At 37.0% G+C, this 230,686-nt stretch carries 235 protein-coding genes, 2 tRNA genes, 2 pseudogenes and 6 other annotated features (2 of these 245 only partly in view); of the genes and pseudogenes, 44 read left to right on the top strand and 195 right to left on the bottom strand.

The genetic code is table 11. The annotated features are described in order from the left end of the window. The 18 genes from MKX66_RS25700 to gpr form a co-directional block, all read right to left on the bottom strand. On the bottom strand, window positions 1-633 hold the 5' portion of the coding sequence (locus tag MKX66_RS25700; RefSeq protein ID WP_088040160.1) for an HD family phosphohydrolase. The gene continues 1,512 nt to the left of window position 1, outside the view; 633 of the gene's 2,145 nt are visible here — the first part of the coding sequence; the start codon lies at window positions 631-633; its stop codon lies off the left edge, out of view. A 196-nt stretch (window positions 634-829) separates the two neighbouring features. Further along, window positions 830-1,789, bottom strand: a complete 960-nt coding sequence (locus MKX66_RS25695; RefSeq protein WP_002015189.1) for a PhoH family protein — start codon at window positions 1,787-1,789, stop codon at window positions 830-832. A gap of 3 nt (window positions 1,790-1,792) precedes the next feature. Continuing rightward, a complete protein-coding gene (gene yqfD / locus MKX66_RS25690) occupies window positions 1,793-2,992 on the bottom strand; it encodes a sporulation protein YqfD (RefSeq protein WP_341087402.1) in 1,200 nt (399 codons plus the stop codon). A 249-nt stretch (window positions 2,993-3,241) separates the two neighbouring features. Next, on the bottom strand, window positions 3,242-3,535 hold the full coding sequence (gene yqfC / locus MKX66_RS25685; RefSeq protein ID WP_002067170.1) for a sporulation protein YqfC: 294 nt from the start codon (window positions 3,533-3,535) through the stop codon (window positions 3,242-3,244). Window positions 3,536-3,642: 107 nt separating this feature from the next. Beyond that, entirely contained in the window at window positions 3,643-4,086 is a 444-nt protein-coding gene (locus tag MKX66_RS25680) for a GatB/YqeY domain-containing protein (RefSeq protein WP_000054578.1), read from the bottom strand. Between the two features lie 15 nt (window positions 4,087-4,101). After that, a complete protein-coding gene (gene rpsU, locus MKX66_RS25675) occupies window positions 4,102-4,275 on the bottom strand; it encodes a 30S ribosomal protein S21 (protein ID WP_000048061.1) in 174 nt (57 codons plus the stop codon). A 464-nt stretch (window positions 4,276-4,739) separates the two neighbouring features. Further along, window positions 4,740-6,092, bottom strand: coding sequence for a tRNA (N(6)-L-threonylcarbamoyladenosine(37)-C(2))-methylthiotransferase MtaB (gene mtaB, locus MKX66_RS25670; RefSeq protein WP_002067163.1), 1,353 nt, complete (start codon window positions 6,090-6,092; stop codon window positions 4,740-4,742). A gap of 6 nt (window positions 6,093-6,098) precedes the next feature. Next, the gene (locus MKX66_RS25665; RefSeq protein ID WP_326996613.1) at window positions 6,099-6,848 is read right to left on the bottom strand and encodes a 16S rRNA (uracil(1498)-N(3))-methyltransferase; all 750 of its coding nucleotides are present in this window, start codon (window positions 6,846-6,848) and stop codon (window positions 6,099-6,101) included. Between the two features lie 145 nt (window positions 6,849-6,993). Next, window positions 6,994-7,932: a 50S ribosomal protein L11 methyltransferase gene (prmA, locus tag MKX66_RS25660; protein ID WP_002067162.1), complete on the bottom strand. Its 939-nt coding sequence runs from the start codon at window positions 7,930-7,932 to the stop codon at window positions 6,994-6,996. A 28-nt stretch (window positions 7,933-7,960) separates the two neighbouring features. Next, window positions 7,961-9,067: a chaperone protein DnaJ gene (dnaJ, locus tag MKX66_RS25655; RefSeq protein ID WP_341087399.1), complete on the bottom strand. Its 1,107-nt coding sequence runs from the start codon at window positions 9,065-9,067 to the stop codon at window positions 7,961-7,963. Window positions 9,068-9,269: 202 nt separating this feature from the next. Beyond that, window positions 9,270-11,105: a chaperone protein DnaK gene (gene dnaK / locus MKX66_RS25650; protein ID WP_002015198.1), complete on the bottom strand. Its 1,836-nt coding sequence runs from the start codon at window positions 11,103-11,105 to the stop codon at window positions 9,270-9,272. Between the two features lie 26 nt (window positions 11,106-11,131). Beyond that, window positions 11,132-11,698 (bottom strand): nucleotide exchange factor GrpE, encoded by a 567-nt coding sequence (grpE, locus tag MKX66_RS25645; RefSeq protein WP_002165061.1) that lies wholly within the window; start codon window positions 11,696-11,698, stop codon window positions 11,132-11,134. Window positions 11,699-11,812: 114 nt separating this feature from the next. Then, window positions 11,813-12,829, bottom strand: a complete 1,017-nt coding sequence (gene hrcA, locus MKX66_RS25640; protein WP_002034070.1) for a heat-inducible transcriptional repressor HrcA — start codon at window positions 12,827-12,829, stop codon at window positions 11,813-11,815. A gap of 133 nt (window positions 12,830-12,962) precedes the next feature. Beyond that, on the bottom strand, window positions 12,963-14,102 hold the full coding sequence (gene hemW, locus MKX66_RS25635) for a radical SAM family heme chaperone HemW (RefSeq protein WP_341087397.1): 1,140 nt from the start codon (window positions 14,100-14,102) through the stop codon (window positions 12,963-12,965). A 51-nt stretch (window positions 14,103-14,153) separates the two neighbouring features. Next, window positions 14,154-14,528, bottom strand: coding sequence for a winged helix-turn-helix transcriptional regulator (locus tag MKX66_RS25630; protein WP_002015203.1), 375 nt, complete (start codon window positions 14,526-14,528; stop codon window positions 14,154-14,156). A gap of 189 nt (window positions 14,529-14,717) precedes the next feature. Beyond that, a complete protein-coding gene (gene lepA / locus MKX66_RS25625) occupies window positions 14,718-16,541 on the bottom strand; it encodes an elongation factor 4 (RefSeq protein WP_002034072.1) in 1,824 nt (607 codons plus the stop codon). Window positions 16,542-16,749: 208 nt separating this feature from the next. Continuing rightward, on the bottom strand, window positions 16,750-17,091 hold the full coding sequence (locus MKX66_RS25620; protein WP_341087396.1) for a DUF3679 domain-containing protein: 342 nt from the start codon (window positions 17,089-17,091) through the stop codon (window positions 16,750-16,752). A 20-nt stretch (window positions 17,092-17,111) separates the two neighbouring features. Then, window positions 17,112-18,215 (bottom strand): GPR endopeptidase, encoded by a 1,104-nt coding sequence (gene gpr, locus MKX66_RS25615; RefSeq protein ID WP_002088693.1) that lies wholly within the window; start codon window positions 18,213-18,215, stop codon window positions 17,112-17,114. Window positions 18,216-18,395: 180 nt separating this feature from the next. Here gpr and rpsT point away from each other — a divergent pair, with 180 nt between their 5' ends. Further along, on the top strand, window positions 18,396-18,653 hold the full coding sequence (rpsT, locus tag MKX66_RS25610) for a 30S ribosomal protein S20 (RefSeq protein WP_002088694.1): 258 nt from the start codon (window positions 18,396-18,398) through the stop codon (window positions 18,651-18,653). An 84-nt stretch (window positions 18,654-18,737) separates the two neighbouring features. On the opposite strand, the gene holA is transcribed toward rpsT, so the two are convergent. Next, complete coding sequence (holA, locus tag MKX66_RS25605; protein ID WP_002067332.1) at window positions 18,738-19,748, bottom strand: DNA polymerase III subunit delta; 1,011 nt, start codon at window positions 19,746-19,748, stop codon at window positions 18,738-18,740. A 348-nt stretch (window positions 19,749-20,096) separates the two neighbouring features. Between holA and MKX66_RS25600 the strand changes: the two genes are divergently transcribed. Further along, on the top strand, window positions 20,097-20,231 hold the full coding sequence (locus MKX66_RS25600; protein ID WP_000997609.1) for a YqzM family protein: 135 nt from the start codon (window positions 20,097-20,099) through the stop codon (window positions 20,229-20,231). Between the two features lie 31 nt (window positions 20,232-20,262). On the opposite strand, the gene MKX66_RS25595 is transcribed toward MKX66_RS25600, so the two are convergent. The 3 genes from MKX66_RS25595 to MKX66_RS25585 all read right to left on the bottom strand — a co-directional run bounded on the left by MKX66_RS25595 (window position 20,263) and on the right by MKX66_RS25585 (window position 23,819). Continuing rightward, window positions 20,263-22,584 carry a DNA internalization-related competence protein ComEC/Rec2 gene (locus tag MKX66_RS25595; RefSeq protein ID WP_341087395.1) on the bottom strand — a complete coding sequence of 774 codons (2,322 nt, stop codon included), beginning with the start codon at window positions 22,582-22,584 and terminating at the stop codon, window positions 20,263-20,265. Between the two features lie 14 nt (window positions 22,585-22,598). Further along, entirely contained in the window at window positions 22,599-23,156 is a 558-nt protein-coding gene (locus MKX66_RS25590) for a ComE operon protein 2 (protein ID WP_215590191.1), read from the bottom strand. 63 nt (window positions 23,157-23,219) lie between these two features. Next, window positions 23,220-23,819, bottom strand: coding sequence for a helix-hairpin-helix domain-containing protein (locus MKX66_RS25585; protein ID WP_215590192.1), 600 nt, complete (start codon window positions 23,817-23,819; stop codon window positions 23,220-23,222). A 77-nt stretch (window positions 23,820-23,896) separates the two neighbouring features. Here MKX66_RS25585 and comER point away from each other — a divergent pair, with 77 nt between their 5' ends. Beyond that, a complete protein-coding gene (comER, locus tag MKX66_RS25580; protein WP_002015213.1) occupies window positions 23,897-24,724 on the top strand; it encodes a late competence protein ComER in 828 nt (275 codons plus the stop codon). Between the two features lie 172 nt (window positions 24,725-24,896). On the opposite strand, the gene MKX66_RS25575 is transcribed toward comER, so the two are convergent. From MKX66_RS25575 to MKX66_RS25540, 8 genes are all read right to left on the bottom strand, one after another. Beyond that, window positions 24,897-25,646: a class I SAM-dependent DNA methyltransferase gene (locus MKX66_RS25575; RefSeq protein ID WP_341087393.1), complete on the bottom strand. Its 750-nt coding sequence runs from the start codon at window positions 25,644-25,646 to the stop codon at window positions 24,897-24,899. Beyond that, on the bottom strand, window positions 25,643-25,999 hold the full coding sequence (gene rsfS / locus MKX66_RS25570; RefSeq protein WP_000653209.1) for a ribosome silencing factor: 357 nt from the start codon (window positions 25,997-25,999) through the stop codon (window positions 25,643-25,645). Before rsfS ends, MKX66_RS25575 begins: the two co-directional genes overlap by 4 nt. Beyond that, the gene (yqeK, locus tag MKX66_RS25565; RefSeq protein WP_341087392.1) at window positions 25,996-26,565 is read right to left on the bottom strand and encodes a bis(5'-nucleosyl)-tetraphosphatase (symmetrical) YqeK; all 570 of its coding nucleotides are present in this window, start codon (window positions 26,563-26,565) and stop codon (window positions 25,996-25,998) included. The genes rsfS and yqeK overlap by 4 nt, the downstream gene beginning before the upstream one ends. Next, window positions 26,555-27,124 carry a nicotinate-nucleotide adenylyltransferase gene (locus tag MKX66_RS25560; protein ID WP_002067321.1) on the bottom strand — a complete coding sequence of 190 codons (570 nt, stop codon included), beginning with the start codon at window positions 27,122-27,124 and terminating at the stop codon, window positions 26,555-26,557. The genes yqeK and MKX66_RS25560 overlap by 11 nt, the downstream gene beginning before the upstream one ends. Window positions 27,125-27,259: 135 nt before the next feature. Next, on the bottom strand, window positions 27,260-27,553 hold the full coding sequence (gene yhbY / locus MKX66_RS25555) for a ribosome assembly RNA-binding protein YhbY (protein ID WP_002015220.1): 294 nt from the start codon (window positions 27,551-27,553) through the stop codon (window positions 27,260-27,262). A gap of 4 nt (window positions 27,554-27,557) precedes the next feature. Beyond that, entirely contained in the window at window positions 27,558-28,391 is an 834-nt protein-coding gene (gene aroE / locus MKX66_RS25550; protein ID WP_002015222.1) for a shikimate dehydrogenase, read from the bottom strand. Between the two features lie 15 nt (window positions 28,392-28,406). Continuing rightward, window positions 28,407-29,513, bottom strand: coding sequence for a ribosome biogenesis GTPase YqeH (gene yqeH, locus MKX66_RS25545; protein WP_002015224.1), 1,107 nt, complete (start codon window positions 29,511-29,513; stop codon window positions 28,407-28,409). A 3-nt stretch (window positions 29,514-29,516) separates the two neighbouring features. Next, on the bottom strand, window positions 29,517-30,029 hold the full coding sequence (locus MKX66_RS25540; protein WP_002015225.1) for a YqeG family HAD IIIA-type phosphatase: 513 nt from the start codon (window positions 30,027-30,029) through the stop codon (window positions 29,517-29,519). Between the two features lie 246 nt (window positions 30,030-30,275). Here MKX66_RS25540 and MKX66_RS25535 point away from each other — a divergent pair, with 246 nt between their 5' ends. Next, the gene (locus MKX66_RS25535; RefSeq protein ID WP_002015226.1) at window positions 30,276-30,431 is read left to right on the top strand and encodes a sporulation histidine kinase inhibitor Sda; all 156 of its coding nucleotides are present in this window, start codon (window positions 30,276-30,278) and stop codon (window positions 30,429-30,431) included. Window positions 30,432-30,583: 152 nt separating this feature from the next. Here the strand turns inward: MKX66_RS25535 and MKX66_RS25530 are convergent, their stop codons facing one another. The 3 genes from MKX66_RS25530 to MKX66_RS25520 form a co-directional block, all read right to left on the bottom strand. Then, window positions 30,584-31,372 (bottom strand): phosphatidylserine decarboxylase, encoded by a 789-nt coding sequence (locus MKX66_RS25530; protein WP_002129166.1) that lies wholly within the window; start codon window positions 31,370-31,372, stop codon window positions 30,584-30,586. Between the two features lie 291 nt (window positions 31,373-31,663). After that, window positions 31,664-32,377, bottom strand: a complete 714-nt coding sequence (gene sigK / locus MKX66_RS25525; protein ID WP_000051382.1) for an RNA polymerase sporulation sigma factor SigK — start codon at window positions 32,375-32,377, stop codon at window positions 31,664-31,666. 183 nt (window positions 32,378-32,560) lie between these two features. After that, window positions 32,561-34,057, bottom strand: coding sequence for a YcdB/YcdC domain-containing protein (locus MKX66_RS25520; RefSeq protein WP_326996617.1), 1,497 nt, complete (start codon window positions 34,055-34,057; stop codon window positions 32,561-32,563). Between the two features lie 304 nt (window positions 34,058-34,361). Between MKX66_RS25520 and MKX66_RS25515 the strand changes: the two genes are divergently transcribed. Beyond that, complete coding sequence (locus MKX66_RS25515; RefSeq protein WP_002015229.1) at window positions 34,362-35,012, top strand: GTP pyrophosphokinase; 651 nt, start codon at window positions 34,362-34,364, stop codon at window positions 35,010-35,012. 179 nt (window positions 35,013-35,191) lie between these two features. On the opposite strand, the gene MKX66_RS25510 is transcribed toward MKX66_RS25515, so the two are convergent. Further along, window positions 35,192-35,656, bottom strand: coding sequence for a hypothetical protein (locus MKX66_RS25510; protein ID WP_137076036.1), 465 nt, complete (start codon window positions 35,654-35,656; stop codon window positions 35,192-35,194). A gap of 54 nt (window positions 35,657-35,710) precedes the next feature. Further along, window positions 35,711-37,096 (bottom strand): alkaline phosphatase, encoded by a 1,386-nt coding sequence (locus MKX66_RS25505; protein ID WP_002190719.1) that lies wholly within the window; start codon window positions 37,094-37,096, stop codon window positions 35,711-35,713. 269 nt (window positions 37,097-37,365) lie between these two features. On the opposite strand from MKX66_RS25505, the gene MKX66_RS25500 reads away from it, so the two are divergent. Together MKX66_RS25500 and MKX66_RS25495 are read left to right on the top strand one after the other, a co-directional pair. Next, complete coding sequence (locus MKX66_RS25500) at window positions 37,366-38,205, top strand: GNAT family N-acetyltransferase (protein ID WP_088034221.1); 840 nt, start codon at window positions 37,366-37,368, stop codon at window positions 38,203-38,205. A 15-nt stretch (window positions 38,206-38,220) separates the two neighbouring features. Further along, entirely contained in the window at window positions 38,221-39,105 is an 885-nt protein-coding gene (locus tag MKX66_RS25495; RefSeq protein WP_215590196.1) for an alpha/beta fold hydrolase, read from the top strand. 35 nt (window positions 39,106-39,140) lie between these two features. Here MKX66_RS25495 and MKX66_RS25490 read toward each other — a convergent pair whose 3' ends face one another. The 3 genes and pseudogenes from MKX66_RS25490 to MKX66_RS25480 all read right to left on the bottom strand — a co-directional run bounded on the left by MKX66_RS25490 (window position 39,141) and on the right by MKX66_RS25480 (window position 40,826). Continuing rightward, a complete protein-coding gene (locus MKX66_RS25490) occupies window positions 39,141-39,641 on the bottom strand; it encodes a DoxX family protein (protein WP_044442499.1) in 501 nt (166 codons plus the stop codon). A 216-nt stretch (window positions 39,642-39,857) separates the two neighbouring features. Further along, window positions 39,858-40,250, bottom strand: a pseudogene (locus MKX66_RS25485) (hypothetical protein); the annotation flags it as partial. Continuing rightward, the gene (locus MKX66_RS25480; RefSeq protein WP_137076033.1) at window positions 40,251-40,826 is read right to left on the bottom strand and encodes a histidine phosphatase family protein; all 576 of its coding nucleotides are present in this window, start codon (window positions 40,824-40,826) and stop codon (window positions 40,251-40,253) included. It lies immediately after the preceding pseudogene. A 169-nt stretch (window positions 40,827-40,995) separates the two neighbouring features. On the opposite strand from MKX66_RS25480, the gene MKX66_RS25475 reads away from it, so the two are divergent. Together MKX66_RS25475 and MKX66_RS25470 are read left to right on the top strand one after the other, a co-directional pair. Further along, entirely contained in the window at window positions 40,996-41,334 is a 339-nt protein-coding gene (locus MKX66_RS25475; protein WP_341087389.1) for a phosphoglycerate mutase, read from the top strand. Between the two features lie 72 nt (window positions 41,335-41,406). Continuing rightward, complete coding sequence (locus tag MKX66_RS25470) at window positions 41,407-41,529, top strand: DUF4023 domain-containing protein (protein WP_000071861.1); 123 nt, start codon at window positions 41,407-41,409, stop codon at window positions 41,527-41,529. Between the two features lie 44 nt (window positions 41,530-41,573). On the opposite strand, the gene MKX66_RS25465 is transcribed toward MKX66_RS25470, so the two are convergent. Continuing rightward, window positions 41,574-42,812 (bottom strand): TolB family protein, encoded by a 1,239-nt coding sequence (locus tag MKX66_RS25465; RefSeq protein WP_341087388.1) that lies wholly within the window; start codon window positions 42,810-42,812, stop codon window positions 41,574-41,576. A 229-nt stretch (window positions 42,813-43,041) separates the two neighbouring features. On the opposite strand from MKX66_RS25465, the gene MKX66_RS25460 reads away from it, so the two are divergent. The 3 genes from MKX66_RS25460 (at window position 43,042) to MKX66_RS25450 (ending at window position 48,579) form a co-directional block, all read left to right on the top strand. Then, the gene (locus MKX66_RS25460) at window positions 43,042-45,789 is read left to right on the top strand and encodes a S8 family peptidase (protein WP_326996621.1); all 2,748 of its coding nucleotides are present in this window, start codon (window positions 43,042-43,044) and stop codon (window positions 45,787-45,789) included. Between the two features lie 70 nt (window positions 45,790-45,859). Further along, window positions 45,860-46,088: a binding site (T-box leader), on the top strand. Between the two features lie 51 nt (window positions 46,089-46,139). After that, window positions 46,140-46,367 (top strand) — a binding site (T-box leader). Between the two features lie 162 nt (window positions 46,368-46,529). Then, complete coding sequence (locus MKX66_RS25455) at window positions 46,530-48,284, top strand: aromatic amino acid hydroxylase (protein ID WP_131246316.1); 1,755 nt, start codon at window positions 46,530-46,532, stop codon at window positions 48,282-48,284. Then, entirely contained in the window at window positions 48,265-48,579 is a 315-nt protein-coding gene (locus MKX66_RS25450) for a 4a-hydroxytetrahydrobiopterin dehydratase (protein WP_002143198.1), read from the top strand. Before MKX66_RS25455 ends, MKX66_RS25450 begins: the two co-directional genes overlap by 20 nt. 16 nt (window positions 48,580-48,595) lie before the next feature. Here the strand turns inward: MKX66_RS25450 and MKX66_RS25445 are convergent, their stop codons facing one another. Both MKX66_RS25445 and MKX66_RS25440 read right to left on the bottom strand, forming a co-directional pair. Beyond that, a complete protein-coding gene (locus MKX66_RS25445) occupies window positions 48,596-49,453 on the bottom strand; it encodes a VOC family protein (RefSeq protein ID WP_326996623.1) in 858 nt (285 codons plus the stop codon). Window positions 49,454-49,474: 21 nt separating this feature from the next. After that, window positions 49,475-49,879, bottom strand: coding sequence for a DoxX family protein (locus MKX66_RS25440; protein WP_002015248.1), 405 nt, complete (start codon window positions 49,877-49,879; stop codon window positions 49,475-49,477). A gap of 156 nt (window positions 49,880-50,035) precedes the next feature. Here MKX66_RS25440 and MKX66_RS25435 point away from each other — a divergent pair, with 156 nt between their 5' ends. Next, complete coding sequence (locus tag MKX66_RS25435; protein ID WP_002015249.1) at window positions 50,036-50,581, top strand: helix-turn-helix domain-containing protein; 546 nt, start codon at window positions 50,036-50,038, stop codon at window positions 50,579-50,581. Between the two features lie 39 nt (window positions 50,582-50,620). On the opposite strand, the gene MKX66_RS25430 is transcribed toward MKX66_RS25435, so the two are convergent. The 13 genes from MKX66_RS25430 to MKX66_RS25370 form a co-directional block, all read right to left on the bottom strand. Beyond that, window positions 50,621-50,998, bottom strand: a complete 378-nt coding sequence (locus MKX66_RS25430; protein ID WP_002015250.1) for a MaoC/PaaZ C-terminal domain-containing protein — start codon at window positions 50,996-50,998, stop codon at window positions 50,621-50,623. 110 nt (window positions 50,999-51,108) lie between these two features. After that, complete coding sequence (locus tag MKX66_RS25425; protein WP_002129190.1) at window positions 51,109-51,567, bottom strand: GNAT family N-acetyltransferase; 459 nt, start codon at window positions 51,565-51,567, stop codon at window positions 51,109-51,111. A 58-nt stretch (window positions 51,568-51,625) separates the two neighbouring features. Continuing rightward, window positions 51,626-52,153 carry a GNAT family N-acetyltransferase gene (locus MKX66_RS25420; RefSeq protein WP_002015253.1) on the bottom strand — a complete coding sequence of 176 codons (528 nt, stop codon included), beginning with the start codon at window positions 52,151-52,153 and terminating at the stop codon, window positions 51,626-51,628. A gap of 294 nt (window positions 52,154-52,447) precedes the next feature. Next, window positions 52,448-52,843 (bottom strand): ankyrin repeat domain-containing protein, encoded by a 396-nt coding sequence (locus MKX66_RS25415; protein ID WP_002129192.1) that lies wholly within the window; start codon window positions 52,841-52,843, stop codon window positions 52,448-52,450. Continuing rightward, a complete protein-coding gene (locus tag MKX66_RS25410) occupies window positions 52,810-53,628 on the bottom strand; it encodes an ABC transporter ATP-binding protein (protein ID WP_341087386.1) in 819 nt (272 codons plus the stop codon). Before MKX66_RS25410 ends, MKX66_RS25415 begins: the two co-directional genes overlap by 34 nt. Further along, window positions 53,615-54,643, bottom strand: a complete 1,029-nt coding sequence (locus MKX66_RS25405) for a FecCD family ABC transporter permease (protein WP_002015259.1) — start codon at window positions 54,641-54,643, stop codon at window positions 53,615-53,617. Before MKX66_RS25405 ends, MKX66_RS25410 begins: the two co-directional genes overlap by 14 nt. Before the next feature lie 5 nt (window positions 54,644-54,648). Next, window positions 54,649-55,596, bottom strand: a complete 948-nt coding sequence (locus MKX66_RS25400; RefSeq protein ID WP_002015260.1) for an ABC transporter substrate-binding protein — start codon at window positions 55,594-55,596, stop codon at window positions 54,649-54,651. 147 nt (window positions 55,597-55,743) lie between these two features. Further along, entirely contained in the window at window positions 55,744-55,980 is a 237-nt protein-coding gene (locus MKX66_RS25395) for a YrhC family protein (protein ID WP_002034123.1), read from the bottom strand. A 126-nt stretch (window positions 55,981-56,106) separates the two neighbouring features. After that, the gene (gene adhE, locus MKX66_RS25390; RefSeq protein ID WP_341087384.1) at window positions 56,107-58,710 is read right to left on the bottom strand and encodes a bifunctional acetaldehyde-CoA/alcohol dehydrogenase; all 2,604 of its coding nucleotides are present in this window, start codon (window positions 58,708-58,710) and stop codon (window positions 56,107-56,109) included. Window positions 58,711-58,970: 260 nt separating this feature from the next. Beyond that, the gene (locus tag MKX66_RS25385; protein ID WP_341087383.1) at window positions 58,971-60,104 is read right to left on the bottom strand and encodes a bifunctional cystathionine gamma-lyase/homocysteine desulfhydrase; all 1,134 of its coding nucleotides are present in this window, start codon (window positions 60,102-60,104) and stop codon (window positions 58,971-58,973) included. Between the two features lie 3 nt (window positions 60,105-60,107). Continuing rightward, window positions 60,108-61,031, bottom strand: a complete 924-nt coding sequence (locus MKX66_RS25380) for an O-acetylserine dependent cystathionine beta-synthase (RefSeq protein WP_002034120.1) — start codon at window positions 61,029-61,031, stop codon at window positions 60,108-60,110. Window positions 61,032-61,113: 82 nt separating this feature from the next. Continuing rightward, entirely contained in the window at window positions 61,114-61,809 is a 696-nt protein-coding gene (gene mtnN, locus MKX66_RS25375) for a 5'-methylthioadenosine/S-adenosylhomocysteine nucleosidase (protein WP_002015266.1), read from the bottom strand. A gap of 14 nt (window positions 61,810-61,823) precedes the next feature. Next, the gene (locus tag MKX66_RS25370) at window positions 61,824-62,462 is read right to left on the bottom strand and encodes a class I SAM-dependent DNA methyltransferase (protein ID WP_002015267.1); all 639 of its coding nucleotides are present in this window, start codon (window positions 62,460-62,462) and stop codon (window positions 61,824-61,826) included. 137 nt (window positions 62,463-62,599) lie between these two features. On the opposite strand from MKX66_RS25370, the gene MKX66_RS25365 reads away from it, so the two are divergent. Next, the gene (locus MKX66_RS25365) at window positions 62,600-62,815 is read left to right on the top strand and encodes a YrzA family protein (protein ID WP_002015268.1); all 216 of its coding nucleotides are present in this window, start codon (window positions 62,600-62,602) and stop codon (window positions 62,813-62,815) included. Between the two features lie 36 nt (window positions 62,816-62,851). On the opposite strand, the gene MKX66_RS25360 is transcribed toward MKX66_RS25365, so the two are convergent. From MKX66_RS25360 to alaS, 12 genes are all read right to left on the bottom strand, one after another. After that, on the bottom strand, window positions 62,852-63,502 hold the full coding sequence (locus MKX66_RS25360; protein WP_002034119.1) for a YrrS family protein: 651 nt from the start codon (window positions 63,500-63,502) through the stop codon (window positions 62,852-62,854). Between the two features lie 116 nt (window positions 63,503-63,618). Continuing rightward, entirely contained in the window at window positions 63,619-65,373 is a 1,755-nt protein-coding gene (locus MKX66_RS25355) for a peptidoglycan D,D-transpeptidase FtsI family protein (RefSeq protein ID WP_215590203.1), read from the bottom strand. 92 nt (window positions 65,374-65,465) lie between these two features. Next, the gene (gene greA / locus MKX66_RS25350; RefSeq protein ID WP_078213491.1) at window positions 65,466-65,942 is read right to left on the bottom strand and encodes a transcription elongation factor GreA; all 477 of its coding nucleotides are present in this window, start codon (window positions 65,940-65,942) and stop codon (window positions 65,466-65,468) included. Between the two features lie 276 nt (window positions 65,943-66,218). After that, window positions 66,219-66,857, bottom strand: a complete 639-nt coding sequence (udk, locus tag MKX66_RS25345) for a uridine kinase (protein ID WP_002015274.1) — start codon at window positions 66,855-66,857, stop codon at window positions 66,219-66,221. A 17-nt stretch (window positions 66,858-66,874) separates the two neighbouring features. After that, the gene (locus MKX66_RS25340; protein WP_002143215.1) at window positions 66,875-68,155 is read right to left on the bottom strand and encodes a peptidase U32 family protein; all 1,281 of its coding nucleotides are present in this window, start codon (window positions 68,153-68,155) and stop codon (window positions 66,875-66,877) included. Window positions 68,156-68,173: 18 nt separating this feature from the next. After that, window positions 68,174-69,103, bottom strand: coding sequence for a peptidase U32 family protein (locus tag MKX66_RS25335; protein WP_341087382.1), 930 nt, complete (start codon window positions 69,101-69,103; stop codon window positions 68,174-68,176). Between the two features lie 7 nt (window positions 69,104-69,110). Then, entirely contained in the window at window positions 69,111-69,752 is a 642-nt protein-coding gene (locus MKX66_RS25330; protein WP_002034114.1) for an O-methyltransferase, read from the bottom strand. Between the two features lie 215 nt (window positions 69,753-69,967). Further along, window positions 69,968-71,038, bottom strand: coding sequence for an endolytic transglycosylase MltG (gene mltG, locus MKX66_RS25325; RefSeq protein WP_002015278.1), 1,071 nt, complete (start codon window positions 71,036-71,038; stop codon window positions 69,968-69,970). A 241-nt stretch (window positions 71,039-71,279) separates the two neighbouring features. Next, window positions 71,280-71,558 carry a DUF1292 domain-containing protein gene (locus MKX66_RS25320; RefSeq protein WP_002034112.1) on the bottom strand — a complete coding sequence of 93 codons (279 nt, stop codon included), beginning with the start codon at window positions 71,556-71,558 and terminating at the stop codon, window positions 71,280-71,282. Window positions 71,559-71,570: 12 nt separating this feature from the next. Further along, complete coding sequence (gene ruvX / locus MKX66_RS25315; protein WP_001221204.1) at window positions 71,571-71,984, bottom strand: Holliday junction resolvase RuvX; 414 nt, start codon at window positions 71,982-71,984, stop codon at window positions 71,571-71,573. A 3-nt stretch (window positions 71,985-71,987) separates the two neighbouring features. Then, window positions 71,988-72,254 (bottom strand): IreB family regulatory phosphoprotein, encoded by a 267-nt coding sequence (locus MKX66_RS25310; protein WP_000348591.1) that lies wholly within the window; start codon window positions 72,252-72,254, stop codon window positions 71,988-71,990. Between the two features lie 78 nt (window positions 72,255-72,332). Next, on the bottom strand, window positions 72,333-74,975 hold the full coding sequence (gene alaS, locus MKX66_RS25305) for an alanine--tRNA ligase (RefSeq protein ID WP_002034110.1): 2,643 nt from the start codon (window positions 74,973-74,975) through the stop codon (window positions 72,333-72,335). Window positions 74,976-75,016: 41 nt separating this feature from the next. Beyond that, window positions 75,017-75,235 (bottom strand) — a binding site (T-box leader). 237 nt (window positions 75,236-75,472) lie between these two features. Between alaS and MKX66_RS25300 the strand changes: the two genes are divergently transcribed. Further along, entirely contained in the window at window positions 75,473-75,817 is a 345-nt protein-coding gene (locus MKX66_RS25300; protein WP_002034108.1) for a PH domain-containing protein, read from the top strand. A gap of 38 nt (window positions 75,818-75,855) precedes the next feature. Here the strand turns inward: MKX66_RS25300 and MKX66_RS25295 are convergent, their stop codons facing one another. Beyond that, window positions 75,856-76,923 (bottom strand): AI-2E family transporter, encoded by a 1,068-nt coding sequence (locus MKX66_RS25295; protein WP_002129216.1) that lies wholly within the window; start codon window positions 76,921-76,923, stop codon window positions 75,856-75,858. Between the two features lie 176 nt (window positions 76,924-77,099). Between MKX66_RS25295 and MKX66_RS25290 the strand changes: the two genes are divergently transcribed. Continuing rightward, entirely contained in the window at window positions 77,100-77,312 is a 213-nt protein-coding gene (locus MKX66_RS25290) for a hypothetical protein (RefSeq protein WP_002015285.1), read from the top strand. Window positions 77,313-77,348: 36 nt separating this feature from the next. On the opposite strand, the gene MKX66_RS25285 is transcribed toward MKX66_RS25290, so the two are convergent. The 7 genes from MKX66_RS25285 to cymR all read right to left on the bottom strand — a co-directional run bounded on the left by MKX66_RS25285 (window position 77,349) and on the right by cymR (window position 83,755). Continuing rightward, window positions 77,349-77,477, bottom strand: a complete 129-nt coding sequence (locus tag MKX66_RS25285) for a YrzQ family protein (RefSeq protein ID WP_002015286.1) — start codon at window positions 77,475-77,477, stop codon at window positions 77,349-77,351. Between the two features lie 18 nt (window positions 77,478-77,495). Then, window positions 77,496-77,684 carry a hypothetical protein gene (locus tag MKX66_RS25280; RefSeq protein ID WP_002015288.1) on the bottom strand — a complete coding sequence of 63 codons (189 nt, stop codon included), beginning with the start codon at window positions 77,682-77,684 and terminating at the stop codon, window positions 77,496-77,498. 127 nt (window positions 77,685-77,811) lie between these two features. Continuing rightward, entirely contained in the window at window positions 77,812-80,148 is a 2,337-nt protein-coding gene (recD2, locus tag MKX66_RS25275; protein ID WP_341087381.1) for an SF1B family DNA helicase RecD2, read from the bottom strand. A 107-nt stretch (window positions 80,149-80,255) separates the two neighbouring features. After that, window positions 80,256-80,915 carry a tetratricopeptide repeat protein gene (locus MKX66_RS25270; protein ID WP_002143220.1) on the bottom strand — a complete coding sequence of 220 codons (660 nt, stop codon included), beginning with the start codon at window positions 80,913-80,915 and terminating at the stop codon, window positions 80,256-80,258. A 110-nt stretch (window positions 80,916-81,025) separates the two neighbouring features. Continuing rightward, window positions 81,026-82,141: a tRNA 2-thiouridine(34) synthase MnmA gene (gene mnmA, locus MKX66_RS25265; RefSeq protein ID WP_002088752.1), complete on the bottom strand. Its 1,116-nt coding sequence runs from the start codon at window positions 82,139-82,141 to the stop codon at window positions 81,026-81,028. Between the two features lie 16 nt (window positions 82,142-82,157). After that, window positions 82,158-83,303 (bottom strand): cysteine desulfurase family protein, encoded by a 1,146-nt coding sequence (locus MKX66_RS25260; RefSeq protein WP_002143221.1) that lies wholly within the window; start codon window positions 83,301-83,303, stop codon window positions 82,158-82,160. A 35-nt stretch (window positions 83,304-83,338) separates the two neighbouring features. Beyond that, window positions 83,339-83,755, bottom strand: coding sequence for a cysteine metabolism transcriptional regulator CymR (cymR, locus tag MKX66_RS25255; protein ID WP_000704117.1), 417 nt, complete (start codon window positions 83,753-83,755; stop codon window positions 83,339-83,341). Between the two features lie 290 nt (window positions 83,756-84,045). Between cymR and MKX66_RS25250 the strand changes: the two genes are divergently transcribed. Together MKX66_RS25250 and MKX66_RS25245 are read left to right on the top strand one after the other, a co-directional pair. Further along, on the top strand, window positions 84,046-85,332 hold the full coding sequence (locus MKX66_RS25250) for a replication-associated recombination protein A (RefSeq protein ID WP_002067244.1): 1,287 nt from the start codon (window positions 84,046-84,048) through the stop codon (window positions 85,330-85,332). A gap of 37 nt (window positions 85,333-85,369) precedes the next feature. Then, on the top strand, window positions 85,370-86,011 hold the full coding sequence (locus MKX66_RS25245) for an RsfA family transcriptional regulator (protein ID WP_215590208.1): 642 nt from the start codon (window positions 85,370-85,372) through the stop codon (window positions 86,009-86,011). A gap of 156 nt (window positions 86,012-86,167) precedes the next feature. Here the strand turns inward: MKX66_RS25245 and MKX66_RS25240 are convergent, their stop codons facing one another. The 11 genes from MKX66_RS25240 to MKX66_RS25190 all read right to left on the bottom strand — a co-directional run bounded on the left by MKX66_RS25240 (window position 86,168) and on the right by MKX66_RS25190 (window position 100,999). Then, window positions 86,168-86,935 carry a tRNA threonylcarbamoyladenosine dehydratase gene (locus MKX66_RS25240; RefSeq protein WP_000903181.1) on the bottom strand — a complete coding sequence of 256 codons (768 nt, stop codon included), beginning with the start codon at window positions 86,933-86,935 and terminating at the stop codon, window positions 86,168-86,170. A 348-nt stretch (window positions 86,936-87,283) separates the two neighbouring features. Further along, window positions 87,284-89,059: an aspartate--tRNA ligase gene (aspS, locus tag MKX66_RS25235; RefSeq protein WP_002015297.1), complete on the bottom strand. Its 1,776-nt coding sequence runs from the start codon at window positions 89,057-89,059 to the stop codon at window positions 87,284-87,286. Between the two features lie 12 nt (window positions 89,060-89,071). After that, window positions 89,072-90,343 (bottom strand): histidine--tRNA ligase, encoded by a 1,272-nt coding sequence (gene hisS / locus MKX66_RS25230; protein ID WP_012261743.1) that lies wholly within the window; start codon window positions 90,341-90,343, stop codon window positions 89,072-89,074. Window positions 90,344-90,412: 69 nt separating this feature from the next. Further along, window positions 90,413-90,643 (bottom strand) — a binding site (T-box leader). A 54-nt stretch (window positions 90,644-90,697) separates the two neighbouring features. After that, window positions 90,698-90,874 (bottom strand): hypothetical protein, encoded by a 177-nt coding sequence (locus MKX66_RS25225; protein WP_001242605.1) that lies wholly within the window; start codon window positions 90,872-90,874, stop codon window positions 90,698-90,700. Window positions 90,875-91,113: 239 nt separating this feature from the next. Continuing rightward, on the bottom strand, window positions 91,114-91,554 hold the full coding sequence (locus tag MKX66_RS25220; protein ID WP_016092357.1) for a D-tyrosyl-tRNA(Tyr) deacylase: 441 nt from the start codon (window positions 91,552-91,554) through the stop codon (window positions 91,114-91,116). A 17-nt stretch (window positions 91,555-91,571) separates the two neighbouring features. Next, a complete protein-coding gene (gene relA / locus MKX66_RS25215) occupies window positions 91,572-93,755 on the bottom strand; it encodes a GTP diphosphokinase (protein ID WP_002015304.1) in 2,184 nt (727 codons plus the stop codon). Window positions 93,756-93,966: 211 nt separating this feature from the next. Then, window positions 93,967-94,479 carry an adenine phosphoribosyltransferase gene (locus MKX66_RS25210; protein WP_002015305.1) on the bottom strand — a complete coding sequence of 171 codons (513 nt, stop codon included), beginning with the start codon at window positions 94,477-94,479 and terminating at the stop codon, window positions 93,967-93,969. Window positions 94,480-94,544: 65 nt separating this feature from the next. Continuing rightward, the gene (gene recJ, locus MKX66_RS25205; protein WP_002129228.1) at window positions 94,545-96,866 is read right to left on the bottom strand and encodes a single-stranded-DNA-specific exonuclease RecJ; all 2,322 of its coding nucleotides are present in this window, start codon (window positions 96,864-96,866) and stop codon (window positions 94,545-94,547) included. A 101-nt stretch (window positions 96,867-96,967) separates the two neighbouring features. Then, entirely contained in the window at window positions 96,968-97,861 is an 894-nt protein-coding gene (locus MKX66_RS25200) for a cation diffusion facilitator family transporter (protein WP_341087377.1), read from the bottom strand. A 307-nt stretch (window positions 97,862-98,168) separates the two neighbouring features. Then, entirely contained in the window at window positions 98,169-100,433 is a 2,265-nt protein-coding gene (gene secDF, locus MKX66_RS25195) for a protein translocase subunit SecDF (protein ID WP_137076172.1), read from the bottom strand. Window positions 100,434-100,714: 281 nt separating this feature from the next. Next, a complete protein-coding gene (locus tag MKX66_RS25190; RefSeq protein ID WP_078175458.1) occupies window positions 100,715-100,999 on the bottom strand; it encodes a post-transcriptional regulator in 285 nt (94 codons plus the stop codon). 186 nt (window positions 101,000-101,185) lie between these two features. On the opposite strand from MKX66_RS25190, the gene spoVB reads away from it, so the two are divergent. Next, entirely contained in the window at window positions 101,186-102,745 is a 1,560-nt protein-coding gene (gene spoVB, locus MKX66_RS25185) for a stage V sporulation protein B (protein WP_002015313.1), read from the top strand. Window positions 102,746-102,774: 29 nt separating this feature from the next. On the opposite strand, the gene MKX66_RS25180 is transcribed toward spoVB, so the two are convergent. Next, the gene (locus tag MKX66_RS25180; RefSeq protein ID WP_002143230.1) at window positions 102,775-103,431 is read right to left on the bottom strand and encodes a DUF421 domain-containing protein; all 657 of its coding nucleotides are present in this window, start codon (window positions 103,429-103,431) and stop codon (window positions 102,775-102,777) included. A gap of 103 nt (window positions 103,432-103,534) precedes the next feature. On the opposite strand from MKX66_RS25180, the gene MKX66_RS25175 reads away from it, so the two are divergent. Beyond that, window positions 103,535-103,918, top strand: coding sequence for a TIGR04086 family membrane protein (locus tag MKX66_RS25175; protein WP_341087372.1), 384 nt, complete (start codon window positions 103,535-103,537; stop codon window positions 103,916-103,918). A 37-nt stretch (window positions 103,919-103,955) separates the two neighbouring features. Here MKX66_RS25175 and yajC read toward each other — a convergent pair whose 3' ends face one another. The 6 genes from yajC to ruvA are packed head-to-tail and all read right to left on the bottom strand — an operon-like array spanning window position 103,956 to window position 108,289. Continuing rightward, complete coding sequence (yajC, locus tag MKX66_RS25170; RefSeq protein ID WP_002034132.1) at window positions 103,956-104,216, bottom strand: preprotein translocase subunit YajC; 261 nt, start codon at window positions 104,214-104,216, stop codon at window positions 103,956-103,958. 27 nt (window positions 104,217-104,243) lie between these two features. Beyond that, window positions 104,244-105,383, bottom strand: a complete 1,140-nt coding sequence (gene tgt / locus MKX66_RS25165) for a tRNA guanosine(34) transglycosylase Tgt (protein WP_002015319.1) — start codon at window positions 105,381-105,383, stop codon at window positions 104,244-104,246. Window positions 105,384-105,395: 12 nt separating this feature from the next. Beyond that, window positions 105,396-106,448, bottom strand: coding sequence for a tRNA preQ1(34) S-adenosylmethionine ribosyltransferase-isomerase QueA (queA, locus tag MKX66_RS25160; RefSeq protein WP_002143232.1), 1,053 nt, complete (start codon window positions 106,446-106,448; stop codon window positions 105,396-105,398). Window positions 106,449-106,467: 19 nt separating this feature from the next. Next, entirely contained in the window at window positions 106,468-106,668 is a 201-nt protein-coding gene (locus tag MKX66_RS25155) for a DUF2905 domain-containing protein (protein WP_000138162.1), read from the bottom strand. Further along, a complete protein-coding gene (ruvB, locus tag MKX66_RS25150) occupies window positions 106,665-107,666 on the bottom strand; it encodes a Holliday junction branch migration DNA helicase RuvB (RefSeq protein ID WP_000344470.1) in 1,002 nt (333 codons plus the stop codon). Before ruvB ends, MKX66_RS25155 begins: the two co-directional genes overlap by 4 nt. Window positions 107,667-107,671: 5 nt before the next feature. Further along, window positions 107,672-108,289 carry a Holliday junction DNA helicase RuvA gene (gene ruvA / locus MKX66_RS25145; RefSeq protein ID WP_002088786.1) on the bottom strand — a complete coding sequence of 206 codons (618 nt, stop codon included), beginning with the start codon at window positions 108,287-108,289 and terminating at the stop codon, window positions 107,672-107,674. 189 nt (window positions 108,290-108,478) lie between these two features. On the opposite strand from ruvA, the gene MKX66_RS25140 reads away from it, so the two are divergent. After that, the gene (locus tag MKX66_RS25140; protein ID WP_341087370.1) at window positions 108,479-109,423 is read left to right on the top strand and encodes an iron-hydroxamate ABC transporter substrate-binding protein; all 945 of its coding nucleotides are present in this window, start codon (window positions 108,479-108,481) and stop codon (window positions 109,421-109,423) included. 10 nt (window positions 109,424-109,433) lie between these two features. Here MKX66_RS25140 and MKX66_RS25135 read toward each other — a convergent pair whose 3' ends face one another. Beyond that, window positions 109,434-109,949, bottom strand: a complete 516-nt coding sequence (locus MKX66_RS25135) for a BofC C-terminal domain-containing protein (protein ID WP_215590210.1) — start codon at window positions 109,947-109,949, stop codon at window positions 109,434-109,436. Window positions 109,950-110,537: 588 nt separating this feature from the next. Between MKX66_RS25135 and MKX66_RS25130 the strand changes: the two genes are divergently transcribed. Further along, entirely contained in the window at window positions 110,538-110,972 is a 435-nt protein-coding gene (locus tag MKX66_RS25130; protein ID WP_341087369.1) for a branched-chain amino acid ABC transporter substrate-binding protein, read from the top strand. Window positions 110,973-111,004: 32 nt separating this feature from the next. Here MKX66_RS25130 and MKX66_RS25125 read toward each other — a convergent pair whose 3' ends face one another. From MKX66_RS25125 to nadB, 5 genes and pseudogenes are all read right to left on the bottom strand, one after another. Next, window positions 111,005-111,649, bottom strand: coding sequence for a YhcN/YlaJ family sporulation lipoprotein (locus tag MKX66_RS25125; RefSeq protein ID WP_016100589.1), 645 nt, complete (start codon window positions 111,647-111,649; stop codon window positions 111,005-111,007). A 1,637-nt stretch (window positions 111,650-113,286) separates the two neighbouring features. Beyond that, window positions 113,287-113,443: pseudogene (gene safA, locus MKX66_RS30945) on the bottom strand (SafA/ExsA family spore coat assembly protein); the annotation flags it as partial. 224 nt (window positions 113,444-113,667) lie between these two features. Further along, window positions 113,668-114,774, bottom strand: a complete 1,107-nt coding sequence (nadA, locus tag MKX66_RS25115; protein WP_215590214.1) for a quinolinate synthase NadA — start codon at window positions 114,772-114,774, stop codon at window positions 113,668-113,670. Window positions 114,775-114,804: 30 nt separating this feature from the next. After that, window positions 114,805-115,638, bottom strand: coding sequence for a carboxylating nicotinate-nucleotide diphosphorylase (gene nadC, locus MKX66_RS25110; protein WP_002184918.1), 834 nt, complete (start codon window positions 115,636-115,638; stop codon window positions 114,805-114,807). A gap of 19 nt (window positions 115,639-115,657) precedes the next feature. After that, window positions 115,658-117,187: an L-aspartate oxidase gene (gene nadB / locus MKX66_RS25105; protein WP_341087367.1), complete on the bottom strand. Its 1,530-nt coding sequence runs from the start codon at window positions 117,185-117,187 to the stop codon at window positions 115,658-115,660. A gap of 153 nt (window positions 117,188-117,340) precedes the next feature. Here nadB and MKX66_RS25100 point away from each other — a divergent pair, with 153 nt between their 5' ends. The 3 genes from MKX66_RS25100 (at window position 117,341) to MKX66_RS25090 (ending at window position 119,757) form a co-directional block, all read left to right on the top strand. Then, on the top strand, window positions 117,341-118,483 hold the full coding sequence (locus tag MKX66_RS25100; protein WP_341087365.1) for an IscS subfamily cysteine desulfurase: 1,143 nt from the start codon (window positions 117,341-117,343) through the stop codon (window positions 118,481-118,483). Further along, window positions 118,483-119,025, top strand: a complete 543-nt coding sequence (locus MKX66_RS25095; RefSeq protein WP_002034157.1) for a transcription repressor NadR — start codon at window positions 118,483-118,485, stop codon at window positions 119,023-119,025. The genes MKX66_RS25100 and MKX66_RS25095 overlap by 1 nt, the downstream gene beginning before the upstream one ends. An 84-nt stretch (window positions 119,026-119,109) precedes the next feature. Beyond that, complete coding sequence (locus MKX66_RS25090; protein WP_002129246.1) at window positions 119,110-119,757, top strand: MOSC domain-containing protein; 648 nt, start codon at window positions 119,110-119,112, stop codon at window positions 119,755-119,757. Window positions 119,758-119,859: 102 nt separating this feature from the next. Here MKX66_RS25090 and pheA read toward each other — a convergent pair whose 3' ends face one another. The 32 genes from pheA to hemA form a co-directional block, all read right to left on the bottom strand. Continuing rightward, window positions 119,860-120,711, bottom strand: a complete 852-nt coding sequence (gene pheA, locus MKX66_RS25085) for a prephenate dehydratase (protein ID WP_002034155.1) — start codon at window positions 120,709-120,711, stop codon at window positions 119,860-119,862. A gap of 97 nt (window positions 120,712-120,808) precedes the next feature. Continuing rightward, entirely contained in the window at window positions 120,809-122,722 is a 1,914-nt protein-coding gene (locus MKX66_RS25080; RefSeq protein WP_341087363.1) for an ABC transporter permease, read from the bottom strand. 49 nt (window positions 122,723-122,771) lie between these two features. Then, a complete protein-coding gene (locus MKX66_RS25075) occupies window positions 122,772-124,694 on the bottom strand; it encodes an ABC transporter permease (protein WP_341087362.1) in 1,923 nt (640 codons plus the stop codon). After that, window positions 124,669-125,445 (bottom strand): ABC transporter ATP-binding protein, encoded by a 777-nt coding sequence (locus tag MKX66_RS25070; protein ID WP_341087361.1) that lies wholly within the window; start codon window positions 125,443-125,445, stop codon window positions 124,669-124,671. The genes MKX66_RS25075 and MKX66_RS25070 overlap by 26 nt, the downstream gene beginning before the upstream one ends. A 93-nt stretch (window positions 125,446-125,538) precedes the next feature. Further along, complete coding sequence (locus MKX66_RS25065) at window positions 125,539-126,621, bottom strand: HAMP domain-containing histidine kinase (protein WP_326997496.1); 1,083 nt, start codon at window positions 126,619-126,621, stop codon at window positions 125,539-125,541. After that, the gene (locus MKX66_RS25060; protein WP_002192469.1) at window positions 126,611-127,318 is read right to left on the bottom strand and encodes a response regulator transcription factor; all 708 of its coding nucleotides are present in this window, start codon (window positions 127,316-127,318) and stop codon (window positions 126,611-126,613) included. Before MKX66_RS25060 ends, MKX66_RS25065 begins: the two co-directional genes overlap by 11 nt. Window positions 127,319-127,490: 172 nt before the next feature. Continuing rightward, on the bottom strand, window positions 127,491-128,774 hold the full coding sequence (gene obgE / locus MKX66_RS25055) for a GTPase ObgE (RefSeq protein WP_002015378.1): 1,284 nt from the start codon (window positions 128,772-128,774) through the stop codon (window positions 127,491-127,493). Beyond that, entirely contained in the window at window positions 128,774-129,322 is a 549-nt protein-coding gene (locus MKX66_RS25050) for a sporulation initiation phosphotransferase B (protein WP_002015377.1), read from the bottom strand. The genes obgE and MKX66_RS25050 overlap by 1 nt, the downstream gene beginning before the upstream one ends. A 63-nt stretch (window positions 129,323-129,385) precedes the next feature. Further along, window positions 129,386-129,676, bottom strand: coding sequence for a 50S ribosomal protein L27 (rpmA, locus tag MKX66_RS25045; RefSeq protein ID WP_000944957.1), 291 nt, complete (start codon window positions 129,674-129,676; stop codon window positions 129,386-129,388). Window positions 129,677-129,679: 3 nt separating this feature from the next. Next, window positions 129,680-130,024, bottom strand: a complete 345-nt coding sequence (locus tag MKX66_RS25040; RefSeq protein WP_002138477.1) for a ribosomal-processing cysteine protease Prp — start codon at window positions 130,022-130,024, stop codon at window positions 129,680-129,682. 11 nt (window positions 130,025-130,035) lie between these two features. After that, window positions 130,036-130,344 (bottom strand): 50S ribosomal protein L21, encoded by a 309-nt coding sequence (gene rplU, locus MKX66_RS25035; protein WP_000270907.1) that lies wholly within the window; start codon window positions 130,342-130,344, stop codon window positions 130,036-130,038. 14 nt (window positions 130,345-130,358) lie between these two features. After that, window positions 130,359-130,437 (bottom strand) — a sequence feature (ribosomal protein L21 leader region). A gap of 77 nt (window positions 130,438-130,514) precedes the next feature. After that, window positions 130,515-131,924 (bottom strand): Rne/Rng family ribonuclease, encoded by a 1,410-nt coding sequence (locus tag MKX66_RS25030; protein ID WP_002034148.1) that lies wholly within the window; start codon window positions 131,922-131,924, stop codon window positions 130,515-130,517. Between the two features lie 42 nt (window positions 131,925-131,966). After that, window positions 131,967-132,827: a M50 family metallopeptidase gene (locus tag MKX66_RS25025; protein ID WP_002088816.1), complete on the bottom strand. Its 861-nt coding sequence runs from the start codon at window positions 132,825-132,827 to the stop codon at window positions 131,967-131,969. Further along, window positions 132,820-133,566, bottom strand: coding sequence for a M23 family metallopeptidase (locus tag MKX66_RS25020; protein ID WP_002034147.1), 747 nt, complete (start codon window positions 133,564-133,566; stop codon window positions 132,820-132,822). Before MKX66_RS25020 ends, MKX66_RS25025 begins: the two co-directional genes overlap by 8 nt. Window positions 133,567-133,699: 133 nt before the next feature. Further along, window positions 133,700-134,497, bottom strand: a complete 798-nt coding sequence (gene minD / locus MKX66_RS25015) for a septum site-determining protein MinD (protein ID WP_000503308.1) — start codon at window positions 134,495-134,497, stop codon at window positions 133,700-133,702. A 2-nt stretch (window positions 134,498-134,499) separates the two neighbouring features. Then, the gene (gene minC, locus MKX66_RS25010; protein WP_002015372.1) at window positions 134,500-135,186 is read right to left on the bottom strand and encodes a septum site-determining protein MinC; all 687 of its coding nucleotides are present in this window, start codon (window positions 135,184-135,186) and stop codon (window positions 134,500-134,502) included. Between the two features lie 35 nt (window positions 135,187-135,221). After that, entirely contained in the window at window positions 135,222-135,767 is a 546-nt protein-coding gene (gene mreD / locus MKX66_RS25005) for a rod shape-determining protein MreD (protein ID WP_002015371.1), read from the bottom strand. Window positions 135,768-135,781: 14 nt separating this feature from the next. Continuing rightward, on the bottom strand, window positions 135,782-136,633 hold the full coding sequence (gene mreC, locus MKX66_RS25000) for a rod shape-determining protein MreC (protein ID WP_002129256.1): 852 nt from the start codon (window positions 136,631-136,633) through the stop codon (window positions 135,782-135,784). Window positions 136,634-136,674: 41 nt separating this feature from the next. Further along, window positions 136,675-137,694 (bottom strand): cell shape-determining protein MreB, encoded by a 1,020-nt coding sequence (mreB, locus tag MKX66_RS24995; protein ID WP_002015369.1) that lies wholly within the window; start codon window positions 137,692-137,694, stop codon window positions 136,675-136,677. Between the two features lie 158 nt (window positions 137,695-137,852). Beyond that, a complete protein-coding gene (gene radC / locus MKX66_RS24990; RefSeq protein ID WP_002015368.1) occupies window positions 137,853-138,530 on the bottom strand; it encodes a DNA repair protein RadC in 678 nt (225 codons plus the stop codon). A 50-nt stretch (window positions 138,531-138,580) separates the two neighbouring features. After that, the gene (locus MKX66_RS24985) at window positions 138,581-139,156 is read right to left on the bottom strand and encodes a Maf family protein (protein WP_012261761.1); all 576 of its coding nucleotides are present in this window, start codon (window positions 139,154-139,156) and stop codon (window positions 138,581-138,583) included. Window positions 139,157-139,375: 219 nt separating this feature from the next. After that, window positions 139,376-140,338 (bottom strand): stage II sporulation protein B, encoded by a 963-nt coding sequence (locus MKX66_RS24980; protein ID WP_341087357.1) that lies wholly within the window; start codon window positions 140,336-140,338, stop codon window positions 139,376-139,378. Between the two features lie 164 nt (window positions 140,339-140,502). Further along, complete coding sequence (locus MKX66_RS24975) at window positions 140,503-141,804, bottom strand: bifunctional folylpolyglutamate synthase/dihydrofolate synthase (protein WP_137076276.1); 1,302 nt, start codon at window positions 141,802-141,804, stop codon at window positions 140,503-140,505. Between the two features lie 94 nt (window positions 141,805-141,898). Next, window positions 141,899-144,544 (bottom strand): valine--tRNA ligase, encoded by a 2,646-nt coding sequence (locus tag MKX66_RS24970; protein ID WP_002129263.1) that lies wholly within the window; start codon window positions 144,542-144,544, stop codon window positions 141,899-141,901. 38 nt (window positions 144,545-144,582) lie between these two features. Continuing rightward, window positions 144,583-144,814: a binding site (T-box leader), on the bottom strand. A gap of 134 nt (window positions 144,815-144,948) precedes the next feature. Then, the gene (ysxE, locus tag MKX66_RS24965) at window positions 144,949-145,974 is read right to left on the bottom strand and encodes a spore coat protein YsxE (RefSeq protein ID WP_002190786.1); all 1,026 of its coding nucleotides are present in this window, start codon (window positions 145,972-145,974) and stop codon (window positions 144,949-144,951) included. A gap of 72 nt (window positions 145,975-146,046) precedes the next feature. Continuing rightward, window positions 146,047-147,054: a stage VI sporulation protein D gene (gene spoVID, locus MKX66_RS24960; RefSeq protein ID WP_170969887.1), complete on the bottom strand. Its 1,008-nt coding sequence runs from the start codon at window positions 147,052-147,054 to the stop codon at window positions 146,047-146,049. Window positions 147,055-147,133: 79 nt separating this feature from the next. Further along, entirely contained in the window at window positions 147,134-148,423 is a 1,290-nt protein-coding gene (hemL, locus tag MKX66_RS24955; RefSeq protein ID WP_088293440.1) for a glutamate-1-semialdehyde 2,1-aminomutase, read from the bottom strand. After that, window positions 148,423-149,412, bottom strand: a complete 990-nt coding sequence (gene hemB / locus MKX66_RS24950; RefSeq protein ID WP_002015358.1) for a porphobilinogen synthase — start codon at window positions 149,410-149,412, stop codon at window positions 148,423-148,425. Before hemB ends, hemL begins: the two co-directional genes overlap by 1 nt. A gap of 20 nt (window positions 149,413-149,432) precedes the next feature. Then, complete coding sequence (gene hemD, locus MKX66_RS24945) at window positions 149,433-150,185, bottom strand: uroporphyrinogen-III synthase (RefSeq protein WP_002015357.1); 753 nt, start codon at window positions 150,183-150,185, stop codon at window positions 149,433-149,435. Window positions 150,186-150,187: 2 nt separating this feature from the next. Then, on the bottom strand, window positions 150,188-151,117 hold the full coding sequence (hemC, locus tag MKX66_RS24940) for a hydroxymethylbilane synthase (protein ID WP_002034194.1): 930 nt from the start codon (window positions 151,115-151,117) through the stop codon (window positions 150,188-150,190). Window positions 151,118-151,132: 15 nt separating this feature from the next. After that, the gene (locus MKX66_RS24935) at window positions 151,133-151,966 is read right to left on the bottom strand and encodes a cytochrome c biogenesis protein (RefSeq protein ID WP_002015354.1); all 834 of its coding nucleotides are present in this window, start codon (window positions 151,964-151,966) and stop codon (window positions 151,133-151,135) included. Between the two features lie 17 nt (window positions 151,967-151,983). Beyond that, window positions 151,984-153,315, bottom strand: coding sequence for a glutamyl-tRNA reductase (gene hemA / locus MKX66_RS24930; protein WP_002015353.1), 1,332 nt, complete (start codon window positions 153,313-153,315; stop codon window positions 151,984-151,986). A gap of 418 nt (window positions 153,316-153,733) precedes the next feature. On the opposite strand from hemA, the gene MKX66_RS24925 reads away from it, so the two are divergent. After that, window positions 153,734-154,186 carry a MarR family winged helix-turn-helix transcriptional regulator gene (locus MKX66_RS24925; protein WP_341087353.1) on the top strand — a complete coding sequence of 151 codons (453 nt, stop codon included), beginning with the start codon at window positions 153,734-153,736 and terminating at the stop codon, window positions 154,184-154,186. A gap of 2 nt (window positions 154,187-154,188) precedes the next feature. After that, window positions 154,189-154,605, top strand: a complete 417-nt coding sequence (locus MKX66_RS24920; RefSeq protein WP_002015349.1) for an organic hydroperoxide resistance protein — start codon at window positions 154,189-154,191, stop codon at window positions 154,603-154,605. Between the two features lie 35 nt (window positions 154,606-154,640). On the opposite strand, the gene yihA is transcribed toward MKX66_RS24920, so the two are convergent. The 7 genes from yihA to MKX66_RS24885 all read right to left on the bottom strand — a co-directional run bounded on the left by yihA (window position 154,641) and on the right by MKX66_RS24885 (window position 164,084). Continuing rightward, window positions 154,641-155,237, bottom strand: coding sequence for a ribosome biogenesis GTP-binding protein YihA/YsxC (gene yihA, locus MKX66_RS24915; protein WP_002088829.1), 597 nt, complete (start codon window positions 155,235-155,237; stop codon window positions 154,641-154,643). Continuing rightward, window positions 155,234-157,564 (bottom strand): endopeptidase La, encoded by a 2,331-nt coding sequence (gene lon, locus MKX66_RS24910; RefSeq protein WP_193652390.1) that lies wholly within the window; start codon window positions 157,562-157,564, stop codon window positions 155,234-155,236. Before lon ends, yihA begins: the two co-directional genes overlap by 4 nt. A 185-nt stretch (window positions 157,565-157,749) precedes the next feature. Further along, complete coding sequence (lonB, locus tag MKX66_RS24905) at window positions 157,750-159,420, bottom strand: ATP-dependent protease LonB (RefSeq protein WP_341087347.1); 1,671 nt, start codon at window positions 159,418-159,420, stop codon at window positions 157,750-157,752. A gap of 106 nt (window positions 159,421-159,526) precedes the next feature. Continuing rightward, window positions 159,527-160,786 carry an ATP-dependent protease ATP-binding subunit ClpX gene (gene clpX / locus MKX66_RS24900; protein WP_000472285.1) on the bottom strand — a complete coding sequence of 420 codons (1,260 nt, stop codon included), beginning with the start codon at window positions 160,784-160,786 and terminating at the stop codon, window positions 159,527-159,529. 264 nt (window positions 160,787-161,050) lie between these two features. Then, a complete protein-coding gene (gene tig, locus MKX66_RS24895) occupies window positions 161,051-162,328 on the bottom strand; it encodes a trigger factor (protein ID WP_002015345.1) in 1,278 nt (425 codons plus the stop codon). Window positions 162,329-162,638: 310 nt separating this feature from the next. Beyond that, the gene (locus MKX66_RS24890) at window positions 162,639-163,637 is read right to left on the bottom strand and encodes a hypothetical protein (protein ID WP_341087345.1); all 999 of its coding nucleotides are present in this window, start codon (window positions 163,635-163,637) and stop codon (window positions 162,639-162,641) included. 198 nt (window positions 163,638-163,835) lie between these two features. Further along, window positions 163,836-164,084: a hypothetical protein gene (locus MKX66_RS24885; protein ID WP_001983650.1), complete on the bottom strand. Its 249-nt coding sequence runs from the start codon at window positions 164,082-164,084 to the stop codon at window positions 163,836-163,838. Window positions 164,085-164,399: 315 nt separating this feature from the next. Here MKX66_RS24885 and MKX66_RS24880 point away from each other — a divergent pair, with 315 nt between their 5' ends. Beyond that, complete coding sequence (locus MKX66_RS24880; protein ID WP_000473869.1) at window positions 164,400-165,014, top strand: PH domain-containing protein; 615 nt, start codon at window positions 164,400-164,402, stop codon at window positions 165,012-165,014. Window positions 165,015-165,391: 377 nt separating this feature from the next. On the opposite strand, the gene MKX66_RS24875 is transcribed toward MKX66_RS24880, so the two are convergent. The 10 genes from MKX66_RS24875 to MKX66_RS24835 form a co-directional block, all read right to left on the bottom strand. Further along, window positions 165,392-165,934, bottom strand: coding sequence for a CopG family transcriptional regulator (locus tag MKX66_RS24875; protein WP_341087343.1), 543 nt, complete (start codon window positions 165,932-165,934; stop codon window positions 165,392-165,394). Between the two features lie 293 nt (window positions 165,935-166,227). Further along, a complete protein-coding gene (locus MKX66_RS24870) occupies window positions 166,228-166,428 on the bottom strand; it encodes a cytoplasmic protein (RefSeq protein WP_201031839.1) in 201 nt (66 codons plus the stop codon). A gap of 33 nt (window positions 166,429-166,461) precedes the next feature. Continuing rightward, a complete protein-coding gene (locus tag MKX66_RS24865; protein ID WP_341087342.1) occupies window positions 166,462-166,644 on the bottom strand; it encodes a hypothetical protein in 183 nt (60 codons plus the stop codon). Between the two features lie 454 nt (window positions 166,645-167,098). Next, window positions 167,099-167,254: a hypothetical protein gene (locus MKX66_RS24860; protein WP_341087341.1), complete on the bottom strand. Its 156-nt coding sequence runs from the start codon at window positions 167,252-167,254 to the stop codon at window positions 167,099-167,101. After that, entirely contained in the window at window positions 167,245-167,526 is a 282-nt protein-coding gene (locus MKX66_RS24855; protein WP_341087338.1) for a hypothetical protein, read from the bottom strand. The genes MKX66_RS24860 and MKX66_RS24855 overlap by 10 nt, the downstream gene beginning before the upstream one ends. Window positions 167,527-167,615: 89 nt before the next feature. Then, the gene (locus tag MKX66_RS24850; protein WP_341087337.1) at window positions 167,616-168,404 is read right to left on the bottom strand and encodes a hypothetical protein; all 789 of its coding nucleotides are present in this window, start codon (window positions 168,402-168,404) and stop codon (window positions 167,616-167,618) included. A gap of 26 nt (window positions 168,405-168,430) precedes the next feature. Continuing rightward, window positions 168,431-168,676: a hypothetical protein gene (locus MKX66_RS24845; protein WP_341087335.1), complete on the bottom strand. Its 246-nt coding sequence runs from the start codon at window positions 168,674-168,676 to the stop codon at window positions 168,431-168,433. Beyond that, window positions 168,673-168,939 (bottom strand): helix-turn-helix domain-containing protein, encoded by a 267-nt coding sequence (locus MKX66_RS30940; RefSeq protein WP_445662209.1) that lies wholly within the window; start codon window positions 168,937-168,939, stop codon window positions 168,673-168,675. Before MKX66_RS30940 ends, MKX66_RS24845 begins: the two co-directional genes overlap by 4 nt. A 594-nt stretch (window positions 168,940-169,533) precedes the next feature. After that, window positions 169,534-170,598 (bottom strand): phage antirepressor KilAC domain-containing protein, encoded by a 1,065-nt coding sequence (locus MKX66_RS24840; RefSeq protein WP_341087332.1) that lies wholly within the window; start codon window positions 170,596-170,598, stop codon window positions 169,534-169,536. Between the two features lie 56 nt (window positions 170,599-170,654). After that, window positions 170,655-171,206, bottom strand: coding sequence for a helix-turn-helix domain-containing protein (locus MKX66_RS24835; RefSeq protein WP_341087330.1), 552 nt, complete (start codon window positions 171,204-171,206; stop codon window positions 170,655-170,657). 1,425 nt (window positions 171,207-172,631) lie between these two features. Between MKX66_RS24835 and MKX66_RS24830 the strand changes: the two genes are divergently transcribed. The 3 genes from MKX66_RS24830 (at window position 172,632) to MKX66_RS24820 (ending at window position 176,118) form a co-directional block, all read left to right on the top strand. Then, a complete protein-coding gene (locus tag MKX66_RS24830; protein ID WP_341087328.1) occupies window positions 172,632-173,237 on the top strand; it encodes a recombinase family protein in 606 nt (201 codons plus the stop codon). A gap of 529 nt (window positions 173,238-173,766) precedes the next feature. Beyond that, window positions 173,767-174,735, top strand: a complete 969-nt coding sequence (locus tag MKX66_RS24825) for a DUF4062 domain-containing protein (RefSeq protein WP_341087326.1) — start codon at window positions 173,767-173,769, stop codon at window positions 174,733-174,735. Between the two features lie 618 nt (window positions 174,736-175,353). Continuing rightward, complete coding sequence (locus MKX66_RS24820) at window positions 175,354-176,118, top strand: hypothetical protein (protein WP_341087324.1); 765 nt, start codon at window positions 175,354-175,356, stop codon at window positions 176,116-176,118. A gap of 321 nt (window positions 176,119-176,439) precedes the next feature. Here the strand turns inward: MKX66_RS24820 and MKX66_RS24815 are convergent, their stop codons facing one another. The 16 genes from MKX66_RS24815 to MKX66_RS24740 all read right to left on the bottom strand — a co-directional run bounded on the left by MKX66_RS24815 (window position 176,440) and on the right by MKX66_RS24740 (window position 188,674). Then, window positions 176,440-176,658 (bottom strand): hypothetical protein, encoded by a 219-nt coding sequence (locus tag MKX66_RS24815; RefSeq protein WP_001191568.1) that lies wholly within the window; start codon window positions 176,656-176,658, stop codon window positions 176,440-176,442. Continuing rightward, the gene (locus MKX66_RS24810; RefSeq protein WP_341087322.1) at window positions 176,658-177,266 is read right to left on the bottom strand and encodes a hypothetical protein; all 609 of its coding nucleotides are present in this window, start codon (window positions 177,264-177,266) and stop codon (window positions 176,658-176,660) included. Before MKX66_RS24810 ends, MKX66_RS24815 begins: the two co-directional genes overlap by 1 nt. A 30-nt stretch (window positions 177,267-177,296) precedes the next feature. After that, window positions 177,297-178,163, bottom strand: a complete 867-nt coding sequence (locus MKX66_RS24805; protein WP_016091618.1) for a hypothetical protein — start codon at window positions 178,161-178,163, stop codon at window positions 177,297-177,299. Window positions 178,164-178,310: 147 nt separating this feature from the next. Further along, a complete protein-coding gene (locus tag MKX66_RS24800; RefSeq protein ID WP_341087318.1) occupies window positions 178,311-178,499 on the bottom strand; it encodes a hypothetical protein in 189 nt (62 codons plus the stop codon). Next, a complete protein-coding gene (locus tag MKX66_RS24795; RefSeq protein ID WP_341087316.1) occupies window positions 178,496-179,182 on the bottom strand; it encodes a hypothetical protein in 687 nt (228 codons plus the stop codon). Before MKX66_RS24795 ends, MKX66_RS24800 begins: the two co-directional genes overlap by 4 nt. A gap of 704 nt (window positions 179,183-179,886) precedes the next feature. Beyond that, window positions 179,887-180,885, bottom strand: coding sequence for a tyrosine-type recombinase/integrase (locus MKX66_RS24790; RefSeq protein ID WP_341087314.1), 999 nt, complete (start codon window positions 180,883-180,885; stop codon window positions 179,887-179,889). Between the two features lie 110 nt (window positions 180,886-180,995). Continuing rightward, window positions 180,996-181,069 (bottom strand) — tRNA-Arg (locus MKX66_RS24785). A 1-nt stretch (window position 181,070) separates the two neighbouring features. After that, window positions 181,071-181,144: transfer RNA gene (locus MKX66_RS24780), tRNA-Gly, on the bottom strand. Between the two features lie 108 nt (window positions 181,145-181,252). Further along, entirely contained in the window at window positions 181,253-181,756 is a 504-nt protein-coding gene (locus MKX66_RS24775) for a metallophosphoesterase (RefSeq protein ID WP_341087312.1), read from the bottom strand. Between the two features lie 13 nt (window positions 181,757-181,769). Continuing rightward, entirely contained in the window at window positions 181,770-182,378 is a 609-nt protein-coding gene (locus tag MKX66_RS24770; protein ID WP_002165027.1) for an XTP/dITP diphosphatase, read from the bottom strand. Window positions 182,379-182,389: 11 nt separating this feature from the next. Then, complete coding sequence (gene rph / locus MKX66_RS24765) at window positions 182,390-183,127, bottom strand: ribonuclease PH (protein WP_002015340.1); 738 nt, start codon at window positions 183,125-183,127, stop codon at window positions 182,390-182,392. Between the two features lie 131 nt (window positions 183,128-183,258). Beyond that, window positions 183,259-184,308 (bottom strand): GerMN domain-containing protein, encoded by a 1,050-nt coding sequence (locus tag MKX66_RS24760; protein WP_002015339.1) that lies wholly within the window; start codon window positions 184,306-184,308, stop codon window positions 183,259-183,261. 130 nt (window positions 184,309-184,438) lie between these two features. Next, on the bottom strand, window positions 184,439-185,251 hold the full coding sequence (racE, locus tag MKX66_RS24755; protein ID WP_002015338.1) for a glutamate racemase: 813 nt from the start codon (window positions 185,249-185,251) through the stop codon (window positions 184,439-184,441). 383 nt (window positions 185,252-185,634) lie between these two features. Continuing rightward, complete coding sequence (gene gerE / locus MKX66_RS24750) at window positions 185,635-185,859, bottom strand: spore germination transcription factor GerE (RefSeq protein ID WP_000659484.1); 225 nt, start codon at window positions 185,857-185,859, stop codon at window positions 185,635-185,637. A 165-nt stretch (window positions 185,860-186,024) separates the two neighbouring features. Then, a complete protein-coding gene (locus tag MKX66_RS24745; RefSeq protein WP_002034210.1) occupies window positions 186,025-187,320 on the bottom strand; it encodes a purine/pyrimidine permease in 1,296 nt (431 codons plus the stop codon). A 112-nt stretch (window positions 187,321-187,432) separates the two neighbouring features. After that, on the bottom strand, window positions 187,433-188,674 hold the full coding sequence (locus MKX66_RS24740) for an amidohydrolase family protein (RefSeq protein WP_002165026.1): 1,242 nt from the start codon (window positions 188,672-188,674) through the stop codon (window positions 187,433-187,435). Window positions 188,675-188,887: 213 nt separating this feature from the next. Here MKX66_RS24740 and MKX66_RS24735 point away from each other — a divergent pair, with 213 nt between their 5' ends. Next, window positions 188,888-189,073, top strand: a complete 186-nt coding sequence (locus MKX66_RS24735; RefSeq protein ID WP_002129290.1) for a PspC domain-containing protein — start codon at window positions 188,888-188,890, stop codon at window positions 189,071-189,073. A 70-nt stretch (window positions 189,074-189,143) separates the two neighbouring features. Here the strand turns inward: MKX66_RS24735 and MKX66_RS24730 are convergent, their stop codons facing one another. Continuing rightward, window positions 189,144-189,716: a helix-turn-helix domain-containing protein gene (locus MKX66_RS24730; protein ID WP_002034214.1), complete on the bottom strand. Its 573-nt coding sequence runs from the start codon at window positions 189,714-189,716 to the stop codon at window positions 189,144-189,146. A 101-nt stretch (window positions 189,717-189,817) separates the two neighbouring features. On the opposite strand from MKX66_RS24730, the gene MKX66_RS24725 reads away from it, so the two are divergent. Both MKX66_RS24725 and MKX66_RS24720 read left to right on the top strand, forming a co-directional pair. Next, a complete protein-coding gene (locus MKX66_RS24725; RefSeq protein ID WP_002190799.1) occupies window positions 189,818-190,783 on the top strand; it encodes a DMT family transporter in 966 nt (321 codons plus the stop codon). A 142-nt stretch (window positions 190,784-190,925) separates the two neighbouring features. Next, window positions 190,926-191,591, top strand: coding sequence for an aquaporin (locus MKX66_RS24720; RefSeq protein WP_002067333.1), 666 nt, complete (start codon window positions 190,926-190,928; stop codon window positions 191,589-191,591). A 60-nt stretch (window positions 191,592-191,651) separates the two neighbouring features. Here MKX66_RS24720 and MKX66_RS24715 read toward each other — a convergent pair whose 3' ends face one another. The 3 genes from MKX66_RS24715 to MKX66_RS24705 form a co-directional block, all read right to left on the bottom strand. Further along, a complete protein-coding gene (locus tag MKX66_RS24715) occupies window positions 191,652-192,083 on the bottom strand; it encodes an Rrf2 family transcriptional regulator (protein ID WP_002088848.1) in 432 nt (143 codons plus the stop codon). 118 nt (window positions 192,084-192,201) lie between these two features. After that, complete coding sequence (locus MKX66_RS24710; RefSeq protein ID WP_341087309.1) at window positions 192,202-193,428, bottom strand: ABC transporter permease; 1,227 nt, start codon at window positions 193,426-193,428, stop codon at window positions 192,202-192,204. Between the two features lie 2 nt (window positions 193,429-193,430). Then, a complete protein-coding gene (locus MKX66_RS24705) occupies window positions 193,431-194,315 on the bottom strand; it encodes an ABC transporter ATP-binding protein (protein ID WP_341087307.1) in 885 nt (294 codons plus the stop codon). Window positions 194,316-194,658: 343 nt separating this feature from the next. Between MKX66_RS24705 and MKX66_RS24700 the strand changes: the two genes are divergently transcribed. Beyond that, entirely contained in the window at window positions 194,659-195,486 is an 828-nt protein-coding gene (locus MKX66_RS24700) for a 5'-nucleotidase, lipoprotein e(P4) family (RefSeq protein ID WP_002129299.1), read from the top strand. A 28-nt stretch (window positions 195,487-195,514) separates the two neighbouring features. Here MKX66_RS24700 and motB read toward each other — a convergent pair whose 3' ends face one another. Continuing rightward, window positions 195,515-196,303, bottom strand: coding sequence for a flagellar motor protein MotB (gene motB, locus MKX66_RS24695; protein WP_002184884.1), 789 nt, complete (start codon window positions 196,301-196,303; stop codon window positions 195,515-195,517). Then, window positions 196,293-197,087, bottom strand: a complete 795-nt coding sequence (gene motA / locus MKX66_RS24690; RefSeq protein WP_002129301.1) for a flagellar motor stator protein MotA — start codon at window positions 197,085-197,087, stop codon at window positions 196,293-196,295. Before motA ends, motB begins: the two co-directional genes overlap by 11 nt. Window positions 197,088-197,351: 264 nt before the next feature. Here motA and MKX66_RS24685 point away from each other — a divergent pair, with 264 nt between their 5' ends. Continuing rightward, on the top strand, window positions 197,352-198,131 hold the full coding sequence (locus MKX66_RS24685) for a M15 family metallopeptidase (RefSeq protein ID WP_215590228.1): 780 nt from the start codon (window positions 197,352-197,354) through the stop codon (window positions 198,129-198,131). Window positions 198,132-198,167: 36 nt separating this feature from the next. Here MKX66_RS24685 and MKX66_RS24680 read toward each other — a convergent pair whose 3' ends face one another. The 4 genes from MKX66_RS24680 to sdhC all read right to left on the bottom strand — a co-directional run bounded on the left by MKX66_RS24680 (window position 198,168) and on the right by sdhC (window position 202,044). After that, the gene (locus MKX66_RS24680) at window positions 198,168-198,611 is read right to left on the bottom strand and encodes an acyl-CoA thioesterase (RefSeq protein ID WP_002034215.1); all 444 of its coding nucleotides are present in this window, start codon (window positions 198,609-198,611) and stop codon (window positions 198,168-198,170) included. Between the two features lie 245 nt (window positions 198,612-198,856). Further along, the gene (gene sdhB / locus MKX66_RS24675) at window positions 198,857-199,618 is read right to left on the bottom strand and encodes a succinate dehydrogenase iron-sulfur subunit (RefSeq protein WP_002088861.1); all 762 of its coding nucleotides are present in this window, start codon (window positions 199,616-199,618) and stop codon (window positions 198,857-198,859) included. Continuing rightward, a complete protein-coding gene (gene sdhA / locus MKX66_RS24670; RefSeq protein WP_340778642.1) occupies window positions 199,611-201,404 on the bottom strand; it encodes a succinate dehydrogenase flavoprotein subunit in 1,794 nt (597 codons plus the stop codon). The genes sdhB and sdhA overlap by 8 nt, the downstream gene beginning before the upstream one ends. A gap of 13 nt (window positions 201,405-201,417) precedes the next feature. Continuing rightward, complete coding sequence (gene sdhC, locus MKX66_RS24665; protein ID WP_002015407.1) at window positions 201,418-202,044, bottom strand: succinate dehydrogenase cytochrome B558; 627 nt, start codon at window positions 202,042-202,044, stop codon at window positions 201,418-201,420. A 309-nt stretch (window positions 202,045-202,353) separates the two neighbouring features. Between sdhC and MKX66_RS24660 the strand changes: the two genes are divergently transcribed. Next, entirely contained in the window at window positions 202,354-202,803 is a 450-nt protein-coding gene (locus MKX66_RS24660) for a YslB family protein (protein WP_002015405.1), read from the top strand. A gap of 115 nt (window positions 202,804-202,918) precedes the next feature. On the opposite strand, the gene uvrC is transcribed toward MKX66_RS24660, so the two are convergent. From uvrC to MKX66_RS24620, 8 genes are all read right to left on the bottom strand, one after another. Beyond that, on the bottom strand, window positions 202,919-204,703 hold the full coding sequence (gene uvrC / locus MKX66_RS24655) for an excinuclease ABC subunit C (protein WP_063219801.1): 1,785 nt from the start codon (window positions 204,701-204,703) through the stop codon (window positions 202,919-202,921). A gap of 160 nt (window positions 204,704-204,863) precedes the next feature. After that, window positions 204,864-205,178 carry a thioredoxin gene (trxA, locus tag MKX66_RS24650; protein WP_000974757.1) on the bottom strand — a complete coding sequence of 105 codons (315 nt, stop codon included), beginning with the start codon at window positions 205,176-205,178 and terminating at the stop codon, window positions 204,864-204,866. 211 nt (window positions 205,179-205,389) lie between these two features. Beyond that, window positions 205,390-206,367, bottom strand: a complete 978-nt coding sequence (gene etfA / locus MKX66_RS24645; RefSeq protein ID WP_044442319.1) for an electron transfer flavoprotein subunit alpha — start codon at window positions 206,365-206,367, stop codon at window positions 205,390-205,392. Between the two features lie 36 nt (window positions 206,368-206,403). After that, complete coding sequence (gene etfB / locus MKX66_RS24640; protein WP_002088867.1) at window positions 206,404-207,177, bottom strand: electron transfer flavoprotein subunit beta; 774 nt, start codon at window positions 207,175-207,177, stop codon at window positions 206,404-206,406. Between the two features lie 78 nt (window positions 207,178-207,255). After that, window positions 207,256-208,032, bottom strand: a complete 777-nt coding sequence (locus MKX66_RS24635) for an enoyl-CoA hydratase (RefSeq protein WP_002088868.1) — start codon at window positions 208,030-208,032, stop codon at window positions 207,256-207,258. 11 nt (window positions 208,033-208,043) lie between these two features. Beyond that, on the bottom strand, window positions 208,044-208,631 hold the full coding sequence (locus MKX66_RS24630; protein WP_012261773.1) for a TetR/AcrR family transcriptional regulator: 588 nt from the start codon (window positions 208,629-208,631) through the stop codon (window positions 208,044-208,046). 106 nt (window positions 208,632-208,737) lie between these two features. Further along, entirely contained in the window at window positions 208,738-210,423 is a 1,686-nt protein-coding gene (locus MKX66_RS24625) for a long-chain-fatty-acid--CoA ligase (protein WP_341087304.1), read from the bottom strand. Window positions 210,424-210,616: 193 nt separating this feature from the next. Then, on the bottom strand, window positions 210,617-211,654 hold the full coding sequence (locus MKX66_RS24620) for a BclA C-terminal domain-containing protein (RefSeq protein WP_341087302.1): 1,038 nt from the start codon (window positions 211,652-211,654) through the stop codon (window positions 210,617-210,619). 406 nt (window positions 211,655-212,060) lie between these two features. Here MKX66_RS24620 and MKX66_RS24615 point away from each other — a divergent pair, with 406 nt between their 5' ends. After that, window positions 212,061-213,035, top strand: a complete 975-nt coding sequence (locus MKX66_RS24615) for an ABC transporter substrate-binding protein (RefSeq protein WP_002143295.1) — start codon at window positions 212,061-212,063, stop codon at window positions 213,033-213,035. Window positions 213,036-213,042: 7 nt separating this feature from the next. Beyond that, window positions 213,043-215,079 (top strand): Fe(3+)-hydroxamate ABC transporter permease FhuB, encoded by a 2,037-nt coding sequence (gene fhuB / locus MKX66_RS24610; protein WP_326997529.1) that lies wholly within the window; start codon window positions 213,043-213,045, stop codon window positions 215,077-215,079. 50 nt (window positions 215,080-215,129) lie between these two features. Here fhuB and MKX66_RS24605 read toward each other — a convergent pair whose 3' ends face one another. After that, a complete protein-coding gene (locus MKX66_RS24605; protein WP_341087300.1) occupies window positions 215,130-216,026 on the bottom strand; it encodes a hypothetical protein in 897 nt (298 codons plus the stop codon). Window positions 216,027-216,202: 176 nt separating this feature from the next. Between MKX66_RS24605 and MKX66_RS24600 the strand changes: the two genes are divergently transcribed. Beyond that, window positions 216,203-216,706: a DinB family protein gene (locus tag MKX66_RS24600; RefSeq protein WP_000284970.1), complete on the top strand. Its 504-nt coding sequence runs from the start codon at window positions 216,203-216,205 to the stop codon at window positions 216,704-216,706. A gap of 134 nt (window positions 216,707-216,840) precedes the next feature. Beyond that, window positions 216,841-217,173 carry a YfjL-like protein gene (locus MKX66_RS24595; protein ID WP_001093305.1) on the top strand — a complete coding sequence of 111 codons (333 nt, stop codon included), beginning with the start codon at window positions 216,841-216,843 and terminating at the stop codon, window positions 217,171-217,173. 63 nt (window positions 217,174-217,236) lie between these two features. Here the strand turns inward: MKX66_RS24595 and MKX66_RS24590 are convergent, their stop codons facing one another. The 6 genes from MKX66_RS24590 to MKX66_RS24565 all read right to left on the bottom strand — a co-directional run bounded on the left by MKX66_RS24590 (window position 217,237) and on the right by MKX66_RS24565 (window position 221,609). Next, complete coding sequence (locus tag MKX66_RS24590) at window positions 217,237-217,932, bottom strand: ABC transporter permease (protein WP_341087299.1); 696 nt, start codon at window positions 217,930-217,932, stop codon at window positions 217,237-217,239. A gap of 104 nt (window positions 217,933-218,036) precedes the next feature. Next, complete coding sequence (locus MKX66_RS24585; RefSeq protein WP_002165013.1) at window positions 218,037-218,741, bottom strand: ABC transporter permease; 705 nt, start codon at window positions 218,739-218,741, stop codon at window positions 218,037-218,039. A 34-nt stretch (window positions 218,742-218,775) separates the two neighbouring features. Further along, complete coding sequence (locus tag MKX66_RS24580; RefSeq protein ID WP_012261777.1) at window positions 218,776-218,937, bottom strand: hypothetical protein; 162 nt, start codon at window positions 218,935-218,937, stop codon at window positions 218,776-218,778. After that, a complete protein-coding gene (locus tag MKX66_RS24575; RefSeq protein ID WP_341087297.1) occupies window positions 218,930-219,853 on the bottom strand; it encodes an ABC transporter ATP-binding protein in 924 nt (307 codons plus the stop codon). Before MKX66_RS24575 ends, MKX66_RS24580 begins: the two co-directional genes overlap by 8 nt. Before the next feature lie 126 nt (window positions 219,854-219,979). Continuing rightward, complete coding sequence (locus MKX66_RS24570; protein ID WP_063218398.1) at window positions 219,980-220,915, bottom strand: HAMP domain-containing histidine kinase; 936 nt, start codon at window positions 220,913-220,915, stop codon at window positions 219,980-219,982. 1 nt (window position 220,916) lies between these two features. Beyond that, window positions 220,917-221,609, bottom strand: coding sequence for a response regulator transcription factor (locus tag MKX66_RS24565; RefSeq protein WP_341087294.1), 693 nt, complete (start codon window positions 221,607-221,609; stop codon window positions 220,917-220,919). 170 nt (window positions 221,610-221,779) lie between these two features. Between MKX66_RS24565 and MKX66_RS24560 the strand changes: the two genes are divergently transcribed. Both MKX66_RS24560 and MKX66_RS24555 read left to right on the top strand, forming a co-directional pair. After that, the gene (locus MKX66_RS24560) at window positions 221,780-221,953 is read left to right on the top strand and encodes a hypothetical protein (protein ID WP_002015431.1); all 174 of its coding nucleotides are present in this window, start codon (window positions 221,780-221,782) and stop codon (window positions 221,951-221,953) included. Next, complete coding sequence (locus tag MKX66_RS24555) at window positions 221,954-222,148, top strand: YwbE family protein (RefSeq protein WP_001014315.1); 195 nt, start codon at window positions 221,954-221,956, stop codon at window positions 222,146-222,148. 43 nt (window positions 222,149-222,191) lie between these two features. On the opposite strand, the gene MKX66_RS24550 is transcribed toward MKX66_RS24555, so the two are convergent. Both MKX66_RS24550 and MKX66_RS24545 read right to left on the bottom strand, forming a co-directional pair. Next, window positions 222,192-223,391, bottom strand: coding sequence for a class I SAM-dependent rRNA methyltransferase (locus MKX66_RS24550; protein WP_002067464.1), 1,200 nt, complete (start codon window positions 223,389-223,391; stop codon window positions 222,192-222,194). Between the two features lie 92 nt (window positions 223,392-223,483). Continuing rightward, window positions 223,484-225,274 carry a cation:proton antiporter gene (locus tag MKX66_RS24545; protein WP_193652376.1) on the bottom strand — a complete coding sequence of 597 codons (1,791 nt, stop codon included), beginning with the start codon at window positions 225,272-225,274 and terminating at the stop codon, window positions 223,484-223,486. Between the two features lie 256 nt (window positions 225,275-225,530). Between MKX66_RS24545 and isdG the strand changes: the two genes are divergently transcribed. Then, window positions 225,531-225,854, top strand: coding sequence for a heme oxygenase (gene isdG / locus MKX66_RS24540; protein ID WP_002015426.1), 324 nt, complete (start codon window positions 225,531-225,533; stop codon window positions 225,852-225,854). Between the two features lie 67 nt (window positions 225,855-225,921). On the opposite strand, the gene srtB is transcribed toward isdG, so the two are convergent. The 5 genes from srtB to MKX66_RS24515 form a co-directional block, all read right to left on the bottom strand. Continuing rightward, the gene (srtB, locus tag MKX66_RS24535) at window positions 225,922-226,686 is read right to left on the bottom strand and encodes a class B sortase (RefSeq protein WP_002129321.1); all 765 of its coding nucleotides are present in this window, start codon (window positions 226,684-226,686) and stop codon (window positions 225,922-225,924) included. Window positions 226,687-226,717: 31 nt separating this feature from the next. Further along, window positions 226,718-227,488 carry an ABC transporter ATP-binding protein gene (locus MKX66_RS24530; RefSeq protein ID WP_002088890.1) on the bottom strand — a complete coding sequence of 257 codons (771 nt, stop codon included), beginning with the start codon at window positions 227,486-227,488 and terminating at the stop codon, window positions 226,718-226,720. Next, window positions 227,478-228,461, bottom strand: a complete 984-nt coding sequence (locus MKX66_RS24525; RefSeq protein ID WP_002034255.1) for a FecCD family ABC transporter permease — start codon at window positions 228,459-228,461, stop codon at window positions 227,478-227,480. Before MKX66_RS24525 ends, MKX66_RS24530 begins: the two co-directional genes overlap by 11 nt. Window positions 228,462-228,488: 27 nt before the next feature. Beyond that, complete coding sequence (gene isdE, locus MKX66_RS24520; RefSeq protein WP_002143317.1) at window positions 228,489-229,364, bottom strand: heme ABC transporter substrate-binding protein IsdE; 876 nt, start codon at window positions 229,362-229,364, stop codon at window positions 228,489-228,491. Window positions 229,365-229,439: 75 nt separating this feature from the next. After that, window positions 229,440-230,686, bottom strand: the 3' portion of a protein-coding gene (locus MKX66_RS24515) for an NEAT domain-containing protein (protein WP_341087293.1). It continues 2,179 nt past the right edge of the window; the window shows 1,247 of its 3,426 coding nt (coding positions 2,180-3,426); its start codon lies beyond the right edge, outside the window; its stop codon occupies window positions 229,440-229,442.

The following is a 230,686-nucleotide window of genomic DNA, read 5'->3' as shown; positions in this document are numbered from 1 at the left end:
TAACGCCTTAATAGATTCCTTTAAACCATTATCAACATTAACACTATTCATCTCACTTACATATCGTTCCTTCGCATCCTTCAATTCATCCATTTTAACATGCTCAGTCATGATACTATTAATAGCTGTAACTGTTGCATCTTTCGCTAATACTAATTGGTTCGAATCTGCATTAATTAAGTTTAGTAAGTTTGAATCAGATAATTCTTTCGTTAAATCAGTAGGCAATTTTTTTTTCAACTTGTCCACTTTTTCAGCATCAGTAATCTTTTTTTGCTCATCCGGTCCAACCGCTTTAATCTCTTGTATCACTTCATCTACTTTAGCAAAGACGTCATTCACAATATCCACTTTATTTTGTTTATACTCACTTTTATATGTATATTGATCTTCAACTTTTGTAGCGGCTTCTTTTTTCTTTTTGTCCGTTGTAACTTTATCTTCAATTTTAATAGGAGAATGGATTGTTTTTTTCGCAATAGAATATGTTGTAACATCTAATTGCTCTGGTTTTACATTATTCATAAGTGCAAAAAACAGCACTGCCCCTAATAAAACGTAAGAAATCCAACTTAGTTTTTTCGAATGTTGTAAATTACGAAACCACTTAGAAATTTCTTGAGATCTTGACATGATTTCAATACCTTCTCCTCTCCAGAAATAAAGTGAAACTATTTATAGCTTTCATTTCTTCTAGGTAACGATACTTTTTGGACAACATTTTTATCCACTATCACCTATAGTTTATTTCCCTCGTCTTTAATGATAGTAAAAAATATGTCATTCGCCAACCTTATCATACAAAAAGAAATGATCCTGACAAATAGGATCATTCCATTTTATCATATGCCTCAATAATACGTTGCACTAATGGGTGTCTCACAACGTCCGTTTGTTCCAATGTTATGAACGAAAGACCTGATACACCAGATAAAATATTAGCAGCAATAGAAAGACCTGACTTTACCCCTTTTGGCAAGTCTACCTGTGAGGGATCCCCCGTAATAACCATTTTAGAACTAAAACCTAATCGTGTTAAAAACATTTTTATTTGAACACCAGTTGTATTTTGCGCCTCATCTAATATAACAAATGAATCATCCAGAGTACGCCCTCTCATATAAGCAAGAGGTGCAATTTCAATTACACCACGTTCCATCATACGTTGTGTATATTCTTGTCCAAGAATATCATGTAACGCATCATATAGTGGACGTAAATACGGATCTACTTTTTCTTTCAAATCACCTGGTAAAAACCCTAAGCTCTCTCCAGCTTCTACAGCAGGTCTTGTTAAAATAATTTTCTTTACATACCCTTGCTTTAAAGCTCTCACAGCCATTACTACGGCTAAGTATGTTTTTCCTGTCCCAGCAGGTCCTATCCCAAATACAATATCATTCTTTTTCATTGCATGAATATATCGTCTTTGCCCCATCGTTTTCACACGAATGGATTTACCTTTTGCCGTTTTAAAAATTTCCTCTTCATATAATTCTTCGAATTGAGCAATTTTCCCTTGTTGCCCAAGCTGAATCGCATACGCAACATCTCTTTCCGAAATTGATACACCTTTACGGATAACAACAAGTAACTGTTGTAAGATTTTTTCTACGAGCACCACAGTTTCATCTGCCCCAGATACACGAACAGATTCTCCTCTAGTCACAATCGATACACTAAGTTCTCGTTCAATTACTTTTAAATGAGCATCATTTACCCCAAAAAGAGCGATTGCTTCGTTGGGATTTTCCAATTGTTGGTTCATTTCTACTAATTGTTCTGCCATTACTCAGTCTCCTTGAATATCGGATTCAGATATTGGTTGTGGCTCTGCAATATTTTCAATCACTGTATAATGTAATGTGACCTTTAGGTGATCCGCCTCAACCTCTTTACTCAAAATGTTATCACTTACAATCATAGCATGTTCATCCAATTTTTTCTTCAGTTCTTTTTCTGCCATTTCTTTCGCTACTTTCATTGCTTGTTTTTCGGTATATTCTCGGTTCGCTTCTTCCTCTTCTCGTACAATATCTTTCTCGTATGCAATTGGTAATGTAAATCCAAATAATTTCACATCATGTTTTACACTTTCAGTACGAGAGCGCTTATACGTATCCTGTAGAAATCCCCATATTTTTATTTTAGTACTCCCAAATTTAAGGAAATGTTCATTGTATGAATTACCAGTATACACTTGAAATTGTGTCTTTAACGGAACATCCACCTCAGATTTATACCACGTTTCTCCATATACAATCCCTTTAGCCGAAACAACTGTCGGATTCTCCTCATTACCATACATCCCGGATACGAGAAGTTGCCCCTTTTCCACATGGTCATTTTTCATGACAACCGGCTTCCCAACTTCCACAAATGTTTTTGTAATAATCCCTTCTTTTTTTGCTACTAAGTTTTGTGGCTGTTGTTCACTTTCTTTTTTCGGCTCATTTTTTTCAACAATCTTAAAATGATATGTTGTCCCTCTTATTTCTAATCCCGCCCAAGTAATCGCATTAATATTGTCTGTCAAATGACGTTGAACATCTTCTACACTCGGCATTTGGAATTGTAATTTACCTTTTTTTATACCCATTTTGTCCAATTCTTTCATCAATATATATTCTGTTTCAGGTTTTGCTCCTGTAATTTCAATTTTCCACACCATATTTGACAATGCGATCATTCCGAAAAAAAATATTAAAAACCCAATTAAAAATCCACTATTTTTAATTACACGCTTATTCCAAAAAGGAAAACCGTAACGTCCAATAAAATATAATTTACATTCATTTTTTCTATAAATTGGTTTTATCTTTTTCACATCTCGTAATAACATACAAAAAACTAACGTTTCATCAGCTATCTTCTTTACATCCCAAACGAGTAATTTCTTCCGCACACACTCGTTAACAAAGCGTTCCGCTCCTCTACCTTCAATTCGCACCTTTACATACCCAAGCCATTTTATGAACCATTTATTTTTCATCGACTATCTCCACTACCTTTCTAAAAGTAGATACACTACTTTTCAATTCGATTATCAAACTAGCTCGTACTAAAATTTTAATTAGCAGATTCCTTGATCCTCACTAATTATTAACCTTCACGAGCCAGTTTTTTACGTGGAACTCAATTCCCACCTATCCTCTTTGTACGAACCGAATATTGAGCCCAGAACGTTACCGCCTGTTAATACAAGGTAACGAAGAAAAACTTCACAAACGGAAGTTTCTCCTCACTCCTCTTTCTTTTCATTTTCTAAAAACGTCACTTGTTCAATAATCCCTTCAAGCAACAGTTCTTCTGGAAGGATTGTTTTAATAACAAAGGATTGACCTTTAATTAATAATTGACCATGTTTCAATAGCAATCTTACCTCTTTATCTGAAAACACTAATAATCCTCGATGATTTTCTATATAGATATGTACTTGCCCAACAAGCGTGATCCGAGGTAGATCCATTAACACATCCACTGGCAGGTCTATTTGCTTCGTTAACCAATTCTTCATTTGTTCTATTTTTTTCATCTCAAAAGACCCCCTCTCATCCCATATGTATGAAAAAAGAGCTTGTAATATCACGTCCAAACTGAAAAAAGCATAAAAAAACGTCTCATACGAAATGAGACGCTTTTTTATGCTAATAGCTGGATAACCAGCTTATTCACAAGTGATCCGTCTGTTTTACCTTTTACTTTCGGCATAACAGCAGTCATCACTTTACCCATATCTGCTTTAGATGTAGCACCAACTTCAGAAATAACTTGCTTAATTATATCCGCTAGTTCTTCTTCTGTTAATTGCTCCGGCAAATATGCGCTTAAAATCTGAATTTCACTTTGCAGTTTATCAACAAGGTCTTCACGACCAGCTTTTTTAAATTCAAGGAGGGAGTCCTTATACTGTTTTACTTCACGAGCTAAAACTGTTAATTCCTCTTCTTCAGTAAGAGTATGTTGCAGTTTAATACCTTCATTTTGTAAAGCAGCCTTAACCATACGAATAACGGTTAATTTTTCTTTTTGTTTATTCTTCATCGCTTGTTTCATATCATCGTTTAAACGACCGAGAAGACTCATAACTTACACCCTCTCTTAGAACTTACGCTTTCTTGCCGCTTCAGATTTCTTCTTACGTTTTACACTTGGCTTTTCATAAAACTCGCGCTTTCTTGCTTCAGCAAGTGTACCAGTTTTAGAAACCGATCTTTTAAAACGGCGAAGTGCATCCTCCAAAGACTCGTTTTTACGAACGACTGTTTTTGACATTCTCTTTCCCTCCCTCCGAAACATCACACTTACATACTAATTTCAGCATGCAAAAAGAAACCCTTCTTCAGCATGTCTTTTACGATTATAATACATTTTATCACTTCAGGTCAACTATTTGGCAGAATAAAAGAAGAATAGATGCCCTTACCTGTTCAAAAGCTATGTAGATAGCTATTATCCTTTTCCCCTGAAGACAACTATATTTTTTATCATTACACCGTTTTTAATACAAGAAAGCATTAAATAACTACTCATTCAACGTACCTGCCTTTTTAGTACTTAACTTCTCCACAAAAAAAAAGAAAGCATGCAAATCGTTTCCGTTTGCATGCTTTTTTATCCCGCTATTTGCCAGGACAGTAAGACCCCCACCTCAAAATTCAGCGAAAGCAAAGAACTTAGGCGGGGGTCAGGCTGATAATCAGCGGGGATGAACACCCCCCACTGATTAAAGTTTCATTTTATGCGCTTGCTGATTCTTTTTTTACATCATCTTCAAGAACACGAACAAACTGCGCTTCGTTATATGGATAACCAGCTTTTGTAATTTTCACTTTTACTAGCTTACCAATCAATTCTTCAGATCCTTCAAACACAATTTTTAAGTAGTTATCTGTATAACCTACATATAAACCTTCACGGTCACCATCTTTAAATGTCTCTTCCGGAATGATTTCAAGTACTTCACCTTCAAATTTAGAAGCATACTCTTTCGCTAATTGATTTGATAGCTCAATTAGACGGTGAACACGATCGTTCTTCACGTCTTCAGGAACTTGATCTTCCATACGTGCTGCTGGAGTACCTGTACGTTTCGAATAAGGGAAAACGTGTAATTCAGAGAAACGATTCTCTTTAATGAAATTGTACGTTTCCATGAATTCCTCTTCTGTTTCGCCTGGGAATCCAACAATTACGTCTGATGTAATCGCAAGACCTGGTAACGCTTCTTTCAAACGATCTAAACGCTCTTGGAAAAATTCCATCGTATACTTACGGCGCATACGTTTCAATACAGTATTAGATCCTGACTGTAATGGAATATGCAAGTGACGTACAACTACTTCTGATTTATCTAACACTTCAATTACTTCATCAGAAATTTGACTCGCCTCAATAGAAGAAATACGAAGGCGTTTCAATCCGCCTACTTCCGCTTCCATATCGCGCAGTAATCCAGCTAAGTTATACTCTTTTATATCTTCACCGTACCCACCTGTATGAATACCTGTTAATACAATTTCTTTATAGCCCGCATCTACTAATTGCTGCGCTTGTTTAATAACTTCTTTTCCATCACGAGAACGCATTAAACCGCGCGCCCAAGGAATGATGCAAAATGTACAGAAGTTATTACAACCTTCTTGTATTTTTAAAGATGCACGTGTACGGTCCGTGAAATATGGTACATCGAGCTCTTCATATACACGTGTTTTCATAATATTGCGGACAGCATTAATCGGTTGACGCTCTTTACGGAATTCTTCGATGTATCCTAACATCTTCTCACGATCTTGCGTACCAACAACAATATCTACACCTGGAATCGCCATAATTTCCGCTGGAGATGTTTGTGCATAACATCCAGTTACACAAATTACCGCATCTGGATTTTGACGTACAGCACGTCTAATTACTTGACGGCTTTTTTTATCTCCAGTATTCGTTACTGTACATGTGTTAATAACGTATACATCCGATTTTTTTTCATATTCAGTTCTTTCATAACCACCTTGTTTAAACAATTGCCAAATCGCTTCTGTTTCATAGTGGTTTACTTTACAACCTAACGTGTGGAACGCAACAGTTGCCATTGATTATCACCCCATCAATTCAAAATAATAAGAAGCGGCACTTAACGCATAAAGCGGAGCCGTTTCTGTTCTTAAAATTCTTGGTCCTAAACTACATGGTACAAATTTATGTTCACGAAGTACGGTTATCTCTTCCTCCGCTAAACCGCCTTCTGGTCCAAATACAATCAGCAGCTTTTGGCCTGGTTTAATCGTCGCTAAAGCTTTCGCAAAATTAGATTTCTCACCTTGTTTCGCTTCTTCTTCATACGCAACAAGACAAACATCATACTCGCTACTCATCGACAGCAGTTGTTTAAATGATGAGGGAACGTGTACTTCTGGAATTTCACTTCTATGCGATTGTTCCGCAGCTTCTTTTACAATTTTTTTCAAACGCTCAACTTTTTTATCTGCTTTTTTCGCATCCCACTTTACAATAGATCGAGATGCTTGAAATGGTAAAAATGCAGCTGCCCCAAGCTCAGTTCCTTTTTGAAAAATTAACTCTAGCTTGTCTCCTTTCGGCAGTCCACTTGCAATCGTCACGAACACAGGAAGTTCGCTTGACGCCTCTACCCATTCTACAATAGTGGTATCCACAAATTCACTGGTAATTTCAGCAATTGAACACTCTGCTGTTTTACCATTTACACAGCAATAAATGTGGTCACCAGCTGACATACGCATCACTCTTGCGATGTGATGGACATCATCACCCATTATGCGAATACTTGTCTCATTTACATATTTCTCTTCTACAAAATAACGTTGCATATAATCACCTTAGTAGAGTTTCGTTCCTTTCGTAAGTCAACACTTACGAAAAGAACGAAACGTTATCATTTTCATATAACAAACGGCAAGTCCCTCACCTTATACGGTGAGAGACTCCCCTGTTCTTTATAGACTAAAATCTATATTACGCATTTCGTGCAATAATTGCTACCCAATCTTCCATTCGAAGTACTTCTTCAATTGAAAATCCAGCTGTTTCTAACGCTTCAGAAATTACTTTTTCTTTCGCCCCAATAATACCAGATGTAATAAATAATCCACCTGGCTTCACAACTCTCGCTGCATCTTCAGGGAATAGAAGAATAATTTCCGCTAGTAAATTTGCTACGATTAAATCAACTGGACCTTCAATACCTTCTAATAGACTATTCTGTCCAACATTGACAATGTCATCTGTTTTATTTAAGCGCACATTCATTTCTGCACTTTCAACTGCAACTGGGTCTAAATCATACGCTTGAACAGAAGCCGCACCTAATTTTGCCGCAGCAATACTAAGTACCCCCGAACCTGTCCCCACATCAATCACAGTATCACCTGGCTGAACCGTTTTTTCTAACGCACGAATACACATCGTCGTTGTTGGATGTGTCCCTGTACCAAACGCCATACCTGGATCTAATTCAATAATTTTTTCATCTGGAGAAGACGGTGTATACTCTTCCCACGTCGGCACAATTGTGAATGTATCAGAAATTTGAACTGGATGATAATACTTCTTCCAAGCAGTAGCCCAATCTTCCTCATCGACTTCATTAATTGTAATAGTTCCTTTACCAATTTCGATGTCGAAAGATGGTAGTGCATCAATAGATGATTTTACACCTGCAACCGTTTCGTGTAAAGAATCCGTTTGTGGGAAATATGCTTTTACCAAAACACCCTCACTTGGATATTCATCTGGGTTAAGTGCATAAATCTCACCGTATTGTTGCTTGCGCTCTTTCGTCAACTCCGCTGGGTCCTCAATCGCAACCCCGCTAGCGCCTGCTTCATGCAAAATATGAGAGACAGCTTCTACTGCTTCTTCTGTTGTATGAATACTAATTTCTGACCATTTCACAATTTACCAACTCCATTTTTTATTTCCATTATTCCCCTTTAAAAGCACGTTTAAGCTTTCTGAATAAGCTATCATCCTGCTCTTCTTGCCCTGCAAATTCACGCAATAAATCTTTTTGATGTGAAGTTAATTTCGTCGGCACAACAACACGAACGACTACATATTGATCTCCTTGACCATATCCACGTACGTTCGGAGCACCTTTTCCTTTTAAGCGGAATTCTGTTCCTGTTTGTGTTCCTGCTGGAATTTTCAGCTTCACTTTGCCATGAACGGTAGGAACTTCTACTTCCGCACCAAGTGCCATTTGCGCAAATGTTATTGGCATTTCGCAAATAATGTGATCCCCTTCGCGTTCAAAGAATTCATGATTTCTCACATGAACAACAACATATAAGTCACCTGCCGGTCCGCCATTTACGCCTGCTTCACCTTTTCCAGATACACGAATTTGTTGACCATTATCGATACCCGCTGGAATTTTAACATTGATTTTTTTACGTTTACGAACTTTACCAGAACCATGGCATGTCGTACATTTCTCTTTAATCATTTGACCTGTTCCTGAACAATGTCCACAAGCTTGACGGTTTACAATACGCCCAAATGGTGTATTTTGTTCTACACTTACTTGCCCTGATCCTGAACAATGTGTACATGTTTCTTTTGAAGTCCCTGGTTTTGCTCCACTACCCTTACAAGTATCACATGGATCCTCCACTGGAATCTCAACGTTCAATTCTTTACCAAAAATAGCTTCTTCAAACTCTAAAGTAACTTGATATTGTAAATCAGCACCTTGACGTGGAGCATTTGGATCACGACGTCTTCCGCCGCCACCGCCAAAGAATGAACTAAAGATATCTTCGAAACCGAAGCCACCGCCGAAGTCTCCTCCGCCACCGAAACCTTGATTCGGACCAGCGTGACCAAATTGATCATACTGCGCACGCTTTTGATCATCGCTCAATACTTCGTATGCCTCTTGTACTTCTTTAAACTTTTCAATTGCATTTTCTTCTTTACTTACGTCTGGATGGTATTTTTTAGCCAAACGACGATACGCTTTTTTAATTTCATCTTTTGAAGCGCCCTGGCTAAGTCCAAGGACCTCATAATAGTCTCGTTTATTCATAAATTTACAACCCCCGAATCTTTCACATAAACGTAATTTTAACACCGAAAGAAAGTGCTTTGCAACAAAGTTTCCTCACTTACAGTATGCAAAATAAAAAACTTAAGATCCTCACACATTTCTTCTTATTCGTGAAAAAAGCCAAAGCCAAGGCACGCTTGACTTTGACTTTTTGTCATCTTACTTATTTTATTTCACTGTATTACTTGTCTTCTTTTACTTCTTCAAACTCAGCGTCTACTACATTATCTTTTTTCGCGCCAGCGTCTTGTGCTCCTTGTGCTCCTTCTGCTTGCCCTGCAGCCGCTTGAGCTTGCTCGTATAATTTAACAGTTAATTGTTGTACGATTTCTTGAAGAGCATCTTTTTTCACACGGATTTCTTCAAGTTCGTTTTTCTCGATTGCCGCTTGTAATGCTTCTTTCGCTTCCGTTGCTTTCGCTACTTCAGCTGCATCTACTTTACCTTCTAAATCTTTTACAACTTTGTCTGTTTGGAATACAAGTTGGTCAGCTTCGTTACGAAGTTCAACTTCTTCCTTACGTTTTTGGTCAGCATCAGCATTTGATTCAGCTTCTTGTACCATACGATCTACTTCTTCATCAGAAAGACCTGAAGAAGATTGGATTGTAATAGTTTGCTCTTTGCTTGTTCCTAAGTCTTTTGCACGTACGTTAACGATACCGTTCGCATCAATATCGAATGTTACTTCGATTTGTGGAATTCCACGTGGTGCTGGCGGAAGGTCTGTTAATTGGAAACGACCTAACGTTTTGTTGTCAGCTGACATTGGACGCTCACCTTGTAGTACGTGAATGTCTACCGCTGGTTGGTTATCAGCAGCTGTTGAGAATACTTGTGACTTACTTGTCGGAATTGTAGTGTTACGCTCGATTAGTTTCGTGAACACACCGCCCATAGTTTCGATACCTAAAGAAAGTGGAGTTACGTCTAATAATAGAACGCCCTCTACATCACCAGTAAGTACGCCACCTTGAACTGCAGCACCTAATGCTACAACTTCATCTGGGTTTACACCTTTGTATGGCTCTTTACCAGTTTCACGTTTAATTGCTTCTTGTACAGCTGGGATACGAGTAGATCCACCAACAAGGATAACTTTATCTAATTCGCTTGGAGCAAAACCAGCGTCTTTTAATGCACGACGAGTTGGCTCTAATGTTCTTTCAACAAGACCAGCTGAAATTTCTTCGAATTTAGCTCTTGTTAACGTTAATTCTAAGTGTAATGGGCCAGCAGCTCCAGCACTAATGAATGGTAATGAAATTTGTGTTTGTGTTACACCAGAAAGATCTTTCTTCGCTTTTTCAGCTGCATCTTTCAGACGTTGAAGTGCCATTTTATCTTGGCTTAAATCAATGCTATTTTCTTTTTTGAATTCAGCTACTAAATGATCGATGATAACTTGGTCAAAGTCATCTCCACCAAGACGGTTGTCACCAGCAGTTGAAATAACTTCGAATGTGCCGTCTGCTAACTCAAGGATAGATACATCAAATGTACCGCCACCTAAGTCATATACTAAGATTTTTTGCTCTTCATCTTGTTTTTCTAAACCGTAAGCAAGTGCTGCGGCTGTTGGTTCGTTAATGATACGCTCAACTTCTAAACCAGCGATACGACCAGCATCTTTCGTTGCTTGACGCTCTGCATCGTTGAAGTATGCTGGTACTGTAATAACAGCTTTCGTTACTGTTTCACCTAAGTATGCTTCAGCAGAAGCTTTTAAGTTTTGTAAAATGATTGCAGAAATTTCTTGAGGTGTAAAATCTTTACCTTCAACTTCTACTTTGTAGTCTGTACCCATATGACGTTTAACAGACATGATTGTATTTGGGTTTGTAATTGCTTGACGCTTCGCAACTTCCCCAACTTGACGCTCTTCATTTTTGAAAGCTACAACAGAAGGTGTTGTACGGTTTCCTTCTGGATTTGGGATAACCTTTGGTTCTCCACCTTCCATAACAGCTACACAAGAGTTTGTTGTACCTAAGTCAATACCGATAATTTTACTCATGGCGAATCCTCCTACTTTTATGTAAATTATTGATTTACTTTTACCATTGATGGGCGAATCACACGGTCTTTTAGTTTATAACCTTTTTGGAATTCTTCAACTACCGCGTTTGATTCAAATTCACTGTCTTCCACTTGCATAATAGCTTGGTGTTCATTCGGATCAAACTGTTTACCAACAGCTTCAATCGCTTCAACACCTTCCTTAGTCAACGCTTCTAGCAATTGACGATGCACCATTTCCATACCTTGTAACAAGGATTGCGTTTGCTCGTCAGTCGCTTCCACTTGCATCGCTCTTTCAAAATTATCAAGAGCTGGCAAAATATCTGAAACTAGACTTTGTGCTCTATATTTATCAGCAGCCTGTTTATCCATTTGGACACGGCGCTTATAATTTTCAAAATCAGCTTGTAGACGTAATGTGCGACCTTCCGTTTCCGTTAGTTTCGCTTGTAACTCATCTACTTTTTCTTGTAAAAGAGCAGCCTCACTTTTTTCTTCTACAGTTTTTTCACTGTTTTCTGGCGTGACAGCTTCTTCAACTTGCGCTTCTTTCACTTCTTCTACCACTTGTTCGTTACGCTCTTCCACAATTTTCACCTCCTTAAAAGGTATTAGGTATCATGCTTAGCATGATTACCTAAGCATTATATATTACACACAGCAATGAAAATTTCATCACTTGAGCGAATGTATTACTCTCATTTACTTTTTAAGTCCGTCTGTAAATTGTCTTGTAAATAACTGCAGTAAACTAATTACACGAGAGTATTGCATTCTCGTCGGACCTAAAATTGCAATTGTTCCAAGTTGCTCTTCTCCAATCGAATACGTTGCAGAAATCAAACTGCAATCCTCCATTGCCGTAGAAGAATTTTCTCTACCAATTTTCACTTGAATTCCGACTTGTTTATGACGCAAAATGTCATAAAACGCAGCCTCATTATCGATCATCGTCAGCAAAGATCTTACTTTGTGAATGTCATGGAACTCTGGTTGCGAAAGCATATTTGCTTTTCCTCCAAAGTATATCTTTTCCGATAAAGGGACTTGAAATGTACCATCTAACATTTTTATTGCACTATCGTAATTATGAACATACCCACGCAAGACTGTAACAATCTCTTTAAAGATTTTATTATGAAGTTCTGCCATAGGTATACCAGATAGCTTTTCATTTAAAATATTAACCATTTTTTCTAAATCTGATAAATCAACAGATTCCGGAACGGTAATCGTTTTACTTTGCACATGCCCTGTATCTGTTACAATAATAGCGACTGCTGTTTGACGATCAAGCGGTACAATTTGTACATTTTTAAGTTTATTTGTGCTCAATTTGGGACCAAGAACAATGGCCGTATAATTCGTAAGCTCTGATAAAATTTGAGCTGATTGTTGTGCAATTTTTTCTGCTTCAAAAATTCTTTCAGCAAATAAATCTTTAATTTGTACAATTTCATCGGTCGGTAAGTTTTGCGGCGCTAAAAGATGGTCTACATAAAATCGGTATCCTTTTTCAGAAGGAACACGCCCAGAAGAACTATGCGTTTTTTCAATAAATCCTAATTCTTCTAAATCAGCCATTTCATTTCGAATAGTAGCTGGACTAAACGTAATTTCATCTTTCTTAGCCAACGTCCTCGAACCAACTGGTTGCGCTGATCCAATAAAGTCATCAACAATTGTTTGTAAAATTAAGAGCTGACGTTCCGTAAGCATCTCATCATCACCTCTGTTAGCACTCTTTGTCTTCGAGTGCTAAATCTATTAATAACTTACCAAAATTGACATTCAATTGTCAACGGAAACGTCACGAAATAACAAAAAATTTTCGCGCTTATGGCACATTTAATTAATCAATCAAAAATGACTGGAATACTTCATTCCCTAATAGTTTCCCTTTCCTCGTTAAACAAACATGTCCATCTCTGTTTTCAAGTAATCCTTGTTCTTGATTACTTTGTAACTGCTTTGCAAAAACATGGTCCATCTCCACATTAAATTTCTTTTGGAATTCTAACTTAGAAACACCTTTTGTTTTTCGAAGTCCTAAGAACAACTCTTCTTCCATTTTTTCTTTCTCTGTCACTGGGTGAACATCTAAATATGGAAATCCTGTCTCATCAATTTTAGTGAAATATTGCTTGAGCGGACCTACATTTTGAATTCGTTCCCCGTTCACATAACTATGCGCTCCAGCTCCAAATCCATAATACTCTTCATTATTCCAGTATGTGAGATTATGTCTACTTTCATTATTACCTTTTGAGAAGTTACTAATCTCATACTGGTTATAACCATGTTTCTCCATTTTATCCATTACTATTTCGTACATTTTCGCTTCATGGTCTTCACCTGGAAGTCTTAATTTCCCTTTATTCATTAAGTTATAAAACACGGTTTTCGGTTCCACAATTAAGGAATATGCCGAGAAATGTTGTACACCAAGCGTAAAGGCAATGTCTAATGTTTCCTTTACATCTTCTATCGTCTGTCCTGGCAGAGCATAAATTAAATCTACATTAATATTTGTAAAACCGACTTCCTGCGCTTCTCGAATCGCTACGAATGCATCTTCTCTCGTATGTCTGCGTCCAATCTTCTCAAGTAGCTCATCACGAAACGTTTGCACACCAAAACTAATTCGGTTTACTCCACCTTCTAGCAATACGTTCAACTTCTCTTTCGGTAAATCACCTGGATTCGCTTCAAATGTTAATTCACAATTCGGCGCAAATGGACGCAAACGACGGTTAATGATGTCGAGTAGTTTTTTTGTTTGCTCCATATTTAAAGCTGTCGGAGTTCCTCCGCCAACAAAAATCGTTTTCATACTTTCAAACGGTACTTTTTGAACCGTATTTATTATTTCCTTCTCTAAATATTGTAAGTATTGATCAACCGGTTGGCGTTCAATAAATACTTTATTAAAATCACAATAGTGACAAATATGCTGACAAAATGGAATATGAATATATGCAGCTTGTACCAAATATAACTCCTACCTTTCTAAAAAGAAAACCTCCGCACTCCGGAGGATTCTTTACTTCTCTACTGTATTACGGATTTGTTCCATTCGCATTTTTCCCCAATCATACATCATTTCAACGATCGGTAAAAGCGACATACCTAATTCCGTCATATAGTACTCAACACGCGGAGGAATTTCCGGGTATACCGTTCGATCAACAATCCCGTCCTCCATTAACTCTTTCAATTGATTTGACAAAACTTTATGAGAAATGCTCGGGAACAGACGTTGCAATTCACTAAAACGATGCGGACCTTCCACACCTAAGTGCCACAATATCACAACTTTCCACTTCCCACTAATTATAGAAAGCGTCAGTTCCTTTTCGCAATTAAAATTACCTTTTTGTATTTTCTCTCGAATATCTTTTCGAATATTTTCGGACATTAATAGTCTCCTAACTCTATATCAATCACTAAAAAGCTCTCTCACTATTGTAAATGAGAGATGATAAGATGTCTAAAAAGTAGCATATAAAAAAGAAGCCGAACGAACGGCTTCTACTTTTATCACGATTGGTGCGGGCTAATAATTAGCGAAGAATAGAAAAATCTCCACTAATTATAGTTCACTCCATTAGTTATCATCCATTTTCAGTACAGCCATGAATGCTTCTTGCGGCACTTCTACAGAACCCACAGACTTCATACGTTTTTTACCTTCTTTTTGCTTATCAAGAAGTTTACGCTTACGAGAAATGTCACCACCGTAACATTTTGCAAGTACGTTTTTACGCATCGCCTTAATTGTAGAACGAGATACAACTTTATTTCCGATAGTCGCCTGAATTGGCACTTCAAACTGTTGTCTTGGAATTAATTTCTTTAATTTCTCTACAATTACTTTACCACGGTCATACGCTGAATCACGATGTACAATAAATGATAAAGCATCCACTTGTTCATTATTTAAAAGAATATCCATTTTCACAAGTTTAGATGGTTTATAACCAATTAACTCGTAGTCAAATGATGCATATCCTTTCGTATTTGATTTCAATTGATCGAAGAAATCATATACGATTTCTGATAACGGGATTTCATATGTCAATGTAACACGTGTTTCATCTAAATATTGCATATCAATAAACGTTCCACGTTTCCCTTGGCAAATTTCCATTACAGCTCCAACATAGTCATTCGGAACCATAATTGCAGCCTTCACAAACGGCTCTTCTACACGATCGATAGTCTGTGGATCTGGCATATTAGATGGATTATCAACAATAAAATCTTCACCGTTTGTTAAATACACTTTATAAATAACACTTGGCGCTGTTGTAATTAAGTCAATCTTGAATTCACGTTCAATACGTTCTTGAATAATCTCCATGTGAAGAAGCCCTAAGAAACCACAACGGAAACCAAAACCTAAAGCTTGAGATGTTTCAGGCTCAAATTCAAGAGCAGAATCATTCAATTCTAGTTTTTCTAACGCATCACGTAAGTCGTTATAACGTGCAGAATCGATTGGATATAAACCACAGAATACCATTGGGTTTAATTTTCGATACCCTTTTAACGGCTCTGCAGCCGGACGTTTCGCATGTGTGATCGTATCACCTACGCGTGTATCACCTACGTTTTTAATAGATGCCGCTAAGAAACCTACATCACCTACTGTTAACTCGTCACGTTGCGTCGTTTTCGGTGTAAACACACCTACTTCTGTTACTTCAAATTCTTTTCCAGTTGCCATCATACGTACTTTATCGCCAACTTTTACCGTTCCATTTACAACACGGATATATGCAATTACACCACGGTACGGATCATATAAAGAATCGAAAATCATACATTGTAACGGCTCTTCTGAATCACCTGTTGGAGCTGGTACCTTTTCAACGATTTGTTCTAAAATATCTTCAATACCAATGCCAGCTTTCGCTGAAGCAAGTACAGCTTCCGATGCATCTAAACCAATTACATCTTCTACCTCTTGACGTACGCGTTCTGGGTCTGCACTTGGTAAGTCGATTTTATTAATAACTGGTAAGATTTCTAAATTATTATCAAGCGCTAAATATACGTTCGCTAATGTTTGCGCCTCAATTCCTTGCGCTGCATCCACTACAAGAATTGCACCTTCACAAGCCGCTAAACTACGAGATACTTCGTACGTAAAATCGACGTGTCCTGGAGTATCGATTAAGTGAAGAATATACTCTTCACCGTCTTTCGCTTTATACGTTAGTTGTACTGCATTTAATTTAATTGTAATACCACGCTCACGCTCCAACTCCATAGAGTCAAGCAATTGCGCCTTCATTTCGCGCTGTGCCAACGCGTTTGTTTTCTCCAAAATACGGTCTGCCAACGTTGATTTCCCGTGGTCAATGTGAGCAATGATGGAGAAGTTACGAATTTTGGACTGTCTTTTTGCTCTTTCTTCTTTATTCATCTATGTTCTCAACTCCTAATAGTCTCGCCAATATACACTAGCACTGATTATATCAATAGAGCAGCAAAGATTCAATGAAAACTCGTGCTGCTTACAATACAAATCACTCTATCTATATCTTATGCGAACAAACCATAAGAGACAAACCTTTTTCAAATTAAAAGACAGCTCTCTTACAAACATAAGACAACCATCCTTCCCGCTACCCTTAACTAAAAATTCCTTTTATTGCCCCAACAACTATATCCGTTCCAAACTTTGTCATATCACGAGCAACACTTGCTATCGCCATACCGATACCTTCTACAACATTAAAACTTCTTAAGCTTTCTAACTGTTTTTGTTTTTCAATAGTCGAAAACGTCTCTCCCGAAATTTCCGATTCAGCCCCATCGCCTTCTGTTCCTGTCATATGAGCAATTTGTTCATATGACAGCTGACGATATCCCTTCATACCTTTTAGACCATGATTAGCGAGTCCCACTCCAGCTATCATCATAAGCAAACATAAGACTGTACCGCATATACATAACAGCGTAAATTGACTCAAGCTATTTCTGCCTCTTTCCATCAATGTGTATATGCCCCTGTATTATCCTGATCAATCTGATGATGCAGCGCTGCATTTAAACCGCTGGCTATTACATTTGCCATATCCTCAATAAACGCATCTACTTCTTTTGGAGTTACCATTAAATTATGACCAAGAGGAGATAACACTTCATAAATTAACTTTCTCTTTTCTTCTTCTTCTAACGTACCAATAGCTCCTAAAAACATATTTCGACTCTTTTCATCTGGCATATCTTCTTCTGTTAATTTTTTCTTTTCTCCAAATGTAAAACCTGCTGGCAATAAAGAGCGTGACGGTTTGTTTCCTTCTTTCAGTTCCCGGCCAAAATGTTTCAAAATAAAATCAATTGTATCACTCGTAATCGAAACAGCATCTACCACAGTTGGCACACCAATTGCGATAACAGGAATACCTAATGTTTCTTTACTTAGTTCCTTACGCTTATTCCCAACACCAGATCCTGGATGAATTCCTGTATCAGAAATTTGTATAGTACTATTTACTCGTTCAATAGAACGCGCAGCTAATGCATCAATTGCGATGACAAAGTCTGGTTTTGTCTTCTCAATAATTCCGTAAATGACATCGCTCGTTTCAATCCCTGTAATTCCCATTACCCCTGGACGAATGGCACTAACAGGTCTAAACCCTTCTTCCACACTTTCAGGCTGCAATTTAAACAAATGTCTCGTCACCAATACGTTCTCTACAACTATCGGTCCGAGTGCATCCGGCGTTACATTCCAATTCCCAAGACCTACGATTAAACAACTCGCTTCTTTTGAAACTCCAACCTCTTCTAAGAAATAAGAAAATTCTTTTGCAAAAATACGCTCTACCTTTTGCTGAAGTTCCGTATCTTGTTGTCGTATACCTTGCACCTCAAGAGTTAAATAACTTCCAGGTTTTTTCCCCATCGACTCAGATGCAATTTCATCAATAGTTACTTTTGTAATTGTAACTCCCTCTTCTTCCCTCTCTTTTACAATAACTCCCTGTATCCCTTTTTGTTCTTCTTGGCGCTCTTGTAGCATTTGGTGCGCCTCTACAGCAAGGTCAGTTCTAACACTATATTTACTTAAATCTAATGGTTCTTTCATCGTATCTCCTCCGTAATTCATAGTAAATATCGTTAGATTTCCCCAAGTTATATTAGGTCATTCTTTCCTTTACGTGAAATTTCATTGATATACTATTGCAATTCTCTTCACCGTTTGATAAAATATCACTTGTTCTATGTAAGAATCGAGTCATTCGATTGCACCAGGGAGGTGAAAAGTATGGCAAACATCAAATCTGCTATCAAACGCGCTAAACTTAGCGAAGAGCGTCGTTCACATAACGCTTCTATCAAGTCTGACATGCGTACTGCTGTTAAAACTGTAGAAACTTTAGTTACTAATAACGATCTTGAAAATGCTAAAGAAGCTTTCAAAACTGCTTCTAAAAAACTTGACAAAGCAGCTCGTAAAGGTCTTATCCACCAAAACGCTGCAGCTCGTCAAAAATCTCGCTTAGCGAAACAAGTAAACGCGTAAGGCGTTTAAAAAACGATCCATTCGGATCGTTTTTTATATACACAAAAAAGTTCACGTACTAAGTACGTGAACTTTTTTGTGTCACTACATATGATTTAACCGCATTAAGAAAAACTCAAGCACAAGTTTCTTATCCATCTTTCCAGTCTTCATACTATAATCAGCTTCCGCCAATTCTATAATAACTTTTTTTAATTCTTCAAAAGAGAAAAACTTCGTTTGATTCATCGCCAACTTTACCCGGTACGGATGTACACCAATATGGGACGCGATTTGATTTTGTCCGTAACCACGCTGTTGCAACTCTTTCACTTGATGTAGCAAGCGGAACTGACTTACTAATAAAGCGAGCAGTTTAATCGGTTCTTCCTGCTGTGTAAATAATCCGTCTAAAATTTGCATCGCACCAGCGATATCTTTTTTCACCACTTTTTCTGTTAAAGCAAACACGTTTTGCTCAACAGATTTCGGCACAAGTTCCGTGACAAGTTTTGGCGTAATTTCTCCGCCCATACCGACGTATAACGTTAACTTGTCCATTTCCTTCGCCAACATTGTTACATTACTTCCCACAAGCTCTAACAATAAACTAACAGCTGCATTATCAATATGCACATGCACCTCATCCGCACGAGAAACAATCCACTTCTGAACATCCTGCACTTGCATCGCATTTGCTTCTATTACATCCGCTGTTTTCTTTAATAGTTTTGTAATTTTTTTTCGTTCGTCTAATTTTTCATAAGGCGCAACAAAAACAAGAATAGAAAAAGGAGAGGGCTCCCCAATATATTCTTCTAAAATTTTTATATTTTGTTCTAATTTTTCTTTTTGTGCCGTTAAAAATAGTGGTGATTTTATTAATATAACTTTACGCTCTCCAAAAAAAGGAAGCGTATGCGCATCCTCAACTACATCTTCTAAATACGCTTCTTCCAAATCGTATGTCACAACATTAAACTCTCGATCTTCCTCTTCAAGCGCGTACGTTGTAATAAGCTTTATCGTTTCATTTATAAAATAGGCTTCCGTTCCATACAGTACATACAACGGAGCGAACTGTTTCTTTTTAATCTTCTTATGTATATCACTCATATTTTTTCCTACTCCCTAACTTGGCAATATATATTTATACTAATGCCCTAGCTTTTGTTTTACAAGTACAAAGGGACGGTCTTTATAACCCGCCCCTTTATTTATATAAAACGCCACGCAATAAGCCCCGGATTTCTTATTGGTGTGCGGTAATCACCTTCCCTTTATTATTTACAATAATAATCTTAGTATAAGTGCCAACTGTTAACATGATTGGAAATGAAAAATTCACGCTACTTAACTAACTAGAAAAAGTATACAAATACTCTATTTCACTTCATATGGAAATTGTAGATTTTTTTCTGACAATATTTTATACTAAAATGGAATGTTGGGGAGGGATTCTAAATGAATGATTTTGAACAAAACGTTCAAAGTAAACGCAATGACGCTATTGATTCAGGGGTAGGATTTATCGTCTCATTTGGTTTTTTCGCAACACTTTTCATTATTGCAACTGTTATTAAATTCATCGGTTCTTAAAGGCTGCTGCTTAACGGCAGTCTTCTTTTTTTCATCTTCTATGTGTTTCATCATATGTGATTTTACTTTGAAAGGTTCCTTTTTCTCCATTAAAAACATAGGAAATAGCACCTTGCTTATCCGTACGCCATATATCAATACCCATCTTCTTAAAACGCTCTATAACTTCCTTATGCGGGTGCCCATACCTATTACGCTCTCCCACAGAAATAATCGCTACAGCAGGCTGTACAAGGCTTAAAAATGGGTCTGTAGACGATGTTTTACTCCCATGGTGGGCAACTTTTAAAATATTAGCCCGCAAATCAGGATATGTTGATACTATAAACTTTTCTCCTTCTTCTTCTAGATCACCCGTAAATAGCCATGTTAGTCCCCCTAGTCTGGCCCATAGTACAATCGAAGAGTCATTTTCTCCCTTTTCTTTCCCCTTTGGAGCTAATACGAAAAATTCCGCTTCATTTACCCTCCAACCTTCCCCTTCTCCTACTACACTTATCTTCACGCTCTTTTCTAACGCCTTTTTCTTCACCACTTTTTCCAATACAGCATCTTGTTCCTTTCTCCCAAATACAACTTCTTTTACAATAATAGATGACAGCAAATCCAGCGCAGCACCTATATGATCCGCATCTCCGTGCGTTACAATTAATTTATCAATCGTTTTTATACCTTCTTTTTGTAAAAAAGGAACAAGAATATCATGCCCAACAGAAAATTCATGCTTTTTCTGTTGCCACGCTTCCTTCTTGACAGAAAGGGCTCCTCCTGTATCAATAAGATAAACCTCTTTATCGTATGGAAGACGAATTAATATCGCATCTCCCTGTCCAACATCAAGAAATGTAACACTCCCACTTTCGCGAAAATATGGATATACATAATGACAAGTACTAATAAAAAGAAACACACCCACAACTATGCACAAAATTTTTTTCGTTATTACCCTTTCCCAAATCACAAATATACTAACGATACTAAAACAATATATAGCCACAAGAAATAAAGGAGTTTGACCAAAAGTAAGTCGGATGAAAGGGAAACTTTCACAGTAACTTAGAAAATCATTAGAAATGGTTAAACATAGTGAAAGTACATATGCAATTCCTTTTGCGAAAAATGGAATAACCGGCATACATATAAGAATAATGATGCTACATGGCAATACAATAATGGATAGAAAAGGAACATATATAAGATTGAGGAAAATGCTATAAGGAGAAAAATAACCAAAATGATATAACAAGATGGGGGTACTAGCGAGCTGTGAAATTATAGAAATGTAAATAGAATTTCGAACTATCCCATTACTACGCCCTAATAATATCGGCGCAGATAGTAGTAAAGAAAAACTACCTACAAATGAGAATTGAAATCCAATGTTGAAAATAAGATACGGATCGTATATAAGCATACATATAGCCGTTATACTTAAGGCGTCTAGACTAGATAAGCGAACAGAGCATATGAAAGCTACCAATAATAAAACTCCTGTTATAGAAGCCCTCACAACAGATGGCGACGCCCCAGCTATGATCATATACAGAGGAATGCAAACTATAAGGCATACTGTTGCTATCTCTTTCGTCACACCACTTCTTAGCAAAACAAAATACATTATAACCATTAATAATACGATATGCGATCCTGAAATTGCTAACAAATGTATAAGACCAAATTGTTGATATTGCTCTTCTACTTCAAACGTCATTTGTTGTCGATCTCCAAATAATAATGCGTTCATAAATGCACCTGATTGTTCCGGGAACATTTCTGTAACTTTCGAGATTGTTTGTTGCCTGAGAAGGAAAATCCATTGCACGAGTGACAACGATGTTTTTTGACATTCAGAAATGTATGTCACATCAAATATAAAATGTATTTTTTGCTGATATAAATAATTACGATAATCAAAAACATGAAAATTCCGGGCAGTTTGCGGTTCTTTCACCTCCCCTTTAAATGTACACGATATACCTGCATGTAATTGTTGCAACTGCTTCTTTTCCGAAGCAGATTGTATTTTATAATTTAACTGCACTAAGTTTTTATTCTGATCTTCAATTTGAAAAGAGAGACGATCCCCATTAATTAGAGGTGTATTTTGCACGACCCCTCGTGTAACTTCATAGGACTCCCCTAGCGGCTTATTTAGACTCTGAACATACGTGGTGTACATAACGCCACTAAAACACGCTATTATACAAAATATGAAGGTTTTACGCGAAGTACGATATAAACAAAATAAAACATAACAAACGAAACAACAAGCAGCCAACAAATGCGATGTGGAAAAGGTAATTGCAATCCCAATTATAAACGAGATTGCAACATAGCCCCATTGCCCATTCAACTCATACTCACTCCTTATAGCATCATTTTCGCTTTAGTGAATACATGCTGTAATTCTTCCATTGATAAATTATCTTTTTCTAAAGCTGCGAATAATTCCTTTAGCTGTAAATGACGCTCTTGTTCCTCTAGCGATGTAATATCATATTCTAGCGGAACGTGCTTTACTGTTACACTCGCTTGTTCAAATAACTCTACGGCATACGGATGATTTTTATAGTCCTGTGCATAATAAACCGCTGTAACACCACTTTGAATAATCGCCTTACAGCACTGCAAACAAGGAAAATGTGTGACATAAATTTCCGCTTCCTCTGTTTTTGCACCAAATTTCGCACATTGCAATAAAGCATTCATTTCAGCATGAATTGTACGAACGCAATGATTATCAATGACATAGCAACCATCGTCTATACAATGGACACCACCTTTAATTGAACCGTTATATCCACCAGCAATAATTCGTTTATCACGAACGATTGTCGCTCCTACCGCAAGCCTTGTACATGTACTACGTAAAGATAGTAGATGGCTTTGCGTCATAAAATATTGATCCCATGAAATTCGTTCCATATTTTTCACCTTCTTTTTTGTCTACTTGTAGTGTAGCGAAAAAAGAAAAACTTCGTCAATCTTTTATGGAATAATAATTTGATCTTTTATTTTCTCTAAAGACTTCGCACCAATCCCATCAATTTCTAATAAATCTTCTATTTTCTGAAACGGACCATGTTCTTCTCGGTATTTCAAAATATTTTCCGCTTTCCGAGAACCAATGCCTGTTATTTTTTCAAGTTGCTCTTTAGAAGCTGTATTTATTTGCACTTTACCCTCGCTTTTTGAAAAAGTAGCCCCTTCTTGCACTGGCTCATTCTTGTTAGGAACATAAAGAAGCATTTGGTCTTGGACCATTTGCGCCAAATTCACTTTCTTCACATCTGCATCCGGCAACAAACCACCAGCTTTTTCAACCGCCTCCTTCACCCGGTCCCCTTCCTTCATTTCATACACACCCTCTTTAAAAACCGCCCCTTTCACATCAATTATAATTATTTTTTTCTGCTCCTTCGTATCCAATACTTTCGGTTTATTTTTTTTCTCCACATCTTTTACTTGAACTTCCGTTGTAATGAGCGGTCGCTCTGTTTGCTGATTCGTTTTCCAGAAAAAAAGAAAAATCAAAGTGCCAATAATAACCACTAATCCCAACCATTTTTTCGGAAAATCCCACATCATTTTACACCTCTAATCATAAATTTATAACATCATTCATATTGTTTAGGAGAAAGCTGTTACGAAGGAGGGATGAAACATTGAACATAGGAATTATAGGGACAGGGAACATGGGGAATATACTAATCGATGCATTTTTAGAAACCCGTGCTGTCAAACCTTCGTGCCTTACTATTATTAATCGGACGCCTGCCAAAGCATATCATATAAAAGAAAAATACCCTTCTGTTCATATAGCCAAAACAATCCAAGAGGTAATCGAACAATCCCAGCTTATTTTCATTTGCGTAAAACCGATAGACATATACCCTATTCTACAAAAATACGCTGACCATTTTTCAGACGAAGATTGCTTAGTTTCTATCACAAGCCCCATATCTCCATCACAATTAGAAACACTTATACCTTGCCACGTCGCTCGTATCATTCCAAGCATCACAAACCGCGCCTTATCCGGCGCATCACTATTTACATTTGGAAATAACTGCTCTCTAGAATGGCAACAAAAACTACTTCGTCTATTCAAAAACATTTCTACTCCCCTTGTTATAGAAGAAGATATAACGCGCGTTTCATCTGATATAGCAAGCTGCGGCCCTGCTTTTTTTAGTTATTTATTACAATGTTTCATTAACGCTGCTGTAGATAAAACAAATATTACACATGAAGAAGCCACTACTTTAGTAAGTGAAATGGTCATTGGAATGGGGAAATTACTCGAAAAAGAAATTTTTACATTACCTACTTTACAAGAAAAGGTATGCGTTAAAGGCGGTGTTACAGGAGAAGGTATTCGTATTTTAGAAGAGCACGTTGGGGATATGTTTCATAAATTAATCGAACGGACACATGAGAAATTTGATGAAGATTTAAAATGCGTTGAGCAGCAATTCAATAAACACACATAATAAATACGCCATCGTAATCCCAAACCCTTTTTATTAATACTTATCTTTTTCATGCTACATTTTCACTAAAACTAGCATTTTTACACTTTACACATATCATCTTTTTATTTTTCTAGAACTAAAACTACATCTTTTCTATAAAACAAAAGCAACCTTATCGGTTGCTTTTCTTTTATCCATTCTTCTTCGCCATAAAAAAGAGGCGCTCTGTTTGTTCTGTCACTTCAATTCGTTCAAAGTCACCTGTGACGCGAAGCACTGTAAACCCAGCTTCTTCAAGCCATTTTGTTAACACTTCAACCGAATACGCACGTTGCACGTGACATTCGTCAAAACGATGATACACATCTTCTTCTGAATCTTGTACAAAGAATGTCAAATCATGTTCCACACTATCTGATTCTTCTCCAGGGAAGCAGTTCCAAATAAGTGATATTTCTTCGCCGTTCACTGTATATGTTTCATTTTGAAATACGTGATGTATTTTATATAAAGAGTGTACATCGAATAAAAACAAGCCATCCTGACGTAAATGGTGGAAAACTCTTCTAAATGTTTCTTGCACTCCATCTTCTTGCAATACGTAATTTAATGAGTCACAAAAGATTGTCACACAATCAAATTCACCAGGAACATCGAGCTCTCTCATGTCTTGTTGGTAAAAAGGAATAAAATATCCTTCTCCCCCCAATTTTTGCTGCGCGACAGTTAACATTTCTTCCGAAAGATCTACACCAATTAAATCATAACCTTTTCGCACAAGCGGAAGTGTTACGTTACCAGTTCCACATGCTACGTCAAGGATTCTTGCCTCTTTCATAGATGCCTGTTGTAAACTTTCCTCTGTGAATTCCACCCATTTATCATAAGGTACATCATTCATCAGTTCGTCATACAGCAAAGCAAATTGTTCGTATTTCATTGATCTAGCTCATCTGCAATATCTTCACGCGGCACATCGCCCCATAGACGCTCTAAATTATAGTGATTACGCTCATCTTTATGGAATACATGAGCAACCACATCACCAAGGTCTACTAAAACCCAACGTGCTTCATCAAAGCCTTCCATACGTTGTACGTTAATTTCGAACTCATGTGCCTTCGCTTTAATTTCACGTGCAATTGCTTGTACTTGCTTGTCTGAATTTCCGTGACAAATAATAAAATAGTCTGCAATCGGTGAAATACCTTGCATATTTAGTACAACCATATCTTCTGCTCTCTTATCATCAGCTGCTTTTGCCGCTAATACTAATAACTCTTTATCTTTCATTTATTAATTTCCTCCTTGATAACTTCATTGTATGTTTGGAATGTTAATGGATAAATCGTTTGATCTTTTTCCATTAAAAATTGAATTGTTCGCTTTAAAGCAAACAGTAAAGCTTGATTTATATCTTTATATGCGAGTTTCCTCGCTTCTTCCACACCAGGAAACTTACGTCCTGGTTCAATGTAATCTGCTACATAAATAACTTTATCTAACATTGTCATTTTTTCATGACCACTTGTATGATATGTAATAGCTTGTAGAATTTCAGGATCAGTAATGCCTATTTCTTTTTCTACTAAGTATGCCCCAACAGGTGCATGCCATAACTCTTTGTTATAGTGCAGTAGATCCTTTGGCAAAGCTTCTCTCTTAATAATCTCTTCCATTTCTGGAATCGCTCTACATTTTGCATAATCGTGAAATATAGCAGCCGTCTCTGCCTTTTTCTCATCTACACCATATAACCTAGCAAGTTCAATCGCTGTTTCCATTACACCAACCGTGTGTATATAACGTTTTTCATGCATTTGTTGTTTGACAATACTAAGTGCTTCCTCACGATTCATACAACCCATTCCTCTCGATATATACCTGTACTTTTTCGGGGAGTAAATATTTGCACGTTTTCTTCGTCATATATCTCTCACGTAACAGAGAAGAAGAAACTGCAAACTCCGGAATTTCCACTTTTACGATATCATAAGGCGTATGTAATGTATAACCTGGTCTTGCAACTCCAACGAAAGTCACAAGCTTAAGTAACTTTTCAATGTTATACCACTTCGGCAAATACTCAACCATGTCTCCGCCAATAATAAAGTGAAACTGCACATCCGGATACTTCTCCGTTAATTGTACCATAGTATCGTACGTATAAGATGGGCCTTCTCTGTCTAGCTCTTCTAAACAAATTGAAAAGTATGCTTCTTCCTCAATCGCTATTTGCAGCATGTTTAATCGACTTTTCACACTCGTAATGTTACGTCCTTGCTTGTGCGGTGGAATTTGATTCGGCAAAAACCATACCTCTTCCAACCCTAAAGCATGATACACTTCATTTGCAATTAACAAATGCCCATTATGAGGTGGATCAAACGTGCCACCAATAATGCCAATTTTTCTCAAAAGAAACGCTCCTTCCTTTTACATACAGCAACTCTCCCCATACAAATTCGAAGAGAGCCCACTGTTAATAAAAGTTCAATTGGTTTCGCTTTCTACATATCAAGCGTCCATTACGAAATAACTCACGTATATCTTTTATCGAGGAAGCTTAATCTGCTTATTTTCTCTTGATTCTTTGTATAAAACAATTGTGCTTCCGATTACTTGAACGATTTCAGCTCGTGCACCTTGTGCAAGCTCTTCTGCAACTTCACTACGATCAAATTCACAGTTTTGTAATACGCTCACTTTAAATAGTTCACGAACTTCTAATGCTTCTCCAATTTGTTTCACCATATTTTCATTCACGCCACCTTTTCCAACTTGAAAAATCGGTGTTAAATGATGTGCCTTTGCACGTAAAAATCTTTTTTGTTTTCCTGTTAACATATAATTAGCCTCCAAGCTCTCTCATTACTAATTGTTTCATTCTATCAATATTCGGCACACACCCTGTCCACATTTCAAACGCAAGTGCACCTTGATAAACGAACATATCGATTCCATTTTGAATTATTGCACCTTGTTCTTTCGCATCGCCTAAAATTTTCGTCTCAAATGGATTATAAATAATATCAGAAACAATCGTTCCTTGTTTCAATGAACGAATTTCCAGCGGCGTATACTCAACATGTGGATGCATACCTATCGTTGTTGTTTGGATGATAATATCATATTCCCCTTGATTTTCTGCTGCACATTCTAACGATAGAGCATGCGAATTAACATTTGCCATGCACCCAGAGATAAGGTTTTTCGCCTTATCTCTCGTACGATTAGCAATATCAATTTCTTTCACACCTACATCGGCAAGCGAGAAGTAAATAGCTCGGCTAGCACCACCTGCACCGATTAATAAAATACGTTTCTCTTGAAGTGGATCTTCACTAATTGACTGCAGGGCACGAACAAAACCAATTCCATCTGTATTATACCCAATCAATTTTCCATCTCGATGAACTACTGTATTTACCGCACCGATTTGCCTTGCTAACGGGGCAATCTCATCCAAGTACTCCATAATTGCAACTTTGTGCGGAGTCGTTACATTAAATCCTGAAATACCTAATGCTTTCAAACCTTTTACTGCTTCCCCTAGCGCTTCTTCTTCTACAAGAAACGCATGATAATGGGCATCCATATTCAAGTGTTCAAATGCATCGTTATGCATAACGGGTGATAATGAATGTCCAATTGGATTTCCGATTACACCATATAATTGTTTCATAAATCCCTCTCCATATTAAATTAAAGATTTACGTAATGAAACACTTACTCCTTTTGGTACATGAGCAACAATTTTCGCTCCTGATTCATTTACAGTAACCCAGCCCAATCCAGAGAATACAACATCCGTTTTCGGCTCACGAATATTAAATTCATATTTCACAAACTTAGGCATATTTTCTAATTCTTCTGGTGTCGGTGGATTCAATAATTCTCCAGCGTGTTTTTCGTACAATTCATCAGCCTTTTCAAGCTTTGTACGATGGATTGTTAAACGGTTTGAGAAATGACAAGTGAATGCACGACGGCCCCCACTTACATAATCAAATCGTGCTAATCCACCAAAGAATAATGTTTGTTCTTCATTTAATTGGAATACCATTGGCTTAACTTCTGTAGTCGGTGTAATAAGCTTTAAGCTTTGTTTCCCAACATAATGCGCCATTTGATGATGATTAATAATACCTGGTGTATCGTATAAAGATGACGTTTCGTCTAATGGGATATCAATTAAATCAAGCGTTGTTCCTGGGAAATGTGATGTTGTAATTACATTCTCAGTCTCATCACTAAACTCTTTAATCATACGATTAATAAATGTTGATTTACCAACATTCGTACATCCAACAACATAAACATCTTTACCTTCGCGGTAATGCTCAATTGCATCAGCAAGTTCAGCGATTCCTTGTCCTTTAGCTGCACTAATTAAAAAGACATCTTCTGGTTTTAAACCAAGTTGCTTTGCACTATAGCGCATCCAATGTTTTACTTTATCATGCTTAACTGACTTTGGAATTAAGTCAGCCTTATTCCCTACAAGTAATACTTTATTGTTCCCTACAAAACGATGTAAGCCCGGTAACCAGCTACCATTGAAATCGAAAATATCTACGATTTTAACCACTAGTGCGTCTGATTGTCCAATTCCGTTCAAAATACGAAGGAAATCATCATCTGTTAAAGATACATCTTGAATTTCGTTATAATGTTTCAAACGAAAACAACGTTGGCAAATTACTTGTTCTTTTTCTAAAGATGATACAGGAGCGTATCCTACTTCATTTTTATTTTCTGTTTGAATTTCTACACCGCAACCAATACATTTAATTGTTTCAGTCAAACTTTATTCCTCCCAGTTAATTAAGCCTTTTTTCTTCATGTTTCTCATAATTCTTCGTTCAATTTTTCGATTAAATCGTGTCACCAATCCGTCCGTTTGCGCTACCGGTACAACTAAAATTGTATGAAGTCCCACACGATTCCCGCCGAGCACATCCGTTAGTAACTGATCTCCAATTACTACAACTTCATCTGGCTGCAGGTGCATCTCATGTATCGCACGCTTAAATGCGCGAACAAACGGTTTGCGCGCACTATGAATAAACGGAATACCTAATGGGTCAGCGAAGTCTTTAACGCGTTGCTCGTTGTTATTTGAAACGACCGTTACTTGAATATCATTTTCTTTCATTTTCAAAAACCACTCTTCAAGCTGTGGCGTTGCGTTTGGACGATCCCATTCAATTAAAGTGTTATCTAAATCAGTAATAACTCCTTTAATTCCACGTTTTTTCAAATCTTCTGGTTGAATGTGATATATATTTTTCACATATTCATTTGGTAAAAATAACTTCAATTTCTTTCACCTCTTTGAGGATTTTCCATAAAATTTTTCGACAACATTTTTCGATAGATAACCTGTGGATAAACTTGTACACACTTTCCACGTTAATTTTTCAGTCAATTTGGAATTTACTAACAATCTATTCACATTTTATCCACTGAGTTATGTGGATAACCTCTTGTTTGTGACTGTCATATTTTTTTGGTACATTAAATGCAACAACGAATCAATCCTTATATTATTAGGAGGTGACTCACCTTGAAAACAAAACATATGGAACAGTTATCTACTGATTTACTCACTGAGTCTTATTATAAAGCAAAAGAACTAAAATTAAATCCCGACTTCATTTTACTTATAAAACAAGAAATTATTAGACGCTCGTTAGAGGACAAGCTCGTCAAATCTTCTTGAGTACATATAGATTGCTGATTGACCTGTAAAAAGAGCCATCCTGCGATGGCTCTCGAATAAACAAGTACTCCCATCTAGGGGATTTCTTCATTAATCATCTTTGTCCACATTTCTTAATTAGAGCTTCATAAGTATATTATAAAACCTTTTCTTTACTTATGAGATACTCGGGTTGCAATTTTTTCACCAAGACGCAGCTCTTGCCCACTTGTCAATTCCTGCACTGCTTTAATCATATCTTTTTCAAATAATAAAACAACTGTTGAGCCAAATGTAAAGTATGCCATCTCTTCACCTTTTTGAACAGTACTTCTTTCATGAAGGAGCTCGATACTATTAACAAACATAGCACCTACTTTTACAAGTGCCATATGTTCGCCGTCACTATTTACTTCTGTAACAGAGCGATAATTTTTTGACAATGGTTCTTTCCCATACTCCATACCCGCTGCATTTACCGGATATGATTTTCTACCAAGTACAAATCTTTCAGTCACAGAGCCAGAAAGCGGGCTATGAATACGATGATAATGACTTGGACTCAAATAAATCACCATATATGTACCGCCTGCATATCGCTTTGCACGCTCTTCATTACCTAGCATATCCACAATTGAATAACGCTTTCCTTTTATATCGAATGTTTTTGTATCCTCAATAGGACCTTGATCAGCAAAAACACCATCAACAGGACTAACGATACTCGACGCATCAGTATCAATACTGCGCTTTCCTTCTTTTAGCCTACGTGTAAATAAATCATGCAATGTTCCATATTCCTTCAAACCCTTTTCCATCTCATCTTGATTAATTTGAAAAACTTTCACATACGATGGAATAATGATAGAGCTCAAACGAGATTGTGCAAATTTACGTAATATATAAGAAGTAAAACGACCATTTGTAAGTTCGATCATAAGTCGATATAATGTCCGTCGCAAATTACGAAACCTCCTAATCAGCCTATAACTTTAGTTTCCCCTTCTTTTCTCTCTATATCATATGTAAAATTGGTTCTTATTCCCACATATAGAATGGAGCCGTCTCGTTATACACGAAGAAAAACTAAGTATAATTTTTATTCTTAAATTGTTTAGCACCTTCTAATATTACAGATAGAACCCACCATTTTCAACAGTGAACATGTATTTCTTCTTAGAACAGCTCGTTTTCTTTCCGTTTTCCCGAAAGAAAAGCAGCCACTTTTAAAGTGTAGCTGCTTACAATACACATTATTCTTTTGCTTTTTTCTCTTTCTCAGCCCGCACAAATTCATGGAACATTTTCATTAAAGCACGCTTTTCAATTCGCGATACGTAGCTTCTTGAAATACCGAGTGCCTTCGCAATCTCCCTCTGTGTTTTCTCTTTATCAAGCCCAAGTCCAAAACGCTTCACAATTACTTCTTTCTCTCGTTCGTCCAAAATATCGATATACTCTTTAATTTTTTCTAACTCCATACTAAGCTGAATCATATCAATTACATCTTCAGATTCTGATTTTAATATATCAATAAGCGATATTTCATTACCCTCTTTATCTTGCCCAATCGGATCATGAAGTGAAACGTCTTTTTTCGTTTTCTTCAGCACACGTAAATGCATCAAAATTTCATTTTCGATACAGCGCGCTGCATATGTTGCAAGCTTAGTTCCTTTCCCTGCTGAATAGCTTTCAATCGCTTTAATAAGCCCAATGGTACCAATTGAAATTAAATCTTCTGCATCTTCACCAGTGTTTTCGAATTTCTTAACAATATGAGCTACAAGCCGTAAATTATGTTCAATTAAAAGATTTCTCGCTTGAGCATCACCTTGCTCCATTAACTCTAAGTACTTTCTCTCATCATCTGATGATAACGGCTGCGGGAACGCATTGTTCTTCACATAAGAAACAAATACAAACACTTCTCGAACCATATATCCAATTGCGGCGAATAGACTCAAACCTTTCACCTCCGCCAAAATAGTGGTCTTTACTATGTGTATGTGGGCATGAGGTTGTTTGTGTCTGTACGATGTAAATATGGAACTCTTAACTTAATGGCATTCTTAAACCACTCAACGCTAATCATTAAATTTTTCTATAAACATAGTAAAAGCCAATCGAAACGTATCAATTGGCTTTTACTAATATTCACTCCAAATTTTCTCTCCAGTATGCGCATCTATGTAACGAATTTTCCGACTACAATCGACGGATTCTTTATGATTTTCACTCCTCGTTTGTTTATACAGCAGTTTATATTTCATTTCCTCTGCATCATGATCTATACACCATTCTAAATTTACTCGAATGACCTCTTTATATATTTCTAACGCTTTTTCTTTTGTTACTTTTGGTGCTGTTTCATGTGCAAGTAACTCTTCTATTATATTGCTAGGTTTTCCCGAGTAATGCATCACAGCACCATTTTCTGTATTAATGTTGACCATGAATTCCCTATACTCTACCGGAATTTCATTCACATATACTGAAAAGACAAATCTTTCAATCCCTTCATCTTCGTCACGTTCATCCCAAAGGCGAAGATATTGTGTAACATCTGGAATAACATGTTCTAAAAATTGAAGTGCTTTTTGTAAACATTCCTCTCTAGACAGTATTTGTTTTACTTCTTTATCGTCTGCCAGTTTTATAAAACCAATTAATTCCTTGGTTGATTTATCAATCGTAATGCCAACTAAATTATTATATTTTAACATCGGTAAATGCTTTTTTAAAAATTCATTCATTAAATATGGATTCTTTTCTTCTTTCTGTTTTTGTAATTCCTCTTTCGAAACAAATTTCATCCTTATTCCATCTTCATTTTCTGTCTCAGCCACTTTTGTAAAACTTTCTTTATCCCAGTCAAATAAATCGAATATATCATCTTGTTGACTACCTTTTTTCGGTTTTTCAACAGCTACAGTTGGAGGCAATTTATAATGATCTGGGTCAAATAAATCTTTACCTGTACTTGCATCAATAAACGCATGACTAGGTTCTGGTTCATATACAAGATGATAGCCTTTTACTTCCTCACCATTTTCATATTTACATGAAGAATGTGTTAAATCCACAAATACAAGTCTCATATCTTGTCTAGCTCTCAAAGTTTCTAAAACGACGTTCTCCTCAACAATTTCAATTGGCCATAACGGTTTTTTCCCTATAGCTTTTTGTCCATTGTAATGAAAATGCACAACATTACCTGAAGGATGAATTCGCACAACACATCCTGTATTCGGCAATGGATATCCATTCACTTCCTGCATATAATTTATTTCTTTCCAACCACGCCAGTCATCCTTAACTGACACATATGTATAAAATTCTAATTCTTCTTCCACATATTTTTTTATAAATACATTTGCAATCTCTCTTGCCTTATTCTCCTCTATCACTTCTTTATCACTCGAAAAATAATTTTCATCATCTATCCTGAATTCGAATAAATTACCAGTATGCCTATTTAATGTAATTTGTATCTTTTTCTCCTCATCCTCTTTATGCCCCCACCATAATAGATGATACGGATCATCCACTCCTTCTTGATCATCTACAACAAGCCTATATTCATCTGGAATTTCAATAATGTGGGCCACTTGCTCTTTTCTTTTTTTATCTTTTGGATTCATCATACCCTCTCCTTTATTACAATTTAAGGTAATTATAACAAACAAAACCAAAAGTCATTAACAAAAAGACAAAAAACTGAAACAATTAGTTCATACGAATTTCACATGAATCTATTACTATAAGAATTGTACATAGTGAAATTACTAACAATGACGTTTATTCATATATAATTTCATTTGAAAGGGGTTGAAAAGATGAAAACTAAATATCGCTTTATGATCTCATCATTTGCTGCTTGCGCCTACATGATTTGGTGTTTAGTATAATAACAACTTCACTTGTAAATAAGAAAAGGTGTGTATAGAAATGGAATATAACCAATCAACAGTTAACTACTGGAAAGCTTTTGTATTACCTTATACATTCGCTTTAGAAGAGTTAAAAACTAAATTTGAAATTATGAACCGGGAAGCTCAATTTTTAGAAGACTACAACCCGTTTGAACATATAAAAACAAGACTTAAACAACCCGAAAGTATCATTAGGAAGCTTGAGCGTAAAAACTTATCACCAACAGTTGAAAATGCTCAAACACAATTACAAGATATTATTGGCATCCGTATTACATGTTGCTTTGTAGAAGATATTTATCATTTAAAAGAAGTTATTGAAAATCGTGGAGACATGGAAATTGTAGAAGTAAAAGATTATATTGCTAATCCAAAAGGAAATGGCTATAAAAGTTTGCATATGATTATTAAATATCCATTGTCACTAAATTCTGGTACGAAAGATGTCTTTGCAGAAATTCAATTACGTACACTTGCCATGGACTTTTGGGCAAGTTTAGAACATAAACTTTACTACAAATATGAAGGAAATATACCTGACTATTTGAAAGATGAACTACATGACGCTGCTATGAAAGCTGAAGACCTCGATAATAAGATGGCAACAATCCGTCAAGATATTGATGACATTGAAGCATGTTCAAATCAAATTTTATTACCACTATAAAAAGGTTCTCTCCTATGAGAACCTTTTTTACCCCGCATTAACGGGCAGTAAGACTCCCACCTCAAAATTCTGCGAATGCGAAGGAGTTAGGTGGGCGATCAACTGCCCATAAAAGCCCGATTGGTTCAACTAATAATCAGTGGGGGATGGACAAAACCCCCACTGATTAAAGTTTCACTTTATTTCTTCTCTATCGTACGAACCTCTTCAATCTTCCACCCTTCGTCTTCTTTTCCAAGTGCATACTGCATTTTCTTTTGGAGAGTAACCCCTCCATCTACTTCTTTTTCCTCCGTTTCAACAATAACAAGCCCACCTTTAAGAGCTTTCATATTCATATGTTCCAATTCTATTTTCTTATTTCCCTTTTGAAATGCCGCTTCCTTTTGTGTTTTTAAGTCTTCAGCACTAGGCATCTTCTTTGAAAATAACTCCATATGCTCAGCAAGATTTTTTTCATTCGTCGTCCGTACAAATGCCTCAATAACATCTTGAATGGATTTCTCTTCTTCTTTCGTTATATGTACCTTTTCCTCAGTTTTCCCAGCAGATTTTTGTTCTATATTATTCTCTTGAGATTGACAACCAACTAGCAATAATACGAATACTAGAAGGAATCTTAATTTCCCTAAAAAAACGCTCATCTTTCCATCTCCTAAAAAGAAAAGTGAGGCATTTCGCCTCACTTTCATTTATAATTAGCGTCTTCCTTTATTCGGATCGCCGCCGCCAACGATGTCAAAGACACGTTTAGCTATATTTGTATTCTCTTGAACGCCAGAGAATAAGTATTTACCTGGTCCGAATGCATATACGTTCACATCTTCACCTGTATGTCCACCCGTTGTCCAACCTGTAACCGAACGCTTATTGAAGATATCTTCAATTGCATTATCAATCTTTGTTACATCTTTTGATGGAGCTATATCATTTACAGCTTTAATTTCTTCTGGTGTTAATTGTAGATCAATATACTTTTTCAATGTTTCTTCTACATTTGCACCTTTTACAATCTCACTTGCCATAAAGTCTGGCGTACGTTTCGCAGCTTTAATCGGATCTACTTTAAAATTATACTCACCATTCGCACCTAAAGATAATCCGCCAGTAGAATGATCTGCAGTTGCAACAACTAATGTGTTCTTATCTTTTTTCGCAAACTCAATTGCTGCTTTAAACGCTTTTTCGAAGTCTTCCATTTCACTCATTGCACCGACAATATCATTATCATGTCCAGCCCAATCAATTTGACTACCTTCGACCATTAAGAAGAAACCGTCTTTATTTTTGTTCAAGCGCTCAATCGCTGCATTTGTCATCTCTTCTAATGAAGGTGTTTTGTCAGTACGGTCAATCATTTTGTCTAAACCACCTGGTGCAAATAAGCCAAGAACTTGATCGCTTTTATCATTTAATAATTGATTACGATCTGTTACATAACTATAACCAGACTTCTTAAATTCTTCTGTAAGATTGCGGTCTTTTCTAACAAAGTTCTTTACGCCCCCGCCAAGCATAACATCTATTTTATGCTTACCTTTAATTTTCTCATCAAAGTAATCATTTGCAATTGCGTCCATATTTTTACGACTAATATCATGTGCACCGAATGCAGCTGGTGTTGCATGCGTAATTTCAGAAGTTGCAACGAGTCCCGTTGACTTCCCTTTTTCTTTCGCTTGCTCCAATACTGTTTTCACTTCAGCTTTATCATTATCTACTGCAATAGCTGCGTTATATGTTTTTATACCTGCTGACATCGCAGTAGCTGCCGATGCAGAGTCTGTAATATTTTCATGTTCATCTTCTGGATATGTTTTTTGTGTTCCTACAAGATGCTTATCAAATTCTGTAGATTCCATCTCAAATGTTTTTGGATTATCTTTCATATAACGATGAGCTGTCATATATGAAGGCCCCATACCGTCCCCAATTAATACAATGACATTTTTAATTTTTGCATTGTTTCCGTTCTCATCTGCATTAACCTCACTAGAACGCGTAAAATTCCATGTTGCTACCGAAGTAACTGCTAACGACGCCACAACTGCAAATGGCCATGCTTTTTTCACAAACTTTTTCACTGTCTTGTCCCCCTAATTAGGTTATTCATTTCCCACTATCAAATTTAATAGAAGACTGTTAAGAGAAAATGAGTTATATGTAAATTTTTTGTTAACTTATGTAAATTTAAGTTATAATTTGTATAAGTTTGTCTTTTCATATCAAGCATACTCCCCTTTACAAAGATAAATATAAACATGTTGGATTTCTTTTAATACGAACCTATTATTTTACATTTCTTAATATTATTCTTATTTTTTCTAGTTTAAATAGAAATATGGTGAACTTTATGAAAACAGTAAAACTAGACGAATCTTCCATTCCAGATTTACTCTCTCTTTGCGAATCAGTTGGGTGGTTACAGCATGCGAGTTTTATGAAAGAGCAATTCCATATGTACCTTTCCATTGGCACAATTTTTGGCTATGTACATGAGAATAAACTTATTGCAGCGGGCGGGGTCTTTTCGTTTGCCCCTGGATTTTCTTCTATCGGTATGTTAATCGTGCATCCTGATTTTCAAAGAAAAGGAATTGGCCGTATTTTGTTAAACAATAGTTTAAAAGTAACTTATCCATCGCTCCCTATTACGCTCATTGCAACAAAAGCTGGTGAATCCTTATATGAATCTTATGGATTTCAATCAATAACAACAATTCATCGCTTCGAAAAACAAGCGGCTCATATAAGTACAAATTCTTTTCCCATAAAACAAATTCAGCAAGCCGATCTTCAATCTCTCATTTTTCTTGATCAAACTGCGACTGGTGCAGATCGTTCTAAGCTTTATTTATCACTACTATCGAGAGCAACTTACTCCTTTAAAATAGAGCGGGATAATCAAATAGATGCTTTTGCTTTATGCATACAAAAAGGAAATGTACTATGTATCACTCCGCTTATTTCAAAAAAAGAAAAAGACGCTATTCAGTTATTAGAAATAATTTGCAACTCGTGGAATGGGACAATACGCATTGATGTTCCGCACTCACAATTCATTTTCCGTCAATTTCTTCAAACAGAAAATTTCCAGGAAACGCTCCTTTCACCTCTTATGATAAAGAACGGTAATCAACTTCCTGGAAATCGTAATATACTATTTGCTATGATAGATGCAGCGTTATGTTAGAAAGGGGACACCTAATTGAAGCGATTTAGCTATTTTATGGTAGGTTGTCTTACTCTTACACTATTAGTAGGATGTAGTGCAGCAGAAAAGCCAGTAGAACAAGTAAAACAAGTTAAAAATACAATTACAGCGAAACTAACTACCGAGGAAAAAATGGTAGAGATAGATGGTCAAACGATTTACTTTAAAAAGATTGGTGATGAAAAACCACCTTTACTTATGATCCATGGATTTGGAGGATCATCCGATGGTTTTCAAAAGGTTTACTCAGATTTAGCAAAAGATCATACGATTATTTCTGTTGATGCTTTAGGATTCGGACGTTCCTCTAAACCGATGGATTTTTATTATTCTTTCCCAACTCATGCAAATTTGTATTATAAGTTAATGAAAAAATTAGGGTACGACTCATTCGCAATACTGGGACATTCTATGGGCGGAGAAATTTCTCTTAATTTAACATATTTATACCCCGAAGCGGTTACCCACCTTATTTTAACTGATGCTACAGGCGGCCCTCATACGTTCGTTAATAAACAAGGTTCACCAAAACCAAAGTTGTCGACTGATTTAAGTGCCGTTTCTTCTATTGCAGATTATGATGAGAGCAAAGTTAAATTCAAGCGTAATGATGAAGAGCATTATAATAAAATGAAATTATGGCCTAGGCGTCTTCAAATCAATGCAACTGAAATCAAGCAACCAACTTTAATTATATGGGGAAGAAATGATAGTAGCGTTTCTTGGAAAGAAGGAGAAACTTATCATCAATTCTTAAAAAATAGCACTTTCCATATTATTGAAAAAGGTTATCATGCTCCATTTCGTCAAGAGCCACAAGAATTTGTAGGGTATGTAAAAGATTTCTTCGAGAAAAATCCTATAAGTGCTGAAAAATAAACGGGTATCTCATTTTGAGATACCCGTTTCATATATTAAGCAGCTTGCTTTTGGCGTTTTTGAATTTTTGATCCTAGTACTTTTGGAATAACTAAGCCATCAATTCCAAGTTTTCCAGCATTTATACCAGAAACAAGAACGAACATGGATAAGATAACCATTTCAGGGTTTACACCAATTGACCCACTAAACATATAGGAAAAGTTCATTACAAGACCGAAAAAGACCGCTGTTTTTGTTAAACAGCCTACAATTAAACCAATTCCGACTAAAATTTCTCCCCACGTCACAAGTGTATTAAATAAATCAACGTTTGGAATTGCAAAATCTTGTAAAAATGATGCCCACCAAGATTGAACAGCTGGTTGTGCTCCTTTAGATTTTTCAATTGCACCTTGTAAATAACCAGTTGCATCGAAGCCTTTCCCTTGTAATTTACCGATTCCAGCCATTACCCATGTGTAACCAAGATACACTCGAATTATCGCTAATACAAAAGAGACTGCTTTGTTTTCTCTTAAAAATTGAATAATCATATCTTCCTCCTAAAGTTGTAATTAAGTCAGTTACAGATAATATAATAACATTAGTTACTTACTTTTAAAACATTAATCGTGAATAATTTGTGACATACATAAAAAACATTAAATACTAACGTTTATATAGTAACTTTTATTACCTGTAAAAACTTGAACATATCATACCACAGGTGATAATCATTTTCATTGAAGAAAATGTAAAAAAACTGTGAGTTAAATGTGAAACGCATTCATTCGAATATAGAATAAATCCGTTTCATATTGTTTATATACTCGAAATGTACATGTCTCCTCATCGGTTAATCTCGCTTCTCGAACAACTTCTTCTAACGTTTTGTCATGGTTAATAAACCCGTAAAATAGGCGTATTGTAAACATAAGTGCTACATTTCCATCTACATAATCTATCAATCCAACATATGATTTTACACCACTATGTAAAAAGGATTCTACTAGTTTCAACTCCCCAAACTTATACCAACCATTTACAATATGTGTAATATGCAATTTTGCATATTACTTAATTTCCGCTACGCTAAAGTATACTCTCGGCTCATTTAAGTCGTACACATCTTCTCCTAACTCTTCTATTACAAATTTCCTCTCCTATAAGTCCATTTCATATATACCCGTTTCTTTCAAAAAATCAGCTCTAGTTAAAGCGACTTTATGTAAATATTGCCTATACGCTGTAATTGTTCCATCGTGTGCAACGATACAAATTTTTTCTGCTTTTAACTGATAGCACCAGTGCAGAAATTCATCTACTATTTGCTGAAATTCCATCTCCGAGATGATATTGACTCCCTCATTCCATAACAATTCATTTCTACTTTCTTCTAATGAAAAATGTGGAAATAAATTTTGTATTATCTTTCGATCTAACAATTGATCGCACGGTAATGTTTTGGCGGATTCCCGATAAGGAAAAATACGCGGGGATATATATGGGTGAACAATTTTTTGACAAGCAACTTCCGCACTCCATATTGTCGCAGTTTGTAAAGTTCGAAGTGTAGGACTAGCGATTAATATATCCTTTTCTTGTAATGGTACATCGCACTGAAGCAATTTAGCCTGCTTCTTTCCCACGCCCGTCAATGGCGGATTCACTGCTTGTAAACTTAATGGTAAATCTTTCGTATGTTCACCTTCACCATGCCGAACAAAAATAAGTTTCATTCTCCTCTTCCTCTCACTAGGAAATAGTCTCACATATTTCTTCCCTATTTTTTTCTTTACTCCTGCTATTTTAAAAAGCAGAATGTAAAAAGTGTTTGACACCAATGTTTGAAAAATATTACAATTATATATGTAAAATACTTTTTACAAGAAGAGGAGGATTACAAATATGAAATGGATTATCGTCTTTATGGGAATGATCATATGGGGATACATAAATGGCTTTTTTAATAGTGATAAAACTGCTAATCCTTGGATTACAGATGATGAGCGTGAAACAAAAATTAAACAAAAAGCAATTATCGCAAGCTGGTCTGGTGTTTTCATATTTTGTATCATTAACCTCTTAAACAAATGGTTAGGTTTAGGAACGAGCTATACATCACCTTACTTACCATCTTCTGTCGCAACTATTTTAAAAGAAAATGTAGAGTTACAAGTTTTACTTATGTTATTCATTACATATGGCATATTTTACGTATACTACCGAAGAAAACTAAGCGCTTAACTTTTATCTCATGATTATCCTCCTAAATGGTTATAGTAACTAGGACAGAATGAAAAAAGGAGAGATATAAAAATGAGTAACTCAAATGACTTTTTAGATACATTACATGAAAAACAAGCAAAAGATGAACAAAATAGAAAGCGCCAAGGGAACGGGAACCCCGCGAAAAAAAAGCCAAATAAAACACATAAATAACATTGAAAAACCTGCCTAAAAATTATATTTTAGGCAGGTTTTTTTTACTCGTCTTTAACCGAAACGACATCTTCCCAATTCCATTTCTCATAATACCACTCTGGTACATCTATATTTTCAATCCACTTCTTCTCATGTTTTCCATCGTTATGAGCAAGCCATACATCAGCTTTCTTACGATTTGAACGGAGCCACATTAATTGGTTGCTTTTCTTACTAAAAATAGGGTTATAATCGCCTTTGCTATTGGATGGCTTTGTAATTTGATGTTGTTCATCTGTTGTACTATTTATTTCATATAAAGATGGTAGTGGTCTTTTTTCTAGAGGGACCGATAGCTCTGCTTCCTTTGCCCTTGAAACGATAATTACATTCTCGTTCTTCCATGTGAAGTCCCAATCAACATAGCCTTTTGGAGTAAATGTATTTTGCTGGAGAACCGGCAATTCTTTTATTTTTAAATGCTTATTCTCTAAAGCAACTCTCCCGCTTCCTTCAATATAGGCTAATATATTTTTTGATGGCGCCCATTTGAACCATTGTGTGTTTAATAACATTTGATCTACTGTTTCAAAACGACTGCCGTCTGATCGAATTAAGCAAAGGGTATTACTATCAGCTGACAAAGAAGCTGTTGGTACTGCCAAAAACGAAATCCATTTTTGATCTGGCGACCACTTAAATCCACTTCCAACTAATGCTAAAAAATCATCATGCTCATTCGGTAGTGCATATAAATGTTTCATCTTATGAGGATTCATATTTGCATCCTTTTGTATTTCATATAACTGAGCACCTGTCCATCCTGTTGGAAGCAAGTACGCTTCTGATGATACAAGAAACTTCTTACCATCAGGATACCATGCATATTCACCTACACCATTAGCTACGTTTTCAAAATCTGCTTTCTTTTTTTCAGCATCAAATGTATTTAATATGCGTGCAAATACAAATGCAATTATATTCTCTGTTGGTGACCATTGATAATTCGATGCTTCTGATTGAGATGGTGTAACTTTCTTTCCATCTTTCAGCCGATACAGTTCAAAGTGATTTCGCTTCTTTCCTTTTGCATATGCAAGCCATTCTCCATTGTGTGACCATTTCGGCCCTGTTATGTACTCTCCTTTTGTAATTTGTTTTTCTTTTTCACCGACTTTAATCCATAGATTATGATTACGAATAAAGGCAACTTTTACTCCATTGTTTTCTGCGCTAGTAATAGAACTTGAACAGAAAAAAAGGAACAAAATCACGATTCCACTTACTATAAACCTTTTCATATAGCACCCCCATTTCCCCCTTTAGCATTCCTCATATTCCGCTTACTATATGCAAATATTATCCATTCGACATAATTCCAAAAAATTTCCCAAGAAATTTTCAATTCAAAGAGGTTTGGTATGAATTATGTCGAATGTATAGTTTAGCCAACATCCGTTCCTATAATTAACGATAAAAATGCAATATTTATTTTCGGAAAATTAGCACTTTTTATTAGGGGGAGTTTCAATGAAGAAAACCACATCAACACTATTAAGTATGGCGCTCGTCTTTTCGAGCTTTGGAGCATTAAGCGCCCATGCTGAATCACTGCAAAAAGAGAAGCAATTTAGCCCACAGTTAAAAGCAAATATTGAACAATGGGGAGAAAACAAAATCGCGCAAAATGTTGAAACAAAAACATCAAAAGAAATTTCAGTTATTGTAGAATTGCAACATGCTCCACTCGCTTCACAAAGTAACATTCAACATGCTCCGGACCTACAAAATAGCAATGTGCAATCATACCATGCACAACTAAAAAAAGCACAAGAGGATACAACAAAGAAAATAAAAGAAAAAGCACCGAAAGCAACCATAAAAGAAACGTATAGTACGTTATTTTCTGGATTTTCTATTTCTATCCCAGGGGATCAAATTGCCGCTCTAGCTTCTTTACCTGAAGTAAAAGCAATTTATCCGAACTTAACATATAAATTACATGAAACGTCAAAAAGCCTAGCAGATCAAGAAACACCAAACGTTGGAGGCCCTACAGTTGGTGCACCTGAAGCTTGGAATTTAAAAGATCCGACTGGCAAATCCCTTGATGGAAAAGGGATGAAAGTCGCTATTATCGATTCAGGTGTCGACTATACCCATCCTGATTTACAAGCAAATTATATCGGTGGCTATGATACAGTCGATGAGGATAATGATCCGATGGATGGAAACGTTCACGGTACCCATGTTGCAGGAATTATTGCTGGTAACGGAAAAATAAAGGGGATTGCTCCGAATGCTTCTATACTTGCTTACCGTGTCATGAATGATGGTGGTACTGGTACGACCGAAGATATTATTCAAGGTATTGAGCGCGCTATTCAAGATGGTGCCGATGTTTTAAATCTATCTCTTGGTCAAGATTTGAATGTACCTGATCAACCTGTAACAATGACGTTAGAACGCGCAGCAAAACTTGGTGTTACTGCGGTCGTCTCAAATGGAAATGATGGACCAAAACCTTGGTCTGTTGACGCTCCTGGTAACGCAAGTAGTGTCATCTCTGTTGGAGCATCTACTGTTTCTATTCCATTTCCAACATTCCAAGTAGCTGGTTCCAATAAATCTTACCAAGGATTACCGTTATCAAAAGCAGATTTCCAAGTAGGGAACGATGCTCAGCTTGTATATGTTGGCTACGGTAATCCAAGCGATTACGCTAAACAAGATGTGAAAGGGAAGTTCGCCCTTGTTTTACAAGGAACTTCGAGCACGTTAGTAAAAGCAGAACAAGCGAAACAAGCTGGCGCTCTCGGCGTGCTACTAATTTCTAACGAAAAAGAAATTAATCTTATGCCCGAATATTTTGCACGTGAAGATGTAGCTCTTCCAGTTATGCAACTATCAAATACAAATGGCGAAGAGTTAAAAACTTTAATTACAAAACGAAAGAAAAATATAAAAATTGGACAACCAAAGCAAACAGAACTTATTGGTAACTTTAGTTCAAGAGGACCATCTCAAGGTAGTTGGCTTATAAAACCTGATATTGTTGCACCTGGAGTGAAAATTACTAGTACAGTGCCGGGAGGTGGCTATGAATCTCACAACGGGACAAGTATGGCTGCGCCGCAAGTAACAGGAGCTGTTGCCCTACTCCGTCAAATGCACCCTGATTGGACGACAGAACAATTGAAAGCAGCTCTTGCCAATACTGCAAAAACATTAAAGGATGTCAATGAAAATACATATCCTGTTATGGCACAAGGCTCTGGTTTAATTAACATTCCAAAAGCCGCTCAAACAGATGCATTAGTGAAACCTAACAATGTAAGTTTCGGTCTTATTAAACCTAATAGCGGTAAAGTGAAGTTAACACAAAATGTTACGTTACAAAATCTTTCTAACAAAAAGAAAAACTTTTCAACTCGTATTGAATTACTAGATACAAAAACAAAAGTCCAGACTTCTTTCTCTTCTTCTATTAGTATGAAACCTAATAGTAACATCGAAAAGCCTTTTACTATTACTGTAGATAGCTCCTTACCACAAGGTGTATATACAGGAAATCTATATGTAAAAGAGCAAGGGAAGACTGAAGAAATGCGTATTCCATTTACATTTAGCATCGATCCGAAAGAATACAAGCGTATTGATGGCCTTGAAATCGTTAATTCTACTTTCAGTCCAAATAATGACAAAATACTAGATGACAACCTGATCAATTACTATTTAGTTACACCAGTTGAGGATGTAACATTTCACGCTAATTTAATTACGAAAGACCGTGTAGCATATCAAGGCATGATACATCAAGGGAAAAATGAAACACCTGGTTATAAATCTTTCAAATGGAATGGTACGAAAACTGACGGATCTCCTCTACCTGATGGCTTATACCAAATCGAAGCTGTTGCTTCTAACTCTGGTGGAGAAACAAAGCAAACAGGAGCTGTATTTGTCGATCGTACTGCACCGAAGTTATCGTCTGAAGTAGATCAAGAAAACCTCGTAATTAGAGGGAAAGTAGATGATATACTTTTAGATTGGATGACAGAATCTGGATGGGTTGCTCCAGGACATCCAGTAACAATACAATATGAAATTAACGGAAATGGCGTGTGGGAAAGTGCGTTCCTGAACCCTTGGGAGAAAAGTTACGACATTTACTTCGATCGTAACCAATTACAACAAGGAAAAAATATAATTCATATTGTAGCAACCGATGCAGCTGGAAATAAATCTAATTTAAACGTCGATTTAGAAGTGAAATAATAAAATTATTGTTGACAAGCTTTTAAATATAGTTTTATAATACAAAACATAGTTTAGTTGAACGAATTATATATCGGCTTTGAAGGAATACTAGTAGCGACTTATATCCCTGTCTCAGAGAACTGATGGTTGGTGCGAATCAGTACATATACAAGCGTGAATTACAATTCTGGAGCTTCTTTCCCGTAATGCTTTTTATGCATGAAGAGAAAGACGGATCTTTCCGTTATCTTAAAGTAAGTGGTAAACAATTAATTGTTTACAAATAGGGTGGTACCGCGATTTTTATCGTCCCTATCGGATTTTCCGATAGGGGCTTTTTTGCGTCCTTCCCTTTTAAATAACTTCATATATACGCGTTGAAAGAATCGCAGTAGTATCTTGTATCCCTGTTTCAGAGAGCTAATGGTCGGTGGGAATTAGCACATATATAAGTACGAATTACAATTCTGGAGCTTCTTTTTCGTAGTGCTTTTATGCATGAAGGAAAAGACGGAATTTTTCCGTTATCATTAGTTGAGATGTAAGTATATTTTCACTTACAAATAGGGTGGTACCGCGATTTTTTCGCCCCTATCGGATTTTCCGATAGGGGATTTTTCTATTTCTCACGCAAACAGTTGTTAAAGAATTTCGAATGTTATGATAAAATTTTATAAGCGCTTACAATTCTGAAAGGAGGTGGTACAAGCTATACAAAACTGGTATTCATTTTTATAGAGAAAAAGGAGGACGTCTAAATGACAAAGAAAACAGAAATTCCATCACATTTAAAACCATTCGTATCCACACAGCATTATGATCAATACACACCGGTGAATCACGCTGTTTGGCGTTACATTATGAGACAAAACCATAGCTTCTTAAAAGATGTTGCTCATCCATCCTATGTCAACGGACTACAATCATCTGGTATTAATATAGATGCAATTCCAAAAGTAGAAGAAATGAATGACTGTTTAGCACCAAGCGGCTGGGGTGCCGTAACGATTGACGGACTTATTCCCGGCGTCGCATTCTTCGATTTTCAGGGGCATGGATTACTACCAATCGCAACAGATATTCGTAAAGTAGAAAATATCGAGTATACACCCGCTCCTGATATCGTTCATGAAGCTGCAGGCCACGCACCGATTTTGCTTGATTCTACATATGCAAAATATGTGAAACGCTTTGGACAAATTGGAGCGAAAGCTTTCTCCACAAAAGAAGAACATGATGCTTTTGAAGCCGTTCGTACATTAACGATCGTAAAAGAAAGCCCTACTTCTACACCTGAAGAAGTTGCAGTTGCTGAAAATGCTGTAATCGAAAAACAAAACTTAGTTTCTGGTTTATCAGAAGCTGAACAAATTTCACGTTTATTCTGGTGGACAGTGGAATACGGCTTAATCGGCAATATAAATGATCCGAAAATTTACGGTGCTGGTCTCCTTTCCTCTGTCGGTGAAAGTAAGCAGTGCTTAACAAACGCTGTAAAGAAAGTCCCATTCTCAATTGAAGCTTGCACCGGGACAACTTATGATGTAACAAAAATGCAACCACAGCTATTTGTTTGTGAATCATTTGAAGAATTGACTGAGGCCCTTGAGCAGTTCTCTACAACGATGGCATTTAAAACAGGTGGAACAGAAGGATTAGAAAAAGCAATCCGCTCCGAAAATCATGCTACAACTGAGCTAAGTAGTGGATTACAAATTACGGGTACATTTACAGAGACAATTAAAAATGATACTGGTGAAGTTATTTACACACGAACAAGCTCACCAACTGCATTAGCAATTCATAATAAACAACTAGCAAATCATTCTACATCTGTGCACAGCGATGGATTCGGGACACCAATCGGATTACTAGATGGAGATATTGCATTAGAAAATTGTACAGAAGAACAATTACAATCATTAGGCATTACAATTGGAAGCAGTGCAGAGTTTACTTTTGCAAGTGGCATTCATGTAAAAGGAACAGTAACAGACATTGTAAAGAATGATAAAAAAATTGCTCTTATCTCCTTTATAAATTGTGCAGTTACTCATAAAGATCGCTTATTATTTGATCCTTCATGGGGAGCATTTGATATGGCTGTCGGCTCACAAATCACTTCTGTATTCCCAGGAGCGGCAGATGCGGCTGCATTTTTCCCGATGAATGAAGAAGTACAAGAAACGCCTGATCCACTTGTACTGAATAAGCTTGAACGTATGTATCAAACAGTTCGAGATATACGTAACGATAGTATTTTACACGATACTCATACTGATCAATTAATAGCTATTCAAGAAGTATTAAATAAATTTTATCCGAAAGAATGGTTGCTTCGTCTTGAAATTTTAGAATTGCTTTTAGAACATAACAAAGGTCACGAAGCATCAGCAGCATTATTACAACAACTTTCTACTTTCACAACTGAAGAATCTGTAACACGTCTTATTAACAATGGTCTTGCGTTACTGCAGGTAAAGGATGTGAAAAATGATGCTACGATTAACTAATGAAGAAGTACAAGAGGAATTAACAAAGCTGGATAAATGGACAGTGAAAGATGAAAAATGGATTGAAAGAAAATATATGTTTTCCGACTACTTAAAAGGAGTCGAATTTGTCTCTGAAGCCGCCAAACTATCAGAAGAACATAATCACCACCCATTTATCCTTATCCAGTATAAAGCAGTCATTATTACTTTGTCATCATGGAATGCAAAAGGTTTAACGAAACTAGATTTTGACCTTGCAAAGCAATTTGATGACCTATTTTTACAAAATGAAAAAGCTATTATAAGAAAGTGAAAAAAGAGAAGCCTTTTTAGGCTTCTCCTTTCACTTTAAAATGTATACAATGTCCAAACGGATCCTTGGCCTGTAATATTCCATCTTTATACGTAGCAACTACGCCAATATATTTTAAACTTTCACACACTTGCTCTTTTTGTTTTTCATCTGCTAGTACAATTGTGAAATATTTCAAACCAACGGAATTTGGCATTTGTGGTAGTATACCTTCACCCTGCCATGTATTTAAACCGATATGGTGATGATAACCACCTGCTGATACGAACAACGCTCCATTACGAGCTGGAATCGTTACATCAAAACCAAGGCCATCAACATAGAAACGTTTCGCTTCTTCTAAGTCAGCTACATGTAAATGAATGTGCCCCATCACAGTACCAGCCGGGAACCCATTCCATGTACTTCCTTGCTGTAATAATCCTTCGCCGTCTAACGGGTTACTAACAAATGGTAGCTCTCCATTTTCATCATGCCAAACTTCTTTTTGGCGATCATGATAAATTTCAATCCCGTTTCCATCTGGATCAGCTAAATAAAGAGCTTCACTAAAGTAATGGTCAGCCCCACCATGTAATGGGTGTACTCTCTCAACAAAATGACGAAGAATATTTGCTAAGTCTTGTCTGTTTGGTAATAAAATTGCATAGTGATATAAACCAGTTCGACCTCTTTGCTTCGGAAGAGCGTCTTCCTTTTCTTCTATTATGAGAAGTGGCTCATTGTCCTCATTACCAAACGTAACGATTGTACTTTTTTCTTCCAGTACCTTCATACGCAATACTTCTGTATAAAACTCTAGCGATTTCTTTAAATTTGATACATATAAATGAACAACCCCAAGTGTTGTTTCGGGATGAAGTGGAAAGCCCATTTTGTTATACCCCCATTTTAATTAATTCTTCTTTAACATTTTCTCTTTTAAGAAATTATCTACAAAACCATTAGCTTTCGCAACAAATAAGTAAGCACCCATCGCTAATAATGCAAGTTCTAACTCAAATCCAGGATTCTTCCCGTCTCCTAACAAACCAGCTGACCATTTTACTTTCACAATCGCTCCAACCATAACAAGTGCAAATAATAAGCCAATATACCTTACGCCTAAACCTAGAATTAACAATAGACCTCCAACTAATTCAACTGTTGCTACACCGTATGCAAGTCCTCCTGGTAAACCAATGCTTGTAAACCACCCTGCAATATTGTCAATTCCTGATTGGAATTTTGTTAAACCGTGCATAAAGAACGTTACCCCTAACACGATACGAATAATTAAGTTACCAATATGTTGATTCATTTCTTTCTCTCCTTTATAGTTTTGTTATACAAAACTTTTATTTACATTACAAAACATACACTAATTATTTTTATTCGTCAATTCATTTTTCATGAGAAAAAATATTTTTTTTTTGCTATGATACAAATAGTTGTTTACAAAAAGGAGCATGATTTTATGAATATCGGTTCTGCGATTCGTGAAATTCGTCAACGTAGAGGAATTACGATTGCCCAAATTTGTGAAGGAACAGGTCTTTCTAAAGGCTTTATGAGTCAGGTTGAAAACAATAAAACATCACCATCTATCTCAACTTTAGAAATGATCGCTAATTTTTTAAATGTTCCCCTTCCATATTTATTGTTAGAACAAAAAGATCGTTTAAAAATTGTAAAAAAAGAAGAGCGTAAATACAGTGTGTATGGAAAAGATGAACAAAGAATTGAGCATGTTGCGGAGCAAGGTGGTCTCCGCCTATCTCTAGTAGAAATTTCTGCCGGATTCCCGAAAGAAAACTCACCAAATGCTCATGAAGGTGAAGAGTGTCATCTTGTATTACGCGGAAAACTAGAAGTTCAACATGGAGAAGATATTGCGATTGTAGAAGAAGGTGATTCTTTCTCTTGGAATGCATGCGTTCCTCATATTGTTCGCAATATAGGTGAAGAATCTGCATTATTACTTATCTCTAGTCATGCGGAAAATCGAAAACGTGTTTACTAAACGATAAAAAAGAAGCCTGTTTCGTAACAGGCTTCTTTTTTATTCCCTTATAATTCCATAACTCGTCCCAACTAGTACGGTCTTTTCATGTTGATTGCGATAAACTGACTCAATTGAAACTTTTTTATATCCTTCCATTTGCTCAATATTTGTTAAAGTTAATTCACAAGTAACCGTATCCCCTGTAAAAACTGGTCTAATAAACTCACTTACTAATTCCCTCGCTATGTAATGTAACTCTTCGCCTACTTTCGTCCCAATGCTAGCAGTCAATAAACCATGGACCATTAATCGTCCATTCTCATCATATTCCATATGATGTCTACCTTTATCGCCTGTAATATTTGCAAATTCAAAAACTTCTTCCTCGGTAAATCTTCTTTCGTATTTAAATATATCCCCAACTTTTACATTCATTTTTATCCCCCGTTTAATAAACTGAATTTTCTTTTATTTTATCACAAAATGAGTCTCAGTTCAGTTTATATTATTAAAATAGCAATCCTTTTTCTTTATTACCTTATAAGTTATCGATGCCCTTCCTCTTTTGCCACTTGATACCCATAGTACGCACATGTTCCATTTCTTGATAACTCTCTTACTTCAAAATCACAACTTCTATAAAAATCAAAATTGTTAGCGGACGTATGCGCAAACCAATCGCCATGCGGAAGCTTTTGTAAACAAAGAGCTACAAGTTTCTTACCTAACCCTTTCCCCCTATACTCACACTTCACAACTAAATTTACTATGTTAGCAACCATGATTTGATCAGAAATAACTCTAACCATCGCGACCATTTCTTCTTCATCCCAAATTGTGAAAGCCCATGTTGAATTTTCAAATGCAATCGTAAACTTTTCAATTTGCCAAGAAGGGATATTATCATTACTCCAGCCAGCATCTTCAAATAATGTCTTAATCGCATATGCTGGCACTCCATTCGTTCCTTCACGAATAATTAGTCCATTATGATAAATATACATGTAATCCCTCCCTTTATTTTTTATATACCATTCTCCAAAAAATGCAATTCACCTTTTTTCATCCAACCCGCTTAATGGAATAAACGAGAACATCCATCTCATGAAATGAAGTTGTTTTCTCATAACTAAGCCCTGTTTTTCTAGCAACAAATATTGAAGCTGGGTGGTTCGGATTAATAAGTGAAATTAATTTATTCATTTGTAATGCTTGAAAACCATAGTCTCGAAATGCCGCCGCAGCCTCTTTCGCATACCCTTTCCCCCAATACTTAGGAAGTAGCCAATAGCCAATCTCAATTTCCTCTTTTCCATCTACCTTCTGCTTGACAAGTCCTGCATGACCAATTCTTATCCCTGTTTCCTTTTCAATCATTACAAATAAACCGAGACCATTTTTATAATTTGGAAGTACCCTCTCCTCCAAACTTTTTTTACATTGCATAAATGTTTTTAACGTTCCATTTCCAATATAGCGCATTACCTTCTCATCCCCCCATAAAGAAGCATAAAATGGTAAATCATCCATTGTATATTTGCGAAATTGTAAGCGATCTGTATGGAACACTCTTTTATTCACTCCCATCATTTTGAACCTCATTACATAACAACATATTTCAAACTACGTAAGTGTTGAATAATTCATATCAAGAAAGTTACCAAAAAGAAAGAAAATTCAATCTTATAAAAGTGTATTATATCAAAAAAAAGCAGTAGACAAAAGAGTGTCTACTGCATCCATATCATAACTAGTATAAAGAAAACTACAATTGAGGGGGTGTAGGATTTTCAAATATACTAGATACTTATCCCGTTCTAACGGGCGGTAAACCTTCCAATCCTTTGAGTGGAAAGTTTACCGCACATAAGAACTTTGCGGTCATTAAGAAAGCACTGTTAAGTACTCAAATACACGCTGAGCTTTTTCTCCACCCATTCGTGCATGTTGAAGAAGAGAGATGCCATGTGGGCCAGATGCACGTAATGCTTCTGGTTGTGCTACTAAAATGGCTTGTACGACTTCAAGTTCACCCAGCATAGCTGCTGCAAAAATATCCATCCGAGCTCCCTTTTCCAGTAAATAAAGAGCAATATCTTTACGGCCTACATGGGCCGCTGCTCCTAAGGCACTTTCCCAATCTGAGCCACCCCAATTATAAGAAGCATGAAGTAAGCTCGGTGATTCGGCCAAAAGCTCCTGTACTCTTTCTAGATCTCCGTGAGCTGCCATAACAAATTCCCTTACTAACTCAGTGGTAATACGCTCGTCTGTTTGCATCTCTCTTCTCCCTTTTCACAAATTCGTTTCGGTGTAAAAAATGGCTTGTCACTCCCTTGGAATATATCAACTTCAATTCCAAATACACGCTGAAACATTTGATGACATAGTACTTCTTCTGGTACGCCATCATACTGAATCTTCCCTTGTTTTAATACGAGTAAACGATCGCTATATTGAGCCGCTTGATTAATATCATGTAAAACCATTACAATCGTCATACCAAACTCTTCGTTTAATCGTTTAACAAGTTCCATTACTTCTAACTGATGGACGATATCTAAAAAGGTTGTTGGTTCATCTAATAGTAAGACATTTGTGCGTTGTGCAAGCGTCATTGCAATCCAAGCACGTTGCCTTTCTCCTCCTGATAAGGATTGTAAAAGACGATATTCATACCCTTCAAGCTTTGTAACAGACAATGCCCAATCAACAATTTCTTCATCTTCTTTATTTAAGCGACTACTCCATGATTTATGAGGACCTCTTCCGAACTCTATTAGTTCTTTCACTGTTAAATCTAATTGATGATCGTGCATTTGTGGTAACATCGCTAATCGCTTCGCTACATCTGCACTCTTCATCGTATAAATATTTTCCCCATCTAAAATGATGTCTCCTTCGCTTTGTTTAAGTAGCCGTGCTATTAAACGAAGCAAAGTAGATTTCCCCGATCCATTCGGACCGATTAAACTAACGATTTCTCCAGCTTTAATATGTACATTCATATTTTGCATTTGAAATCTTTCAGAATGTGCGTAAAACACTTTGTTAACGGAAATCACGTTGTTTTCCTCCTCTATGGATTAAATATAAGAAGAACGGACCACCTAAGAAGGACAATAAAATACCAACAGGCAATTCGATTGGATCGAACCAACTTCGAGCTATCGCATCCGCAAAAACAAGTAATATCCCACCGCCAAGGCATGATAATGGCAGTAAATATTTATAGTCATTTCCAACTAATAAACGTAACATATGCGGTACAACAAGACCGACAAATCCAATAAGACCAGAAACACTAACTGCTATTCCAGCTAACATTGTACTTACTACTATTAAATAAAACCGACTTCTTTCCACGTTATATCCTAATAATTTTGCCATTTCATCCCCAAGCATTAATACTCGAATATGTTTAATACCGAAGAAAGCTAATATAATAGCGAATATCGCATAGTAAATAATCATATTTAAATGTGCCCAACTAACACCACCAATACCACCAGCTAACCACGGTAAAACTGATTGTACTTTGTCGCTATGTAATAACATTAGCGCTGAAGTCGCTGCACCAATTAAGGCGTTTATTGAAACACCTACTAATACAATTCGTGAAGGTGGCGCCCCCTTTTGCCATGATAGTGCGTAAATGACCATTGCTGTAATAAAAGCTCCTAAAAACGCTCCTAGTGGTAAGAATGCCATATGTTGAGGAAATAAAATCATGATTATAATTGCTACAAGACCTGCTCCTGATGAAACTCCGATAATTCCAGGATCTGCAAGAGGATTTCTCATAACCCCTTGCAATAATGCTCCTGATGCAGCTAAACACGTTCCTACTATAAAACCAACGAGCACTCTCGGTATACGAAGATCCCATACAATTCGATGAACTGTCGAACCTTCATCTTGTATACCTTCTATAATGTCTCGTAAAGAAAAAGATAAGCTCCCTGCAAAAAGGCCATAAAAAAGACCTAGAACAGTTAATACGACTAAAGTAACTGTTATTATCCACCTTTTTCTCGCAAAAGGATGTTCCTTTTCTCTTACTATTTCACTACTCTCCATACTTATCATTTCCTTACATCTTGTATACTTTTATACATAAAGTCCATCGCTTCTGTAACTTTCGTCCCAGGATTTGATCCAAATAAATCTGGTGGTAAAATAACTACACGATTTTGTTTTACTGCATCTAAATTTTTCCATGCTTCATTTTTCATCATTTCGCCTTCAAATGCTTTTTTCACACTATTGGGATCTCCATGTGTAATTAAATAAATCACATCTGGATTTGCTTCAATAATACGTTCTACACTTAGCTGTGCATATTGCGGATACTCTTTCATTTCTGGAAAACTAGCTGCGATATTTTTCCCGCCTGTTTTTTCTAAAATATCCCCTGATAGAGATGTTGGTAATGCTGCTAAATAAGTGCCTGGTGCTCCATAAACTAGCAACGCTTTAACATCACTCTTTTTCTCATATTTCTTCATTTGATCATTAATTTTTTGGTTAAGCTCTTTTGCTTTATCTTCTTTCTTCATTACTGTTCCATACATTTCAATACCCTTTTGAATATCTTTTACAGAGTTGGCTGAAGAAATGATTACTTTTGTTCCTTGTCCTTCGACCGTTGGAATGTTCTTTTGGAATCCATTGTTAGCAACAAGTACATCCGGTTTTAAACTAGCAATTTGCTCAAAATTCGGTTGATGTGCATTCCCGATTACTTGTGCTTTCTTTAATTCCTCTGGGAGAGTTAATTTTGTATCAGGACGACCTACTATTTTTCCACCTAAAGCATGAATAATATCCATGTCTCCCATACTCAACGTAGCAAAACTTTCAGGAACTTTATTGAATGTTATCTTTCTGTCTGAGAGATCGGTAATTTCGATTTTGTCTGTTCCTTTGTCTGTTTTTGTTGCGGATGCTTTTTCGTTTTCTTTTGCACTGCAACCTATTAATAAGAAAAAAATAGATAAGATCGCTGTGAACAGCGTAATAGATTTGTTCATTCTTTCACCTCTAATTGATAATAATAATCATTAACTACTATTCTACTTTAATTGATAAGGATTATCATTGTCAATATGAAACGCATACATTTTCTACAAAAATGAAAAAACGCTACAAAAAGATTTCTTCTTTTCGTAGCGCCCTATTTAACAATTTTCTTCATATTCGCTCTCCTCTAATTGATCACGCATCGTTCTAACACGCTTAAAGAAGAAAAAAGCAAGAACTAAAAATACAATAATACTCCCCATCATAACAAAAGACTGTACCATACTTTTTATTCCACTTGGAATTAATAAACCGATCATTAAAAATGTACTTATAGCTAAAAGTACTTGTGCAAACCGGGTATAATCTGCTATTTTTTCTTGTAATTCTTTCATCTGCTTATCACTCCCATCCTCACTTTATCACATTCTATCAAGCTTAAAGACAAGTAAATAGAACCAATCTGGGAGATGTTTTCCAAAGTAAAAAAGAGCCACTTACTCGCGGCTCTTTTTTATCTATTATACGCCTTTATATGCTTCCATATAGATTTCTTTCAGCTCTGAAATGAGCGGTAATTTTGGATTAGCTGTTGTACATTGATCTTCAAAAGCTCTTTCTGCTAATAATCCAACAACCCCTTCAAATTGGTCTTTGGCCACTCCTTGTCCTGCAATACTCATATTTATATTTAAGCTTTTTCCAAGCTCAATAATTGCTTGGATGAGTGATTCCACACCTTCCGCTGTTGAGCTTGCTGGAAGCCCGAGCATTCTCGCAATATGTGCATAGCGTTCATCAGCCACAAAGTGCTCATATTTTGGGAACAATGCGTGTTTTCTTGGCTTAATAGCATTGTAGCGAACTACGTGCGGCATAAGAATTGCATTCGCACGTCCATGCGGAATATGGAATTCCGGTCCAATTTTATGCGCTAAACTATGATTAATACCTAGGAAAGCATTTGCAAATGCCATCCCTGCGATTGCGGAAGCATTATGCATTTTTTCTCGTGCTTCTTCATCATTTCCATTTTTATATGCTCTCGGTAAATATTTAAATACGAGATCAATTGCTTTTAATGCTAAACCATCAGTATAGTCATTTGCCAGAACAGACACATACGCTTCAATTGCATGTGTTAATACGTCCATACCAGTATCTGCCGTCACATGAGGTGGTACTGTCATTACAAATTGCGGATCAACAATCGCTACATCTGGTGTTAATTCATAATCCGCAAGCGGGTATTTAATATTATTTTTCTTATCTGTAATAACCGCAAATGGCGTCACTTCTGATCCCGTCCCTGATGTTGTTGGAATGGCAACAAATTGTGCTTTATTTCCCAAGTTCGGATACTTACATGTACGTTTTCTTATATCCAAAAACTTCTGTTTTATTCCATAGAATGTCGTTTCTGGGTGCTCATAGAATAACCACATCCCTTTTGCTGCATCCATAGCTGAACCGCCACCAAGCGCGATAATTACATCTGGTTTAAAGCTTTTCATCATGTCCGCACCTTTAAATACAGTTTCATCTGATGGATCTGGCTCAACTTCAAAGAAAACTTCAACTTTCACATCATTTGCATGCTTACGTAAATAGTGCGTAACTGTATCTACATAACCGTGCTCAACCATCCCTGGATCCGTTACAATAAATGCGCGGGAAATGTTAGGCATGTTTGCTAAATATGCTGTCGCATGTTTTTCAAAATAAATTTTGGGTGGTAATTTGAACCACTGCATATTCTTTTTTCTATTTGCCAACCTTTTTATATTTAATAAATGAGTCGCCGTTACGTTTTGAGAAACTGAGTTTTTCCCGTAGGAGCCACAACCAAGCGTAAGTGATGGAATAAATCCATTATATATATCACCAATTCCACCTTGTGATGAAGGTGCATTTACAATGAGACGGCAGGCTTTCATACGTAACCCAAATTGTTTTTGTACTTCTTTATTTGTAGAATGGATAACCGCTGAATGCCCTAGGCCACCAAGCTCTAACATTTCTTCGCAATATGTAAATCCTTCTTCTAATGAATTTGCTTTTACACAAGCTAACACTGGGCTCAGTTTCTCACGAGATAGTGGATACGCTGCTCCGATGCCTTTAATTTCAGCTACAAGCATTTTTGTATGTTCAGGTACAGTAATTCCTACTAATTCAGCAATATACTGTGCTGATTTCCCAACAATATCACTATTTACTGCACATGTATTTTCATTAATAACAAGCTTTTCTAATTTCTTTCTCTCTTCCTCTGTTACAAAATAACAATTATTTGCAATCATTTCTGCTTTAACATCATTATAGATTTCCTTATCTACAATGATGGCTTGTTCTGACGCACAAATCATACCGTTATCAAATGTTTTCGATAAAATCAAATCATTAACAGCACGTTTTACATGTGCCGATTTCTCTATATAACATGGTACATTACCTGGCCCTACACCTAGCGCGGGTTTACCAGTAGAATAAGCCGATTTCACCATACCAGCCCCTCCAGTTGCTAGAACGAGTGCGACACCATCATGGTTCATTAATTGTTTCGTTGCTTCCACAGAAGGTCTTTCAATCCATTGAATACAATGCTTTGGTGCACCAGCTTTCACTGCTGCATCATATACTGTTTTTGCCGCTGCAACGGAACAGTTTTGTGCAGAAGGATGAAATGCGAAAATAATTGGATTTCTCGTTTTTATCGCGATTAATGCTTTAAACATTGTTGTCGATGTTGGGTTCGTTACTGGCGTTACCCCAGCTACTACACCGACAGGTTCTGCGATTTCTATTATTTCTTCATGAGGATCTTCATGAATAATTCCTACCGTTTTATCTTGCTTTATACTATGCCAAATATATTCAGTGGCAAAAATATTTTTAATGCATTTATCTTCATATACGCCACGGCCCGTTTCTTCAACAGCCAACTTCGCAAGCGGCATATGTTGATCGACACCCGCAAGCGCCATTTCATGAACAATGTTGTCAATTTGCTCTTGTGTAAAACTTTCTAATGCTTGTAAAGCTTTTTGACCGTTATCTACTAACGTATCAATCATCTCTTTTACCTCTTGCATTTCATTTACAACTTTCTCTTTGACTACCATGTAAATTTCCTCCTATTCTGCTATCTTGGACTTCATAAGTCCCTATAGGTCATAAAAAGTCCCGATTAGCGTAAAAAAATAGAGTTACCTTCCTACATGAATCTCATTGTTTGTGAAACATTTCACAAGTTTATTCGTGAATAATATTTCATGAATTTAATATACATGAAATCATTTCATTTGTGTATGTCTAATTTGTGAAACATTTCACAAATTAATATAATAAAAATGCACTGCTCTATATTAGCAGTGCATTTTTACTATGCTAGTGCTTGTGCCAAATCCTCAATTAAATCTTCTCCATCTTCAATACCAACAGAGATTCGAATTAATGTATCTGTAATTCCTAATTCTTTACGGCGATCTGCTGGGATTGATGCATGTGTCATTTGTGATGGAATGGAAATTAAACTTTCTACTGCTCCTAAGCTTTCAGCAAGTGTAAAGTACTGTAACTTCTCAAGTACTCTATTTAATGTTTCTTCACTATCTACATCGAATGAGATGATTGCACCAAATCCGTTCGCCTGTTCTTTTGCTAATTCATGATTTTGATGTGATTCAAGACCTGGATAATATACTTTATTTACTTTCGGATGGTTATTTAAAAACTCAGCAATTGCGCGTGAATTTATTTCATGCTCCTCCATACGAATTCCTAATGTTTTTAAACCACGAAGTAGTAAGAAGCTGTCTTGTGGTCCAAGAATACCTCCTGTTGAGTTTTGTACGAAATGAAGGTCTTCTGCTAGTTTCGGGCTATTTACAGCTACTAGGCCTGCAACTACATCACTATGCCCACCTAAATATTTCGTTGCACTATGAAGTACAATGTCTGCTCCTAAAGAAATTGGCGACTGCCAATATGGCGTCATGAATGTGTTATCAATAATTGTTAATAAATCGTTCTCTTTAGCAAGAGCGGATATTTTCTTAATATCAGTAATTTTCAGTAATGGATTCGTTGGTGTTTCCACATAAATCGCTTTCGTATTTGGGCGAATTGCTTCTACAACTTCCTCTAGGTTTGTTGTATCTACAAATGTATGCTCAATGCCGAAACGGTTTAGTACTTTTGTAATAACGCGATACGTACCGCCATAAACATCATCTGTTAAAATGACGTGATCTCCTTTTGAGAATAGCATAATAGTTGCTGTAATAGCTGCCATCCCTGAACCAAATGCAAATCCAGCATGACCATTTTCTAACACTGCAATCATTTCTTCTAAAGCTGAACGAGTTGGATTACCTGTTCGTGAATATTCATATCCTTGATGCTTACCAACTGCTTCTTGTTTGTACGTACTCGTTTGATATATCGGCACGTTTACAGATCCAGTTGAAGGTTCTCCTATGCGAATACCATGAATTAACTTTGTCTTTGCTCTCATTTTTTATTCCCATCCTTTGTATATGTCTTTACTTAAATAGCGCTCACTGCTATCCGGAAAAATCGTTACAATATTTGTACCTGGTGCTGCGTTTTCTGCCTCAAGTAAGCTTGCATGAAATGCCGCTCCTGAAGAGCTTCCAACGAGAAGGCCTTCCTTTTGCGCCAATTCTTTTACGCGTAAAAATGCATTTCGATCAGAAATCGTATGAATTTCATCAAAATAAGATGTTTTTAAAAATGGTGGAATGAATTCAAGACCAATACCTTCTGTTTCATGTGAACCAGCTTTACCGCCATTTAAAATAGATCCTTCTGGTTCTACAATAACCGTTTTAATATCAATATTTTTTTCTTTTAAATAAGACGCAGTTCCCATAAACGTACCGCCAGTTCCTGCCCCTGCAACAAATATATTAATCTCTCCATTCAGCGCATCCCAAAGTTCAGGACCTAGTGTTTTGAAATAAGCACGAGGGTTTGCTTCATTAGCAAACTGACTTGGAGAGTATGAATTTGGTATTTCCTTTACTAATTCTTTTGCCTTTGCAATTGCGCCGGTCATTCCTTGCTCAGTCGGTGTATGCACGACCGTTGCACCTAGCGCTTTCATTAATTCTTGTTTTTCAATACTAAATTTCTCTGGTACACAAACAATGACGCGTAAATCATGTTCTAACGCTGCAAGTGCCAGTCCAATGCCAGTATTCCCAGCCGTCGGTTCAATAATTGTTCCGCCCTCTGCAACAAGCCCTTTTTCTAGTGCATCTTCGATTAATTCTCTTCCTAAACGATCCTTAACGCTTCCGCCTGGGTTGTAAAATTCAAGCTTTGCAAATAAACGGACTCCTTTCGGAAGTGAAAAACGAGTAATTTCCACGATTGGTGTATGACCAATCAACTCATGAACTCCACGATATACATTCATCGTGTTCTCCCCCTTATTTGCCAATAAAGAAAAGGCAACTGTATGTATTTTCTTTATATGAGACAGTTGCCTTTTTGTTACATTACTTTAACTCTTCTAGTACTTTTACGATAAAGTTTGTAGAATGAAGAGCTGCTTGATCTAAAAATTGATCAAATGAAACATTTGATTCTTTACCAGCAATATCAGAAAGTGCACGAATAATAACAAACGGAACTTCATATTGGTGGCATACTTGCGCAACAGCTGCTGCTTCCATTTCTACTGCATAAAGATCTTCAAATTTATCACGAATTGCTGCAACGCGGTTCGGATCACTCATAAATGAATCACCTGTTGCAATCATACCTTTTACAACTTGAATATTTTCTTCTGCCTGCATACATTTCTCAGCTAATGCAACTAATGCCTCATCAGCTTTAAATCCAGGTGGCATTCCTGGCACTTGACCATATTCGTAGTTAAATGCTGTTACATCTACGTCATGGTGACGAACTTCTGTTGAAATAACTACATCACCAACATTTAGAGAGTGATGGAATCCACCAGCTGAACCAGTATTAATTACTTTTTCAGGCTTATATTTTTCTAATAAAATTGTCGTTGACATCGCTGCATTTACTTTACCAATACCAGATTTTAGCAAGATTACTTCATGTCCTGCCAATAGCCCTTTCGTAAATTCACAACCTGCAACAGTTTCTGTTTCTGCTTGTTCTAGTTTGTCACGTAAAATACGTACTTCTTCTTCCATTGCTCCAATTACAGCAATTCTCAATCTAATCCCTCTTTCTATTGCTTAGTTGCCTCCATTACCCAAACGAAATGATTTAATCTCGTAAACGTTACGTGGAAGCCATTGTTTTCAAAAATAGATTGCATGATCGGAATACGTGTATAGTATTCTGTTTGCAAATCATTTGCTAACTGATGAAAACCTCTTTGTTTTGCTACTTCGACAGTTTTATCATATGCATCTTGATCTGCAAATATCGTATCAGCAAACACTATTTTACCACCTTTGTTTAGCAATTGACTATACTTCGCAATTGCTACGTCTTTTTCTTCATCTATTAAATGATGAAATGCGTAAGTGCTCACAATAGTATCGATTGAATTTGGGACTTCAAATGAAAGAAAATCACCCTCTGTAATTGAAAACTCTTTTGGTAATTTCTCTTTTGCAATAGTACGCATTTCGCGTGACGGTTCTATACCGTAAACTGTGCGACCAGCAAGTAATAATTTATTTGTTAAATTGCCAGTACCAACACCGAATTCTAATACGTTGCCAAATGACTTGTTAACTACATCCTCTAAAATGTCCTCATAATGGGCGAAAACTTCTTTATATTGTATATCTTCGCCTTGTACAAATGAGTCGTACGTATGAGCCCATTCATCAAATAAACCATTAAATTCTGTTCCCATAAAAATTCCCCTTTTTCTTATCGGTTTTATCAGTATGATATTCTCTCTTTCTAAAAATGTCAATTGAAATGTACGTAGTATTTCCTTCTTTTCTTTGTTACACTATAGGTGATTATCATAGGAGAGGGGGCATCTTCGTGTCATTTACCTTTGAAATGTTAGAAGATAAAGTAGAATTTTTCGAGGCTGCAAACTTAGTTTCTCTAGAAAAAAAAATTAACGAACAAATCGATAATAATAAAGCACTTATGCTCGAAGTTCATCATATTTCTCACCAAATGATTATGGATCCTGAAAGCAAAAGACCTTATTATAGTGCAGTTGTTCATTTTAAATTAAAGAAATTACGCTAACTAAAAAAAGAGAGGCTCTTAAGAGCCTCTCTTTTTTTAGTTTAGAGTTTGAACGAGTACTGGTTTCCAGCCCTCATTGTCTACCCAATCAATATTTACATAATATTTTTTACCTGATTGTTTATCTTGTACGTTACCGTAAGCTTTATTCTTACCGTTATTTCCAATTCTATGGATAACTAATTGATTTACTGGAACGTCAATTGCAGCTGAAATCGCTTGATTCATCTCATTCCAATCTGCTGTACCTTTTTTAAACGTCATTGCAGGTGTTGCACCTTGCTCTGTACCTACTGGCTTCCAAGAAGATTTCGTATAAGCATCTGTTGCCTGTGACTGTGTTTTTTCAGCTGGTGCTTTCTCGTTAGCTTTCGCTTCTTCTTCAGCTTTTTTCTTTTCTTCCTCAGCCTTTTGCTTCTCTTCTTCTTCCTTCTTCTTAGCCTCTGTCTTATCTTGCTCGTTCTTCTTCGTCTCTTCTTTACCTTTTGCTTTCTCAGCTTTATTTTCTTTTGTTGTTTGCTGAGCTACCTTTTTATCATTAGAAGACGCTTGCTCTTTTGTGTCAGGAACAAACAATTGATATGCTACAATAGCTACTGCTACTAATACAATAGCGATTGCAATATTTAAAACACCGTTTTGACGACGTTTTTGTTGTTTCTGTTGGAATCTAGATCCTCCTGCCATTCTTCAAACCTCCATGCAGTTTTTCATACTTGCTATTGTAACATTAAATCTAGAAAGGTTGAACATTTACAATAATATTTTCACGAAATGAAAACATTTCATAAATAATTGCAAGATTACTTTTCAATTTCTAATTGATGAATTTCCTCTACCATTTCTGCAAAAACTGGTGTGACTACATTTTCATTACTATCTGTTTCTATATCAACTACAACTAAAGCATATCTTGGGTTTTCATATGGAAAATAACCTGCAAACCAGCGATTCACCCTCTCTCCTTTTCCTGTTTGTGCCGTCCCAGATTTTCCAGCGACAGTTAGTGGCAACGAACGGAATGCGGTTCCCGTTCCTTTCTCCATCGTTACAACGCCTCTTAACAACTGTTGTAATTTTTTCATCGTTTCATAAGAAAGCTGTTTCCCATTTAATTTATGATTTTCAAATGTAAAAAAGGCGGTTCCATTTTTATACACTATTTTTTTAACGACTTTCACTTCCATCTTCTCTCCACCTCTAGCAATTGTCGCCATCATATTCGCTATAGCTAGAGGTGACACACGTACATCTTTTTGTCCGACCATCGTTTGAGCAACCGCTTTTCTACTATCTTTATTTTCTTCGCTTTCCCAAATAATAGCACTCTTTTCTTCTGGCAATTGCTCAAATTCTGGTGTATGAAATACCGAACCTTTCCAACCTACCTTCTCACGTGCTCCTAAGGCCTCTAAATACGTTTCTAATACTTCCCTATCCTTTTGTATTAGTTCACCACCTAATACGGCAAACGTTCGATTACAGCTTCTAGCAAAGCTTTCCTTAAAGTTTAATGACCCCATCATAACTTGTGGAAGATTTTCACCGTATAAATCCGTATTACAGTTAAATGTACGATTAAACCGCACCAAATTCTCATCAATTCCTGCTGCTGCAACTACTGTTTTAAAAACAGACCCCGGAAAATGAGGAGTTAACATTTGATTTTCAAGTGTAGCTTTATATATCCTCCTATCATTCATCTGTAAAGAAGGCCTACTTACCATTGCTACAACTTCACTATTCTTTATGTCTAGTAATACTAACCCACCTTTTTTTATTCCGTTTTCATCTATAATCTTCTCTGCTCGTCGTTGCAACGTTTTATGTATTGTTGTTTGAATAGTAACTGGATAAAATGGATTTCCTGGCGAAGTGTATTTCGCCTGCTTCCCAAAAATCGGTTCTCCTTGTCGATCCACTTGATATAGTACTTTCGCTTCTCCATCAGTCAGTAAAAATTCATCAAATGATTGTTGCAATCCAGAAATACCAATTGGCGTTTGTTTCGAAGTTTTTTTCATTTCTCCATAACGCTTTTGAAATTCCTGTTCATTCTCTCCCACATCACCAATTAAATGATCTGCCTCTCCCATTTGCTTCAGTCGAACTTCTGCTGCTACAATACCTAAAATATCTAATTGATTTACCTTCTTCATCTGCTCGAGCGTTAATTGAAATGGGGTATTCTCCCTTCGTAATATAAATGCTTGATTCTTATTTTTCATTTGCAGTCTTATCTCTTGTCTCGACACACCAATGATATGCGCAATTTTCTCTAACATGTCATTTTTTATTTGTAAAAATGGAAAAACAATTAAGACTGGATATTTCTCTTCACCAATTTCCTTACCATTTCGATCTGTAAAATGCCCTCTTCCATTATCTACTGTAAGTGATTGTGTTCGTTGCGTAACACTTTTTTCAATCAGATTGATATTTCGGTCAGTAAATGATTCCGTATCTATAATCTGTATTTGGATTAAACGACAAAGTAATAAAAAAATCACACCCATAAAACAAATTAAAACAATTATAATTCTCCGTTTCATTTTCATAAAAAACACCTCGTCTATTGTAGTTTAGACGAGGTGTTTCACCTTTTATACAAATAAAAAATCACTCGTTTTTACACGAGTGATTTTTTACGTTATTTTACAGAGATAATCTCTACTTGCATTTCTCCACCTGGTGTTTGGATTGCTACCTTCTCACCAATTTGCTTACCTAATAAGCTTTTTGCGATTGGAGAATCGTTAGAAATTCTTCCTTCAAATGGATCGGCTTCTGCGCTACCTACGATTATGTATGCTTCTTCGTCTCCACCTGGTAACTCTTTAAATATTACTGTTTTACCTAATGTTACAACTGTAGACTCTTCACCATTGTCTTCAATGATAACCGCATTACGAATCATGTTTTCAAGTTGTGTAATACGTCCTTCTACGAATGCTTGCTCATCTTTCGCTGCATCATACTCAGAGTTCTCTGAAAGATCTCCGAAGCTACGTGCGATCTTAATACGCTCTACAACTTCTTTACGTCTTACTGTTTTTAATTGTTCAACTTCGTTCTCTAGTTTTTGCTTACCCTCTTGCGTCATAGGGTATGTTTTTTCTGTTGCCATGTTTTCCACTCCTTTTATATACCAATCCCCCGAAAAAAAGAGGAGTTCCATATGAAAACTCCTCCGCTTATATAGCGGAGGTTTCTAGCACACGTAGCACTAGTGGAGTTGTCACATACAACCCCTTATTCTCCAATTCTTCCTTATATAAAGAAGGTATGTATGGAAAGTTGATATAAATATGCCCTCACCTATTGGTAGGTGAGGTTTCATGTTTCATTGTATTCGATAAGAAGGGAAAAAATCCCTTCCTATCGTATATCTTTTACTATGCTATTACAAATTTACTTTTTGTTCAAGAATTGTTGCAATTTTTGTAACCATAATATCAATTGCAACATGGTTTTGTCCACCTTCAGGGATAATAATATCCGCGAATTTCTTAGAAGGCTCAATAAATTGATTATGCATTGGACGTACAACGTTTACGTATTGGTCGATAACTGAATCCATTGTACGACCGCGCTCTTCAATATCGCGCTGCATGCGGCGTAAAATACGAAGGTCTGCATCTGTATCAACGAACACCTTAATATCCATTAACTCACAAAGACGTGGGTCTTCTAAAATAAGAATTCCTTCTAAAATGATTACATCTTTCGGCTCAACTGGAATAATTTTTTCTGAACGCGTATGCAATGTATAGTCATATATAGGCTTTTCCACTTGCTCATATGCAAGCAACTGCTGCAAATGGTCAATTAACAAATCATTATCAAACGCTAACGGATGATCGTAATTTGTTTTTAAACGTTCTTCCATTGGTAAATGGCTTTGATCTTTGTAATAATAATCTTGCTCCAAGATTAAAATGGAATGACCTTTAAAATGGTCAAAAATCGCTTTCGTTACACTTGTTTTTCCTGATCCTGAACCACCAGCGATTCCAATTACAACAGGCTTATTCGTCCCCATTCGACTACCACTCTTTCTTATTGAAGTATGTTTTTGCGCATCATATTATTCACATACACTGGTTGATCCACTTTGAATTTCACGATTTGCAACGGATGTCTCGCTGCATCTAATTCGTTTCCATCCTCATCCCAAATTTTCTCCACCGTCTGCGTAAAGTTTTCTATTTCTGGCCCAAAGAACTCCACTTCATGTCCTGGTTTGAAGTGATTACGTTGCTCAAGCGTTACGATGCCCGTTTCTTCATTATAATCTAACACTAAACCAGCAAAATCATACGTTGTTTTCTTACTATGATTTCCAAACATTTGCTCTTGATGTCCTGGAACCCCTTCAAAGAATGCAGGAGCTGTATCACGATTTGCACATTTATCAAGTTCATCTAACCATTCTTGTTTAAACTCAAAGTTATCCGGATCCGCACAATACGCATCAATTACTTTACGATATACAGTTGCTACAGTCGCTACGTAATGGATAGATTTCATACGTCCTTCAACTTTTAAGCTATCAATTCCAATTTCAATCATTTTCGGAATTGATAAGATTAAATTTAAATCTTTTGGGCTCATCGCAAAGTGAGCATCTTCTTCTTGGAATAGAGGAAGCTCTTTTGCATCTTTATGTTGTGATACCGTTTGAACTAAATCATAATCCCAGCGGCAAGATTGACAACAACCACCACGGTTAGAGTCACGCGCTGTCATATGGTTACTTAATGTACATCTCCCTGAATACGCGATACACATTGCACCATGGACGAATGCTTCAATTTCAACATCAACTTTTTCTTTAATTTCTTTCATTTCTTCATAGCTTGCTTCACGAGCTAATACAAGACGATGTAAACCTTCTTCTTTCCAATACTGTGCTGCTTTCCAGTTGGATAGTGATTGTTGTGTACTTAAATGCACCTCAACAGAAGGCGCCACACGTTTACATGTCTCAATAATAAGCGGATCGGCAACGATAATTCCCGTTACGCCAGCTTTTTCAATCCCTTTTAAATATTCCTCTAGCCCATCCATATTTTCATTATGTGCAAAAATATTTGTTGTTACGTATATTTTTGCTCCATATTTCTTTGCAAATTCAACGCCTTCTGCCATGTCTTCCAGCGTAAAGTTACCTGCATTAGAACGAAGACCAAATTCTTGTCCACCTAAATATACAGCATCTGCCCCATAATGGATAGCTACTTTTAATTTTTCTAAGTTACCCGCAGGGATTAACAGTTCAGGTTTTTTCACAATAACGCGTTTGCCATCGATCACTCGTGAAATTTCTTGTACAGCCATTTCCTACACCCTCCTCGTTTAGTAAACCGTTTCTTTAAAGAAGAATCCTGTATCTAACGGACGATTTACCGGTTGTATTTCTTCTATCTCTTTAAATAAATCATCTTTCACGTCATAATACGCATCACGATCTTCTACACATAAATCAATCGCCTTACGATATTTCTTCGTTACCTCAATAATGTACTCAGAACTTTTTAGGACACCATCAATTTTTAAGCTATCGACTTCAGCACCGATTAGTTCCTCTAACTCATCGATGAAACAAATATCATTCGGACTCATAATGTGAGTACCATTTTCATCTTCATAAATTGGATATTTGTTATTACGTTCCGGGTCGTATAAGAACATATTCTCTTCATACTTTTTCTTTTCGATGTCGAGATTACGCCCTTGATACTCAAAGTAGTTTCCTACTAGTGAACGCTTCGATTGGAACATGCAAGTCATACCGTGAATTTGTACTTCAAGTTCCACTTCAGCATTTTCTTTTAATTCAGCAATTTCATCTAAGCTAAGCTCACGAGCTAATACAGCGCGTTTCGCTCCTCTTTGCCCCCAATAGTTACAAGTAAACCAGTTTGTTGCTGTCGTTTCTGTATTCCAGTGAAGTTGCATATTTGGTGCAACTTCACGAACAGCCATTAATACCGCTGGATCTCCGAAAACAATCGCATCTACATTTACCTCATTTAAAAAGGCAACATAGTCCGTTAATTCTTCTACTTTATCATTGTGGAACATTGCATTCATTGCAACGTATACTTTCACACCATTTTCATGCGCAATGTTTACAGCTTGTTTCACATCTTCACGTGAAAACTCTCCTGCCAAACGTAAACCAAACTTTTGTTCACCAACCATTACTGCATCTGCCCCTGCTTTCGCAAGAGGTTCAATATCCGCCACCGCTCTAGGCGTTACTAACAATTCAGGTTTCTTCATACTTTTGTCACCCTCTCTTTTTACTTACAGCCACTCCATCGCCAATCGGGAAAATCGTTGTATCATATCCTTCATGATTCATAAGCCATTCATTGTACGTCTTAATACGACGAATCAAACCACGGGTACGTCTATTTTCAATTTTCTCTTTTGTCGTCACAAGACCATGGTACATAACGTTATCTGAAATAATAACGCCACCAGGATTTAATAACGGTTCGTATAAGTCAAAAAAGCGACGATACTGCCCTTTCGCTGCATCAATAAAAATAACATCAAATGTTCCATGTTCTTTCACTTGTTCGCCCGTTTCTAAAGCATCACCGTAAATAACAGAAATACGGTCTGTTACCGAGGAACATTCTATATATTCAAGTGCCTTTTCATATCGTTCACGATTGCGCTCTACTGTCACAATGCGAGAGTTCGGAATAGCTTGCATCATACGAATACTAGAATAACCGATTGCTGTTCCAAGTTCTAAAATACTTTCCGGTCCAATTAAACGTAAAAATTGCAGCATAAATTCCATTCCAAGTCGATCCATAATCGGCACATGGTTTTCAGTTGCATACTCTTCCATTTCAAGAATTAATTTATCTTTTGGATCAATAAATGATAATAGGTACTCGTTAACTGCATCCTCCATAATTGGTCCTCCTTATTTACATGGAGAAGTGCCTCTATGACGCGTCAACCTTTGTCTTTTCACACATAGAATGCAATAAAAATACAAGCCAGTTTCACCCTTAGCTTGTACGTCCCGTTTTGATATTAAAAACGATTCTTCTGCCAGTTTTTAACCCGATATATTTTACCACAAAAAAGAGGGATATGCGACCCTTTTCGCTATCCCTCCCCATTTCACTGTTTTTTCGTAATGTATTTTTGCTTTAATGCATTATGTTCTTCTAATGTTTTCGCATAATACACTTCACCACTTGGTGCAGCTAAGAAATAATAATAATCTGTTTGCGCAGGATCTAACGCTGCTTCCACTGAATGTTTACCAGAGTTTGCAATCGGTCCAACCGGCAACCCTTTCACAACATACGTATTGTACGGTGAGTTTACTTTCAAGTCTTCGTATAATACACGTTGTTTATGCTTTCCAAGCGCATATAATACCGTCGGATCCGTTTGAAGCGGCATGCCTTTCGCTAGACGATTATAGAAAACACTAGAGATTTTTTGGCGATCAGTAAAGCCAGTAGCCTCTTCTTCAATAAGTGAAGACAACGTGAGAAGTTGATGAACATCCCAGTTCTTCGCTTTCATTTTCGCCTCATTTTGAACAATAATTGCATTTGTTTTCTCAAGCATCGGGATTACAATTTCTTCTAATTTCGTATCCTTTTTATAGAAAGAATACGTTGCTGGATATAAGTATCCTTCTAGTGGATATTTAATGTTGCTATCAAAAATTTTATCTGTTAATAGCTTCGGATACTTTTGCTGCATTTTTTGAATAAATGCTTTATCGTTTAATTGACGCACAACATCATCTTTATTCCACTTTAATTCTGCCGCAATCACTTCAGCAATTTCAGTTACTTGCGCCCCTTCTTTAATCGTCACTTTATAAAGAGCCGGACGATGTACGTTGCCAGATGACATTTGTTCAATGACATCGTTAGCACTCATCGAAGGATTTAATAAATATGTACCTGCTTGTAAGCTTTTCGACTTAAATTTCGTATAAAAACTAAAAACTGTACTGCTTTTCACAGCACCTTTTTCTTCTAAAATCTCACCGATTTTACTTGTAGATGACCCCTTTGGAATCTCTACCTCAATCTCTTTTTTATTTCCACTATCAACTGGTCCTAATGCAGATGAAATATACGCATAGACTGATCCACAAACTAAAAGCAGTGCGATAATCGAAATTAAAAAAATACGTCTACGCTTCTTCTTCACTTGATTCTCTACCAAAATTCTTCCTCCTTATTCAATTGTAGACCGTATACACTTCCTCTATACAATGCCCTACAAACATAAAGCAAAACCAATCATTTCTAAATAATCGGTGACAGCTACTTATTTAAAGCCTTTTTTCATACAACCCGTCTTATTATACTATAAACAATTACGTAGTTTCGACAAAAAATCTGTCATGTTGCATATGAATACAAAAAAGGCGAACTGTGTACACAGTTCGCCTTTTTATCCATTACTATTCTTCTTCTTGCTCATCAGCAAGAGTGTTAAACATTTCTTGTACCATTTCCCACTCTTCTTCAGATTCAATTGAAAGTAATGTTCCACCCTCTTCTTCACTTTGCTCATATGCCATTGCATCGAAGATTTGGTCTCCATCTTCGTCTACTTCACCGATTGGAGAGAAGACTACGTAAGATTTTTTGCCGAATTTTTCAGCATCAAAAGTGAAAATAATTTCACATAAATGTTCGTTTCCTTTTTCGTCTACAATTGTAATTTGATTTTCTTCCATTTTGGTCACCTCTTATTTACTATCTAAAAATCCTTGTAAGATCACGACTGCAGCCATCTTATCGATTACCTGTTTTCGCTTCTTACGGCTCACATCAGCTGAAATGAGCAGACGTTCCGCTGCCATCGTCGACAAACGCTCGTCCCACATTACAACTTCTAATTGTAACAGATTTCGCAGGTTTTCTGCAAATTGCTGGCACGCTTCACCACGAGGGCCGATTGTACCATTCATATTTTTAGGTAAACCTACTACTATTTTGTCCACATTGTACTGTTTTACCAACTCAGAAATACGGTCAAAACCAAAGTGGCCTCGTTCTTCGTTAATCCTGATTGTTTCCAGCCCTTGTGCTGTCCAGCCCATTTCATCGCTCATTGCAACACCGACTGTTTTAGTACCAACATCTAAACCTAATATCCGCATAAACTACTCCTCACGATGATGTTTCAAGTAAGACTTCACAAGCTCTTCAATTATCTCATCACGTTCAAGCTTGCGAACGATGCTTCGTGCATCTTTATGGCGAGGTATGTATGCTGGATCTCCACTTAATAAATAACCGACGATTTGGTTAATCGGATTATAACCTTTTTCTTGAAGTGCATCATACACAGTTAAAAGTACATCATTTACATGGACACTCTGTTTTTCATCTTGAATGCTAAACTTCATTGTCTTATCAAAACCGTCCATTTCAAGCACCTCACTTGTAAGTAGTAAGTATAGGGAGAAGAACTTCTCCTCTCCCTACCATTGTACACTACTATCTCTTTATTTTGAAACAGATTTAACGTACTCTTGTACAAACGCTAAAGCTTCCTCTACTTGCGCTGGGTTTTTACCGCCTGCTTGTGCCATATCAGGACGGCCACCACCGCCGCCTCCACAACGAGAAGCTACTTCTTTCACAAGTTTACCCGCATGGTAACCTTGACTAATTAAATCTTTCGTTACGCCAGCTAAAATGTTTACCTTATCGTCATTTACAGACGCTAATACAACAACTGCAGACTCTAATTTATTTTTAAGGTCATCCATCATTGTACGTAAGTTGTTCATATCTGCAACATTTACTTTCGCCGCTAATACGTTCACGCCATCAACTGTCATTACTGAATCAGTTAAGTTTCCAGCTTCGATATTGCTTAATTTCGCAGCAAGAGATTCGTTTTCTTTTTGAAGTTGTTTTACTTCAGTAAATAAACCATCAACTCTTGTTAAAATATCTTTTGGATTTGTTTTCATTTTTCCTGCTGCTTCTTTTAATAAACCTACTTGATCGTTCATTAATTCGTATGCAGACTTACCAGTTACCGCCTCAATACGACGAGTTCCTGCACCGATACCAGACTCAGCAACAATTTTGAAAATACCAATAGAAGCTGTGTTATCAACGTGACAACCACCGCAAAGCTCTAAGCTGTAATCGCCTACTTGCACAACGCGTACAACATCGCCGTATTTTTCACCGAATAATGCCATTGCGCCCATTTCTTTCGCTTCTTCGATTGCTTTTTGAGAAATCGCAACATCAATACTTTCCCAAATTTTTTCGTTTACGATACGCTCAATTTTTTCTAATTCATCAGCTTGTACTTGACCGAAGTGAGAGAAGTCAAAACGTAAACGTTCAGATGTTACAAGAGAACCAGCTTGGTTAACATGCGTTCCAAGTATATCTTTTAATGCTTGGTGTAGTAAGTGAGTTGCTGTATGGTTTTTCACAACGCTACTACGGTTCTTTGTATCAATAACAGCTTTTACAGCCGCATCTTTCGTTAATGTACCTTCTTCCACAACTACTTTGTGTAAGTTTTGACCATTTGGTGCTTTTTGTACGTCTTTTACAACAACTTTCACGCCGTCAGCAAGAAGGTAACCACGGTCTGCAATTTGCCCACCGCTCTCAGCGTAGAATGGCGTTACATCAAGCATTAATTGTCCTTCTTCACCTGCTTGTAAGCTATCTGTATACTCACCATTTTTCACAAGTGCAACAACGTTACTTTCTGTTGCAACTGTACCGTAACCAACGAATTCGCTCGCTACTTTAACTTCACCAAGTACACCGCCTTGAACTTGCATAGAATCAACGTCTTGACGAGCAGCACGTGCACGCTCACGTTGTTTCTCCATTTCATTTTCAAAGCCCGCTTGATCAACTGTCATACCAGCTTCTTCTGCATATTCTTCTGTTAATTCAATTGGGAAACCGTACGTGTCGTATAGGCGGAACGCATCTACGCCAGAAATAACAGTTGTTTTTTCTTCTTTCGCTTTTGCAATTACTTCAGCTAAAATTGATTCACCATCATGAAGTGTTTCATGGAAACGCTCTTCTTCATTCTTCACAACTTTTGCGATGAAATCTTTCTTTTCAAGTACTTCTGGATAGAAGTCTTTCATTACTTCTCCAACAACCGGTACTAATTCAAACATGAACGGACGGTTGATGTTTAATTTCTTAGAATAACGAACAGCACGGCGTAATAAACGACGTAATACATAACCACGGCCTTCGTTAGATGGAAGAGCACCGTCACCAACAGCGAATGTTACTGTACGGATATGGTCAGCAATTACTTTAAACGCCATATCTTTTTCTAAATCGCCATTACGATATTTCTCACCAGAAATTGATTCTGTTGCACCAATCATCGGCATGAATAGGTCTGTATCAAAGTTCGTAGGTACATCTTGAACGATAGATGTCATACGCTCTAGACCCATTCCTGTATCGATGTTTTTCTTAGGAAGTGGCGTATATGAACCGTCTGGATTATGGTTAAATTGAGAGAATACAAGGTTCCATACTTCTAAGTAACGCTCGTTTTCTCCGCCCGGATATAATTCTGGGTCACTAAAGTCATTACCGTAAGATTCACCGCGGTCATAGAAAATTTCTGTATTCGGTCCACTTGGTCCTTCACCGATATCCCAGAAGTTTTCTTCTAAACGGATGATGCGTTCTTTTGGAACACCCATTTTCTCATTCCAAATTGTGAATGCTTCTTCATCTTCCGGATGAATTGTAACAGATAGTAATTCTTTATCGAATCCGATCCATTTGTCGCTCGTTAGAAATTCCCAAGCCCAAGTAATTGCTTCTTCTTTGAAGTAATCACCGATTGAGAAGTTCCCTAACATTTCAAAGAATGTGTGATGACGAGCCGTTTTCCCCACGTTTTCAATATCGTTTGTACGAATTGATTTTTGTGCATTTGTAATACGTGGATTTTGTGGGATTACACGACCATCAAAATATTTCTTTAATGTCGCTACACCACTATTAATCCATAACAGAGATGGATCTTCATGAGGAACTAGTGATGCACTTGGTTCTACTGCATGTCCTTTTTCTTGGAAAAAGTCTAAAAACATTTGACGAATTTGTGCGCCTGTTAGTTGTTTCATTGTATTTTCCTCCTTAAATATAAAAAACTCCCGCCCCTAATAAAAGGGACGAGAGTTAACTCGCGATACCACCCTAATTATGAATTGATTATTATAACAATCAATTCATCACCTCATGGTGCCGTAACGTGGCAAGACGGCAGTGATTAGCTGCTCTCAGGATTAGCTTTCTGTTACCCTTCATTTAAAGCTCCTTTCAGCCAGTGGAAGCTTCTCTCTACAAATGGACTGTAACGTACTTGTTCCGTCATTGATTTAATGTATTATATGACTAAATATAATAGAATTCTCTTAAGTTTGTCAATGTAGATAATCATTTATATTGTATCAATTGCTTATTAATCATAGTTATTCTACTATTCATTCTTAACAGCCTTTAAATATATTATGCATTTATTACTAAATAGGAATCTTCTCTCAAAAAATACTTTATGCAAATTTCTAAATATTACATTATTTGTTATAATTAAATTATTAACAATAAAGGAGCGATTACAATGACAACCTTATTGAATCAAGCTAAAGAAATGTTAACAACTGATGAAAAAATCCTTTTTTATGCAGCATGCTCATTAAATATATTTATATATCGTTCCGTCGCAAGACCAGGACTGTTAATTTTAACGAACAAACGGCTCTTCTTTTATGGACCAGATGTAAGTAAGAACCCAATATTTGAAGAGTACTCTTTTGCAAACATTTCTAATCTACAAGAGCAAAAGCGTCTTTTCAGCAATCAAATTATATTTATGTACGATAATGAATGGAAAAAAATAAAACATATTCAAACAAATGATGTAAGCTCTCTCGTTCAACAAATACACGAGCAACTCTCTAAATAATGATAGCCCTCTACTTTTATAAGTAGAGGGCTATCATATTACACATCTTCTTTTTTCCAAAGAGGTCTCACATGAACGACCACTGTCCGAATGACCGCTAAAATAGGAACCGATATTAGTAATCCTACAATCCCCGCAACTTCTCCCCCTACTAGTAATGCAAACATAATGATCACAGGATGCATACGAAGCGACTTACCAACGATGTAAGGCGATAAAATGTTACTTTCCAAAAATTGCAAAATAGCAATTGTAATCCCCGCCTTAATGAGTAAACTCGTTGATACCGTTGCCGCAATCATCAACGTGGGAATCGCCCCTAAAATAGGACCAAAGTACGGGATTATATCCGTTACCCCAATAATAATGCCGAGCAGCAATGGATATTTCATACCGATAAACCAAAAAGAAAGAACAGATACTCCCCCTAATACTAAGCAAACAAATAACTGCCCTCGAATATAACTTCCGAGTGATTTATCAATTTCTTTCGCAAGCATTTGCCCCGTACTACGCCACTTACTCGGGACTAATTTCCAAAATATATGATAAAACTCACCGTAATCTTTTAATATGTAAAATACAATGAACGGAATTAAGAAAATAATGAGTAACGAATCCAGTACACCACGAGCTGTGCTCATGACTTTATTTAAAAGCGCTTGAATCTTCGTTTCTACACCACCAAAAATTTGTTTCACCTTTTCATGAATAAATGATGGGAAATTCGCTGTTTGTTCTGTAACTCCATCCATCCAAGAATCGTACATTTTTGTAAACTGCGGAAATTGTTCATTAATTTCTTGTAACTGTTTAATAACAACTGGCGTTCCTTTATAAATTCCATAGCCAATTCCGCCAAAGAAAAGAATATAAATGAGCAAAATAGCAAGTGTGCGTGGCATTCCTTCCTTATGGATTTTTTCAATTAAAGGGTGTAATAAATAAGCAATAAAACAAGCAATAAAGAACGGTGTGATCGCCACTTTAAATACAAAAATAATCGGTGCCCATAGTGGCTTGATTTTTAAAAAGACGAGCAAACAAAGAAAAACGAGTAACAATAATCCTAAACGATATATCCAAATGATTTTAAGATTCTTCACACGAAAAACCTCCTCCATCTTTATTTTGAAAATAAATAGGTTAGGTTATGTGCAAAAGTTTTAAAATCTTTTTATACAGACCATACTGTTTTTTAAAGACGTACATATATTTAACATAATAAGGACAACCACCCCTGAAAATACAGAATGTCAAAATATAATCAGGAGGGCTCATAATGATCTTATTTATGCTTGCATTATCCGCACTTTTTATGCTTCTTGAATGGATTTGTATCGGGTTTGGTATTTGGAAAGGCTTCTTTATTCGTTCCTCACGAAAGGAAAGAGCTAAGCACTTATGGCATTATGGAATGCTTGGCGTTGGATGCTACGGTTTATCTTATCTCTTCTCTGAAATCGGACTTTTATATTTGCATACAAGCGCATAAAAAAACTCCCTTATCATAAAGGGAGTTTTTTACGCCTTATAAATAAGACTTAATCATCTTACGTGCTTTTTTCACATTGCGTTTTGAGAATACATCTTGTTTGCGAGCATATTGATACGCTGCAGCTCCAACACCTAATGCGATTAATGAATTGCGTAGATTCAAAGTAAATCCCCCTTTTCGTTATCCGATCGTTCTTTCATTATCATCAAATAAATCATCAAGAGAGCTTAATGAACCATCTTCCTCTACTTGATGTGTATGGATTTTCCCCTTTGAAACCGATAATTCGATATAACAATTCCAGCAATAAAATTGGTTGACACCTATTTTTCCGATGTCTTTCCCTTTGCAATTTGGACAACTGAACATATGGCTTTCATCTCCTTACAGTCTCCCAGATTCTATTCGCCATTATGTCCAAACTGCATTCATTTATACATTGCTAGAACCTTTCAACGTTATACGTTTGAAAGGTTCACTATATAATTTCACCTTGTTACATGAAATCATACGGTGAAATGTTTTCCACGTCCATTTCTTCACCATTAACCGTCACCATCTGCACTTCTCCTTGTGATTCTTGCAATCGGCCAGCTAAAGTCGTTTGACGCATTGCATCATCAAGGCGATTTACACCGGATTGAAACGCTGCTTCCTCCCCGCAAATAATAAGGAATTTCTTACTCCTTGTAATACCCGTGTAAATTAAATTACGACGTAACATACGGTTATAGCTTTTTACAATCGGCATAATAACAATCGGAAATTCACTACCTTGTGATTTATGAATCGAGCAGCAATATGCATGTGTAATTTGATTTAAATCTGGCTTTGTATACGTTACTTCAATCCCATCAAATGAAACGATAATCATATCTTGTTGCTCAACGTTTTCTTTCGCATAAAACACCGAAACGATTTCTCCGATATCACCATTAAATACTTGGCTTTCCGGCTGATTGACTAATTGAAGTACTTTATCACCTCTGCGGTATACAACGTCACCGTAGGCAATTTCTTTACTTTTTTCTTTTTTCGGATTGAACACTTCTTGAAGAGCTTCATTTAACACATTAATACCTGCCGGTCCGCGGTACATAGGTGCCAACACTTGTACATCTCTTGCGCTAAACCCTTTCGTCTTCGCGTTTTCACATACTTTTTTTACAACTTCAACAATTTGAGCACCTGCACAGCTGATAAATGAACGATCTTTTTTATTTTGCGCTAAATCTGGTGGAAGTGTTCCGTCCTTTATCGCATGGGCAAGTTGAATAACAGATGACCCTTCCGCTTGACGATAAATTTCTGTAAGCTTGACCGTTGGAACCGCACCTGCATTCAATAAATCTTTTAACACTTGTCCAGGTCCTACAGATGGCAACTGATCTTCATCACCTACAACGATAACTTGAATATTTGTCGGAAGTGACTTGAATAGCTGATTTGCAAGCCAAATATCTACCATCGAAAACTCATCAATAATAAGGAGCTTCCCTTGTACAGGGTCTGTTTCATTGCGCTGAAAAGATCCTTCTGGCGTCCATCCAAGCAGACGATGAATTGTGCAAGCTGGAAGTCCTGTCGATTCACTCATGCGCTTCGCCGCTCTTCCAGTTGGGGCCGTTAATAATATTGGAAATGGATTATCATCACTATATTCATTCGGATTTAATGATACTCCGTGAAGTGACGCATACATTTCAACAATTCCTTTAATAACTGTTGTTTTCCCCGTCCCTGGTCCACCTGTTAATAACATCATCGGCTTATGAAGTGCAGTTTGAACTGCTTCTTGCTGAAGCGGCGCATACTGTACCTTTAGCTGTTCTTCAATTTCTCCTAACGTTTTTAACACTTCTGCTTCAGGGAATGCAGGGGTTTCTTCTTGATTCATAAGACGACGAATTGACTTTACAACGCCTTTCTCAGAATAGAATAAAGAAGCTAAATACACTCGCTCTTCTTCTATAATGACTTTCCCTTCGCTTTGCATCATTTCAACGCAGCCTACAATATCTTCCTCAGTCACTCTACCTTCTTGATTATTTAAAAGTGACATCGTTTCTCTTACAAGCTGACCTTTTTCCATATACACGTGACCGAGTTGTAATGAAATATTCTCTAACGTATAAAAACACCCTGCACGTACACGGTCGTCGTGATTGCCCGTTATTCCGATTGCACGCCCTATATCATCTGCTCTTCCAAATCCAATTCCGTCCACTTCTTCAATAAGTTTATACGGATTATTACGAATCACTTCTAATGTCATCTCTTTATATTGCTGATAAATTTTAATAGAAAGTTTTGTTCCAAAACCGTAACCATTTAAAAAACTCATCACTTTCTCGAGCCCTTGATGCTCAATAATCGTCTCATATATTTCCTGCGCTTTTTGCTTGTTTACAACACCACTTAACGCATCCGGATCATCCATAATTTTAGAAATCGCATGCTCACCAAGATGGTCCACGATTTTTTCGGCTGTACGCTTTCCAATCCCTTTAAATAAATCGCTCGCTAAATATTGCACCATACCTGCTTTTGTTTGTGGCAGTTCTTTTTTAAACGTTTCAACTAAATATTGTTTTCCATACTTTGGGTGGTCTTTAAAATGACCTGTTAATGTAAACACTTCATCTTCATGCATACGGGGAAAATGACCGTTTATCATTACTTTTTTTTCGTCGTATGTTTCATTCGTTCCAATGACTTTCATACTGACAACGGAATAGAGGTTTTCTTCGTTGTGGAAAATGGTATGAAGAACTTGCGCTTTTATAAATTTTTTTTCTTCCTCAAACAAATCCATTGCATGTTGATTTCCCATATTTCCTCTCCTTTCCGAGTTCTTTTCACTTTAATGAGCAGTACATCCCCCACCTCTTTCACAATCTTTAGATGAGGGGTAACTGCGCATTAAACTATAATTTCACTTTATTCAGCTTCTTGCTCTAATAAACGAATACCATTACCAGCTAAAAAGTGGTCTGCTTGAATTTCAGTCGCTTTCTTAAATAAAGTAAGAGCTTTCTCGTTATTCTCCTCGAATACGTACGCAACACCTAAATTATAATACGCATCTGCATGCTCTTCATCCATTTCTAACACCTTTTCAAAATAAGGTTTTGCCTCTTGAATATGTTCTAGTCGTGCGAAGCAAAGTCCGCATTGGAAAACAGCTTCTACATCGCCTTCATCTAATTCCGTCGCTCTTTGTAAAAATGGAAGTGCAAGACGATCATTTCCAAGTTGCACATGTGTGATACCTAACATAAATGTTACGTCAGCTGATTGTAATCCCACTTGCATCGCTTGTTCAAATACAGCCTTCGCCTCTGCAAATTGCTCTTGACCGTAATATACATTTCCTAAGCCATAATAAGCAGCAGCAGATTTACCATCTAATTCTAATGCACGTTTATAAAATACAATTGCTCGCTCACTATCACCTAATACATCTAATAAATTCGCAAAGTTAATGTATCCAAGCGCATCTTTCGGATTTTCTTCGATTGCTTCTGTGAAATTTTTAGCTGCTTCTTCCCAGTTTCCTTCTTGCATATATTTAATACCTGTTTCAAGTTTGTTTGACATATCCTTCACCTCTACAACAAATTATAACAAAGAATGTATTTTCCAAGCGAACGAAAATTCGCTTTATGTAAAAGAAACCTCTAACCGCTAATCGGCAGAGGCTTCTCGTGTTATCCTAAATAATCTAATTTCTTACCACTATGATATACTTCATCAATTGTAGCGCCGCCTAAGCACTCATCTCCATCATAGAAAACAACTGCTTGGCCTGGCGTAATCGCACGAATTGGCTCATCACAAAGAATACGAACTGTATTTTCATCAACGATTTGAACCGTTACTTTATTGTCTGCTTGACGATAACGGAATTTCGCTGTACACGTAAATTCTTTTTCCTTCGCTTTATTACTTACCCAGCCTACATTCGTAGCAATAACTTCATCACCATATAGAAGTTCGTTATGGAATCCTTGATCAACATATAAAATGTTTTCTTTCAAGTTTTTTCCAACAGCAAACCACGGATCACCATTACCACCAATACCAAGGCCATGACGTTGTCCAATTGTATAATACATTAAACCATCATGTTTCCCTTTCACTTCACCAGATAATGTTTGCATCACACCTGGTTGCGCCGGTAAATAGTTACTTAAGAAATCTTTAAAGTTACGCTCACCGATGAAGCAAATACCAGTACTATCTTTCTTCGCCGCTGTCGCTAAACCAGCTTCTGTCGCCATTTCGCGAATTTGTGGTTTCTTTAATTCACCTAATGGGAACATTGTTTTTGATAGTTGCTCTTGGCTTAATTGATTTAAGAAATATGTTTGATCTTTATTGTCATCAACGCCGCGAAGCATTTTATATTCGCCGTCCATATAAGCAACGCGTGCATAATGACCTGTTGCTACATAATCAGCACCAAGTGCAATTGCATGCTCTAAAAATGCTTTAAATTTAATTTCTTTGTTACACATTACATCTGGGTTTGGTGTACGACCAGCTCGGTACTCATCTAAAAAGTACGTAAATACTTTATCCCAGTATTGTTTTTCAAAGTTTACTGCATAATACGGAATGCCGATTTGGTTACACACTTCAATTACATCATTGTAATCTTCTGTTGCTGTGCAGACACCATTTGCATCTGTATCATCCCAGTTTTTCATAAAAATTCCGATTACATCATAACCCTGCTCTTTTAATAAAAGAGCTGCTACAGATGAATCGACGCCACCGGACATCCCGATGACAACGCGTGTTTCTTGAGGTAGTTTGTTCATCATGTCACCTCCCATGCTAATTTTGTGTTAATCGCTTCACGATTTTCACTGTTTCGTACGCCGCTTTTTCAATTTGCTCTTTCGTATTTCCAAGTCCGAAACTAAAGCGTACGGATGAACGTATTTGATCGGAGTCTTTTCCGAACATCGCCACTAATACATGTGATGGATCAATCGAACCAGCTGTACAAGCAGAACCACTTGATACTGCAATACCAGCTAAGTCTAGGTTTACAAGAAACGGTTCAATATTCATTCCTGTAAAACTTATATTAAACACATGTGGTAAGCGATATTCCAAGTCTCCGTTTACCTCGAAATGAATGTCCTCATTTTTGAAGACAGATACCATTATATCTTTAAACTCTTCATATTGGGCATTTTTTTGCTCACGAGTTTTTTCAGCTAGCGAAACTGCATGTTGAAGTCCAACAATACTAGGTATATTTTCAGTACCAGCACGACGTTTTCTTTCTTGCTCTCCGCCTATTAATAACGGTTCAAATTTCACATTTGCACCAGCATATAGGAACCCTACACCTTTTGGGCCGTTAATTTTGTGAGCGGAAATCGATAATAAATCAATACCAAACTCTTTCACATCTATTTCTATTAAACCGTAAGCTTGTACAGCATCTGTGTGGAAATAAGCTTGATGCTCTTTTAACAACTTACCTATTTCCACAATTGGTTGTATTGTCCCTACTTCATTATTCCCGAACATAATAGATACAAGAATCGTCTCTTCCGTTAGTGCCTTTTGTATGTCAGAAACTTGAACACGCCCTGTTTCATCAACAGGTAAATACGTCACTTCAAATCCTTCACGCTCTAACAATTCACACGTATGCAAAATCGCATGATGTTCAATTTGCGTTGTAATAATATGGTTACCTTTATGACGATTCGCGCGCGCTACACCTATAAGTGCTAAATTATCAGCTTCTGTACCACCGCTCGTGAATATAATTTCATTTGGACTCGCGTGAATGCTACGTGCACACACACGTCTCGCCTCATCTACCGCATGGCGCGTTTGACGCCCATAAAAGTGAATACTAGACGGGTTTCCAAATGTTTCTGTCATATATGGAATCATCTTTTCGACCACTTCTGGGTGAGTCGGAGATGTCGCAGCATGATCTAAGTAAATGCGTTCCATTAAATCTCCTTCTTTCCAAATCGTTTCACAAGGAATTAAATGTAAAACATATAGCCCCCGTGATTTTCTTCCTCATAACGTACTAAATCTTCTAAAGTTGTACTATCTAATACTTCTTGCACCGCATCACGAACACGCATCCATAATTGACGTTGTGCTGGTTCTTCTTCTTCTATCATTTCTACAACACTAATTGGACCCTCTAGTACACGGATTACATCTCCAGCTGTAATGTTGACTGGCTGATCAGATAATACATATCCACCATATGCACCACGCGTACTCTTTACAAGACGAGCGTTACGAAGTGGTGAAATTAATTGCTCTAAGTAATGCTCAGATAGGTCATGCGCCTGCGCAATTGATTTTAATGAAATTGGGCCTTCACCAAACTTTTTTGCAAGGTCGATCATAATTGTTAAGCCGTAGCGGCCTTTCGTTGAAATCTTCATCTATTTGCACCTCATTTCAAATTTTCACTTCTATTGGTTATATCTTATTTATAAAAGAACACAATTTAAAATCCTATGAAATTATAGCATAATATAGTATTATAAGAAATTTCAACTTGTGTATCAAAATGATAACATAAAATCACATTGAAAAACTCGGAAATTATTACAATTGAAAGAAAAATGAAAATATTATCCTTCGTTTTTCCCATAAAACAGCATCCTATTTCAAATTTCATCAAAAAAAATGATACGATAGAATGAGATTATACATTAAGGGAGAGGGTCAAATGAAACAACCACTCGCACATCGAATGCGCCCTACAAATATTCAAGAAATTATCGGACAACAGCATTTAGTTGGTGAAGGCAAGATTTTATGGCGAATGGTCCAAGCAAATCATTTTCAATCAATGATTTTATACGGTCCTCCAGGCACAGGAAAAACATCAATCGCCAGCGCAATTGCAGGAAGTACTGGAACCCTGTTTCGCCTCTTAAACGCTGTTACTCATAATAAAAAAGATATGGAAGTTGTCGTACAAGAAGCGAAGATGCATCGGCACCTCGTTTTAATTTTGGATGAAGTTCATAGGCTAGATAAAGCGAAGCAAGACTTTCTATTACCCCATTTAGAAAGCGGACTTCTTACTTTAATTGGTGCAACGACAAGCAATCCGTTCCATGCTATTAATTCTGCTATTCGAAGTCGTTGTCAAATCTTCGAATTACACGCATTAACAGAAGATGATATTTTAATTGGCTTAAAACGAGCGCTTGAAGATAAAGAAAAAGGGCTTGGGGAATATGATGTAACTGTTACGGATGAAGCATTACATCACTTTGCAAATGCATCAGGCGGAGATATGCGCTCAGCTTATAATGCACTTGAACTAGCTGTTTTATCTAGCTTTACAACTGACGACAAAGCCGCGGAAATTACACTTGAAATCGCAGAAGAATGCTTACAGAAAAAGAGTTTCGTTCACGACAAAGGTGGCGATGCTCACTATGACGTTTTATCTGCTTTTCAAAAATCAGTACGCGGAAGTGATGTGAACGCCGCACTTCATTATTTAGCACGTCTTATTGAAGCTGGTGACTTACAAAGCATCGGTAGACGTCTGCTTATTATGGCATATGAAGATATCGGACTTGCTAGCCCACAAGCTGGACAACGTACACTTGCAGCGATTGAATCAGCTGAACGGGTCGGCTTCCCAGAGGCACGCATACCACTTGCAAATGCTGTTATTGAACTTTGTCTATCACCGAAATCAAACTCGGCCTATAAAGCACTCGATGCCGCACTACACGATTTACGTAATGGCCAAACAGGCGATATTCCAAGTCATTTAAAAGATAGTCATTATAAAGGAGCCGAATCGTTAGGAAGAGGCATCGGATACTTATATCCACACGATCACCCAAATGGCTGGGTACAACAACAATACTTACCTGATAAAATTAAAAACAAGCAATATTATAAACCGAAAACGACAGGAAAATTTGAACAAGCACTTTCTACTGTTTATGAAAGATTACAAAGTTCGCATAAAACGAAGAATAAAGGGTAATATAAGCGAAAACGTCACCATTACGGAGGGTTCGCTTATGAAAACACGTCAAGATGCATGGACAAAAGAAGACGATCTCCTTTTAGCAGAAACTGTTTTACGACATATTCGCAGCGGAAGTACACAAATAAAAGCATTCGATGAAGTTGGTGATACATTAAACCGAACTTCAGCAGCTTGTGGCTTTAGATGGAATGCTGAAGTAAGACCATATTATGAAGATGCGGTGCAAATCGCAAAAAAACAACGTAAAGAATTAAAGCGTTCGGAAGCTAAAATAGAAAAAGAGCAGTTCACACAAACTCGGCAGCTCGTAATCGATGCCGAGTTTTCAGAAGATATTGTCCCAAATAAACAAGATCTTACAATGCAAAATGTCATCTCATTTTTGCAAAACTTGGAGCACAATAACTCTTCACTCGCAAAGTTACAAACTGAAAATGACGTATTACAAGATCAGCTCACTTCCCTGCAAAAAATGAATAATGAACTTGAAGCAAAATTAGCTGTTCTCACAAAAAAACAACAAGCAATCGAAGAAGATTATGCAATGCTTGTTAGAATTATGGATCGTGCTCGAAAACTTGTTTCGGTCGAAGAACAAGAAGAGCAAATTGCTCCGATTTTCAAAACCGATCAAAATGGAAATTTAGATATTATATATTCTGCAGAAAACTAAAAACAGGGATGCCACTTTTTCAACTAAGTGACATCCCTGTTTATTTTCCCTTAGTGAAAAAGCACCACAGTAAATGAAATTATATTAACGATTCGACATCGATATTTCTTTAAAACATACAAAAAGCATATATCCTAAACGATATATGCTTCCTTTTTATTCTTGCCCTACACGCTTGACTTCTACGTTTTTAATACGCTCACGTACAACGTGACTTGCCATAATTAAACCAGCCACAGATGGTACGAACGCATTTGAAGAAGGTGGTAATTTCGCTTTACGAATTTTTGCATTTTCGTCTGGTACGATTTCTTTACGTACTTCTTCACGAATTACGATTGGGTTTTCGTCAGAGAAGACAACTTTTACACCTTTTTTAATACCATCTTTACGAAGCTTCGTACGAATTACTTTCGCAATTGGATCTGTATGTGTTTTAGAAATGTCCGCAATACGGAAACGAGTTGGGTCCATTTTATTTGCCGCACCCATACATGAGATAATTTTGATTTTACGACGTAAACATTGTTTAATTAAATGAATTTTGAACGTAATCGTATCAGATGCATCTACTACGAAATCTAAACCGTGTTTAAAGAACTCTTCATATGTTTCATCTGTATAAAACATCTCTAGTCCAATTACTTCACACTCTGGATTAATATCTGCAATACGCTCTTTCATTAATTCTACTTTTGAACGTCCTACAGTAGATACTAACGCGTGAATTTGACGGTTTACGTTTGTAATATCTACAACATCTTTGTCAACTAATACGAGACGTCCTACGCCAGAACGTGCTAACGCTTCTGCCGAAAATGATCCTACGCCGCCAATACCTAAAATACCGACTGTACTATTTTTTAATATTTCAAGGCCTTCTTTTCCAAAGGCTAATTCATTACGTGAAAATTGATGTAACATTCAGCTCTACACTCCTATTACAAAAATGGTCTACCATGTATTCTAGCGTTTTTCCGACTATTTGTATAGAAAAAGTTATAGAATCCTTAAAAATACATATTTTAAAAATAAAAACATAGTGTAAACCGGGCTTTTACTTCTTCCTAAATGCAAGTTTAAAAAGGAGGATTCAGATGGCCGAGCAGATCGAGGCACTCATGCTAGGAGGAGCACAGTGTAGCTTTACTACTCGAGCACCGGACTAGCATAAGCAACGATGAGATGCGAGGGTTATCTGAACCGGACTTTTTAAACAACCTCTATAAAAAAAGCCTAGATGGGGTTAGTATAACCATCTAGACTCTATTCTTACTTCTCTTCTTTCAAGCTTAATTTTAAGCTTAGCTCTTCAAGCTGAGCTTCTGCAACTGGGCTTGGCGCTTCTGTTAATAAGCAGCTTGCGCTTGCTGTTTTCGGGAATGCAATTGTATCACGAAGGTTCGTACGACCTGCAAGTAACATAACAAGACGGTCTAAACCTAATGCGATTCCGCCGTGTGGTGGTGTACCGTATTCGAATGCTTCTAATAAGAATCCGAATTGTTCTTGTGCTTCTTCTTGTGAGAATCCAAGTGCTTTGAACATTTTTTCTTGTACGTCACGCTCGTAAATACGAAGTGATCCACCACCAAGCTCATAACCGTTTAATACAAGGTCATATGCTTGTGCACGTGCTTTTTCTGGTGCTGTTTCTAATAACTCAACGTCTTCACGGAATGGCATTGTGAATGGGTGGTGAGCTGCGAAGTAACGATCTGCATCTTCATCGTACTCAAGAAGTGGCCAATCAGTTACCCATAGGAAGTTAAATTTACTTTCGTCAATTAACTCAAGTTCTTTACCTAGACGTAAACGAAGTGCACCTAAGCTATCTGCAACAACACTTTTCTTATCTGCTACGAATAGTAATAAGTCACCAGCATCCGCTTCTAATGTACTCATTAACACGTTTGCCTCTTCTTCACCGAAGAATTTCGCAATCGGTCCTTTTAAGCCGTCTTCTTCAACTTTAAGCCAAGCTAGACCTTTTGCACCGTATACTTTGGCGAATTCAGTTAATGCATCGATGTCTTTACGAGAGTATTTGCTCGCTGCACCTTTTGCGTTAATCGCTTTTACTTGTCCGCCGTTTTCTACAGCACTTGTAAATACTTTAAATCCACAACCTACTGCAAATTCAGATAGGTCTTTTAGTTCCATTTCAAAGCGTGTATCCGGCTTATCAGAACCAAAGCGAGCCATTGCATCAGCATATTTCATACGAGGGAATGGTGCACTAACTTCTACACCTTTTGCATCCTTCATGACTTTCGTCATCATACGCTCCATCATTTCTAAAATTTCATCTTGTGTTAAGAATGATGCCTCGATATCAATTTGCGTGAATTCCGGTTGACGATCCGCACGTAAATCTTCGTCACGGAAACAACGTGCTACTTGATAGTAACGCTCAAATCCACCGACCATAAGAAGCTGTTTAAATAGCTGCGGAGATTGAGGTAATGCATAAAATTCACCATCATGCACACGGCTTGGTACTAAATAGTCGCGAGCTCCTTCTGGCGTGCTCTTCGTTAAAATTGGTGTTTCAACTTCTAAGAACTCTTCTGTATCTAAGAAGTTACGAATTGTTTTCGTTACGTCATGACGCATTTTGAATGTGTTGAACATTGCAGGACGACGTAAGTCTAAGTAACGATATTTTAAACGCACATCTTCTGATGCATCTGTATCATCAGCAATAATGATTGGCGTTGTTTTCGCTGCGTTTAATACATTTACTTTCGATGCTTGTACTTCAATACGACCAGTTGCCATATTATCATTAATTGCGCCTTCACCACGTTCAACAACTGTACCTTCTACGTGCAATACGTATTCGCTACGAATCGTTTCTGCTACTTCTAACGCTTCTTTTGATGTTTCTGGATTAAATACAACTTGTACGATACCTGTACGGTCACGTAAGTCGATAAAGATTAATCCACCTAAATCACGGCGTTTTTGTACCCAACCTTTTAATTGAACTGTTTGTCCAACCGCTTCTACTGTTACTTTTCCGCATGCATGTGTTCTTTCAGCCACTTTAAGTTCCCCCTATATTAATTTCTCTGCTACATATGAAGCAAATACATCTAACGCTACTTCTTCTTGTCCGCCTGTTGCCATATCTTTTAAGTTAATGATGCCTTTATCTAGCTCATCTTCCCCTAATACAGCTACGTATTTCGCATTTAAACGATCTGCAGATTTAAATTGTGCTTTCATTTTGCGATCTAAATAATCTTTTTCAACTGATAATCCAGCTTTACGAAGATCGAACGCAACTTTTGCAGCACGGTCTTTCGCTTTTTCACCAAGTGCTACAACGTAACAATCAATACTATGTTCAATTGGTAACTCAATATTTTCAGCCTTCAGTGCCATAATTAAACGCTCAATACTCATCGCAAAACCGATACCTGGCATTTCCGGTCCACCGATTTCTTGTACAAGTCCGTTATAACGGCCACCGCCACTTAATGTTGTGATAGCACCGAAACCTTCTGCCTCACTCATAATTTCAAAAACAGTGTGTTGGTAGTAGTCTAAACCACGTACTAAATTCGGATCTTTCTCAAATGGAACATCCATCATCGTTAGTAGTTCTTGTACTTTGTCGTAGTATACTGCTGAATCTTCGTTTAAGTATTCTGTAATAGATGGTGCCGTGCTCATTAATTCATGATTACGGTCCTTCTTACAGTCTAAAATACGAAGAGGGTTTTTTTCTAAGCGAGATTGGCAATCAGAACAGAATTCTCCGATGCGCGGCTCAAAGTGAGCAATTAACGCATCACGGTGCGCTTGACGACTCGCTGCATCACCTAAGCTATTTAATACAACTTTAATATTTTTCAAGCCCATACCGCGGTAAAACTCTACAGCAAGTGCAATTACTTCTGCATCAATTGCTGGATCGTTACTACCAATTGCTTCAATACCGAATTGTACGAATTGACGATAGCGACCTGCTTGTGGTCTTTCATAACGGAACATTTGGCCGATATAGTATAATTTTGTTGGTTGTGTTGCATCACCGAACATTTTGTTTTCAACGTAAGAACGTACAACAGGTGCAGTACCTTCTGGACGTAATGTTAAACTACGCTCTCCACGGTCTTGGAATGAATACATTTCTTTTTGTACGATATCTGTCGTATCACCAACACCACGTAAAAATAGCTCTGTGTGCTCAAAAATTGGTGTACGAATTTCTTTATAATTGTAACGACGGCAAATGTCGCGTGCTTGCCCTTCGATATACTGCCATAACTCAACACTACCTGGAAGAATATCTTGCGTTCCGCGTGGGATTTGAATAGACATATTCAGTTCCTCCTCAAATTGTTTTAATCTTAATAAAAATAAAAAAACTCCCGCCTCTACTGTTTGAACAGTAGGGACGAGAGTATTATACCCGTGGTGCCACCCTAATTGAAGCACGTATGCTTCCACTTTTTTAATAACGCTTAAATTTGCGTTCATCTCTACTAAGCGTATAAGCCTTTCAAGTTGAAACCTACAGAGTGTCATTCAATCAGTCATCATGTAGAAATGTTTTCAGCCTAGGACATTTCTTCTCTTTCCATGTGTATCTCATTTACTCTCCTCTATCAACGGCTATATTCATATGTAAATATAAAATTACTATACGTTTGTTGAGTAGGATTGTCAAGTGCTCTAAGAGCGCTCAATTTGCTTCTTTAGGCGCTTTACATCTTGTAGTGAAATTCCAAACTCAGAAGCAAGCTCCATTGAAGTATTGTTTTGTTCTTTTGAAATAAAATCATGAAAATTCACGTTAAACAGTTGATTTGCACCATTTGTAACAGAATGCCCTTTTTCATTCATACGCATACGTATATCCCTCACATTCAATATGGATGTTTTACTTGTTATTGTTCCATATTGATGAAAGAGTTATACATAACTAAAAACAGCTATTGATTCCAATTAAAGTGAAACTTTAATCAGTGGGTTTTGTCCATCTCCACTGATTATTCGTCCGACTCCCACAAATAGCGGGATAAATAAACAAAACATACAACAATGTATAAAAAAGAGAGGATTATATAATCCCCTCTTCTTAAGCAACACTATTTACTATCCACAATTAAGGTCACCGGACCATCATTGATTAAAGAAACATCCATCATTGCTCCGAACTGTCCTGTCTCCACATGCAGTCCTTGTTTACGAACTTCTTCATTAAAGAAATCATATAAATGTTCTGCATAATCAGGTTTCGCAGCATCCATAAAGTTTGGACGTCTTCCTTTACGGCAATCTCCGTATAATGTAAATTGCGAAATAGATAGAACTTGTCCCTTCATATCAAGTACAGAGTGGTTCATCTTTCCGCTCTCATCTTCAAAAATACGTAGGTTTGCAATTTTTTCTGCGATATAAGTTGCATCTTTTTCTGTATCTTCATGCGTAATGCCAACTAGTAATGTTAAACCGAATGGAATTTGTCCTACAATCTCGCCATCTACTGTGACAGACGCTTCCTTTGATCGTTGTAAAACAACTCTCATCTTTTCTACACTCCCTATTAATGCATCATGCGTCGTACGGCATAAATTTCTGGAACACGTTTAATGCGCTCTACTACTTTTTTCAAGTGTTGTAAGTTTCGAATTGAAATCGACATGTTAATCGTTGCCATCTTATTACGATCACTTCTACCAGAAACAGCTGAGATATACGTCTTCGTTTCTGTAACAGCTTGTAATACTTCATTCAATAGACCACGACGATCATAGCCTGAAATTTCAATATCAACATTGTACTCAATTTCTTTTTCAGGACTACCTTCCCAATCTACTTCTAGTAAACGCTCCACCGCTTCTTCTGTATGCACATTGACGCAATCGCAACGGTGAATTGATACGCCTCGACCTTTCGTAATATACCCAACGATATCATCGCCTGGAACTGGGTTACAGCATTTTGATAAACGAATTAACAAATTATCTGCACCACTTACCTTTACACCAGAATCCCATTTTCGAATTTTCATCGGTTTACGAACTTCTTTAACTTCAACGATGTCTTCTTCTTCACGTTGTTTACGGAACTTGTCCGTTAGTCGCGTAACAATTTGCGCTGCTGTAATTCCGTTATATCCAACTGCTGCAAACATATCTTCTTCATTTGCAAAGTTAAACTTCTCAGCGACACGTTTTAAATTATCAAGCGCTAATACTTCTTTCATCTCATACTCTAAGCCACGCACTTCTTTTTCAACAAGTTCACGGCCTTTTTCAATATTTTCATCTCTACGTTGTTTCTTAAAGAATTGACGTATTTTATTTTTCGCATGAGATGTTTGAGCAAGCTTTACCCAATCTTGACTTGGACCATACGAATGTTTCGATGTTAAAATTTCAATGATGTCACCAGTTTTCAACTTATAATCAAGCGTCACCATTTTCCCATTTACTTTTGCACCAATTGTCTTGTTTCCAATTTCCGAATGGACACGATACGAAAAATCAATTGGAACAGAGCCAAGTGGTAATTCCATTACATCGCCTTTTGGTGTAAAGACGAATACCATGTCAGAGAATAAATCAATTTTTAATGACTCCATAAATTCTTCTGCATTAGAAGCTTCATTTTGCCATTCTAATATTTGACGGAACCAAGTTAGTTTCTTCTCTAATGTACCCGTTGTTTCTGCTGCTTTACCTTCTTTATACGCCCAATGTGCCGCGATTCCGAATTCTGCAATCTCATGCATTTCTTTCGTACGAATTTGCACTTCTAGCGGATCACCTTTTGGTCCAATTACAGTCGTATGAAGAGATTGATATAAATTTGCTTTCGGCATTGCAATATAATCTTTAAAACGACCTGGCATTGGTTTCCAGCACGTATGAATAATTCCAAGCACCGCATAGCAATCTTTAATACTATTCACAACGACACGTACAGCTAGTAAATCGTAAATTTCATTGAATTGTTTATTTTGCAATGCCATTTTACGATAAATACTGTAAATATGTTTTGGTCTTCCAGAAATCTCAGGTTGAATTGAAACCTCTTTTAATTTCTCGCGAATGCCAGTCATTACTTCATCTAAATATTCTTCACGCTCTGCACGTTTACGCTTCATTAAATTCACAATACGATAATATTGCTGCGGGTTTAAATAGCGAAGTGACGTATCCTCTAACTCCCATTTAATAGTACTAATTCCGAGTCTATGTGCTAAAGGTGCAAAGATTTCTAACGTTTCATTTGCAATGCGACGCTGCTTCTCTTGAGGCAAATGTTTCAATGTACGCATGTTATGAAGACGATCAGCTAGTTTAATTAAAATAACTCGAATATCTTGAGCCATTGCAATAAACATTTTGCGATGGTTTTCTGCTTGTTGCTGCTCATGGGATTTGTATTTAATCTTTCCAAGCTTTGTAACACCATCGACAAGCATAGCGATTTCTTTATTAAATTCCCGTTCAATGTCTTCTAATGTAATTTCTGTATCTTCCACTACATCATGTAAGAAACCTGCCGATACTGTAGCCGGATCCATGTGTAAATCAACTAAAATACCTGCAACTTGAATTGGGTGAATAATATATGGTTCACCCGATTTTCTATATTGTTCGCTATGTGCATCACGCGCATATTCATAGGCACGTGCCACTAGCTCAATATCTCCATCCGCTAAATATTGACTTGCTTTCTCGAGTACCTGTTCAGCTGTTAGTACTTGCTCATTTGCCATCGAATCACCTTTTATTGAAAATTGACTTTATCTTTATTGAATAGAATAAATTATATTCTATCATTATAACCCAATGATTGTGAATTGTGAAAAGGAAAAGATTTTACTGACATTTCACCATGTTTTTTTGTGCAATTATACAAAAGTACCCGCTCCTCTCCAAGAGATTCACGGGTACTTTTTTATCACCGTAGTTTCACCTATATAATGATTAGTATTTTTCTAATACTAATACATCGTAACCATCTAACATTTTACGACCATCTAAGTAAGTAAGCTCTACTAAAAATGCAATTCCTGCTACAACTCCACCAAGTTCTTCAACTAGTTTAATTGTCGCTTCAATTGTTCCACCTGTAGCTAATAAGTCATCTGTAATTAATACACGTTGGCCGGGCTTAATTGCATCTTTATGGATTGTTAAAACATCCGTTCCATATTCTTTACCGTAGTCAACTGTAATTACTTCACGTGGTAATTTTCCTAATTTACGAACTGGTGCGAAACCTACTTCTAATGCATAAGAAACTGGGCAACCAATAATAAAACCACGCGCTTCTGGTCCTACTACAACATCAATGTCTCTTTTATTTGCATACTCAACGATTGCATCTGTTGCTGCTTTATATGCTTTTCCGTCGTTCATTAAAGGTGTAATGTCTTTAAACACAATACCTTCTTTCGGATAATCTGGTACAATTGCGATATGTTGCTTGAAATCCATATTTCTGAATCCTCCTCAGATATAAAAGGTTTGTAAATACAAATCCTTTACCCTAACTGTTCTACTTATTTATGATCACGAATCGTTTCAAACCATGTATATAGTTGCTGATATGTGCTATAAACCAATTCTTTCTCTAATTGTAAGTGGTTCATTTTCTCACGATATGTGTTCGATTCAATTAAATCACGCTTTTGTTTTTTATCTGCCATAAAAATGACACCGTCTTTTATTGTAACAAATTCTAACTCAAAAAACACCTGTGTCATGAAATTTACTGTATCTTTTGACCAACCTTTATGACGACACAGTTGTTCCCCATATTGCCTTAAAGAAAATGGTGTTTTTTGGCTTAAGAAAGAATAGTACCATTTAAAATGCTCCCTCGTTGGGACCGTACTAAATAAATGATTATTCTCTTGATAAAATAGCGTGTAAATTCGAGCTGGGAATCCAGCCTTAAATACATCACCTAATTCATCTGCTCCTTTCGGCAAATCAAGTAGCACAATGTATTGATCATCAAAATGAGCTACCTCTGATGCATGCACGATATGCTCTTTATAGCCTTCTAAAGAAAATTTATTCAATACCTCTTCAGAAAAATACACCATTGTTATTTTTTCTTTCGGAAGTTCTGCTAAATTTGCTTCTACATTACGCATACTACGCCAGTCAAATAATTGCCATGCCTCTACAGCAATATCTTGCACCATTAATTGCGGCTTTTTAAAGTTATTCCATTCATTAATGGACACTTCTCCTACTACAGAAACCTTCGCAACTGGAGAGATTTCTTTCGCATAAGTACCAAATCCAAATCCAATCGTGTCCAGTGTTGCTTGTCCATCACGAAGAGCCATTTTTAAATGCGAACCATCAGATCCAATTGCACGGATACTTTCTAAGTCGGCATCTTTCACCGCAATACGCGGTTTCGGATTTCCTACGCCAAATGGCGCTAACTTTTGCATATCCTCAATCGCGGCAAGCGTTACATCTTCTACTTTACAAAATGCATCCACTGCTGTAATCGGAATAAAATCTTCTGCTGTTAAAATTACATCTGCTTGCTCATTTAACCTGCGTCTTAATTCATCCACATCATTCATATTAAGTGTCATTCCCGCTGCCATCGGATGACCTCCGAAATGCGGTAACAATTCACGGCAATCTGAAAGGTTTGCAAACAAATCAAATCCTGCAATACTACGAGCCGATCCCTTTGCTGTTTCTTTATGAGGATCAATGCTTAATACAATCGTCGGACGATAAAAACGTTCAACTAACTTAGAAGCGACAATTCCAATTACCCCTGGATTCCAACCTTCTTTTGCAAGGACTAACACTTTATTTTCTTCTGGCGGGAAATTATTTTCGACTTCAGCGATAGCTTCTTCAGTAATTTGCTTTACAATATCTTTTCGAAGTTTGTTCAGCTCATCAATTTCTTCAGCTAGCTCTTTCGCTTCCTCTGGATCTTCTGATAATAAAAGGTGTACAGCAGGTGTTGCATCTTCCAAACGACCAACTGCATTAATACGAGGTGCGAGTGCGAACCCGATGCTTTCTTCTGTAATTTCGCTTTGCGAAACGTTAGCGACTTTAAATAACGCCTTTAAACCGATATTTCGAGTCATTCGCATATGCTTCAGTCCACGCTGTACTAATAATCTATTTTCACCGTGAAGCGATACTAAATCGGCTACCGTACCGATTACTGCAATTTCCAACAAATGCTCTGGCACACGACCCAAAAGTGCATGTGCAACTTTAAATGCAACACCAACACCCGCTAAATAATGAAACGGATAAACACCGCCTTCTAATTTCGGGTGAATAATCGCAAGTGCCTCTGGTAATTCTGGTGGTGGCTCATGATGATCTGTAATAATAAGATCTATTCCAAGTTCCTTCGCTACCTTCGCTTCATGTACCGCTGCGATACCAGTATCGACAGTAATAATTAGTGAGAACCCTGCACTGTGCGCCCAACGAAACGCTTCTTCATTTGGCCCATAGCCTTCAGTAAAACGATTTGGAATATAAAATTCTACTTCTGCACCTAATTCTTTGAGAGCAAGATATAACACAGTCGTACTACTTACTCCGTCCGCATCGTAATCGCCAAATATTAATATTTGTTCTCCATTTTCAATAGCTTTTTTCACACGTTCTACAGTCCGATCCATTCCTTCAAGTAAAAATGGATCATGAAATTCTTGATCTGCTGTATTTAAAAAGTCTACAATCTTATCTTCTGTATTTAAGCCTCTGCCAAGAAATAATGAAGTCACAAGAGGTGATAGTTGCAATTTATTTGCTAATTCACTCACTAGTTCCTCATTATATTCTTTTTCTTTCCAACGCGTCTTCGGTTGTAACACGAAATCACCCCTTAACCTATCCATTATACAAGACAGATTAAGGGGTGACAATATAATGCAAACTACGATTCGATATCTATATAATTAAATATCTGTTATGTTTAATTTGGAGAATACGGATTAATATGTACAAAAACGTTTTGTACGTTATCTTGTTTCATAAGTTTTTCTTTTACATGTTTTCCGATGCGGTGACCTTCTTCTACAGTGATATATGGATCTACAGATACTTTAATATCGACAATAACATAGTGGCCATGTTCTCTTGCATATAAAGAGCCTATTTTTTTCACACCTTCCACTTGAAAAACTGCCTCCCTAAGCGGAACAACATCTTCTTCATGCAGAACATGATCGAGCGTTGCATGAATAGCTTCTGCTCCAATACTCCACGCCATCTTAGCAACGAGAATTGAGACAAATAATCCTGCAATTGGATCGGCATATACAAGCCAATCTATACCTAACTTACCACCGATAATAGCTGCACAAATGCCGATTAAAGCTGCAATTGAAGAAAACACATCCGAACGGTGCTCATATGCATTTGCAATAATTGCAGCACTATTTATCCTCTTCCCTAATCGATATTTATACTGAAACATCCCTTCTTTCACTACAATCGAAAGAATAACTGCAAAAATCGTAATTCCTTTTGGTGGTTCTAAATCTTGTGAAAAAGCTTTTATAGACGAAATCGCTATCTCTACTCCAACAATAAATAATAATACCGCAACAATAATCGCTGAAATCGATTCCGCTTTACCATGACCATACGGATGATCTTCATCAGGCGGTTGCTTTGCCGCTCGTAATCCAAAAAGTACAGCTAACGAGCCAATTACATCTGATCCAGAATGCACTGCATCCGCTAAAAGTGCCTTACTGTTTCCAATATAACCAATTACCGCTTTTACAATCGCTAATATAATATTACCAACGATTCCGACAATAGCACCAAACTCGGCCTGTTTAAAACGTTCATCTTTTTCCATAATTGAAATCCCTTCTTTTCTTAACCTATCTTTTTATCCCGCTATTTGCGGGCAGTAAGCCCCCCACCTCAAAATCCGGCAAATACAAGGAAGTTAGGTGGGAGATCAACTGCCCGTAAAAGCCCGATTGGTGAGGGCTAATAATAAGTGGGGATGAACAAAACCCCCACTTATTAAAGTTTCACTTTATTTTAACAAAATCAGCGATAACATCACCACTTTATTCCATTTCATTCTTTCAAAAGTTGCTATCTTATTGTATCCACAAACGAAAAAAGAGATGCCTCATAATGAGACATCATCTTTTTTATACTTGCGGTTCAGGTTCTTCTTTCTCAACCTTTTTCTTGTTTTTTCCCTTTTTCAAACGACGGTTTTCAAGCATTAACCAAATTTGAGAAGCAACGAAAATAGAAGAGTACGTACCTACAACTAATCCAATTAATAATGCAAGTGAGAAGTTACGCAGTGATTCACTACCGAAAATAAGTAGTGTGATTACTGGGAATAACACTGTTAACACTGTATTAATTGAACGACCAATTGTTTGACGAATACTTGAGTTTACGATTTCTTCTAGGTCTTTTATGTCGCGAACTCGTTTTTTCTGTTTGTATAACTCACGGTTTCTATCAAACGTAACGATTGAGTCATTGATAGAGTAACCAATAATCGTTAATATCGCAGCGATAAACGTTAAGTCTACCTCTATTTGGAAAAGACTAAACATAACAATCATAACGAATGCATCATGTAATAATGCGATTACCGCAGATAATGCATATGTGAAGCGGAAACGAATACTTACGTATAAGATGATAACCAATGAAGCTATCAGAACCGCGATGAATGCATTTCGTGCAATCTCTTTACCGATTGTCGGCGAAACTGTACTTACGTTTGGCTCTGTACCGTATTTATCGTTAAAGAATGTTTTTGTTTTCGCAATTTCATCTTTCGATAAAACGCCTAACGTACGAACAGCGAAACCTTTATTGTCATCTCCGGTCGGTACAATATCTTCTTCCTTCACATCGATGTTCAATTCTTTCAAATCTTTATGAATATTAGAAACAGTAGTTGCTTGTTTTGATTGCAAGTCAATACGTGTACCACTTGCAAAGTCAATACCAAGATTCATTTTGAAAATCGGTAATATAATTGCCCCAGCAATTACAACTACAATTGAGAATAAGAAAAATTTATGACCGATATTTACGAAATTAATACGATCAAATCTCGTCGGTGGATGTACTGCACCTTTTGTTAATGGAATAATATCCTTTTCCTTAACACCAAAGTAAGATAGTTTCTTATCAAAGTAACGGCTCTTTACAAGTAAACCTAGTAAGAAACGAGTACCGAATACGTTCGTAATGAAACCAACTAAAATACTTACGATTAAACTTGTTGCGAATCCTTTTACAGAGCTATTACCGTAAGCGAATAATACACCAGCTGCTGCAATTGTTGTAATGTTCGCATCTAAAATTGTCGATAATGAACGATGGTTACCAGCACGGAATGCTGACATCATCGACTTACCAATTTTAAGCTCTTCCTTCAATCTCTCGTACGTAATGATATTCGCATCAACTGCGATACCAACCCCGAGCACTAATGCCGCAATACCCGGTAACGTAAGAACTGCATGCATCCAGTTAAAGACAAGTAATGTAACGAAAATGTATAAACCTAACATAATAACCGCTACAAGTCCTGGTAAACGGTAGAATACAAGCATGAATAAGAAGATAATAGCAATACCAATCGCACTAGCGAAAATCGTTTGCTCTAATGCTTGTTGACCAAATTTCGCTCCAACAGATGTTGAATACATTTCTTTTAAATCAACAGGAAGTGCACCTGCATTTAATAAAGATGAAAGTTCTTTCGCACTTTCAACTGTAAAGTTTCCACCTACGATAGATACTTCAGCTTGGTTAAATACTTGGCTTACTGTTGCTGCTGATAAAAACTTCGGATTCGGTTTTGCTGATTCTGCTTTATATGAATCTTTTCCTTCTTCAAAATCAAGCCAAATTACCATTAAATTCGTTGGTGGTGGCATTTTTGAAATCTTTTCAGTTACTTCACGGAATTTTTCAGCGCTTTTTAGTGTAAGACCTACGCTCGCACGGCCTTGCTCATCAAATGTTTGCTTCGCTCCGCCGCCTTTTAAATCCGCTCCGTCCATAAGCAGGTTATCATCCACATCACGGAATGTTAGTTTCGCTTGTGTTGATAACATTTCACGTGCTTTTTGCTGATCTTGTACACCAGCAAGCTGTACACGAATTCGATCTTCCCCTTCGATTTGAATGTTCGGCTCACTTACACCAAGAACATTGACACGATTTTCAAGAGCACCTACTGTACTTACAAGTGCATCACGATCGATTTTATCACCTTTTTTGGCTGGTTTTACTTCATACAGAATTTCAAAACCACCGCGAAGGTCTAGTCCTAGACTAATTCCTTTTGCTATGTCTTTTCCTGCCGCACCAATTACTCCACCAATTAATAAAACGATGAGGAAAAAGGCGGCAATTCTTGTACCACGCTTTGCCATATGTACCCTCTTTCTGCTACTAACACTTTCAATAAATCTCTTACGATTCATTTTCGCACGTGTGCATACGCCTAGTTAGTAGACTTACTTTCTATAAAACACATGTATTTCCGCTAGTTCATCACTAGCTGTGTCGGTAAGCTTTTCACAATACCTACACTTTCATTATTTATTTTTTCTCTTCACTACCTCCTTTATATATAATCTTAGACATAATTAATTCCTCTTTATCAATACCTATCATTATACTGCAAAAGGAAGAACAAACCAATTACAGTCGGTTATTTATTTTCATATTCATCAAACGACCAAAGTGGCGCCTGATATGCTTCAACAGTTAAATAATTCATATATTCATTAGTACTTACTCTTAATACATCATTTACTAATGCATACAACCTAACATCACTGTCTATCTTTTTCCACTTTTTCGCCTTGAGAAACTTCCAAATATCATTATCTGTCACTCGGTCGTAACCGAACATGTGAAACTCTTCTACTTTACTTTCTAAAACGACTTGTAACTGTCCGCGGTATGATTCTACCAAAGCCTCATTATCCAACATATATAACATCTCCTTCTTATTTCAGCACAAAAAGTCGCTTTTAATCCCGCTCTAATGGACAGTAATAACTTCTTTCAAGAGTACCATTCATACTTCACTCTCTTAAATGCTTGTCATTCTTGTCTCATACGTGCATATAAATTATTGTAAATCATTCCATTGATTTTGAGAAGGTAGGAGAAGAGTATGACGAGACAAAGCTTTTTAAAAGGTGCATTTATTTTAATGATAGCTGGCTTTATTACAAAAATCCTTGGATTTATTAACCGCATTGTAATGGCACGTATTTTAGGCGAAGAAGGCGTTGGCCTTTATATGATGGCTGTCCCCACCTTCATTTTAGCAATTACACTAACACAAATTGGCCTTCCTGTTGCAATCGCAAAATTTGTAGCAGAAGCGGAAGCAGTGAACGATAAACAAAGAGTTAAAAAAATATTAACTGTCTCGCTAGCCGTTACATCCATTATTAGCATCATTTTAACAATTGGGATTATGCTACTCACACCTATTTTAGCAAAAACATTATTAACAGATGAAAGAACTTACTATCCATTAATGGCTATTTTACCTGTCGTCCCCGTTATTGCAGTTTCTTCCGTTTTACGTGGTTATTTCCAAGGGAAACAAAACATGAAGCCGAGCGCTTACGCTCAAGTCATAGAACAAGTTGTCCGCATTACAATTATCGCTGTATGCATTCGGTTATTTTTACCTTACGGCGTAGAATACGCTGCAGCCGGTGCCATGCTATCAGCTGTTCTTGGCGAAGTTGCATCTTTATTATTTTTACTTACTTTATTCCAACGCGAAAAACATTTATCTATACGCTCTGGATTTTTCACTACTGTAAAGGAGAGCAAAAATACGTTTTATTCCCTTATGGACATTGCTTTACCAACTACAGGAAGCCGTTTAATTGGTTCCGTTTCTTATTTCTTTGAACCTATCGTCGTTATGCAAAGCTTAGCGATCGCCGGCGTTGCTGCTTCTGTCGCAACTCAGCAATACGGTATATTAAACGGATATGCGTTCCCGCTTCTATCACTGCCAGCCTTTATTACATACGCTCTTTCTACAGCACTCGTCCCATCAATTAGCGAGGCAATGGCAAAGAGACAACACAAATTAGTGGAACACCGATTACAACAAGCACTTCGAATTTCCTTAATAACCGGCGGATGGTCAGTCGTTATATTATATGTATTTGCTTCTCCAGTTTTAACTCTCATGTACGGATCAGACAACGCGGCCGCATTCATCCAGCTTCTTGCACCTTGCTTTTTATTTCATTATTTTCAAAGCCCCCTTACGTCTGTCTTGCAAGCTTTAAACTTAGCACGCGCTGCTATGATGAACACATTCATTGGCGCTATCGTAAAATTAATCGTTATCTTTGTACTCGCTTCACGCCCAGAGTTCCAAATGATGGGGGTTGCCCTCGCCATCGCAGCAAATATAGTAACCGTAACATTCCTTCACTACGCCACTGTTTTAAAGAAAATTGCATTTACCATTTATGCAAAAGACTATATTTTCGGCGGAATTGCTATCGGGATTGCTGGTACCTTCGGTTTTTATCTTCATAAGTATATCGTTTTTTCTCATTCACTTGGCATACAAACATTATGGGAAATCACTTTAACAACAATCGTTTATATCGTTCTCCTCTTCGTTTTCAAACTCATTCGAAAAGAAGAATTAAGTCGTCTCCCTATCATTCGGAAACTTTCATTTTTGAAGTAAGCAGGCTTGCCATTCAAAATGGTAAGCCTCTAATTTTCTTTCAAATCAACGAAAAACTGTCCATTTTGAAAACTACAATATAAAATCCGTTTCACATCTTTATAACCTAAGTTATTCAGTTTCTCAACGAGCCACCCATCTGTATGTTCGATCATTTGCAAATGATTGTATTGAATTTCTCCATCAATAATTAGTGGGAGTGTAAAAATTGGTGTATCATTTTTGCTCTTTTTACTTTTTTGTTTTTGAAAGACAGATAACTTTCCAGATGGTTCTAAAATAGCGTATTCTACATCACGCACATCTCCGATTCCTTGCTCACGTAGCTGCATCAATAAATCATCTATGTTATATCGCTGCTTCCGCATCTTTTTTTCATCAATTTTACCTGCATTCACAAGAATCGCAGGCTCCCCTTCTATTAAATGCCGAAAACGCTGAAACTTTAAAGAAATGACCGACAAAATGATTTGTATACACATAAGAAAAGTCATTGGAACTAATTGATGCCAAAGTGATTTATCTGTATTTTCGATTGCCACTACAGCCATTTCACCGAGCATAATGAATACAACTAAATCTAATACACTTAATTCTCCAATTTCACGTTTACCCATAAGACGAAAAATAATTAAAATGATTATATACAAAAGCATTGTTCGTCCGATTATTGATACCCATTCCATTTCTACATCCCCTTTTTTTACTTATAGGCTCCCCTACAAAAAAGAAACTAGTCTAACTTAAACAAAATGAAAATATGCTTGTATTAAAAAGGGGGAATGCATAATGGATGGAACGAAAAAATTATCGAGCGCAATCGGCTTCGGTATTATTACCTTATTAATCCTCGCATCTATTACAAGTATGATCATGGCTCTTTTATTAAAATTTACGAATATTAATGAAGGGACATTAGTAATTATTATTTTTATAATAGCCCTTCTATCTATGCTTACGTCTGGATTTATTGCTGGTAAAAAGGCACAAGGAAAAGGATGGCTAGTAGGTTTCACAACAGGCCTTACATTCGCTATTCTCGTCTTTCTCGTTAACTATTTAGGCTTCTCTCAAACTTTATCGAACTCACAGTTACTCTACCAATTAGCATTAATGGGTGCGAGTACACTCGGAGGTATTTTCGGTGTAAATATGTCAAAACAAAATAGTTAAAAAAAGGCCCTGCACATTTCATGCAGGGCCTTCATCATTAGTTTTTCACAACTTCACGAATCGCATTGCGATCGAAAGTTAAGTGTGAACCACCAGATTTAACAACAATTTTTGTTTCATCCACTGATTCGATTGTAGCGTGTAAACCACCGATTGTTACGATAGCATCACCTTTTTTGATTTCATTTTGCATTTGAGCAACTGCTTTTTGACGCTTTTGTTGCGGGCGAATTAATAAGAAATAGAAAATCGCAAACATCGCAACAATCATAACGATATTCATCATACCTGCATTCATCTTGTGTTCCTCCTTTTAAATTATGTATTAGAAGTTTTTAGCATTCGGTTTATTAAAGCCATACTGTTCAAAGAACTCTTCGCGGAAATCGCCAAGACGGTCTTCACGAATAGCTTGTCTCACCTGCTCCATTAAGTTTAACAGAAAATGAAGGTTGTGATAAGACGTTAAACGAATTCCGAACGTTTCATCACATTTCATTAAGTGACGAATGTACGCACGAGAATAGTTTTTACATGTGTAGCAATCACAGTTCGGATCAAGCGGCCCGAAGTCTCTAGCGAATTTCGCGTTTTTCACAACTAAGCGGCCTTCACTTGTCATACATGTACCATTTCGAGCGATACGAGTCGGAAGTACACAGTCAAACATATCAACACCGCGAATCGCACCATCAATTAACGAGTCAGGAGAACCTACACCCATTAAGTAACGTGGTTTATCATCAGGAAGAAGTGGTGTTGTAAACTCAAGAACACGATTCATAATATCCTTCGGTTCACCAACAGATAGACCGCCTATAGCATAGCCAGGGAAGTCCATTGAAACAAGATCTTTCGCACTTTGACGACGAAGCTCTTCAAACTCCCCGCCCTGTACAATACCGAATAAACCTTGATCTTGTGGACGTTCATGCGCCTTTAGGCAACGCTCTGCCCAGCGGCTTGTACGCTCTACCGACTTTTTCATGTATTCAAAAGTAGCTGGGAACGGTGGACACTCATCAAATGCCATCATGATATCTGAACCTAATGCATTTTGGATTTCCATCGCTTTTTCTGGAGATAAGAATAATTTATCGCCATTTAAGTGATTGCGGAAATGAACGCCTTCCTCTTCAATACGTCGGAAATCACTTAAGCTAAATACTTGGAATCCACCTGAATCCGTTAAGATTGCACGATCCCAGTTCATAAACTTATGCAAGCCACCTGCTTCACGAATAATTTCGTGGCCTGGACGTAGCCATAAATGATACGTATTGCTTAAAATAATGCCAGAATCCATTGCTTTTAATTCTTCTGGTGACATTGTTTTAACTGTTGCAAGTGTACCAACTGGCATAAATGTTGGTGTATCAAATGAGCCGTGTGGCGTGTGCACTCGACCTAAACGCGCACCCGTTTGTTTACAAGTTTTAATAAATTCATAACGAATTGCTGTCATAATTTACTCCTTTTATTTGTTTCTCATTTTAGCGTGAGATGCAACGAACATCGCATCACCGAAACTAAAGAAACGATATTTTTCTTTTACTGCTTCATTATAAGCATGAAGTACATTATCTCTATTTGAAAATGCACTTACAAGCATAATTAATGTTGATTTCGGCAAATGGAAGTTTGTAATTAAACCATCAATTGCTTTAAATTCATATCCTGGGTACATAAAAATATCTGTCCAGCCAGAAGCTGCGCAAAGCTTACCACTATTATCTGTCGCAATCGTTTCTAACGTACGAGTTGATGTCGTACCTACAGTAATAATACGGCCGCCATTCTCTTTCACGCGGTTTAATAACGCCGCAGTCTCTTCAGACATATGGTAATACTCTGCGTGCATATGATGCTCTTCAATAGTATCTGCAGAAACTGGTCTAAAAGTTCCAAGTCCTACATGGAGTGTAATGAATGCTAACCCGACGCCTTTTTGCTTCAATTTCTCAAGTAACTCTTCTGTAAAGTGAAGGCCAGCCGTCGGTGCTGCTGCTGAACCGATTTCCTTCGCATATACCGTTTGATAACGATCGCGATCTTCTAGCGTCTCTTTAATATACGGAGGAAGTGGCATTTCTCCAAGCTCGTCTAAAATTTCATAAAAGATGCCGTCATATGAAAACTCAAGTTGACGCCCACCTTGATCTGCTGTTCCAATGCAAGTTGCTTTTAACTTTCCTTCACCAAAAGAGATGACAGTTCCTTCTTTTACACGCTTCGCTGGCTTTATAAGCGTTTCCCACTTATCGCCTTCTTCTTGTTTTAGAAGAAGTACTTCAATGTGCGCGCCTGTATCTTCTTTCACACCGTGCAAACGAGCAGGCATAACTTTCGTTTCATTTAAAACTAAGCAATCCCCCTCATGTAAGTAAGAAAGAATGTCTGTAAAATGTTTATGCTCAATATCGCCTGTTTCACGATCTAACACCATTAATCTTGATGTTTCACGATCTTCTAATGGGATTTGTGCAATAAGTTCTTCTGGTAAATGAAAATCAAACAGATTAATATCCATAACTGTATCCACCTATTTCTTATTTAAATCGATTTATTATATACATAATAAAAGATAATACAATACTTAACACAATACATGTAATGATAGGAAAATAAAAGGTAACGTTACCTTTTTTCACAAAAATATCGCCTGGAAGCCTTCCTATGAACTTCCAAGCTAATCCAACAACAATGAGCAAAATACCAGCTGTAATAAGCAGCTTTGGCATCTCCGTCATACTTTTGGCATCTCCATTCCGAAATGCTCATATGCGAGCGGTGTTACGATCCGGCCTCTTGGCGTTCTTTGTAAAAAGCCAATTTGTAATAAATACGGCTCATACACATCTTCAATCGTATGAGATTCTTCCCCAATCGTTGCTGAAACAGTTTCTAATCCAACTGGACCACCGCGGAACTTTTCAATAATACCAAGCAGTAATTTATGGTCGATATGATCAAGTCCTAATTTATCTACTTGTAATAGTTCTAACGCCATTTGTGTAATTTCCATCGCAATCGTTCCGTCACTGCGAACTTGTGCGAAGTCACGTACACGTCGTAATAGACGATTCGCAATACGAGGTGTACCACGAGCACGTCTTGCAATTTCTAATGCAGCTAACGAATCTATTTCAACTTCAAACACTTCTGCTGTACGTTCTACAATCGCAGAAAGCTGATCTACTGTATAGTACTCTAATCGTGAAAGTACACCGAAACGGTCACGAAGTGGTGCTGATAATGCACCTGCACGCGTCGTTGCCCCAACTAGCGTAAATGGAGGTAAATCTAGACGTACAGAGCGAGCTGACGGTCCTTTCCCAATAACGATATCAAGGCAAAAGTCTTCCATCGCTGGGTATAACACTTCTTCAATAGATCTATGCAAACGATGAATTTCATCAATAAATAATACATCTCCTGGCTGAAGCGCTGTTAATACAGCTGCTAAATCTCCTGGTCTTTCAATTGCGGGACCTGACGTCGTTCGAATGTTAACACCCATTTCATTGGCAATAATATTCGCAAGCGTCGTTTTACCAAGTCCAGGTGGGCCATATAAAAGTACGTGATCTAACGTTTCTTCACGCATTTTCGCCGCTTCAATAAACACTTCTAAATTATGTTTCGCTTTATCTTGGCCAATATACTGACGGAGCGTCTGTGGCCGTAATGAATACTCTAAATCCGCATCTTCGTATCCAGATTCCCCTGAAAGGAGACGTTCGTCCATTATACTCACCTCTTACCATTTAGTAAAAGACTAAGTGCCTTTTTAATATATTGATCCGTCGTTAGTGATTCTTTTAATAACTCTGGTACAACGCGAGAGACTTCTCGTTCTGCATAGCCAAGTGCACGCAGTGCTTCCAGTGCTTCATCAAGTTCAACTGATGAACCTTTCTTCGTATCAAAACTTTCAGTATCTGAGAACAAATCAACAAACGCATCTGGTACAACATCTGCTAGTTTTCCTTTTAAATCTAAAATCATTTGGCGCGCTGTTTTCTTTCCGACGCCTGGGAACTTCACTAAGAACTTCTCATCTTCATGTTCAATCGCTTGAACGACCTGTCCGGTTTGACCAGAAGCTAAAATTGCAAGAGCACCTTTTGGTCCAATCCCCGATACACCTAACAATTTTGTAAATAATAAACGCTCTTCACGTGTTTTAAACCCGTAAAGTGCCATAATATCTTCTCTCACATAATGATATGTATAGACACGGATTTCTTGCTTACTTCTTTGAAATACATACGGATTTGGTGTGAAAATTTGATAACCAATTCCATTATGGTCAATTACGACATATTCCGGTCCTACATACTCCACGTAACCTGTAACATATTCAAACAAAATACGATCTCTCCCTCTCAAATCATGTATTCCATTTTAACATATTTAACAATAGAAAAGCGAGACTGCCCCAACAAATGTTCCCCGTTTACAATTTCCGTTTTTTTCTATTGACATAAATACAAAAAGAACATTAATATACAGAAGTCGATAATGATTATCAATATTAATTAAAGGGGTTACATCAGGATGAAACAAAAGCTATTTATTTTATTTACTATTATGCTAGTTGTTCTTTCTATCGTTGGCTGTTCTTCTCAAAAAGAAGAAGCAAAAGCAAAAGAACAACCGAAAACAAAAGTTGTAAAACATGCTAAAGGAGAAGCAACAATTCCAGCTAATCCAAAGAGAATTGTTGATTTATCTGGATCAACAGAGGAATTATTAATCCTTGGACATAAACCTGTTGGCACAGCAAACACATATAAAGATAAAATCCAAAATCACTTAACGGACAAGCTAGACGGGGTAAAGGCAGTCGGCTGGTACTGGGCACCTAAAGTTGATTTAGAGGCTGTTACCGCTTTAAAACCAGACTTAATTATTTTAAACAATCGTCAATTGAAAATTTATGATCAACTAGAAAAAGTGGCACCGACAGTTGTTCTAGAAACAAATCTAGAAGACTGGCGCGGTAAGTTTAAAGAAGTAGGTAAACTATTTGGCGAAGAAAAGAAAGCCGACAAATGGATTGCAGATTACGATAAAAAAGCAGACTCTTTATCTAAAAAAATTAAAGGAAAAACAAAAGATGAGAACTTTATGTTCGTTGCAGTAACACCACAAAACTTCCGTGTATACGGTAGCTTCGGATACGATGACATCATCTTTAACGACTTAAAGCTTCCAGCAACAAAAGGTACAGATTTAAAACAAACGATGGCACAAGTATCACTAGAAGGTCTTGTTGCATTCCAGCCTGATCAAATGTTTATTGTAAACTTCGGCGGAGAAGCTGATAAAGTGTACGAAGACTATAAAAACAGTGCGGTTTGGAAAGATAATAAAGCAGTAAAAAACAATCACGTATATGAAGTATCGAATGAAGTCTTCAATACGAAAGCATTCAATCCAATCGGAAAAGATATGCTAATTGATGAAATCGCAAAAGAGATTTTAGCTAAGAATAAATAAAAAAAGCAGCTCACCCTGAGCTGCTTTTTTTATTATTTTGCACTGCGTATTGCTTCATTTTTTCGATTGTCTTCACGAATCCTTCTTTTGACTTAATACGAATACCACGCTTTAGTTTTGCTCGCTCATAACTCTCAAGCTTTTTCATATCAATTTGAAAGAAGGAATGGATCGCGTTATCACTTTTCGGTACCCCTTTAAAAATTTGCAATATCCCTTCCTCTGAAACACCAAAATAACCGCTCGTTTTCAGTAAAGGAGAAATATCATCAACTTTCCTTTGTAATACGATTTGCACATCATCACGATCAACAAGTTGCCATTCTTTATATTGCTGCAAAAACTTTTCTAAATCCGCTACTTTTTCTGTCAGTATTTCCTCACTTACTTCTCCATCAACATACATGCGCTCTAATAAAATTGTAACTTGAGGTTCTTTTTCTACTACTTCTGCCCTCACATCGGATCCATAAGCTAAGCAAAACATCACAACGAAAGCTTGCACTGCAATTAGCATCCATTTCATTTCCGTTCACCTCTTCTAGGCAAAATCATACTTTCATTTGTAGCTTTTCCGGAAATGGGGGTTTTATCCATATAAACAATAGCATTAAATTTCTAAGGAAAATAAAGTGAAACTTTAATCAGTGGGGGGTTTTGTTCATCCCCCCACTGGTTATTAGTTAAACCAATCGGGCTTTTACGGGCAGTTGATCTCCCACCTAACTCCCTCGCATTCGCCGAATTTTGAGGTGGGAGTCTTACTGCCCACAAATAGCGGGACAAAAAATGCAGATAAGGGTTAATCCTCATCTGCATGTATCATTTACTTTTATATAAAATGAAAGACGCCTGCAAAGCAGGCGTCTGATGCGTTTACGGCGAAAGACCAGGCGACCACATTCGCGTGTTTAGCACTTAAGCATATCTCTCGACTTACGTAAATTAGCTCATCGCTTTGCTAATATAACATTAACAAGGTAGAAGCGCAATATATTTCTAAATATATTTTTCTTCCTCTTTCAACCAATTGAAATTTATGTAAATTATAAATTTATTAATGTAATATATATATTACAATTAATGCTATAAATATAAACAGGGGATGAATGCCTTGAAAAAAATTAAAGATGAACGCCTCATACTTCAAACGTTAAAAAACATACGTATTGCCTTTCTTTTTCAATCAATTGGTATAATCGGAATTTTAGGCTATATCGGATTCACAGAAGGAATTGATCAAATTACGAAATCTCCATTGTGGTTATTATTTATTCTTACAAGTATTGTACTTAGTTATTTACAATTAAGCGTTTCTATCGATGTAGAAGAAAGCGAAAAGGAAATAAAGTTAACTCCTTATTACAAAATTATTTTACGCTCTCTTATTTTAGGAATTATCATGGCTATTATTTATATCATTTTCAGTCCAGAAAGACCTCTATTTGAAGCTATTTTAACAGGTGGTATTCTCTTCATATGCTTTTTAGCGTCTTACTCCGTTAGTTATTTTGTAAAAAAACGTCGTTTACAAGACGAAGATGAATAAAGAGGAAGGGCTATCCCTTCCTCTTTGATTTGTTATCGCATAGTACCAGTCAGGCCGTAACGAATGTCTCGGAACATATTTGTTATGTCACGATTAAAATCGTTTGTAGCTGTGCCGTTACGTAAACGCGTACTCATTGCATCGACACGAGTAAACATGTCATTTCTTACAGAAACATATACGTTTCTATTTCCAACTTCATTCACAACAGCTTGACGAATTTCGTTCGCCATCGCTGTTTCATTCGTCGCTGTATTACGTGGTTTTACCGCAATCGCTACATCGTTTCCATATACAACTGTAGAAACTCGATCTACGTTATTCATACGTTTCACACGATTCGTAATTTTCTCCGCAGTTTTACCATCATTGTTAATGTATGAATTGTTCATTGTAATATTACGAGTTGGGTGTGGATTAGCAATTTGCCCATTGTAATTTACATCACGATAATAGTTGGATCCTGCGTCATTACGACCGTTTCTATATGTTACATAATCTGTATAACGATCGTTACGCGTTACATTATCATTATATCGGTGTGTATCATTATAAGATGTACGCTCGTAATTATAGTTACGTCCATCCATCGCATTATTATCTTTTGGTGTACCACATGCAGCTAATGCACTGGTAACTAACAAAGAAGCAGCAATAACTTTTACTTTCGTATTCAATACAAAAACCCCCTCTGTTAGAATGAACTTCTCTTTCGAAAAGCTCCCCCTTATGATGAGTAACAGAGAGGGTTTTTACACTGTTAATATTTCACTAGGAATTTTCTAGCACTTAATGTAAATTCACCATATTCCTGACTATCACGAATACAAAAAAGGTGGGAATAACCCCACCTTTTTTTAAACTTCCTCTTCGTCCTCTTCTTCTGAAACTGGTTCTCCAAATACGTTTGGTGGGTCCGGCTGATAATACATCGTTCCTGGCTGTGGTGCATATGCTGGCTGAGTTGGTTGATAATATAAAGGATTAGCATATTGTGGTCCACCCGGTTGTGGACTATATAACCTACTTTCTCCTCCGCATCCACAATCTTCTTCACCTTGCACGAGTGGCGGCATATTATTATCCATTGGCATCATATTTGGATTTGGCATAGAAGTATATTGCGGCGCCATTTGTTGATACGGCATTTGATTGTATGGATTTTGTTGCTGATACGGCGGATATGGCGGCATCATTGGCTGTTGATATGGCATCATGTTTGGCATTTGATTGTTATCCATTATCGGCATCATGTTTGGCATTTGGTTGTTATCCATTATCGGCATCATATTTGGCATTTGGTTGTTATCCATTATCGGCATCATATTTGGCATTTGGTTGTTATCCATTATCGGCATTATATTTGGTGGTTGATTGTTATCCATTATTGGCATTATATTTGGTGGTTGGTTGTTATCCATTATCGGCATTATATTTGGTGGTTGATTGTTATCCATTATTGGCATTATATTTGGTGGTTGATTGTTATCCATTATTGGCATTATATTCGGCACTTGAATATTAGGCGGTATTACTTGCGGGATAATAACACTTTCTTTTGATACGTTTGGTGAGACTATGCTTCCTACATTTTCTTTCTTCACTTGCGGCGACACTATATTCCCTACATTTTCTTTCTTCACTTGCGGCGACACTATATTCCCTACATTTTCTTTCTTCACTTGCGGCGACACTATATTCCCTACATTCTCTTTCTTCACTTGCGGTGACACTATATTCCCTATATTTTCTTTTTTCACTTGCGGTGACACTATGTTTCCTATATTGTCTTTTTTCGTTTGCGGAGAAATGACATTGTTAGGTTTCATTTTATTAATTTGAGGAGCAATTAACTCGCTTCCCTTTTTTATTACGTCTGAAATTTTATATTCTTTTTTCGCTTTAATTGGTGGTTGCGGTGGCTGTGGTAATACATTGATAGAAAATTTAGTGTTTTCTTTCGTAGTAGGTTTTAATTTTTCTACTTTCTCTACAACAGGTGGTTTTTGAATGACAGGCGGCTTTTCAACTGGCTTCTCTTTTTGAATCGGAATTTCTTTTTGCACTTCTTTTTGTGGCTTCACTTGCACTTCCTTTTGCGGCTTCACCTGTATTTCTTTTTGCGGTTTTATCTGCATTTCTTTTTGCGTTTGTTGCATAGCTGGTTGTTGTGTAATAGGTGTTGATTGATACGTGATCTCATCTTCATCTTCTATTGCAAGTGGCGTTGGTGTTGATGCAAACTCTTTTTGCTGCACCTCTTTTACATATTGTTTCGGGGGCGCTGAACCCGATCCAGTTTGTTGTTTCACATGAACGCTATGCGATGGCACTTTAATTTTCATCCCTGGCATAATTAGGTCTGGATTGCTAAGCTGTGTATTTGTTTTTTTTAGCGTTTCAAAATCCACTCCGTACTTTTTTGCAATTTTCCAAAGGGTCTCCCCTTTTTGCACGATATGAATTTTCAAATTTTCCCCCTCCTGTATAACTTATCTATAAGTAAAAACACTTTGAAGTAACACTTTCTAAACAACATTAACTTCTTTTACTTTTATCACTTCTTCTATTTTCAATATGATTCGAAGTGGAATAAGCATAGAAAAACCGCAATGATTTCCTCAACACAATGTATGCCTATTTCATCCTTGTTATGATTATATGTACGAAAAAAAGCAACGGAAATCCCGCTGCTTTAAACACGCTCTAACATACGATTTAATGCAAGAACTGCCTCTTCTGTTACTTGTTTCTCTACACGAATAACGTTAATTTGTTCTCCTCTTTCTATGTTCTCAAGTGCCCATAACAGGTGAGGTAAGTCAATTCGGTTCATCGTTAAGCAAGGGCACATAAACGGATTTAGCGAAATAATTTCTTTATCTGGATGTTGCTGAATAATTCGGTTCACTAAATTCATCTCTGTACCAATCGCCCACTTACTTCCCACCGGAGCTGCTTCAATCATATCAATAATATATTTCGTTGATCCTGCATAATCAGAAGCAGCAACCACTTCATAACAACATTCAGGGTGAACAATAATATTCATATCCGGATGATTTTTTCGCACATTTTCAATATTTTTCACAGTGAAGTTTTGATGAACAGAACAATGGCCTTTCCATAAAATCACTTGAATTTCTTCTATATCTCCATCGTACTCTAATGAATCTGTATGCGGGTTCCACACTGCCATTTTTTCTAACGGAATACCTAAATCATACGCTGTATTTCTTCCTAAATGTTGGTCTGGTAAAAAGACGAGACGCTCTTTTTGTGTAAACGCCCAAGACACCATTTGTTTTGCATTAGAAGAGGTTACTGTTGCCCCTCCATTACGACCACAAAACGCTTTGATCGCAGCTGTTGAATTTACATACGTTAATGGAATCATCGTATCCCCAAATAATTTCGTGAGCTCTTTCCACGCTCTTTCTGTTTGTTCAATATCTGCCATATCTGCCATAGAACAGCCGGCACGCATATCTGGTAAGATGACAATTTGATCATCTGTCGTTAACATATCTGCCGTTTCTGCCATAAAGTGCACACCACAAAACACAATATATTTTGCCTCTTTATTATTCGCTGCAACTTGCGCGAGTTGAAGTGAGTCCCCTGCTGCATCTGAAAATTGCACCACTTCATCTTTTTGATAATGATGTCCTGGAATAAATAGTAATGCCCCCATTTTTTCTTTAATTTCACGGACACGCTCTTCCATCTCTAATGTAGACATCGTTTGATAACGCTCTGGTAACATTACTTCGATTGGCTGAACTTTCTCTAAAATACCCATTTATGATTCTCCCCCTCTAAACCACTCTCATTAGGCCTCAATATTAAAACTAATATCAAGTGCTTTCACTGAATGTGTTAACGCTCCAAGTGAAATATAATCTACCCCTGTTTTTCCGTATTTTGATAAATCTTCAATTGTAATACCACCTGAAGCCTCCGTAACGATGGCACTTGGTACAATTTTTGAAAACTCACGAATCTCTTCTGGCGTACGATTATCGAACATAATAACATCTGCGCCGGCCTCTACCGCTTCTCTTACTTGCGCCTCTGTCTCTGTTTCGACTTCTACTTTCACCATATGTCCCAATCTTTCTTTCACCGATGTAACAGCTTTTGTAATCGAGCCAGCAAAAGCAATATGATTGTCTTTAATCATGACACCATCATATAAACCGAATCTGTGGTTAAATCCGCCCCCGCATACTACAGCATATTTATCAAACATACGTAGTCCTGGCATCGTTTTTCTCGTATCACAAATGCGTGTATGACTGCTATCTAAAGCAAAAACCGCCTTACGCGTCATCGTCGCTATCCCGCTCATACGCTGAATAACGTTTAATATAACGCGCTCTGCCGTTAATAATGATGCGATTGGGCCTTGCACGGTTGCAATTATTTCGCCTTTTTCTACAAGATCCCCATCTTTTTTATGAAGTTCAACTTCAATTCTCTGATCAATTAATTTAAATCCTTCTTCAATTACTAAGCACCCTGCAAATACCCCTGTATCCTTTACAAGAAACGTTCCTTTCGCAAGTGCATTATCGGGAAAGATAAGCTGAGATGTTACATCTCTTTCTCCTATATCTTCTAGAAAAAATCGATTTAATGCTTCCTTAACTTTTAACGTATTCATAAAACCCCTCTTCCCCTTATTAAACAAGTTGTAGTTTTCTTCTCACTCGGATAATCTCTTTTTTCACGCTATTTCTTTCTGGATAATCAATGCGATAATGAACACCAATACTGTCTTCTCTTTGCAAAGCTGATACTGTTATAAGCTCACAAACTGTTAACATATTAATAAGCGTTATCTCTTCATTTGTAAGTGCATCATATTGTAAGATCATATTTCGCACACCGTACCTACTAAACCATCTCTGAGCATATGATAAATTTTTCTCAGTTCGCACAATCCCAACATATTTCATCATGCATTCTTGTATTTCTTCTTTCAACGGTAAATCATTAAGAGCTATAAAACTTTTCCCTCTCTCTTCCGGCACATTTTTTCTTTCCTCTGCTGGCTTAGATAAAATGTGTTTTCCTATTCGTCTTCCAAACACAAGACCTTCTAATAATGAATTACTCGCCAATCTATTCGCACCATGAACTCCATTACAAGCCACTTCACCGACCGCATATAAGTTTGAAATGGACGTCTCTCCGTCACAATTCGTCTTCACGCCGCCCATATGAAAATGAGCGCCCGGTACGACCGGAATAGAATTTTCTTTTAAATCAATACCATTCTTTTTACATAATGATGAGACGGTCGGAAAACGTTGTTCAAAGTTTTGAATGGTTTCGATGTTTAAGTACACTTTTTCACCTGCAAGAAGTTGTTCATGAATTGCCCTTGCCACTACATCACGCGGTGCGAGATCTTTCCCGGGATGTATATCCATCATAAAACGCTGTCCTTTTCCATTTATAAGGACAGCTCCTTCACCACGGACTGCTTCAGAAACGAGACCACAACATCGCCCGTCCACGTATAACATCGTCGGATGAAATTGTACAAATTCTAAATCAACAAGTTCCCCCCCAGCTCGATATATCATCGCAAGTCCATCGCCTGTAATTGTCTCATCATTCGATGTAAAGGCGTACAAACCACCTATTCCTCCTGATGCTAACACCGTATTATCAGCATAGTAACGCTTCAGCTTCCCTTCACTATTTCGCGTTAAAGCTCCTATGCATTTATTATTTTCTATAATAAAATCGAGCACCATTTCATGCTCAACGACAGTAACGTTCGGAACTACTTCTTGTATTAAATGCTCTAACAGATTTTTACCAGTTGCATCTCCTCCGGCATGTAAAATGCGCCGTTTTCGATGCGCCCCTTCTTTACCAAGGTGGATCCCTTTTTCATCCCCATCAAATTTCATTCCATTCGTAATAAGCTTACTTATTTCTTTCGGTCCCTCTTCAACTAAATAACGAACTGCTTCTTCGTTGTTATAATGGCAACCTGCCACTAATGTATCTTCAAAATGCCCACTCGGATCGTCATATGTAGCAACTGCTGCTGCAATTCCTCCTTGAGCTAAATGTGTATTATTATTACGTCCTGTTTTTTTTGTGATAATTATCACATTCTTTTCGTGACAAAGCTCTTTCGCAACACGAAGCGCCGCAACGCCACTTCCAATAATCAAGACATCTGCACTTGGCATAATTGTTGCCTCCCACTTTACACTTTCCAACTGTCTTGACACCTATATTTACATAGTTTTAAAATAATGACAAGAGTTTTTTTACAATTCTTATTTTCACTACCATTCTAAAAACGAAAACAAATGTCACTCTTACTGAAGAGAGGAAATTACATGATGATATATCTAGATTATGCAGCGACAACACCTATGAGCGAAGAAGCTTTAGAAACATATGTAGAAGCAGCAAATAAATATTTCGGAAATGAACAAAGTTTACACGATATCGGCGGAAGCGCATCATCTTTATTGCAAGTTTGTAGAGAAACATTTGCAGAAATGATTGGGGGTAAGGAACAAGGTGTATTCTTTACAAGCGGCGGTTCAGAATCTAACTACCTTGCGATTCAATCCCTTCTAAATGCTAGAAATGGAAAACACATTATTACGACACCTATGGAACACGCATCGATTCGAAGTTATTTTCAATCCTTACAATCGCAAGGTTATACTATTACTGAGATTCCTGTTGATAAAAGTGGGATAATTCATTTAGTAGATTTAGAAGCAGCTATTACAGAAGATACTGCTCTAGCAAGTATACAGCACGGAAACTCTGAAATCGGGACCGTTCAAAACATTGCAGAGATCGGAGCACTTTTAAAAAAATATAATGTTTTATTTCATTCGGATTGTGTTCAAACGTTTGGTAAACTTCCAATAGACGTTAAAGCGATGGAGATTGATAGCCTCTCTGTTTCAGCCCATAAAATATACGGACCAAAAGGAGTTGGAGCTTGCTATATAAATCCGCAAGTTCGCTGGGAACAAGTATTTCCAGGAACTTCTCATGAAAAAGGCTTTCGCCCTGGTACAGTGAACGTTCCTGGAATCGCTGCTTTTTTAACAGCCGCAGAGCATATATTAAAGAATCAAAAGGAAGAGAGCTTTCGTTTTCAACAATTACGATCTTATTTTTTAGAGCAATTACAAACACTTCCTCTAGAAATTGAAGTGAAAGGACATTCTACTTCTTGTTTACCACATATTATTGGGGTTACAATAAAAGGAATAGAAGGTCAGTATACAATGTTAGAATGTAACCGTCATGGTATAGCCATTTCAACTGGAAGTGCTTGCCAAGTAGGTAAACAAGACCCTTCAAAAACAATGCTTGCAATTGGAAAAACGTATGAAGAGGCAAAACAATATGTCCGCTTTTCTTTCGGACATCACACAACGAAAGAACAAATTGATACAACTATTCATGCACTACACACAATTGGAAATCAATTTTATAGAGGTGTTAAATCATAATGAAACAAAATGATCAAAAAAAGATTTTAGGCGAAGAAAGACGACAACTCATCCTTGAGTGGCTTCTTGCTGCAAATGAACCGTTATCAGGGAATGAACTATCTAAAAAGACAAACGTAAGTAGGCAAGTTATCGTTCAAGACATTTCCTTACTAAAAGCACGAAATGAACCAATTATTGCGACTGCACAAGGATATTTATATTTAAAGCCACAAACAAGACAACAAGCTTTCGAACGCGTAATCGTATGCCAACATAAACCGGCAGAAGTACGTCAAGAACTTACTATGTTAGTTGACCACGGCGTTACGATTAAAGACGTAAAAGTTGAGCATCCTGTATACGGCGACTTAACAGCATCGATTATGGTAAGTAATCGCTTCGATGTAGAACAATATTTACAAAAAATCGAAAACACAAACGCTTCCTATCTTTCGCAACTAACAGATGGTATTCACTTACATACAATCGAAGCAGATTCTAAAGAGAAATTAGATGCTGCCTGTGAGGCACTAGATCGAGCTGGATTTCTCGTTTATTAATTAATGTACAGCACAGAGTTTTTCATCATTCTCTGTGCTTTTTTAGTGATATAATATTGAAATCAATTGTAAAGGAGATCAACTATGGGAATTGAACTCGTTCACTTTAGCACTGGTAAACCGAAACAAATGAAATATGGCGAAGATAAAGAAATGATAACAGGTATATGTAAAGATCCTACAGAAGAGGCCTTCCTCTCAAAAGACGGATTCCGTGGTGATGATGTAGCGGATTTAAAACACCACGGGGGACCTGATCGCGCAGTTTGTGTGTACCCACACGAGCATTACGCACTATGGGAAGAGGAATTTCAAACTACACTTCCAGCTTCCACATTTGGCGAAAACATTACCGTAACAAATATGTTAGAGCGTGATGTTTGCATCGGAGATACATATCAACTAGGCGAAGCAATCATTCAAGTAACACAAGCTCGCGTACCTTGTAGCACAATTTCAAAACGTGTCGGTATTCCTGGCATTTTACCACGCATTGTAGCAACTGGATATACTGGCTACTTATGCCGCGTTCTTCAAGAAGGTACTGTGCGTAAAGATTCTAAAATTACATTACTAGAGCGCCCATCAAACAATGTATCTGTTTTGTTCTCTAACGAAATTTATTTTCATAATAGGAAAGATAAAGATGGCATTGAGAAGGTTCTTGCTGTACAAGAACTAGCCGAGATTTGGCGTGGTCAGTTAGAGGATCGTCTTTCGAAGTTAAAATAATAAATCCCACCTTTTATAGGTGGGACTCTATTTATCTATCATACGGTATACTAGCGACCGAAATTATATCGACTTAACTACAAAATACGACAAACACTCCCCTTACAACCAATAAGAAGAATAACTCCCCAGCACAGTAACAGAAAACCCGAGTGCTTCAAGTTCCATTGTTACGCCTGGCAATAATACATCATCGTATGCTTTGTCGACGTCGATTAAGAAAAAGTAATTTCCAAGGCCTGTTTTCATCGGGCGCGATTCAATTTTGGATAAGTTTAATTTTCTCCATGCGAAAGCTGATAACACTTGATATAGTGCCCCTGCGTAATCAGCAGGTAACGTTATCATAAGCGTCGTTTTCTCTCCTCGGTTTTCTCCGTTATTTGGGAGTACTGCTTTCTTTTTCTTATGGAGAACAAGGAAACGTGTATGATTGTTTTTATGCGTATGAATATCACGCCTTACAATTGTTAATCCGTATTTTTCTGCCGCTGCTTCATTTGCAATAGCTGCAATTTTTTCTTCAGGATGTTCTTTCACATATTGTGCAGCAGCGCTTGTTGATGTCATATCGCGAACGGTTACCCCTTTTAATTCCTCATTTAAAAATTTATGGCACTGTGCAATGGCATGTGGATGAGAATGTACAGCGTATACTTCTTTCCACACTCCTTCGTACTGCGGGTGTACGAGTAAATGTTGCTGAATTGGCACTGTAATTTCTCCTACAATGGAAAGTGGCTGCTCATGTACGAGATAATCAACCGTTATATTAACTGAACCTTCTATGGCGTTCTCTAACGGTACAACTGCGAAATCTACGTTTTCATTTGCGGCTGCATCAATACAATCTGGAATCGTTCGATACGGTACATGCTCTGCTTCCGGAAAAAAACGACTCACCGCCATATTTGTAAATGTTGCCTCTGGTCCTAAATATCCTACTCGAATCATCGTCTTTTCCCTCTCTTTTTCGTTTTCTTACTGTTATACCATACTTTTTTATATTCTTCTATGTAAATTTCGAATATTTAAAAAAGACTAGCATTCGCTAGTCTAAATGTTTCTTGTATTCTCTTTGAGCGAAGAAGAAATAAATGATACATGCAGCGATATAAAACAGAATAAACAAACCTACTTTTCTTAACGAACCGTCCATAAAGAGAGTATTATGAAACGTATATAACGCAACTGCACTATGCATACTTCCTACTATAATTGGCGCAAAAAATAGCATACATAATTGCCAACGAGAAATCTTCCACACCTCTTCCTTTGTCATCCCAAGTTTAGAGAGTGCACCATACTGTTTACGATCCGATGCAATATTATGAAACCATTTAAAATATACGATACTACATGAAGTAAGGAAGAATAATATACTAATGAATGAGCCTACAAATAGAGTAAGATTACCGAACTCTTTCATATTCACATATAACTCCATATTACTTCGAAATGCATCATTATTATCTTGTTTCATATGTTTCCGTAAATCTTCGTTTAATTCTTTCGTATTTTCGATATTTGGTAATGTGTAACCTCTATATATCATTTTTTCAGAATCCGGAATTGTATTTGCTATACTGTTAAAATCTTCATCATTCATGACAAAAAACAGACCATTAATGTATGAAGGGTGATAGTTAAATTGTACCCCTTCTTTCTGACCGTTAAATGCGAATGGATACGCTTGATTCATTACTTGCAATTGAATCTCTTTTTGATTATATACATTTGGATAATTGCGTTTATTATAATAGACAAGTGTAACTGTTCCTTTTTTAGGATAATACATTTTCTGTTTTTGTTTTCTTGCCTCTTGATTGTATTCACTTTCCTTTATAAGCGGTGCTACCTCTGTTTCTCCCTTATTGGACTGAAAGGATGCATACACTCCAACAAAACTCATATATTGAAAATCATCATATCCATATTGATGTAATAAGTTTTCAACCTTGTCTTTCTCGAAAACTTCATGAGCAGAAGTGCCTTTTTCTATGTATGAAAATGAGTGTACTCCTCCGCCACGCCACATATCTTGCATGCTAGAAAAATATAAGAACACCGTACCTGTCGCCGTAACGACAAACGTTGTTGCCATAGACAACAGAAAGAAAAAGCGACTATTTTCCTTCATTCGATGTGACAATTGATTCACTATAAATAAATACGGATATGTATACATAATCTTTTTATTTCGTTTTATCACTTCTAACAATTGGCTAACACCATGTGTAAAAGAAAAATACGTTCCAAAAAAAATAAGTATAGACACAGGGAAAAAGTATAATGCTATCGTTGGTATCGTCACTTGTAGCGCTAGCGCATATCCCGTTCCTAAACAAGCAAAGCCGAATAAACAAAGCCACTTTGATGTTTTCCTCTCTCGTTTATCTGTTCGAAATTCTTTTAATAACCGTATGATTTTTATATTCCATATACGTAAAGCACTTATAAAAGATAACAGAACAAAGACGAGCATATATATAACAAACGTTACACCAATCGCTCTCATGTCAAATATGACAGGGAGTTCTTTCGGAAGGCGAAGTAACATGCTAAACACCATAAAAAAGAGTTTCAAAAAAATCATGCCAAGCCCAATACCGAAAATATTAGCGAAAATACCGATCAATATTTGCTCGGTCATAATCACTCCTATTACGTTAGACTTCGTCGCTCCCATTAACATATATAACCCTAATTCTTTCTTACGTGCTTCTATGAAAATAGAAGTAGAGTACAAAATAAATATGACGAAAAAAGAAATAATTATAACGTTACATATGATAAGTCCCCAGCGTACATTTTGATACCACATCGTCTCTTGCATATACGGATGTACAATGACAGACATGTATGCATAAGAAGCAAATATGGCAAAACAACTACTTAAGAAAAACACTTTATAATTACGCCAATTTCCCTTTATATTTTGTAGCGCCAGTTGCCGAATGTTCATCTATCGTCCTCCTGTACCTTACTACATAGGCAAAAAGCTAGAGGTTTCCCTAGCTTTTCACGTGTTTTAAATATCCTCTTTGCGCGATCATAAAGTAAATGGCAGAAGCTAAAATATAAGCCCCTATTACAATCGCACCTGATTTCCATAAATCGATATAAAGCATTTTCCCTAACGTATGAAGAGCAAACCCACTATGAATTGTACCGATTAAAATTGGGATAAAGAAGATAACACCCATTTGTCGAATTGCAATTTTACGAATTTCTTTATCTGTCATACCGATTCTTTTTAACGATTTAAATTGAATACGATCTTGTTCTTTATCGTTAAACCATTTAAAGTATGTCATACTACAAGCGAAGAAGAAGAACAGTACAGCTACAAAGAAACCGATAAACATCGTAATTGCTCCTGATTCTCTTATATTTTTATAAGCGAGCACCGAGTTATTTAATTCCTCTTGCTTATCTGGTGCAATTTCCTTTTTCAAATCTAGCACAAGGTCTTCCGTACTTTTCCAGTCTTCAATATAATAACCATAATATTTCGTCTTTTCTTCATCTGGTACGAGCTTTTCGTATTTCTCAAAATCTTGATCATTCACAATGAGATATTCGCTATCATTAAAAACAGAATATGACGTTGGCTCATTTAATTGAGCAGACTGCATTTGTCCGTTGATTGTAAATTCATACGGTTTCGTACGATCTATCTTCATAAGTTCATTTGCTGCATCAACCATAACCATCGTCGCACTACCTGGTGCATTATGAACCTCTGTAATTTGCTCTTTCTTTTGTTCACGTACTTCCGCGTTATATTCTTTTTCTGAAATAATCGTCATTGGTACTTCACGTTCACTGTTAAACAACATTATTTTCTGTGTTGCAGGTAGTTTTACGTAAATTACTTTTCGTGCATCTTCAAACCCATGTTTTTTTACAATCTCTTGTTCTTTTTCTTCATTAATCAGGCTATGCGTATTTAGTCCCTTTTCCTCATATGAAATAGCATGCGGTGTAAGCTCTATCGTTTTCGCACTCATATTTTCAAAATATACATAAAGCGTACCAACCGCTGAAGAAACAACCGCCGTAATAATAGAAATAACAAATAGAAAACGAGCATTATCTTTCATTTTATAAATAAGATTGCTAAGGACTAACATGTTTGGATATGTATAAAATGATTGTTTTCTTTTTTGCAACGCTTTTAATATGACTGTACTACCTTGTGTAAATAGTAAATATGTTCCGCCAATTGTCAGTCCTACAATCGGTAAGAAATACATCATAAAATTCATAATTGTTACTTGGAAACAAAGAACATATGCAGCAATAATACAGCCTATACCAACTACACATAACGATGTAAATGCAAAAGGCTCTACTTTTTGCTTTCTTGCCTCTCTTAATAAGTCAATAATTTGCAAGCGTCCTACTGTCCAAACGCTAAACAATGATAGGATTATAAAGAGGATAAAGTATATGCCAGCTGTAATCAAAACTGCTTTACTATTCCACACAAGCGGAAGTGTTTTATCTATTTTCAATAATACGCTTAATGCTTGGAAAAATAGTTTTGAACAAAGCATTCCAATCCCAATACCTACTACAATGGCAATACTCCCTAACATCAATTGCTCTAATATAATCATTCGGCCAAGTTGAGACTTCGTTCCACCTATTAACGTTAATAAACCGAATTCTTTTTTTCTTGCTCGTAAAAATGTTGAATTCGCATATAAAATAAAGAGTGCTGAGAAGATGACCACAATATAATTCATCGATTCTAATCCTTTTGTAATCATCGTCTTCATACTAATATTACCGCTTACGACATCTGGATGATAAATGAAGGAAGCATACATGAAAAATACGACAATCGATAAACAGCTACTAATAAGAAACGCTTTATAATTACGCCAATTTCCTTTTACGTTATTAAGCGCGAGCTGGCGAAAGTTCATGATATTCTCCTCCTAGCATCGCAAGTACATCCAGAATTTCTTGGAAAAAGGCTTGTTTCGTTCTTCCCTTATGTATTTCTGAGAAAATTTCTCCGTCGCGAATGAAAAGAATACGTTCGCAATAACTCGCCGCTACTGGATCATGCGTTACCATTGCAATTGTCACTTTCTTTTGTTCATGTAAATCTTGCAACGCGCTCATTAATGATTTTGCTGACTTAGAATCTAAGTTTCCTGTTGGCTCATCCGCTAAAATTAATGTTGGTTCATGAATAATCGCCCTTGCAGCTGCTGCACGTTGTTGTTGTCCACCTGATACTTCGTATACTTTTTTATTTAAAATTTCTTCGATGTTTAAAAACCTCGCAATTTCAAGTACTTTCGCATCAATTTCTTTTACAGATTTCTTCGCCATTACAAGCGGCAAAATAATATTTTCTTTAATCGATAATGTATCAAGTAAGTTGAAATCTTGGAAAATGAATCCTAGATGTGTACGGCGAAATTCCGCCAATTTTGCAGCACGCATTTGATTAATTTCTTCACCATTTACAAGCACATGACCTGAAGTTTGCTTATCAATTGTTGCTAATAAATTTAAAAGCGTTGTTTTTCCGCTTCCTGAAGGCCCCATAATCCCTACAAACTCGCCTTCTTCAATTTTAAAATTTATAGCATTTAAAGCAGTCGTCGCTACTGAACCTTTTGATTGGTACACCTTTGTTAACCCTTTTACTTCAAGAACACTCATTTCTAATCCCCCTACGTGTTTTCTTCTTACATTTACTATAAGAAAAATAAGAAAAAGAAACGAGTGATTTCCCTTACAAAACGTTTTGTTATCTTACAGTTTTGTCATTTTTCTCATTAATGTATGATATTCTTCATCTTTTGCAAATTGGAACGTAACTGTTGTTCCTTCCCCTTCAGTTGATTGTACATACACTCCATGATGTAAATTACCGCAGATTTCCTTCGTAATATATAAACCCATACCTGTCGCTTCCCTTGTTTTACGGCCGTTTATTCCCGTAAAGAACGGATCAAATATACGCTTTACATCTTGCTCTGGAATACCAATTCCATTGTCCTTAATATGTAATAACACCTTTTGATCTTTCTCTTCAATTTGAAATTGAATTTCTTTTTTCTCTGCTTCTGAAATTTTTGTATACTTAATTGCATTCACAACAATTTGGCTCATCGCGATACTAAGCCACTTTCTATCAGACGCAATCATACAAGTCTCTTCTTCAAACATCATTTTCGGAAATACAGAAGATTGAATGAACGACTTCCGATTTTCATTAATAATATCTCGAATGACCTCTATAACATTTACTACTTCTACTTTATAGTCTTTCGAAAATTGATCTAACCTTGCCATATGTAACGCTAAATCTAACCCATTTAAAATACGGTTATTTTCTTCACGAATACTTTCAATCGTTCCCCTTGCTTCACGGTGTTCCTTACCATATTTCTGTAACAATAATTCAATAACGGATACTGGTGTTTTCATTTGATGGATCCACTGGTTCATAAAAATCATTTGCTGTTGCTCTTTTGCATGCTGCTTATGAACTTCATTCATATATTGCTGCCTTAATAGCGTAAACGCTTCAACAACCAGTTCTTGCTCTGACGTATAAGAAGTATCGATAAGTAAAGAGTCATGTAATGTATGTCCACCGGCAATATACTGTTCTATTCTCTTTAAAAACACACTTCGTTTTCGGTAATCGTAAATAAGGTATACACTAAACACAACTGTCCCTAATAACAGTCCGTATAGCCATGTACTCCAGTCCAGCGAACGCTTTTCTAAAAGGCTTTGCAACTGCAATACGAGCCCAAATAAACAAAGGCTTATAATGTAAGAAAGGATTAAGGAAAAACGGTCTATGAGGTAGCTTTTAATCTTCATGCCCTTCGCCCCACTCAGTAAGAAGAGCATAACCGTACCCACGCTTTGTGACAATTGCATTTTTAATGCCTAACTCCTCAAGTTTCTTCCTTACACGCTTTACATTCACGGTTAATGTATTATCATCAACAAAAGCTACTTCATCCCATAAAGCCTCTAACAGCTCTTCACGTGTCACGTATTGATTTGATTGTTTCATTAAACATTCTAATAAATAAAACTCATTTTTTGTAAGTTCCGTTTGTTGACCTTTCCACTCTACTGTGTGCTGTGATGGGAATAATAACAATCCATTAACACCTAAGCAGTCACTTTCCGCGGCCAAAGCATACTCACCATACCCGCGGCGGAGTGCACTTTTCACCTTTGCCATTACGATATCTAAATGGAATGGCTTTGTAATGTAATCATCTCCGCCATTTTCAATCGCCATTACTTGATCCATTTCCCCTGTTCTTGCAGAAACAAAAATAATCGGCGCATTCGATACAGTGCGGATTTGGCGGCACCAGTAGAAGCCATCAAAGTATGGTAAATTAATATCAAGTAACACAAGATGAGGACTTACTTTTACAAACTCATCTTTTATATGCCGTAAATCGCTCACTCTGAAAGATTGATATCCATACCTTTCTAAATGCTCCTCTAATATCTCTGCAATTTTTTCATCATCTTCTACAATTAATATTTTATACATATTCCTTTTCTCCCCATAAAATATTCTTCTAAAATCACTCCTTTGTCTATTATAAATTGAAACTTTAATCAATGGGGATTTTTTCCTATATCGACTTATGGTTCACCTATATGAATTGGGTTTTCACTGGACTCAAATAACGAAAAAAAAAGACCGCCATATTTCGGCAGTCTTAATCGATAAATTCAAATTGATATTCAAGAATTTTCACAATATCTCCGTCTGTTGCACCACGTGCACGAAGGGCTTCATCAATACCCATTCCACGCATTTGACGAGCAAATCGGCGTACAGATTCATCACGTGAGAAGTCTGTCATCTTGAATGTTTTCTCAATGTCATAACCAGAAATAACAAATGTGCCATCACTTTCGCGTGTAATTTCAAAATTAGATTCAGATTCAAATTTGTACATTACACTTGCTTCAGATTCTTCTACATCATCGTACATTGGGAATTCTGGTGTTGTTTCTAATAAGTTCGCTACTTCAAATAGTAAGTCACGAACACCTTGTTTCGTTACAGCTGAGATTGGGAAAATTTTCACTTCGTCTCCCAATTTCTCTTTAAATGCTTGTAAGTTTTCTTCTGCATCTGGCATATCCATTTTGTTTGCAACAACAACTTGTGGACGCTCAGTTAAACGCATATTGTATTCTTTTAGTTCATTATTGATTGTGACATAATCTTCATATGGCTCACGTCCTTCTAAACCAGACATATCGATAACGTGTACAATTACACGTGTACGTTCGATATGACGTAAGAATTGGTGTCCAAGTCCAACGCCGGAGTGTGCGCCTTCAATTAGTCCAGGAAGGTCAGCCATAACGAAGCTGCGGTTATCACCAGTTTCAACAACACCAAGATTCGGAACGATTGTTGTAAAGTGATATTCTGCAATTTTCGGACGCGCTGATGATACAACAGATAATAATGTAGATTTACCTACACTTGGGAATCCAACAAGTCCAACATCTGCTAGCACTTTAAGTTCTAGCGTGACATCACGTTCTTGACCTGGTTCCCCGTTCTCAGCGATTTCTGGAGCTGGGTTCGTCGCTGTTGCGAAACGTGAATTACCACGGCCACCACGGCCACCTCTTGCGATTACAGCTGTTTGTTCATGCGTTACTAAATCGGCAAGAATTTCACCTGTTTTTTCATCTTTCACTATTGTTCCTGGTGGAACCTTTACGATTAAATCTTCAGATTTACGACCGTGCTGACCTTTACTCATTCCGTGCTGACCGCGATCAGCTTTGAAATGACGTTGGTAGCGGAAGTCCATTAATGTACGTAAGCCTTCCTCAACAACAAAAACAACATCTGCACCTTTACCACCGTCGCCACCTGCTGGGCCACCTTTAGGTACATACTTCTCACGACGATACGCAACCATTCCGTTACCACCGTCGCCGCCTTTTACATATATCTTGACCTGATCTACAAACATTATTTCACCACACTTTTTTCGATTAGTTGTAATATAACTGAGACTTCTTCGTCTCGTACTGTATAAGAAATGGAATACCATTTATTGTTTTCGTTCGCAAGCCACGTTTGTAGTTCTTCTACATTCGTTAGCTTTCCACGAAAATCAAAAAAGAAACGAGCATTCTCCGCGTCACTTTCAATTGTGATACAAACATAATTTTCAACATATACGTCTAAACTATGCTGAAGCATTAAGAAAAACTGATTCGTCCATGTACATACAGTCTCATCTAGATGAGATAAGTTATGTAATTTCCCTAATACTTCGTACTCCAATAAGCACGGTTGCTGTTTCCAATTATATGTTAAAATCCACTCTGAAAATAAAGGCATTGATAGCCCCATCAGATTGGATTCTTGTCTCGCTTCTTGGACAAAACGATCGATGAGCCTATGAATCTCTTCCACTTTTCCAAGGGAAAGATTTCCTTTAACCATCTGCAAACGATTGAGCCAATCATGTCTCGAGTGGCTCAACGCATCTATAATTGTCCATTTTTCATTCATTTAGATACCCCTTAATATAGAAAAACTCTAACCTGCACTCAGGTTAGAGTTTTCCGTGAGTTCTTATGCTTCTTGAGCAACAGGATATACGCTCACTTGTTTGCGGTCACGACCAAGACGCTCAAAGCGTACTACGCCGTCAACTTTCGCGTATAAAGTGTCATCGCCACCACGACCAACGTTAACACCTGGATAAATTTTTGTACCGCGTTGACGGTAAAGAATTGAACCACCTGAAACCGTTTGACCATCTGCGCGTTTAGCACCAAGACGTTTTGACTGAGAGTCACGACCGTTCTTTGTACTACCTACACCTTTCTTAGATGCGAAAAACTGAAGATCTAATCTTAACATACGTTACACCTCCTGCACTTTTTCTATTAAACGGATATACTTTCCGTAATCAAGTTCAATCGTCTTAAGTGAAACAACCAATCCTTCTAAAAGTATTTGTGCTTTTTCTGCTGTATGAACGTCTAAATCATTAGGCAATTCATACGTCAAGAATCCGCCATCACTTCCGAGTTCAATAGTTGCCTGCACATTACAAAGTTCTTCCACTGCATTTATAGAACCAAACACAACCGCTGTAGTTCCAGCACAGACAAGATCTTGTCCATGTGGCGCATAATTGGCATGTCCAGTCATTTTAAATGATCGGATACTTCCTAATTTCGTGCGACTTATCGTAATCTTAATCATCTTAACCAGAATTAAGCGTTGATAGCTTCAACTACTAGCTTAGTGTAAGGTTGACGATGACCTTGTTTCTTACGATTGTTCTTTTTCGCTTTGTATTTGAAAACGATGATTTTCTTAGCGCGACCTTGTTTTTCAACTTTCGCAGTAACTGTTGCACCCTCTACAACTGGGCTACCAACTTTCACGTTTTCGCCACCAACGAAAAGAACTTTGTCAAAAGTAACAGTTTCACCAGCTTCAACATCTAATTTTTCAATGTAGATTGCTTGACCAGCTTCAACTTTAATTTGTTTTCCACCTGTTTCGATAATTGCGTACATACTTGCACCTCCTCTTAATTACTAAGACTCGCCAAAAACGAGGTAGACATAAAATGTCTTTAGGGAACCTGTCTTGTGCGGTTGTAGCATATAGCAGTTTAGGTGCTATAAACTATAACATAAAAATATTACCATGACTCATTGACTATTGTCAATGAATGTTCTGCTAACTATTTTTTCCGTTCTACAATTTCTTTCTTACTTCCAAAACGGATAATAGCGTACTTTTCGATAATATCATCTTTGAAATAAATTTCAAATGGAATATTTTTTTGTAATTCTTTTTGTGAAAAATGTTTTTGTACTTTTTTTGAAGCACCAATCAATACAGCTTCATCCTCTATATTACCATAAGTAATAAGCTCTCTCTCTAGCTCATACGCAATTGTTTCATTAGATATAACGTAACCTGTCGCTTTACAAGGCGCACACTCTTCTAATAATACGTCACGTAACGAATGTTTCTTGCGCTTACGCGTCATCTCTAAAATACCTAACTCTGTAAACCCAAGCACTCTTGTATATGTGCGATCATCTTGTAAAGCTATCATTAAACGCTCTCTTACCTTCTCTTTATCTTCCCGTCTTTTCATATTAATAAAATCAATTAATATCATCCCGCCAATATCACGAAGTCTTAATTGACGAGCAATCTCTTCAGCAGCCATTTCATTTGTGCGAAATACGGTATCTTGTAAATTTTGTTTTCCAGTAAATTTACCTGTATTCACATCAATTACAGTCATCGTCTCCATTTGTTCTACAATTAGATAGGCACCATTTGGTAGCCACACAATTTTTTGAAGTGCTTTCTCGATTTCACGATCTATTCCAAAATGGTTAAACATCGAAGATTTTTCATTATAAAAGGATACTCTTTCTTTCCCTACTTTTTCTTCTAATTCTTTTACTATACTTCTCGTATCTACAACTATTTTTTCAATTGTTTCAATTGGGTTCTCCTGAAATACACGATCTAAAAACGTCGCTGGTTGATGAAGTAGTAAGGGCGCCTTCCCTTGATCTTCTTTTCTTTTTAACTCTTCATATAACTGCTGCAACCCTTGCATTTCAGCTTGTATTTCATCGATCGTTCCTTTTTCAGAAGCAGAACGGAAAATGTATCCACCTGTTCCTTCTACTTCAATTCCCAGTAACTGTTGTCTTCTTTTATTATTTTTTATTTTCCGAGAAACAGCGCGCATTTCATCATAGGGCATGTAAACGACATATTTTCCGGTAAATTCTATCTTCGCCGTTAATTTTGGCCCCTTCGTATCAATTGCCTCTTTCACAACTTGTACAAGTATCGCCTGTCCTTCATGTATGCGATATGAAGATGGTACATCATCAAATGAAAGATATGCATGTTTTTCTAATCCGATATTTACAAAGGCTGCGTTCATTCCAGCAATTGTTCTTACGATACGCCCAACATAAATATGTCCGACAATCTCCTGCTCTTCATTCCGTTTCCATAAAAGCTCTACAATTTTTTGTTTCTCTTCTATCGCAACACGCTTTTCCGAACCAGTGTAGTTAATATATAACGTCTTCAAAATTCTTTCCTCACTTTTCATTTCTTTTCCTTACAATATAAAAGGTTAGTGTCGTCGTCAACACTAACCAATTAATTCTTCAACAGATGAGGTTGTTCGTTTTTCAGCAAAATACGCATACAACAATTCATTTTCGTCCAATGTGTAATGCTCTTTATATTTTCCATGGACGATAATAGAGTGTTTATATCCTCTGCGAAATTTTGTGAAAATCGTATATAAATGATCTTCCGTTTTCACCTCAATAGGTGCTATTTTTTCAATATCTCTTTTATTCCCATAATAACGCTCTAATAAAAAACGCATAAATGCGTACCGTCTTTGTTTCCATTCTTGATATAAAGAAATCGCTAGAAAAACGAGTAATACCCACATCATAATGTTATTACTATTCCAAAGTAACTGCCATCCTAATATTACACTAAAAAAAACACATGACAATTTCATCATCTTTTCATGTGCTTGTAAATAGGGAAAACGATATGATAATACATTAAATAATACTTTTCCACCATCAAGTGGCCAAATAGGCAATAAATTAAACCCTAAAATAATGACATTATTCCATACAAAGAAATGGTACAAATCGTCAGTTACCCAGCCCGCTTTATACAAAATGTAAGCGACTGCAATCATCCATATATGCTGAATTGGCCCCGCCATAACGACAATTAATTCTTCTTTCAACGATTTGTTCCCATGTTCTTCCATCTCAACTACACCACCAAACGGCAAAAGCTGAATTTGTTTAATACGCCAATTATAATACGCTGCGGCAAAAGCATGCCCAAGTTCATGAACTAAAACGATACAAAATAGTAATAGTAACTCTTTAAAACGTGCTGTAAAAATACCAATGACAATAATAACCCAAAACAACGGATGCACAGAAATTTTCGTGAAAACATCCCTATATTTAATCAAATGAAATCACCTGAATTGGATCAATAAATTTTTCATTCTTTTTTATTGCAAAATAAAATTTGCCATTTTTATTATTTTCATCATTACTCACTATTCCAATTTTTTGTTTCTTTGAAACGTAATCATATAATTTTACTGACATATCATTTAAATTTGCATACCATGACTCCGTACCATCAGCGTGCTGAATTTGAACTGTATTTCCAAGTTCCTCTTTCTTGCCCGCAAAAACAACTATACCTTCATTTACTGACTCCACCGTTGCATTTGTAGCCGTTTGAACAAATACACCCTGGCCGTTTTTTTGAAATCCTTGCATCACCTTTCCAGAGGCAGGAATCGCATAATCCTTTTGCTGAATAGCTTCTTCTTTTTTCTCATTTGGAGAAAAGAACACGAGAGGTTTTCCAAACTGATTTTCATACCATTTTGATATAGTAGCAAATTGAAATTCTTCTTGCATAACTTTTTCTGTAACAGCTCTAGTACCATCAAAAGAAGAAGGTGCGTTCTTAAATAAAATAGCAACCGAAAGAACTAATATTGCTGATAGCAAAACTTTGAAGAGAAAAACTTCTTTTCGAAATAGAGGATGAATTTCCTTCTCCCCCTCTTCAATAAAGACCGTTTCGCTATCAAAATCTCCTCCCGCAAAATACTGCTCTTCTTCTAGCAATTCTTGCTCTGCTTTCCTTTTCGCAATCCGCTTTTTAATTTCTTCCACACGTCTATTCTTCATACTGTCTCCTTTCTTTCGTTAGCCTTATTCAAATAGAAACAGTTATATACAGTTTGTACATATGTATGAGTTATAGAAGGAAGATATTCATGCGAAGAAAAAAGAAAGCACTCCGCATTTATGCGAAGTGCTTTTAACGGATTCCAAAGAAATTTTTCATCTTTGTAAATACCGATACTTTTTCTTGTTCAAATGCTTGTAATGGTACATTCTCACCCAACAAGCGTCTTGCAATATTACGATAAGCTATTGCTGCTTTCCCGCTAGGTTGCAGCGCTACAGGTTCACCTGTATTCGTAGCACGAATAACTTCATCATCATCCTCGACAACTCCAAGAAGCTCGATTGACAGTGTACGTACGATTTCATCAACGTCTAACATATCCTGTTCATGAAGCATATGACTACGCACACGGTTAATGACAAGTTTCGGTGGTTCAATATCCTCTTTTTCTAAAAGCCCGATAATACGATCCGCATCACGCATTGAGGATACTTCTGGTGTTGTTACAACGATTGCTTTATCCGCACCTGCTACTGCATTTTTAAACCCCTGCTCAATCCCCGCAGGACAATCAATTAATATGTAATCATAATCTTGACGTAATACTTGTATTAATTCATCCATTTGTTCAGGTGTTACCGCCGACTTATCGCTCGTTTGTGCTGCAGGTAATAAATAAAGATCATCAAAACGCTTATCTTTAATAAGAGCCTGAGGTAAACGACAACGCCCTTCAACGACATCAACAAGATCAAATACAATACGATTTTCTAGCCCCATTACTACGTCTAAATTGCGTAAACCGATATCTGTATCAATTAAACACACTTTTTTTCCAGATAACGCAAGGGCTGTACCAATGTTCGCAGACGTTGTAGTTTTACCTACTCCGCCTTTTCCAGATGTAATTACTATTGCCTCTCCCACAGCTATACAATTCCCCTTTCTAACTTTGTTAAATTAGGTCTAAGATGAGTGAGAAGTTGCAGGCGATCGACAACAATGTGATTGTTCTCATTAATGTACGCACATTCTGCCGCCTCTGCTCCGTCTTCTTTCTCTTCCGGAGCCCGCATTGTCACATCACTAATTCGGAGTTGCATAGGGTTCATAATAGATGCAGCAATAACAGCTTCTGAATCTCCATCATACCCCGCATGTGCAATTCCTCTTAATGATCCCAAGACAAAAATATTCCCCCCAGCGATAACCGTTCCGCCTGGATTAACATCTCCAATTAATAATAAATTGCCTTTTACATGTAACACTTGTCCAGAGCGAACAATTTTGGAAATAGGGACAATTTCTGTTTCTTCTTTCCAAGCTATTGCTTCTGCTTTTGTTATAACATCACTTTCGATTGATTCTACAACAAGGTTCTTCTTATTGCGAATTAACGTACGAATCTCTTCTTGTTGTACTTCTGTTAAATAGCGATTTCCTACTTTAACACGCACTTCAATTAAAGAACGTCCGTCACTCTCATAGTAATGTGTAGAAAGCTTTTCATCCAATTCTTTTAGTAGCTCAGAGAATGAACAGCAATCATCTAAATGAAGTGTTATTCCATCTTTTGTCCCTTTTATCGTTACATTTTGTTGCTTTTTTTCTTCCACTAAAGTTCACCCCACCGATTCAATTCGACATAAAATTAGAAAATCCTTTTTTCTTTTTCTTCTATCGCTTTTGAAAGACGCACTAAATATCGTCTCAGTGGGAAACAAACTATTAATAAGAAAATTCCATTTAGCAATAAAGTAGCAAGGAGACGATCTGTGAAAAAGACAGATGCTGACATGTGAGTACGTCCTAACAAAGTTAAAAACCCATACACATAATACTCTAATGCTGCAATGCCAGCCAGTACGATAGAAGCGACAATAAATAAATTCAATTGTAATACTTTCATCACACTATAAACTAAATAAGCTAAAATCGGATAAGCAAATATATATATACCGACAAGTTCCGTGTATACGGTATCAAATAAGAAACCAAATAATAGTCCGTAGTAAATCCCTTGAACCGGACTATAGTACACTGTAATAAAACATAACACAATTATAAAGAAATGCGGTGCTGCTATACTGCCTTTCCAAAAGACGTCTGTTGGAACAACAGTAGAGAACATATTTTCAAATAAAAAAACAAAAAGGAGCAAAAGAGGAAGAGCTGCTCTTTTTAAAATCGTCATCATCTCTTCTCTCCCTCCTATTCTAACGGCGCTGTAGGCATATCACGTTTTGCAACTATAATATGCTCTACATCATTCAAATCAGCGGATGGTTTTACATAAGCCGTTTTTGTTAAACCGTATGGATCTGGCTGAACATCAACAATTTTCCCAATCGCAAGACCTTTAGGGAAGATATCACCAAGTCCAGATGTTACAACTAGTTGATCTTTTTGTACCTCTGCATCAGAGCTAATCTTTGTGAAAAGAAGTAGTTGTTTTTCTTTATCGTAACCTTCAATTAATCCAAAGATATTTTCTTGTCCTTGTACAATAGCAGAAACACGGTTTGTTCGGCTCATCGAACTTAACAACTCTACTGAAGATGTAAACTGAGATACACTTTTTACGCGTCCAACTAAACCTTTCGGAGTTACAACAGCCATATCTTTTTTGATCCCTTGCTGTGCTCCTTTATCAATTCCAACTAAATCGTACCATTTATCGGGATTACGAGAAACCACACTAGCTTGTACTTCCGTATAATCACCACGGGACTTTTCTTTACCAGTTAATTCTCGTAGTTTTTTATTCTCATCGTCTAAATTTTTCACTACTGCAGATAAATCTGCGGTAGAATCTAATTTTGCTTTCAGCTTTTTATTCTCTTCATACGTGCGCTTTACATCTTCTACGTTCTCGAAGAATCCGGCAACATAATTCGCTGGCTTTTGGAATACACGTTCTACAACACCGACAGTATCTTTTATAAACTGCTCTGGCCATGATAAACTGTTCCGTTCTTTCAATGAGATTCCAATCAATGCCACGAGAAGAATAATACTAACTAACAAAACAATTAATCTTTTGTTTAAGAAAAACTGTGGCACGTTCACACCCTCTTAATTTCATTGATTTTTATTTTGCAATATTATCGAGCAGCAGTTTTGAAAAGATCGATATTGTCTAATGCTTTACCCGTTCCAATTGCTACGCAATCTAATGGATCCTCTGCAACAAGAACTGGCATATTTGTTTCTTCACTAATAACTTTATCTAAGTTACGTAGTAATGCCCCGCCACCCGTTAATACGATACCACGGTCCATAATATCCGCTGCTAATTCAGGTGGAGTTTTTTCTAACGTATTTTTAACTGATTCTACAATTGCATCTACTGTATCTTTTAATGCATCTGCAATTTCTTCTGGTTGAATTAGTACTGTTTTCGGTAAACCACTTACTAAATCACGACCGCGAATTTCCATAGGCTCAATACCTTCTGGCTCGCCTGCAGAACCGATTTCTAATTTTAATGCTTCTGCTGTTCTTTCACCGATCATTAAGTTGTAGCTTTTCTTAATGTACTGAATGATTGAATCGTCCATATCATCACCAGCAACACGAACTGATTGACTTGTTACAATACCACCTAAAGAAATAATTGCAACTTCTGTTGTACCACCACCGATATCAACAACCATACTACCAGTCGGCTCCCAAACAGGTAAGTTTGCACCAATTGCTGCTGCAAATGGCTCTTCGATTGGATAAGCATCACGAGCACCAGCTTGACGAGTCGCATCGATTACTGCACGTCTTTCTACAGCTGTAATACCAGATGGTACACATACCATTACGTATGGTTTACGTGAGAAGAATCCATTTGATTTTTGAGCTTGTTGAATGTAGTATTTCATCATTATTGCTGTTGTTTCGTAATCAGCAATTACACCATCTTTCATAGGACGAAGTGCCACTACGTTTCCTGGTGTACGACCAATCATTTGTTTTGCATCGCTACCTACCGCAACGATTTGTTTCGTATCAGTTTGTAATGCTACTACTGAAGGTTCACGTAAAACTACACCTTTCCCTTTCACATATACAAGCGTATTCGCTGTTCCTAAGTCTATTCCAAGATCGCGAGTAAATCCACCAAATCCAAACATATCATTTATCTTCCCTTCTTATTTTCACGGACTCATTTTTCTTACTTTATATTTATAAAAACAGTACGTTTTTTTATATCTGCATCCTTTTTGTAGATAATTTTCTACAAAAAACTCATAAATCACATTATAAAACAAAATAAGTAAAAAGAATAGTCTTAAATATGACCTTTTTCCTTTAAACTCACGAATTTATGGTCACCTATTATGATATGATCAAGTACTTCAATTCCGATAATTCGACCACATTCTACTAATCGTTTTGTAACTTCAATATCTTCACGGCTCGGCGCCGGATCTCCTGAGGGATGGTTATGAAGACATATAATAGAGGCTGCTGCCCGACGGAACGCTTCTTTAAAAACTTCCCTTGGGTGCACAATCGACGTATTTAAACTTCCAATAAAAATAGTTTGTCTATGTATAACTTGATTTTTCGTATTCAAATATAAACAAACAAAATGCTCCTGTTGCAAAAAACGCATCTCTTCCATCATATAACTCGCACAATCTTCTGGACTTCGAATACTATATCTATTTTGATATTCTAAACGTACCATTCTTCTACCTAATTCAAAAGCAGCCATAAGCTGCGACGCCTTTGCAATCCCAACACCATGAATGCTCATCATCTCTTCTAACGTTGCATCCTTTAACATTCGTAAGCCGTCAAAATGATGGAGAATATTATCTGATAACGTTAACACCGTTTCTTCTTTAGAACCCGTTCTGAGTAAAACTGCAAGAAGTTCTCGATTCGATAAACTTCCTGCTCCTTCTAACAATAAACGCTCCCGTGGCTGTTCTTCTCTCACAACATCACGAATACCGTTCATCTCTCCACCCCTTTTTTTACGATTTCTCCTAAAGAAAACCCCATGCAATTTTACGCATGGGTTACATCGCTATCAAACTGTTTTAATTCACGGACAAGACGCGCAATTGGCAAGCCAACTACACTGTAGTAGTCCCCTTGAATATGTTGAACAAAAATAGACCCTTTACCTTGAATTCCATAGCTCCCTGCTTTATCAAGTGGTTCCTTCGATGCAACGTATACGTCTATTTCCTCTTCTGTTAATCCCCAAAATGTTACTTCTGTACGTTCATAAAAAGTTACCGTTTTTTCTTTCGATATAATTGCAACACCTGTGTATACTTCGTGTGTTTTCCCCGATAATAATCGTAACATTTCTTTCGCCTCAGCCTCATTAGACGGCTTTCCAAGAATACGCGAATCATATGTAACAATTGTATCTGCACCTAGTACAACTTGATTACTATGGTTTTCTGCCACAGCAGATGCTTTTTGCAAAGCAAGCGACATAACAATATCAGAAGGTGATGAATATGCACCAATCGTCTCTTCTACTTCACTAACAACGATTTCAAATGGCACATCTGCTAATTCAAGCAGTTCCTTCCTCCTAGGTGACCCTGAAGCTAAAATAATTTTCCTCATATTTTCTCCTTCCCTTCTCACATGAAGCAGAATAATTCAAATCAATCGTATCAAAGGAATAGTTTCCCCACAAATTCTAGAAATATCATTTTCTCTAAACAAAATAATAGTTCTTTTTAAATACGATTATATGCTGCCCATACAGAAAGCACTTTGTTCTAAATTCAAAAGAAAAGAAAGAAGTATATGTACTTCTTTCTTCGTCATTTCATTATCCTATTATTTCACTTTTTGTGAAACCATTTTTTCATACGAAAGTATACCATCAATAATAACTTGATTTAATTTAGCTACAGATTCCTTATCGCTCTTCCCTTCCTTAATCGTTTGCACCGCTATTGACGTATACGTATAAAGCTTCTTCGCATCTTCACGCTTCATACTCTTCCCTTCCTTTTCAATAGCTTTCCACTCTTTTTGAATCGCTTCTATATCTTTTGGATTACTTTTCCCACTAGTTTGTACGCTGGACACATATTTTGCTAAATGAGTATATAATGGCTGCACTTTCGCTAAAAACATTCCTACTTCTTTATCATTTTTGAGCAATGCTTTATCTGTAATATCCCAATTTTTTTTCAAAACTGAAACACCATCTTGCTTATACTGATCTATTAATTGATTAACAGCCTGTTCATCGCTCGTAATAGCAACAACTAACGCATACTTATCACCACTCGGTTTCAAAGTAGCCACGCCCCCATTACTTTTCCACTCTTCAATAGCAGCCTGTCCTTTTTCTTCAGAGGAATAAAGCCCTCCTTGAACGAAAAATAGTTTCATTGGTTCTAATGACGTTCCTACCTGTGCTTTTGGTTTTTCCTCTTTCGGTGTTGGTGTTTGTTCTGCCGTTCCACCCACCTTTTGTTCCTCATTACCTGTCTGCTTCGAAGCCGTTACCTTACCTTCTCCTGTCGTCCCTTGTCCAGTTAATAAATGAATCATACCCATCCCAAATGCAGTACCGATAATTATTGCAGTTGCAACGATTGCGATTATTGTATTGCTCCACTTCTTTCGATATTTTTCCATAGATACTGATTTCGCTTTTTGAAACAGAACGACATTTTTCGGTCTCTCACTTTCTGCTATCATCCAGTCAAACTCATCCTTCTTTTTTTCCTCATATTTCGCTTCTGTTCCATTTACTTTCACCGAGATCGTTCGTGATTGCTTGTCCATACACTCACACCTCACCTCTTGTCATTGTCCGCATCATATCATATTCATTCCACAAAAAAACGAGATATTTGTCAGAGGAATTCGTCAAATAACCCTATATTATTATCTTATATGTATGCATTTGACTTCATTTGTAGAACAAAAAACTAGATAGCAAAGACTATCTAGTTTTTCTCGCGAATATATTTTCTAACTTCGGAAATGAAATACAAAGAACCTGTTATGATAAAAACATCATGTTCTCCTATCATGTCAACCTTTGTATCAATTGCCTCTTTCCAATCTTCAAAAACTAATTTTGACTCTTGTTGTGAATACGATGCAAGCTTGTCAGCAGAAATGGCACGATCAAAGGCAAACGTCGTAAATATTATTTCATCAGCAACTTTTTCTAATTGCCCTACCATGTTATGTAACTGTTTGTCACCAAGAGCAGTAAATAAAACTATTACATTCTTCTTTTTATAATGTGCCTCTACTGTTTTTACAAGACTTTCAATACCTTCTGGATTATGAGCACCATCTATTATAATATCTGGATTACTTTGTAACTTTTCAAATCGACCAATCCAGTATGCTTCTTGTAAGCCAACTTTCATCTCCTCTTCATTAATTAAAAATGATAAATATGTTTTTAAATACATTACTGCCATAAGCGCTAGCGCTGCATTGCCTACTTGATGAATACCTTTCATTGAAATTCGAACATTTTCAAACGAGGCAAATGGACAATCAAAATCAAAATGTTCCCCATCTTCATTAGAATGTTTATGTAATGTTGTAAACTGTTTTCCAAGTTCATATAAGCTTGCATGGTTTTCCTTAGCAACCTTTTGAATTACTTGCAATGCTTCTTCATTTTTCACACCAGTAATAACTGGAACACCAGACTTAATAATCCCTGCCTTTTCATATGCAATTTCTCCTAGTGTATTGCCTAAAATATGCATATGATCGTGGCCGATATTCGTAATAATCGTGAGAACCGGATGAATAACATTTGTAGAATCAAATCTTCCCCCAAGCCCCGTTTCAAATAAAACAACATCACAGAAATTAACTTTACCGAAATAATAAATTGCCATTACTGTAATGATTTCAAACTCAGTCGCTTCTCCTAAGTCCGTCTCATCTAATTTTTCAACGACTGGCTTTACCATATTTACAAGTTCCGCAATCTCTTCATCTGCAATCGGTATTCCGTTTACACTAATACGTTCATTGAATGTTTCTATGTAAGGCGATGTAAACGATCCTACTTTATATTTCGCACCTTCTAACATGTAGCGCATGTATGTTAAAGTTGAACCTTTTCCATTTGTGCCGGCTAGATGAACACATTTTATATGACGCTCTGGATTTCCGAGTTCTTCTAACATCCATTGCATTCTTTCTAGTCCTGGTTTTATCCCAAATTTCAATCGGCTATGAATCCAGTTTATCGCTTCTTCGTATGTATGTATCACGTTTGCTATTCCCCTTTCAAAAGACAAACTTCTTAATTCTATTATACGCAAAGAAAAGAGACTCACCAATATAGTGAGTCTCTGAAAAACATTTTTATTTCTCAAGATCCGCTAGACGTTGACGAACCGCTTCGCGTTTTTCTAGGTAATCTTGCTCTTTCGCACGCTCTCCGTCAATAACTTCTGCAGGAGCTTTCGCTACGAATCCTTGGTTTGAAAGTTTCTTCTGTACACGTTCTACTTCTTTATCGAACTTCTCAAGTTCTTTTTCAAGACGCGCTTTCTCTTCATCAAGATTGATAAGATCAGCTAACGGTAAGAATAACTCTGCACCTGATACGATTGCAGTCATCGCTTTTTCTGGCGCTTGTAAATCAATCTTAATTGTTAGTTCACTTGGGTTACAGAAACGCTCAATGTAAGAGCTGTTTTTCGTAAGCTGAGCTAGTACTACCTCGTCTTTTGCTTTAATTTGCATTTGAACTTTTTTGCTCATTGGCGTATTTACTTCCGCACGGATGTTACGAACAGAGCGAATGATATCAACTAGAAGGTGCATTTCTGCTGCCGCTTCTTTATCTTGTAAATCTTCGCGAACTGTTGGCCATGCTGCTACTGTAATAGACTCGCCTTCATGCGGTAAATGCTGCCAAATTTTCTCTGTTACAAATGGCATGAATGGATGTAATAGACGCATTGTTTGGTCTAATACGTAAGCTAAAATCGAACGAGTTGTTTTCTTAGCTGCTTCATCTTCACCGTATAGTGGAAGTTTCGCCATCTCGATGTACCAGTCACAGAAATCATCCCAAATGAAGTTGTATAATGAACGACCAGCTTCACCGAACTCATATTTATCCATGTTACGTGTTACACTTTCGATTGTTTCGTTTAAGCGAGTTAAAATCCACTTATCTGCAACTGATTTTTCACCAGTTAAATCGATTTCTTCATACTTCATGTCATCCATGTTCATTAATACGAAGCGTGATGCGTTCCAAATTTTATTAATGAAGTTCCAAGTAGATTCTACTTTTTCCATGCTGAAACGTAAATCTTGACCTGGTGCACTTCCTGTTGATAAGAAGTAACGCATCGCATCTGCACCGTACTTCTCGATAACATCCATCGGATCAATACCATTACCAAGAGATTTACTCATTTTACGTCCTTGTTCATCACGAACTAAACCATGAATTAATACATCTTTAAATGGACGCTCTCCTGTAAACTCTAAACCTTGGAAAATCATACGAGATACCCAGAAGAAGATGATGTCATAACCAGTTACTAAAGCATCTGTTGAATAGAACTTTTTAAAGTCTGCTGCATCTTCATTCGGCCAGCCAAGTGTTGAGAATGGCCATAATGCTGAACTGAACCATGTATCAAGCACGTCATTATCTTGATTCCAGTTTTCAAGATCTGCTGGCGCTTCTGTACCTACGTATACTTCACCAGTTTCTTTATGATACCAAGCTGGAATGCGGTGTCCCCACCATAATTGACGAGAAATACACCAGTCATGAATGTTTTCCATCCAGCGTAAGTATGTGTTTTCAAAACGCTCTGGTACGAACGTTACTTTTTCTTCTTCTTTTTGTTGAAGTTCTACCGCTTTTTCTGCAAGTGGAGCCATTTTTACGAACCATTGTGTTGATAAATAAGGCTCAACAACTGCACCGCTACGCTCACTATGACCTACTGAGTGCATATGAGGCTCGATTTCTACTAATACGCCAGCTTCTTGTAAGTCTTTCACTAACTCTTTACGGCATTCGAAACGATCCATACCGTTATACTTACCAGCTTTTTCGTTCATCGTTCCATCTTCGTTCATTACTAAAATACGTGGTAAGTCATGACGGTTACCTACTTCAAAGTCATTCGGGTCATGAGCTGGTGTAATTTTCACAACGCCTGTTCCGAAGTCTTTTTCTACGTATTCATCAGCAATAATCGGAATCTCTCGGCCTACGATTGGAAGTGTAACTGTTTTTCCGATTAAATGTTTGTAGCGATCATCTTCTGGATGAACTGCTACCGCTGTATCACCAAGCATTGTTTCTGGACGAGTAGTTGCAAGGCGAATGTGACCAGAACCGTCTGTTAACGGATAGTTCATATGGTAGAATGCACCTTGAACTTCTTTATGAATTACTTCAATATCAGAAAGAGCTGTGCGTGTTGCTGGATCCCAGTTGATGATATACTCACCGCGGTAAATTAAGTCTTTTTCATATAATTGTACGAATACTTTATTAACAGCGTTAGATAAACCTTCGTCTAATGTGAAGCGTTCACGAGAATAGTCTAGTCCTAAACCAACTTTCCCCCATTGTTGACGAATGTGAGAAGCGTATTCTTCTTTCCATTCCCAAGCTTTTTCAAGGAATTTCTCACGACCAAGATCGTAACGTGAAATACCTTCTTCACGAAGTTTTCCTTCTACTTTCGCTTGCGTTGCGATACCAGCATGGTCCATTCCTGGAAGCCATAATACATCGTAACCTTGCATACGCTTTGTACGAGTTAGAATATCTTGAAGCGTCGTATCCCAAGCGTGACCTAAGTGTAACTTACCAGTTACGTTCGGAGGTGGAATTACAATTGTATATGGTTGTTTCTTCTCATCTCCTGTTGCTTCGAAATATTTGCCTTCAAGCCACCACTTGTAAAGGCCTTCTTCAACGGACATATGATCATATTTAGTTGGTAAATTATTTTCCGTGTTTGACATTATTTTCCCTCCTTAAAATAAAAAATGCCCCTCATCCAAAAAAGGACGAGGGACATCGCGGTACCACCTTTATTTACAAACAAATTCAGAATTTGCTTATACTCTTAATTTGATAACGGACAAATCCGTCTTTTCCTAATAAGAATCATTCCGTTCAGAAAAGATGCTCCAGGGCTACCTTCTAACATAACTATCTAGAGAACCTCCCAGCCAATGGTTCCCCTCTCTGAAGACGTTTCATGTTATACTCTTCCCCTTCAATGCATTTATGTGATTGTTAATTATTATATACAATAGTGTAAAAAACGAAACCTTATTCGTCAAGATAAATTTGAAACTACGGCTTTTATCTCTTTATGGAACTAATAAAAAAAGATAAGCAGGGTTCTCCCTACTTATCTTCTTTATCCGTTCCCTTGCTGGGCAGCTTGTAATTGCGAAAGGAAATATTCTGTATTACTAATGAGCCAATGCGATTGCTGCAGAATTTTTACCCCGCGAAGCTCATTTTCTTCATTACGACTCTTTCTTCTTTTCGTATACGACTGAATTTGCCGAATAAAATGCGACGGGTACGTCATATACGCAAACATAAGAAGCTGCTCCTCTTTCGTAAATGGAAAATTTTTTTGATACATTTGATACCATTCAAAGCGGTCGCTCCGCGCAATTGGATATGTGTTCAAAGACCTTGAATAAAAGCTGACGATATCCTGTACCGGTGTAGCAAACTGAGACTTTTCTAAACTAATAAAATAACCGTTTCGTTCATAATCAAATAAAAAGTGATTAAGCGATACATTTCCATGAACGAAAGTAGTACGTGTTTTTTCCTTTTCTTTCATTGCATCATGCCATTCACTTAATTGTTTCGTTGCGAACTCACGTGCTCTCATAACGTGGTGATAATACGTACAATATTGTAATTCAAATGGAGACATATACCACTTCGCTTCAGATTCTATGAGAAACTCTTCTAATATCTCGCCATCATTTTCCCAACGGCCGGATATATTTGTATAATGTTTTTCTAAATCTTCTTCTGTATAAGTCTCCTCTTTCACCGTTTTTTGATGCAACGTCCCGAGCGTTTGAAACATCTTATGGTATTGATCATTATCTTCGCCATTTCCTTCCGCACGTTCTAACCAAGGCATTAAATAATAGCTATACGCCCCATCACTTAAAACATAATTCCCGTCCGTCGTGTGATAGATAGGTACATAATTCGAAAAACCTTTCTCCTTCAAATACTGAATATGGTGTAAAAAATTATTCCGCTCTAATTTTCTATCTTGTATTTTCTTTAACGCATACGGACCTTGATTCGTATAAATTTTCATTACACTTCCGTGCTCTTCCATATGCTGAGTGTCCAATCTATATTGCCTCACAATGGGTTCATAGCGATTTCGTAATTCAATATCCATACGAATAACCCTTTCTTATTCAAAACATAGCTTCTAGGAAAAGAAAAGAGGTGAGTGAAAAAACTCACTCACTTATTTCACTGTTGCTTTTGAAACAGGAATATATATAATTTGCCCTGTAGTTAAATATATATCTTCTGATTGATTTACACGATATAAGCTTTGTACAGTCGTTTCATAACGTTCTGCAACCGATTCAATTGTATCTCCTTCTTGTACGAAGTACATTCTTACCTTCGTAAATTCTTCTTCTGGTTCTTTCGTAAATAATTTCGTTAAATAAAGTGCATTTTCATCTCGCTGTGAATATGCTTCTTCCTCTGGCTCTTCCTGCTTTTTCGCTTTTTCTTTCTTGAAATTTTTCCGCCCGAACAATTCAAATTGTGGCGTCTTTTCTTGCTCCTCTTCACGCTCCACAAGTTCATGTTCTTCTAATTCCTCTTCTTCTATTTCTTGCTCTTTTCTTTCTTCTAACTGAAACGGCTCAAATGCATAATCTTCCCATCCATCTGATTCTTTATAGGCTGGTACCTCTTCGTGCGGTGCAGGTCTACTTTCATCTTCTTCAGCTGAATCAGCTTCCAACTCGGCATACACCGTCTCTTCCTCTTCATCCTCGGTTCTTTCTTCGTCACATAAACCTGTAATAGATATATCCGCTAATAGTTGTAAGCAACCATTTTCCTTTAATTCATAATCAAATTCCTCGATTGATACATATAATTCTTCAATTACTTTCACTCGATTTCTTGGAATTGATATTTCGAGCGGAAAGGAATGGACAAGCTCATTAACCCCGTCTGCCCTTGTTTCTACATAATCAATTGCCTTTGCTGGTGATAGCTCTCTTAACGAATAAGCTGAATCATCTTGCCTTGCAACGTACTCTCCCGTTAAATCTAATTGCCCCCTCACGATAACTTCATGATCGAGCTCCTCTATCTCAACGTCTGGATCTAACGAAATTGACAAAAGTTCTTCGACTTCCTGTCCCTTCTGGAACCAAACAGATTCTTTTAATGAAAATCGTAATGAATGATCTGTTGCCACTTCTTTTCCCCCTCCCAAACTATATGTCATTACAGATTTATGTTCCCTAAGGCTACTTTATGAATAAAAAAAATCGCTCCCCTAATGGAAAGCGATTTTCTCTAAGAAATTATGCTTTTAATTTTGACATTGCAATTTCGGCCGCCGCAATTGTCGCCTCAATATCTGCATCACTATGTGCTGTCGATAAGAATAAACCTTCAAATTGAGAAGGTGGTAAAAATACACCTTGTTCTACCATTTCACGATAGTAAGCTGCAAAGAATTCTAAGTTTGAAGATTTTGCTGCATCATAATTAATAACGTGCTCATCTGTAAAGAAAATACCAATCATAGAACCTGCACGATTAATGTGATGCGGGATATTATGCTTTTCAGCTGCCTTACGTAGTCCAGCCTCTAACATTTCTGCTTTACGCTCAAATTCCACATATGATTCTGGCGTTAACTGCACTAACGTTTCATAACCTGCTGTCATTGCAAGTGGATTACCCGATAATGTTCCAGCTTGGTAAATCGGTCCGCTTGGTGCAACTTGACGCATAATCTCTGCCTTCCCACCGTATGCTCCTACCGGCAAGCCACCACCGATTACTTTACCTAAACAAGTTAAGTCAGGAGTTACACCGTAGTAACCTTGTCCACAATTATAAGCAACACGGAATCCTGTCATTACTTCATCAAAAATAAGTAGTGCACCGTTTTGCTCTGTCACTTCACGAAGTCCTTCTAAAAACCCTGGTTGCGGGGGAACAACGCCCATATTCCCTGCCACTGGTTCTACAATTATACAAGCGATGTCATCACCGAATTGTTCGAAAGCATATTTTACACTTTCTAAATCGTTATACGCTACTGTAATCGTATTTTTCGCTACACCTTCTGGTACACCAGGGCTATCTGGTAAACCTAGCGTTGCTACACCCGAACCTGCTTTAATCAATAAAGAATCACCATGACCGTGATAACAACCAATGAATTTCAAAATTTTGTTACGTCCAGTGTAACCACGAGCTAAACGTAGTGCACTCATTGTCGCCTCTGTTCCAGAGTTAACCATACGCACAATCTCAATTGATGGTACACGCTCGATAACAAGCTGCGCTAATTTATTTTCAATTTCTGTTGGTGCACCAAAGCTTGTTCCTTTTTCAGCAACAGCTTTTAAAGCCTCAACAACACGATCATTCGCATGACCATGAATTAAAGGTCCCCACGATAATACGTAATCGATGTATTCATTCCCATCGATATCATATACTTTAGAGCCTTTTCCGCGCTCCATAAACAGCGGATTCATACCAACAGACTTAAAAGCACGAACAGGGCTGTTTACGCCTCCAGGCATTAAATTTTGAGCCTCTTCAAACGCCGCAATCGACTTATCAAATTTTTTCATTATTTAGCGCCTCCTTCTTGTAACCATCTTGCTGCATCTTTTGCATGATACGTAATAATCAAGTCTGCTCCTGCGCGTTTCATGCTAATTAATTTCTCAAGTACAACTTCTTTTTCATTAATCCAACCATTTTGTGCTGCTGCTTTAATCATCGAATATTCACCACTTACGTTATAAGCAACGACTGGTAAGTTAAAGTTATTTTTCACATCACGAACGATATCTAGATAAGAAAGAGCTGGCTTTACAATTAAGAAGTCGGCCCCTTCCATTACATCTGATTCTGCTTCACGGAATGCTTCCATACGGTTCGCTGGGTCCATTTGATATGTTTTACGGTCACCAAACTGCGGTGCACCGTGTGCTGCATCACGGAACGGTCCGTAAAATGCTGATGAATATTTCACAGCGTACGACATAACTGGTACGTGCGCGAAACCATTTTCATCTAATGCATGGCGAATTGCTGTTACAAATCCGTCCATCATGTTAGATGGTGCAATAATGTCTGCCCCTGCTTTCGCTTGACTTACAGCTGTTTTTGCAAGAGCTGCAAGAGACTCATCATTTAAAATAACGCCATCTTCAATAACACCGCAATGACCATGGCTTGTGAATTGACATAAACATGTATCTGCAACTACTACTAGCTCTGGGAACTCATCTTTAATTTGCTTAATTGCACGCTGTACAATTCCATGCTCACAATATGCCGATGATCCAACTTCGTCCTTTTCAGCAGGTAAACCAAATACAATAACAGAACGAATGCCTAAATCAACGACCTCTTGCATTTCAGCTTGCAATAAATCTAAAGACATTTGATATACGCCTGGCATAGAAGGAACTTCATTACGAGTATTTTCTCCTTCTAATACAAAAATAGGGTAAATAAAATCTTCTGTATGTAAAAATGTTTCACGTACAAGCGCACGCATGCCCCCGCTTTGTCTTAAACGACGATGACGATTAAATTGTAAAGAATTCATAGATTTCTATCCCCATTCTTTTATTTTATAGATTCACAAATGCATTGTAGTAATGCTTCTACAGTGTACTCTTTTGGCACAATAACATGTGGAAAATAGAGGTTCGCCTCTTTTTCCGTAATAGGCCCTATACAAGCAATTGTACATTTTTTCGTCCATTCTCTCCAGTTTGTACCCTCAAGTAAACGAACAAAACTATCAACAGTTGAAGGGCTCGTAAATGTAATAATATTTACTTCCCCTAATTTCAATGCTGTTATAAGTTCTTGTTTTTTCTCTACATTCACCTTCGTACCATATACAATTAACTCATCTAGAAAAACACCAAACTCCCTAAGTTTAACCGGGATTACATCTCTTGCTAAATTCCCTTTCGGAAATAAAATACGCTCGTTTCCACTTAATTCTTTTAGAAACTCTTCGGCAAATGTTTCTGCAACAAATGCAGTGGGAACAAACTCTACTTGATAGCCTCGCTTTTCTAACTCTAACTTTGTTTTCACGCCTACTGCAGCAATTTTAATCGGTCCGGGGAGCTTCTTTCTCAAACTATCTAGAAAAAAAGCTACACCATTTTTACTCGTGAAAATAACCCAGTCATACGAATGTAGCTGCCCTGCTATATGTTGAATTTGCCTATGAGACGTACCTTCCATACGCAAAAGCGGAATTTCCAATGGAATTCCGCTCCTTTCTTTCACTGCTACACTCATTTGTTTCGCTTGGTGCTGGGCACGTGTAATCAATACTGTTTTGCCAGCGAGAGCGTTCATATTTATTGTTGCTCCTTATTTGCAGCAAGGATGAGCTCTTTTGCTCCTTGTTTAATTAAACGGTCCGCAGCCTCTAATCCAACTTGCTTCGGATCATTACCTACTACTATCTCTTTCAATAAAACAGAACCGTCCATAGAACCGACAAGCGCTGTTAATTCGATTGCATCATTTTCTTTAAGAGTTGCATATCCAGCGATTGGAACTTGGCATCCACCTTCAAGTTTATGAAGAAATACTCGTTCAGCAGCCACTGTTCTTTCTGTTACTGCATCATTAATATGCGCTAACAACTGAAGTAAATCCGTATCATCCTCACGACATTCAATCGCTAATGCACCTTGTCCTACGGCTGGTACACATAACGTTTCATCTAAATGTTCTGTAATAACTTCTCCGTCCCAGCCCATTCTCTGTAATCCAGCTGTCGCTAAAATAATTGCATCGTAATCTTCATCTTTTAACTTACGTAAGCGTGTATCGATATTCCCGCGAATCCATTTCACTTGTAAATCTGGTCTCGCAGCTAGTAGTTGTGCACTACGTCTCAAACTACTCGTTCCTAAGATCGCGCCTTCTGCTAAGTCTTTAAACGATTCTCCGTTTTTAGAAATAAAAGCATCACGAGGGTCAACGCGCTTTGGCGTACAACCAATCGTTAATCCATCTGGAAGTACAGCTGGCATATCTTTCATACTATGTACAGCCATATCAATTTCTTTCGTAAGTAACGCATGTTCAATTTCCTTTACAAATAAACCTTTTCCGCCTACTTTTGAAAGAGTAACATCTAAAATAACATCACCTTTTGTGACGATTTCTTTCACTTCAAATTCATATGGTAAACCAAGCGCTTTTAATTGATCAATAAACCAATTAGTTTGTGTTAATGCTAGTTTACTCTTTCGTGAACCTACAATAATTTTGCGCATAATTCTCTCTCCTCATTATAAATACCAAAAGTGGAAATTAGATAAACTGCTTAATAGAAAAATGTTAACTAGCATTACGAGAAATGCCCCGATATTCCACTGCACAATTTTCTTACCTTGCAACACATCTGCTGCTCGTAAATATAAGCCCACGCAATATACAAATAGAACGACAAAAGACCCAATTACTTTCGTATCATACCAATGGAAATTATCCAATTTTGTATATCCCCATATGCATCCTAATATAATTGCTAATAAGAAAAACGGAACAGAAAATAAATTTAATCCGTAAGACATAGATTCAAGCTTCGGCAAATTTCCTAATCTTCTTAATCTCGCATTCCACTTTTTCTTTTTTAATAGTCGGTATTGCAATAAATACATAATAGAAAAAATAAACGATACAGTAAACGTTGCATAAGAAATAATCGCCATACCGACATGCACGTATACAAGTTCTGAAACTAATTGCTCTGCAAGTACTGGCGACATCTTTCCGAGCGGTGTAAAAATAGAAAAAGCGCTTACGCCAAATGCTACAACATTTGTAAAAAAGACTAAAAAGTCAATACGCATAAATCGATTAATGACTAATGACATCGTAATCAATAACCAAACATAAAAATAAATCCCTGATAATAAAGTTAAAATAGGATTCGTTTCTGAATCTGTAGCCCTAAGCAACATAAAGATAGACTGCAGAACCCATACAATCGAAAGTAACCAAAAAGCAAAGCGGTTCGCCTTTCGGTTACTTTGGAAATAATCTATAAAATATAAACTAATGCTACAAGCATATAAAATAATTGCAATATGATAAATAATACTGTTATTTAAAAAACTCATCCGATCATCCTTCCAAGTTATAAAGATGGAACGGATGGTGTCCACGCTCTTTTATGTTCTACTTCTTCCGTATTTCCCGCTTCTTCCACTTCTAAATCAAAAATCTTCGCAAATAAAGCTAATTTTTCGCCAGCTCCCTCTTCAACAGCTAATTCTTTAGCTACTAAAATTGGGTCTTTTAACAATTGGTTAATAATACTTTTCGTATGTTTACTAATTACTTTTTTCTCACGATCACTAAGGTTTGGTATTTTTCGCTCAAGACTTTCCATCGTATCACTTTGAATTGCTAGCGCTTTATCACGAAGAGCTGATATTAACGGTACAACACCTAGCGTACTTAACCACGTTTTAAATAAAACCATTTCTTCTTCAATCATAAATTGAATTTTCTCTGCTTCTTTTAAACGTTCAGCACGGTTTGCTTCAACTACACCTTGCAGATCGTCGATATCATATAAGAAAGAGCCTTCTAATTCATCAATCGCCGGATCAATATCACGTGGTACTGCAATATCAACCATAAATAACGGACGACCAGAGCGCATTCTCTCTACTTTTGTCATCATTTCTTTCGTAATGACATATTCTGATGCACCCGTTGAACTAATTAAAATATCCGCTTCTAATAATGCACATTGCAATTCACTTAAAGGCTTTGCATGTCCCATATATTTCTCAGCCATCACTTCCGCTTTCGTAAGCGTCCTATTCATAACCGTTACTTTACGAGCTCCACTTCCGTATAAGTTTTGCAGTGCAAGTTCACCCATCTTACCCGCACCAAGAATAAGTACATGACAATCCGTTAAATCGCCAAATATTTTCTTTCCGAGCTCAACAGCAGCATAACTAACAGACATCGCACTTTCACCAATCGTTGTTTCTGAGTGCGCACGTTTTGCTAACGTAACCACTTGCTTAAACAACTCATTAAAAATTGTACCTGTCGCTTTTACTTGTTGTGCTTCTAAAAAGCTATCTTTTATTTGACCTAAAATTTGCGTCTCTCCAACAACCATAGAATCCAAACCGCACGTTACGCGGAATAAATGATCTATTGCGCCATCTTGTTCAAAAATAGACAAGTATGGTGCGACTTCTTCTATTTCAAGCTGAAACCAATCAGCTAAAAACTTCTTAATGTAATACCGTCCCGTGTGTAATTGATCGACAACAGCGTAAATCTCAGTGCGATTACAAGTTGATACAATGACATTTTCTAGCACGCTCTTTTGGTTTTGTAATATAGTCATTGCTTGCTCTAGCTCTGCTGCCTGAAATGTGAGTTTCTCACGAAATTCTACAGGGGCTGTTCGATAATTTACACTAACAACAAGAATATGCACGCAGCATGTCCCCCTTCACCCGTTTTATCACTTTATCTACTATCATAATACAACTTTCCTCTTATGAATCTGACAATCGTGTGAACAACTGATTATTTTTTATTTATTCTCCATATGTAATAAAGGAGCTTCAGTAAGATTAATAAAGAACTTTCTACTTTATAATAATTATAAAATAATAACTCTATTTGTACGTTACCAAAAAAAGTCCTCATAATCAAGTGATGGAAACTATTCCATATTAATTATAACATCATCTTTTCTATCTTCTTTCATCATGAAGGAAAATATGTATGATTGTTCCAAAATATAGTACTCACTTTCTCGATGCAATGCATTTGACATTGTATTTCTTTTTCGTTATATTGGTTTTACAAAATTAAATTGTGCACAATTTAAAAATTACAAGGAGTTGCCTATGAAAGAAAATCCTTTGCATCTAGATAACCAACTTTGTTTTTCTATTTACGCTTGTTCTAGAGAGGTTACCCGTTTTTACCGCCCCTATTTAGAAGAAATGGGCATTACGTATCCCCAGTACATTACTTTACTCGTACTCTGGGAACAAGACGGACTAACAGTAAAAGAAATTGGAAAACGTCTATTTTTAGATTCTGGTACTTTAACACCTATGTTAAAACGTATGGAATCATTAAAACTTGTACAACGTGTTCGTTCAAAAGAAGACGAGCGAAAAGTTTGTATTGAATTAACAGAACAAGGTAAAGATTTAAAAGAAATAGCTTGTTCATTACCAACAACGATGGCTACAAATTTAGGAATTACAGAGCAAGAATATCATTCTTTATTAATCCAATTAAACACATTAATTGAAACAATGAAAAAAATTAATGACAGAAAAGGGGAATAAACATGGATAAATTATATACTGCTTCAGTAACAGCAACAGGTGGAAGAAACGGTAAGGTAGTTTCAGATGATGGCATATTAAATCTTGATGTAAAAATGCCAAAAGCACTAGGTGGCGCAGGCGGAGAAGCAACAAATCCAGAACAATTATTTGCAGCTGGTTATGCAGCTTGCTTTGATAGTGCATTACAACTTGTAATTCGTACAAAACGTATGAAGGTGGAAAGTACAGAAGTGACTGCACACGTTTCTATCGGTAAAGATACAGATGGTGGTTTCGGACTATCTGCTGTACTTGACGTACATGTTGCTGGTGTTTCTCATGCCGAAGCACAAGAACTTGTAGAAGCCGCTCACGGTGTATGTCCTTACTCTAAAGCAACAAGAGGAAATATTGAAGTTACATTAAACGTACGCTAAAAGTTTAGTAAATAAAAAAAAACGCGCGACATTCGTCACGCGTTTTTTGTTTTTGTCATTTTATGAATTGCTTTCCATGCTTCTTCTTTTCCAAGTCCTGTTTCAGAAGAGAATAGAACGATTTCATCGCCAATTTCAACAGCAAGCGTTTCTTTTACAACTTTTAAATGCTTTTGCCATTTCCCTTTCGGAATTTTATCGGCTTTCGTTGCAATAATAATTGTTGGGATTTCATAATGCTTTAAGAAATCATACATCATAATGTCATCTTTTGTTGGTTGGTGACGTAAATCAACTACTAATACAGCTGCGTCTAATTGCGTACGTGTTGTAAAGTAAGTTTCAATCATTCTGCCCCATGCCGCGCGCTCTGTTTTAGATACTTTCGCATATCCATAACCTGGAACGTCAACAAAATGCATCATTTCATTGATTAAGAAAAAGTTCAGCGTTTGCGTTTTTCCTGGTTTAGAAGAAATACGTACTAACTTTTTACGATTTAAAATTTTATTAATAAAGGAAGACTTCCCGACATTAGAACGACCTGCTAAGGCAATTTCTGGTAAATCACTGTCTGGATATTGTTCCGGTTTAACGGCACTAATTACAATATCTGCTTTTGTTACTTTCATTGTTTCACTCCTACTAATGCGTGCTCCAATACTTCGTCTAAATGAGATGCAAGCACAAACGTAAGGTTTTCTTTTACGCTCTCTGGAATATCATCTAAATCTTTCTCATTTTCCGCCGGTAAAATAATTTTTGTTAATCCCGCGCGGTGAGCACTTAATGTTTTTTCTTTCAAACCACCAATCGGTAATACACGACCACGAAGTGTAATTTCACCTGTCATACCAACTTCTTTACTTACAGGAATACCCGTTAGTGCAGAAATAAGTGCCGTTGCCATCGTAATACCTGCTGACGGTCCATCTTTTGGAACTGCTCCTTCTGGAACATGAATATGAATATCGTTTTTCTCATGGAAATCCGGATCAATATGAAGTTCTTCTGCACGAGAACGAATATAGCTAAACGCGGCTTGTGCGGATTCTTTCATAACATCCCCAAGTTTCCCTGTTAAAATTAATTTCCCTTTTCCTGGCGCTACAGACACTTCAATTGCAAGTGTATCGCCGCCCGCTGCTGTGTAAGCTAAACCTGTTGCCATACCAACTTGGTCTGTTTTTTCAGCTTGACCATAACGGAATATATGCTTACCAAGTAAATCAACAATATTTTTCTCTGTTACAACAATGCGCTTGCGTTCTGCTGTAACGATAATTTTTGCTGCTTTACGGCAAACTTTTGCAATTTGACGCTCTAACGTACGAACACCAGCCTCGCGTGTATAATAACGAATAATTTCAAGAAGCGCTTCATCACGTACTTGCAAATTACCTTTTCGCAAACCGTGCTCTTTTAATTGTTTCGGCAATAAATGCTCACGAGCAATGTGCACCTTTTCAAGTTCTGTATAACCAGCAATTGAAATGATTTCCATACGGTCAAGCAATGGGCCCGGAACACTTGCAAGTGTATTAGCAGTTGCAACGAACATAACTTTCGATAAATCATATGGCTCTTCAATGTAATGATCACTGAAGTTATGGTTTTGTTCTGGATCTAACACTTCAAGTAACGCTGCTGATGGGTCTCCCCTGAAATCGTTAGACATTTTATCAATCTCATCTAATAAGAAGACTGGATTAACTGTTTTCGCCTTTTTCATACCTTGAATAATACGTCCTGGCATCGCTCCTACATACGTACGACGGTGACCACGAATTTCAGATTCATCACGCACACCACCAAGAGAAACACGTACAAAATTACGGTTTAACGATGTTGCAATAGAACGTGCTAACGAAGTTTTCCCAACCCCAGGAGGTCCTACTAGACAAAGAATTGGCCCTTTTAATGAATTCGTTAACTTCTGTACAGCTAAATATTCAAGTACTCGCTCTTTCACTTTTTCAAGACCGTAATGATCTTTATTTAAAATTTCTTCCGAATGAGTGAGGTCAATCATATCCTCTGTTGCTGTTGTCCAAGGGAGAGCTAATAACCAATCAATATAATTATGAATGACACCACTCTCAGCAGAACTTACAGGTAATTTTTCATAACGATCTAATTCTTTCAGTGCAGCCCTCATTGTTTCTTCAGGCATTCCCGACTGTTCAATTTTCTCACGAAGTTCTTCAACTTCCCCGCCCTTGCCTTCTTTATCACCAAGTTCAGTTTGAATCGCCTTCATTTGCTCACGTAAGAAATATTCTTTTTGCGTGCGCTCCATTGAACGTTTCACTTTTTGTCCAATTTTCTTTTCTAGGCTAAGTAACTCTTGTTCATCTTGAATAATTGAAATAAGTGTATGTAGTCGCTCTTTCACAGATACAATCTCTAAAATCTCTTGTTTCTGCTTCGTTTTAATCGGTAAGTGAGAAGCAATTAAATCAGCTAGTCTTCCCGGTTCTTCTACATCAGCTACCGTTGCAAATGTTTCATTTGAAACTTTTTTCGAAACTTTAATATATTGTTCGAAATGCTCCAGTAACGTACGCATAAGAGCCTTCTCTTCTAAATCATCTTCTACTTCTTCCGTTACCGTTTTAATAGAAACTTGCACTATATTTTCTTCTTCGATAAACTCTACTACTTCTGCTCTATGTAAACCTTCTACAAGGACACGAAGCGTACCGTTCGGCAATTTTAACATTTGCTTCACTTTCGCCACTGTACCTACACTATATATGTCATCTTCTTTCGGATCGTCGATATTCATTTCTTTTTGCATTGCTAAAAAGATGATATTTTCATCCATTGCCGCCTGCTCTAGTGCTTGTATCGATTTATCACGTCCTACATCAAGATGCAGAACCATCGTTGGATATACGAGAATGCCTCTTAATGGTAGGAGGGGCACAATTCTTTCATTCGTATTCATACTAGACATAGCACCTCCATAATAAATTAAACTCCTGTTCAACTATTTTATATTACAATACATCTAGATGCAATTGCAGAGATTCTTCGCAATTGTTAATCCCCTGTTTTTTTGTGCCTCACGAAAAGAAAAAAGACTCCGCTTAAGCATACAAACTTAAACGAAGTCTGGCAAATTTTTATTATTGTATATTCTCACATTGATTGTGCATCTGTTTCGCCCAAATCATTATGTGCATCAAGCTCACGATGCATATTTTCCTGCATAAATGTTAATTCAAATACTTCTTTTAATTTGCGAACAGGAATGATCTCAATTCCCTTTATTGTATACAAAAATGGTTGCATGTTTTCAGCCGGAATGATGACTTTCTTAGCTCCCGCTTTTTTCGCAGCTTTTATTTTTGCGTACACACCACCAATAGGCTTCACTTCTCCGTGGATACTTATCTCACCTGTCATCGCTACTTCATTATTCACATACGTACGATGCACTGCTGAATATACACCTGTTGCCATAGCAATACCTGCTGAAGGACCATCAATCGGGATACCACCAGGAAAATTAATATGTATATCATACCCTTCTGGCAACACATCTAGAGAACGAAGTACTGTTAACACATTATCAACAGAACCTTTCGCCATACTTTTACGGCGGATTGATTTCGTTTGATTTCCAATACTTTCCTCTTCTACAATTCCAGTGACATTTACTGATCCTTTATCTTTCGCAGGAATAGCTGTTACCTCAATTTCTAATAACGCACCTGTATTCGGCCCATATACAGCAAGCCCGTTCACAAGACCGATTCTCGGAATTGGATAAATACGTTTTTCGTACTTTGGTGTAAGCTGACTAGAATGAACAACCCACTCAATATCTTCATCTTTAATGAAAGGTCGTTCTTCATTTATCGCCATACCAGCAGAAATTTGCACGAGATTAATTGCTTCTCGCCCATTTCTTGCATACATCCCAATCATTTCGATACCGTTCTCACCTACTTGCATCTCCACTTTGTCAGCTGCATTTTTCGCTACTTTTTGAATTTCTTCTGTATCTAACTCACGGAAGAACACTTCTAAACAACGCGACCTAATTGCAGGAGGAATTTCCTCTGGTGAACGTGTCGTTGCACCAACTAAACGAAAATCTGCAGGTAAACCTTTTTGAAAAATATCATGTATATACGTTGGAATCATCGAATTTTCTTCACTATAATACGCACTTTCCAAAAACACTTTCCGATCTTCTAACACTTTTAGCATTTTATTCATTTGAATTGGATGTAATTCACCAATCTCATCAATGAACAAAATACCACCATGCGCATCTGTTACAGCCCCTTTTTTCGGTTGCGGGATACCCGCTTGTCCCATTGCACCTGCTCCTTGATAAATAGGATCATGCACTGAACCAATTAATGGATCCGCAATACCACGCTCATCAAACCTAGCTGTCGTCGCATCAAGTTCGATAAATGTTGCATTTGTACGAAATGGAGATTTCGGATTTCGTTTCGCTTCTTCTAATACAAGGCGTGCTGCCGCTGTCTTTCCGACACCTGGCGGACCGTATATGATCACATGTTGCGGATTAGGACCACAAAGAGCCGCTTTTAACGACTTAATCCCGTCTTCTTGCCCTACAATGTCTATAAAGGATGTAGGACGTACCTTTTCCGCAAGCGGCTCTGTTAAAGAAACCTCACGCATTTTACGAAGCTGCTCTAATTCTTTTTTCGATTCTCGATCAATTGAAACTTTTTGTGTTCGCTGATTTCGAAGTAAATGCCAAAAATACAATCCGACAATTACGCCAAAAACAAGTTGAACAAGTAAAAATATATTTGTCCAGCTCATAATTCATTTCCTCCCGCTATGTTTTACCTTTTAGTATTTCCTGGGAGGAATAGTGCTAAACATAAAGAAAAACAGCAATTATAAAAATTGCTGTTTCTTCTTCGCATTATGCAGATGTTTTTGTATCAAGTACAGTACCGTCTTGTAACACCAATTTCGGCGGTTCATTATCAGCTACTGTTTCTTTCGTAAGAATACACTTCTCGATATCTTTGCGAGATGGAAGTTCGAACATTACATCAAGCATCAAGCCTTCAATAATAGAACGAAGTCCACGAGCACCTGTTTTACGTTCAATTGCTTTTTTCGCAATCTCAACTAGTGCACCTTCTTCAAACTCTAACTCAACATCGTCAAGCTCCAATAATTTTTGGAATTGCTTAACAAGTGCATTTTTCGGTTTAGTTAAAATATCTACAAGAGCATCTTCATCAAGCGGCTCTAGGTTCGCAATAACTGGAAGACGACCGATAAACTCCGGAATTAAACCGAATCTTAAAAGATCCTCTGGTAAAACGTGAGATAAAACATGCTTCTCATTTACATCAGCATTTTTCTTCTCAGCACCAAATCCAATTACTTTCTCACCAAGGCGACGTTTAATAATAGGCTCGATGCCATCAAACGCTCCACCACAAATGAATAGGATGTTCGTTGTATCAATTTGAATAAACTCTTGATGCGGGTGCTTACGACCACCTTGAGGTGGAACGCTCGCTACAGTACCTTCTAAAATTTTCAGAAGTGCCTGCTGTACACCTTCACCAGATACATCACGTGTAATTGATGGATTTTCGGACTTACGTGCCACTTTATCAATCTCATCAATATAAATAATTCCTTTTTCCGCTTTTTCTACATCGTAATCAGCCGCTTGAATTAGTTTTAGTAAGATGTTTTCTACATCTTCCCCAACGTATCCAGCTTCTGTTAAAGATGTTGCGTCCGCGATTGCAAATGGAACATTTAAAATACGCGCTAATGTTTGTGCCAATAATGTTTTACCACTACCAGTTGGCCCAATAAGTGAAATATTACTCTTCGCTAATTCTACATCATCAATTTTGCTGTTAGAATTAATGCGTTTGTAATGGTTATATACCGCTACTGCTAGTGCTTTTTTCGCGTTATCTTGTCCGATGACATACTCATCTAAGATTTCACGAATTTCTACCGGTTTCGGTACATCTTTGAATTCTACTTCTTCGTCCTTCGCAAGCTCCTCTTGTACAATTTCAGTACAAAGCTCGATACACTCGTCACAAATGTAAACACCTGGACCTGCAACTAACTTTCGAACTTGCGTTTGTGTTTTACCACAGAAAGAACATTTTAATTGACCTTTTTCATCATTAAATTTAAACATATTTTCACACCCCTTACAAAGTGCTAACCTCTTGCCTTCGTATGTACACGATAAATGTATCGTATGTAAATACATATTATGTCACTACGTAGCGAGAAATACAAATAATATGACTAGTTATGTACAAATAAAAAAATTTTAAAACTCTTGAAATATGTATATTCGACTTACAAAGGCACTTTTCCTTCTTCATCGAAAAGTTTTATAAATATATTTCTATATTTATAAAACAAGGCACGATTAAAATCGCGCCTTGTTATTTTATTATGCAGCGTTGTCTACTAAGAAGTCTACAGCTTTACGCACTTTAAGATCTTCAGATAAAGCGTCTACGCTTCCAAGAGCTTGCTTGATAGCGTCTACTGGCATACCGTACATTTCAGCCATTTTTTCAACTTCTGCAGTTACTTCTTCTTCAGTAACTTCGATGTTTTCAGCTTCAATGATAGCTTCAAGAACAAGATTGATTCTTACACGTTTTTGTGCATCCTCTTTCATTTGCTCTTTTAATTTGTCAGCGTCAGTACCTGTGAATTGGTAGTAAAGCTCAAGGTTCATACCTTGTTGGCTTAAACGTTGCTCGAATTCACGAACCATACGATCTAACTCAGTGTCGATCATAGCTTCTGGAATGTCGATTTCAGCGTTAGCAGCAGCTAATTCTACTACTTCGTCACGTACTTTGTGCTCAGCTTCGTGCTTTTTGCCTTCTTCTAAGTTTGTACGAAGTTTTGTTTTTAATTCATCAAGAGTTGCAACTTCTTCGTCAGCATCTTTAGCGAACTCGTCGTTTAACTCAGGAAGTTCTTTTGTTTTGATTTCGTGAATTGTTACTTTGAATGTTGCTGGTTTACCAGCTAATTCAGCAGCATGGTACTCTTCTGGGAATGATACTTCAACTTCTTTAGAATCACCAGATTTAAGACCAATTACTTGCTCTTCGAAACCTGGGATGAAAGTACCAGAACCGATTGCAAGAGAATAGTTTTCGCCTTTTCCGCCTTCAAATGCTTCGCCATCAACGAAACCTTCGAAGTCGATTACAGCTGTATCACCATCTGCAGCAGTTCCGTCTTCTTTAACAACTAGTTCAGCTTGACGCTCTTGTAAAGCTTTTACTTCGTTCTCTACATCCTCGTCAGTTACAGTTGTTTCAACTTTTTCTACCGCTAAACCTTTGTAATCACCTAATTTAACTTCAGGTTTTACAGTAACTTTTGCAGTGAAAATTAAGTTTTGGCCTTTTTCGAATTTCTCGATGTCAATCTCAGGATGAGCAACTGGGAAGATACCAGCTTCATCGATTGCTTCACCGTATGCTTTTGGTAAGATGATATCTAAAGCATCTTGGTATAAAGATTCAATACCAAAGCGTTGTTCGAATAATGGACGAGGCATTTTTCCTTTACGGAAACCTGGTACATTAATTGTTTTTACTACTTTTTTGAATGCAGCGTCGATAGAGTTATTTACTTCTTTAGCATCAACTTCGATTGTTAAAACGCCAACGTTACCTTCTAATTTTTCCCATTTTGTAGACATTTATTCTTTCCCTCCAACTATAATAATGTATGCACATACCTCTATAGATCAAAATTTTTATTATCTCTTTCTTGAAATAACAAATGTACAAATAACCCTCTAGCAAAAAGCTTTCAGATACAATGTTCCAATCTACTAATTGTCTAAAAGACAACTACGGTATATTTTGTTCGAGACTAATATGAAACATATTAAGTAAGAGAATTATACTCCTCTTCTCTTACAAACAGGCAGATTTCTGCCTTTTGCAACCCTTACATTATAACATAGAATGTGCTCGTTTCAATAACTGAACGATTCTTTTTCATAATTATACGGGCAAATACCCTTCTCTTTCAATGCGCAGTAACCATTGATAGGCAATATGAAATTCCTCAAACTCAATATTGTATGCTGTCATAAGTTCTTCTTCATCAATAGCCAATCCGAAACGCTTTCTTCCAATTCTCTCTAAGACAGCAGCCCAAATTTCTACTTTATCCATTAATAGAGGGAACGGAAAAATACTAATTTGTAATTCTTTCCAGTATGTAACCATCGTACTAAATATATCTGGATAACTTTGCTCTAATCGGTTTGAGAATTTATGTATAATTTTATCGGATTGCTCCTCATTATGACCTGTAAATGCTGGAATCACCTTTATCGTATTTCCAAACTTCTCTACTTCTATTTCTTCTTCTATTTGATTTTCTACCATTTTATACAAAATAGAAGTTTTTAAATAAGGGTGCTGATCTTCGTCTATTAAAAATTTCTTTAAAGTAGGAAGTGCGAGATCCAGGTCTTTTAACGAAAGTTTCTGGATCACTCTTAGCTTTTGACCAAAGTTTTCTCCAAAAAGCCCATCGGTAAATTCTTCTAATTCAAAATTCGAATCCACTAGCGGTGTATCTTCTTCATTCAGCATCCCTTGCGCAAACAAAGCAAGCCGCGCCAATTTTTCCTTTTGCTCAGGAATTATATCTTTCGTTTGCAAAACTTCCTCAACAGTTTCAATGACACCTTCATAATCATTTGTTTGAACTAAAATAGTTACATACGTTTCAAGAATATCACCAAATAATACAGCTCCTGTTTCAAGCAACTGCTCACATTTTTCTTTCGCTTCTTCCATACGTTTTAATTCTAGCAAACAAATAACGGAAGCTAATTCTGTTTGTTCCGTTTCTGCATTATACTGACGTAATATTTCAAAGCAGCGCAATGCATCTTCGAATTCCCGCTCTTTCAACGCTAAAAAACCTTTATCAATATAGCGTTCTGATAGTTGCGGAAACAATACGACCGTATTTTCTTTTTTATCCATACGTCCGCCTCTTTTTCTAGATTTTAATGATCTTCAAAGTAAATATATCAAATGCGTAATGAGAACACAACATTCCAAAATTATTTATTTGAAATATAGGAATATTCTATTTTCATAACAAAAAAGCAACAAACTTCTAAATGAAATTCATTTTTCACAAACAAAAACCCTCAGCAACAGACGGCAGAGGGTTCATCATTAATGGAAAGCTTTTATAATTGTGGGGTATATAACAAGGGTAATAATTTGGAGAACAATAATTGCCATAACAATCATGCTAAAATAGAAGATTGGTTTACTTCGCTTCATTAAAAACATAATAATAAGCATCGTACAAGCAAACAAACTTAAAAAGAACAAACTCGTTGTCGAGCTAAGTATACCACTCGGGACAAAGAACAATAAAACTACACTACAAGTACCTATAATTCCAAATAACCATTCCATTCATTCACTCATTCCCTTTCCCTCTCATAGCAGTTTTTTCTACGCTACTAAATGTTTTACAACATCAATTACATATGTTAACTTTTCATACGCCACAAACCCAAAAGCTACTGTTAAACCCGTTACGATTAATCCTTTCATCATCTCTTCCTCCTCATTTATCGTTGTTATCTTCATTATATAAGATTAGTAATTTGTTACCATCGAACTTCCTTACACTTACCTTACAGAGTTGTAAGATTTCAAAAATAAGTTTAAAATCATGTTAATATATTTTTGTACAATTAAGAATTTAATTTACAAGGGGGATTATATATGTTCAAAAAAATGGCTGCTGATGTTTTAGGATTAAGCGATGTAGGTTCTGTCATTACACCAAAAGATTATGATAAGGTTGATGCTGATGATTACGTGATGCATGAAGATGGGGAGAAAATTTACTTTCTTATTAAATCAAAATCAGATGAATATTGCTTTACAAACAAAGGATTAATTCACCTAGATGGTACAAGTGCCACAAGCAAAAAACGTACATTACGCCGCTTTAGCTATAGTAAATATCAAATTAAAAACGTAGCACTTGAAACTGCAGGAACGATTGATTTAGATGTAGAAATTAAATTTCAAATGGGAGATGAGCATTACTCAATTGATGTTCATAAAAAACATATTGAAGAATTAAAAGATTTATATAAGGCTCTTCTTAAAATCGAAGAAATTTCATACGACAACGACATTACATTGCAGTATGCACATAAAAGTTTAGATATGGCATCTAACGCTTTCAGCCGTATTTCAAATGCACAAGTAAATTTAGCAGAACAGTTTAAAGAGATGAACGAGATCGCCTTTAACTGGCTCGTTGATACGAAAAAGCAATATAACGTGAAAGATTACGGTTTTGTCTTTGAAAAATTTATTAATAACTAATTTAAAACAAACAAAAAACCTTGTTATCAAAAGATAACAAGGTTTTTTTAGCGTCCCAGGAGAGATTCGAACTCCCGTTCCGTCATTTACCTACGATATATAAACGACTCTTTCATCGTTTGCTGAACGTTCATTTGGGCGGTCAACTGACCGTTTTTGTTAATTAATATTATACGCTATAGTACGGCTCTACGTCAACGTTGAAAACTCTTTTATTCTACCGATTTTCCTATCGACGATTCTGACGCATTTAGATGATAACTATATCCACGGAAGACAAGATAATCGTCTCAAATTGTGTTTCTCAGCGCAACCTTATGCACTTATATTCGAAAAAAGGGCGTAGATAACGAAATCCTACGTCCCTCTCACCGCTATTACACCTTATACTTCTTGAAGAACTCAAAAAGCGCAATCTCTACAATTTCATCACGATTTAAACGATGCTTATCTTCGACTGTACCTAATTTCGTACATACCTCCTTGCCGAGATTCACCGTTCTGCTAACCTTTTCTTTCGATCCACTTTCTCTAATGCGTTCATGTAACGAATGAATCGTATTAGTATTCTTCTGCGCCAAAATCTTTTCCTTTTCTTGCATGATCTCATTAAATACGTTTTTAATCTGAACCCATTCGCTCATGAGTTTTCGAAACATATTTATTTCTTTTTTCGTAAGTGCATCATTTGTAGTTTCTAGCTTCTTAGCATCGGCAACCTCTACAAATTCTCGGATATCCGCTTTTAAAGACGCTTCCCCTTGTCCTGTAAAATACCAACCTATACCATCTTTTTTACTATATTTATACCCTGCATTTTTTAACCCCTTTAACAACCTTTTATCACACATACCAATTTCTTTTCCAACTTCCTTAGCGTTACTTTCTTTCAACAACGCTATTACTTCCTCAATTTTCACATGATCCTCTCCTTCTTATTACGCAACTTGCGTAATATTGTATTATCTAATTTTTACAATATTATCTTCTAAATATATCACATAAATAATAAAAAAGGTGTAGCAAATCTGCCGCTCACCTCACTTCCGCCCGTCTCTTAATCTAATTAAATCGAAATAGAACGCATATAGGCGCATAAACCTGTTCATCACATTAAATCTAATCGTCTAGAATTGCTTCTCTCGGCATCGCAATTTCCGCATATAGTCTATAAAAAGAAAGACAGACGAAGTGATGCCCGCCCATCTCCGCACTATTTTATATATTTTGATCGCAGGCTAAATATATCTTCGCCCTCGTGAATACCCGCCGCTCCCTTCCTCACGTTTTTTAAGACAGTCCAATTTGGGTTAGTTTCATCACCGATGTTCTGTATTGTAAAGTTGCCGTCACCATATTTTCGGTGACCTTCTGCCAATTTCTCCGTTATATCATTCTCGTTTGCTCTCGCCATCTTTGCGCCATCTCCCTTTTTTATACAACCTTCTTAAACTGTCCAACCAATCACACGTCCAGTCAATTGGAGATCCTCGCTTTCCGCTTCGTTTAATTGTAACACACTGTCGGGGATAAGTTCCGATAACGGCTGCCAAATCACACTAGAAACGTTATTTTCTTTGAATGTAAATGATGCGATTCCATTCGTTACCAATCTATATCGTTTACGCATAAAAAAGCGACTAGAGCCGAAGCCCTAGCCGATCATTTTCGATTATTTCGTTTTAGCTAACGCCTTAACGACTTCTTCTTCCTTGACCGTTTCGTTGCCTAAGATATATAGAGTGCCGTCACTCTCGGTATCGTGTTTTTTGAATATAGTCTACAAAAAGAAAGAAAGGCGGGATATTCCCCGCCAATCTTCGTTGCTGATCACATACGTATCGATATGATCGTTAGCTGCTGCGATCATTTCCATTTGATAACCTTCCGCATATTATCGGCTATTTAAATGCCTTGCCATCGCCATTCCTCGAACAAACTGTGTTCGTTGCTCTTTAAGGCACTTCTTCCAACGCGGGAACGAGATTACGTGCATATACGCAGCCAGATCGGATTCCTCCGCGTTCTACCTCTCTACGGTTTATCTCGGCTTGCTCTTTTAGTCTCTTCTCTCTTGCTGCGGCTTACTTCACTTTCTCTGCCTCTTTCTTCGCAGCCTGTTCTTTCTTCCATGCTTCGTACTCCGCTCGCCTTTGATCTACGTATTCCATCGTATTACCTCCGATATGTTTTTTATTTATGACTTCATTATTCAACACGCTATGTGAAATTATAGACATCCCGACAATACTGACGGTCTATGCTGCTGCGCTACTTCCTGTCGCAGTCTGATCGACTCTTGATATCGAAACATTCCTGCGTTTCCTTTTGGCTCCTGTGTGATGATCGTCCAATTTGAAACGTCTTCGCTACCCTGATTTACTAGAATAAACGCACTGCCGTGCAGCTCTCGTCCTTCTGCTAACATCGCAACGATGTTGGAACTTTTCATTTTCTTCGCCTTTGTTACTTCTTGCGTTGTTGGCTCTGCTGCCTGCGTTATATTCTCCATTGTTGTTACCTCCGATGTTTTATTGATCGATTAGTTATAGATCGTTGTCGTTTTATAGGGAAGCTCTAGCGCATCCGCTACTATTATTACTAGTTAATTAGATATCCGTGATTACGATCGAAAAGATATTGATTGTTGCGTTCTTCGTGTACGACTAGATAACGATCTCTATCATTCGCGAAGTCTAGCGCATCTTTTGATACTTCCGTTAACGCGTTCCCTAGTACCGCAGTATTAACGAAGTGGATCTTTTCTAATGCCGTAGCTGATTTTATGATTTCCGCTACTTCGTGTTGTTCCTCGCTGAATGCCCTCGCCTCTAGCTGCGTATTAATTCGCCCTAGTGACTTCGTTAATGCCATAACGTCGGCAGGATTTGACGCGCCTGTGATCGCAGTTTGTGCCATTTCCATGAACTCGCCTTGAATTTGTTGCGCGAATGCTTGTCCTTGATCGCCTAGTGCTGCGAATTTTCCTAGTGCTGCGATTTTTGATTGTGATGTTGGCGCGAATAATGCCGCATTTTTAAGTTTATTCTTTTCGATGTCGAACAACTTTTGATCGCGTTCGCTCGGTGCCTCTACGCCTTGAATTAAGAGATCTTCCGCTTCTCTGCGAACTTCCTTTACGATGTCCGTATATACTTTATGCTGCCCGTCAATATGAGCCAGTAGCGCTACTTCCTGTTGTCGTCTATGTTGTTCGACTTTCTTCGCGATCCCGCTCGCAGTCAAGTCGCGATCACCGTTTATTTTCGTTCTTGTCCAACGTAGTTGCGGCAAAAATTCCTGTGCCATATATGAAGTTAGTCCTTTTTGAATTCCTCGTGCTTCCATTAGTTTTCCTTGTAGTTCGCTAGATTTAGTTGTTGTTGTCATTTTAAGTACCCCCGATTAGTTTTTTATTATTTGTTTGATCTTCTCTTATCGTTCTGATAGATATAATTAACACGGCTGATCGCATATAATGCAGCGGTATCGCGCGTCTTCATGTATCTCGCCTGCTCGTATAGCCATCGCAGTTCATTGGCTTCGATCGGCTTTTCTTGATCTTTTAGCGGCGTCGGCTCGAATGTGATCTCCTCGACTATTTTTAAAACATCTTCGTCGTGTTCGACTGATACGTGTTCGCCGTGGTGGTTAACGATCATGATCTAGTCACTACCTTTCTTTGTAACCGCTGCGTTAATTCCTGTGTTTCCATCGCATAGAATAGGGAATCTAGTTGTTTGTAATTATCTTCGCCCACGAATTGAACGATCTTTTTAACGCTATCTTGATTCGCGATTGATCGCCCAACTTCCCACGCTGATACGCTCCTCTTGTCTACTCCGATTAGATTGGCGAATTGTCGCTGACTGACGCCCGTTAGCGCTCGGATTAATCGAAGTTTGTCGCTTGTGATTTGATACATTAACATTCCTCTTTTCGTCCTGTACCATTATCCTATTGATCGATAGACAACGTTACATCGTATATTTAAATAAAAACTAGGCGTGCGGATCGGGCAAATAATCCGCGTTACATGCAATTTGACCTTTTTCGTATGTTGCCGAATTTGGTCTTTTATTTTGCCCTCAATCGTAATTTTTCGTAATATAATCAAGCACCACCACAGGCGGGAAATTACCGCAGTATTTAGGAGACTGGCGATTTTATGTGATTTCCTGCGATGGCGAAAAGGGGTTAAAAACGAATCGTCCGTGATCGTATTAACGCGATCCAATCGTTAACCGATCCAATGGATAGCGACGAGGAAAGGAGAGAACCCCCGCCACTTTAAAAATAATCGGATAGTATCAAAATGACAGAAACAAGTGATAACCAGTCGCTTATTCCCTACATACTTATGTATAACTATCACGAAACTTTTTGTATACGTTGTTACATTTTCTTTAGTTTTTATTACATCGCATCTTTTCCCGCAGCTAGGGCGATTCGCATCGCGTAGCTTTTTTTTCTGCTTTTCTCGGTAACACGGTTTGCATTGCGCCATTCTGCCGACGCGTTAGTTTCCAAATTTCGTCCAACTCTCTTCTAATCGTTGATCATTTTCGTACTTGATCGCCAGTTTGACAACGCCAGTAGGTGTAATCATTAACGTAGATTTCATTCGACCGTTATACTGCTTCACGGGTACATTCTCAAACCAGTATCTGAATCCCTTGCACGTTCGGTGTACGCCGTTAGCATTTTTATTTTTGTATAAAATCCCATCTGCTCTTAACCAGTCGATAAAATCAGTGGATCTTAAATCTTCTAAATACCTTTTACAGAACTCTTGCAGCGTCATATTTAAGTCGCTATCTATATATGAATTAAACCACTCAGCCTTTCTCGCATTTTTTGCTGCCTCTTCTTTTATTTTTGCGATTTCTTCTTCACTCGCATCGATTAATCTTTGCATGATCGATACATTCTCGACTAGATTTTCGTTACGTTTTTCGACTGCTGCCAGTTTTGCGTTTGCCTCTTCGATCTGATTCGCTCTGTAAGCGATGATACTTTCGAATGAATCCATTACATCTTTAGGCATGTTTTCCGTTAATTTATCTAACTTCTCAGCTTTTTCTCGTGTCGCTTCGTCGATAATTTGCGATTTCAACTCGATCGGCGCGGCTTTTTCTAAATTAATAAGTAGATCTCGCACTTTGACTGCGACTTCGCTTTCCTTTAATAACATCCCTAGTCGTAGGATTGCAGATTTCGAGAAAACACCTACATCACCGTATGGAATCTTTATTGAATCATCGATTAACATAAATCCCTTTTTTCTTTCGATTTTAGTGCCTTTCTTAAAGAAAGGGACTAATTTTTTTGTACTTTCTACTCTATACCCGTCACTTTCGATTTCTTCGCGATGGTCGTGTACTAGATTGTAAATCGTTTGATTAGTTACTTTGTAGAACTCAGCAGCCTGACTCGTAATTACTTCATGAGAATCGGGTAAAAGCAGTAAAGCCCCGACCTGATCTAGCACATGAACCTCTTTCTTTAATTTATCTCTTTCCTCTTGCACACTCATCAACATTTCATGTTTTTCGAATTCAGTTAGTTCTGTTGTGTTTTCCATTTGTAATACCTCCGATTATTTTTTGACCGTTGCACAAACTTTGTTTCGATAGAAGTCTAAGGCGTTTTAGAGCGCCTTTCCTGTAATCGGCGGACGTCCTTCGCCTTGTACTCGTCCACTTGTTCTGAAAATTGCCGCTTGTATTCCGCAGCCAGTGGGAAGCGTTCGAATAGTTCTGTTTCTGTTAGTGGTATTAGCGGCTGATAACGATTATTTGTGCCGCGACCATCGTTTATAATTAGGATCAATCCAACATCGCGCAACAATGCAATATGTCGTTTGATCGTCGACAGGTTTTTCTTTAGCAGCTTCGCCAGTGAGTATTGAGACGGGTATGCGTAACCTTCTTCCTTTCGGAAATACTGAACGATAATTTGATATAAAAATAGCGTTTCCGTCGTAATTCCGTACGGTTGCATATTCATATAGTGGAAAAGATCGGAAGGCGTTCGAATAAAATTCACCTGATCCCGCGTTTCCTGATCGTATTTATCGTATACAGGTTGTTCGCCTGCTACTGCCGTTTTCGCTGCCATTTGTGCGACGATGTTTCGTTTATCTGCTCTCGCCTGCTGCTGTGCCTTTTTCTGCGCCTCGGTTAATGCCATTCTCTGCCACTCTCCTTTTTGATGTCTGATTGATCGGCGGTCTTATCTCTGATTAATCAGCGGTCTAGATAGGTGATGCATCATACGGTATAAAGAATTAATTAATATAAAGATTTATTTCTATAAAGATTTAAAAACATTGTGATTCGAATTCAAAAGCGAATTCTCTCACGAACTTTACGCATAAGATATAGATGTTAATGAGAGCGTACAAGACGTTTAAATAATATCCGCCGCTCGTTTCGTTATTCTCTTCTTTGCCTTACGTAGACATAGACGCGACAATTTTAACGGTTTGGGTTAACGTCTCGAATAATTATCGATGTCCTGAGTTTAAAAATCATATGCGAAATTTTTTCGGATTTATATATAGAAGAAACTCGGTGGGGGATGTGTTAATACACTAGTAAATACATCGATAAATATTGTCACTGCTGCGGGAATTTACCCCCTGAGTCAAAAATGATGTGCGCTATTTGTAGACGACTGCTGCTGCGGCTCGGTGGGTGGCTTTGGGGGGTGGCGAGATTTTTCTTCATGGGTTGGCTCGTGCCGTGGTGGTCGTCCTCTTCGCTCGTCAGCGAGCGAGAGCCTTTAAAAGAGTTTCGAAGTTCCTAATCGAAGAAAGATTCACGAAAAGAAATACGAAGAAGAAATAATAAACGAAACTTAATCGATAACTTAATTCGATTCGATGCGAAGAAGAAAGAAGAAACAAATTGCAATCGATAACTTCAATCGAAAAGAATTGCACGAACTTAATCGATAAGACTTTAATCATTCGAAACTTAATTCGAATAAGAAAGATGATCACAATCTTTTTATCAATCGAATTCAATCGATAACAATTAAAGAAGAAGACAATCGAAGAAGATCGCTTCTGCTTTCAATCCCTTTACGATTATCTCTGCGCTGATGCAGTACATCGTAGTGTAGTCGTATGATAGCCTGCGGTTATGTACCAACGTACAATACCCTATCAGATACCTTAGATTAGACCGTACAAGCTTCTAGGTTATTCGAGTATAATCGTATTAGGTGAGACGTTATAATGCAGCATATAAAGCCGTGTGAGCCTACCTATATCGGGGTATACGTATCGGGTTATCCAGAATAGGTAGGCGCCTGTTGGTCGATCAGATACGTAGCTAGGTATGGTGGCGTGTTCTTCGTAGGTTGGTCGGGTTGGTCGAATGATATGGCAGTGTATCATAACATAAAACATATAGCGGGCTATTGTTATATAAATATGCGTCGTGGGTAGTAGTCTAAAAAGGTACACGTTTGTAGACACTGAGAATACGATCAGATATCAGTCTATTAATTATCAAAAATAAACCTTTGTAGACGTCTTTTGAATAATTGACCTTTATAGACGCACAGTGTATATTTAGGTTAATGATAAAAAGAAACGGGGTTTTCATTATGACAATTAATTTCGCATATCTGAGAGTATCATCGAATAGTCAGAACTTAGACCGACAATATAAAGCGTTGCAGCCGTATGTAACAGATGAGAAATATATCTATACCGATAAGGCAAGCGGAAAGGATATGGATCGTGAGGGCTTTCAGAATATGCTTAAAGCGATGCGCGCAGGAGATACATTGTACATCAAATCCATCGACCGACTGGGACGTAATAAAGCGCAGATCAAAGAGTATCTCGAATATTTCAAACGAGAAAAGATTCGCGTTAAGATCATCGACCTTCCTACGACAATGACGGACGTTCCCGCAGGTCAAGACTGGGTTATTGATATGATTAATAACATTATCATCGAAGTTTATACGTCAATCGCCGAGCAGGAGCGTAGAACGATAAAGGATCGTCAACGTGAAGGCATCGACGCAGCAAAGGAAAAAGGAAAACACCTCGGACGCCCTGTTATGGAGCTTCCTGCGGACTGGGATCGATTGTATAGCGATTGGAAAGCGAAGAAGATCATGGCAGTCGAATTTATGGCGGCAGTTAATATGAAGAAGGCGACATTCTATAAGAAAGTAAAAGAGTACGAGGCAGCGCTTTGAGTGGCGTTGTCTTTTTTGTATGCGCAGATATCTCACGAAGCCCTAGCGAAGATCATTCGAATCCTTAGACCTCTACGACTCCATGAGTTGTATACGATCACGAACATAAATTAAATAAAATTACGAGGCTTGTCGATCAGGTGCGAGTAGATTATAACCCCCTGAAATTTCGATCGCTCTTCCTATACGGCGGCGTGCTGATGTATAGCGATCACTACACATATGTATCGATGTACAACGATTACTATACGCAATCTATTATAAATTACTAGTTATCACTACCGAAATGTAGCGAAGTGTACTGATCCCTACGAGTTTCGTGTATACGTAAATGAATGTAACTATTTTCGTTACATGTAAACCATCGTAAACCTTACTCTCACAGGGTTTCCGCCGTTTCATCGATAAAATCACACGAGTTTACATTGAGGTTAGCGCCAACGAAACGTCGTTCTCTTTTTTGTTACCTTTAAAAATGGTAAAATTGGGAATAGGCTAATAAATTATTTTAAAGAGGAGATAGAGGTAAATGCAGAAAAAATTACAGGTTTTTATATCATCAACGTTTACTGACTTAGAAGAAGAGAGACAAACCGCAGTACAAGCCGTACTGAATGCTGGACATATACCAGCAGGTATGGAGTTATTTAAGGCGGCAGATACGTCTCAAAAAGAAACAATTAAAAAGTGGATAGAAGAATCGGATATTTACATGCTTATTCTAGGCGGTAGGTATGGAAGTATAGATGAAGAAACTGGAAAGAGCTATACTCACTGGGAGTATGACTATGCTAAACAATTAGGGAAACCACGTTTTGCAATTGTTATACATGAAAAAGCCTTAGAACAGAAGGTAATGAAATTAGGCTTTGATGTCACTGAAAGAGAAAATCCTGTAAAATACCAAGAGTTCCGAGTTGTTGTACTTGATAAAATCTCAAAGTTTTATTCTGATTTGAAGGATATTAAGATTGCGGTTCTAGAGTCTTTAAAAGAGTACGAGAAAGATACAAAACTAACTGGTTGGGTTTCTGGGGTAGAAATTAAAGATGTTAGTAGTATCATGAAAGACAACTATAATCTATTGAAAGAGAATGCAAAGTTACAAAAACAATTGCAACAGTTGCAAATTAAGATAGATAAAGAGAATGAGATAGATGGTACATCATTTGAGGAAGTTAAGTCTTGCTTGGAACAGAAGATGCTTCGTCCTGATGAATATGGGATAACTGATGAAAAATTGAAGGGCGAAAGATTCAGCGTTTATGAATTATTTACTCTAACAAGTAATTCATTTGCATCAGGTATAAATAATCAAGTCGGAAATGATAAAATTGAACTATTTCTATATCATAGAGTTGCCCCTATACTTATGCAGTTTAGTCTAGTGGAAAAGGTAAAGTTAGCAGGAGTTAAATACCAGCGGATTCAAACTAGCAAGGTTGGCTTGAAGTTTCTAAGATTAGTAACTTTGGAAAAGAGTAAGCAAACTGTCTAATATAATTTGAAGTAGTAAAGAAGTTTATTTTGTTAAAGCACCCAAAACGGGTGTTTTTTCGTCTAAATTATTAATTCCGCTTCCCCTAACTCCCAATCGTAATTCCTCCTCCGATTTATCAGTATATTGTCTCCTTATTTTAGCTTAAACTTAACGGCTGTTTTACTCCGTCCTCTTCCGCAAAAACCTCCAATTCTCGCAGTAATAATCGATGCTACCACCGCCATTACAAACGTATTTCTTTATCTCATTTATCATTCACTCCCCTTGCGTCGCCTACGTTCTGTAACAATCGATGCAGCTACCGCGGTAGATATCAGTAAGAATAGTACGGCGATAGTGTCAACGACTGGGCTATTAAATTTATGCTAGATTAGCTAAGTCTAGGAATGAAGGAAGACGAAAGGTTACGCGGGTACAGAAGGTTAAAGTATGTTCTGTTAAAAGATGATAAAAACAATCTTCTTTATCCACTATATAAATGATAAAATTGAAATAAATTACAAAAAGGTTGTGAGGAGTTTGGGAAAGCGTAGTAACAACCCTAAAGATTCTGTTACTGAAAAAAGAAACTTAAACTTTAAATTCTATCTTAATAGTTTTGCAAAAGATCAATACGTGCGGATTTATGACGTATTGAAAGACACACATGACCATACATTTAAGGCAGTATATGAACGATTAAATACTCGTACAGATGAAGTAGAAGCTGAATTGGTGAAAGAAGCTGAAAATGTACTAATCGATTTTAATTACATTGACCCAGATTACTTTGATTACGGTGATTATGCAGACTCAATTCGTGAATATGTATATGAACGGCTTGATGAACAATTTCTAATGCATTATCAATTCGAATTAATGTCTCTAAGCAATCTATATCAAGTTTTCGAACAACAACTAAGGAAATGGTTGTATGAAGCGATGACTCATCATTTTAATGAATATATTAATCAAGTTAAATTTACCCATATTGACAATAAAAATAAGAATGCATATGATAACTTTTTCAATAATTTCGGTAAATTAACTGACTTATTCACCGCATTAAAATTAACATTTACTAATCCTTTTGGCGATGAAGAGCTTATAGTAGAAACTGACATTTGGAAAATGATTCGAGAATGCAATCTACTCTCCAATACTTATAAGCATGGAAGTGGCCACTCCTCTACCAACCTATATGAGGCATATCCTCAATACTTTAAAAAAGTAAATAGCACTCGTTTAATGGATTTATATCGTACAACAAATTTGGAACGAGTGTTAGATGTTGATAAAATATCTTTTGAAAAATACAGTAATGCCATGAAAGAATTTTGGGAGAGCATGAAAGAACATCAAAACGGTACGCTTCTTATGAATGTACGTACCTCATCATAAATAGAACCAAATTAAAAAGACGCTAGATTTCGGGTGGTTAATCCGATTTCTAACGCCTTCTATTTAATTTGGTGAGTAGTTCACTATTAAGTTATAGTTTAACCTCGTTATATAGGCGAGTGGTGTCCGCCATATGTTCGTGCATCGAATGCGGCAAGTGGTGAAGATCGGTTTCCGTTCGACATCTTCGAGGTGGTTAATTCTCGGTAGCATTTCCGAGCCGTGCCGCATTAACTTTGTACTGATCCGCACCTTTAAATCGCTTCTATAAATAGAATACCGCTCCATTGTTACTGCATCCAATTGATCGCACAATGTATATTACTTATTTTCATTGATTGAATACTCGCGTATCTCATCGATAAATCCCGCATTTCCCATCATGTGAAGGGCTTTCTGTAATTCACCTTCTGTATAACTATCGCGCGCCGTACGTCCTACGTTTACAAGTCGTAGCAACTCATGAAATTCTGTTCTTCCATTCGCCTTTAGTGCGTTATGTATCGTATTAATTAGATCATTAACGTTATTACTCTGCATTAGCTTCGCGCCTCCTTTTCGCTAGTTTCGCGAGATCCATCGCTTTTAAGCGTTGTGAATGTCATTTTCTTCGTTCTTGTATCTGACGAAATGTGATCGGCTGAATGTAATCGTAGCTTGTCGCCTTCTTCGACATAGTACGCGCCAACCGATGCGAACGAAGTGGAATAACTATACTCAATTACATCTACTTCCTTTCCATTATCAATCACTTTAGTGCGTCTAGCATATTCCGCGTTACGATCTAGCGTGTGAGCCACTTTTTCGGGATCGTCGCCAATATTTAACGCGTTAAACGATCCAATATGCAGCATACCACGATCGCCATATAGTCCGCGGTCGTTCGATAAGTCAAATTGTGCCGGGGTAATAGCGTCGACCTCCTTTTTCTGCGCCTCTTTTGACTTCTTCGCTTCCTCCTTTTTTACCTTCTCTTCGTATTTAGCCGTTAATTTCTCAACCTGTTTAGGTTGATCGTGACGGACTTCAACCTTGTTATTAGCGATCTTGTACAATATGACGCCGCCTATTAAGATAGATCCCGCGATAATTAACGGAAAAAAACTGCGTTTCCTTTCGTTGGTTTCTTTCTTCTCTAAATTGACCACAATAATTCCCCTTCTTTCTTAAATCGAACCTTAATGCGCACCTTCCTGCTCTTCCATTTCTTTTAATTCACCTTGCCACTTATCGCCGATACCACCGCTAGGTGTATTCCATCGCTTTTCTTGACGCAGGATTCTCGCCTTATCTTCTTCGGACAATTCAGATTGATATTTCTTCGCTTCCTCGCGTTGTTGTTCTTCATATTCTCTTTCCTGTTGTTCCAAATGTCTTCTATGAGCCTCTTTATCAATAATCTTTTCGCAGTCATGCTCTGGTTCCTTCGTTTCATCGTGCCCATGTCCGCAATAATCGTTCGGAATTTTAGTACTAGATTTCGTAGCAGGTTTAGAATTACGGTCACCATTACCTGTCGCACGATCTTCGTTAGCTTTCGCATCTTTAACCGCATTATTTCTAAGACCATCTTGCTCTTTCTTCGTTACACTTCCATCAGGATTAAACGTTATAGTCATCGAACCTTCTCCACCCTGCCCTAGATATCCGTAGATAGAGAACGACTTATATTTCTCGATAAATCTAGGCGCACCTGCTATCTCTTTGACTTTGTTCGCAGACATTCCGACCTTGATACCGTCATACTGTTCTAGTGATACGGTTGGTGCATCGTTATTCGCATCTTTATAATATGGACGTCTGTCGTTAATCTCCGCGTTTTCCTTCGTTGATTCCTCCACTTGTTGCGGCTTCTCATCCTTCGCAGGTTCTTCGTCAACCCTTTCGACCTTAGTCGGGCTGGACGTTTCCTCTTCTCCTTTCTCAGTTTCAACAGAGTCGTGTTTCTTATACGGCTCGTAGTTTGCTTGTTCTTTCGTAGAGCAAGCGCTAAAGATTGACGTTGTAGCCACCCCTAATAAAACTACTTTCTTCAATGACTTCATAGTAATTCCCCCAGTGTTGTTTAATGCATATTAATCAGTATATATTAATAGTAGATTTCATAAAGGGGACTCAACTTCACATACGTAACGAACTTCGATATTGCCCTTTATGTATTATTCCGCTACGATTTTTCTTAAATCGAATCTTTATGCGTCCCCCTCTTTTTTCCTCTTGCGTATAAAATCGCCAATCATCGCAGTAACAAATGCCAAACCTACCGATAATCCGAATGCAACACCGATAGCTGCTACGTATAGATTACCGAATGCCTTTGCTGCGGTCATAAATAAAAATGCGAATATGATTAGATACCTCTCTTTTCGCTTGCTTCTCACGCTATATCTCCCTTTCTGACGTTCCTTTTACGCAGTCTCGTCTTAAAACTTCTTACCGTACTTCTAGCGGAATCAAATGATCGCCCCGTCTTTTTCGACAATACTCTAGAGATTTCAGCCTCCGTAACCTTATCGGACTTCTCCGCCGTATGTATCATTGCGTCCAGTACAACAAAGTCTATTTCCTTTTTGCATATATTTTTGTATAACCTTGCGTAAGTTTCTTCATATGTACTTATATTATAGATCGCTTTTTCTTCCGTAGTATCTGTACAATTCTCTAACGTTTCCAATACGTTAATATCCCCGATCAACGTTAACGCCTCTCGCTCCTTCCCTCTACTTCCGCAATAATGTCGTACACTTTGATATACTAGCCATCTAACTCGATTGTCGAAGTCTCCTCGATCTATATCAAACGATCTAATCGCATACCTTATTTTACGGAAACAATCCTCGATAAAATGCGTTTCATTGTTTATACGATACCAATTGTCTTTGGCTAGCCGTTCGATCAGCAGTATGTAGTGCGCCTCGATCTTCGTTCTATATTTATTATTATCATATATTCCAGTGTAACAATCTCCCACTTCTTTCTTAGCTAAAGTCGCTAATCTGTTTAATGTTGCGTTTATGTCTTCGCCTTTATTGGCGTATTGTCTTATATTAAGTCGTCTTTCCATGCGTAAGTCCTCCGCCTCTTGTAGCGCCCTGTGTCGACCTTCGATATTCAACTCACTTCCGCTAGTGGCGTTTAATATCGAAGTTATGCTATTGACAATCGGTGACGCATCGACTAGCAGAGGTGAGGAAGTCGTAGGAAGCGGGGCGCAGTTTGAATCCCTATTTCGCAAAGATAAAAAAATAACGAAGCATTTAAACTTCGTCAGATTTCGTATATATCAATGCGAATAGAGGTAAAGGCGTTAACAACTAGCGTCGGCTCGTTGTGTGAGGTTTTCAGTAACGCATTCCCCGTCCTTTACGATTTCTCGTAATATCGACTTTCTATACTACAAAACGTCCCATAGTACGTAAATCTTTCGATACACCCTGTTACCGTAGTAACAACGTATTTCCACCCTTGCCGTACAATGCCCGCAATCGGCTAGACCTATACGACGCACGGGGAATGATATGCGTTGATTGTATAGCGCTGAGTTATTTGCGTCGGCTCTAGCTAACCTTTTACGTTTTTATAGCGGCACGGCTTCCGCTTTTTGACTTACCGCATCAATACCTAAAAAAGACATCACTAAAGACACCTTGCAATCCTCGATTTTTTTCGATAGAATGAAGGTAGAAATTCGGACTGATGCGGATTGTCCTGTATTCAGTTTGATTTGTGTATGTTTTGAGTCTCCGATTGCCGTCGGGGACTTTTTATTTACAAGAAATTCCGTAGACTTTCCGCTACTTCATTTTTATCTAAGTGCAGATAACGCGTTGTAACAGATATATCACTATGCCCTAGCGCTTTCGATATCAGCGCGACATTTGCACCTTTCTTTAGAAGATTCTTCGCAAAACCTCTACGTATTGCGTGCGGATTAATATTTTTAAGTCCGTATTCTTTCGCATGTTTAGTCATTCGTTTTGTTATGATGTTATTAGTCGGACTAGTTACAACACTTCCGCCACTCTTCGTAATAAAGAGATAATCATTTTTCGCTTTATACTCTCTGCGAATGATTTCGTTTTGTTTCATAAGAACGTCTAGCAATCGTGCGAGAGCATCGTCAAACGGCAGATATATCGATTCATGATTCTTAATAATACCGCCGTCAATACTTAATACTTTCGCATCTAAATCGACGTGTTTATGTTCTAATTGCGCCAATGTGCCGACATGTATTCCAGTCTGATACATAAGCAGGATAGCGGTGGCATCCCGTAAATCTAAGAATCGTGTTAAATCGAGCACTGATAACAGGATATTAATTTCACGGTCTGTCGCACCTTCTTTAACAGGCGTATCGACTTTTATTTTCACATTCCGCCAAAAGTTAATATCAATCCACCCGTTATCGTGGCAGCGTCCTAGAAACGCCTTTAGACACTTCAAACGGGTTAATTTCGTTTGATTACTAACGTTCATAGACGATAACCACTCGTAAATATGATTAACGTTTAATTCTTCTAAGTATTGCGTATCTGTTATCTTCGTAAAGTGACTAACGTGTAAATAGTAGTCATTTATCGTACGCTCACGTAAGCCAGTCGCCTTCATTTGACGTACAACTATCTCGAGCGCTTTGTCGATTGTTAAATTAAACGTATAACGACCCTCTGCGGTCTCTTTCTTCCGTGGATCACTTTTCAATCTATCGTTAAAAATATTCGATAAGTCTTCACCAATCGTTAAAGAATCACGTCTTTTGGACATAAAAAAATAAGCCCCCTAACTCGTTAGCGACCGCACATTGTACGATTCAACTGACGAATTAGAGAGCTTATATATCGCGGATCTTGACGTCACCGCAAAGGTTTTTTTAGCGTCCCAGGAGAGATTCGAACTCCCGACCGTACGCTTAGAAGGCGTATGCTCTATCCGGCTGAGCTACTGGGACATGGAGCGGGTGAAGAGAATCGAACTCTCGACCAGAGCTTGGAAGGCTCTTGTTTTACCACTAAACTACACCCGCATATGTTATTTTATTTTTCTTCGTTAGCGCCGTTGCCCTATCGACAATATTTATTATATTCATAACTACTTATAAAGTCAACACTTTTTTAAAAGAGGATAATTTTTCTTATCCTCTTTTAAAAATTGCTTGTTCCACCAGCTGTCCATCTAATGTTTCAAAACGAACTTCTATATGATTTTCATCCATTTCTAATAAAGCGAATGTTTTTTCCACACGAGAGCGTGGGAGCAAAATACTTCCTGGATTAATAAATAAAATCCCATCAATTAATTCTGCCCCTAATATATGAGAATGTCCAAAGCATGCTACTTGCGCTCCTACTTCTCCTGCATGATACGCTAACGTTTGTAACGTCATTTTCACATTATGACGATGACCGTGTACAACTAAGAAACGAATTCCATCTACATCAGTTACAATTTCATCTTGAAAGTTAGCATAATCACAATTCCCTTTTACAACTTTGAAACCTTGTAGCTCTTCGTGAGCAGGCGTTAGCTCTGAATCACCACAATGAATCATGACATCTACTTTCCCTTCGTAATTCTCTTTTAACTGCTGTAATTCCTTCACAGAGCTATGACTATCGCTTACGATTAAAGCTTTCATCAATCTCTCTCCCTTATTCTTCTAAAAACCATTCTGGGATTTTTTTTTCTAATTTACGAAGAGCGCGTCCGCGGTGACTAATCGCATTTTTCTCATCCGAATTTAGCTCAGCCATCGCTTTTTTATATTCTTCTACATAAAAAATCGGATCGTATCCGAAACCATTTTCCCCGCGGCGCTGTTCTAGAATTTTCCCTTCGCACGTTCCGTTTACAATAACCGGCTCTTTATCCACTTCAGGGAAAGCAACTGCTAGCGCACAGTAAAAACGAGCTGTACGTTTTTCTAAATCGACGTCAGTTAACCCTTGTAACACCTTATCTATATTCGCCTGATCATCTTTCGGCTCTCCAGCAAAACGAGCTGAATACACACCTGGTTTCCCGTTTAAGGCATCTACAATAAGACCAGAGTCATCCGCAATTACGATGGAATTCAACTGTCTACTAAGACTGTCCGCCTTTAAAATTGCATTTTCTTCAAATGTTTCACCAGTTTCTTCGACTTCTTCAATATGAGGAAAATCGTGTAAAGATTTCACTTCTAAGTCAAATCTCTCAAATAACTCAGCAAACTCACGTACTTTCCCAAGATTTTTCGTCGCTACAACAACTTGCTTCATATTTTCCACCTCTACTCTATATGAGATACGATGTCACCTAACGCTTCTTTTTGCTTTTCAACAAGTTGGAAAATCCCTTGTTCAGCAGCATCAAGTAATTCATTTAATTCAGCTCTGCTAAACGTCGCTTCTTCTCCAGTTCCTTGCACTTCAACAAACTGACCTTTTCCAGTCATAATAACGTTCATATCAACGTCTGCTTTAGAATCTTCAGCATAATTTAAATCTAAAACAACACCTTGTTCTTCAACAACACCTACTGACGTTGCCGCTAAATAATCTTTCACCGGAATTTTAGATACTTTTTCTGCTTGCAATAATTTTTCAAAAGCTAATACCATCGCTACATAAGCACCTGTAATAGAAGCTGTTCTCGTTCCGCCATCCGCTTGAATTACATCACAGTCAATCCAAACTGTTCTTTCGCCAAGCGCTTCTAAATCAACAACCGCACGTAATGCTCGTCCAATTAAACGCTGGATTTCCATTGTGCGCCCTGTTACTTTCCCTTTACTTGACTCTCTGATTGTACGTTGCTCTGTCGCACGTGGAATCATTGAGTATTCTGCTGTTACCCAGCCTTTTCCTTCTCCGCGCATAAACGGCGGTACACGCTCTTCAATTGTCGCTGAACAAATTACCTTTGTATCCCCAACTTCAATTAGTACTGATCCCTCTGGATGTTTTAAATAATTTGTATGAATATGTATATGGCGTAGCTCTGCTTTTCCTCTACCATCTACTCGCATAAAAATAACCCCCTCATAAATACTCTCATTAGTATAGCCAAATTTAAATGTACGATATGTATAACAATAAAAGAAGGGGAACTCAAAAAGCAATTCCCCTTTCTTACATAAGTATATCAAATTATTCACGATTAAAAACTACCTGTATTCACGTTTTGTGGACGATCAACAGGTTTTATTAACTTTTCACCTTTCTCATCCATAAGATTTGCTTTCCCATTCACTTCAATAGAAACATTTTTCACACCTTGTTTTTCCGTTAAAGATAAGACTAACGATTTCAACACATAATTTGAAATCATGTTTTTGTCTGGGTTCACAAATATATTTTCATTAAAGTTTAATGTAATATTTCCGTTCTCCACTTTTGGATTCGTAATAAGCTTAGCTCCTGGATTAAAATCATTTAGTAGCGATCCTTGAATCGGACCTTTTACAAGCTCATCCACAATTGCCGAGTAATCATTTTCTTTTCCTTCTGCAACGCGCCTTGTTACCGGTACGTAATATTGCTGCTTATTATTATTTTGCGCCATAAAGTAAAGTGTAACCGGTTTTGTATGCGTCACATCTGCTACTTGTTCATCATCAAAGTTAATTCCATTCGCACGACTTACACCTTCACCAAGCGGTGTACCCGCAACAGGCATCTTCGCTAACTTTTCACCATTTATTTGGAACTGCACTTGTTTTATTTCTGTAAATTGAGTCAAAGTCCACGCTACTGATTCAACAATTTGACGTTCTTCTTCTTTTGAATAATTTTTCATTTCTTTAGAGAAATCAATTACTGCTGTCCCGCCTTTTTTCAAATTCAAGGTCATCGTCGTATTCGCTGGAAGGACTGCTCGAAATCCATTTGGCAATAAATTTGTGACTGGTCCATCTTTCACAAGATACTCTAACGTTTGCTGTACAACTTCATTCGCTTTCGGAGTAGGCATTGCAATAGTTTGCGGTACGACATATCCATTTTTATCAACGAGGTATAACTCTCTATTTACTGTTTGCCCTTGTTTATCTTTTTTAGCAGTTTCTTTCTTTTCACCTTCTGTATACGTAACTTTTTTTGGCGGATCAATTTGTTCTGTCGCTTTCTCTTGATTTAACAAGCCACACCCTGATAATAAAATCGCACTCACAGTAGCACCAACAACCCATTTAAAAGTGGATTTAGGCATGCCATTCCCCCCTAAAATCTAAGTTTGTACTATTATGTATACGAGCTGTTTCATATTTTAGAACAAGCTATGGCTACTTATACAGAAAAAACCCCTGATTTCTCAGGAGTTCTCTTATATGAATCTACTATTATTCTGTTTCTAAATTGATATGCTTCACATTTTCAATCGGCTGACCGAACCACTTTGATGCAATTTCTTTGAACAGACCTATTTTACCAGTCGTTAAGAAGAGGTGGTCACTTTGTTCTTCTCCCTCATTTAACATCTTACTATGGTATAAAATCGTGCTTACCTCACGCGCCGTTTCATCACCCGAACTAATTAATTGTACTTGATCCCCCATTACCTTTTTAATAACAGGACCTAAAATCGGATAATGCGTACATCCTAGAATAAGCGTATCAATGTCAGTACTTTTCAACGGTTGCAATGTTTCTCTTACAACTTCATACGCCATTTCACTTTCGAAATTCCCACTCTCTACAAGCTCAACGAAAGGTGGGCAAGCTAAACTTTCTACCATAACACGGTTATTAATAGACTTTAACGCCTCTTCATAGGCGCCACTTTTTACTGTTCCAATCGTTCCAATAATCCCAACATGATACGTATTTGTCACTTTTAAAGCTGTACGTGATCCTGGATGAATAACTCCAACTACTGGAATTGGTAATTGTTTCTGCATTTCTTCTAATACAACCGCAGTTGCTGTATTACACGCAATAACTAACATTTTGATATTTAAATCTAATAAATGCTCCGTCATTTCCCACGTAAATTGACGCACTTCTTCACGAGAACGCGGACCGTAAGGGCAACGTGCTGTATCCCCTAAATATATAATACGCTCTTTCGGCAACTGACGAATTAATTCCTTCGCTACTGTTAAACCGCCCACTCCTGAATCAATAACACCGATCGCTCTATTCAACTTAATCACCCGTTTTCTCATTCATCATCTTTTATGTTTATCAGTATATTTTACACACTTTAAGTTCGCTAACTTAAAGTGCCCCTGTATAAAAATTTTCATTTGTACCTATATAGATCAGGACCTTTTTTATTTTGCTCCTTTTTTTCATAATTTGCAAGACAGAAAAATAACCGACCTTCTATATGAAAGTCGGTTTCTTCTATATAAAATGCTCATTCAAAATAAAACTCCCGCTACTTTTATTAATAGCGGGAGTTTTATTTCTATATTTTATTTATCGCGTTCTTTATAGCCTTACCTATTTATGTATGAAGCATCCTTATCATTCATATGTAGCATGAAACAAACAGAAAAATAGCCGACCTTTTGTATAAAAGTCGGCTGCTTTCTTATAGTTCTAGCTCTCCCATACGAAGAAGCTCAACAACTGCTTGTGAACGTCCTTTAACCCCTAGCTTTTGCATTGCGTTTGAGATGTGATTACGTACTGTTTTTTCACTTATAAACAGTTCACCTGCAATTTCCTTCGTCGTTTTATCTTGAACCAGTAATTCAAATACTTCTCTTTCTCTCTTTGTGAGTAACGGTTTAGATTGATACGCTTTTTCCTTCAACTGGTATAACCCTCCTTGCTTAAGCCAGAGCTGTATATGTGTAAGTTGGGTGTTTATTTAGTCAAGATATTGTATGAACGAAATGTGCAGGTGGTGAATGAAAATGGGCTTTATTTCTTATGTTATTTTAGACTTTTATACAGTGCGTACACTCTTTTTATCCACTTACTTTTCAGTACGCCATATTTGTTCTAGTAATATGCTGACAACTGTACCTACGAACAAACCATTTCCGAATATATATTGCATCACAGACGGCAAGGATTGGAGTGCTCCAGACGGTAAAAACATAGCACCACTTCCAAATAATATAGCAACTCCTAAAATCGTTACATTCCTTTCGCTGAGCTCCACTTGTTTTATATTATGAAATCCAATTCCAATAAGCTGCACGAACGAAGCCATTAAAACCGCAGATGCGACCGCGGATGGCAGAGAGGCTAAGTAGCGGATAATACTTGGAAACAGCGACATACCGACTAATAGTACACATGCAAATAAGAATGAACGCATGTACTTTTGATTTGTTAAACGTATGAAACCTGCCGTTGCTGGTAATGGAACGACACCTACAGTTGAAAACAAAGAGGAAATCATATGCGAAATCCCTCCGACCCACGTACCATTTCTCAACTGTTTTTGTTCAATAGTCGCTTTATGAATCGTAGCTTGATTGATTGCTATAATAGCTGCCACTGTATTCGAAACTAAAATACATACCATAACGAAACTTGATACAGCCATACCTGTATTCCATTTTGGAATTCCCCACGCGAATATATGTGGAAGTTGCACAAAATGAGTTACTTGAGATGGGATCGTCACTTTTCCTGCAATGAGAAAAATAATCCAGCCACTAATTAACCCTATTAAAACCGCATAACTTTTAACAAACCCTTTTCCGAAGTTGGAGAGTATGACTACGAATAAAAATATGCCAAAAGCAATTAATGCTGTAAATCCATCAATTTGAGAAACAGCAGCTGTAATTCCTAGCATTCCTTTTAAAAATACACCACTTAATTGTAAACATAATAAAAGTAAGAACGTCCCTGTCACGAGCGGCGTAAATAAAAATAAAATACGCCCGATAACTCCCGTTACTCCTAGCCCTATTAAAACAACTCCCGCAACCATCATTCCTAATTCCAAAATTTGCAATGTACTATGTAATTGATCCTGCCCTACAGTTGCATAAGCAAGCACGGTAAATACACCAACCCAAGATCCAGCTGGTCCATCCGCAATCGGAAGCTTATGTCCAAGCCATCCTTGTAAAAAAGAAGATATACCAACTACGAAAAACGTACGCTGCATTAAATAAAATACTTCTTCCGTCGTAAGATGAAATAATCCGCCAACGACAATTGGTAGCGCGATTGAGTTTGCTAATAAAAAAATAAACCATTGCAAAGTTCCCATAATATGATTTTGATTATGTTGATTGTCCAAACTTTTCATCCCTTCTTGCTTCCTTATAAGGAAGTATAGTACTTCCTTGTTTCTACTAAATAAAAAAGAAGGGTTCTATTTTCACAATTAGAACCCTTCTCAAAACATCTAAACGATTCCTCTATACAAGATTATCAGATTTCACTTGATTTAAATCCCCTATAACAACATTCCCTTTATACATAACTACACGCTTCTCTGTTTGACGAGCCACCGCTTCCGCGGCGCATGTTGCATTCGTTAAAACAAAACTTGCCTCATCCCCTACATTCGGCCACACTCGTTTCCCTTCATTATTTAACGTTTCTTTCCCTCCAGTAATAAAACGAAGAGCTTTCCCTAAAGACCTTTCATCACTCCAACCAAATCGTTCTGCCAATCGATTTGCCTTTTGAAGCATATCACCTGTGCCAAACGGAGACCAATGATCTGTAATACTATCATTTCCTAATGAAACTTTAACTCCTTTTCGATCTAATAATGGAATTGGGATTACTTGTTTACCGATTGGAACGGTTGAAGTGATATCAATCTTTAATGCTGCTAGTCTTTCTGCCACTTCTTCAGCTTCTTTATCAGTAACACCACCAAGTCCAAGCGCATGACTAATTGTTACACGACCTTGCCATCCTGCTTCTTCCGTTAGACTTGCTAATCTCTTCATTGTAAACGTTCCAAGATTATTCGCATCGTGCAAATGAATATCAACATCCGCATTAAATTCTACCGCAATGTCCATAATCGTATGTAATGATTTTTCAATATCATTATCTACTGTAGCTGGGTCCACTCCGCCAACTAATTGTGCGCCCATACGCATCGCATCTTTCACAAGTTGCATAGAATTACTTCGCAATAATCCATGTTGCGGAAATGCAACTATTCTACCAGACAACCGATCTTTATATGTTCCTAAAGCCGCTAACGTTGCCTCTAAATTACGAAGTCCAATAACCGGATCCACATTACAATGCGTTCTAATATTTGTTGCGCCATTTCGAAGCAATAACTCTAGCATATTTTCCGCCCTGTCTTGAGCAGTTGCTAATTGCTTTGGTAAAATCGTTTTTTCTTCATTAAAACGTGTAAAAATATTTTCTGCTGGCATACAAGCTTTCCAAGGCCCACTATAATATGTTTTATCAATATGAATATGCATCTCTTCAAAAGCTGGTAAAACTAATAAACGATTAGCATCAAAAGTTAACGTTCCTTCCTCTTGGGCGATTCCCGATATAATTCTTTTAATTCGCCCATCTTCAATAAGAAGACTGCATATCTCAGTTTCCGTTTGTGAAATTTTCGCTTCTTCATATGTATAACCTGTTTCAAGCTTTACATTAGTCAACCAATATAATGTCATTACCATTTCCCCACCTTATATTAGAAAATACGTCACACCCTCATTTTCATTTTAATACCAACTGAAAATTAAGACAATTAATCCACTGTATTGTCCTTTCACAAAAAAATGTAATATAACCTAATGGTCTTCTCATAAATTTCCATATAGAATAAAAGTACACTGTATCACTCATACATAACAGCGGTGATATAAAAAGGAGAGGATCATAATATGTCGAAGAGGTTATATAAATCCGAAACTGATAAAATGTTATTTGGTATATGCGGTGGTTTAGGAGAATATTTTGATATTAGCTCTACTCTCATTCGCATACTTTGGGTCATTGCTATTTTATGTTTTGGGACGGGGTTTTTAGTTTATTTTATTTGTTTATTACTTATGCCACGCTCTTACTAATAACATTCTTTCATATATTTGAGCATAGCGTATAAAAAATCCCCTATAGAAAAATCTATAGGGGATTTTTTCATGAAGAATATTTCATCGTTAAATGTAATACCGCTACTTCATCCTCTTCATTTTTATAACTATGTTTCTTATTAGCTTCAAACTGAATGGAGTCAAACTCATTTAGCACATATACGTCATTCTCAACTTGAATAGAAACTTTCCCTTTCATTACTGTTACCAGCTCAATTGCTCCTTCATGATGAGCTTCCGGTTCATATATACTATTCGCTCTTAAACAAGCACGGTGCATTTCCATCCCTGTTTCTTTCGTGTAACGGAACATCGTTTCTAAATGCCATGCTTGTCCTACATCTACTGCAAATCCTTCTCCGCAGCGCGCAACAGCTACAGGTTCTCCAACAACCATTAATCTCGATAAAGGAATCGATAACCCTTTCGTTATTTTCCAAATGACAGCTAACGTTGGATTCGTTTCGCCTCTCTCAATTTTCCCTAATGTTAATTTACTAACCCCTGTTTTTTGGGCTAATTCTTCTAAACTTAATTTTTGTTCATTTCGAATTTGTCTTAATAGCTGACCTACTTGCTGAATTACTTCTTTCGTTTGCATATCTTCATTTTCTTTCATATATAAAAACCACCTTAAAATATAAAATAGTTTACTTTTATTATCTTTAAGTATATTATACTATACATAAATACTCAATTCCGAAAGGAGTGCCATACTTCATGCGCGCAATATTACTAGGTCTTTTATCATCGGCCTTTTTTTCTGCAACCTTTATTATTAACAGAGCAATGAATGTATCTGGAACAAGCTGGGCTTGGACTGCTTCCTTCCGTTTTCTATTCGCTCTCCCTATTTTATTCCTTATCGTTTTATTTCGCAAAAACTTAGGAGCTTTATGGGCAGAATTAAAAAAACATCCATTTGTATGGATCGGGTGGGGCTCGGTCGCTGGCATCGGCTTCTATTCTTTATTAAGTTTCGCAGCTGTTTTTTCTCCAGCTTGGCTCGTTGCTGGAACTTGGCAAGTTACGATATTAGCAGGTTTACTTTTATCGCCATTATTCTTCATTAAAATAGAAACAAAATCAGGTACAAAACTTGTACGTGGAAAAATTCCACTACGCAGTTTATACGTCGCTTTATTTATTTTACTTGGTGTACTTTGTATGCAAGCTACTGAAGCCGGTCATATTACAATGACTCAGTTCATCTCGGGATTTTTACCTGTCGTTTTAGCAGCTTTCTTATATCCCTTCGGTAACCGAAAAATGATGGAACTTGTTGGCGGGCGTCTTGATACATTCCAACGTGTATTAGGAATGGCAATCGGAAGTCTCCCTATTACAATCCTACTTGGTATATACGGATTTTCCACTACCGGTATTCCATCATCAAGTCAAATGATGCAAGGATTTTTGTTAGCATTATGTTCCGGAGTTATTGCGACGATGACATTTTTCTTTGCTACTGACTTAGCAAAAGACAATCTTGCTTTACTTGGAGCTGTTGAAGCAACACAAGCTGGAACGATGGTCTTCACTGTGCTTGGTGAGATTATTTTCTTAAATGGTTCATTCCCTAGCGGACTGTCACTGATTGGGATGATTATTATCATGCTAGGAATGATTGTAAATAGTGTTTTAAACCGTTCTGTTCCAGTCATTAAACAAAAAAAATCAGCATAAAAATAGATATGGTTCTTCTTCATAGAACCATATCTATTTTTATTATCTCCCTATTTCGCCTTATCAGAATAGTATTTCATTAGCTGTTTATACTAAAACCTATGTTATAATACGTTTCATGTGCATTAATAGGAGGTAAATTATGTTAAAAAAAGCAATTGCTGAATTTATTGGTACATTTGTACTTGTATTATTCGGAACTGGAGTAGCTGTCATTGGTGGCGGAATTGAAGGAATTGGAACATTAGGTATCGCTATGGCTTTCGGATTATCTATCGTGGCTATGGCATATAGCATTGGAACAATTTCTGGATGTCATATTAACCCAGCAGTATCAATCGCTATGTTCATCAACAAAAGAATGAACGCTATGGAACTTAGCTATTATTTATTAGCTCAAATTTTAGGTGGTTTATTAGGAACTGCAACGTTAGTAACAATTTTACGATCTGCTAAATTACCTTTAGATAATTTAGGACAAAATAGTTTTGGAACTCTTGGTTTATCTGGAGCATTTTTAGTTGAATTCATTTTAACTTTCGTATTTGTTTTAGTTATCGTTGCTGTAACAGGTAAAAAGGGAAGTTCTTCTTTAGCTGGACTAGTAATTGGTTTCACATTAGTATTAATTCACTTATTAGGTATTCCGTTAACTGGAACATCTGTTAACCCAGCTCGTAGTATCGCACCAGCTCTATTCGCTGGCGGAGAAGCAATTTCTCAACTATGGGTGTTCATCGTTGCCCCAATTTTTGGTGGTATCGTAGCAGCTGTTGTAGGAAAGTTTATTTTAAATACGGAAAAATAGAACTTCCAATATTTCCGAATAAAAAAAAGCGAGCCCTCATCATGAGGAAGCTCGCTTTTTTTATTCTTTAATTTTCGACTTTAAATTTGTAACTAATTGCTGCACCGTTACATTTGCAAGTACGTTTTCCATCGCTTCTTGCGATTGTATTAAAATAATCTCTAATACCGATTGAATATTAGCTCCTACTGGACATTCAATGTTGGGATTTTCATGGAAAGAAAATAGATGTCCTTCTTCTACAACTTCCACAGCTTTATATACATCAAGTAATGTAATTTCATCTAAATCACGAGCAAGTGTCGTACCACCTTTACCAGCTTGTACATCAACAAGTCCTGCTCTCTTCAACATTCCTGTAATGCGACGAATCACAACTGGATTTGTATTCACACTACCAGCAATCCATTCAGAGGTACAGCGAGAGTTTCGATCTATTGCAAGTAACGTTAACATATGAACACCTACTGTAAAACGACTACTAATTCCCATCTGCACACCCTCCTTTTTATTCATTCTATTAAAAGACAACTCTTATTATTATATACTATTTTTAATTTATACATAAAGAAAAAGCATGATTCCATTAGAAAATCATGCTTTCCCTCTATTATTGACGCTTTATAAATTTCGCCAAATCTTTAAACTTCACTTTATCAGAGTAATTCATTACACCGTTTACATAGATACGGCTTGTAATCGCATTTAATATACCAATCGTCGCCAATAAAACTACTAATGTTATCGTAATCTCTAACATACCTGCTTCACCAGCTACAATCCGCGAGAAGGTAACCATTGGTGTGAAAAACGGAACATACGAACTTACAACAACAATAGTACTATTTGGATCACTTAATGATTTAATACTAATGAAGAATGCAGCCATGATCAAAATCATTATCGGGAAAGATACAGCTTGTAAATCCTCTGTCTTAGACACAACAGCTCCAGCCGCAGCGTACATCATCGCATAAAGTAAATACCCCGTAATGAAATAAACAAGAAACATACTTATAACCTGTGCATCTAATTTTGTAAAGTCAATTGGAACACCAAGTAATGAAGCACTTTCTAAATCGACCCAACCTAACAAATAAGGAATAAGATAACCACACGCCAATATTACAAGTTGTAATAACGCCGTTGAAACAACCGCCAAAATTTTCGCATACATCATCGTAAGAGGCTTTACTTTCGGAAGCATTACTTCCATTACACGTGACGCCTTTTCAGATGCAATATTCATTGCGATTGTATTTCCGAAAGCTACAATAAACATATACAAAGCAAATGTAAAGAAATATGCAATTCCGAAAGAAGATGTACGATCTTTTATCGCTTCTTGCTTCACTTGAATTTCTGCTTGTAATTGCTGCGCAATTTCTGGTGAAACATTATTTTTTGCAATCGTCACCTTCGTATATTGTTGTTTTAAATAACCCGCCATAATCGCAGAAGTTGCTTGGCTTGGAAATCCATTATACATATATGTAACTGCTGGAGTCCCATCCTTTTCCGTCACATGGAATAGACCATCTAAATCGCCTTCTTCTACTTGCTTATGCAGTTTATCAAAATCATCCTTTGAACCAACCGTTATTTTTGCTGATGGCAATAGCTTATTTAGCTCTTCTTTTTGTACTTTGTATGTGGAGCTCTCTACTACAACTGCAATTTTATCTTTATCCTTATTTTTATCATCGCCTGAAGTAAAATGATTAAATGCAAAAATCCCAAACACAACTAAAAATAAAATCGCACTTGTAATTAATGATTTTTTAGATAAAAATGCTTCTTTAAAATAAAATGAAAATACATGAGAAAATTTACGCATCTTTATTTCGCCCTCTCTACAAAGATTTCGTTTAACGTCGGCTCTAACATTTTAAATTGTCGTAAACCAACACCTTGTTCTTGCAATTGTTGCAAAATCTTTAGAGCTTCTGCATCATCTTGTACTTTCACATAAAGAAGGCCTTGTTGTTTTTCATACGGGACATGTATAGCTTCTAATCCCTTTTCATTCTCTGCTATATCTTCGATTGTTAAATTACGAAAACCGTATTCTTTCTTAATATCACTTAATTGTCCTTCTACGACTGCTTCACCTTTTTTCAAAATACATACATGTTGGCAAAAAGCCTCTACTTGCTCCATACGGTGACTAGATAAAATAATTGTCTTTCCGCTCTGTACTTGTTCTCCAATAATACTAGCCAACATTCCAGCATTAACTGGATCAAGCCCGCTAAATGGTTCATCCAAAATAAGAAGTTCTGGATTGTGAAGAAGAGCAGCAATCAATTGAATTTTTTGCTGGTTCCCTTTCGAAAGTTCTCCTGCTGTTTTGAATTTATATTCTGGGATTGCTAAGCGCTCTAACCAGTGATCAATTGCAAGATCTACTTCTTTTTTCGTCATTCCTTCTAATCTACCAAAATATCGCAACTGGTCTATTACTCTACTTTTTGTATATAAGCCTCTTTCTTCTGGTAAATATCCAATTGTTACCCCGCTATCACCAAATGATTTTCCATCCCACGTAATAGAACCTTCATTTGGCGTTAATAAACCTAGTAACATTTTAATTGTCGTTGTTTTCCCTGCACCATTTCGGCCAAGTAACCCTAACACTTCACCTTTCGGTAACGAGATTTGCAAACCATTAACCGCTTTAGATTCTCCGAATATTTTTGTTAAGTTTTGAATTTGTAAACTCAATGTATAAAGCCTCCCCTTTAGTATCATTCGTACTCTCTATTAAAGACTATGATTGTTCGAAATAAAATATAGTACTATATTTCAATCTTTTATACGTATCATGATCCCCCATCCACCATTTGTTTTATTTAGTTAAAATTGTAAATAACAAAGATATATTTGTCAATTATAATTGTCATTTCGACAATAAAACACGTCAAATCACTTTTTGTTATTTTCCCCATCTTTCTAATATAGGACATACTACTATATATACAAAAGACAATATGCAAATGTTCATAAAAAAATTTTTATATTTTAATATATAATATAAGATGATTTTCTAACATCGAGGAGGATACATATGAAGATGAAGAGGGGTATTACCAGTTTATTATCTATAGCCGTTCTTTCCACATCGCTTGTAGCATGTTCAGGAACAGCTGAGAAAACAGTGGCAAAAGAAGAGAAAGTACAATTAACAGACCAGCAATTGATGGCCGATTTATGGTATCAAACAGCTGGCGAAACGAAAGCACTTTACTACCAAGGCTACAATATTGGTCAATTAAAGCTTGATGCAGCTCTTGCAAAAGGGACAGAAAAAAAACCTGCTATCGTACTTGATCTAGATGAAACTGTTTTAGATAACAGTCCCCATCAAGCAATGAGCGTAAAAACAGGAAAAGGCTATCCTTATAAATGGGACGATTGGATTAATAAAGCTGAAGCTGAAGCTCTTCCAGGCGCTATTGATTTCTTAAAATATACAGAGTCTAAAGGTGTAGATATTTACTACATCTCAAATCGTAAAACAAATCAACTAGATGCAACAATTAAAAACCTTGAGCGCGTAGGTGCTCCTCAAGCGACGAAAGAACATATATTACTACAAGACCCGAAAGAAAAAGGGAAAGAAAAGCGTCGTGAACTTGTTTCTCAAACACATGACATCGTCCTATTCTTCGGTGACAACTTATCTGATTTCACTGGTTTTGATGGAAAATCTGTGAAAGATCGCAATGAAACAGTAGCAGAATCAAAAGCACAATTTGGTGAGAAATTCATCATTTTCCCTAATCCAATGTACGGTGATTGGGAAGGTGCTCTATATGACTATAATTTCAAAAAATCAGATGCAGAAAAAGACAAAATCCGTCGTGACAATTTAAAATCATTTGATGCAAAATAACAAAGAGGATGGCCTTCGCCATCCTCTTTTATTGCATATTTCTTGTTAAAGGTAAAATAAATACTTCTACACGTCTATTTTTCGCTTTTCCTTCTGGCGTATCATTTGGTGCAATTGAACGGTATTCTCCATAACCAACTGCACTAAATTTTTCTGGTTGCAATTCTTTATTTTGGAGTAACACCTGCATAAAATTAACTGCACGCTGTGTACTTAACTCCCAGTTTGATGCAAACTGAGCATTTGCGATAGGAACCGTATCTGTATGACCCGACACTGTAATTTCACGAGGTGATGCTGAAACAAGTAGGTTAGACATCTCTTTTGCAATCCCTAACGATTCCAACTTCACATCTGCTTTCCCTGAATCAAATAGTACATTTTCTAATATCGTTAACATTAATCCTTTTTCAGTTAACTTAGTTTGAAAAGAAGAGGATAGTTGTTTCTCATTAATATATTGATCAATCTTTTTTTGTAATGCTTTCAACTCATCCATTTCTTTTTTTTCTTTAGCTCTATCTTCCGCTTGTTTTTTTGCTTGTTCTGCCTCAAGGCTATTTGCTGATAATTCTTTTTCCTCATTTGGTTTTTGATCGCTTAAAAATTCTTTATTTCCTGTTCCACCGGCTAACTCACTTCGAAAAGCAACTGCCATCTGTTTAAACTTCGCAGCATCTATACTACTCATTGCGAATAATACGATGAACAATGCAAATAACAACGTTAACATATCAGAATATGGAATTAACCAAGTTTCATCGATATGCTCATCATGTTTTTTCTTTTTACCTCTTCTATTTTTCTTACTCCGCATTTTTTTCTGCTCCTTTTTCTAGCTTTTTACGCTCAGTTGCAGAAAGTGCACCTAAAATGCGGTTCTTCATAATAAACGGATATGTACCTTCTTGTAACATTAATAAACAATCAATAATTAAACGTTTCTTCTCTAATTCAGCAGCAGACTTTTGCTTTAATTTATTTGCAAACGGATGCCATAATACGTAACCTGAAAAAATACCGAAAATCGTTGCAATAAACGCACCTGAAATAGCATGCCCTAGCTTTTCAATATCAGTTAAATTTCCAAGTGCAGCTACAAGACCAATAACAGCACCTAAAACCCCTAGTGTAGGTGCATATGTACCAGCTTGCGAGAAAATAGCAGCCCCTTTTGCATGTCTCTCTTCAATCGCTTCTAATTCGGCTTCTAAAATTTGTTCTAAATCCTCTGCAGATACACCATCAATAACAAATTTCATACCACGCAAAAGAAATTCATCTTCAATTTCATCTAATTGTTGCTCTAAAGACAAAATACCGTATTTTCTACTCTCAGATGTCCAATGAACAAATAATTCTAGCAATTGTTCATAACTTAAATCTTTTTTATTTGAACCAAAAAGAACTTTAAATAATTTTGGAACTCTTTTTAATTGATTCATCGGAAAGGCGATACACACTGCAGCAAATGTACCGACGAAAATAATTAGTGCTGCGGCAGGATTTAGTAAGGCTGTTATGTCAGCGCCCTTGACGACCATCCCTACGACTACCGCTAATACTCCTAAAATGATTCCAATAATTGTTGCAAAATCCATTCCCATTCACTCCTAGTCTATACCAGAGGTCTTTTATTCTCGATAATCGCTACATCTTCTTATATACATATATTACATAAAAAATGAACTTCATGAAAGATAAGAAATGAATTATATGAAAAAATACTACAATTTCACACATTTTCTGACATTTTCTTTGCGTTTTTATTACGTTATGACTCTTATATTTCTTTTTCAATAAACTAGACTTATAATAAAAGCGATACATATTTTATTAAGAAAGGACAGTGATTACAAGGTATCATGAAAAAGATAATAATTATTTCTGCCATTACTATTGTAATCGGTATCACATCTTTCGCTTACTTTGCTTCTAAATCACCACTGCAAAATGAGGCGAAAGCTGTCGAAAGTCAAAAACATAGTAACCATCCAAAAGAAGAGATTCCTGCTTTTCCAAAAGCTGATCATAACGCAAAGAAACTAGATAATAATTTTTCCGTTGTAACAAATCCAGATTCTGCTCTTGTATTAGTCAATAAACATCGTAAATTACCAAATGGGTACATTCCAGAAGATTTAACGAAACCGAACGTACCATTTACTAGTCCAAAAGATAAAGAGAAAACATTACTTCGCAAAGATGCTGCAGACGCTCTTGAAAAAATGTTCCAAGCAGCGAAAGAAGAAGGTTTAGAACTTACAGCAGTTTCAGGTTACCGTTCTTACAAACGCCAACAGTCATTACATAATACATATATTAAACGCCAAGGAAAAGCTGAGGCTGATTCGGTAAGTGCAATTCCTGGAACAAGTGAGCATCAAACTGGTCTAGCAATGGATATTAGCTCAAAATCTGCCAAATTCCAATTAGAACCAATTTTCGGAGAGACAGCAGAAGGAAAATGGGTTGCAGAACATGCCCATGAGTTTGGATTTGTCATTCGTTATTTAGAGGATAAAACAGAGACAACAGAATATTCATATGAACCGTGGCACTTACGCTACGTTGGCAATCCATATGCCGCATACATATATAAGCACCACCTAACATTAGAAGAGGCAACGAAGGACAAAAAATAAGAGAGCGAATCGCCCTCTTATTTTTCTTTTATTCTATTATTGTAATAATTCCTTCCATTCCTCAGTCCACGGTTCGCCTCTTCCAGTTTTTTTCGATGCTTGGACCATCATACCGCGTCCAACTAAACAAACTTCTCCTTCTGCATTTTTGACCATATAGTGTAAATCTAAAGAGGAATTCCCAACCGCTCCCGCCTTTACATATACTTTCAACTGCTCATCAAAATAAATTTGTTTAATAAAATTGCATTGTAGATCTGCGACGACTATCATCGTTTCTGATGATTCATGTGTCCATTCTTGCATAAATCCGAGTTCTTTAAACAATGCGATACGCGCTTCTTCAAAATATGTAAAAGCAACGACATTATTTACATGTCCAAACATATCTACTTCACCAAAACGAACTTTGACAGGATTATAAAATGAAAAACCACTTTCCCATTGCTCAAAGTCTTCAATATAAGAAATTCTCTTCATCGTTCCCTCTCCTTTTCGCCCTTAAAATAAAGTGAAACTTTAATCAGTGGGGGTTTTGTTCATCCCCCACTGATTATTAGTTGAACCAATCGGGCGTTTACGGGCAGTTGATCTCCCACCTAGCTTCTTTGCTCCACCTGAATTTTGAGCTGGGAGTTTTACTGCCCGTTAATGCGGGATAAACAGAATAAACAGAAATATAAAGTTATAAATATTGCCTCTTCAACATGAAGAGGCAATATTTATTAATAGTTATTATCGCTACCAAAGAAATCTTTGAACGATTGAATTGTTGTATCACGGTTTAATGCTGCAATTGAAGTTGTTAATGGAATACCTTTCGGACATGATTGCACACAGTTTTGAGAGTTACCACAGTTTGCAAGTCCTCCATCACCCATAATTGCACGTAAGCGATCTGCTTTATGCATTTCACCAGTTGGATGCGAGTTAAATAAACGCGCTTGTGAAAGCGGTGCTGGTCCAATAAAGTCAGACTTACTGTTTACGTTCGGACATGACTCTAAGCAAACACCACATGTCATACATTTCGAAAGTTCATATGCCCATTGACGCTTTTTCTCTGGCATTCTTGGACCTGGCCCTAGGTCGTACGTACCGTCGATTGGAATCCAAGCTTTAACACGTTTTAACGCGTTAAACATACGGCTACGGTCAACTTGTAAATCACGTACAATCGGGAATGTCTTCATCGGCTTTAAGCGAATTGGTTGCTCTAACTGGTCAATAAGAGCTGTACATGATTGACGTGGTTTTCCGTTAATCACCATCGAACAAGCACCACATACTTCTTCTAAACAGTTCATATCCCATGCAATCGGAGTCGTCTGGTTTCCTTTTGAATCAACAGGATTACGACGAATTTCCATCAGTGCCGAAATAATGTTCATATTTGGACGATATGGAATTTCAAACTCTTGATCAAACTCTTGTGCATCTGGTCCATCTTGTCTCGTAATGATGAGGCGGATTGTTTTCTCAGACATGTTGCTTATCCCCCTTCTCTTCACCCTTAGCAGCTACATCATGTTTTGAGGAATAGTCACGTTTACGTGGTTTAATTAATGAAACATCCACTTCTTCGTAATGGAATGCTGGTGCCTTTCCTTCTCCCTCAAATTTCGCCATCGTAGTTTTTAAGAAGTTTGCATCATCACGATTTGGGAATTCTGGTTTGTAATGCGCTCCGCGGCTTTCATTACGGTTATATGCGCCAATTGTAATAACACGTGCTAACTCGAACATATTTGCAAGTTGGCGTGTAAATGAAGCACCCTGGTTACTCCATCTTGCTGTATCGTTAATGTTAATGCGTTTGTAACGCGCCATTAACTCTTCAATTTTCGCATCAGTTTCTAGTAACTTTTTATTTTCACGAACTACTGTAACGTTATCTGTCATCCATTCTCCAAGCTCTTTATGAAGAACATATGCATTTTCGTCACCATCAAGCATTAAAATATTGTTAAATTTCTCTGTTTCGATTAATTCATTTTGCTCATATACAGTAGTTGAAACAGCATCAGATGATTTAGAAAGACCTTTCATATACTCAATTGCGTTCGGTCCTGCTACCATACCACCGTAAATTGCTGATAATAATGAGTTCGCACCAAGGCGGTTACCACCGTGCATAGAATAATCACACTCACCTGCTGCAAATAAACCTGGAATACTTGTCATTTGCTTATAATCAACCCATAATCCGCCCATTGAATAGTGAACTGCTGGGAAGATTTTCATTGGTAGTTTACGAGGATCATCACCTGTAAATTTCTCATAGATTTCAATAATTCCACCAAGTTTAATATCTAGTTCTTTCGGATCTTTATGAGAAAGATCTAAGTACACCATGTTTTCACCGTTAATACCTAGTTTTTGCTCTACGCAAACATCAAAGATTTCACGCGTTGCAATATCACGAGGTACAAGGTTTCCGTAAGCTGGATATTTTTCTTCTAAGAAGTACCATGGCTTACCATCTTTATACGTCCAAACACGTCCACCTTCACCACGTGCAGATTCACTCATAAGACGTAACTTATCGTCTCCAGGAATTGCCGTTGGATGAATTTGAATGAACTCACCGTTCGCATAATATGCACCTTGTTGATATACAGCAGACGCTGCAGTACCTGTATTAATAATAGAGTTTGTTGATTTTCCAAAGATGATACCAGGGCCCCCTGTTGCCATAATCACGGCATCAGCTTGGAAACTTTTTATCTCCATAGTTTGTAAGTCTTGCGCGACGATTCCTCGGCACACACCTTCATCATCTACAACAGCTCGTAAGAAATCCCAACCTTCATATTTCGTTACAAGTCCTGCTACTTCATGACGACGTACTTGCTCATCTAATGCATATAGTAATTGTTGACCAGTTGTTGCGCCAGCAAATGCTGTACGGTGATGTTGTGTTCCACCGAAACGACGGAAATCCAGAAGTCCTTCTTCCGTACGGTTGAACATAACACCCATGCGATCCATTAAATGAATAATACCAGGTGCTGCATCACACATCGCTTTAACTGGTGGTTGGTTCGCTAAGAAGTCCCCACCATAAATTGTATCGTCAAAGTGGATCCATGGAGAATCCCCTTCACCTTTTGTATTTACGGCACCGTTAATTCCACCTTGGGCACATACAGAATGTGAACGTTTTACTGGTACTAAAGAAAATAGTTCAACATTTACTCCTGCTTCTGCCGCTTTAATCGTTGCCATTAAGCCGGCCAAGCCACCGCCGACTACTATAAGTTTCCCTTTCATGCTCTCCCACTCCTTACTGGTTTGCTAGCTGTGGATCGATGAACGCTAATAATGCACTCACACCTACATAAGATAGACCTAAGAAAATAGCTAATGTTACATAAGTAGAGATTCTTTGTGAACGTGGAGATACTGTAATTCCCCAGCTTATACAGAATGTCCATAGTCCATTTGCAAAGTGGAAAATTGTTGAAACAACACCAACTAAATAGAAACCAAACATAAATGGGTTGTTTAAAATATCTGCCATCATATCATAGTTTACCTCTTTACCTAACAATGCTTGAATACGAGTTTCCCAGACGTGCCAAGAAATGAAGATCAGCGTAACGATACCTGAAATTCGTTGGAAGACGAACATCCAGTTACGGAAATAGCCGTAAGATACCGCATTGTTCTTAGCTGTAAATGCAATATATAAGCCATATATAGCATGGTACAGTATAGGTAAAAAGATGATGAAAATTTCTAGCGCATACCGGAATGGAAGGAGCTCCATAAAGCCTGCAGCTTTGTTAAAAGCCTCTGCTCCCCTTGTTGCAAAGTTGTTTACAATTAAATGTTGCGTCAAAAAGACACCAACCGGAATGACCCCCATTAATGAGTGCCACTTACGAAACGTATACTCGCGGCCTTTCATGTCCCCATTACCCCCTTGAATGTTTGACTGCTGTTTTCAGATTAATTTACAACAATAATGTTTTTTCACTATTGGCATAAGAAAAACTGAAAAAATTATTCGAAATATTTCAGCATAATTTGATAACAAGTTCATTTTACCCCTATTTTTGTCGAAGCGTCAAGAAAACGTATACATAATTTGCACATAATTTGCATATAATTTGCCAATTCTTTTTTTTTCTTATATATTCAGATTGCCCCAAAGAAAAATCTATTTTTATAAATGAAAAATGTTATATAATAATCCCTATAGAAAGAGGGGAATATTGTGAGCAAAAATACAATCGATATAACATCTTTAGAAGATGTTTCATTGAACGCCTTCGCTTATGAATTGCTACGTGAAGAATTACTACCTGATTTAATTGGTAACGATTTAGATGGTATTTTATACTGGGCTGGTAGAAACCTTGCGAGAAAATATCCGCTAGAAACAATTGAAGAAGTCATTCAGTTTTTTGAAAAAGCTGGTTGGGGCACTTTAAGTATCATTGAACATAAACGTCGTGAAATGCAGTTTCAACTTAAAGGTACACTTATTACTGAGCGTCAAAAACAAAAAAGACATTCATCTTATCAATTAGAAGCTGGATTTATCGCCGAGCAAATTCAAAGACAAAGAAACGTCGTTGCAGAGTCCTATGAGGAACAGAAAAAGCGTTCAGACTCTATTACATTTCTTGTTAAATGGGATATAAAAGATCTCATTGAAGTGTAGCATCTACTTACAGTCAACTAGACATATAAGTTTAGTTGACTTTTTTGTATATTCATTTAGGTGTGTTTATTTTAAATCTTCAGAAATTATACCAAAAAACAGAAGACGTTGTAAACTACAACGTCTTCTTATCTGTTAAATAAGTATAAATCATCTCTGCAACATTTTTCGGCATACCTGCTTCGACAAATTCCGATATGGAAGCTTCTTTCATCTTTTTTAATGAACCAAAATGTTTTAGCAATACCTTTTTTCGTTTATCGCCGATTCCTGGAATATCATCCAATGCTGATTGAATGACCGATTTCCCGTGCAACTGGCGATGGAATGTAATTGCAAATCTATGCACTTCATCTTGAATGCGTTGCAATAAATAAAATTCTTGGCTATTCCTCTCAAGCATCACAGGTTCAGGCGGAGCTCCAATAATTAAATGTGATGTTTTATGTTTGTCATCTTTTACAAGCCCTGCCATCGGAATATATAATCCGAGTTCATTCTCCAGAACATCACTTGTAGCGGCCAGATGGCCTTTTCCACCATCAATAATGATTAAATCTGGTAAAGGTAAATTCTCTTTAAGCGCCCTCGTATAACGGCGTCTTACAACTTCCCTCATAGATTCGTAATCATCAGGACCTTGAACCGTTTTAATTTTATATTTCCGATATTCTTTCTTCGCTGGTTTCCCATCGATAAAAGCAATCATTGCTGAAACAGGATTTGTTCCTTGAATATTTGAATTATCAAACGCTTCAATACGATATGGTGTTTCAATCCCTAGTTGCTTCCCTAGATTATCAACAGCTTTAATCGTCCGTTCTTCATCACGTTCAATTAAGTGAAATTTCTCTTCTAGTGCAATTTTCGCATTTTTATTTGCTAATTCCACAAGATCTTTTTTCTTCCCACGCTTCGGCTGTGTCGCTTCAACTTCTAAAAAGCGCTCTACTAATTCTGAATCTATACTTCCTGGAACAACAATTTCCTTCGGCTTGAAATGACTACTGTTTTCATAAAATTGACCGATAAAAGTTAAAAATCCCTCTTCTGGTTCATCATAAATCGGAAACATAGAAACATCACGTTCAATTAGCTTTCCTTTTCGAACGAAGAAAACTTGAACACACATCCACCCTTTATCAACTGCATATCCAAACACATCGCGATCCACTAAATCACTCATAATCATCTTTTGCTTTTCCATAATTGCATCAATATGAGCAATTTGATCTCGCAACTCTTTCGCCCGTTCAAATTCTAGCTTTTCTGAAGCCTCATACATCTTCGTTTCTAATTCTGAACGAATTTCTTTATGCCCACCGTTTAAGAATTTAATAATTTCATCAACAATTTCTTTGTTTTGCTCATCCGTTACTTCTTTCACACAAGGTGCTAAACATTGACCCATATGATAATACAAGCAAACTTTATCTGGCATATTTGAACATTTACGAAGTGGATACATACGATCTAATAATTTCTTTGTTTCATGTGCCGATTGCGCATTTGGATAAGGCCCAAAGTACTTTCCTTTATCCTTTTTTACATTTCGCGTAATGAGTAAGCGCGGCTGTTTTTCAGCTGTAATTTTAATGAAAGGATATGTTTTATCATCTTTTAATTGAATATTATATTTTGGATCATATTTTTTTATTAAATTTAACTCTAAAATAAGAGCCTCCAAATTTGAGGAAGTCACAATATATTCAAAATCAACAATTTCTCCAACAAGCCGAAGTGTTTTCCCATCATGCGAACCAGTAAAGTACGAGCGCACACGATTTTTGAGTACCTTTGCTTTTCCGACATATATAACCGTTCCCTGCTTATCCTTCATTAAATAACAACCAGGTTGATCGGGCAAAATTGCTAACTTCTCTTTTAAATGCTCGTGCACTCGTCTCCCTCCATTTCTACATGCTTATGCTTATGCTTATCATTTTTATTTTCACATAAAAACATACTATGCCAAAACACCCAACATACGTTCTTTTATTGTAACGGAAAGGTTGTAAAAAAGAAAATAAAAAAAGCTACCAAATGGTAGCTTCTTTATTTTAGAAGTGTTTAGAAACTAATTCTACTAACGCTTCTTTCGGTTTATATCCTAACGCTTGATCAACTACTTTACCGTCTTTTAATACGAAAAGAGCTGGAATGCTCATTACTTCGAATTGACGAGCAGTTTCTTGGTTTTCATCAACGTCAACTTTTACTACTTTTACTTTCTCGCCTAACTCTGAATCGATTTCCTCTAATACAGGAGCGATCATTTTACAAGGTCCGCACCAAGGCGCCCAGAAATCTAATAGTACAACACCTTCGCTAGTTTCAGCTGCGAAGCTTTGGTCATTTGCATTTATAATTGCCATTTTATTTCCTCCTTCAAGTATATTCTACCAAGAGTATATCATTAACTTTTATACGTGGCGAATATTATGTATCGTTATGTATTGTAACAAAAAAATGTTCCTTTATACTATATAAAAATATGGATGAAATACTAAAAAGATGAGAGACAGGGGATCTCTCATCTTTTTCTATATATAGGGGTACTTCACTTGGAACTCAAGGGTACTCAAATCATGAATGTACTTTTAACTTTTTAAACTCTTCTGTTAAAAGAGGTAATACTTCAAACAGATCACCGACAATACCATAGTCAGCTACTTTGAAGATACTAGCTTCTGGATCTTTATTAATCGCAACAATTATTTTTGAATTAGACATACCAGCTAAATGCTGAATCGCACCAGAAATCCCGCATGCAATGTATAGGTCTGGTGTAACAACTTTACCTGTTTGACCAATTTGTAATGAATAATCACAGTACTCAGCATCACAAGCACCACGAGATGCTCCAACAGCGCCGCCTAGTACGTCAGCTAATTCTTTTAACGGTTTAAATCCTTCTTCACTCTTCACACCACGTCCACCAGCTATAATAACTTTCGCTTCAGAAAGATCAACACCTTCTGCAGTTTTACGGACAACATCTTGAATGATTGTACGTAAATCTTTCACATCAACTGTAATAGAAGACACGTCACCACTGCGAGACTCATCTTTTTCAAGCGTTGCAATGTTATTTGGACGCACTGTCGCAAATAATATACCATCTGTTACGATCTTCTTCTCAAATGCTTTACCAGAGTAAATCGGACGAGTGAAGATAACATTTCCACCTTCAACTTCTAAAGCCGTTACGTCAGAAATTAAACCAGCTTCTAATTTCGCTGCTAATTTTGGTGATAAATCTTTACCAAGTGCCGTATGTCCGAATACAATGCCTTCTGGCTTTTCTTCAGCATATACAGCTAAAAACGCTTGTGCATATCCATCAGATGTATATGATTTTAATTTATCATTTTCAACTGTCACAACGCGATCTGCACCGTAATGAATCAATTCATTTGCAAAAGAGGCAACGCTGTCTCCAACTAGAAGACCTACCACTTCACCGCCTTCTGCAATTGTTTTTGCTGCTGCTACCGCTTCAAACGAAACGTTACGTAGCGATCCATCACGAACTTCACCCATTACTAATACTTTACGAGCCATAGATTTTCCCTCCTGCATATATAATTTCGTATTTTATTAGATTACTTTCGCTTCTGTATGGAGCAACGATACAAGTTCTTTTACTTGATCTTGCAGCTCGCCTTGTAACACTTTTCCTGCATCTTTCTTAGGAGGCAAATAGATTTCAATTGTTTTTGTTTTTGCTTCCACATCATCTTCTTCTAAATCTAAATCATCTAATTCTACTTCTTCTAGTGGCTTCTTCTTCGCTTTCATAATACCTGGAAGTGATGGATAACGCGGTTCATTTAAACCTTGTTGCGCTGTTACTAGAAGAGGTAATGATGATTCAATTACTTCTGTATCCCCTTCAACATCACGCTCAATCTTCACATTTGTACCATCAATTTCAAGCTTCGTAATCGTCGTTACGTATGGGATATTTAACGCTTCAGCTACTCGTGGACCAACTTGTCCAGATGCACCGTCAATCGCAACGTTCCCGCCTAAAATTAAATCGATTTCTTTATCTTTTAAATATTCAGCGAGCACTTTTGCTGTTGTAAATTGGTCACCATTCTCAACATCATCTTCAATGTTAATTAGTACCGCTTTATCGCAGCCCATCGCTAATGCTGTGCGAAGTTCTTTTTCACTATCCTCGCCACCAACTGTTATAACAGTAACTTCTCCACCTTGTGCATCTCTTACTTGAATCGCTTCTTCAATCGCATATTCATCGTAAGGGTTGATGATGAATTCCGCTTCGCCATCGTAAATTGCACCGTTTTTAATTACGATTTTTTCTTCTGTGTCAAATGTTCGTTTCATGAGTACGTAGATGTTCATTCCATTTACCCCCTTATTTTTCAGAAAGATTCTATCAATTTTAAAATTCTGTTAATTTTTATTAAAAAAATAATTGGACTACCTACCACTAAATGAAGGCTTACGTTTTTCTAAAAACGCTGCTACGCCTTCTCTTCCATCTTCACTCGTAAATACTTCACCAAAAATCTGTGATTCACGCTGTACACCTTCATAATAATGAGACGATTTTGTCGTTTGTAATAACTCTAGCACAGCACGAGTTGTTGCTGGGCTTTTTCCAGCAATCTGTTTTGCAATTTTAAGCGTATCTTCTAAAATGGATTCTTCAGAAAACACTCCGTTAACAAGTCCCCATTGTAATGCTTCTGCACCAGTAATTGGTGTACTTGTTAACATCATTTCACAAGCTTTCGCCTTACCAACATAACGTGGTAAGCGCTGTGTACCTGCAAAACCAGGAATTAATCCAAGTGTTAATTCAGGTAAACCAAGCTTTGTACTTTCAGTTACAAAGCGCATGTGGCAAGACATAGCAAACTCAAGGCCGCCGCCAAGTGCCGCTCCATGAATTGCCGCAATAACTGGTTTTGAGCATTTTTCAACACGCTCAAACGTAACTTGTCCAAGCTGTGCTAACTCTGTTGCTTGCTTCGCTTCAGTAACAGATGTAAATTCTTTAATATCTGCCCCTGCTGAGAAGAAGCGTCCTTCACCATGTAAAACAACAACACGAATGTTATCATCCTTTTCCACTTGATCGATTAATTCAGTAACGTCATGCATAACTTGTGAAGACATCGCATTAGCTGGCGCATGATTTAACGTCGCCACCGCGATATGATCTTCAACTTTTACAGATAGGAATTTCAACATGATCCCTCCCATTATTGACGATAACCACAAGCTGCAATAAGTAGCCCATGTACCGTTTTTGAAAGTGCGACCAGATCATACTTATGATCGCTCATTACCCAATTGGTCACAACTTCATCTACTGTTCCAAAGATCATTTGTCTTGCCACGCGAACGTTTAAATCCGCCTGAAATTCACCTTGCTTTATACCTGTCTCTAAAATCTCATCCATAACTTGTAAGTAGCCTTTTAATACTTCATTTATTTTAAGGCGCAAGTCTTGATTGGACTGCCTTAGCTCTAATTGCGTAACGATAGCAAGAGGATCATTTTGTGACAACAGCAAGAAGTGCGTTTCTACCAACATGAATAACTTCGCTACAGCGCTTTCAATTCCTGCTATTTTTTGACGAATTGTTTCAACAAATTCTCCCATCTTCTCTTGGAATAAGGATATTAATATATCTTCTTTATTTTTAAAATATAAATAAATCGTGCCATCAGCTACCCCAGCTTGCTTTGCAATTTTAGAAACTTGCGCTTGATGGTATCCATTCTCCGCAATCACAATGACTGCAGCATCAATAATCTGATTGTATTTCGGTCTATTTTTCTTCACTTTACTGTCCCCTTCAAGAAGATGACTGAATGAATAGTCATTCATATTCTTATAATACTGACTATTTAGAAAAGTGTCAATCCTATTTTTTCAAAAAGAAAGGGCCTTAGCCCGTTTGCTCATCCTCATTCTTTCTCTTCTCTTCATCTATTAGGACACGACGTAAAATTTTTCCGACTGTCGTCTTCGGCAACTCACTTCTAAACTCATATACCTTCGGAACTTTGTAAGCTGCTAAATATTTACGTGCAAACTGATCTAATTCTTCTTCAGAACACTCAGCGCCTTCTTTCAAAACAACAAACGCTTTTACAGTTTCCCCTCGATACGGATCAGGAACACCGATTGTTACCACTTCTTGCACCTTTTCGTGTTCATATAACACTTCTTCTACTTCACGAGGATATACGTTAAAGCCACTAGCAACGATCATATCTTTCTTACGATCTTTCACATAGAAAAAGCCATCCTCATCCATGTATCCTACATCACCTGTATGGAGCCAGCCATCTTGCAGTACAGCTGCCGTTTCTTCTGGCTTATTCCAATACCCTTTCATAATTTGTGGGCCCTTTACAACAATTTCACCAATTTCACCTGGAGGTAATGACTCTCCTGTTTCAAGTGACATGATGATTGCCTCTGTATCCGGCCACGGTACCCCAATACTTCCCGGCACACGCTTTTCCCACAAAAAATTCCCATGTGTAACTGGTGATGACTCCGTTAATCCATAACCTTCTACTAATTTACCACCTGTAACTCTCTCAAACTCCTCCTGCACTTCTACAGGAAGCGGTGCAGAACCACTAATACAAGCCTGAATTGAAGAAATATCATATTCTTTTAAAAGAGGACTATTTAATAGAGCAATATAAATGGTTGGTGCTCCTGGAAATAGTGTAACTTTATGTTTCTTAATTGCTTCAAAAACCATTTTCATATCAAACTTCGGAATAAGCACCATTTTATATCCTTGCATAATACTTAAATTCATTACAGCTGTCATCCCGTACACATGAAAAAACGGAAGAACACCAAGAATTACCTCTTCTCCTTCTTTACAATTATATAACCAATGCGCTCCCATTAAAGTGTTCGAAACGAGGTTTTTATGCGTTAACATAACCCCTTTTGGAAACCCTGTCGTTCCCCCTGTATACTGCAAAAGGGCTAGATCATTTTCGGGATCACATGGAACTTCAACATCAGCATTACTTTCTCTTTCTACCGATTTCCAAAGATGAATCGTTTCGCTTTCCGACACATTCACAACAAGATTTGCCTGCTTTTTTTGTACAAATGGATAAAGTAAATTTTTAGGGAATGGTAAAAAATCTGCAATACGAGTTACGATAATATGCTCAAGCTTTGTTGCAGTTTGAACATTAGTAACTCTCGGAAACACTAAATCAAGACAAAGAATGACTTTTGCCCCCGAGTCATGAAGTTGATACTCAAGCTCTCTTTCTGTATAAAGAGGATTCGTTTGTACAACAATCCCCCCCGCAAGCAAAGTACCATAATAACCGATTACGGATTGCGGACAATTCGGCAACATAATCGCAACTCTATCTCCCTTTTCAACACCAAGCCTTTGAAGATAATTCGCAAACTTCTTTACCTTGTCATGGAAATCTGAAAATGTAACATCTTTACCTAAAAAATGAAGCGCTTTCTTTTCTGGATAACGAGCAGCCATTTTCTCTAAATATCCATGAAGTGGCTGAATATCATATGAAATCGTACCTGGGATTTCCTCTGGATAACTCTGCAACCAAGGTTTTTCCACTCTCATTCCCCCTTCCAATACTTGTGAAAATAAATGAATGTTCATTCATGATGATTGTTTTCATTATATTATAGTCAGAACAGCGTTACAATCATAATATTCTGACTTTTGTATAACTATGCTTTACTTCGTTAACTTCTTATTATATGTATAAACTCTCTTAATTTTAAAAGAATAAGAGAGTTCACGTTACTTAGCTTAATCTTATAATCGTTAAAACTGCACCAGGTGTAGTCGTTGATAACGTGGCAACAGCTAACAATCCAAACAACTGCAAACTAATTGCACTCCCCGCTGCAAGAGTCGTAATAATTGTTGCACTAAATGAAGTCGTTGCTAATGCAGGAGAGTTGATAGTCCCAGCAAGCGGTGCCCCATTAATTGTAATTCGCGAACTAACTAATAATGAAGCTGTTATATTAATTGTATATGAAATATAATAATTCCCTGCATTTGCGGCCGTAAATACTGTGTTCCCCCCCGACACTGTAATTCCTGGACCGATATTCTGATTATTTGGAAGTGGGACATTTGTCCCACCAAGTAATACTGATATTGCCGTACCCGATGTATTATTCGCAAATGCATACGTTGCCGTGATACTTGTACCTGTTACTCCCGTCGCTCCTGTTTCACCTGTTGCTCCTGTTGCTCCCGTTACTCCCGTTGCTCCCGTTGCTCCCGTTGCTCCCGTTGCTCCTGTTGCTCCTGTTGCTCCTGTTGCTCCCGTTATTCCTGTTGCTCCCGTTATTCCTGTTGCTCCCGTTATTCCTGTTGCTCCCGTTATTCCTGTTGCTCCCGTTGCTCCTGTTGCTCCCGTTATTCCTGTTGCTCCCGTTGCTCCCGTTGCTCCCGTTGCTCCCGTTGCTCCCGTTGCTCCCGTTGCTCCCGTTGCTCCCGTTGCTCCCGTTGCTCCCGTTGCTCCCGTTGCTCCCGTTGCTCCCGTTGCTCCCGTTGCTCCCGTTGCTCCCGTTGCTCCCGTTGCTCCCGTTGCTCCCGTTGCTCCCGTTGCTCCCGTTGCTCCCGTTGCTCCCGTTGCTCCCGTTGCTCCCGTTGCTCCCGTTGCTCCCGTTGCTCCCGTTGAACCTGTATCACCTGTCGCTCCTGTTGGACCTGTTGGACCGAGCTTAGGAACTGTCCCATCGCAACTAAAACAGCACGAATCAACATGTAAACCATTTTGATTATTACATCCACAATATCCATTTGCATTATTACTCCATAAAGACATGTTGACCCTCCTTCGTGTTCGATCTTTTAAGTAAGCCCACTAATTAAAAATATCTTTCTAATAAAAATCAGTTTTTATTTTCCTTATCAACTACCCGCTCTGGAACAAACCTTTTATAAACAAAGTTTTTTTCCTTACATTCTAATAAATATTACATGCAATACGCTCTCCTTTCGCTTGTACTTTCGCCTTCCTCATTAAAGGAATTTCAGCTCCTTCAACCTTGATACACGTATGCATTTCAATACGATATATTAAAATCCGTATAAATCATTATTTTTAGTCAAAATTTCAAAAAAATATTGACACTTAAAACGCCCTCATAGTATGATTTTGGTGTTGTAATTGATAACGATTTTCAATATCGTACATATTGCAAATAAAACATTTTATTTGGGGGCAGAAGATGAAGAAAATTTTCAGTATTTTCATAGTAGTTCTTCTATTCGCTGTTGGATGCGGGCAGCAAAAAGAGGAGAAAAAAGAAACAAAAGCGGACAATAAAAATCAAGCTATAACAATTAAACACGCTGAAGGGGAAACGAAGTTAGATAAACCAGCGAAAAAAGTTGTTGTACTTGAGTGGGTATATTCAGAAGACTTATTAGCGCTTGGTGTTCAGCCAGTAGGGATGGCAGACATTAAGAATTATAATAAATGGGTAAATACAGCAACAAAACCAGGTAAAGATGTTGTCGATGTAGGAACACGTCAACAACCAAACTTAGAAGAAATTAGCCGTCTAAAACCAGATTTAATTATCACAGCTTCATTCCGTAGTAAAGCTATTAAAAACGAATTAGAGCAAATCGCTCCTACAGTTATGTTCGATCCATCAACAAGCAATAACGATCACTTTGCTGAAATGACAGAGACATTTAAACAAATTGCAAAAGCAGTTGGAAAAGAAGAAGAAGGTAAAAAAGTATTAGCTGATATGGATAAAACATTTGCAGATGCAAAAGCGAAAATTGACAAAGCAGACTTAAAAGATAAAAACATCGCAATGGTACAAGCATTTACAGCTAAAAACGTACCAACATTCCGTATATTGACTGACAATTCTACAGCTTTACAAGTTACAAAAAAATTAGGTTTAACAAACACTTTTGAAGCTGGGAAATCAGAGGCAGATGGTTTCAAACAAACAACTGTAGAATCATTACAAAGTGTACAAAATTCAAACTTCATTTACATTGTAGCGGATGATGATAACATTTTTGACACGCAACTAAAAGGTAACCCTGCTTGGGAAGGGTTAAATTTCAAAAAAGAAGACAAAATGTATAAATTAAAAGGCGACACTTGGATTTTCGGTGGTCCTGAGTCTGCAAAATCTTTAGCAACACAAGTAGCAGATGTAATGACAGCGAAGAAGTGATTACACGATGAATAGCTTACAACATACACTTCGAGCAAGTCTTGTATTCGGAGGAGGAGCAGCTCTCTTGCTCCTCCTTTTCTTTATTCATATCGGACAAGGGCAAGCAAACATTTCCTATAGTATGATTATTGATGCTCTTATCTCACCGAACCAATCACTAGAGCATCAAACTTTAATCATGCTTCGATTACCTAGAGCTGTAATTGCCATTTTAGCTGGAGGTGCTCTTGCTGCATCTGGGGTTATTTTACAAACATTAACGAAAAATCCACTTGCTGAATCCAGTACAATGGGTATTCACTCTGGCGCATATTTCTTTCTAGTAGCGGCTACAATTTTCTTACCGAAAGGTCTGCAAATTAATTCACTTCTTTTCACATTTATCGGCGGTGCTATTACTGCTTTATTTGTATACCGTATTTCTGGTGGGAAAAAGGGAACCCCACTTAGAATGGCACTAGCTGGTATGGTCGTTACATTAATGCTTTCTGCCTTTACCGGAACGATGCAGCTTTTCTATGAAAATGAAACAGCTGGTTTATTTTTATGGGGAGCTGGATCTCTTATTCAAAATAACTGGGATGGCGTTCAATTTGCTTTTCCATTTATCATTATTTCTTTCCTAGTTTTACTATTTATGTCTCGTAAACTCAACATCCTCTTACTTGGTGATGATGTTGCTGTTTCTCTTGGTGAAAAAACAGCAGTAACACGTCTTATCGCCTTCATTGCTGCGATCTTTTTAACAGCAGTAATTGTAACTGTTGTTGGACCAATTGGATTTGTCGGCTTAGTTGCACCACATTTAATGCGTCTTATTGGCTACCGTCAACACTTTACTCTCCTTCTCTCTTCTTTCTTATGGGGAGCAATATTATTACTAGGAGCAGACGTTGTTGGTAGATTAATAGATCCAACTGGTGCAGAATTACCTGTCGGGGCAGTTACAGCAATGATTGGATCACCTTGGCTTATTTATTTAGTGTATCGAATGATGAAATCGAAACAATATATGAATGATAACGGCGCAAATGCAGCTGGAGCTAGTTCTCGCTATTATTCTTATAAAAAGGTAATCATTATCTCTATCACACTTTGCATTGTGACGATTGCTCTTGGTGTTACAATCGGTAGTAACGCTTATATCGAAAGTATTACAAATGTTATATCAGGACAATTAACACAATTTGATAAAAATATGATGATGAACCTTCGTTTACCAAGAATGCTCGTTGCTGCTATTGCTGGAGCATGCCTTGCGATAAGCGGACTTGTTTTCCAAGGTATATTACGAAACCCACTTGCCGATCCTTCTATTATTGGTATTTCATCGGGAGCAGGTGTTGGCGCTTTAACTATTATGTATGTCTTTCCCGCACTTCCTGGTTTCTTCCTACCAATTGGTGCATTTATTGGTGGACTACTTGCAGTTGGAATTGTCCTCTTCTTCTCATGGAAATCAGGATTTAGTCCAACAGCTCTTGCTTTAATAGGAATTGGCATTTCAGCGCTCGGCTCAGCGATTATTCAAATCTTTATCGTTAGAGCAAATTTGAATGTTGCTGCGGCCTTAACATGGTTGTCAGGCAGTACGTATGCAAGAGGATGGAATCACTTAGAAAATATCATTCTATATCCATCTCTTATTCTTATACCAATTATCTTTTTCTTAATGAAACAACTTGACGTTCTTGTACTTGGAGATGATTTAGCAACCGGACTCGGGCAGCCTGTAAATAAAACGCGTCTTGCTCTAATTGTGTTAGCGACACTACTTGCATCTGTAAATATCGCAGCTGTCGGTACGATTGCCTTTCTAGGTCTTGTTGCACCACACTTAGCACGAATCGTCGTTGGTATGAATCATCAAAGATTATTCGTTTGCTCCGCACTATTTGGAGCAATCCTTCTTTCCATTGCTGATTTACTCGGACGAACAATTGCATATCCGAAAGAAATCCCTTCTGGCCTTGTCGTTGCTGTACTTGGAGCACCTTATTTCTTATGGTTGATGAGGAAGAGTGGGAAGAAGGTTGGTTAAAAAAAGAGGCTTCTTAATATGAGAAGCCTCCTTTTTATATACTACATAAATTACTCTGATCTCACTAATTTCACAGATTCACTCCCCTCCATAAACTCATGTTTTACAGTTAATGTGTTCTCCTCAAGTTTCAAATCAGCTTTCTGCTTTCTTTCTCCCACTAAAAATACAAGCTCTACAGAAATAATTCCTTTGTTCACACTTAATACCCGGAAATCCCCTATAGTAGTCCCTTTCCCAAAAATATTATGTTCCATAAATTCTCCGCCTGTTTTCTCACTATTAAATTCTATTTCCAAACCAACTGGTCTGTCTGTACTTTCTTGTGACATCCAAGATCCCTCTAGCTTTCTAATATCAGCCTCTTTTTTCTTTTTATTTTTTAATTCTTCCTCTTTTTTCTTTGCTTCTGCCTGTTGAGTTAGTATGTCATCGATTTGCGTACTCAGCTCTTTGGCCCGGTGATTTTCCGAAATCCATTGTTCATTTTGACCAGTATCATCAATAATTTTATTTACTATTACTTTAGCCTCTTCATACTTTTTATCATTCTTTAATTTCTCTGCCTTTTCCAATTGACCTATATATTTACTTTTTAACTCTTTATTCTCCATGAGCAAAGCTTTTTGCTCTTTCGCTTGATTTTGAAGAGTTGTAGAACCCTCTTTCATGTTTTCTACTTCTTGAAACAAATCTATTGCTTGTTCTATATTTCCACTCGATTTCTCTTTTATTGCACGTATCATCTTAGTAGTTTGTTCTTTTAATACTTTTGCTTCTTTATCATTCTTTTTCTCTTCTAATGCCAATTCAAATGATGCTTGTGCAGTGTCATATTCTTTACTCGCTAAAGCTAATTTCCCCTGATCCATTGCCTTTTTATAAGTCTCATTGCTACATCCTGCCATTAAAAATAGAATTATGATTCCTAAAATCAATCTTTTCATAATATCCCCCTTGATGCTGTAAAATCTATATACTAAATCAATATAATTCCATATACACTCAATAATATCATAAAATTTATATATAAACCTTTTAAATACCCTTATTAAAATATAAAGGAAACTAGCCATTTCTCCACGAACTTAATCTATGAACATAAGTAGGGGGGATAACAATAATGTACCAAACTATTGAAGGTTTTCTACAATCATGGACATACGAAGCTGAGTCTACTCAGAAGATGCTCGATGCATTAACCGACGAATCTTTATCACAAGAAATTGCACCTGGGCACTGGACTTTAGGGAGAGTCGCTTGGCATATCGTTACAGCACTTCCTGTTATGCTATCAGGGACAGGGCTTAAGTTTGAAGGAGAAACGAAAGATTATCCTGTACCAACTTCAGCAAAAACAATTGCAGATGGGTATCGCAAAGTGAATACGGCTTTTATTGAAGCACTTCAAAGTGAGTGGACTGATAAAGACTTAGCTACTATTAATAACTTCTTTGGTCGTCCTATGCCGAATTCTATATTTTTAATGACACTCATCAATCATCAAAATCACCACCGTGGACAGATGACTGTTTTAATGCGTCAAGCTGGCTTAACAGTCCCTGGCGTTTATGGTCCTGCAAAAGAAGAATGGGCTGCTACTGGAATGGAAGCTCCCCAAATGTAACGACAGAAAAAGACAAGGTGTTTATGCACCTTGTCTTTTTCTGTAACTTGTTTCATGTGAAACTATTTTCTACTAAATGGTATTTTATGAGAAAATACGTTAAGATAAATTCATATTAATTGGAGGGAACTAAATTGAATACAAAAAACAAAAAAATAACAATAAGAACTCTCTTACTAACTTCTATCATTGGAGTTATCGGTGTATCTCTTTATTTCACAAGTTATGGTACCCCTTGGGGAAAACAAACAGCAGTTACGGAATCAAAAGAATATATTACAAAATACTTTGATCTAGATGCAGAAGTCAAAAATACTTCTTACGATGCTAAAATGAATAGCTATGCAATCGCCTTTGAAACAATTGAAGATGGAGAGTTTACTATCGAATATAAAGGTCCTAATAACTTTAACATTTCTCCAGGAGTGCAAGAGTATTTAAGCAAACACTATAAATTTACAGAGTAGTAACGAAGCATACATATACAAAAAAGAGTTGGTATAACGCCAACTCTTTTTTACGTATTCTTGTCATACTGTTATATCTTCCTTCTCTATATTTTTAATTCCGTAATATGCAATCGCAACTCCAATCGCTGCAAATGTGAATTGAAGAGGAAGAAACGTCGCTATAGGAAATATGGGCGGGTTATTAATTGCGATTAATACAACGATAATAGAAGAAACGATTGTAGCTGGCACAGAACGTTTACGCATCCCGAAATATAGAGGAATTAAGCTTATTCCTGCCGTGGCAATGGCTAAAGGAATAAGATTTATCCCTTCTTGAATCAATTGATCTACTGTGAATGAATTAGGAAGAATTGAAAAATAACTATCTATCCCAAAGAAAATTCCTACTACTAAAATGTTCGATAAAATAACTGTTATAAGTGTTAATGTCGCTGTAACAGCCAACTTACTAGCCATCATTTTCTTTCGGTTAATTGGATAAGAAAACATGAGTAGTATTGTTTTACTTTTATATTCATCAATTATTAACTTGGCTATTAGTACGCCACCAAAAATAATAAATGTTGCTCTTACTAACGCACTAGCCATCGACAAAATTATCTGCGGATCCCTTATTTTTGGATCCCCTTCTATTTGAGCAACGATACTAACGAAGATTAGTAGTGCCAGTATAACGATATTCGCAATAACCGCTCTCTTCACATACCATCCGAGCTTAAACTTCTTCAATTCTAGCTTCATAAGACGTAGCATGGTAGTCCTCCTTTCATGTAAGCCACTGAAATTAACTTAAAATTGCAATTACTATTATTTTTTTCACTATTCATACCCCAGTTCGTTGTTGTTTTAAGCTTGCTTCACGCCACATCAATCTTGTCGATTTTACGATATGAAAGATAACTAATAAAAATCCCTAATAAACAGAGCACTATTGGGATAGCGATAAAATTAAACATACTTACTTGACCGTTTCCAGAACCAAAGTTACTACTAATTAGCATCCCAATTATTACTGCAGAAGTAATTGTTGTCGGTGTCGATTTCTTTCTCATCCCAAAAAATAAAGGAATTAAACTTATACCAGATATCATAAATGCATTTATAAAAGTAGCTGGAACGATAGCTATTATTTCACCTATCGTAGCTGGCGTTTCAATCAGCCCCATCATTGGACTCACAAAATATACGAGTAAACTAATACTGAAAGTAGCGATAATCGTGCTCACAAAACAAAAACAAAAAACAATTGTTAATTTCGCCCTCATTAGCATTTTTCTTTGCAGTGGGTACATAAACAATAGTTGTATTGTTTTGTTCTTATACTCATCAATTATTAAACGTGATAAAATGACCGAACTAAAAATAATGAATGTTATCCTAATAACAGTGTTTATTAAAACCATTTGTTGCGTGAAGTCAGAGAATAGCCCATCTACCTCGTCTTTCGCTCCCAACGCCATGAGGTTTACTACGGTGAAAATTGCTATAATACAAATTGCTACACTTTTAAAATAACTAGATAATTGATGTTTCTTCCATTCAAGCTTCATTAATTTAAACATGTAAACCATGCCTCCATTCCTTATATAACTGCCTCTACGCTACTAACATTCTAATTCCAGCCATAACTACGCTTACTATTCCTATCACTAGTAAAATTAACGGCCATTTCCGCTCAGGTTTTCTATAATATAAAATCCCACTTATGAACATTACGATCAATCCACTTACTAGATTCACTAACAATCCATTAAGCATGAATGCCCTCTCCATCCATTACATTTAAGAAATATTCTTCTAAGGAACTATGTTTCTTATTAATACTTTCAATTTCTACATCGTTCATAATAAGTGCTTTTGAAATAGCTTGCTGAGACGCTGCCGTATCATACACACGAATCATATTTCCACTCATTATTTTGTAATTTTTCATACCGAGTTTATCTTCTAAAATATAAGCTGCACGCTTCACATCAGGAACAGTAATTTCAATGTACTCTGTTTGTTTTCCGTTAATACTCTTCATTGAAACTTCTTTTATTAGCTTTCCATTTTGAATCATACCGATTGTATCTGCCATTAGTTCCATCTCGCCTAAAATATGACTAGAGACTAATAACGTAATGCCATATTCTTTGCAGAGCATTTTAAATAAGTCTCTTAATTCTTTAATACCAATTGGATCTAAACCGTTAATTGGCTCATCTAAAATGAGTAATTCTGGCTTCGTCATGATCGCCCTTGCAATACCAAGTCTTTGCTTCATCCCTAATGAAAAATCTTTTACTTTTTTATCATCTATACCGTGCAGCTTCACTAAATGTAAAGCATGATCAATTGCGTTTTTGTCGTAATACCCCATATATTCACAATGTAATTCTAGGTTTTCCTTCGCCGTTAATTTATCATAAAAAATTGGATATTCGATAATCGTCCCCATGCGCTTTAACAATTCATAAGATGTATCCGTTAACTTCTCACCAAAAATTTCAATATCACCGCTCGTCGGTTTTATTAAGTTTGTGATCATTTTCATAATCGTTGTTTTACCTGCACCATTCGGTCCTAAGAAACCGTAAATCTCACCTTTTTTCACATGCATGTTAACGCTAGAAATTACTTCTTTCCCTTTAAACACTTTCGTTAACTGATTCGTTTTTAATATATATGTCATGTCACTATCTCCTTTCGCACTACCTTATACTTCTATAATAGACAACGGAATTCTCTTTTTTCTTACCCGTTCCTTACAAATTCCTTACGCTGAAAAAAAAGCTTGTAGAATCTACTTCTCTACAAGCTAAAACAGCATCTTTGTTAATACAACTGTAAAAATTGTTTTTTCATACGGCTTACTAGAAAGATGTATTTCTCCGTCCATCGCTTCCACAAGCCTTTTCGTAATCGTTAACCCTAAACCGCTTCCTTGGTACAATCTATTTCTGGAATCTTCAAGTGTGTACATACGCTCAAACACTTTATCAATGTGAGATTCATCAATTCCTTTTCCTGTATCCCATACATCTATATACACACTCGTTTCATCATCTCTTAACGTCATACCAAGTGTCTTTCCATCGTCACCATATGTAATCGCATTTGATATTAAATTATTCAATACTCTACCTAATACTTCTACATTTCCAAGTGCATATATATTTCTTTCTGGTATATCAATATGAACTTGAAACCCTTTCGTCGTCACTAAATCATAAAAAGATAAAATCTTCTCGCGACAAACTTCATTCATATTTACTTTTGTCATCTCAATTGCTTTGTCACCGGATTCTAATTTTGCTAAATCAAAAAACTTATGAATCAGTTCCATCACTTCTAGTGTTTTTACATGCACCTTTTCGAGTAATATTTGCTTCTCTTCCTCATTTATCGTTTTATCCTTATTTAACATTTCGGTATATCCAAGAATAACTGTTAGTGGCGTTTTCAAATCATGTGAAATATTTGAAAGCATTTTTCTCATCGAAATTTCCACTTTCGCATGATCTGCATTCGTTTTCTGTTTTGCATCTAATAAATGATTAATCGCCACTAATAAATTTCGCAATTCTAGATCATCTGTCATAATTAATAGCTTCTCACCAGTTTGTTCTTTTACAATTCGATTTAACTTCTCATACGTGTAGCGTAAATTCCTACTACTATTTTTCCTAATTTTATATTGCACGTAAATAACGATAAGCAATATAATAATCACCACTGTTAAAAATACAACCATACTACATCACTTCCAACTTATAGCCGATGCCCCATAATGTTTTAATATATTCTGGATTAGATGGATCACTTTCAATTTTCTCACGTAATCTTCTCATATGAACATTAATAACATTATCATCACCATAATATTCTTCATTCCAAACAAGCTTATATATTTGTGCTTTCGTAAAAACACGATTTTGATTCTTCACGAATAGCTTTAAAATCTCAAATTCTTTTAAAGTAAGTTTAAGCTGTCTTCCCTTTTTCTCCACAGTAAAATTAATTGGGTCAATTATTAAATCACCAATCTGAACCGCCTCATCTTTTGATTCCACAGCTGAATACTTTGTAGACCTCCGAATACCCGCTTTTACACGTGCAGCTAGTTCAATCATAGAAAACGGCTTACAAATGTAATCATCTGCTCCAAGGCCTAATCCAACCGCTTTATCAACATCTGTATCTTTCGCTGACATCATTAAAATCGGAACTGCACTTTTTTCTCGAATGATTCTGACGACCTCTAGCCCATCTAACTTCGGCATCATAATATCGAGAATTATCAAATCAAATGAACCTTTTGAAAATACGCCAACTCCTTCTTCTCCGTCAGATGCGATTGTAACTTGAAAACCTTCTCTTACTAAATATGTTTCAACCATCTCTTGAATTGAGATGTCATCTTCAACTAATAAAATATGATGTGACATATTTCTATCCCCTTTTTTAACAAACATTAACAATTTAATTGTATCGTAACGAATGAATGCTGGAAAGAATTATATGAATTTTCAAACCAACTTCCCTTCCTTCCTTAACAATGATATGATGAAATTCACTACGATTGTTCATAATTAACTTTATATAAAGGAGACTTATCATGTCAGAAAACAAAAAAGTAAGCTTAGCTGATTTAATGCGCGAACAACTTGCGAAGAAAAAGCAAGGAAATGGAAACGGATCAAATAATGGAAGTCAAAGTCAAGAAACGAAAAAATTACAAAACCAACAAACGAAGAAAACAAACAACCAACGTAGACGTACAGGTGTATAAATGAACGGGCAAAAACGATCTAACATTTCATCAGGTCTTGAAGTTGATATTGTATTAAAACAAGATCAACGTACAGGTAAGCTAACAAGAGGAATTGTAAAAGATATTTTAACGAACTCACCTTCACATCCGCACGGCATTAAAGTAAGATTGCAAGACGGACAGGTTGGCAGAGTACAAAATATTATTCAATAAGAAAAGGAGCTCATTTAAACTTGAGCTCCTTTTCTTATTTTCATTAACCTTTAATTTTTTCGATGAAAACTACTTTTAAATAGTCTCCCTCTTTAAATTGATCAATTGTACGGAAATCTTCCGGTAAAGAATGTTCTTCTAATATTTTATATTTACCGTTCATTTCTTTAAATGCTGTATCGATAAAGCCATTAAACTTTTTCATATCGAATGCGCTACAATTTGTAGAAGCAACGATAATACCGTTATTTTCTGTAATGGCAATTGTTTCTTTTAATAAGTTTTTATAATCTTTCGCCGCACTGAACGTATATTTTTTCGAGCGTGCAAAGCTTGGGGGATCAAGTACAACCATATCAAATTTCATCTTTTTCTTAGCTGCATATTTGAAATACAGAAATACATCTTCTACAATAATATCTTGTGCTTCATAATCAATTTCATTTACACTAAACTGCTCAATCGTTTTACTTAAACTACGATTTGCAAGGTCCACACTCGTTGTTTTACTCGCTCCGCCAAGCGCTGCAAATACAGAGAAAGCCCCAGTATAAGAGAACATATTTAGAACCGTTCTTCCTTTTGCATATTTATCACGAATTTGTTTTCGAACGTTACGCTGATCTAAAAACACACCAACCATCGCCCCGTCATTTAAATATACAGCAAAGTTTACACCGTTCTCTTTTACGATAAGTGGGAACTCACCGCGCTCTCCTGCGACAAAATCATCACCTTCAATGTATTTCCCTTTCGTATCAAAACGCTTTTTCTCATAAATCCCTTTGAAATTTGCTACTTTTTGAAGTGCTGCTATAATCTCATCGCGGAAAGTATAAACCCCTTCACTATACCAACTTATTACGTAATAGCCGTCATAATAATCGATGATTAAACCACCAAGGCCATCGCCCTCTCCATTTAGGGCACGGAATGCTGTTGTATCATTTGATTTATAAAAATCTTTTCGTTTATGTAAAGCAGATTTGATTTTACTTTCAAAGAAAGGTTGATTAATTTGCTCTTTCTCTTTTCTCGTTAAAATCCATCCATATCCTTTATTTTGTTTTCCATAATAGCCTTTTCCGATGAATTGGTTCTTCTCATCTACTACGTTGATGATTGTTCCTTCTTCACGTACATCATTTAAATTTTGAATAGCATCTTTTAAAATAAGTGGATATCCACTTTTAATTTCTTTTATAAACTTCGGTTTTATTTTTATAGTTACTTCAGATCGCATGTAATGTCTTCCTTTCCATTTGAATGCTTTCTAATTAGTAGGAAGCAATGTAAAAAACGAGGCTGAAAAAAGCCTCGTTTCACTATACCATATTATTGCTTTGCTAGTACAACTAGCTCATCTCCTGGTATAACCGCTATATATTTATACAATGTTGAAAAAGTAAGACTACCATCATCGTGACGAATAAATAATATTACATCCTCTGAATCGCTCTCTTCTTTATTAATTTTTTGTTCTTCCTCAACTTGTATCGTTTTAAATGTATAACCCTCTTCAATTTTTCTATCTAACTCTTCATAAATTTCATTTTGACCAAACAGTAAATGAGCTTTTTTCGAAAGAGAGATGCGTTCTTGCTCAATCTTTTCCACATCATGAATCGGAAGTAAAAATGTATTATGATGTCCAAACTGCGGTACATATGTGTTTGCGACTAATACATTGTAAGAATCCGTATCTGTAACTGAAATTAAGTATTCATACTGATTCATATCTACTTCAAATTGCAACTGCTCTGAGAGTACTTGGCCGTTATATGTATTAAGCCCATTCACCTTTGCGCATTGCAAATGTTCTTCCGATACATCCACGATTAAGCTCGGAATCCCCATCTCTTTACAATGCATAGCGAATGCAGTTGAGAATGTACTAGCTCCTGAAATTAAAATACCTGGTGGCTGTGTATTGGCTAATCCTAATTTTTTTGCTAAAAATCCAATTGAAAATCCATGAGCACAAACGGTCGTAATTACGAGTGCAAATGTAAGTGCTGTTAATATAGAAGCATCTTTATACCCTTCTTGTAATAACTCCGTCGCAAAGTAACTTGAAACCGTTAATGCAACAATACCTCGCGGCGCAATCCAACCAACTAGCGCCCTTTCTGATTTTGTTAACTCTGTTCCGATTGTCGATACCCAAATTGATAAAGGACGAACAACAAATATCATCATAAGTACGAAGCTAATAATAGGCCAGCTAAAAATCTCCATAATCGTCGTTCTTGGAAGTGATGCTGTTAAGATGATGAAAACAGTCGATGTTAATAGTACGGAAATATTTTCGTTAAAATGACGAATATCACCGATAGAAGAAATATATTTCTTCATCCGTGCAAGTGTAATCCCCATTACTGTTACGGCTAGCATACCTGTTTCATGCATGACTTCATCTGCAATGCCGAAGCATAGTAATACCGTAACGAGCAAAATCGGTGCCTTTAAATATTCTGGTACTTTCCCTTTTAAAATCATATAACTCATAAAAATACTAAACGCATACCCAAGTACCATTGCAAATAACGAACCTGCAAAGAAATATAGTAACGTATGTAAGTGTACATTTTCTTTCGTTAAGAAATTTACAATTTGAAAGGCGAATACAGCAAGTAATGCTCCAAACGGATCAACGATAATCCCTTCCCACTTTAAAATTGCAGCTGTCCTTGGCTTTAATCGTGCTTGGCGTAACAACGGAATAATTACAGTTGGACCTGTCACAATAAAAAGTCCTCCAATAATAAATGCAACCGCCCAATCTAATCCAGCGACGTAATGGGCTGCAAGTGAGCCAGCAATCCAAGCAATAAACGCACCAAACGTAACAATACGAAATACTGGTTTTGATAGTCCCCTCAGTTCACGTACATCTAAACTTAAACTACCCTCAAACAATATAATGGCAACAGAAAGTGATACGAGTGGACTAAAAACATCTCCAAGCACCTCTTTTGGATTAATAATACCGAAAACTGGACCAATTAATAATCCGGCAACTGCCATAACAACAATAGCAGGGAGCTGGAAGCGCCATGCAGTCCATTGTGAGGCGATGCCTAGTGTAATAATAATAACGATACTAAGTAACAGTGATTCGACCATAATACCCTCCTTGTTCATAGTATTGCGAAAGCAAGGTATAAACCATACTTTGCTTGTGTATATTTCTTATTTTGTTTTATTTTAATAATATATAACTTCATTAAATATATGGTCAAATTATTTATATAATAGTAAATTCATCCTTAATTCTACATTTATATGAAAATCACTATTGACAATGATAATGATTTTCATTATCATTTAATGTATATGAGTTCTTGAAAATAAAGGCTACACATTTATAGGAGGAATAAACATGATTATTGTTACAAATACAACTAAAATTACAAAGGGAAATGGCCATAAATTAATTGAGCGTTTTAATAAAGTAGGTAAAGTCGAAACAATGTCAGGATTTTTAGGATTAGAAGTTCTTTTAACGCAAAATACAGTTGATTATGATGAAGTAACAATTAGCACTCGCTGGAATGCAAAAGAAGATTTCCAAGGTTGGACAAAGAGCTCAGCATTTAAAGATGCTCACTCACATCAAGGCGGGATGCCAGACTATATTCTTGATAATAAAATTGCTTACTATGATGTAAAAGTTGTACGTATGCCAATGGCTGCAGCACAGTAAGCATATTTTTTTAAAAGTATAGAATATGAAGAGTGTTACCACTTCTCATATTCTATACTTTTTTTATTTAATGTCTTTTTACTAGTTTCGCATGTACTACTAATCTTCCCGCTTCTGGATCAAGTGCATAGTCACACGTCGAAAGTGTTACGATTTGATCACTTTCTGTCACTTTTGTATCCGTTTTGTACAGCGATTTTTCTTGAATTTTCTCCAAAAATGATGTGTATTCCGTATCACTACTAAAATCCGTTTCAATGTAATAAAAATCAGTTGTTGTTGTATACACCGAAAACACTTCAAGATCATATCCTTCAAATAATGTATCGTAATATAATTTACGATGCGACATGAAGAAATCTTCATCCAACATTTTCTTTAAACTTCCAAACATAGAACCATCTTTCATACGGTGACCATATAAAATAGTATTTCGATTTTGAGATTTCACATCATTACGATAGTCCATAAAAATGCTTCCTGCTCTCATATCTTCACCTTTATAATTTCGAAATAAATAGTAATCATTGTCTTTTGCTTGAACGATTGGATAATTAATTTGTGTATCATCCATCGTAATCCATCCAACTATTTCTTGGTTAATTTGCTGCAGAACTTTGAACTGTTTACGTACTTCCCCGTCTTGTGATTGCTCTTCCATCGGACTTTTTTCATAAATGTTTTGTGCTTCGGCCATTACTTTACGATTTTCATAGTAATCCATGAAAATATCACCTAATTCATATACTGAATAGAAAAAGGTACCTAAAAAAACAACTGTAAGTATTCGTTGAAAAAAAGAATTCTTCTTCCTTTCTTTTTTGCTACTCAAATTATCACCTCAAAACGGATTGTTCGCATGTTTAAATACCCATTGGGACCATATACAATCCTGTATCTTCATCTTGCTTTACAACGACATCTACACCGTATATCGTCTTTATCATACTTTCTGTCACAACATCATTCGGCTTGCCTTTTGTAACAATTTCGCCGTCTTTCATAACAATGATATGATCACTATAGCGAATCGCCTGATTAATATCGTGTAATACCATAACGATTGTCAATCCTTGTGCTTCATTTAATTCTTTTACTAACTCTAATATTTCAAGTTGATAATAAATATCTAAATATGTTGTCGGTTCATCTAAAAAGAGCATTGGCGTCTTCTGAGCTAACGTCATGGCAATCCAAACACGCTGTCTTTCTCCACCAGATAAAGCATGAATTTCCTTATCACGTTTACTTAGCAAATTCGTACATGCTAAAGCCCTTTCTATTGCTTCTCTATCTTCATCAGTTTGCGAAGAAAATATATTTTTATGAGGCATACGGCCAAAGCTTGTTAATTTCTCTACCGTCATATCTGCCGGTGCTTCATTTTGTTGATGGACAACGGCTAACTTTCTAGCAAACTCTTTCGGTTTATATTGGCTAATTGCCTTCCCATCAAGTATTACCTCTCCACTACGAGGATCGTGATTTCTTGACATCACACCAAGTAATGTTGATTTCCCGCAACCGTTTGGTCCAATAATTGTTGTAATTTTACCAATCTCTATTTCACTACTAACCGACTTTAATCGATCCGTTACATTATCGTACGAAAAGGTTACATTTTTAATTTCCATGAACTTTATCACTCTTTCTAAGCAAGAATATTAAGAATGGGCCACCAATAACTGCCATAATCGTCGCTGCTGGAATTTCGTTAGGTGGCACAATTAACCTTCCAATCGTATCCGCCGTCAAAATTAATAACGCCCCTGCAAGAGCAGAAAATGGAATTAATGCTTTATGGTCTGAACCAACTAGTTGTCTTGAAATGTGCGGAACGAGTAATCCTACGAAAGCGATAACACCTGCAATTGCTGTTGATACTGCCGCTAAGAGTACTGCAATGGCAGAAATAATAAGACGAACTCTCGTCACGTGCAAGCCTAAGTTTTTTGCAGTCTTATCTTGTAGAGATAGTAAGTTACACCAAGCTCCGACAAACAGTGCAAGAATAAGACCAATTGTTCCATAAGTAACCATTATTTCTACATCGCCCCACGTCTTCATCGTTATATTAGAAGTCGTCGTTTGCTTAATACTCTTAATGAAGTATCCACAAATCGTAATGAACGATTCATTTAATCCAGTGAACATCGCATTAATGGCAATACCAATTAAAATAATGCGAAGCGGACTTAATCCTGATTTCCATGAAAACGAATAAACGAGATAACATGCAAACGCACCACCTAGAAAGGCGAATACCGGCGTCCAGAAAAAGAATTGCGGGAATAGCGTAATAATAACAAGTGTCATAAAACTTGCTCCTGAAGATATCCCGATTACCCCAGCATCAGCAAGTGGATTTTTCATGACAGCTTGGAAGAGCACGCCCGAAACAGCAAGAGCTGCTCCAGTAAATAGTGCAATAATAATACGTGGGAAACGTAAATCTTTAATCACTTCAACATCTTCATTTGCCCCTGTAAATATTCCTTGTACAAGGTCAATAATACCTACTTCTAAACTACCTTTCGTCGCTGACAACAAAGTCATAATGATGAGTAATACAGTAACAATAAAGAAACTCCAAAATTTTTTATTCATGCTAATCTTCCTTTATATTAAAATGCATCACGGATACATCATTTTTTTCAATTCATCTAGCGCTTCAGTCGCTGCTAAATTTCCTGTCGTTCCAAATAAACGCTCTTCTAAATCGTAAACACGATTATTTTTAACTGCAGCGAAGTGTTTCCAAATATCATTTGTTTTAAATTCTTTATCAAACATTTTTACAACTTCATCAGGCATACCATGTGCCGCTCGTAAAATAATGTCTGGATCAGCTTTTTTTAAATACTCTGTATTAGAAGCTAAATACTCTACTTGTTCACCTTGTACAATGTTTTTACCACCTAATTGTTTCACTAAATCTCCAATATAAGAATGCTCTGTTGCTACTAAATAACTCCCCGGTACACCTAATAAAATAAGCACTGTCGGTTCTTTCTTTCCCTTTACTGCTTTTTGAATCTCTGCAACCTTGTTATCTAACTTAGTTACAACTGCTTCAGCCTGCTTTTCACGTCCATATTGCTTACCTAAATTACTAATGGAATTTTGCATATTTTTTAAACTTGTTAGATCTAAAAAGTTTGCTTTCATACCTACACCATCAAAAACTGGCTTTAATTCATATTCAAGTGTTGTCACTGATAATACTTCTGACGGCTTTAATGATTTTACCTTTTCCATATCAGGACTCATCGGATTCCCAACTTCAGGTAAACCTTTATATCTCTTTGGTAAATCTTTAGTACTTGTTGGTACACCAATTAAATCTACTTCTAACGCATCCATAATTTCAGTAACAGCAACTGTCGTTGCGACAATCCTCTCTTTACCCTCACTCTTTACCTGCTTCGCTGTTTCTTTTTTGGGCGCCTGGCATCCAGCTATACTCACTAATAAAATGATAGCCATTAGTACACTTACAATTTTCTTCACTCTTAATCACCACTCCTTTCCAAACAATATGAAACAAGTCTTGATGCATGCAAACATGCATCAAGACTCCAAAAATTACAATCTACCTGCTCTATATTTACGAACTAGTAAAGCAAGTGACCCAAGCAATAGCACCATGTATAAACCTAGTTGTGCTGTATCTGCCGTTTTTGAGTTTTTCTCTTTTTTCGAATCATTTTTTTGATCTTCTTTTTTCTTCTTATCATCTGCATTTCGGTTAAAATCAGGATTATCTACTTTTTTTACATTATCTACTTTCGGTGTAATCACTGGATTGTTCGGATCATTTTTCGGATCTTTTTTTGGATCCTCTTTAATCGTTCCTAACGCACCAATATTATTTGTATCAAATTGAATTTGGACATCGTAGAAGTGGTGGTAGTTCATCTCATCAATGTCTACTTTCACTTTTGCATTTAATTTTTTAAATAAATCTTCTACTTCAAATTGTACTACTCGCGTATTTGCATTTTTATCTTCACTTACTACTTTTGCATCAGCAAAAAGACTATTGTTTTCTGTTTGGAATTTCGTAATCCACGCACTATTTTTCAGCGTCATCTCAATGTACTTTTTACCATCTTTAACGATTAATTTTGCTGGATTTACAGTATAGTCATGCATCTTTGAAAGTTCTTCTGTTTTGTTTTTTAACACTTTAAATGTAATATCATATTGACCATCTACTAAATTTTTCGGATCAACTATTACTTTCGGTGTATTATTTCCGCCTTGGTTATCGTTTCCACCTTGGTTATCATTTCCGCCTTGGTTGTCGTTTCCGCCTTGGTTATCGTTTCCACCTTGGTTATCATTTCCGCCTTGGTTGTCGTTTCCGCCTTGGTTGTCGTTTCCGCCTTGGTTCCCTAAAGCTTTGATACTATCTTGATCAAATACAAATTGAACATCGTAGAAATGGTGATAATTCATTGAATCAATATCTACTTTTACTTTTGCATTTAATTTTTTAGACAAATCATTTACTTCTACTTCTACTACTCTTGTATTTTGCTCTTTATTTTCACTTAATACTTTTGCATTAACGAACGAGCCATTTTTCTCAAAATCAAACTTTGTAATCCATGTACTATTTGTTAATGTAAACGATACATATTTCTTACCATCTTTTACTTTCAATACACCTGGGCTTTTTGTGTATGTATTCATCATTGATATTTCATCTGTTTGATCTTTTAATACTTTAAAGCCAATGCTGTATTCACCGTCTTTAAGAGCGTTTGGATCAATTGTTGTATTATTGCCTTGGTTGTCGTTTCCGCCTTGGTTGTTGTTTCCACCTT

Origin of the sequence: Bacillus sp. FSL R9-9530, from assembly GCF_038008145.1 — a bacterium.
GTDB lineage: Bacteria > Bacillota > Bacilli > Bacillales > Bacillaceae_G > Bacillus_A > Bacillus_A mycoides.
The sequence above is the reverse complement of the archived record's forward strand: the minus strand, read 5'-3'. Positions and strand labels throughout refer to the sequence as shown.

Excerpts from the sequence above, each read along its gene's own strand:
- MKX66_RS24925 (WP_341087353.1), top strand. The coding sequence starts at position 153,734 with ATGAAAGAAAATCCTTTGCATCTAGATAACCAACTTTGTTTTTCTATT.
- MKX66_RS24720 (WP_002067333.1), top strand. The coding sequence starts at position 190,926 with ATGTTAAAAAAAGCAATTGCTGAATTTATTGGTACATTTGTACTTGTA.
- MKX66_RS24805 (WP_016091618.1), bottom strand. The coding sequence starts at position 178,163 with ATGAAGTCATTGAAGAAAGTAGTTTTATTAGGGGTGGCTACAACGTCA.
- hemB (WP_002015358.1), bottom strand. The coding sequence starts at position 149,412 with ATGAATTCTTTACAATTTAATCGTCATCGTCGTTTAAGACAAAGCGGG.
- yihA (WP_002088829.1), bottom strand. The coding sequence starts at position 155,237 with ATGAAAGTAACAAAAGCAGATATTGTAATTAGTGCCGTTAAACCGGAA.
- lepA (WP_002034072.1), bottom strand. The coding sequence starts at position 16,541 with ATGAATAAAGAAGAAAGAGCAAAAAGACAGTCCAAAATTCGTAACTTC.
- MKX66_RS25140 (WP_341087370.1), top strand. The coding sequence starts at position 108,479 with ATGAAACAAAAGCTATTTATTTTATTTACTATTATGCTAGTTGTTCTT.
- cymR (WP_000704117.1), bottom strand. The coding sequence starts at position 83,755 with ATGAAGATTTCAACGAAAGGCCGCTACGGCTTAACAATTATGATCGAC.
- tgt (WP_002015319.1), bottom strand. The coding sequence starts at position 105,383 with ATGACAGCAATTCGTTATGAATTTATTAAAACTTGTAAACAAACGGGT.
- MKX66_RS25510 (WP_137076036.1), bottom strand. The coding sequence starts at position 35,656 with ATGAGCGTTTTTTTAGGGAAATTAAGATTCCTTCTAGTATTCGTATTA.
- MKX66_RS25175 (WP_341087372.1), top strand. The coding sequence starts at position 103,535 with ATGGATGGAACGAAAAAATTATCGAGCGCAATCGGCTTCGGTATTATT.
- MKX66_RS24865 (WP_341087342.1), bottom strand. The coding sequence starts at position 166,644 with ATGCGTAAACGATATAGATTGGTAACGAATGGAATCGCATCATTTACA.
- MKX66_RS24770 (WP_002165027.1), bottom strand. The coding sequence starts at position 182,378 with ATGAAGCAAGTTGTTGTAGCGACGAAAAATCTTGGGAAAGTACGTGAG.
- MKX66_RS25385 (WP_341087383.1), bottom strand. The coding sequence starts at position 60,104 with ATGAGAGCAAAGACAAAGTTAATTCATGGTATTCGCATAGGAGAACCT.
- ruvX (WP_001221204.1), bottom strand. The coding sequence starts at position 71,984 with ATGCGGATATTAGGTTTAGATGTTGGTACTAAAACAGTCGGTGTTGCA.
- MKX66_RS25490 (WP_044442499.1), bottom strand. The coding sequence starts at position 39,641 with ATGATTATTCAATTTTTAAGAGAAAACAAAGCAGTCTCTTTTGTATTA.
- MKX66_RS25135 (WP_215590210.1), bottom strand. The coding sequence starts at position 109,949 with ATGAAATGGATGCTAATTGCAGTGCAAGCTTTCGTTGTGATGTTTTGC.
- MKX66_RS25425 (WP_002129190.1), bottom strand. The coding sequence starts at position 51,567 with ATGTATATTTATCATAATGGACTAATTATTCGTGAAGGAACGAATGGA.
- MKX66_RS25465 (WP_341087388.1), bottom strand. The coding sequence starts at position 42,812 with ATGAAAAGGTTTATAGTAAGTGGAATCGTGATTTTGTTCCTTTTTTTC.
- greA (WP_078213491.1), bottom strand. The coding sequence starts at position 65,942 with ATGGCAACAGAAAAAACATACCCTATGACGCAAGAGGGTAAGCAAAAA.
- sdhC (WP_002015407.1), bottom strand. The coding sequence starts at position 202,044 with ATGAAAGGCCGCGAGTATACGTTTCGTAAGTGGCACTCATTAATGGGG.
- MKX66_RS24885 (WP_001983650.1), bottom strand. The coding sequence starts at position 164,084 with ATGGAATGGTTATTTGGAATTATAGGTACTTGTAGTGTAGTTTTATTG.
- yqfC (WP_002067170.1), bottom strand. The coding sequence starts at position 3,535 with ATGAAAAAAATAGAACAAATGAAGAATTGGTTAACGAAGCAAATAGAC.
- MKX66_RS25280 (WP_002015288.1), bottom strand. The coding sequence starts at position 77,684 with ATGTTCAGTTGTCCAAATTGCAAAGGGAAAGACATCGGAAAAATAGGT.
- rsfS (WP_000653209.1), bottom strand. The coding sequence starts at position 25,999 with ATGAAAGATAAAGAGTTATTAGTATTAGCGGCAAAAGCAGCTGATGAT.
- MKX66_RS25665 (WP_326996613.1), bottom strand. The coding sequence starts at position 6,848 with ATGCAACGTTATTTTGTAGAAGAGAAATATGTAAATGAGACAAGTATT.
- MKX66_RS25250 (WP_002067244.1), top strand. The coding sequence starts at position 84,046 with ATGAAACAACCACTCGCACATCGAATGCGCCCTACAAATATTCAAGAA.
- rpsT (WP_002088694.1), top strand. The coding sequence starts at position 18,396 with ATGGCAAACATCAAATCTGCTATCAAACGCGCTAAACTTAGCGAAGAG.
- MKX66_RS24550 (WP_002067464.1), bottom strand. The coding sequence starts at position 223,391 with ATGCGATCTGAAGTAACTATAAAAATAAAACCGAAGTTTATAAAAGAA.
- MKX66_RS24860 (WP_341087341.1), bottom strand. The coding sequence starts at position 167,254 with ATGTCTATAATTTCACATAGCGTGTTGAATAATGAAGTCATAAATAAA.
- MKX66_RS25440 (WP_002015248.1), bottom strand. The coding sequence starts at position 49,879 with ATGAATCAACATATTGGTAACTTAATTATTCGTATCGTGTTAGGGGTA.
- MKX66_RS25520 (WP_326996617.1), bottom strand. The coding sequence starts at position 34,057 with ATGATGAATCCAAAAGATAAAAAAAGAAAAGAGCAAGTGGCCCACATT.
- queA (WP_002143232.1), bottom strand. The coding sequence starts at position 106,448 with ATGGATATTAATCTGTTTGATTTTCATTTACCAGAAGAACTTATTGCA.
- MKX66_RS24710 (WP_341087309.1), bottom strand. The coding sequence starts at position 193,428 with ATGCGTAAATTTTCTCATGTATTTTCATTTTATTTTAAAGAAGCATTT.
- MKX66_RS25095 (WP_002034157.1), top strand. The coding sequence starts at position 118,483 with ATGAAACAAAATGATCAAAAAAAGATTTTAGGCGAAGAAAGACGACAA.
- MKX66_RS25400 (WP_002015260.1), bottom strand. The coding sequence starts at position 55,596 with ATGAACAAATCTATTACGCTGTTCACAGCGATCTTATCTATTTTTTTC.
- relA (WP_002015304.1), bottom strand. The coding sequence starts at position 93,755 with ATGGCAAATGAGCAAGTACTAACAGCTGAACAGGTACTCGAGAAAGCA.
- MKX66_RS24620 (WP_341087302.1), bottom strand. The coding sequence starts at position 211,654 with ATGTCTTTATGGAGTAATAATGCAAATGGATATTGTGGATGTAATAAT.
- MKX66_RS24575 (WP_341087297.1), bottom strand. The coding sequence starts at position 219,853 with ATGACATATATATTAAAAACGAATCAGTTAACGAAAGTGTTTAAAGGG.
- yhbY (WP_002015220.1), bottom strand. The coding sequence starts at position 27,553 with ATGTTAACAGGAAAACAAAAAAGATTTTTACGTGCAAAGGCACATCAT.
- MKX66_RS25100 (WP_341087365.1), top strand. The coding sequence starts at position 117,341 with ATGATGATATATCTAGATTATGCAGCGACAACACCTATGAGCGAAGAA.
- MKX66_RS25470 (WP_000071861.1), top strand. The coding sequence starts at position 41,407 with ATGAGTAACTCAAATGACTTTTTAGATACATTACATGAAAAACAAGCA.
- MKX66_RS25445 (WP_326996623.1), bottom strand. The coding sequence starts at position 49,453 with ATGGGCTTTCCACTTCATCCCGAAACAACACTTGGGGTTGTTCATTTA.
- MKX66_RS24775 (WP_341087312.1), bottom strand. The coding sequence starts at position 181,756 with ATGAAAGCTTTAATCGTAAGCGATAGTCATAGCTCTGTGAAGGAATTA.
- MKX66_RS25080 (WP_341087363.1), bottom strand. The coding sequence starts at position 122,722 with ATGAACATTCGGCAACTGGCGCTACAAAATATAAAGGGAAATTGGCGT.
- MKX66_RS24835 (WP_341087330.1), bottom strand. The coding sequence starts at position 171,206 with ATGGCATTAACCGAGGCGCAGAAAAAGGCACAGCAGCAGGCGAGAGCA.
- MKX66_RS25180 (WP_002143230.1), bottom strand. The coding sequence starts at position 103,431 with ATGGAATGGGTATCAATAATCGGACGAACAATGCTTTTGTATATAATC.
- MKX66_RS25340 (WP_002143215.1), bottom strand. The coding sequence starts at position 68,155 with ATGGCTGTACAAGAAATTTCACGAGTGATCGATGGCAAACGCGTTATT.
- MKX66_RS25500 (WP_088034221.1), top strand. The coding sequence starts at position 37,366 with ATGAAAACAGTAAAACTAGACGAATCTTCCATTCCAGATTTACTCTCT.
- fhuB (WP_326997529.1), top strand. The coding sequence starts at position 213,043 with ATGAATAGCTTACAACATACACTTCGAGCAAGTCTTGTATTCGGAGGA.
- trxA (WP_000974757.1), bottom strand. The coding sequence starts at position 205,178 with ATGGCAATTATAAATGCAAATGACCAAAGCTTCGCAGCTGAAACTAGC.
- MKX66_RS24920 (WP_002015349.1), top strand. The coding sequence starts at position 154,189 with ATGGATAAATTATATACTGCTTCAGTAACAGCAACAGGTGGAAGAAAC.
- MKX66_RS24700 (WP_002129299.1), top strand. The coding sequence starts at position 194,659 with ATGAAGATGAAGAGGGGTATTACCAGTTTATTATCTATAGCCGTTCTT.
- yajC (WP_002034132.1), bottom strand. The coding sequence starts at position 104,216 with ATGAATGCAGGTATGATGAATATCGTTATGATTGTTGCGATGTTTGCG.
- nadC (WP_002184918.1), bottom strand. The coding sequence starts at position 115,638 with ATGAATACGTTAAAAGTTAAGGAAGCATTAAATCGATTTTTTCTAGAA.
- MKX66_RS25310 (WP_000348591.1), bottom strand. The coding sequence starts at position 72,254 with ATGGACGGTTTTGATAAGACAATGAAGTTTAGCATTCAAGATGAAAAA.
- MKX66_RS25155 (WP_000138162.1), bottom strand. The coding sequence starts at position 106,668 with ATGACGGAGATGCCAAAGCTGCTTATTACAGCTGGTATTTTGCTCATT.
- MKX66_RS25600 (WP_000997609.1), top strand. The coding sequence starts at position 20,097 with ATGAATGATTTTGAACAAAACGTTCAAAGTAAACGCAATGACGCTATT.
- MKX66_RS25060 (WP_002192469.1), bottom strand. The coding sequence starts at position 127,318 with ATGTATAAAATATTAATTGTAGAAGATGATGAAAAAATTGCAGAGATA.
- ysxE (WP_002190786.1), bottom strand. The coding sequence starts at position 145,974 with ATGGATATTGAATTACGAAATCGCTATGAACCCATTGTGAGGCAATAT.
- MKX66_RS24530 (WP_002088890.1), bottom strand. The coding sequence starts at position 227,488 with ATGGAAATTAAAAATGTAACCTTTTCGTACGATAATGTAACGGATCGA.
- MKX66_RS25040 (WP_002138477.1), bottom strand. The coding sequence starts at position 130,024 with ATGATTAAGATTACGATAAGTCGCACGAAATTAGGAAGTATCCGATCA.
- rpmA (WP_000944957.1), bottom strand. The coding sequence starts at position 129,676 with ATGTTAAGATTAGATCTTCAGTTTTTCGCATCTAAGAAAGGTGTAGGT.
- MKX66_RS24970 (WP_002129263.1), bottom strand. The coding sequence starts at position 144,544 with ATGTCAAACACGGAAAATAATTTACCAACTAAATATGATCATATGTCC.
- MKX66_RS25290 (WP_002015285.1), top strand. The coding sequence starts at position 77,100 with ATGATCTTATTTATGCTTGCATTATCCGCACTTTTTATGCTTCTTGAA.
- MKX66_RS24830 (WP_341087328.1), top strand. The coding sequence starts at position 172,632 with ATGACAATTAATTTCGCATATCTGAGAGTATCATCGAATAGTCAGAAC.
- etfB (WP_002088867.1), bottom strand. The coding sequence starts at position 207,177 with ATGAACATCTACGTACTCATGAAACGAACATTTGACACAGAAGAAAAA.
- mnmA (WP_002088752.1), bottom strand. The coding sequence starts at position 82,141 with ATGAACAAACTACCTCAAGAAACACGCGTTGTCATCGGGATGTCCGGT.
- MKX66_RS24600 (WP_000284970.1), top strand. The coding sequence starts at position 216,203 with ATGTACCAAACTATTGAAGGTTTTCTACAATCATGGACATACGAAGCT.
- mtaB (WP_002067163.1), bottom strand. The coding sequence starts at position 6,092 with ATGGCAACTGTTGCGTTCCACACGTTAGGTTGTAAAGTAAACCACTAT.
- MKX66_RS25585 (WP_215590192.1), bottom strand. The coding sequence starts at position 23,819 with ATGATGTGGGATTTTCCGAAAAAATGGTTGGGATTAGTGGTTATTATT.
- pheA (WP_002034155.1), bottom strand. The coding sequence starts at position 120,711 with ATGATTCGAGTAGGATATTTAGGACCAGAGGCAACATTTACAAATATG.
- MKX66_RS24685 (WP_215590228.1), top strand. The coding sequence starts at position 197,352 with ATGAAAAAGATAATAATTATTTCTGCCATTACTATTGTAATCGGTATC.
- MKX66_RS24605 (WP_341087300.1), bottom strand. The coding sequence starts at position 216,026 with ATGAAAAGATTGATTTTAGGAATCATAATTCTATTTTTAATGGCAGGA.
- MKX66_RS25630 (WP_002015203.1), bottom strand. The coding sequence starts at position 14,528 with ATGTCCGAAAATATTCGAAAAGATATTCGAGAGAAAATACAAAAAGGT.
- hemL (WP_088293440.1), bottom strand. The coding sequence starts at position 148,423 with ATGAAAAAATTTGATAAGTCGATTGCGGCGTTTGAAGAGGCTCAAAAT.
- MKX66_RS25050 (WP_002015377.1), bottom strand. The coding sequence starts at position 129,322 with ATGAATGAAAAATGGACAATTATAGATGCGTTGAGCCACTCGAGACAT.
- rpsU (WP_000048061.1), bottom strand. The coding sequence starts at position 4,275 with ATGTCAAAAACAGTCGTTCGTAAAAACGAGTCTTTGGAGGATGCACTT.
- adhE (WP_341087384.1), bottom strand. The coding sequence starts at position 58,710 with ATGGTAGTCAAAGAGAAAGTTGTAAATGAAATGCAAGAGGTAAAAGAG.
- MKX66_RS24730 (WP_002034214.1), bottom strand. The coding sequence starts at position 189,716 with ATGAAAGAAAATGAAGATATGCAAACGAAAGAAGTAATTCAGCAAGTA.
- aroE (WP_002015222.1), bottom strand. The coding sequence starts at position 28,391 with ATGAAACAATTATATGGTGTAATCGGAAATCCAATTGGACATTCATTA.
- MKX66_RS25575 (WP_341087393.1), bottom strand. The coding sequence starts at position 25,646 with ATGAAATACGAACAATTTGCTTTGCTGTATGACGAACTGATGAATGAT.
- MKX66_RS25335 (WP_341087382.1), bottom strand. The coding sequence starts at position 69,103 with ATGAAGAAACCTGAATTGTTAGTAACGCCTAGAGCGGTGGCGGATATT.
- MKX66_RS25220 (WP_016092357.1), bottom strand. The coding sequence starts at position 91,554 with ATGAGAGTTGTTTTACAACGATCAAAGGAAGCGTCTGTCACAGTAGAT.
- isdG (WP_002015426.1), top strand. The coding sequence starts at position 225,531 with ATGATTATTGTTACAAATACAACTAAAATTACAAAGGGAAATGGCCAT.
- MKX66_RS24580 (WP_012261777.1), bottom strand. The coding sequence starts at position 218,937 with ATGCTTAATGGATTGTTAGTGAATCTAGTAAGTGGATTGATCGTAATG.
- MKX66_RS24740 (WP_002165026.1), bottom strand. The coding sequence starts at position 188,674 with ATGACATTATATTGGTTGACTAATGTAAAGCTTGAAACAGGTTATACA.
- secDF (WP_137076172.1), bottom strand. The coding sequence starts at position 100,433 with ATGGCAAAGCGTGGTACAAGAATTGCCGCCTTTTTCCTCATCGTTTTA.
- MKX66_RS25260 (WP_002143221.1), bottom strand. The coding sequence starts at position 83,303 with ATGGAACGCATTTACTTAGATCATGCTGCGACATCTCCGACTCACCCA.
- dnaJ (WP_341087399.1), bottom strand. The coding sequence starts at position 9,067 with ATGAATAAACGAGACTATTATGAGGTCCTTGGACTTAGCCAGGGCGCT.
- yqeK (WP_341087392.1), bottom strand. The coding sequence starts at position 26,565 with ATGAATCGTGAGGAAGCACTTAGTATTGTCAAACAACAAATGCATGAA.
- sdhA (WP_340778642.1), bottom strand. The coding sequence starts at position 201,404 with ATGAAAGGGAAACTTATAGTAGTCGGCGGTGGCTTGGCCGGCTTAATG.
- rplU (WP_000270907.1), bottom strand. The coding sequence starts at position 130,344 with ATGTACGCAATTATCGAAACAGGTGGAAAACAAATTAAAGTTGAAGCT.
- MKX66_RS24795 (WP_341087316.1), bottom strand. The coding sequence starts at position 179,182 with ATGGAAAGACGACTTAATATAAGACAATACGCCAATAAAGGCGAAGAC.
- MKX66_RS25030 (WP_002034148.1), bottom strand. The coding sequence starts at position 131,924 with ATGAAAAGTGAGGAAAGAATTTTGAAGACGTTATATATTAACTACACT.
- MKX66_RS25065 (WP_326997496.1), bottom strand. The coding sequence starts at position 126,621 with ATGAAGATTAAAAGCTACCTCATAGACCGTTTTTCCTTAATCCTTTCT.
- recD2 (WP_341087381.1), bottom strand. The coding sequence starts at position 80,148 with ATGGGAAATCAACATGCAATGGATTTGTTTGAGGAAGAAAAAAAATTT.
- nadB (WP_341087367.1), bottom strand. The coding sequence starts at position 117,187 with ATGCCAAGTGCAGATGTCTTGATTATTGGAAGTGGCGTTGCGGCGCTT.
- MKX66_RS25420 (WP_002015253.1), bottom strand. The coding sequence starts at position 52,153 with ATGATGGGAGTGAATAAAAGAGTGTTCCATACAGATCGCTTACAATTT.
- MKX66_RS24935 (WP_002015354.1), bottom strand. The coding sequence starts at position 151,966 with ATGAGTTTTTTAAATAACAGTATTATTTATCATATTGCAATTATTTTA.
- MKX66_RS25240 (WP_000903181.1), bottom strand. The coding sequence starts at position 86,935 with ATGTTACATCAATTTTCACGTAATGAATTAGCCTTTGGAAAAGAAGGC.
- rph (WP_002015340.1), bottom strand. The coding sequence starts at position 183,127 with ATGCGAGTAGATGGTAGAGGAAAAGCAGAGCTACGCCATATACATATT.
- MKX66_RS25590 (WP_215590191.1), bottom strand. The coding sequence starts at position 23,156 with ATGGAACGAATTTCATGGGATCAATATTTTATGACGCAAAGCCATCTA.
- MKX66_RS24635 (WP_002088868.1), bottom strand. The coding sequence starts at position 208,032 with ATGTTGAAATTCCTATCTGTAAAAGTTGAAGATCATATCGCGGTGGCG.
- MKX66_RS24565 (WP_341087294.1), bottom strand. The coding sequence starts at position 221,609 with ATGTCACATCATATTTTATTAGTTGAAGATGACATCTCAATTCAAGAG.
- MKX66_RS24790 (WP_341087314.1), bottom strand. The coding sequence starts at position 180,885 with ATGTCCAAAAGACGTGATTCTTTAACGATTGGTGAAGACTTATCGAAT.
- MKX66_RS24855 (WP_341087338.1), bottom strand. The coding sequence starts at position 167,526 with ATGGAGAATATAACGCAGGCAGCAGAGCCAACAACGCAAGAAGTAACA.
- radC (WP_002015368.1), bottom strand. The coding sequence starts at position 138,530 with ATGAACGGTATTCGTGATGTTGTGAGAGAAGAACAGCCACGGGAGCGT.
- MKX66_RS25225 (WP_001242605.1), bottom strand. The coding sequence starts at position 90,874 with ATGCGTATGAATGAAAAAGGGCATTCTGTTACAAATGGTGCAAATCAA.
- MKX66_RS24725 (WP_002190799.1), top strand. The coding sequence starts at position 189,818 with ATGCGCGCAATATTACTAGGTCTTTTATCATCGGCCTTTTTTTCTGCA.
- hemD (WP_002015357.1), bottom strand. The coding sequence starts at position 150,185 with ATGAACGCTCTCGCTGGCAAAACAGTATTGATTACACGTGCCCAGCAC.
- MKX66_RS25475 (WP_341087389.1), top strand. The coding sequence starts at position 40,996 with ATGAAATGGATTATCGTCTTTATGGGAATGATCATATGGGGATACATA.
- MKX66_RS25360 (WP_002034119.1), bottom strand. The coding sequence starts at position 63,502 with ATGGCAGGAGGATCTAGATTCCAACAGAAACAACAAAAACGTCGTCAA.
- udk (WP_002015274.1), bottom strand. The coding sequence starts at position 66,857 with ATGGGGACGAATAAGCCTGTTGTAATTGGAATCGCTGGTGGTTCAGGA.
- MKX66_RS25200 (WP_341087377.1), bottom strand. The coding sequence starts at position 97,861 with ATGGAAAAAGATGAACGTTTTAAACAGGCCGAGTTTGGTGCTATTGTC.
- MKX66_RS25090 (WP_002129246.1), top strand. The coding sequence starts at position 119,110 with ATGGGAATTGAACTCGTTCACTTTAGCACTGGTAAACCGAAACAAATG.
- MKX66_RS24890 (WP_341087345.1), bottom strand. The coding sequence starts at position 163,637 with ATGGATAAAAAAGAAAATACGGTCGTATTGTTTCCGCAACTATCAGAA.
- MKX66_RS24590 (WP_341087299.1), bottom strand. The coding sequence starts at position 217,932 with ATGCTACGTCTTATGAAGCTAGAATTGAAGAAGTTTAAGCTCGGATGG.
- MKX66_RS30940 (WP_445662209.1), bottom strand. The coding sequence starts at position 168,939 with ATGTATCAAATCACAAGCGACAAACTTCGATTAATCCGAGCGCTAACG.
- tig (WP_002015345.1), bottom strand. The coding sequence starts at position 162,328 with ATGTCTACAAAATGGGAAAAATTAGAAGGTAACGTTGGCGTTTTAACA.
- MKX66_RS25405 (WP_002015259.1), bottom strand. The coding sequence starts at position 54,643 with ATGGAGAGTAGTGAAATAGTAAGAGAAAAGGAACATCCTTTTGCGAGA.
- nadA (WP_215590214.1), bottom strand. The coding sequence starts at position 114,774 with ATGGGTATTTTAGAGAAAGTTCAGCCAATCGAAGTAATGTTACCAGAG.
- holA (WP_002067332.1), bottom strand. The coding sequence starts at position 19,748 with ATGAGTGATATACATAAGAAGATTAAAAAGAAACAGTTCGCTCCGTTG.
- motB (WP_002184884.1), bottom strand. The coding sequence starts at position 196,303 with ATGCGGAGTAAGAAAAATAGAAGAGGTAAAAAGAAAAAACATGATGAG.
- MKX66_RS25020 (WP_002034147.1), bottom strand. The coding sequence starts at position 133,566 with ATGAAGAATAGACGTGTGGAAGAAATTAAAAAGCGGATTGCGAAAAGG.
- alaS (WP_002034110.1), bottom strand. The coding sequence starts at position 74,975 with ATGAAACAACTAACAGGCGCACAAATTCGTCAAATGTTTTTAGACTTT.
- MKX66_RS25435 (WP_002015249.1), top strand. The coding sequence starts at position 50,036 with ATGAATATCGGTTCTGCGATTCGTGAAATTCGTCAACGTAGAGGAATT.
- MKX66_RS24735 (WP_002129290.1), top strand. The coding sequence starts at position 188,888 with ATGTCGAAGAGGTTATATAAATCCGAAACTGATAAAATGTTATTTGGT.
- MKX66_RS25695 (WP_002015189.1), bottom strand. The coding sequence starts at position 1,789 with ATGGCAGAACAATTAGTAGAAATGAACCAACAATTGGAAAATCCCAAC.
- MKX66_RS25395 (WP_002034123.1), bottom strand. The coding sequence starts at position 55,980 with ATGAAAGAATTACAAGAAAAAATAGCAGATTATACCCGGTTTGCACAA.
- MKX66_RS25070 (WP_341087361.1), bottom strand. The coding sequence starts at position 125,445 with ATGAGTGTTCTTGAAGTAAAAGGGTTAACAAAGGTGTACCAATCAAAA.
- hemC (WP_002034194.1), bottom strand. The coding sequence starts at position 151,117 with ATGCGCAAAATTATTGTAGGTTCACGAAAGAGTAAACTAGCATTAACA.
- mreB (WP_002015369.1), bottom strand. The coding sequence starts at position 137,694 with ATGTTTGGATTTGGTGGATTTACTCGCGATCTTGGAATAGACTTAGGA.
- etfA (WP_044442319.1), bottom strand. The coding sequence starts at position 206,367 with ATGGCTCGTAAAGTATTAGTAATGGGTGAAGTTCGTGATGGATCGCTA.
- spoVB (WP_002015313.1), top strand. The coding sequence starts at position 101,186 with ATGACGAGACAAAGCTTTTTAAAAGGTGCATTTATTTTAATGATAGCT.
- obgE (WP_002015378.1), bottom strand. The coding sequence starts at position 128,774 with ATGTTTGTAGATCAGGTCAAGATATATGTAAAAGGCGGCGACGGTGGT.
- MKX66_RS24680 (WP_002034215.1), bottom strand. The coding sequence starts at position 198,611 with ATGAAGAGAATTTCTTATATTGAAGACTTTGAGCAATGGGAAAGTGGT.
- MKX66_RS25300 (WP_002034108.1), top strand. The coding sequence starts at position 75,473 with ATGACAACCTTATTGAATCAAGCTAAAGAAATGTTAACAACTGATGAA.
- MKX66_RS24760 (WP_002015339.1), bottom strand. The coding sequence starts at position 184,308 with ATGCCTAAATCCACTTTTAAATGGGTTGTTGGTGCTACTGTGAGTGCG.
- MKX66_RS25245 (WP_215590208.1), top strand. The coding sequence starts at position 85,370 with ATGAAAACACGTCAAGATGCATGGACAAAAGAAGACGATCTCCTTTTA.
- MKX66_RS25320 (WP_002034112.1), bottom strand. The coding sequence starts at position 71,558 with ATGGAAGAAAATCAAATTACAATTGTAGACGAAAAAGGAAACGAACAT.
- sdhB (WP_002088861.1), bottom strand. The coding sequence starts at position 199,618 with ATGTCTGAGAAAACAATCCGCCTCATCATTACGAGACAAGATGGACCA.
- dnaK (WP_002015198.1), bottom strand. The coding sequence starts at position 11,105 with ATGAGTAAAATTATCGGTATTGACTTAGGTACAACAAACTCTTGTGTA.
- MKX66_RS24880 (WP_000473869.1), top strand. The coding sequence starts at position 164,400 with ATGTTCAAAAAAATGGCTGCTGATGTTTTAGGATTAAGCGATGTAGGT.
- MKX66_RS24545 (WP_193652376.1), bottom strand. The coding sequence starts at position 225,274 with ATGGTCGAATCACTGTTACTTAGTATCGTTATTATTATTACACTAGGC.
- MKX66_RS25430 (WP_002015250.1), bottom strand. The coding sequence starts at position 50,998 with ATGAATGTAAAAGTTGGGGATATATTTAAATACGAAAGAAGATTTACC.
- yqfD (WP_341087402.1), bottom strand. The coding sequence starts at position 2,992 with ATGAAAAATAAATGGTTCATAAAATGGCTTGGGTATGTAAAGGTGCGA.
- MKX66_RS25270 (WP_002143220.1), bottom strand. The coding sequence starts at position 80,915 with ATGTCAAACAAACTTGAAACAGGTATTAAATATATGCAAGAAGGAAAC.
- lonB (WP_341087347.1), bottom strand. The coding sequence starts at position 159,420 with ATGAGCTGGACAAATATATTTTTACTTGTTCAACTTGTTTTTGGCGTA.
- MKX66_RS24555 (WP_001014315.1), top strand. The coding sequence starts at position 221,954 with ATGAACGGGCAAAAACGATCTAACATTTCATCAGGTCTTGAAGTTGAT.
- MKX66_RS24570 (WP_063218398.1), bottom strand. The coding sequence starts at position 220,915 with ATGGTTGTATTTTTAACAGTGGTGATTATTATATTGCTTATCGTTATT.
- MKX66_RS25380 (WP_002034120.1), bottom strand. The coding sequence starts at position 61,031 with ATGAATGTATATCGTGGAGTTCATGAGTTGATTGGTCATACACCAATC.
- MKX66_RS24745 (WP_002034210.1), bottom strand. The coding sequence starts at position 187,320 with ATGAAAAGTTTGGACAATCAACATAATCAAAATCATATTATGGGAACT.
- MKX66_RS24585 (WP_002165013.1), bottom strand. The coding sequence starts at position 218,741 with ATGTTTAAATTAATGAAGCTTGAATGGAAGAAACATCAATTATCTAGT.
- MKX66_RS25330 (WP_002034114.1), bottom strand. The coding sequence starts at position 69,752 with ATGGAGGATGCAGTTAACGAGTACCTATTATCATTTATTGATCCAAAA.
- ruvB (WP_000344470.1), bottom strand. The coding sequence starts at position 107,666 with ATGGACGAACGTCTCCTTTCAGGGGAATCTGGATACGAAGATGCGGAT.
- MKX66_RS25190 (WP_078175458.1), bottom strand. The coding sequence starts at position 100,999 with ATGTTGGATAATGAGGCTTTGGTAGAATCATACCGCGGACAGTTACAA.
- MKX66_RS24850 (WP_341087337.1), bottom strand. The coding sequence starts at position 168,404 with ATGACAACAACAACTAAATCTAGCGAACTACAAGGAAAACTAATGGAA.
- MKX66_RS25455 (WP_131246316.1), top strand. The coding sequence starts at position 46,530 with ATGACAAAGAAAACAGAAATTCCATCACATTTAAAACCATTCGTATCC.
- spoVID (WP_170969887.1), bottom strand. The coding sequence starts at position 147,054 with ATGACATATAGTTTGGGAGGGGGAAAAGAAGTGGCAACAGATCATTCA.
- MKX66_RS25370 (WP_002015267.1), bottom strand. The coding sequence starts at position 62,462 with ATGGGAACAGAATTTAATGGTTTATTTGATGAATGGGCTCATACGTAC.
- MKX66_RS24985 (WP_012261761.1), bottom strand. The coding sequence starts at position 139,156 with ATGAGGAAAATTATTTTAGCTTCAGGGTCACCTAGGAGGAAGGAACTG.
- lon (WP_193652390.1), bottom strand. The coding sequence starts at position 157,564 with ATGTCTAGTATGAATACGAATGAAAGAATTGTGCCCCTCCTACCATTA.
- MKX66_RS24825 (WP_341087326.1), top strand. The coding sequence starts at position 173,767 with ATGCAGAAAAAATTACAGGTTTTTATATCATCAACGTTTACTGACTTA.
- MKX66_RS25460 (WP_326996621.1), top strand. The coding sequence starts at position 43,042 with ATGAAGAAAACCACATCAACACTATTAAGTATGGCGCTCGTCTTTTCG.
- MKX66_RS25450 (WP_002143198.1), top strand. The coding sequence starts at position 48,265 with ATGATGCTACGATTAACTAATGAAGAAGTACAAGAGGAATTAACAAAG.
- MKX66_RS24870 (WP_201031839.1), bottom strand. The coding sequence starts at position 166,428 with ATGGCGAGAGCAAACGAGAATGATATAACGGAGAAATTGGCAGAAGGT.
- mreD (WP_002015371.1), bottom strand. The coding sequence starts at position 135,767 with ATGATGACGATTTTAAAAAGAGCAGCTCTTCCTCTTTTGCTCCTTTTT.
- MKX66_RS24615 (WP_002143295.1), top strand. The coding sequence starts at position 212,061 with ATGAAGAAAATTTTCAGTATTTTCATAGTAGTTCTTCTATTCGCTGTT.
- MKX66_RS24715 (WP_002088848.1), bottom strand. The coding sequence starts at position 192,083 with ATGGGAATTAGTAGTCGTTTTACAGTAGGTGTTCATATGTTAACGTTA.
- MKX66_RS24560 (WP_002015431.1), top strand. The coding sequence starts at position 221,780 with ATGTCAGAAAACAAAAAAGTAAGCTTAGCTGATTTAATGCGCGAACAA.
- clpX (WP_000472285.1), bottom strand. The coding sequence starts at position 160,786 with ATGTTTAAATTTAATGATGAAAAAGGTCAATTAAAATGTTCTTTCTGT.
- MKX66_RS24980 (WP_341087357.1), bottom strand. The coding sequence starts at position 140,338 with ATGGACAAGCAATCACGAACGATCTCGGTGAAAGTAAATGGAACAGAA.
- MKX66_RS25075 (WP_341087362.1), bottom strand. The coding sequence starts at position 124,694 with ATGAACTTTCGCCAGCTCGCGCTTAATAACGTAAAAGGAAATTGGCGT.
- MKX66_RS24525 (WP_002034255.1), bottom strand. The coding sequence starts at position 228,461 with ATGAATAAAAAATTTTGGAGTTTCTTTATTGTTACTGTATTACTCATC.
- gpr (WP_002088693.1), bottom strand. The coding sequence starts at position 18,215 with ATGAAAGAACCATTAGATTTAAGTAAATATAGTGTTAGAACTGACCTT.
- MKX66_RS25415 (WP_002129192.1), bottom strand. The coding sequence starts at position 52,843 with ATGCAAACAGACGAGCGTATTACCACTGAGTTAGTAAGGGAATTTGTT.
- hisS (WP_012261743.1), bottom strand. The coding sequence starts at position 90,343 with ATGTCTATTCAAATCCCACGCGGAACGCAAGATATTCTTCCAGGTAGT.
- MKX66_RS24840 (WP_341087332.1), bottom strand. The coding sequence starts at position 170,598 with ATGGAAAACACAACAGAACTAACTGAATTCGAAAAACATGAAATGTTG.
- MKX66_RS25355 (WP_215590203.1), bottom strand. The coding sequence starts at position 65,373 with ATGAAAATGAAACGGAGAATTATAATTGTTTTAATTTGTTTTATGGGT.
- MKX66_RS25480 (WP_137076033.1), bottom strand. The coding sequence starts at position 40,826 with ATGAAACTTATTTTTGTTCGGCATGGTGAAGGTGAACATACGAAAGAT.
- MKX66_RS25680 (WP_000054578.1), bottom strand. The coding sequence starts at position 4,086 with ATGAGTCTTCTCGGTCGTTTAAACGATGATATGAAACAAGCGATGAAG.
- hrcA (WP_002034070.1), bottom strand. The coding sequence starts at position 12,829 with ATGCTTACGGAACGTCAGCTCTTAATTTTACAAACAATTGTTGATGAC.
- MKX66_RS25515 (WP_002015229.1), top strand. The coding sequence starts at position 34,362 with ATGGAATATAACCAATCAACAGTTAACTACTGGAAAGCTTTTGTATTA.
- MKX66_RS25210 (WP_002015305.1), bottom strand. The coding sequence starts at position 94,479 with ATGGATTTCAAGCAACATATCGCAATTGTACCAGATTATCCGAAAGAA.
- motA (WP_002129301.1), bottom strand. The coding sequence starts at position 197,087 with ATGGATTTTGCAACAATTATTGGAATCATTTTAGGAGTATTAGCGGTA.
- MKX66_RS24815 (WP_001191568.1), bottom strand. The coding sequence starts at position 176,658 with ATGCAGAGTAATAACGTTAATGATCTAATTAATACGATACATAACGCA.
- MKX66_RS24845 (WP_341087335.1), bottom strand. The coding sequence starts at position 168,676 with ATGATCGTTAACCACCACGGCGAACACGTATCAGTCGAACACGACGAA.